The organism is Pseudomonas sp. SBB6 (genome assembly GCF_024213215.1).
In the GTDB taxonomy this organism is placed as follows: domain Bacteria; phylum Pseudomonadota; class Gammaproteobacteria; order Pseudomonadales; family Pseudomonadaceae; genus Aquipseudomonas; species Aquipseudomonas donghuensis.
On record NZ_JANAVH010000001.1, the window covers coordinates 333,587 to 560,182 of the forward strand.

Annotated in this window: 201 protein-coding genes, 2 tRNA genes and 4 pseudogenes (1 of these 207 running past the window's edge); 106 read left to right on the plus strand and 101 right to left on the minus strand. The window is 62.6% G+C overall.

Annotation, left to right across the window (positions count from 1 at the left end; all coding sequences use genetic code 11):
* The 9 genes from pepP to gcvP form a co-directional block, all read left to right on the plus strand.
* On the plus strand, positions 1–873 hold the 3' portion of the coding sequence (gene pepP, locus NLX68_RS01660) for a Xaa-Pro aminopeptidase (RefSeq protein ID WP_254282353.1). The gene continues 462 nt to the left of window position 1, outside the view; the window shows 873 of its 1,335 coding nt (coding positions 463–1,335); its start codon lies beyond the left edge, outside the window; the stop codon is at positions 871–873.
* A complete protein-coding gene (gene ubiH / locus NLX68_RS01665; RefSeq protein ID WP_254282354.1) occupies positions 870–2,063 on the plus strand; it encodes a 2-octaprenyl-6-methoxyphenyl hydroxylase in 1,194 nt (397 codons plus the stop codon). Before pepP ends, ubiH begins: the two co-directional genes overlap by 4 nt.
* Before the next feature lie 2 nt (positions 2,064–2,065).
* A complete protein-coding gene (locus NLX68_RS01670; protein ID WP_254282356.1) occupies positions 2,066–2,548 on the plus strand; it encodes a DUF4442 domain-containing protein in 483 nt (160 codons plus the stop codon).
* 9 nt (positions 2,549–2,557) lie between these two features.
* Complete coding sequence (locus NLX68_RS01675) at positions 2,558–3,775, plus strand: 2-octaprenyl-3-methyl-6-methoxy-1,4-benzoquinol hydroxylase (RefSeq protein ID WP_254282647.1); 1,218 nt, start codon at positions 2,558–2,560, stop codon at positions 3,773–3,775.
* Positions 3,776–3,876: 101 nt separating this feature from the next.
* Entirely contained in the window at positions 3,877–4,878 is a 1,002-nt protein-coding gene (locus tag NLX68_RS01680) for an extracellular solute-binding protein (RefSeq protein ID WP_254282358.1), read from the plus strand.
* A 72-nt stretch (positions 4,879–4,950) separates the two neighbouring features.
* On the plus strand, positions 4,951–6,573 hold the full coding sequence (locus tag NLX68_RS01685; RefSeq protein WP_254282360.1) for an iron ABC transporter permease: 1,623 nt from the start codon (positions 4,951–4,953) through the stop codon (positions 6,571–6,573).
* A 121-nt stretch (positions 6,574–6,694) separates the two neighbouring features.
* Complete coding sequence (gene gcvT / locus NLX68_RS01690) at positions 6,695–7,777, plus strand: glycine cleavage system aminomethyltransferase GcvT (RefSeq protein ID WP_254282362.1); 1,083 nt, start codon at positions 6,695–6,697, stop codon at positions 7,775–7,777.
* 46 nt (positions 7,778–7,823) lie between these two features.
* The gene (gcvH, locus tag NLX68_RS01695) at positions 7,824–8,207 is read left to right on the plus strand and encodes a glycine cleavage system protein GcvH (protein ID WP_254282364.1); all 384 of its coding nucleotides are present in this window, start codon (positions 7,824–7,826) and stop codon (positions 8,205–8,207) included.
* Between the two features lie 79 nt (positions 8,208–8,286).
* Complete coding sequence (gene gcvP, locus NLX68_RS01700) at positions 8,287–11,160, plus strand: aminomethyl-transferring glycine dehydrogenase (RefSeq protein ID WP_254282366.1); 2,874 nt, start codon at positions 8,287–8,289, stop codon at positions 11,158–11,160.
* A 117-nt stretch (positions 11,161–11,277) separates the two neighbouring features.
* On the opposite strand, the gene NLX68_RS01705 is transcribed toward gcvP, so the two are convergent.
* The 3 genes from NLX68_RS01705 to NLX68_RS01715 form a co-directional block, all read right to left on the minus strand.
* The gene (locus NLX68_RS01705; RefSeq protein WP_254282368.1) at positions 11,278–11,595 is read right to left on the minus strand and encodes a DUF2388 domain-containing protein; all 318 of its coding nucleotides are present in this window, start codon (positions 11,593–11,595) and stop codon (positions 11,278–11,280) included.
* A gap of 90 nt (positions 11,596–11,685) precedes the next feature.
* A complete protein-coding gene (locus NLX68_RS01710) occupies positions 11,686–13,383 on the minus strand; it encodes a GspE/PulE family protein (RefSeq protein ID WP_254282370.1) in 1,698 nt (565 codons plus the stop codon).
* An 81-nt stretch (positions 13,384–13,464) separates the two neighbouring features.
* Positions 13,465–13,785, minus strand: a complete 321-nt coding sequence (locus NLX68_RS01715) for a hypothetical protein (RefSeq protein WP_051636746.1) — start codon at positions 13,783–13,785, stop codon at positions 13,465–13,467.
* Between the two features lie 125 nt (positions 13,786–13,910).
* Between NLX68_RS01715 and NLX68_RS01720 the strand changes: the two genes are divergently transcribed.
* A complete protein-coding gene (locus tag NLX68_RS01720) occupies positions 13,911–14,381 on the plus strand; it encodes an Lrp/AsnC family transcriptional regulator (RefSeq protein ID WP_010221186.1) in 471 nt (156 codons plus the stop codon).
* Between the two features lie 3 nt (positions 14,382–14,384).
* Here NLX68_RS01720 and NLX68_RS01725 read toward each other — a convergent pair whose 3' ends face one another.
* Entirely contained in the window at positions 14,385–15,752 is a 1,368-nt protein-coding gene (locus tag NLX68_RS01725; protein ID WP_254282372.1) for an inorganic triphosphatase, read from the minus strand.
* A gap of 126 nt (positions 15,753–15,878) precedes the next feature.
* Here NLX68_RS01725 and argE point away from each other — a divergent pair, with 126 nt between their 5' ends.
* Both argE and argA read left to right on the plus strand, forming a co-directional pair.
* The gene (gene argE / locus NLX68_RS01730) at positions 15,879–17,036 is read left to right on the plus strand and encodes an acetylornithine deacetylase (protein ID WP_254282374.1); all 1,158 of its coding nucleotides are present in this window, start codon (positions 15,879–15,881) and stop codon (positions 17,034–17,036) included.
* 115 nt (positions 17,037–17,151) lie between these two features.
* Positions 17,152–18,450, plus strand: coding sequence for an amino-acid N-acetyltransferase (gene argA / locus NLX68_RS01735; protein WP_254282376.1), 1,299 nt, complete (start codon positions 17,152–17,154; stop codon positions 18,448–18,450).
* A 76-nt stretch (positions 18,451–18,526) separates the two neighbouring features.
* Here argA and NLX68_RS01740 read toward each other — a convergent pair whose 3' ends face one another.
* On the minus strand, positions 18,527–19,903 hold the full coding sequence (locus NLX68_RS01740) for a glutamine synthetase family protein (RefSeq protein WP_254282378.1): 1,377 nt from the start codon (positions 19,901–19,903) through the stop codon (positions 18,527–18,529).
* A 605-nt stretch (positions 19,904–20,508) separates the two neighbouring features.
* Between NLX68_RS01740 and NLX68_RS01745 the strand changes: the two genes are divergently transcribed.
* From NLX68_RS01745 to NLX68_RS01775, 7 genes are all read left to right on the plus strand, one after another.
* Positions 20,509–21,867: a glutamine synthetase family protein gene (locus tag NLX68_RS01745; protein ID WP_010221192.1), complete on the plus strand. Its 1,359-nt coding sequence runs from the start codon at positions 20,509–20,511 to the stop codon at positions 21,865–21,867.
* A 47-nt stretch (positions 21,868–21,914) separates the two neighbouring features.
* A complete protein-coding gene (locus NLX68_RS01750; RefSeq protein WP_254282380.1) occupies positions 21,915–23,273 on the plus strand; it encodes an aspartate aminotransferase family protein in 1,359 nt (452 codons plus the stop codon).
* A 168-nt stretch (positions 23,274–23,441) separates the two neighbouring features.
* Positions 23,442–24,539, plus strand: coding sequence for a polyamine ABC transporter substrate-binding protein (locus NLX68_RS01755; RefSeq protein WP_100781835.1), 1,098 nt, complete (start codon positions 23,442–23,444; stop codon positions 24,537–24,539).
* Between the two features lie 163 nt (positions 24,540–24,702).
* Positions 24,703–25,797, plus strand: coding sequence for a polyamine ABC transporter substrate-binding protein (locus NLX68_RS01760; protein WP_254282382.1), 1,095 nt, complete (start codon positions 24,703–24,705; stop codon positions 25,795–25,797).
* A gap of 59 nt (positions 25,798–25,856) precedes the next feature.
* Positions 25,857–26,999, plus strand: a complete 1,143-nt coding sequence (potA, locus tag NLX68_RS01765; RefSeq protein WP_254282384.1) for an ABC transporter ATP-binding protein — start codon at positions 25,857–25,859, stop codon at positions 26,997–26,999.
* Entirely contained in the window at positions 26,996–27,916 is a 921-nt protein-coding gene (locus NLX68_RS01770; RefSeq protein WP_254282386.1) for an ABC transporter permease subunit, read from the plus strand. Before potA ends, NLX68_RS01770 begins: the two co-directional genes overlap by 4 nt.
* Entirely contained in the window at positions 27,913–28,803 is an 891-nt protein-coding gene (locus NLX68_RS01775) for an ABC transporter permease subunit (RefSeq protein WP_010221198.1), read from the plus strand. The genes NLX68_RS01770 and NLX68_RS01775 overlap by 4 nt, the downstream gene beginning before the upstream one ends.
* 70 nt (positions 28,804–28,873) lie before the next feature.
* Here the strand turns inward: NLX68_RS01775 and NLX68_RS01780 are convergent.
* Positions 28,874–29,074 (minus strand): annotated as a pseudogene (locus NLX68_RS01780) (ATP-binding protein); the annotation flags it as partial.
* Positions 29,075–29,263: 189 nt separating this feature from the next.
* Between NLX68_RS01780 and NLX68_RS01785 the strand changes: the two are divergent.
* From NLX68_RS01785 to NLX68_RS01795, 3 genes are read left to right on the plus strand one after another with little or no spacing between them, the layout of a single operon-like run.
* Positions 29,264–30,355 carry an efflux RND transporter periplasmic adaptor subunit gene (locus NLX68_RS01785; protein ID WP_254282388.1) on the plus strand — a complete coding sequence of 364 codons (1,092 nt, stop codon included), beginning with the start codon at positions 29,264–29,266 and terminating at the stop codon, positions 30,353–30,355.
* A complete protein-coding gene (locus NLX68_RS01790; protein WP_254282390.1) occupies positions 30,352–31,422 on the plus strand; it encodes an efflux RND transporter periplasmic adaptor subunit in 1,071 nt (356 codons plus the stop codon). Before NLX68_RS01785 ends, NLX68_RS01790 begins: the two co-directional genes overlap by 4 nt.
* Positions 31,419–34,466, plus strand: a complete 3,048-nt coding sequence (locus tag NLX68_RS01795; RefSeq protein WP_254282392.1) for an efflux RND transporter permease subunit — start codon at positions 31,419–31,421, stop codon at positions 34,464–34,466. Before NLX68_RS01790 ends, NLX68_RS01795 begins: the two co-directional genes overlap by 4 nt.
* Positions 34,467–34,546: 80 nt before the next feature.
* On the opposite strand, the gene NLX68_RS01800 is transcribed toward NLX68_RS01795, so the two are convergent.
* The 10 genes from NLX68_RS01800 to NLX68_RS01845 all read right to left on the minus strand — a co-directional run bounded on the left by NLX68_RS01800 (position 34,547) and on the right by NLX68_RS01845 (position 44,579).
* Positions 34,547–35,191 (minus strand): methionine ABC transporter permease, encoded by a 645-nt coding sequence (locus NLX68_RS01800; protein ID WP_254282394.1) that lies wholly within the window; start codon positions 35,189–35,191, stop codon positions 34,547–34,549.
* Entirely contained in the window at positions 35,181–36,308 is a 1,128-nt protein-coding gene (locus tag NLX68_RS01805) for a methionine ABC transporter ATP-binding protein (RefSeq protein WP_254282396.1), read from the minus strand. The genes NLX68_RS01800 and NLX68_RS01805 overlap by 11 nt, the downstream gene beginning before the upstream one ends.
* Position 36,309: 1 nt before the next feature.
* Positions 36,310–37,113, minus strand: coding sequence for a MetQ/NlpA family ABC transporter substrate-binding protein (locus tag NLX68_RS01810; protein WP_254282398.1), 804 nt, complete (start codon positions 37,111–37,113; stop codon positions 36,310–36,312).
* Positions 37,106–38,497, minus strand: a complete 1,392-nt coding sequence (locus tag NLX68_RS01815; RefSeq protein WP_254282400.1) for an LLM class flavin-dependent oxidoreductase — start codon at positions 38,495–38,497, stop codon at positions 37,106–37,108. Before NLX68_RS01815 ends, NLX68_RS01810 begins: the two co-directional genes overlap by 8 nt.
* Positions 38,497–39,702 (minus strand): SfnB family sulfur acquisition oxidoreductase, encoded by a 1,206-nt coding sequence (locus NLX68_RS01820; RefSeq protein ID WP_254282402.1) that lies wholly within the window; start codon positions 39,700–39,702, stop codon positions 38,497–38,499. The genes NLX68_RS01815 and NLX68_RS01820 overlap by 1 nt, the downstream gene beginning before the upstream one ends.
* A gap of 22 nt (positions 39,703–39,724) precedes the next feature.
* Positions 39,725–40,966, minus strand: a complete 1,242-nt coding sequence (locus NLX68_RS01825) for an SfnB family sulfur acquisition oxidoreductase (protein ID WP_254282403.1) — start codon at positions 40,964–40,966, stop codon at positions 39,725–39,727.
* 277 nt (positions 40,967–41,243) lie between these two features.
* Positions 41,244–42,005 (minus strand): L-cystine ABC transporter ATP-binding protein TcyN, encoded by a 762-nt coding sequence (gene tcyN / locus NLX68_RS01830; protein ID WP_254282404.1) that lies wholly within the window; start codon positions 42,003–42,005, stop codon positions 41,244–41,246.
* A 3-nt stretch (positions 42,006–42,008) separates the two neighbouring features.
* Positions 42,009–42,674 (minus strand): cystine ABC transporter permease, encoded by a 666-nt coding sequence (gene tcyL, locus NLX68_RS01835; RefSeq protein WP_254282406.1) that lies wholly within the window; start codon positions 42,672–42,674, stop codon positions 42,009–42,011.
* Positions 42,674–43,474, minus strand: coding sequence for a cystine ABC transporter substrate-binding protein (gene tcyJ, locus NLX68_RS01840; RefSeq protein WP_036994921.1), 801 nt, complete (start codon positions 43,472–43,474; stop codon positions 42,674–42,676). The genes tcyL and tcyJ overlap by 1 nt, the downstream gene beginning before the upstream one ends.
* Positions 43,475–43,580: 106 nt before the next feature.
* On the minus strand, positions 43,581–44,579 hold the full coding sequence (locus NLX68_RS01845) for a D-cysteine desulfhydrase (protein ID WP_254282408.1): 999 nt from the start codon (positions 44,577–44,579) through the stop codon (positions 43,581–43,583).
* Positions 44,580–44,772: 193 nt separating this feature from the next.
* Between NLX68_RS01845 and epsC the strand changes: the two genes are divergently transcribed.
* Both epsC and betT read left to right on the plus strand, forming a co-directional pair.
* Positions 44,773–45,705 carry a serine O-acetyltransferase EpsC gene (gene epsC, locus NLX68_RS01850; protein ID WP_010221214.1) on the plus strand — a complete coding sequence of 311 codons (933 nt, stop codon included), beginning with the start codon at positions 44,773–44,775 and terminating at the stop codon, positions 45,703–45,705.
* Positions 45,706–45,917: 212 nt separating this feature from the next.
* Positions 45,918–47,879, plus strand: coding sequence for a choline transporter BetT (gene betT / locus NLX68_RS01855; RefSeq protein WP_174242344.1), 1,962 nt, complete (start codon positions 45,918–45,920; stop codon positions 47,877–47,879).
* Positions 47,880–47,965: 86 nt separating this feature from the next.
* On the opposite strand, the gene tauD is transcribed toward betT, so the two are convergent.
* Genes tauD through tauA form a run of 4 tightly spaced genes read right to left on the minus strand, consistent with a single transcriptional unit; the run spans position 47,966 to position 51,442 of the window.
* On the minus strand, positions 47,966–48,799 hold the full coding sequence (tauD, locus tag NLX68_RS01860; protein ID WP_254282410.1) for a taurine dioxygenase: 834 nt from the start codon (positions 48,797–48,799) through the stop codon (positions 47,966–47,968).
* A 19-nt stretch (positions 48,800–48,818) separates the two neighbouring features.
* Complete coding sequence (gene tauC, locus NLX68_RS01865) at positions 48,819–49,658, minus strand: taurine ABC transporter permease TauC (RefSeq protein ID WP_254282412.1); 840 nt, start codon at positions 49,656–49,658, stop codon at positions 48,819–48,821.
* Complete coding sequence (gene tauB / locus NLX68_RS01870) at positions 49,655–50,449, minus strand: taurine ABC transporter ATP-binding subunit (RefSeq protein ID WP_254282413.1); 795 nt, start codon at positions 50,447–50,449, stop codon at positions 49,655–49,657. The genes tauC and tauB overlap by 4 nt, the downstream gene beginning before the upstream one ends.
* Positions 50,450–50,464: 15 nt before the next feature.
* A complete protein-coding gene (gene tauA / locus NLX68_RS01875; RefSeq protein ID WP_036994925.1) occupies positions 50,465–51,442 on the minus strand; it encodes a taurine ABC transporter substrate-binding protein in 978 nt (325 codons plus the stop codon).
* A 553-nt stretch (positions 51,443–51,995) separates the two neighbouring features.
* On the opposite strand from tauA, the gene NLX68_RS01880 reads away from it, so the two are divergent.
* From NLX68_RS01880 to NLX68_RS01915, 8 genes are all read left to right on the plus strand, one after another.
* Positions 51,996–53,345, plus strand: coding sequence for an OprD family porin (locus NLX68_RS01880; protein ID WP_254282415.1), 1,350 nt, complete (start codon positions 51,996–51,998; stop codon positions 53,343–53,345).
* Positions 53,346–53,502: 157 nt separating this feature from the next.
* A complete protein-coding gene (locus NLX68_RS01885) occupies positions 53,503–54,141 on the plus strand; it encodes a peroxiredoxin (RefSeq protein ID WP_036994929.1) in 639 nt (212 codons plus the stop codon).
* A 222-nt stretch (positions 54,142–54,363) separates the two neighbouring features.
* Positions 54,364–54,957, plus strand: a complete 594-nt coding sequence (gene ssuE / locus NLX68_RS01890) for an NADPH-dependent FMN reductase (protein WP_254282417.1) — start codon at positions 54,364–54,366, stop codon at positions 54,955–54,957.
* Between the two features lie 92 nt (positions 54,958–55,049).
* Complete coding sequence (locus NLX68_RS01895) at positions 55,050–56,015, plus strand: sulfonate ABC transporter substrate-binding protein (protein WP_010221223.1); 966 nt, start codon at positions 55,050–55,052, stop codon at positions 56,013–56,015.
* A gap of 58 nt (positions 56,016–56,073) precedes the next feature.
* Entirely contained in the window at positions 56,074–57,222 is a 1,149-nt protein-coding gene (gene ssuD, locus NLX68_RS01900) for an FMNH2-dependent alkanesulfonate monooxygenase (RefSeq protein WP_010221224.1), read from the plus strand.
* A 10-nt stretch (positions 57,223–57,232) separates the two neighbouring features.
* Entirely contained in the window at positions 57,233–58,027 is a 795-nt protein-coding gene (gene ssuC / locus NLX68_RS01905; RefSeq protein WP_254282419.1) for an aliphatic sulfonate ABC transporter permease SsuC, read from the plus strand.
* A complete protein-coding gene (ssuB, locus tag NLX68_RS01910) occupies positions 58,024–58,836 on the plus strand; it encodes an aliphatic sulfonates ABC transporter ATP-binding protein (RefSeq protein ID WP_254282421.1) in 813 nt (270 codons plus the stop codon). Before ssuC ends, ssuB begins: the two co-directional genes overlap by 4 nt.
* 19 nt (positions 58,837–58,855) lie before the next feature.
* Positions 58,856–59,071, plus strand: coding sequence for a molybdopterin-binding protein (locus NLX68_RS01915; protein ID WP_010221227.1), 216 nt, complete (start codon positions 58,856–58,858; stop codon positions 59,069–59,071).
* A 102-nt stretch (positions 59,072–59,173) separates the two neighbouring features.
* On the opposite strand, the gene NLX68_RS01920 is transcribed toward NLX68_RS01915, so the two are convergent.
* The 4 genes from NLX68_RS01920 to NLX68_RS01935 form a co-directional block, all read right to left on the minus strand.
* Positions 59,174–59,800: a TetR/AcrR family transcriptional regulator gene (locus NLX68_RS01920; protein WP_010221228.1), complete on the minus strand. Its 627-nt coding sequence runs from the start codon at positions 59,798–59,800 to the stop codon at positions 59,174–59,176.
* 1 nt (position 59,801) lies between these two features.
* Positions 59,802–61,388, minus strand: a complete 1,587-nt coding sequence (gene gshA, locus NLX68_RS01925; protein ID WP_254282423.1) for a glutamate--cysteine ligase — start codon at positions 61,386–61,388, stop codon at positions 59,802–59,804.
* Between the two features lie 153 nt (positions 61,389–61,541).
* Entirely contained in the window at positions 61,542–61,925 is a 384-nt protein-coding gene (locus NLX68_RS01930; protein WP_010221230.1) for a PaaI family thioesterase, read from the minus strand.
* Positions 61,925–64,243: a Tex family protein gene (locus NLX68_RS01935; RefSeq protein ID WP_254282425.1), complete on the minus strand. Its 2,319-nt coding sequence runs from the start codon at positions 64,241–64,243 to the stop codon at positions 61,925–61,927. The genes NLX68_RS01930 and NLX68_RS01935 overlap by 1 nt, the downstream gene beginning before the upstream one ends.
* A 241-nt stretch (positions 64,244–64,484) precedes the next feature.
* On the opposite strand from NLX68_RS01935, the gene ompR reads away from it, so the two are divergent.
* Together ompR and NLX68_RS01945 are read left to right on the plus strand one after the other, a co-directional pair.
* Positions 64,485–65,225: a two-component system response regulator OmpR gene (ompR, locus tag NLX68_RS01940; RefSeq protein WP_010221232.1), complete on the plus strand. Its 741-nt coding sequence runs from the start codon at positions 64,485–64,487 to the stop codon at positions 65,223–65,225.
* A 127-nt stretch (positions 65,226–65,352) separates the two neighbouring features.
* Positions 65,353–66,666: an ATP-binding protein gene (locus tag NLX68_RS01945; RefSeq protein WP_254282427.1), complete on the plus strand. Its 1,314-nt coding sequence runs from the start codon at positions 65,353–65,355 to the stop codon at positions 66,664–66,666.
* Between the two features lie 3 nt (positions 66,667–66,669).
* On the opposite strand, the gene rimK is transcribed toward NLX68_RS01945, so the two are convergent.
* Both rimK and NLX68_RS01955 read right to left on the minus strand, forming a co-directional pair.
* Complete coding sequence (rimK, locus tag NLX68_RS01950) at positions 66,670–67,575, minus strand: 30S ribosomal protein S6--L-glutamate ligase (RefSeq protein ID WP_010221234.1); 906 nt, start codon at positions 67,573–67,575, stop codon at positions 66,670–66,672.
* Positions 67,572–68,054: an ATP-dependent zinc protease gene (locus NLX68_RS01955; RefSeq protein WP_010221235.1), complete on the minus strand. Its 483-nt coding sequence runs from the start codon at positions 68,052–68,054 to the stop codon at positions 67,572–67,574. Before NLX68_RS01955 ends, rimK begins: the two co-directional genes overlap by 4 nt.
* A gap of 143 nt (positions 68,055–68,197) precedes the next feature.
* On the opposite strand from NLX68_RS01955, the gene NLX68_RS01960 reads away from it, so the two are divergent.
* Positions 68,198–68,599, plus strand: a complete 402-nt coding sequence (locus tag NLX68_RS01960; RefSeq protein ID WP_010221236.1) for an RNA-binding S4 domain-containing protein — start codon at positions 68,198–68,200, stop codon at positions 68,597–68,599.
* Here the strand turns inward: NLX68_RS01960 and NLX68_RS01965 are convergent.
* Positions 68,596–69,399: a phosphatase PAP2 family protein gene (locus tag NLX68_RS01965; protein ID WP_254282429.1), complete on the minus strand. Its 804-nt coding sequence runs from the start codon at positions 69,397–69,399 to the stop codon at positions 68,596–68,598. The genes NLX68_RS01960 and NLX68_RS01965 overlap by 4 nt on opposite strands.
* Positions 69,400–69,504: 105 nt before the next feature.
* Here NLX68_RS01965 and hslO point away from each other — a divergent pair, with 105 nt between their 5' ends.
* From hslO to NLX68_RS01980, 3 genes are all read left to right on the plus strand, one after another.
* Positions 69,505–70,407, plus strand: a complete 903-nt coding sequence (gene hslO, locus NLX68_RS01970; protein ID WP_254282431.1) for an Hsp33 family molecular chaperone HslO — start codon at positions 69,505–69,507, stop codon at positions 70,405–70,407.
* A gap of 179 nt (positions 70,408–70,586) precedes the next feature.
* Positions 70,587–72,128 (plus strand): phosphoenolpyruvate carboxykinase, encoded by a 1,542-nt coding sequence (locus NLX68_RS01975; RefSeq protein ID WP_010221239.1) that lies wholly within the window; start codon positions 70,587–70,589, stop codon positions 72,126–72,128.
* 193 nt (positions 72,129–72,321) lie between these two features.
* Complete coding sequence (locus NLX68_RS01980) at positions 72,322–72,750, plus strand: thioesterase family protein (RefSeq protein WP_254282433.1); 429 nt, start codon at positions 72,322–72,324, stop codon at positions 72,748–72,750.
* A 6-nt stretch (positions 72,751–72,756) separates the two neighbouring features.
* On the opposite strand, the gene NLX68_RS01985 is transcribed toward NLX68_RS01980, so the two are convergent.
* The 6 genes from NLX68_RS01985 to NLX68_RS02010 form a co-directional block, all read right to left on the minus strand.
* The gene (locus NLX68_RS01985) at positions 72,757–73,413 is read right to left on the minus strand and encodes a response regulator transcription factor (RefSeq protein WP_026001197.1); all 657 of its coding nucleotides are present in this window, start codon (positions 73,411–73,413) and stop codon (positions 72,757–72,759) included.
* A 121-nt stretch (positions 73,414–73,534) separates the two neighbouring features.
* Positions 73,535–74,347, minus strand: a complete 813-nt coding sequence (locus NLX68_RS01990) for a protein-glutamate O-methyltransferase CheR (RefSeq protein ID WP_254282435.1) — start codon at positions 74,345–74,347, stop codon at positions 73,535–73,537.
* Positions 74,348–74,634: 287 nt separating this feature from the next.
* Positions 74,635–75,114, minus strand: coding sequence for a YMGG-like glycine zipper-containing protein (locus tag NLX68_RS01995; protein ID WP_026001198.1), 480 nt, complete (start codon positions 75,112–75,114; stop codon positions 74,635–74,637).
* A 210-nt stretch (positions 75,115–75,324) separates the two neighbouring features.
* Entirely contained in the window at positions 75,325–77,661 is a 2,337-nt protein-coding gene (locus NLX68_RS02000) for an FdhF/YdeP family oxidoreductase (protein ID WP_254282437.1), read from the minus strand.
* Positions 77,658–78,497: a formate dehydrogenase accessory sulfurtransferase FdhD gene (gene fdhD / locus NLX68_RS02005; protein ID WP_010221245.1), complete on the minus strand. Its 840-nt coding sequence runs from the start codon at positions 78,495–78,497 to the stop codon at positions 77,658–77,660. The genes NLX68_RS02000 and fdhD overlap by 4 nt, the downstream gene beginning before the upstream one ends.
* A 95-nt stretch (positions 78,498–78,592) precedes the next feature.
* On the minus strand, positions 78,593–79,480 hold the full coding sequence (locus NLX68_RS02010; RefSeq protein WP_254282439.1) for a LysR family transcriptional regulator: 888 nt from the start codon (positions 79,478–79,480) through the stop codon (positions 78,593–78,595).
* A gap of 84 nt (positions 79,481–79,564) precedes the next feature.
* Here NLX68_RS02010 and lysM point away from each other — a divergent pair, with 84 nt between their 5' ends.
* Positions 79,565–80,005 (plus strand): peptidoglycan-binding protein LysM, encoded by a 441-nt coding sequence (lysM, locus tag NLX68_RS02015; RefSeq protein WP_254282441.1) that lies wholly within the window; start codon positions 79,565–79,567, stop codon positions 80,003–80,005.
* Here lysM and yrfG read toward each other — a convergent pair whose 3' ends face one another.
* Positions 80,006–80,668, minus strand: a complete 663-nt coding sequence (yrfG, locus tag NLX68_RS02020) for a GMP/IMP nucleotidase (protein WP_254282443.1) — start codon at positions 80,666–80,668, stop codon at positions 80,006–80,008.
* 79 nt (positions 80,669–80,747) lie between these two features.
* Here yrfG and nudE point away from each other — a divergent pair, with 79 nt between their 5' ends.
* A complete protein-coding gene (gene nudE, locus NLX68_RS02025; RefSeq protein WP_254282445.1) occupies positions 80,748–81,314 on the plus strand; it encodes an ADP compounds hydrolase NudE in 567 nt (188 codons plus the stop codon).
* On the plus strand, positions 81,311–82,138 hold the full coding sequence (gene cysQ, locus NLX68_RS02030; protein WP_254282447.1) for a 3'(2'),5'-bisphosphate nucleotidase CysQ: 828 nt from the start codon (positions 81,311–81,313) through the stop codon (positions 82,136–82,138). The genes nudE and cysQ overlap by 4 nt, the downstream gene beginning before the upstream one ends.
* Here cysQ and NLX68_RS02035 read toward each other — a convergent pair.
* The 7 genes from NLX68_RS02035 to rfbB are packed head-to-tail and all read right to left on the minus strand — an operon-like array spanning position 82,127 to position 89,203.
* Entirely contained in the window at positions 82,127–82,582 is a 456-nt protein-coding gene (locus NLX68_RS02035; RefSeq protein WP_254282450.1) for a YiiD C-terminal domain-containing protein, read from the minus strand. The genes cysQ and NLX68_RS02035 overlap by 12 nt on opposite strands.
* On the minus strand, positions 82,579–83,991 hold the full coding sequence (locus NLX68_RS02040; protein WP_254282451.1) for a sigma-54 dependent transcriptional regulator: 1,413 nt from the start codon (positions 83,989–83,991) through the stop codon (positions 82,579–82,581). The genes NLX68_RS02035 and NLX68_RS02040 overlap by 4 nt, the downstream gene beginning before the upstream one ends.
* Complete coding sequence (locus NLX68_RS02045; RefSeq protein WP_254282453.1) at positions 83,988–85,802, minus strand: ATP-binding protein; 1,815 nt, start codon at positions 85,800–85,802, stop codon at positions 83,988–83,990. The genes NLX68_RS02040 and NLX68_RS02045 overlap by 4 nt, the downstream gene beginning before the upstream one ends.
* Positions 85,803–85,837: 35 nt before the next feature.
* Positions 85,838–86,710, minus strand: a complete 873-nt coding sequence (gene rfbD / locus NLX68_RS02050) for a dTDP-4-dehydrorhamnose reductase (protein ID WP_254282455.1) — start codon at positions 86,708–86,710, stop codon at positions 85,838–85,840.
* Positions 86,707–87,252 carry a dTDP-4-dehydrorhamnose 3,5-epimerase gene (gene rfbC, locus NLX68_RS02055; RefSeq protein WP_254282457.1) on the minus strand — a complete coding sequence of 182 codons (546 nt, stop codon included), beginning with the start codon at positions 87,250–87,252 and terminating at the stop codon, positions 86,707–86,709. Before rfbC ends, rfbD begins: the two co-directional genes overlap by 4 nt.
* The gene (rfbA, locus tag NLX68_RS02060) at positions 87,249–88,124 is read right to left on the minus strand and encodes a glucose-1-phosphate thymidylyltransferase RfbA (RefSeq protein WP_254282459.1); all 876 of its coding nucleotides are present in this window, start codon (positions 88,122–88,124) and stop codon (positions 87,249–87,251) included. Before rfbA ends, rfbC begins: the two co-directional genes overlap by 4 nt.
* Positions 88,121–89,203, minus strand: a complete 1,083-nt coding sequence (gene rfbB / locus NLX68_RS02065; protein ID WP_254282461.1) for a dTDP-glucose 4,6-dehydratase — start codon at positions 89,201–89,203, stop codon at positions 88,121–88,123. Before rfbB ends, rfbA begins: the two co-directional genes overlap by 4 nt.
* A gap of 213 nt (positions 89,204–89,416) precedes the next feature.
* Between rfbB and NLX68_RS02070 the strand changes: the two genes are divergently transcribed.
* From NLX68_RS02070 to NLX68_RS02085, 4 genes are all read left to right on the plus strand, one after another.
* Positions 89,417–92,326 (plus strand): aminotransferase, encoded by a 2,910-nt coding sequence (locus NLX68_RS02070; protein ID WP_254282462.1) that lies wholly within the window; start codon positions 89,417–89,419, stop codon positions 92,324–92,326.
* A 170-nt stretch (positions 92,327–92,496) separates the two neighbouring features.
* Complete coding sequence (aguB, locus tag NLX68_RS02075; protein ID WP_254282463.1) at positions 92,497–93,375, plus strand: N-carbamoylputrescine amidase; 879 nt, start codon at positions 92,497–92,499, stop codon at positions 93,373–93,375.
* 20 nt (positions 93,376–93,395) lie between these two features.
* A complete protein-coding gene (aguA, locus tag NLX68_RS02080) occupies positions 93,396–94,502 on the plus strand; it encodes an agmatine deiminase (RefSeq protein WP_010221259.1) in 1,107 nt (368 codons plus the stop codon).
* Positions 94,503–94,689: 187 nt separating this feature from the next.
* Positions 94,690–94,890, plus strand: coding sequence for a hypothetical protein (locus tag NLX68_RS02085; RefSeq protein WP_036995321.1), 201 nt, complete (start codon positions 94,690–94,692; stop codon positions 94,888–94,890).
* Positions 94,891–94,960: 70 nt separating this feature from the next.
* On the opposite strand, the gene NLX68_RS02090 is transcribed toward NLX68_RS02085, so the two are convergent.
* Positions 94,961–97,063, minus strand: a complete 2,103-nt coding sequence (locus NLX68_RS02090) for a TonB-dependent siderophore receptor (RefSeq protein WP_254282465.1) — start codon at positions 97,061–97,063, stop codon at positions 94,961–94,963.
* Between the two features lie 246 nt (positions 97,064–97,309).
* On the opposite strand from NLX68_RS02090, the gene NLX68_RS02095 reads away from it, so the two are divergent.
* Together NLX68_RS02095 and NLX68_RS02100 are read left to right on the plus strand one after the other, a co-directional pair.
* Entirely contained in the window at positions 97,310–97,999 is a 690-nt protein-coding gene (locus NLX68_RS02095; protein ID WP_254282466.1) for a DsbA family protein, read from the plus strand.
* 228 nt (positions 98,000–98,227) lie between these two features.
* Entirely contained in the window at positions 98,228–99,529 is a 1,302-nt protein-coding gene (locus NLX68_RS02100) for an OprD family porin (protein ID WP_010221262.1), read from the plus strand.
* Positions 99,530–99,559: 30 nt separating this feature from the next.
* Here the strand turns inward: NLX68_RS02100 and NLX68_RS02105 are convergent, their stop codons facing one another.
* Positions 99,560–101,224 (minus strand): FMN-binding glutamate synthase family protein, encoded by a 1,665-nt coding sequence (locus NLX68_RS02105; protein ID WP_254282468.1) that lies wholly within the window; start codon positions 101,222–101,224, stop codon positions 99,560–99,562.
* A gap of 114 nt (positions 101,225–101,338) precedes the next feature.
* Entirely contained in the window at positions 101,339–102,241 is a 903-nt protein-coding gene (locus NLX68_RS02110; RefSeq protein ID WP_254282470.1) for a LysR family transcriptional regulator, read from the minus strand.
* Between the two features lie 97 nt (positions 102,242–102,338).
* Between NLX68_RS02110 and NLX68_RS02115 the strand changes: the two genes are divergently transcribed.
* Positions 102,339–103,520, plus strand: a complete 1,182-nt coding sequence (locus NLX68_RS02115; protein ID WP_254282472.1) for an MFS transporter — start codon at positions 102,339–102,341, stop codon at positions 103,518–103,520.
* Between the two features lie 5 nt (positions 103,521–103,525).
* On the opposite strand, the gene NLX68_RS02120 is transcribed toward NLX68_RS02115, so the two are convergent.
* The 15 genes and pseudogenes from NLX68_RS02120 to tssA form a co-directional block, all read right to left on the minus strand.
* Positions 103,526–104,680, minus strand: a complete 1,155-nt coding sequence (locus NLX68_RS02120) for a lysozyme inhibitor LprI family protein (protein WP_254282475.1) — start codon at positions 104,678–104,680, stop codon at positions 103,526–103,528.
* Positions 104,681–104,769: 89 nt separating this feature from the next.
* Positions 104,770–105,432 (minus strand): hypothetical protein, encoded by a 663-nt coding sequence (locus tag NLX68_RS02125; protein WP_254282477.1) that lies wholly within the window; start codon positions 105,430–105,432, stop codon positions 104,770–104,772.
* Positions 105,336–105,596, minus strand: a pseudogene (locus NLX68_RS26420) (RHS domain-containing protein); the annotation flags it as partial. The gene NLX68_RS02125 and the pseudogene NLX68_RS26420, both read right to left, overlap by 97 nt.
* Before the next feature lie 222 nt (positions 105,597–105,818).
* On the minus strand, positions 105,819–106,250 hold the full coding sequence (locus tag NLX68_RS02130; protein WP_254282479.1) for an Imm30 family immunity protein: 432 nt from the start codon (positions 106,248–106,250) through the stop codon (positions 105,819–105,821).
* A 1-nt stretch (position 106,251) separates the two neighbouring features.
* The gene (locus NLX68_RS02135; protein ID WP_254282481.1) at positions 106,252–110,676 is read right to left on the minus strand and encodes an RHS repeat-associated core domain-containing protein; all 4,425 of its coding nucleotides are present in this window, start codon (positions 110,674–110,676) and stop codon (positions 106,252–106,254) included.
* 12 nt (positions 110,677–110,688) lie between these two features.
* Complete coding sequence (locus tag NLX68_RS02140) at positions 110,689–111,123, minus strand: DcrB-related protein (RefSeq protein ID WP_254282483.1); 435 nt, start codon at positions 111,121–111,123, stop codon at positions 110,689–110,691.
* Between the two features lie 15 nt (positions 111,124–111,138).
* On the minus strand, positions 111,139–113,082 hold the full coding sequence (locus tag NLX68_RS02145; protein ID WP_010221270.1) for a type VI secretion system tip protein VgrG: 1,944 nt from the start codon (positions 113,080–113,082) through the stop codon (positions 111,139–111,141).
* A 23-nt stretch (positions 113,083–113,105) separates the two neighbouring features.
* Positions 113,106–115,784: a type VI secretion system ATPase TssH gene (tssH, locus tag NLX68_RS02150; RefSeq protein ID WP_254282485.1), complete on the minus strand. Its 2,679-nt coding sequence runs from the start codon at positions 115,782–115,784 to the stop codon at positions 113,106–113,108.
* A complete protein-coding gene (tssG, locus tag NLX68_RS02155; protein WP_254282487.1) occupies positions 115,777–116,829 on the minus strand; it encodes a type VI secretion system baseplate subunit TssG in 1,053 nt (350 codons plus the stop codon). Before tssG ends, tssH begins: the two co-directional genes overlap by 8 nt.
* The gene (gene tssF / locus NLX68_RS02160) at positions 116,793–118,652 is read right to left on the minus strand and encodes a type VI secretion system baseplate subunit TssF (RefSeq protein WP_254282490.1); all 1,860 of its coding nucleotides are present in this window, start codon (positions 118,650–118,652) and stop codon (positions 116,793–116,795) included. The genes tssG and tssF overlap by 37 nt, the downstream gene beginning before the upstream one ends.
* A complete protein-coding gene (gene tssE, locus NLX68_RS02165) occupies positions 118,649–119,164 on the minus strand; it encodes a type VI secretion system baseplate subunit TssE (protein WP_254282492.1) in 516 nt (171 codons plus the stop codon). The genes tssF and tssE overlap by 4 nt, the downstream gene beginning before the upstream one ends.
* Positions 119,165–119,266: 102 nt before the next feature.
* The gene (locus NLX68_RS02170) at positions 119,267–119,755 is read right to left on the minus strand and encodes a type VI secretion system tube protein Hcp (protein ID WP_254282493.1); all 489 of its coding nucleotides are present in this window, start codon (positions 119,753–119,755) and stop codon (positions 119,267–119,269) included.
* 80 nt (positions 119,756–119,835) lie between these two features.
* Entirely contained in the window at positions 119,836–121,329 is a 1,494-nt protein-coding gene (gene tssC, locus NLX68_RS02175; RefSeq protein ID WP_010221276.1) for a type VI secretion system contractile sheath large subunit, read from the minus strand.
* Between the two features lie 15 nt (positions 121,330–121,344).
* On the minus strand, positions 121,345–121,860 hold the full coding sequence (gene tssB / locus NLX68_RS02180; RefSeq protein ID WP_010221277.1) for a type VI secretion system contractile sheath small subunit: 516 nt from the start codon (positions 121,858–121,860) through the stop codon (positions 121,345–121,347).
* Positions 121,861–121,955: 95 nt separating this feature from the next.
* Positions 121,956–122,993, minus strand: coding sequence for a type VI secretion system protein TssA (gene tssA, locus NLX68_RS02185; protein ID WP_254282494.1), 1,038 nt, complete (start codon positions 122,991–122,993; stop codon positions 121,956–121,958).
* A gap of 390 nt (positions 122,994–123,383) precedes the next feature.
* Here tssA and tagH point away from each other — a divergent pair, with 390 nt between their 5' ends.
* The 15 genes from tagH (at position 123,384) to rfaD (ending at position 142,999) form a co-directional block, all read left to right on the plus strand.
* Positions 123,384–124,724, plus strand: coding sequence for a type VI secretion system-associated FHA domain protein TagH (gene tagH / locus NLX68_RS02190; RefSeq protein ID WP_254282496.1), 1,341 nt, complete (start codon positions 123,384–123,386; stop codon positions 124,722–124,724).
* 36 nt (positions 124,725–124,760) lie between these two features.
* Positions 124,761–125,258, plus strand: a complete 498-nt coding sequence (gene tssJ, locus NLX68_RS02195; RefSeq protein WP_026001200.1) for a type VI secretion system lipoprotein TssJ — start codon at positions 124,761–124,763, stop codon at positions 125,256–125,258.
* A gap of 15 nt (positions 125,259–125,273) precedes the next feature.
* Complete coding sequence (tssK, locus tag NLX68_RS02200) at positions 125,274–126,608, plus strand: type VI secretion system baseplate subunit TssK (protein WP_010221281.1); 1,335 nt, start codon at positions 125,274–125,276, stop codon at positions 126,606–126,608.
* Between the two features lie 6 nt (positions 126,609–126,614).
* Positions 126,615–127,925, plus strand: a complete 1,311-nt coding sequence (locus NLX68_RS02205) for a DotU family type VI secretion system protein (RefSeq protein WP_254282497.1) — start codon at positions 126,615–126,617, stop codon at positions 127,923–127,925.
* Positions 127,922–131,425 carry a type VI secretion system membrane subunit TssM gene (gene tssM / locus NLX68_RS02210; protein WP_254282498.1) on the plus strand — a complete coding sequence of 1,168 codons (3,504 nt, stop codon included), beginning with the start codon at positions 127,922–127,924 and terminating at the stop codon, positions 131,423–131,425. Before NLX68_RS02205 ends, tssM begins: the two co-directional genes overlap by 4 nt.
* Positions 131,425–132,075, plus strand: a complete 651-nt coding sequence (gene tagF / locus NLX68_RS02215; protein ID WP_254282499.1) for a type VI secretion system-associated protein TagF — start codon at positions 131,425–131,427, stop codon at positions 132,073–132,075. The genes tssM and tagF overlap by 1 nt, the downstream gene beginning before the upstream one ends.
* Positions 132,076–132,795, plus strand: coding sequence for a PP2C family serine/threonine-protein phosphatase (locus tag NLX68_RS02220; protein ID WP_254282501.1), 720 nt, complete (start codon positions 132,076–132,078; stop codon positions 132,793–132,795).
* An 11-nt stretch (positions 132,796–132,806) separates the two neighbouring features.
* Complete coding sequence (locus tag NLX68_RS02225; RefSeq protein ID WP_254282503.1) at positions 132,807–135,755, plus strand: serine/threonine-protein kinase; 2,949 nt, start codon at positions 132,807–132,809, stop codon at positions 135,753–135,755.
* On the plus strand, positions 135,755–136,471 hold the full coding sequence (locus tag NLX68_RS02230) for an ABC transporter ATP-binding protein (protein ID WP_254282504.1): 717 nt from the start codon (positions 135,755–135,757) through the stop codon (positions 136,469–136,471). The genes NLX68_RS02225 and NLX68_RS02230 overlap by 1 nt, the downstream gene beginning before the upstream one ends.
* Positions 136,471–137,673: an FtsX-like permease family protein gene (locus NLX68_RS02235; RefSeq protein WP_254282505.1), complete on the plus strand. Its 1,203-nt coding sequence runs from the start codon at positions 136,471–136,473 to the stop codon at positions 137,671–137,673. Before NLX68_RS02230 ends, NLX68_RS02235 begins: the two co-directional genes overlap by 1 nt.
* Complete coding sequence (locus NLX68_RS02240) at positions 137,666–139,405, plus strand: SUMF1/EgtB/PvdO family nonheme iron enzyme (protein WP_254282507.1); 1,740 nt, start codon at positions 137,666–137,668, stop codon at positions 139,403–139,405. Before NLX68_RS02235 ends, NLX68_RS02240 begins: the two co-directional genes overlap by 8 nt.
* Before the next feature lie 81 nt (positions 139,406–139,486).
* On the plus strand, positions 139,487–140,446 hold the full coding sequence (gene tagQ / locus NLX68_RS02245; protein WP_254282648.1) for a type VI secretion system-associated lipoprotein TagQ: 960 nt from the start codon (positions 139,487–139,489) through the stop codon (positions 140,444–140,446).
* Between the two features lie 77 nt (positions 140,447–140,523).
* Positions 140,524–141,429, plus strand: coding sequence for an NAD synthetase (locus NLX68_RS02250; RefSeq protein ID WP_254282509.1), 906 nt, complete (start codon positions 140,524–140,526; stop codon positions 141,427–141,429).
* Positions 141,426–141,872 (plus strand): hypothetical protein, encoded by a 447-nt coding sequence (locus NLX68_RS02255; protein ID WP_254282511.1) that lies wholly within the window; start codon positions 141,426–141,428, stop codon positions 141,870–141,872. Before NLX68_RS02250 ends, NLX68_RS02255 begins: the two co-directional genes overlap by 4 nt.
* Before the next feature lie 134 nt (positions 141,873–142,006).
* Entirely contained in the window at positions 142,007–142,999 is a 993-nt protein-coding gene (gene rfaD, locus NLX68_RS02260; protein ID WP_254282513.1) for an ADP-glyceromanno-heptose 6-epimerase, read from the plus strand.
* Positions 143,000–143,099: 100 nt separating this feature from the next.
* Here the strand turns inward: rfaD and NLX68_RS02265 are convergent.
* A pseudogene (locus NLX68_RS02265) lies at positions 143,100–143,993 on the minus strand (NAD(P)/FAD-dependent oxidoreductase); the annotation flags it as partial.
* A gap of 462 nt (positions 143,994–144,455) precedes the next feature.
* On the opposite strand from NLX68_RS02265, the gene NLX68_RS02270 reads away from it, so the two are divergent.
* Positions 144,456–144,695, plus strand: a complete 240-nt coding sequence (locus NLX68_RS02270; protein WP_036994992.1) for a type II toxin-antitoxin system RelB/DinJ family antitoxin — start codon at positions 144,456–144,458, stop codon at positions 144,693–144,695.
* A 106-nt stretch (positions 144,696–144,801) separates the two neighbouring features.
* Here NLX68_RS02270 and NLX68_RS02275 read toward each other — a convergent pair whose 3' ends face one another.
* From NLX68_RS02275 to NLX68_RS02285, 3 genes are all read right to left on the minus strand, one after another.
* Positions 144,802–145,755, minus strand: a complete 954-nt coding sequence (locus NLX68_RS02275) for a hypothetical protein (protein WP_254282515.1) — start codon at positions 145,753–145,755, stop codon at positions 144,802–144,804.
* 239 nt (positions 145,756–145,994) lie between these two features.
* Entirely contained in the window at positions 145,995–146,459 is a 465-nt protein-coding gene (locus tag NLX68_RS02280; RefSeq protein ID WP_254282517.1) for a toll/interleukin-1 receptor domain-containing protein, read from the minus strand.
* Between the two features lie 287 nt (positions 146,460–146,746).
* On the minus strand, positions 146,747–146,893 hold the full coding sequence (locus tag NLX68_RS02285; RefSeq protein WP_254282518.1) for a hypothetical protein: 147 nt from the start codon (positions 146,891–146,893) through the stop codon (positions 146,747–146,749).
* Between the two features lie 376 nt (positions 146,894–147,269).
* Here NLX68_RS02285 and NLX68_RS02290 point away from each other — a divergent pair, with 376 nt between their 5' ends.
* Positions 147,270–148,148 (plus strand): YafY family protein, encoded by an 879-nt coding sequence (locus NLX68_RS02290; protein WP_254282520.1) that lies wholly within the window; start codon positions 147,270–147,272, stop codon positions 148,146–148,148.
* A 136-nt stretch (positions 148,149–148,284) separates the two neighbouring features.
* On the opposite strand, the pseudogene NLX68_RS02295 reads toward NLX68_RS02290, so the two are convergent.
* The 7 genes and pseudogenes from NLX68_RS02295 to NLX68_RS02325 form a co-directional block, all read right to left on the minus strand.
* Positions 148,285–148,616: pseudogene (locus NLX68_RS02295) on the minus strand (integrase arm-type DNA-binding domain-containing protein); the annotation flags it as partial.
* 172 nt (positions 148,617–148,788) lie between these two features.
* Positions 148,789–148,864 (minus strand) — tRNA-Thr (locus tag NLX68_RS02300).
* A gap of 97 nt (positions 148,865–148,961) precedes the next feature.
* Positions 148,962–149,228, minus strand: a complete 267-nt coding sequence (locus NLX68_RS02305; protein WP_036994997.1) for a hypothetical protein — start codon at positions 149,226–149,228, stop codon at positions 148,962–148,964.
* 24 nt (positions 149,229–149,252) lie between these two features.
* Entirely contained in the window at positions 149,253–149,459 is a 207-nt protein-coding gene (locus NLX68_RS02310) for a hypothetical protein (RefSeq protein ID WP_038998271.1), read from the minus strand.
* A gap of 24 nt (positions 149,460–149,483) precedes the next feature.
* Positions 149,484–149,864: a hypothetical protein gene (locus tag NLX68_RS02315; protein WP_010221298.1), complete on the minus strand. Its 381-nt coding sequence runs from the start codon at positions 149,862–149,864 to the stop codon at positions 149,484–149,486.
* Between the two features lie 18 nt (positions 149,865–149,882).
* Positions 149,883–150,089, minus strand: coding sequence for a helix-turn-helix transcriptional regulator (locus NLX68_RS02320; protein WP_010221299.1), 207 nt, complete (start codon positions 150,087–150,089; stop codon positions 149,883–149,885).
* Between the two features lie 9 nt (positions 150,090–150,098).
* Entirely contained in the window at positions 150,099–150,677 is a 579-nt protein-coding gene (locus NLX68_RS02325; protein ID WP_036995000.1) for a hypothetical protein, read from the minus strand.
* 542 nt (positions 150,678–151,219) lie between these two features.
* Between NLX68_RS02325 and NLX68_RS02330 the strand changes: the two genes are divergently transcribed.
* Entirely contained in the window at positions 151,220–151,579 is a 360-nt protein-coding gene (locus NLX68_RS02330; RefSeq protein WP_010221301.1) for a multidrug/spermidine efflux SMR transporter subunit MdtJ, read from the plus strand.
* The gene (gene mdtI / locus NLX68_RS02335; protein WP_010221302.1) at positions 151,573–151,902 is read left to right on the plus strand and encodes a multidrug/spermidine efflux SMR transporter subunit MdtI; all 330 of its coding nucleotides are present in this window, start codon (positions 151,573–151,575) and stop codon (positions 151,900–151,902) included. The genes NLX68_RS02330 and mdtI overlap by 7 nt, the downstream gene beginning before the upstream one ends.
* A 230-nt stretch (positions 151,903–152,132) precedes the next feature.
* Here mdtI and NLX68_RS02340 read toward each other — a convergent pair whose 3' ends face one another.
* The 5 genes from NLX68_RS02340 to NLX68_RS02360 are packed head-to-tail and all read right to left on the minus strand — an operon-like array spanning position 152,133 to position 156,386.
* Positions 152,133–153,353 carry a methyltransferase gene (locus NLX68_RS02340; RefSeq protein ID WP_254282522.1) on the minus strand — a complete coding sequence of 407 codons (1,221 nt, stop codon included), beginning with the start codon at positions 153,351–153,353 and terminating at the stop codon, positions 152,133–152,135.
* 45 nt (positions 153,354–153,398) lie between these two features.
* Positions 153,399–154,088, minus strand: coding sequence for an ABC transporter permease (locus NLX68_RS02345; RefSeq protein ID WP_010221304.1), 690 nt, complete (start codon positions 154,086–154,088; stop codon positions 153,399–153,401).
* Positions 154,085–154,780, minus strand: a complete 696-nt coding sequence (locus NLX68_RS02350) for an ABC transporter permease (RefSeq protein WP_254282523.1) — start codon at positions 154,778–154,780, stop codon at positions 154,085–154,087. The genes NLX68_RS02345 and NLX68_RS02350 overlap by 4 nt, the downstream gene beginning before the upstream one ends.
* A gap of 57 nt (positions 154,781–154,837) precedes the next feature.
* Positions 154,838–155,599 carry an ABC transporter substrate-binding protein gene (locus NLX68_RS02355; RefSeq protein WP_254282524.1) on the minus strand — a complete coding sequence of 254 codons (762 nt, stop codon included), beginning with the start codon at positions 155,597–155,599 and terminating at the stop codon, positions 154,838–154,840.
* A gap of 13 nt (positions 155,600–155,612) precedes the next feature.
* Positions 155,613–156,386 carry an ABC transporter ATP-binding protein gene (locus tag NLX68_RS02360; protein WP_254282525.1) on the minus strand — a complete coding sequence of 258 codons (774 nt, stop codon included), beginning with the start codon at positions 156,384–156,386 and terminating at the stop codon, positions 155,613–155,615.
* A 609-nt stretch (positions 156,387–156,995) separates the two neighbouring features.
* Between NLX68_RS02360 and gabP the strand changes: the two genes are divergently transcribed.
* On the plus strand, positions 156,996–158,390 hold the full coding sequence (gabP, locus tag NLX68_RS02365; RefSeq protein ID WP_010221308.1) for a GABA permease: 1,395 nt from the start codon (positions 156,996–156,998) through the stop codon (positions 158,388–158,390).
* Positions 158,391–158,600: 210 nt separating this feature from the next.
* On the opposite strand, the gene NLX68_RS02370 is transcribed toward gabP, so the two are convergent.
* The 3 genes from NLX68_RS02370 to NLX68_RS02380 form a co-directional block, all read right to left on the minus strand.
* Positions 158,601–159,038, minus strand: coding sequence for a hypothetical protein (locus NLX68_RS02370; RefSeq protein ID WP_254282526.1), 438 nt, complete (start codon positions 159,036–159,038; stop codon positions 158,601–158,603).
* Positions 159,039–159,129: 91 nt separating this feature from the next.
* Positions 159,130–160,173 carry a polyphosphate kinase 2 gene (ppk2, locus tag NLX68_RS02375; protein WP_254282527.1) on the minus strand — a complete coding sequence of 348 codons (1,044 nt, stop codon included), beginning with the start codon at positions 160,171–160,173 and terminating at the stop codon, positions 159,130–159,132.
* A gap of 99 nt (positions 160,174–160,272) precedes the next feature.
* A complete protein-coding gene (locus tag NLX68_RS02380) occupies positions 160,273–160,761 on the minus strand; it encodes an HPP family protein (RefSeq protein WP_254282528.1) in 489 nt (162 codons plus the stop codon).
* Between the two features lie 108 nt (positions 160,762–160,869).
* Between NLX68_RS02380 and NLX68_RS02385 the strand changes: the two genes are divergently transcribed.
* A complete protein-coding gene (locus NLX68_RS02385; protein WP_254282529.1) occupies positions 160,870–161,403 on the plus strand; it encodes a TetR/AcrR family transcriptional regulator in 534 nt (177 codons plus the stop codon).
* Here the strand turns inward: NLX68_RS02385 and NLX68_RS02390 are convergent.
* The 5 genes from NLX68_RS02390 to NLX68_RS02410 form a co-directional block, all read right to left on the minus strand.
* Complete coding sequence (locus NLX68_RS02390) at positions 161,400–161,804, minus strand: hypothetical protein (protein ID WP_254282530.1); 405 nt, start codon at positions 161,802–161,804, stop codon at positions 161,400–161,402. The two genes, NLX68_RS02385 and NLX68_RS02390, sit on opposite strands and share 4 nt — an antisense overlap.
* 118 nt (positions 161,805–161,922) lie before the next feature.
* Positions 161,923–161,998 (minus strand) — tRNA-Phe (locus tag NLX68_RS02395).
* A gap of 91 nt (positions 161,999–162,089) precedes the next feature.
* Positions 162,090–162,362, minus strand: coding sequence for an oxidative damage protection protein (locus NLX68_RS02400; protein WP_010221316.1), 273 nt, complete (start codon positions 162,360–162,362; stop codon positions 162,090–162,092).
* Complete coding sequence (mutY, locus tag NLX68_RS02405) at positions 162,359–163,426, minus strand: A/G-specific adenine glycosylase (RefSeq protein WP_010221317.1); 1,068 nt, start codon at positions 163,424–163,426, stop codon at positions 162,359–162,361. The genes NLX68_RS02400 and mutY overlap by 4 nt, the downstream gene beginning before the upstream one ends.
* On the minus strand, positions 163,423–165,666 hold the full coding sequence (locus NLX68_RS02410; protein WP_254282531.1) for an AsmA family protein: 2,244 nt from the start codon (positions 165,664–165,666) through the stop codon (positions 163,423–163,425). The genes mutY and NLX68_RS02410 overlap by 4 nt, the downstream gene beginning before the upstream one ends.
* Before the next feature lie 338 nt (positions 165,667–166,004).
* Here NLX68_RS02410 and NLX68_RS02415 point away from each other — a divergent pair, with 338 nt between their 5' ends.
* From NLX68_RS02415 to hisF, 6 genes are all read left to right on the plus strand, one after another.
* Positions 166,005–167,666: an OFA family MFS transporter gene (locus tag NLX68_RS02415; RefSeq protein WP_254282532.1), complete on the plus strand. Its 1,662-nt coding sequence runs from the start codon at positions 166,005–166,007 to the stop codon at positions 167,664–167,666.
* Positions 167,667–167,867: 201 nt separating this feature from the next.
* On the plus strand, positions 167,868–168,461 hold the full coding sequence (gene hisB, locus NLX68_RS02420) for an imidazoleglycerol-phosphate dehydratase HisB (protein ID WP_254282533.1): 594 nt from the start codon (positions 167,868–167,870) through the stop codon (positions 168,459–168,461).
* A complete protein-coding gene (hisH, locus tag NLX68_RS02425; protein ID WP_010221321.1) occupies positions 168,461–169,099 on the plus strand; it encodes an imidazole glycerol phosphate synthase subunit HisH in 639 nt (212 codons plus the stop codon). Before hisB ends, hisH begins: the two co-directional genes overlap by 1 nt.
* Positions 169,099–169,359 carry a DUF2164 domain-containing protein gene (locus tag NLX68_RS02430; RefSeq protein WP_254282534.1) on the plus strand — a complete coding sequence of 87 codons (261 nt, stop codon included), beginning with the start codon at positions 169,099–169,101 and terminating at the stop codon, positions 169,357–169,359. The genes hisH and NLX68_RS02430 overlap by 1 nt, the downstream gene beginning before the upstream one ends.
* 42 nt (positions 169,360–169,401) lie before the next feature.
* The gene (gene hisA, locus NLX68_RS02435; protein ID WP_134061226.1) at positions 169,402–170,139 is read left to right on the plus strand and encodes a 1-(5-phosphoribosyl)-5-[(5-phosphoribosylamino)methylideneamino]imidazole-4-carboxamide isomerase; all 738 of its coding nucleotides are present in this window, start codon (positions 169,402–169,404) and stop codon (positions 170,137–170,139) included.
* Between the two features lie 10 nt (positions 170,140–170,149).
* Positions 170,150–170,920 carry an imidazole glycerol phosphate synthase subunit HisF gene (gene hisF, locus NLX68_RS02440; RefSeq protein WP_254282535.1) on the plus strand — a complete coding sequence of 257 codons (771 nt, stop codon included), beginning with the start codon at positions 170,150–170,152 and terminating at the stop codon, positions 170,918–170,920.
* Between the two features lie 110 nt (positions 170,921–171,030).
* Here the strand turns inward: hisF and choV are convergent, their stop codons facing one another.
* From choV to NLX68_RS02455, 3 genes are all read right to left on the minus strand, one after another.
* Entirely contained in the window at positions 171,031–172,209 is a 1,179-nt protein-coding gene (gene choV, locus NLX68_RS02445; protein ID WP_254282536.1) for a choline ABC transporter ATP-binding protein, read from the minus strand.
* A complete protein-coding gene (gene choW, locus NLX68_RS02450) occupies positions 172,206–173,054 on the minus strand; it encodes a choline ABC transporter permease subunit (protein ID WP_174242343.1) in 849 nt (282 codons plus the stop codon). The genes choV and choW overlap by 4 nt, the downstream gene beginning before the upstream one ends.
* 66 nt (positions 173,055–173,120) lie before the next feature.
* Positions 173,121–174,068, minus strand: coding sequence for a choline ABC transporter substrate-binding protein (locus NLX68_RS02455; protein ID WP_254282537.1), 948 nt, complete (start codon positions 174,066–174,068; stop codon positions 173,121–173,123).
* A gap of 449 nt (positions 174,069–174,517) precedes the next feature.
* On the opposite strand from NLX68_RS02455, the gene NLX68_RS02460 reads away from it, so the two are divergent.
* Positions 174,518–175,894 carry an L-serine ammonia-lyase gene (locus tag NLX68_RS02460; RefSeq protein WP_254282538.1) on the plus strand — a complete coding sequence of 459 codons (1,377 nt, stop codon included), beginning with the start codon at positions 174,518–174,520 and terminating at the stop codon, positions 175,892–175,894.
* A 409-nt stretch (positions 175,895–176,303) separates the two neighbouring features.
* Positions 176,304–177,407 carry a GlxA family transcriptional regulator gene (locus NLX68_RS02465; protein WP_010221329.1) on the plus strand — a complete coding sequence of 368 codons (1,104 nt, stop codon included), beginning with the start codon at positions 176,304–176,306 and terminating at the stop codon, positions 177,405–177,407.
* Between the two features lie 71 nt (positions 177,408–177,478).
* Here NLX68_RS02465 and NLX68_RS02470 read toward each other — a convergent pair whose 3' ends face one another.
* The 5 genes from NLX68_RS02470 to choX all read right to left on the minus strand — a co-directional run bounded on the left by NLX68_RS02470 (position 177,479) and on the right by choX (position 181,442).
* Positions 177,479–177,733 carry a hypothetical protein gene (locus NLX68_RS02470; RefSeq protein WP_254282539.1) on the minus strand — a complete coding sequence of 85 codons (255 nt, stop codon included), beginning with the start codon at positions 177,731–177,733 and terminating at the stop codon, positions 177,479–177,481.
* Positions 177,734–178,045: 312 nt separating this feature from the next.
* Positions 178,046–178,516, minus strand: a complete 471-nt coding sequence (locus NLX68_RS02475) for a thioesterase family protein (protein WP_254282540.1) — start codon at positions 178,514–178,516, stop codon at positions 178,046–178,048.
* Positions 178,517–178,529: 13 nt separating this feature from the next.
* The gene (locus NLX68_RS02480; protein ID WP_254282541.1) at positions 178,530–179,495 is read right to left on the minus strand and encodes an L-carnitine dehydrogenase; all 966 of its coding nucleotides are present in this window, start codon (positions 179,493–179,495) and stop codon (positions 178,530–178,532) included.
* A 15-nt stretch (positions 179,496–179,510) separates the two neighbouring features.
* A complete protein-coding gene (locus NLX68_RS02485; RefSeq protein WP_254282542.1) occupies positions 179,511–180,395 on the minus strand; it encodes a 3-keto-5-aminohexanoate cleavage protein in 885 nt (294 codons plus the stop codon).
* Positions 180,396–180,497: 102 nt separating this feature from the next.
* On the minus strand, positions 180,498–181,442 hold the full coding sequence (gene choX / locus NLX68_RS02490; protein ID WP_254282543.1) for a choline ABC transporter substrate-binding protein: 945 nt from the start codon (positions 181,440–181,442) through the stop codon (positions 180,498–180,500).
* 169 nt (positions 181,443–181,611) lie between these two features.
* Between choX and NLX68_RS02495 the strand changes: the two genes are divergently transcribed.
* Positions 181,612–182,571, plus strand: a complete 960-nt coding sequence (locus tag NLX68_RS02495) for a GlxA family transcriptional regulator (protein ID WP_254282544.1) — start codon at positions 181,612–181,614, stop codon at positions 182,569–182,571.
* Here the strand turns inward: NLX68_RS02495 and NLX68_RS02500 are convergent.
* Both NLX68_RS02500 and NLX68_RS02505 read right to left on the minus strand, forming a co-directional pair.
* On the minus strand, positions 182,558–182,977 hold the full coding sequence (locus NLX68_RS02500; protein WP_254282545.1) for a DUF3010 family protein: 420 nt from the start codon (positions 182,975–182,977) through the stop codon (positions 182,558–182,560). The two genes, NLX68_RS02495 and NLX68_RS02500, sit on opposite strands and share 14 nt — an antisense overlap.
* 7 nt (positions 182,978–182,984) lie before the next feature.
* The gene (locus tag NLX68_RS02505; RefSeq protein WP_254282546.1) at positions 182,985–183,392 is read right to left on the minus strand and encodes a lysozyme inhibitor LprI family protein; all 408 of its coding nucleotides are present in this window, start codon (positions 183,390–183,392) and stop codon (positions 182,985–182,987) included.
* A gap of 194 nt (positions 183,393–183,586) precedes the next feature.
* Between NLX68_RS02505 and NLX68_RS02510 the strand changes: the two genes are divergently transcribed.
* Together NLX68_RS02510 and NLX68_RS02515 are read left to right on the plus strand one after the other, a co-directional pair.
* Positions 183,587–184,294, plus strand: a complete 708-nt coding sequence (locus NLX68_RS02510) for a winged helix-turn-helix domain-containing protein (protein WP_010221337.1) — start codon at positions 183,587–183,589, stop codon at positions 184,292–184,294.
* A complete protein-coding gene (locus NLX68_RS02515; protein WP_254282547.1) occupies positions 184,295–185,584 on the plus strand; it encodes an ATP-binding protein in 1,290 nt (429 codons plus the stop codon). It abuts the gene before it with no gap.
* 3 nt (positions 185,585–185,587) lie between these two features.
* On the opposite strand, the gene NLX68_RS02520 is transcribed toward NLX68_RS02515, so the two are convergent.
* Positions 185,588–187,414 (minus strand): serine hydrolase, encoded by a 1,827-nt coding sequence (locus NLX68_RS02520; protein ID WP_254282548.1) that lies wholly within the window; start codon positions 187,412–187,414, stop codon positions 185,588–185,590.
* A 250-nt stretch (positions 187,415–187,664) separates the two neighbouring features.
* Between NLX68_RS02520 and NLX68_RS02525 the strand changes: the two genes are divergently transcribed.
* The 6 genes from NLX68_RS02525 (at position 187,665) to NLX68_RS02550 (ending at position 195,450) form a co-directional block, all read left to right on the plus strand.
* Positions 187,665–188,642: a dipeptidase gene (locus tag NLX68_RS02525; RefSeq protein ID WP_254282549.1), complete on the plus strand. Its 978-nt coding sequence runs from the start codon at positions 187,665–187,667 to the stop codon at positions 188,640–188,642.
* A 75-nt stretch (positions 188,643–188,717) separates the two neighbouring features.
* Positions 188,718–189,248: a 4-vinyl reductase gene (locus NLX68_RS02530; protein ID WP_010221341.1), complete on the plus strand. Its 531-nt coding sequence runs from the start codon at positions 188,718–188,720 to the stop codon at positions 189,246–189,248.
* A gap of 15 nt (positions 189,249–189,263) precedes the next feature.
* Positions 189,264–191,324, plus strand: a complete 2,061-nt coding sequence (gene dgcA / locus NLX68_RS02535; protein WP_254282550.1) for a dimethylglycine demethylation protein DgcA — start codon at positions 189,264–189,266, stop codon at positions 191,322–191,324.
* Positions 191,325–191,491: 167 nt separating this feature from the next.
* Positions 191,492–193,441: a dimethylglycine demethylation protein DgcB gene (gene dgcB, locus NLX68_RS02540; RefSeq protein ID WP_254282551.1), complete on the plus strand. Its 1,950-nt coding sequence runs from the start codon at positions 191,492–191,494 to the stop codon at positions 193,439–193,441.
* Positions 193,441–194,664 carry an electron transfer flavoprotein subunit alpha/FixB family protein gene (locus tag NLX68_RS02545; RefSeq protein WP_254282552.1) on the plus strand — a complete coding sequence of 408 codons (1,224 nt, stop codon included), beginning with the start codon at positions 193,441–193,443 and terminating at the stop codon, positions 194,662–194,664. The genes dgcB and NLX68_RS02545 overlap by 1 nt, the downstream gene beginning before the upstream one ends.
* A 15-nt stretch (positions 194,665–194,679) precedes the next feature.
* Positions 194,680–195,450 (plus strand): electron transfer flavoprotein subunit beta, encoded by a 771-nt coding sequence (locus NLX68_RS02550; RefSeq protein ID WP_010221345.1) that lies wholly within the window; start codon positions 194,680–194,682, stop codon positions 195,448–195,450.
* A 675-nt stretch (positions 195,451–196,125) separates the two neighbouring features.
* On the opposite strand, the gene gbcA is transcribed toward NLX68_RS02550, so the two are convergent.
* On the minus strand, positions 196,126–197,418 hold the full coding sequence (gene gbcA, locus NLX68_RS02555; protein WP_254282553.1) for a glycine-betaine demethylase subunit GbcA: 1,293 nt from the start codon (positions 197,416–197,418) through the stop codon (positions 196,126–196,128).
* Between the two features lie 286 nt (positions 197,419–197,704).
* Between gbcA and gbcB the strand changes: the two genes are divergently transcribed.
* A complete protein-coding gene (gbcB, locus tag NLX68_RS02560; RefSeq protein ID WP_134061234.1) occupies positions 197,705–198,805 on the plus strand; it encodes a glycine-betaine demethylase subunit GbcB in 1,101 nt (366 codons plus the stop codon).
* A gap of 97 nt (positions 198,806–198,902) precedes the next feature.
* On the opposite strand, the gene NLX68_RS02565 is transcribed toward gbcB, so the two are convergent.
* Positions 198,903–200,528 carry a methyl-accepting chemotaxis protein gene (locus NLX68_RS02565; protein WP_254282554.1) on the minus strand — a complete coding sequence of 542 codons (1,626 nt, stop codon included), beginning with the start codon at positions 200,526–200,528 and terminating at the stop codon, positions 198,903–198,905.
* A 275-nt stretch (positions 200,529–200,803) separates the two neighbouring features.
* Between NLX68_RS02565 and NLX68_RS02570 the strand changes: the two genes are divergently transcribed.
* From NLX68_RS02570 to NLX68_RS02580, 3 genes are all read left to right on the plus strand, one after another.
* Positions 200,804–201,034, plus strand: coding sequence for a hypothetical protein (locus NLX68_RS02570; protein ID WP_010221350.1), 231 nt, complete (start codon positions 200,804–200,806; stop codon positions 201,032–201,034).
* Positions 201,031–201,333 (plus strand): cell division protein ZapA, encoded by a 303-nt coding sequence (locus tag NLX68_RS02575; protein WP_254282555.1) that lies wholly within the window; start codon positions 201,031–201,033, stop codon positions 201,331–201,333. The genes NLX68_RS02570 and NLX68_RS02575 overlap by 4 nt, the downstream gene beginning before the upstream one ends.
* Before the next feature lie 142 nt (positions 201,334–201,475).
* Entirely contained in the window at positions 201,476–203,413 is a 1,938-nt protein-coding gene (locus NLX68_RS02580; RefSeq protein ID WP_254282556.1) for a methyl-accepting chemotaxis protein, read from the plus strand.
* 77 nt (positions 203,414–203,490) lie between these two features.
* Here NLX68_RS02580 and NLX68_RS02585 read toward each other — a convergent pair whose 3' ends face one another.
* Positions 203,491–204,531 carry a low specificity L-threonine aldolase gene (locus NLX68_RS02585; RefSeq protein WP_254282557.1) on the minus strand — a complete coding sequence of 347 codons (1,041 nt, stop codon included), beginning with the start codon at positions 204,529–204,531 and terminating at the stop codon, positions 203,491–203,493.
* Positions 204,532–204,785: 254 nt separating this feature from the next.
* On the opposite strand from NLX68_RS02585, the gene glyA reads away from it, so the two are divergent.
* The 11 genes from glyA to NLX68_RS02640 all read left to right on the plus strand — a co-directional run bounded on the left by glyA (position 204,786) and on the right by NLX68_RS02640 (position 216,900).
* The gene (gene glyA, locus NLX68_RS02590; RefSeq protein WP_254282558.1) at positions 204,786–206,039 is read left to right on the plus strand and encodes a serine hydroxymethyltransferase; all 1,254 of its coding nucleotides are present in this window, start codon (positions 204,786–204,788) and stop codon (positions 206,037–206,039) included.
* Between the two features lie 20 nt (positions 206,040–206,059).
* Positions 206,060–207,310: a sarcosine oxidase subunit beta family protein gene (locus NLX68_RS02595; protein ID WP_038998326.1), complete on the plus strand. Its 1,251-nt coding sequence runs from the start codon at positions 206,060–206,062 to the stop codon at positions 207,308–207,310.
* Between the two features lie 14 nt (positions 207,311–207,324).
* Complete coding sequence (locus NLX68_RS02600) at positions 207,325–207,654, plus strand: sarcosine oxidase subunit delta (RefSeq protein WP_038998327.1); 330 nt, start codon at positions 207,325–207,327, stop codon at positions 207,652–207,654.
* Positions 207,651–210,668, plus strand: a complete 3,018-nt coding sequence (locus NLX68_RS02605) for a sarcosine oxidase subunit alpha (RefSeq protein ID WP_254282559.1) — start codon at positions 207,651–207,653, stop codon at positions 210,666–210,668. The genes NLX68_RS02600 and NLX68_RS02605 overlap by 4 nt, the downstream gene beginning before the upstream one ends.
* A gap of 156 nt (positions 210,669–210,824) precedes the next feature.
* Positions 210,825–211,457, plus strand: coding sequence for a sarcosine oxidase subunit gamma (gene soxG, locus NLX68_RS02610; protein WP_036995019.1), 633 nt, complete (start codon positions 210,825–210,827; stop codon positions 211,455–211,457).
* 11 nt (positions 211,458–211,468) lie between these two features.
* Positions 211,469–212,326 carry a formyltetrahydrofolate deformylase gene (purU, locus tag NLX68_RS02615; protein ID WP_254282560.1) on the plus strand — a complete coding sequence of 286 codons (858 nt, stop codon included), beginning with the start codon at positions 211,469–211,471 and terminating at the stop codon, positions 212,324–212,326.
* A 160-nt stretch (positions 212,327–212,486) separates the two neighbouring features.
* Positions 212,487–213,686, plus strand: coding sequence for a formaldehyde dehydrogenase, glutathione-independent (gene fdhA / locus NLX68_RS02620; RefSeq protein WP_010221361.1), 1,200 nt, complete (start codon positions 212,487–212,489; stop codon positions 213,684–213,686).
* Between the two features lie 193 nt (positions 213,687–213,879).
* Positions 213,880–214,446: a DUF2780 domain-containing protein gene (locus tag NLX68_RS02625; RefSeq protein WP_254282561.1), complete on the plus strand. Its 567-nt coding sequence runs from the start codon at positions 213,880–213,882 to the stop codon at positions 214,444–214,446.
* 71 nt (positions 214,447–214,517) lie between these two features.
* Positions 214,518–214,946 carry a DUF350 domain-containing protein gene (locus tag NLX68_RS02630; RefSeq protein WP_254282562.1) on the plus strand — a complete coding sequence of 143 codons (429 nt, stop codon included), beginning with the start codon at positions 214,518–214,520 and terminating at the stop codon, positions 214,944–214,946.
* Positions 214,947–214,962: 16 nt separating this feature from the next.
* Entirely contained in the window at positions 214,963–215,733 is a 771-nt protein-coding gene (locus NLX68_RS02635) for a DUF1190 domain-containing protein (RefSeq protein ID WP_254282563.1), read from the plus strand.
* 9 nt (positions 215,734–215,742) lie between these two features.
* The gene (locus tag NLX68_RS02640; protein ID WP_254282564.1) at positions 215,743–216,900 is read left to right on the plus strand and encodes a glutathionylspermidine synthase family protein; all 1,158 of its coding nucleotides are present in this window, start codon (positions 215,743–215,745) and stop codon (positions 216,898–216,900) included.
* Here the strand turns inward: NLX68_RS02640 and NLX68_RS02645 are convergent, their stop codons facing one another.
* Positions 216,901–217,788: an acyltransferase gene (locus NLX68_RS02645; protein WP_254282565.1), complete on the minus strand. Its 888-nt coding sequence runs from the start codon at positions 217,786–217,788 to the stop codon at positions 216,901–216,903.
* Positions 217,789–217,968: 180 nt separating this feature from the next.
* Between NLX68_RS02645 and NLX68_RS02650 the strand changes: the two genes are divergently transcribed.
* From NLX68_RS02650 to NLX68_RS02670, 5 genes are all read left to right on the plus strand, one after another.
* Positions 217,969–218,472 carry an ATP-dependent zinc protease gene (locus tag NLX68_RS02650; RefSeq protein WP_010221369.1) on the plus strand — a complete coding sequence of 168 codons (504 nt, stop codon included), beginning with the start codon at positions 217,969–217,971 and terminating at the stop codon, positions 218,470–218,472.
* Between the two features lie 143 nt (positions 218,473–218,615).
* Complete coding sequence (gene creB / locus NLX68_RS02655) at positions 218,616–219,299, plus strand: two-component system response regulator CreB (protein WP_254282566.1); 684 nt, start codon at positions 218,616–218,618, stop codon at positions 219,297–219,299.
* On the plus strand, positions 219,299–220,732 hold the full coding sequence (creC, locus tag NLX68_RS02660) for a two-component system sensor histidine kinase CreC (RefSeq protein ID WP_036995024.1): 1,434 nt from the start codon (positions 219,299–219,301) through the stop codon (positions 220,730–220,732). Before creB ends, creC begins: the two co-directional genes overlap by 1 nt.
* A gap of 95 nt (positions 220,733–220,827) precedes the next feature.
* Entirely contained in the window at positions 220,828–222,162 is a 1,335-nt protein-coding gene (gene creD, locus NLX68_RS02665) for a cell envelope integrity protein CreD (RefSeq protein WP_254282567.1), read from the plus strand.
* Positions 222,159–222,395 carry a hypothetical protein gene (locus NLX68_RS02670; RefSeq protein WP_254282568.1) on the plus strand — a complete coding sequence of 79 codons (237 nt, stop codon included), beginning with the start codon at positions 222,159–222,161 and terminating at the stop codon, positions 222,393–222,395. Before creD ends, NLX68_RS02670 begins: the two co-directional genes overlap by 4 nt.
* Here NLX68_RS02670 and NLX68_RS02675 read toward each other — a convergent pair.
* From NLX68_RS02675 to NLX68_RS02685, 3 genes are all read right to left on the minus strand, one after another.
* Positions 222,388–223,020, minus strand: coding sequence for a glutathione S-transferase (locus NLX68_RS02675; protein ID WP_254282569.1), 633 nt, complete (start codon positions 223,018–223,020; stop codon positions 222,388–222,390). The genes NLX68_RS02670 and NLX68_RS02675 overlap by 8 nt on opposite strands.
* Positions 223,021–223,029: 9 nt before the next feature.
* A complete protein-coding gene (gene msrA / locus NLX68_RS02680; RefSeq protein ID WP_254282570.1) occupies positions 223,030–223,698 on the minus strand; it encodes a peptide-methionine (S)-S-oxide reductase MsrA in 669 nt (222 codons plus the stop codon).
* Between the two features lie 90 nt (positions 223,699–223,788).
* Positions 223,789–226,482 carry a bifunctional diguanylate cyclase/phosphodiesterase gene (locus tag NLX68_RS02685; protein ID WP_254282571.1) on the minus strand — a complete coding sequence of 898 codons (2,694 nt, stop codon included), beginning with the start codon at positions 226,480–226,482 and terminating at the stop codon, positions 223,789–223,791.
* Between the last annotated feature and the right edge of the window lie 114 nt (positions 226,483–226,596).

Genomic DNA, 226,596 nt, shown 5'->3' on the forward strand with positions numbered 1-226,596 from the left:
GGCGCCCAGCCGCCGAACGAATTCGTTGCCCTGGATCATCTGCTGCACGACATGCGCCTGTATAAATCGGCGGCGGAAGTGAAGGTGATGCGCGAGGCCGCGGCGATTTCCGCGCGTGCCCATGTCCGCGCGATGCAGGCTTGCCGCGCCGGTTTGCGCGAGTACAGCCTGGAAGCCGAGCTGGACTACGAGTTCCGCAAGGGCGGAGCGAAGATGCCCGCCTACGGCTCGATCGTCGCCGCCGGGCGCAACAGCTGCATCCTGCATTACCAGGAGAACGACGCGCCGCTCAAGGACGGTGACCTGGTGTTGATCGATGCCGGTTGCGAGATCGACTGCTACGCCAGCGACATCACCCGTACCTTCCCGGTCAGCGGGCGTTTTTCGCCGGAGCAGAAGGCGATCTACGAGCTGGTGTTGAAAGCCCAGGAAGCGGCCTTTGCGGTCATCGCCCCGGGCAAGCACTGGAACCACGCCCACGAAGCCACGGTACAAGTGATCAACGAAGGCCTGGTGGAGTTGGGCCTGCTCAAGGGGCAGGTGCAGGAACTGATTGAAAGCGAAGCCTACCGGGCCTTCTACATGCACCGTGCCGGGCACTGGCTGGGCATGGATGTGCACGATGTCGGCGAGTACAAGGTCGGCGGCCAGTGGCGGGTGCTCGAGCCGGGCATGGCCTTGACCGTGGAACCGGGCATCTATATCGGTGCCGATAACCAGAGTGTCGCGAAAAAATGGCGCGGCATCGGTGTGCGAATCGAGGATGACGTAGTGGTAACCAAGCAGGGCTGTGAAATCCTGACCTCAGGCGTACCCAGGACGGTCGCCGAAATCGAAGCCTTGATGGCTGCCGCGCGCAGTGCAGCGGCATGAGCCGGGTCAATCTGGCAATCATTGGCGGCGGCCTGGTCGGCGCCAGTCTGGCCCTGGCCCTGCAGGCCGGGGCCAAGGCGCGTGGCTGGAAGATCCTGCTGATCGAACCCTTTGCTCCCGGTGATAGTTTTCAGCCGAGCTATGACGCCCGTTCTTCGGCGTTGTCCTTCGGTACCCGACAAATCTATGAACGTTTAGGGTTGTGGCAACCAATCAGCCGCCGCGCCGAGCCGATCCGCCAGATCCAGGTCTCCGACCGTGGCCGTTTTGGCGCCACGCGCCTGGATGCGTTGGAAGAAGGCGTGCCAGCGCTCGGCTATGTGGTCGAGAACGCCTGGCTCGGTCAATGCCTGTGGCAGGGCCTGGACGCCGAAGTGGTGAGCTGGCGCTGCCCGGCGGAAGTCACCGCCATGCAGGCGCTGGAGGATGGCTATCGACTGGCGCTCAACGACGACACCACGCTCGAATGCGACCTCGCGGTGCTGGCCGATGGTGGCCGTTCCGGCCTGCGCGAGCAACTGGGCATTCATGTCAGCCAGCGGCCGTACAACCAGAGCGCACTGATCGCCAACATCACCCCGAGCGAAGCCCATTGCGGCCAGGCCTTCGAGCGCTTCACCGACGAAGGGCCGATGGCCTTGCTGCCGCTGCCGGAAAACCGCTGCGCGCTGGTCTGGACCCGCGCCGGGATGGACGCCAAGCGCCTGGCCGAGCTGGACGAGCGTAGCTTTCTCAGCGAACTGCAGGACGTGTTTGGCTACCGCCTGGGCACCTTGCGCCAAGTCGGAGCCCGGCACCTGTATCCGTTGTCGCTGATCGAGGCCCAGGAGCAGGTGCGCCCGCACCTGGTGGTACTCGGTAACGCCGCTCACAGCCTGCACCCGATTGCCGGGCAGGGCTTTAACCTGTCACTGCGCGATGTGCAGTCGCTGGCCGAAGGCTTGCTGGCCAATCCCGGCTTGCCAGGTAACTTTGCCACCCTGCAGGCCTACCGCGAGCGCCAGCGCCTGGATCAGGACCTGACCGTGGGCTTCTCCGATCGCGTAACCCGCCTGTTCGGCAATGCCCAACCGCTGGTGGCGACCGGCCGCAACCTGGGCCTGCTTGGTCTCGACTTGCTGCCCCCGGCCAAACGCTGGTTCGCCCGCCAGGCCATGGGCCTGGGCCCCCGTCCGGACCCGCGGAACTGAACATGAGCGACCCGCGCAAACTGGCCCAGCGAGCGCGCAGGCTGCGCTGGCTGCTGAACCTTTACCCGCCGTACCTGGGCGCGGGCATCCGCGTGCTCAGCGTCAGCCCCGACCTGCGCCACATCCGCGTGCGCATGGGCCTGCGCTGGTTCAACCGCAACTACGTCGGCACCCAGTTCGGCGGCAGCCTGTATTCGATGGTCGACCCGTTCTACATGCTCATGCTGATGGAGCTGCTCGGGCGTGAGTACATCGTCTGGGACAAGGCCGCCAGCATCGATTTCGTGTCCCCGGGCAAGGGCCCGGTGTTCGCCGAACTGCGCATCGACGATGCCCTGCTTGATGACATCCGCCAGCACACCGCCGGCGGCAAAAAGTACCTGCCACGACTTCAGGTCGATATCCGCGACGCTGCCGGTGAGCTGGTGGCGCGGGTCGACAAAACCCTTTACGTGCGGCTCAAGCCGCAAGCGAGACAGGCTTAAGGCATGGAAATGCGCGCAGATCTGTTGATTGTCGGTGCCGGTATGGTCGGCAGCGCTCTGGCCCTGGCGTTGCAGCACAGCGGCCTGGAAATTCTCTTGCTCGATGGCAGCCCGTTGTCGATCAAGCCCTTTGACCAGCAGTCGGCATTCGAGCCGCGGGTCAGCGCCTTGTCGGCGGCCAGCCAGCGCATCCTCGAGCGCCTGGGCGCCTGGCAGGGGATCAGCGAACGGCGCTTGAGCCCCTACTCGGACATGCGTGTGTGGGACGGCAGCGGCACTGGCCAAATCCATTTCTCGGCCGCCAGCGTGCATGCCGAGGTGCTCGGCCATATCGTCGAGAACCGGGTGGTGCAGGATGGCCTGCTGGAGCGCCTGCACGACAGCGAAATCGGCCTGCTGGCCAATGCCCGCCTGGAGCAGATGCGCCGCTCCGGCGACGACTGGCTGCTGACCCTGGCCGACGGTCGCACCTTGCGTGCGCCGTTGGTGATCGCCGCCGACGGTGCCAACTCGGCGGTGCGCCGCCTGACCGGCTGTGAGACGCGCGAGTGGGATTACCTGCACCACGCCATCGTCACCAGCGTGCGTTGCGCCCAGCCCCATCAAGCGACTGCCTGGCAGCGCTTTACCGACGAGGGGCCGCTGGCGTTCCTGCCATTACTGCGCGATGGTCAACAGGATTGGTGCTCGATCGTCTGGTCGACCACGCCGGAACAGGCCGAACACCTGATGGCCTTGAGCGACGAAGCGTTCTGCGCCGAGCTTGAGCGCGCCTTCGAAGGGCGCCTGGGCGGCGTGCTGCAGGCCGACCCACGGGTTTGTGTGCCGCTGCGCCAGCGTCACGCCAAACGCTACGTGGCCGAAGGCCTGGCGTTGATCGGCGATGCTGCACACACCATTCACCCGTTGGCCGGGCAAGGCGTCAACCTTGGCTTTCTCGATGCCGCGGTACTGGCCGAGGAGCTGCAGCACGCCTACGAGCGGGGCGAGCGCCTGGCCGATGTTCGTGTGCTGAGCCGCTTCGAGCGTCGGCGCATGCCGCACAACCTGGCGCTGATGGCGGCGATGGAAGGGTTCGAGCGCCTGTTCCAGGCTGATCCGTTGCCGCTGCGCTGGCTACGCAACAGCGGCCTGAAATGGGTCGAGCAACTGCCTGAAGCCAAAGCCTTGTTCGTGCGCCAAGCGCTGGGCTTGAGCGGTGATCTACCGGAACTGGCGCGGGCCTGAGGTTTTGCAACATCTGGTAACTCCTCCCTTGTGAGTTCAGTTGAGAAGGCAAATGGGATTAACTACCATTTGCGCCTCTCTTGAACTCCGAGGACCGCACCATGTTGCCACGCAAGCACGTACTGGCCGCTCTGGCTCTGACCCTGTTCGGCACGGCCGCCCAGGCGGCGGACGAGGTGGTGGTGTATTCCTCGCGTATCGACGAGTTGATCAAGCCGGTGTTCGACGCCTACACCAAAGAGACCGGGGTGAAGATCAAGTTCATCACCGACAAGGAAGCGCCGCTGATGCAGCGCATCAAGGCCGAGGGCAAGAACGCCACCGCCGACCTGCTGCTCACCGTCGATGCCGGCAACCTCTGGCAGGCCGAGCAGATGGGCATTCTGCAGCCGATCAAGTCGGACATCATCGACAAGAACATCCCGGCCCAATACCGCGCCTCGTCCCACGACTGGACCGGCCTGAGCCTGCGCGCGCGGACCATCGCCTACTCCACCGACCGGGTCAAGCCCGAAGAGCTGAGCACCTACGAGGCGCTGGCCGACAAGCACTGGGAAGGGCGCCTGTGCCTGCGCACGGCGAAGAAAGTCTATAACCAGTCGCTGACCGCCACCCTGATCGAAACCCACGGCGAGCAGAAGACCGAAGAGATCATCAAGGGCTGGGTCAACAACCTGTCCACTGATGTGTTCTCCGATGACACCGCCTTGCTGCAGGCAATCAACGCCGGCCAGTGCGACGTCGGTATCGTCAACACCTACTACTACGGCCGCCTGCACAAGGAAAACCCCAAGCTGGCAGTCAAGCTGTTCTGGCCCAACCAGGCTGACCGTGGCGTGCACGTCAATCTTTCGGGTATCGGCCTGACCAAATATGCGCCGCATCCTGAGGCGGCGAAGAAGCTGGTCGAATGGATGACCGGTGAACACGCACAGAAAATCTTTGCCGGCGTGAACCAGGAGTTCCCGGCCAACCCGGCAGTGGCACCTTCCGAAGAAGTGGCCGCCTGGGGCACGTTCAAAGCTGACACCATCCCTGTGGAAGTGGCCGGCAAACGCCAGGCCGAAGCCATCCGCCTGATGGATCGGGCTGGCTGGAACTAAGCACAAGGCTATATCCTTTCGGGGCCCTATCGCGGGGCAAGTCGCCTTTGAATCCGCTAGAGAACGCCCCCCTTGGCCCACCCCACCCAACGCCGTTGGTACCCCCTGGTCTTCGTCATCGCCGCCCTGGTGCTGCTGCCGCTGAGCGTGCTGCTGTTGTCCTGGCAGGCGGTCGACATGCAGATCTGGTCGCATCTGCTCGACACCCAGATGAGCCGGCTGCTGGGTAACACCCTGACGTTGATCCTCGGTGTGGGCGTCGGCGTGTCGGTGCTGGGAGTGAGCCTGGCCTGGCTTACCAGCCTGTGCGAGTTCCCCGGGCGACGCTGGCTCGACTGGGCCCTGATGCTGCCCTTCGCGATTCCGGCTTATGTGCTGGCGTTCGTGTTCGTTGGCCTGCTGGATTTCGCCGGTCCGGTGCAAACCCTGCTGCGCGAGTGGTTCGGGCCCATACGCTTGCCACGGGTGCGCTCCACCGGCGGGGTGATCACCGTGCTGGTGCTGGTGTTTTACCCGTATGTCTATCTGCTGGCGCGTAACGCCTTCCTGGCTCAGGGCAAAGGCCTGATGGAAGCGGCAAGGGTGCTGGGGCTTTCACCCTTGCAGGCATTCTGGCGGGTCGCCATGCCCATGGCACGGCCGGCCATCGGCGCTGGGGTGGCGTTGGCGTTGATGGAGACCCTGGCGGATTTTGGCGCAGTGTCGGTGTTCAACTTCGACACCTTCACTACCGCCATCTACAAGACCTGGTACGGCTTCTTCAGCCTCTCCAGTGCTGCCCAGCTGGCCAGCCTGCTGTTGTTGGCGGTGATGCTGGTGCTGTACGGCGAGCGTCGTGCCCGTGGCGCCGTGCGCAGTAGCAACGAACGGCCGCGGGGCAAGGCGCTGTATCACTTGCATGGCATCAAGGCGCTGGCCGCCAGCAGTTGGTGCCTGCTGGTGTTCGCCTGTGCCTTCGTGGTGCCGATGCTGCAGTTGTTGGTGTGGTTCTGGCAGCGCGGGCGTTTCGATCTCGACGAGCGCTATGCCGGCCTGATCCTGCATACCCTCTATCTGGGCGGCATGGCGGCGCTGATTACCGTCTGTGTTGCCCTGGTGCTGGCGTTTGCCCGGCGACAGGCGCCGACCTCGGGAATTCGCGCAGGCGTTGGCCTGGCCAACCTGGGCTATGCCTTGCCTGGCTCGGTGTTGGCGGTGTCGATCATGCTGGCTTTCAGTTACCTCGATAACCAGGTGGTGGTGCCGTTGTCCAGCTGGCTGGGTGGCGCGGGCAAGCCGCTGCTGCTCGGTAGCCTGTCGGCTTTGCTGCTGGCCTATCTGGTGCGTTTTATCGCTGTGGCCTACGGCCCACTGGAAAACAGCCTGGGGCGGATTCGTCCATCTTTGCCGGAAGCGTCCCGTAGTCTCGGCGTGAGTGGCCCAAGATTGTTTTTCAAGGTGTATCTGCCCTTGCTGGTACCCGGTGCATTGAGCGCGGCGCTGCTGGTGTTCGTCGACGTGCTCAAGGAAATGCCGGCCACTCTGCTGATGCGCCCGTTTGGCTGGGACACGCTGGCGGTACGGGTGTTCGAGATGACCAGTGAGGGCGAGTGGTCGCGGGCTTCGCTGCCGGCGCTGTCCCTGGTGCTGGTCGGCCTGTTGCCGGTCATCGGCCTGATTCGACGCTCGGCGCAGCACCCGGGTCAAACGCGCTGAGGGTGTAAGCCTGCGAGCTTGCGGCTACAATGCGCGGCATTCGCTGCGGCCGGTCCTACAGACCGGGTAGCTGCAACGCTGCCAGCCGCCGTAGCCTCGCCACGCCCGGAAGGAGAAACCCATGGGACAGCGTACGCCTCTTTATGACCTGCACTTGGCCCTTGGCGCCAAGATGGTCGATTTTGGCGGTTGGGATATGCCCCTGCATTATGGCTCGCAAGTCGAGGAGCACCATCAGGTGCGCCAGGCCTGCGGCGTATTCGATGTATCCCATATGACCGTGATCGATGTTCGCGGTGCCCAGGCCGGCGTCTGGCTGCAGCATGTGCTGGCCAACGATGTCGATCGTCTGAATGCCACCGGCAAGGCCCTGTACAGCACCATGCTCAACGAGCAGGGCGGGGTTATCGATGACATGATCGTCTACCGCTGCGACGACGGTTACCGCCTGGTGGTCAACGCCTCGACCCGCGACAAGGACCTGGCCTGGCTGCAGGCGCGCATGATCGGCTTCGAGGTCGAGCTGAGCGAGCGCCCGGAGCTGGCCATCCTGGCCATCCAGGGCCCGCAAGCACGGGAAAAAGTCACTGAACTGGTGACCGCCGCTCGCGCCGCGCTGATCCGTGAACTCAAGCCCTTCGAAGGCCTGGCCGATGGTGACTGGTTCATCGCCCGCACCGGTTACACCGGTGAGGATGGCCTGGAAATCATCTTCCCGGCGCTACAGGCCCCCGCGTTCTTCAACGATCTGGTCGGCGCCGGCATCGCCCCGAGCGGTCTCGGCGCGCGCGACACCCTGCGCCTGGAAGCGGGGATGAACCTGTATGGCCAAGACATCGACGAAGCCCACACGCCGCTGACCTCGAACCTGGGCTGGAGCATCGCCTGGGAGCCGGCTGAGCGTGATTTCATTGGTCGCAAAGGTTTGCTGAAAGAAATCGAGCACGGCGTCGAGCAGAAACTGGTCGGCCTGGTGCTCGAAGAACGCGGGGTTTTACGCGCGCACCAGGTGGTCCGCGTCGCCGGGATTGGCGAAGGGGAGATCACCAGTGGTAGTTTCTCTCCTACGCTGAGCAAATCCATTGCCCTGGCGCGGGTGCCGATGGCGACCGCCGATCGTGCCGAGGTAGAGATTCGTGGCAAGTGGTACCCGGTGCGGGTGGTCAAGCCGACCTTCGTGCGCCATGGCAAGATCCTGATCTGAACCTATTCTGGCGGGCCAACCGCTGACCCAATCGAGGACAACAATGATGAGCAATATCCCCGCCGACCTGCGTTTTGCCGAAAGCCACGAGTGGGCCCGGCTGGAAGCCGATGGCACTGTGACTGTCGGGATCAGCGACCACGCCCAGGAAGCCCTGGGTGACGTGGTGTTCGTCGAGCTGGCGGACGTGGGCAAGGTCTTTGCTGCCGGCGATGCGGCGGGTGTGGTCGAGTCGGTCAAGGCCGCTTCCGACATCTACGCACCGGTCAGCGGTGAAGTGATCGCAGTCAACGAGGCGCTGGCCGACAGCCCTGAGGAACTGAACAACGATCCGTACGCCAGCTGGATCTTCAAGCTCAAGCCAAGCGACAAGGCCGAGCTGGACAAACTGCTCGACGCCGCCGGTTACAAAGCCGCCATCGGCGAATAGTTTCACGCAAGCGGCAATCTCTTCCTAGACTCAATATGCCTCCAGCGCCCGAGGCTTGGTCGAGGAAGAGAGAGCCGCTATGTCCCAGTCGCCGTCCCTGAGCCAACTGCAAGACCGCAATCCTTTCCTGCGTCGCCACCTGGGGCCCGATGCCTCGGAGCAGCAGGCCATGCTCGCCACCCTTGGGGTTGGCAGCCGCCGCGAGCTGATCGAACAGACCGTGCCGCCGGGCATCCGTCTGAACCGGCCGCTGGAGCTTCCTGATGCCCTCGATGAGCAGGCCGCCCTGGCCAGGCTCAAGGGTTATGCCGAGCAGAACCAGGTGTGGACCAGCCTGATCGGCATGGGCTACCACGGCACCGTCACTCCCACTGTCATTTTGCGTAACGTCCTGGAGAACCCGGGCTGGTACACCGCCTATACCCCGTATCAACCGGAAATTGCCCAGGGCCGCCTGGAAGCCTTGCTCAATTTCCAGCAGATGATCATCGACCTCACCGGCCTGGACCTGGCCAACGCCTCGTTACTCGACGAAGCCACCGCCGCGGCGGAAGCCATGGCCCTGGCCAAGCGCGTGGCCAAGTCGAGAAGCAACGTGTTCTTCGCTGATGAACACTGTCACCCGCAAACCCTCTCGGTGCTGCAGACCCGCGCCGAGGGCTTCGGTTTTGAGCTGGTCATCGATGCTGTGGATAACCTCGCCAAGTACAAGGTATTCGGGGCTTTGCTGCAGTACCCCGACACCCATGGCGAAGTGCGCGACCTGCGCCCGCTGGTGACGCAGTTGCATGCCCAGCAGGCGCTGGCTTGCGTAGCGGCCGACCTGCTCAGCCTGGTGATGCTGATGCCGCCGGGCGAGCAGGGCGCCGACGTGGTGCTCGGCTCGTCCCAGCGTTTTGGCGTGCCCATGGGCTTTGGTGGCCCGCATGCGGCGTATTTTGCCTGTCGGGACGAGTTCAAGCGGGCCATGCCCGGGCGCATCATTGGCGTGTCCAAAGATGCCCGCGGCAACACTGCGCTGCGCATGGCCCTGCAGACCCGTGAGCAGCACATTCGCCGCGAGAAGGCCAACTCCAACATCTGTACCGCCCAGGTACTGCTGGCCAACATCGCCGCGTTCTATGCGGTGTACCACGGCCCGGAAGGCTTGCAACGCATTGCCCAGCGCGTGCATGCGCTGACCTTCGTCCTCGCTGCGGGCCTGGAGAGCAAGGGCCTCAAGCGGCTCAACGAACACTTCTTCGATACCCTGACCCTGGACGTCGGCGGTAGCCAGACGGCAATCATCGAAAGCGCCGAGGCGGCGCAGATCAACCTGCGGATTCTCGGCCGTGGGCAACTGGGCGTGAGCCTCGACGAGACCTGCGACGAAAGCACGGTCATGCGCTTGTTCGATATCTTCCTCGGTGCCGACCATGGCCTGGAGATCGCCGCCCTGGATGCCCTGGCGCAGCCTGAAGGCATTCCGCCGGCGCTGGTGCGGCGCTCGGCTTTTCTCAGCCACCCGGTATTCAACCTGCACCACAGCGAAACCGAGATGCTGCGTTACCTCAAGCAGTTGGAGAACAAGGACCTGGCGCTGAACCAGTCGATGATCCCGCTGGGTTCGTGCACCATGAAACTCAATGCCAGCAGCGAGATGATTCCGATCACCTGGCCCGGCTTTGCCCTGCTGCACCCCTTTGCGCCGGCTGCACAGGTGCAGGGTTACAAGGCGATGATCGACGAGCTGGAAAGCTGGTTGTGTGCGATCACCGGCTTCGATGCCATCTGCATGCAGCCCAACTCTGGCGCCCAGGGCGAGTACGCCGGGCTGATGGCAATCGCCAAGTATCACCGCAGCCGTCACCAGCCCCAGCGCGATATCTGCCTGATCCCGGCCTCGGCCCACGGCACCAACCCGGCCTCTGCGCAGATGGCCGGCATGCAGGTGGTGATCGTCGAGTGCGACCAGGCCGGCAACGTCGACCTGGCCGACCTCAAGGCCAAGGCGCAGGCAGCCGGCGAGAAGCTGTCGTGCCTGATGGCCACCTATCCATCGACACACGGCGTGTACGAAGAGGGCATCAGCGAGATCTGCGAAGTTATCCACACGCACGGCGGCCAGGTGTACATGGACGGTGCCAACCTCAATGCCCAGGTCGGCTTGGCGCGGCCAGCGGATATTGGTGCCGACGTGTCGCACATGAACCTGCACAAGACGTTCTGTATTCCCCATGGCGGCGGTGGCCCAGGTATGGGCCCGATTGGTCTGCGGGCGCACCTGGCGCCTTTTGTGGCCAGCCATCCGGTGGTCCCGCTGCCCGGCCCGGACCCGCAAAACACGGCGGTCAGCGCTGCGCCCTGGGGCAGCGCGAGCATCTTGCCGATCAGCTGGATGTACATCGCCATGATGGGCCCGCAACTGGCCGATGCCAGTGAGGTGGCGATACTGTCGGCCAATTACCTGGCCGAGCAGTTGGGCGGTGCTTTCCCGGTGCTGTATCGCGGCCGAAACGAGCGGGTGGCACATGAGTGCATTCTTGACCTGCGTCCGCTGAAAGCCCTGACCGGCATTTCCGAAGAGGATGTGGCCAAGCGTTTGATGGACTACGGCTTCCATGCACCGACCATGTCATTCCCGGTGCCGGGCACTTTGATGGTCGAACCGACCGAGAGCGAATCCAAGGCCGAACTGGATCGCTTTGTCGAGGCAATGCTGAGCATTCGTGCCGAGATCCGCGAAGTTCAGGAAGGTAATTGGCCGGCAGAAGATAATCCGCTCAAGCATGCGCCGCATACGCTTGAGGATGTGCTGGGCGTGTGGGAGCGGCCCTACAGCATTGCCCAGGGCGTGGCGCCCAGTGCCCATGCGCGGATGCACAAGTACTGGCCGGCGGTGAACCGGGTCGACAACGTGTATGGCGACCGGAATCTGTTCTGTGCCTGTGTGCCGGTGGATGATTACCGCTGAGGCAATTGTTTCGGGTAGGAGCGGGCTTGCCCCGCGATGAGGCCGGTGCAGACTGGCCTTTTCGCATTCGCGGGGCAAGTCGAGGCGTCGCACCGCCGCTCCCACAAGGGTTGCCGTTTACTCGCTGGCTACCGCGTTCTTGGCCAGGATCGCATTGGCCAGTTCCATGTCACTGACTTTCAGGTCCGGGTTGTCGGCGCGGACTTTCTGCATCGCCGCTTCCAGGTACGGGCCGCGAATCGCACCTTCGCTGGCGACAAAGCTGCCGGCATCATCCTGGGCAGCCACGACCAGCTTGTGGTCCTTGGAGGTCAGGTAAGAGGACGCGGTGGTGGCGCCAGAAGAGATGACGTTGCGCCAGAAGGTATCAGCCATGGCAGATCCAACCGGCAGGGAGAGCAGGGCAAGGGTTGCGACTGCAAACTTGAAACGCATTAAGGTGACTCCAACTGAGGTGAACTGGGGCCTTTGATTGGGTTTATGTGGATCTAGTTCCCTGGCCAGGTAAAAGGTTTGGCGCCTGCTTCAGGCGATGACGCGAAGCACTTCGGCCTCGGTTGTCTGCCCTGCGGCAACCTTCTCGGCGCCGCTGTGCTTGAGGCTGAGCATGCCGTCATCAAGCGCCAGTCGGCGCAAGGCGAGCAGATCGAGGTCGGGCTCGATTCGAGCTTTGAGTGCATCACTGATGCCCAGCAGTTCGAAGATCGCACTGCGACCGTGATACCCGGTCTGCCGGCATTCACCACAGCCCACCGCTTGATGGCTGTGCATCGGCGCTGTTGGCGCGGCCTTGCAATGGTTACACAGGGTGCGCACCAGGCGCTGGGCCATGACCCCGATCAGGCTGGCTTTAAGCAGATAGGGCGCAATGCCCAGTTCCAGCAAGCGGGTGATGGCGCTGCAGGCATCGTTGGTGTGCAGGGTCGAGAGCACCAGGTGCCCGGTCAGGGCGGCCTGGATCGCCACTTCAGCGGTTTCCAGGTCGCGTATTTCGCCGATCATGATGACATCCGGGTCCTGGCGCAGCAGCGCCCGGGTACCGGCGGCAAAGTCCAGGTTGATGGCCGGCTGTACTTGTAGCTGGTTGAACGCGGGTTCAACCATTTCGATCGGGTCTTCGACGGTGCACAGGTTGATCTGTGGGGTAGCCAGGTGCTTGAGGCTGGCGTAAAGGGTGCTGGTCTTGCCCGAGCCGGTGGGCCCGGTGACCAGGATGATGCCGTGGCGCTGGCCGAGCATGGCCAGCCAGCGCTTGAGGTCGGCTGCGCCGAGGCCCAGTTGGGCAAAGTCCTGGTGCAGCAGTTGCGGGTCGAAGACTCTCAACACCAGCTTTTCGCCAAACGTGGTGGGCAGGGTCGACAGCCGTAGCTCGACCTCCTCGCCATCGGGCAGGCGGGTCTTGATCCGGCCATCCTGGGGGCGGCGTTTTTCCGCGACATTCATGCGCCCCAGGCTTTTCAGGCGGCTGACCACCGCCAGGGTCACCGGCGCCGGGAACTGGTAGACCGGGTGCAGCACGCCGTCGATGCGAAAACGCAACTGGCCCTGTTCACGTCGCGGCTCGAGGTGGATATCGCTGGCGCGCTGTTCGAAGGCGTACTGCAACAGCCAGTCAACGATGCTGACGATATGCGCATCGTTGGCTTGAACCTCGTTGGCGCGGCTGCCGACTTCAAGCAGTTGTTCAAGATTGCCCGCCGCGATCGGTACCGACTGTTGCTGACTGGCGCCGCTGACCGATTGGGCGACCTGGAAGAACGTCTGGCTGAGCTGGCGGATCTGCACGGGGCTGGCCAGCACCCGCTTGATCGGCCGTTGCAGCGCCTGGGCCAGGTCCGCCTCCCAGGCGCGGACATAGGGCTGCGCGCTGGCCACGGTGACACCGCTGGTATCGGCGGCCACCGCGAGGATGCCGTGACGCCTGGCGAAGGCCGCGGACATCAAGCCGGTGAGCCGGGCAAGGTCGGTCTCCAGGGGATCGATACGCAGGTAAGGCTGGCCAGCCTGCTTTGCCTGCCACTGGCACAAGGCGTCCAGGTCCAGGTATTGGCCGGGATTGCGCAGGTCGGCAAGCTGCTGGCTGGCGATCCATTCGAGCGGGTGCTGGTCGTGCTGCAGCGGTGTGCAGTTGCTGCGATCGACCGCGCTGATGCGTTGTTCGGCGAGCAACTCGGCAAGCAAGGTGTCGAGGTCAAGCCAGCGATCTTCGTTGGGGTTGGTCATGCGGGCTTCCTTGCCGCGCCACTGACAGTGGTGGCCTGAGCAAGGTTAGCCGCTGAGCTGAGCCTTTCGCGCGAACAAGGGTTACCAGGCTTTACCGGGCTGGCTCAACTGCACCTCGGTTACGCAGATCAGGTTGCGCATTTTTTGTGCAATCAGCTCGGCGCGGTGCCAGCTCAGGCCGCTGATGCCGATCTCGACACTGAGCAGGTCATCCTGTTGCTCGACATTCAGCCGATGCGGCACCAGGAATTGCAGGGCAAACAGATTGAGCACTCGGCACAGGCTGTCGGGTTCGGCCTCTACCTGCAGTTGGTAGCAGACATCACTGTGCGCGTTGCTGGCGGCCCAGACATCGGTGCGCAAGGGTGTGAGGGGGCTGTCCAGCCGTTCGAGAGCGCTCATGGGATTCTCCGAAGAAAGTGGAGAAATTTTTACATGCAGGCCGGGGTATTTCTTCTCTATGATCGTGCAATATTGCCACTTATTGAATAATTTGATTCGTAGCTATCAACTTTGGAGAAATAATCATGCACAGCGAGTTGGACGCCTATGACCGGCGCATCCTGGCCTTGTTGCAGGACGACGCCTCGCTCTCCAGTGCGCAGATCGCCGAGCGCGTGGGCTTGTCGCAATCGCCTTGCTGGCGGCGCATCCAGCGCTTGAAAGAGGAGGGGGTGATTCGCGCCCAGGTGACCCTGCTGGATCGCAAGAAGATCGGCTTGAACACGCAGATTTTCGCCGAGGTCAAACTCAACGCCCACGGGCGCTCCAACTTCACCGAGTTCACCGAGGCGATCCGCGGCTTTCCGGAAGTGCTGGAGTGTTATGTACTGATGGGCGCCGTGGACTTTCTGCTGCGTATTGTCACCCCGGACATCGAAGCCTACGAACGGTTCTTCTTCGAAAAGCTGTCGATGGTGCCGGGGATCCAGGAGGTCAACTCGACCGTGGCCTTGTCCGAAATCAAGTCCACGACGAGTCTGCCGGTACTGCCTTGAGCCTTACTTGCGCAGCAGGTGCTTCCAGCCGCGGCTCTGGAACACGGCCATGGCCTGGTGGACGCGGGCTTCGAGCACTTCGTCGCTGATCGGCAGGTTGGCCAGTTCGTGCAGCTTGTTCAGCTCGCCGAACAGGCGGTCCAGATCCGGGCTCTCCAGCACCTGGCGGGCGTGGTGCAGCCAGGCCAGCAGGCGTTCGATGCGCGGCAACTGCTCGGCCAGGTCTTCCGGCTGGCGATGGTACAGCGGCAGGTTCAGGGTCTTGGCTTCTTCAGCCAGCAGCACGTTCAGCCAGTTGGCCAGTTGTGCGGCGCCCTGGCGGTCGCCGCGCTTGTTGCGCTCGACGGTCCAGGCGCGGGCCAGCAGCCAGCGCGAGGTCTCCAGGGAGAACTGGCCCCAGCGGGTATCCAGCAACTCTTCGGCGAATTGCTCGGGTGCGGCACGGCGTACGTCTTCATCGTCAATACCGGCCAACACCAGCGGGCGCCAGTCTTCGAGCAGGGCGTCGAGGCTGTTGCGCAACTCGCGGGTGCTGGCGCGTGGGCCGGCCTGGCCGAGGCTGCTGGCCAGGGCGCGCAGTTCCCAGAGGTTGTCGACCCAGTCCTGCAGCAGGCGCCAGTGGCCGTTGAAACGGTACTGTTCGGCCAGGCGCTGGCTGCTGCCGAGCAACTGCCAGGCCAGTGCAGCGAAGGCGTCGTCGAGGGACATCTGGGCGTTCAGTTCGGCGGCCGGCAGGCTCAGGGCGTAGCTGCCGGCGTCGAGCAGGCGATAACCGCGCTCGGCCTTGCTGATGTCACACGGCATCAGCGGCAACTTGGCCGACAGCTCGGCGGCAAGCTCCAGCAGGGCTTCGGGGGCGCCTTCGCGCAACTCGAGCTCCAGCTCGCAGATTTCTTCCTTGTGCTTGCCGGCAACCACGGTGCCGAGGTCCAGTGCGGCCTCGATCACCACCTTGGCCTTGCCGCGGCCCCAGGCGATTTCTGCGTATTCACGGGTGAAATCGGTGGTGAACAGTGGCTTGATGGTCTTTTTGTCCAGCTCGGCCAGTTGCTCCGGCCAGCACTCGGCGTCGAGTTTTTTCAGGTCGAGCTTGGCCTTGGGCAGTTGCCATTCGAACTCGTTGCGCTGGGACAGGCCGGCGACGCTCTGGCCGCGGGTCTTGAGGGTCTGGATGACCACATCGCCGTCGCGGCGCAGGCGCAGGGCGACCTTGGCGGCGGCCAGGTCGCGCTCCGGGGTATCGAAGTACTGGTTGAGCAGTTCGCGGCTTTGCCACCCGGACTTGTTGCGCTTGTTCAGCAATGGGTGTTCACGCAGGGCGGCGAGGGTCTCGCGGCTGACCCGCAGTTTGATTTCGGTTTCTTTATGCATTGCTGGGTAATCCAGGCTCGAATGACAGGGAGCGTCTTGGGGGTGCAGTGTACAGGAGTCGGCTCACGGCAGTTTATTCCCGGTGCCGGATGGCCCTATGATGAGCTTCGCCCAAGGAGAAAGCGCATGCCATTGCCATCGCTCAAAGAGCAGTTCGCCGCCCTGATCGCCGCGCCGTCGGTCAGTTGTACCCAGCCTGCCCTGGATCAGTCCAACCGCGCGGTGATCGACCTGCTGGCCGGCTGGCTGGGGGACCTGGGGTTTGCCTGCGACATTCAGCAGGTGAACCCGGGCAAGTTCAACCTGCTGGCAAGCTACGGCAGTGGCCCGGGCGGCCTGGTGCTGGCCGGGCACAGCGACACGGTGCCGTACGACCCCGAGCTGTGGCAGACCGACCCGCTCAAGCTGACCGAGGTCGACGGCCGCTGGGTCGGCTTGGGCAGTTGCGACATGAAGGGCTTTTTTGCCCTGGTCATCGAAGCCGTGCAGCCATTGCTTGCCCATGACTTCAAGCAACCGCTGTTGATTCTCGCCACCTGCGACGAAGAAAGCTCGATGGCCGGCGCCCGTGCCCTGGCCGAGGCCGGGCGGCCCCTGGGCCGTGCGGCAGTGATCGGTGAGCCGACCGGGCTCAAGCCGGTCCGCTTGCACAAAGGGGTGATGATGGAGCGCATCGACATTCTCGGGCGCAGCGGCCACTCGTCCGACCCGAGCCTGGGCCATAGCGCCCTGGAGGCCATGCACCAGGTCATGAGCGAGCTGATGAACCTGCGCCGGCAATGGCAGAAGGCATTCAACAACGCCCAGTTCAGCGTGCCGCAACCGACGATGAACTTCGGCTGCATTCATGGCGGCGACAACCCCAACCGCATCTGTGGCCAGTGCGCCCTGGAATTCGACCTGCGCCCGCTGCCGGGTATGGACCCGGAAGTGCTGCGCATTGCCATTCGGCAAAAGCTGGCGCCACTGGCCGAGCAGCATCAGGTGCGCATCGACTATGCGCCGCTGTTCCCCGAAGTGCCGCCGTTCGAGCAGGCCGCCGATGCGGAACTGGTACGGGTAGCCGAACGTCTTACCGGTCATCGCGCCGAAGCGGTAGCCTTTGGCACCGAAGCGCCTTATCTTCAGCGCCTGGGTTGCGAGACCCTGGTGCTCGGCCCTGGTGACATCGCCTGTGCCCACCAGCCGGGTGAATACCTTGAAATGTCACGCTTGCAGCCTACTGTGCGTCTATTGCGTGAGTTGATCGAACATTATTGCCTCAGCCCGGTAATTGCCCGCTGAGTTGAACCGTTTTGCAGAGGAGATTGCGCGTGACGCCAAGCCTGTTCCGACGATAACCCTTCGAGCGCTGTGTGCTTTCCCGTTCTTGTCCCTATTTTCTACAGGCTCTCCGGTTATGCCCGAATACGTCAATTGGCTGCGTCACGCTTCGCCTTACATCAACGCCCACCGCGACTGCACGTTCGTGGTCATGCTCCCCGGTGACGGGGTCGAGCACCCCAACTTCGGCAATATCGTCCACGACCTGGTGCTGTTGCACAGCCTTGGCGTGCGCCTGGTACTGGTCCATGGTTCGCGTCCGCAGATCGAAAGCCGCCTGGCCTCCCGTGGCCTGACCCCGCACTACCACCGCGGCATGCGCATCACCGACGCCGCCACCCTGGAATGCGTGATCGATGCCGTCGGCCACCTGCGCATCGCCATCGAGGCGCGCCTGTCGATGGACATGGCTGCCTCGCCGATGCAGGGTTCGCGCCTGCGCGTGGCCGCTGGCAACCTGGTCACCGCACGGCCGATCGGCGTGGTCGAAGGTATTGATTACCATCACACCGGCGAAGTGCGCCGGGTCGACCGCAAGGGTATCAACCGCCTGCTCGACGAGCGCTCCATCGTCCTGCTCTCGCCGTTGGGTTATTCGCCTACCGGCGAAATCTTCAACCTGGCCTGTGAAGACGTCGCCACCCGCGCCGCCATCGAACTGGGCGCCGACAAACTGCTGCTGTTCGGCGCCGAGCGCGGCCTGCTCGATGAACAGGGCCGGCTGGTGCGTGAGCTGCGTCCACAACAGGTGCCGGCGCACCTGCAGCGGCTGGGCAGCGATTACCAGGGCGAGTTGCTCGATGCCGCCGCCGAAGCCTGCCGTGGCGGTGTGGCGCGCAGCCATATCGTCAGCTATGGCGAAGACGGTGCCTTGCTCACCGAGTTGTTCACCCGTGATGGTGGCGGCACCCTGGTGGCTCAGGAGCAGTTTGAAAAGGTGCGTGAGGCGGCGATCGAGGATGTCGGTGGCTTGCTCGAGCTGATCAGCCCGCTCGAAGAGCAAGGCATCCTCGTGCGTCGCTCGCGTGAGGTGCTGGAGCGCGAGATCGAGCAGTTCAGCGTGGTCGAGCGCGAAGGCATGATCATCGCCTGTGCGGCGCTGTACCCGATTGCCGATTCTGAGGCTGGCGAGCTGGCGTGCCTGGCGGTGAACCCTGAGTATCGCCATGGTGGGCGTGGTGATGAGCTGCTGGAACGGATCGAGACGCGGGCGCGGGAGATGGGGCTCAACACCCTGTTCGTGCTGACGACCCGGACGGCACACTGGTTCCGCGAGCGCGGCTTTGTGCCCAGCGGGGTCGAGCGGCTGCCGGCGGCGCGGGCCTCGCTGTACAACTATCAGCGCAACTCGAAGATTTTCGAAAAAGCGCTGTAAAGCATCGCGGGTCAAGCCCGCTCCCACAGAAGATATCTGTGGGAGCGGGCTTGACCCGCGATAAGGCCCTCAAGCATCACACGGTATGCAGATACCAGTTGTACTCAAGGTCGGAGATGGAGTGTTCGAACTCCTCCAGCTCGCTCTCTTTACAGGCCACGAAGATATCGATGTATTTCGGGTCGATGTACTTGGCCAGGATCTCGCTGTCGTCCAGCTCGCGCAGTGCATCACGCAGGTTGTTCGGCAGGCTTTGCTCGTTCTGCTCGTAGGAGTTGCCTTCGGTCGGCTCGCCCGGGTCGACCTTGTTGGTCAGGCCATGGTGAACACCGGCCAGCACGGCGGCCATCAGCAGGTACGGGTTGGCGTCGGCACCGGCTACGCGGTGTTCGATGCGCACGGCGTCCGGCGTGCCGGTTGGCACGCGCAGGGCCACGGTACGGTTGTCCAGGCCCCAGCTTGGCGAATTCGGCACGTAGAACTGGGAACCGAAACGGCGGTACGAGTTGACGTTCGGGCAGAGGAACGCCATCGATGCCGGTAGGGTCTCGAGCACACCGCCGATCGCGTGACGCAGTGCGGCGTTCTGCTCGGGATCCTCGCTGGTGAAGATGTTCTTGCCATCTTTGTCCAGCACCGAGATATGGACATGCAGACCATTACCCGCCTGGCCCGGATAGGGCTTGGCCATGAAGGTGGTATCCATCTCATGGTCGTAGGCGATGTTTTTGATCAGGCGCTTGAGCAGTACCGCGTAGTCGCAGGCCTTCATCGGGTCGGCAACGTGGTGCAGGTTGACTTCGAACTGCGCCGGGGCGCTTTCCTTGACGATGGCGTCGGCAGGAATGCCTTGTTCCTTGGCGCCTTCGAGGATGTCCTGCAGGCAATCGACGTACTCGTCGAGGTCGTCGATCAGGTACACCTGGGTCGAGATCGGGCGTTTGCCGGAAATCGGCGAGCGCGGCGGTTGCGGACGGCCGTTCACGTTCTCCTGGTCGATCAGGTAGAACTCAAGCTCGAACGCGGCGCAGATGGTCAGGCCCAGCTCGTCGAACTTGCTCACGACCTGGCGCAGGACTTCCCGCGGGTCAGCAAAGAACGGTTGGCCTTCGAGCTCGTGCATGGTCATCAGCAGTTGCGCGGTCGGGCGCTTCTGCCAGGGCTCGTTGGACAGGGTATCGGGGATTGGATAGCAGATGCGGTCGGCATCGCCGATGTCCAGGCCAAGGCCGGTGCTTTCGACGGTCGAACCGTTGATATCCAGGGCGAAAAGGGAGGCCGGCAGGTTGATGCCTTTCTCGTAAACCTTGTGGAGGCTGGTGCGCTCGATGCGCTTGCCGCGCACCACACCATTCATATCTGCAATCAGAAGGTCAACGTAGAGAACCTCAGGATGTTCCTTAAGGAACGCGTTCGCTTCGTTAAGCTGAACGGCACGCGGGGGTACCGACATGATGCAACACCTTTGTTGTTAAAAATATCAATCAATGGGGGCTTGCAGGTTCAGTCAATCGGAAAGCCTTGCTGAAGTCAAGCCAACCCCATGATGCCCTAAAATGGCCCTCAAGCGGCATTTTTGCTGCAATTGGGGGCGCCGACAAGGGCTGCTTTCGTACGGTAACGGCGATCTTGAGCGGGCCGTGTTCTATTTTTTACGGGGGTGTTGTGTAAAAAAATGAACAAGGCTAAGCTCGGTGGCAACCCATAACACCAATAATACCGGGGGTTACATGTCACGCCTGCCGACAACCGGCATCATCGCCCGCCGTTCACAGAACGGTTTGCACGCGTTCCTCGCGGGTGGCTTGCGCCATGCGCCAGCACCTTGCGCCCCGGCTGAAATAATTGACGGCCCGGGCGTCCTGCCTGCTGCCGACGCCTCTTTGAATTACCTCTGCCATCACTATAGCGGGCTCGTCAGCCTTGCGGGAACTGCCCGTCGCGGCCTCCCTGCGTCTGACTTTTGCTTTAGCCCCGAGAGGCATCCAGAATGTCTGGGACGGCCCACTCCGGGTGTCGTCCTGACGTCTGTCCAGACATTTACCTCCTGAGGTATTTATGAGTAGCAACCTCGACCAGCTCACCGATTGGTTGAAAGAACACAAGATCACCGAAGTCGAGTGTCTGATCAGCGACCTCACCGGTATCACCCGTGGCAAGATCTCGCCGACCAACAAGTTCATCGCCGAAAAAGGCATGCGCCTGCCCGAGAGTGTGCTGCTGCAGACCGTGACCGGCGACTATGTCGATGACGACATCTATTACGAACTGCTCGACCCGGCTGACATCGACATGATCTGCCGCCCCGACGAGAACGCGGTGTTTCTCGTACCTTGGGCCATCGAGCCGACCGCCCAGGTGATCCACGACACCTACGACAAGCAGGGCAATCCGGTCGAGCTGTCGCCACGCAACGTGCTCAAGAAGGTATTGAAGCTCTATGCCGACAAGGGCTGGCAGCCGATCGTGGCGCCAGAGATGGAGTTCTACCTGACCAAGCGCTGCGAAGACCCGGACTTCCCCCTGCAGCCGCCAATCGGCCGCTCCGGGCGCCCGGAAACCGGCCGGCAGTCGTTCTCTATTGAGGCCGCCAACGAATTCGACCCGCTGTTCGAGGATGTCTACGACTGGTGCGAGCTGCAGAACCTTGATCTCGACACGCTGATCCACGAAGACGGCACGGCGCAGATGGAGATCAACTTCCGTCACGGCAACGCCCTGTCACTGGCCGACCAGATCCTGGTGTTCAAGCGCACCATGCGCGAGGCTGCGCTCAAGCATAACGTCGCCGCCACCTTCATGGCCAAGCCGATGACCGGCGAGCCGGGCAGCGCCATGCACCTGCACCAGAGCATCATCGACGTGCGTACCGGCAAGAACATCTTCTCGGACGAAGACGGGAGCATGAGCGAGCTGTTCCTCAACCACGTCGGCGGCCTGCAGAAGTTCATTCCGGTGGTGTTGCCGCTGTTCGCACCGAACGTCAACTCGTTCCGCCGCTTCCTGCCCGACACCTCGGCACCCGTGAACGTCGAGTGGGGCGAAGAGAACCGTACCGTGGGCCTGCGCGTACCGGATGCCGGGCCGCAGAATCGCCGGGTCGAAAACCGCCTGCCAGGCGCCGACGCCAACCCGTATTTGGCGATCGCCGCCAGCCTGCTGTGCGGCTTCATCGGCATGGTCGAAGGCATCAAGCCAAGTGCGCCGGTACAGGGGCGTGGCTATGAGCGGCGCAACCTGCGCCTGCCGCTGACCATCGAGGACGCCCTGGAGCGCATGGAGAACTGCCAGGCGCTGGAACCTTACCTGGGCAAGAAATTCATTGCCGGCTACGTCGCCACCAAACGCGCCGAGCATGAAAACTTCAAACGCGTAATCAGCTCCTGGGAACGTGAGTTCCTGCTGTTTGCAGTCTGATCAACCCGGAGCCGCAGGACCGCGGCCGTCAACAAACGGAGAAGCACATGAGCGTCAACAACCCGCAAACCCGTGAGTGGCAAACCCTTAGCAGTGAGCATCACCTGGCGCCTTTCAGTGACTATAAACAGCTGAAAGAGAAGGGGCCGCGGATCATCACCAAAGCCGAGGGCGTGCACCTGTGGGACAGCGAGGGCAACAAGATCCTCGATGGCATGGCGGGCCTGTGGTGTGTGGCGGTCGGTTACGGCCGTGAAGAGCTGGTTGAAGTGGCCGCCAAGCAAATGCGCGAGCTGCCGTACTACAACCTGTTCTTCCAGACTGCCCACCCACCGGCACTGGAGCTGGCCAAAGCCGTCTGCGACGTCGCGCCCAAGGGCATGACCCATGTGTTCTTCACCGGTTCCGGTTCTGAAGGCAACGACACCAACTTGCGCATGGTCCGCCACTACTGGGCGCTCAAGGGCAAGCCGCAGAAACAGGTGATCATTGGCCGCATCAACGGTTATCACGGTTCCACCGTGGCCGGTGCCGCCCTGGGTGGCATGAGCGGCATGCATGCGCAGGCCGGGACGCTGCCGGGCATCGTGCATATCCCGCAGCCGTACTGGTTCGGCGAGGGCGGTGACATGACCCCGGACGAATTCGGCGTATGGGCAGCCGAGCAGCTGGAAAAGAAAATCCTCGAAGTCGGCGAAGACAACGTCGCCGCCTTTATCGCCGAGCCGATTCAGGGTGCCGGCGGGGTGATCATTCCGCCAGACACTTACTGGCCGAAGATCAAGGAGATCCTCGCCAAGTACGAGGTCCTGTTCATTGCCGACGAAGTGATCTGTGGCTTTGGTCGCACCGGCGAGTGGTTCGGTTCCGATTACTACGACCTCAAGCCCGACCTGATGACCATCGCCAAGGGTCTTACCTCCGGTTACATCCCCATGGGTGGTGTGATCGTGCGTGACGAAGTGGCCAAGGTGCTCAGCGAAGGCGGCGACTTCAACCACGGCTTCACCTACTCCGGCCACCCGGTGGCGGCGGCGGTGGGCCTGGAAAACCTGCGGATCTTGCGCGACGAGAAGATCATCGAGCGGGTTCAGGAAGAAACGGCACCGTATTTGCAAAAGCGTCTGCGTGAGCTCAGCGATCACCCGCTGGTGGGCGAAGTGCGTGGCCTGGGCATGCTCGGTGCCATCGAGCTGGTCAAGGACAAGGCTACCCGCGCGCGTTACGAAGGCCGGGGTGTGGGCATGATCTGCCGACAGTTCTGCTTCGACAACGGGCTGATCATGCGTGCTGTGGGCGACACCATGATCATCGCGCCGCCGCTGGTGATCAGCCATGCAGAGATCGACGAGCTGGTGGAAAAGGCGCGCAAATGCCTGGACCTGACGCTCGAAGCGCTGAACTAGCCAAGTGCTAGGCTAGCGTAATGGCATCAATCGGTTTCAAGGTGCCTCTTTCCTTGAAAGAGCGCCTTGTAACTTGCCAGACTAACGACTGTTTCAGTCGCTCGGAGCTTGCGCCGAATAAGCCGGCCGCTGAACAGATGGCTAAATAAAAATTCTGGAGCATTACGCATGAAGAAATTGGGCAAGACGTTGCTGGCTATGTCCCTGATGGGCGCCATGGCCAGTGCTGTTCACGCGGATGACAAAGTACTGCACGTCTATAACTGGTCCGACTACATCGCACCGGACACTGTCGCCAAGTTCGAAAAACAGACCGGTATCAAGGTCGTTTACGACGTCTTCGACAGCAACGAGACCCTCGAGGCCAAGTTGCTGGCAGGCAAGTCCGGCTACGACGTGGTAGTGCCGTCGAACAACTTCCTGGCCAAGCAGATCAAGGCCGGTGTCTATCAGGAGCTGGACAAGTCCAAGCTGGCGAACTGGAAGAACCTCGACGAAGACCTGCTCAAGGCCGTTGGTGATGCCAGCGACCCGGGCAACAAACATGCGTTCCCGTACATGTGGGGCTCCATCGGCATCGGCTACAACCCGGAGAAGGTCAAGGCCGCGCTGGGTATCGACAAGATCGATTCCTGGGACGTGGTGTTCAAGCCGGAGAATATCGCCAAGCTCAAGAGCTGCGGTGTGAGCTTCCTCGACGCTCCGACCGAAATGATTCCGGCGGCGCTGCACTACCTGGGCAAGCCGACCAACAGCACCAGCAAGGAAGACCTCAAAGCCGCCGAAGACCTGTTCCTGAAGATCCGTCCGTCGGTCGGCTACTTCCACTCCTCCAAGTACATCTCCGACCTGGCCAACGGCAACATCTGCGTGGCCGTGGGTTACTCGGGTGACCTGGAGCAGTCCAAGGCCCGTGCCCACGAGGCCGGTGACAAGGTCAAGCTGGACTACATCATTCCGAAAGAAGGCGCCGGTACCTTCTACGACATGGTCGCCATCCCCAAAGATGCGGTCAATGTCGACGCTGCCTACAAGTTCATGGACTTCCTGATGCAACCGGAAGTCATGGCCGAGATCACCAACGCCGTGCGTTTCCCGAACGGCAACAAGGCGGCGACTCCCCTGGTGGACAAGGACATCACCAGCGATCCAAGCATCTACCCGCCGGCTGATGTGAAGAAGCAGCTGTACGCCATTGCTGACCCGGGTGCCAAGGCCCAGCGCGAAATCACTCGCAGCTGGACCAAGATCAAATCGGGCAAGTAAACCTGGTTGCCTCCCTGGGCACGGTGTAAATCCGGCCCAGGGAGCATGAAGGCACAAATTTTTTTTGCGGCATGAGTGCATCGAAGGTAAGTTGCGCGCCGGTTTGGTTATCCGGCAGGTATTTCTGTCGTTTGCCACGGGCACATTTGTGAGGACCTCCCACTTGTCTATTTCTGTATTTCGCAAGGCCATCCTGGCTGGAGCGGGTCTGACGCTGGCGATCAGCGTCCAAGCGGCGCCCACGGTGCACATTTATAACTGGTCGGACTACATCGGTCAGACCACCCTCGCGGACTTCGAAAAAGCCACTGGCATCAAGCCGGTGCAGGATGTCTTCGATTCCAACGAAACCCTGGAAGGCAAGCTGCTGGCCGGTCGTACCGGCTATGACGTGGTCGTGCCGTCCAACCATTTTCTCGGCAAGCAGATCAAGGCGGGCGCATTCCAGAAGCTCGACAAGGCGCTGCTGCCCAATTACGCGAACCTCGACCCGGCGCTGATGAAGCGCCTGGAAAAGAACGATCCAGGCAACCAGTACGCCGTCCCCTACCTGTGGGGCACCAATGGCATCGGCTACAACGTCGAGAAGGTCAAGGCGGCGCTGGGTACCGACAAGATCGATTCCTGGGCCATGCTGTTCGAGCCACAAAACATCAAAAAGCTTTCCAAGTGCGGGGTCGCCTTCCTCGACTCGGCCGACGAGATGCTCCCGGCAGTCCTCAACTACATGGGGCGTGACCCCAACAGCACCAACCCCAAGGACTACGCCGACGCCGAGAAGAAACTCCTGGCCGTGCGCCCGTACGTGACCTACTTCCACTCGTCCAAATACATCTCGGACCTGGCCAACGGCGACATCTGCGTGGCCGCCGGTTTCTCCGGCGATGTATTCCAGGCCAAGTCCCGCGCCGAAGAAGCCGGCAAGGGCGTCAAGCTGGCCTATGCGATTCCCAAGGAAGGCGGCAACCTCTGGTTCGACATGCTGGCGATCCCCAAGGATTCCAAGAATGTCAAAGAGGCCCACGCCTTCATCAACTATTTGCTGCAGCCTGAGGTTATTGCCCAGGTCAGTGATTACGTCGGTTATGCCAACCCGAACCCCAAGGCTGGCGATCTGATGGACCAGAACGTGCGAACCGACGCAGCGGTTTACCCACCGCAAGAAGTGCTGGACAAGTTGTACGTCAATTCCGAGCTACCTCCCAAGGTGCAACGGTTGATGACCCGTAGCTGGACCAAGGTCAAGTCGGGCAAGTAAAAATCCAGGGTCCGTCACGGCAGGGGCGGGCGCAAAAAATCTTGTTGGGAGTTTCACAAATGGCAGTTGCCTCCGGTGCCTATAAGAAAGCCCTCGAGGGCGACCAGCAACCTAAACAGGTGCTGGTCAAAATCGACCGGGTCACGAAAAAGTTCGACGAAACGGTCGCCGTGGACGATGTGTCCCTGGAAATCAAGAAGGGCGAAATTTTCGCCCTGCTCGGTGGCTCGGGTTCGGGTAAGTCGACCTTGCTGCGCATGCTCGCCGGCTTCGAACGACCAACCGAGGGGCGTATTTTCCTCGATGGCGTAGACATTACCGATATGCCGCCCTACGAGCGGCCGATCAACATGATGTTCCAGTCGTACGCGCTGTTTCCGCACATGACCGTGGCCCAGAACATCGCCTTCGGCCTGCAGCAGGACCGTATGCCCAAGTCCGAGATCGACGCCCGCGTGGCCGAGATGCTCAAGCTGGTGCACATGACCCAGTACGCCAAGCGCAAGCCGCACCAGCTCTCCGGTGGCCAGCGGCAGCGTGTGGCCCTGGCCCGTTCGCTGGCCAAGCGGCCCAAGTTGCTGCTGCTCGATGAGCCGATGGGGGCACTGGACAAGAAGCTGCGTTCGCAGATGCAACTGGAGCTGGTGGAGATCATCGAACGGGTCGGTGTGACCTGCGTGATGGTGACCCACGATCAGGAAGAGGCCATGACCATGGCCCAGCGCATCGCCATCATGCACCTGGGCTGGATCGCCCAGATCGGCAGCCCGATCGACATCTATGAAACCCCGACCAGCCGCCTGGTCTGCGAGTTCATCGGTAACGTCAACCTGTTCGAAGGCGAAGTGGTCGACGACGCCGAAGGCCATGCGGTGATCGCCAGCCCCGAGCTTGAGCGCCACATCTACGTTGGTCACGGTGTTACCACCTCGGTGGAAGACAAACGCATCACCTACGCCCTGCGTCCGGAAAAACTGCTGGTGACCACCGAGCAGCCGACCTGCGAGCACAACTGGTCGCGCGGCAAGGTTCACGACATTGCCTACCTGGGCGGCCATTCGGTGTTCTACGTCGAGCTGCCTGGCGGCAAGGTCGTCCAGTCGTTCGTCGCCAACGCCGAGCGCCAGGGCACCCGGCCGACCTGGGACGACCAGGTTTACGTCTGGTGGGAGGATGACAGCGGCGTGGTACTGCGGTCATGAATGCGCGCAAGCTCAAGCGAGCCGTCAACCGAATAAAGCCCGAGGGGCGCCATCTGGTGATCGGCGTGCCGTTCATCTGGCTGTTCCTGTTCTTCATGCTGCCGTTCTTCATCGTCCTGAAGATCAGCTTCGCTGAAGCCGACGTGGCGATCCCGCCGTACACCGAGATCTACAGCTACATCGAAGACAAGGTGCAAGTGGTGCTCAACCTGGCCAACTATGGCCTGTTGACCGAAGACGAACTCTACATCTCGGCGTACCTGGGTTCGTTGAAGATGGCCTTCGTCAGCACCCTGCTGTGCCTGCTGATCGGCTATCCAATGGCCTATGCCATTGCCAATGCGCGCAAGGAAACCCAGACCGTGCTGTTGCTGCTGATCATGATGCCGACCTGGACGGCGATCCTGATCCGCGTGTATGCCTGGATGGGCATCCTCAGCAACAACGGCCTGCTCAACGCCTTCTTGCTGTGGCTGGGGTGGATCGATCAGCCGTTGCAGATCCTCAACACCAACCTCGCGGTGTATATCGGCGTGGTCTATTCGTACCTGCCGTTCATGATCCTGCCGCTCTACGCCAACCTGGTGAAGCACGACCAGAGCCTGCTTGAGGCCGCGTCGGACCTGGGTTCGAGCACCTTCAACAGCTTCTGGAAGATCACCGTGCCGCTGTCGAAGAACGGCATCATCGCCGGCTGTATGCTGGTGTTCATTCCGGTGGTGGGTGAGTTCGTCATTCCTGAGCTGCTCGGCGGCCCGGAAACCCTGATGATCGGTAAAGTGCTCTGGCAAGAGTTCTTCAACAACCGTGACTGGCCGGTGGCCTCTGCCCTGGCGGTAGTGATGCTGGCGATCCTGATCGTACCGATCCTGCTCTTCAACCGTAGTCAGGCCAAAGAGATGGAGGGCAGGGCATGAAGCGTTTCAGTTTCTCCAAATTGATGTTGGTCCTGGGCCTGCTGTTCATCTACCTGCCGATGCTGATCCTGGTGATCTACTCGTTCAACGCCTCCAAGCTGGTGACGGTATGGGGCGGCTGGTCGGTGAAGTGGTACGTCGGCCTGCTCGACAACACCCAACTGATGGGCTCGGTGATGCGCTCGCTGGAAATCGCCTGTTACACCGCGATCGCTGCGGTGGCGCTGGGCACCCTGGCGGCCTTCGTGCTGACCCGGGTGACCCGCTTCAAGGGCCGTACCCTGTTCGGTGGCCTGGTCACCGCGCCATTGGTAATGCCCGAGGTGATTACCGGTCTGTCGCTGTTGCTGCTGTTCGTGGCCATGGCGCAGATGATTGGCTGGCCGCAGGAGCGTGGCATCGTCACCATCTGGATCGCCCACACCACCTTCTGCGCAGCCTATGTGGCGGTGGTGGTGTCGGCGCGCCTGCGTGAGCTGGACCTGTCGATCGAAGAAGCGGCGATGGACCTCGGTGCGCGGCCGTGGAAGGTGTTCTTCCTGATCACCATCCCGATGATTGCACCGTCGCTGGCAGCCGGCGGGATGATGTCCTTTGCCCTGTCGCTGGATGACCTGGTACTGGCCAGCTTCGTCTCGGGCCCGGGGTCGACCACTTTGCCGATGGAAGTCTTCTCTGCCGTGCGTCTGGGCGTGAAGCCGGAAATCAACGCGGTGGCCAGCCTGATCCTGCTCAGCGTGTCGTTGGTGACTTTCATGGTCTGGTACTTCAGCCGCCAGGCCGAAGAACGTCGCCGTCGGGCGATCCAGCAGGCGATCGAAGAAAGCGCTGCCGACTCGTGGAAACAACCGGACGTGCGTCGCGCGCCGGCGCCGGTTTCAGCGTGATCTGAAACCCTTCGCGGGGCAAGCCCGCTCCTACAGATCGGTAGGAGCGGGCTTGCCCCGCGATTGCGTTTCACTCCGGCCAATGCCAGGCCGGCTCATCCAGCATCCCCTGACCGGCAACGCGGGTCTGCCCCAGCACCTTCTCCAGCACGATCGAATTGCAGGTCGCATCCTGTTCCAGCGCCGCCACCAGGCGCCGTGCATGTGACACCACCCACACCTGACACTGCTCCGACGCGCGGATGATCAAGCGCGCCAGCGCAGGCACCAAGTGATTGATCGAGCGGTAGTTGGCGACAGCCAGGGTGGTCAGCATGGCAGCGTCCATTCAGGCAAAGAGGGCAGTATCGCCGATTCCGCGTGTTGAACGAATTGTGTACGCCGACAAGCGATCAAGGAAACCCTGATCTACGCTAACACTCGCATTCCTAAATAGATCTGGCACGTGCAAGGAGCCTGCATGACGATGTCGCGTCCTTTATCGATCGTCTGCCTGGGGGGGTTGTTGGTGCTGACGGGGTGCGGTGAGCAAAAAGCCGCTGAAGCCGAGCTGCCCAGAGTCGGTGTACAACGTGTTGAACCCAGTGATTTCGCGGCTTCCGTAACCCTGACCGGTGATGTCCAGGCGCGGGTGCAGACTGACCTTTCGTTTCGCGTGGGCGGCAAGATCATTTCCCGCAGCGTCGATGTCGGTGATCACATCAAGGCCAACCAGGTCCTGGCCCGTCTTGACCCCAAGGACCTGCAGACCAGCGTCGACTCGGCCAAGGCCGAAGTCTTTGCCGAACAGGCACGCGTGACCCAGACTGCCGCCGCCTTTGTCCGCCAGCAGAAGCTGTTGCCCAAAGGCTATACCAGCCAAAGCGAGTACGACTCTGCCGAAGCCGCCTTGCGCAGCAGCCAGAGCGCCCTCAAGGCGGCTCAGGCGCAACTGGCCAACGCCCGTGAACAGCTGAGCTATACCGCGCTGGTGGCTGAGGCGGACGGGGTGATCACCGAGCGCCAGGCCGAAGTCGGCCAGGTGGTCCAGGCCACGGTGCCGATTTTCGGCCTGGCCCGCGATGGCGATCGTGACGCGGTGTTCAATGTCTATGAGTCGTTGCTGGTGGCGCCGCCGAGCGAGCATGCGATTACCGTGCGCCTGGTCGACAACCCGAAGATCCAGACCCTGGGCTATGTGCGCGAAATCACCCCGACGGTGTCGGCGCAAAGCGGTACGGTGCAGGTCAAGGTGGCCTTGAAAAACGTACCTGCGGGCATGGAACTGGGCTCGCCAGTCAGCGCCACTGCCGATGCCCAGGGCCGGCCGAGTATCGAACTGCCCTGGTCGGCGCTGACCAAGGACCTGCATGACCCGGCCGTGTGGGTGATCGGCGAGGGTCACAAGGTCAGCCTGCAGAAGGTCAAGGTCATCCGTTACCTCACCGGCAAGGTGGTGGTCGGCGAGGGCCTTAAAGGCGGCGAGACCGTGGTGGTGGCCGGTGGTCAATTGCTTAACCCGGGAATGCAGGTACAAGTGGCGCCGACGACCGACAGCGGGGTGGCGCAATGAACAGGCTGACGCTGACGTTGTGCAGTGCCCTGCTGCTGGCCGGCTGTGGGAAACCCGCCGAGGCGCCTGAACCTGTGCGACCGGTGTTGTCGCTGGTGGTCGAGCCGCAGAGCCAGGCAAACCTTGGCCGCTTCGCCGGGAGCATTCAGGCCCGCTACGAAAGCACCCTGGGTTTTCGCGTGGGCGGGCGCATTGCCCGACGTTGGGTGGATGTCGGCAGTTCGGTAAAACCGGGCGACGTGCTCGCCAGCCTTGACCCCACCGACCAGCGCAACCAGTTGCGCGCCGCCGAAGGCGACCTGGCCAAAGTGCAGGCACAGTGGATCAATGCCCAGGCCAACGCCCGCCGCCAGCAGCAGCTGTTCGACCGCGGCGTGGGCGCCCAGGCCCAGCTGGATATCGCCCAGACCGACCTGAAAACCACCGGTGCGTCCCTGGAGCAGGCGCGTGCGGCAGTCGAGCAGGCCCGCGACCAGCTCGGCTACAGCGAGCTGAAAGCCGATCACGCCGCGGTGGTCACCAACTGGCAGGCCGAAGCCGGGCAAACCGTGAGCGCCGGGCAAGCAGTGGTGACCCTGGCCCGCCCGGACATCAAGGAAGCGGTCATCGACCTGCCCACCAGCCTGGCCGAGCAGGTCTCCGGCGAGCTGAAGTTCCTGGCCGCCTCGCAACTGGACTCAAGCATCAGCACCGCTGCCACCTTGCGAGAGCTGGAGCCCCAGGCCGATGCCGCCACCCGTACCCGGCGCGCGCGCCTGACCCTGGCCGATACGCCACTGGCGTTCCACCTGGGCACGGCAATCAGCGTCACCCTGACTTCGGCGGTGTCGCCGCGCGTCGAGCTACCGGCATCGGCATTACTGGAAAGCGAGGACAAAACCCGGGTATGGATCGTCGATCCACAACAGAAAACTGTTGCTACTCGCGAGGTAAAGCTGCTTGAGCGGACCGCCAACACCGTAGTACTGGCCTCTGGCGTGCGGGCCGGCGAGCGGGTGGTGACGGCAGGGGTGAACAGTCTCAAACCGGGCCAGAAGGTCATAGTCGACGAGGAAGACCCGCAATGAAAGGAAGCTTCAACCTGTCGGAGTGGGCGCTGAAGCACCAATCCTTTGTCTGGTACCTGATGTTCGTCGGCTTGCTGATGGGCGTGTTCTCCTACATGAACCTGGGGCGTGAGGAAGACCCTTCGTTCACCATCAAGACCATGGTCATCCAGACCCGCTGGCCCGGTGCGACCCAGGATGAAACCCTGTACCAGGTCACCGACCGCATCGAAAAGAAGCTCGAAGAGCTGGACTCCCTCGACTACGTGAAAAGCTATACCCGCCCGGGCGAGTCGACGGTGTACGTGAACCTGCGTGACACCACCAAGGCGGCGGACATCCCGCAGATCTGGTACCAGGTGCGCAAGAAGATCCAGGACATCCGCGGCGAGTTTCCCCAGGGCATCCAGGGGCCGGGCTTCAACGACGAGTTCGGTGACGTGTTCGGCTCGATCTACGCCTTTACCGCCGACGGCCTGACCATGCGCCAGTTGCGTGACTACGTCGAGCAGGTGCGCGCCGAAGTCCGCGAAGTGCCCAACCTGGGCAAGGTCGAGATGATCGGTACCCAGGACGAAGTGCTGTACCTGAATTTCTCCACGCGCAAGCTGGCCTCCTTCGGCATCGACCAGCGCCAGGTCCTGCAGGCGCTGCAGAGCCAGAACGCGGTGACCCCGGCCGGGGTGATTGAAGCCGGACCCGAGCGCATCTCGGTGCGCACCACCGGCCAGTTCGCCTCCGAGAAAGACCTGGAGACGGTCAACCTGCGCATCAACGACCGCTTCTTCCGCCTGGCCGACATCGCCGATATCCAGCGCGGTTATGTCGACCCGCCGACCTCGATGTTTCGCTACAACGGCCAGACCGCCATCGGCCTGGCCATCGGCATGAAGGCCGGCGGCAATATCCAGGCGTTCGGTGCCGACCTGCACAAGAAGATGGACAGTGTGATCGCCGAACTGCCGGTGGGCGTGGGCGTGCACACGGTGTCGGACCAGGCGGTGGTGGTCGAGGAAGCGGTCGGCGGCTTTACCAGCGCGCTGTTCGAGGCGGTGGTCATCGTCCTGGTGGTGAGCTTCATCAGCCTTGGGGTGCGTGCCGGGCTGGTGGTGGCCTGCTCGATTCCGCTGGTGCTGGCCATGGTGTTCATCTTCATGGAGTACAGCGGCATCACCATGCAGCGGATCTCCCTGGGCGCCCTGATCATTGCCCTGGGTTTGCTGGTGGACGATGCGATGATCACCGTCGAGGTGATGGTCACGCGCCTGGAAAAGGGCGAGAGCAAGGAGCAGGCGGCGACTTTCGCCTACACCTCGACGGCCTTTCCGATGCTCACCGGGACCCTGGTGACGGTGGCCGGTTTCGTGCCCATCGGGCTCAACGCCAGCTCGGCGGGGGAGTACACCTACACGCTGTTTGCGGTGATCGCCGCGGCGCTGCTGGTGTCGTGGGTGGTGGCGGTACTGTTTGCCCCGGTGCTCGGCGTGCATATCCTCAGCACCAAGGTCAAACCGCACGACGAAGAGCCGGGGCGCATCGGCAAGGCTTTCGGCAACAGCCTGCTCTGGTGCATGCGTCATCGCTGGCTGACCATCATCGGCACCGTGTTGCTGTTCGTGCTGGCAGTGTTCTGCATGCGTTTCGTGCAGAACCAGTTCTTCCCGTCCTCGGACCGCCCGGAAATCCTCGTCGACCTCAACCTGCCGCAGAACGCCTCGATCGAGGAAACCCGCAAGGCGGTGGACCGCCTCGAAGCGACGCTCAAGGGCGACCCGGACATCGTGCGCTGGAGCACCTACATCGGCCAGGGTGCGATCCGCTTCTACCTGCCTCTGGACCAGCAACTGCAGAACCCGTACTACGCCCAACTGGTGATCGTCAGCAAGGGCCTGGAGTCGCGCGAGGTATTGATGGCGCGTCTGCAGAAGCGCCTGCGCGAAGACTTCGTCGGCATCGGCAGCAACGTTCAGTCCCTGGAAATGGGTCCGCCGGTAGGGCGGCCGATCCAGTACCGGGTCAGCGGCAAGGACATCGACCAGGTGCGCAAACATGCCATTGCCCTGGCCTCGCTGCTCGACAGCAACGAACACATTGGCGAGATGATTTACGACTGGAATGAGCCGGGCAAGGTGCTGCGAGTCGAGATCGCCCAGGACAAGGCGCGCCAGCTCGGGCTGTCGTCCGAAGACGTGGCCAATGTGATGAACAGCATCGTCAGCGGCGCGCCGGTGACCGAGGTCAACGACAACATCTACCTGATCGATGTCATCGCCCGCGCCGAAGACAGCGAGCGTGGCACGCCGCAGACCCTGCAGAACCTGCAGATCGTCACTCCCAACGGCACCTCGATCCCGCTGCTGGCCTTCGCCACCGTGCGCTACGAGCTGGAGCAGCCGCTGGTATGGCGCCGTGACCGCAAGCCGACCATCACCATCAAGGCATCGGTACGCGGCGACATCCAGCCCACTGACCTGGTGGCCGAGCTCAAGCCGCAGATCGACGACTTCGCCAGCAAGCTGCCAGTGGGTTACGGCGTGGCCACCGGCGGCACCGTGGAAGAAAGCGGCAAGGCCCAGGGGCCGATCGCCAAGGTGGTGCCGCTGATGCTGTTCATGATGGGCACCTTCCTGATGATCCAGCTGCACAGCGTGCAGAAGCTGTTCCTGGTCGCCAGCGTGGCGCCGCTGGGGCTGATCGGCGTGGTCCTGGCGCTGGTGCCGACCGGCACGCCGATGGGCTTTGTGGCGATTCTGGGAATCCTCGCGCTGATTGGCATCATCATCCGCAACTCGGTGATCCTGGTGACCCAGATCGAAGAATACGAAGCCCAGGGCTATTCACCCTGGGACGCGGTGCTGGAGGCGACCAACCACAGGCGCCGGCCGATCCTGCTGACGGCGGCAGCGGCGAGCCTGGGCATGATCCCGATCGCCCGCGAAGTGTTCTGGGGGCCGATGGCCTACGCAATGATTGGCGGGATCATCGTCGCCACCTTGCTGACCCTGCTGTTTCTGCCGGCACTGTATGTGGCCTGGTACAAGATCCGCGAGCCGCAGCACCATTGACTACGCCATCGCTGGCAAGCCAGCTCCCACAGGGTCCGGTGCATGCAGAACCTGTGGGAGCTGGCTTGCCAGCGATGAATTCAGCGCTTGTTCAAGCCCTTCGCCAACCGATCCCCGCCCAGCTGAATCAGCGCCACCAACACTACCAGCATGACGATCACCGTCAGCATGATCTGGCTGTCGAAGCGCTGGTAGCCATAGCGGTAGGCGATGTCGCCCAGGCCTCCGGCACCAATGGCGCCGGCCATGGCCGAGGAGTTGATCATGGTCACCAGGGTGATGGTAAAACCACCGACGATGCCCGGTAGGGCCTCCGGCAGCAGCACATGCCAGACGATGTGCCAACGCCGGCAACCCATGGCCTGGGCGGCTTCGATCAGGCCATGGTCGACCTCGCGCAGGCTGACTTCGGCGATGCGGGCAAAGAACGGCGTGGCGGCGATGGTCAGCGGCACTACCGCCGCCCAGACGCCATAAGTGGTGCCGACGATCAAGCGGGTGAAGGGGATCAGCGCCACCATCAGGATCAGGAACGGAATCGAGCGGAACAGGTTGACGAAGGCACCGAGCACCCGGTTCAGGGTCGGCGCCTGGAAGATTCCACCCTTGCCGCTGGTGACCAGTATGACCGCCAGCGGTATGCCGGCGAGCAGGGCGATCAGCGACGAGACGCCAACCATCAGCAGGGTGTCGAGCACACCCTGGAGCAAGCGATCAAACCACATAACCCAGTACCTCCACCTGTGCAGCCCATTGCCGGGCGCGCTCAATCACGTGCGCGTGGCTGTGCGGCGAGTCGGCCACCGACACCACAAGTTGCCCCAGAGCGCGGCCCTGGATCGGTTCGATGCCACCTTGCAACAGGCTGACCCGGCCGCCCAACAAGCTGAACAACGCAGACAGCTCCGGCGCCTGCCGGTCCTTGCCGCTGACCCGCACACTCAACACCAGGGCAGCCTCCGGGCCAGGCGGTTGTGCCTGCAAGCGTGCTTGCAGGGCCGCCGGCAGGGCAGGTTGCAACGGTGCCAGCAAAGTCTTGCTGACTTCATGCTGCGGGTCGCCAAACACTTGCCAGACCGCGCCCTGCTCAACGATGCGCCCGCGCTCGAGCACTACCACCCGATGGCAGATATCGCGGATCACTGCCATCTCGTGGGTAATCAGCACGATGGTCAGGCCCAGGCGCTGGTTGATGTCGCGCAACAGGCCGAGGATCGATTCGGTGGTTTCCGGGTCGAGCGCCGAGGTGGCTTCGTCGCACAGCAGAATCTGCGGGTCATGCACCAGTGCCCGGGCAATGCCGACGCGCTGTTTCTGCCCGCCCGACAACTGCGCCGGGTAAACCTGGTGTTTGTCCTGCAGCCCGACCAGCTCCAGCAACTCGGCGACCTTGCGCTGGCGCTGGGCCTTGGGCACACCGGCCACCTTGAGGGGCAACTCGACGTTTTGCCAGACGGTCTTGGCCGACATCAGGTTGAAGTGCTGGAAGATCATGCCGATGCGTCGACGCAGGCGCACCAGGCGGTCTTCGTCGTACTCGCCGATGTCCACCTGGTCGATCAGCACCCGGCCATGGCTCGGGTGCTCCAGGCGGTTGATGGTACGGATCAGCGACGACTTGCCGGCACCGCTACGGCCGATGATGCCGAAGATTTCACCGTGCTGGATATTCAGGTCGATACCGTCCAGCGCCGGGGTTTGCTGGCCGGGGTAGGTCTTGCCCAGGCCGATGAAACGCACATGGGCGTTACCCAGCTCCGGGCGCAAAGCCCGTTGCTGAGCCTGCTGCAGGGGCGCGAATGGCTGTTGCTCCTGCGCCACGCGGGCGCTGACGGCGCTCATCTCAGCTCTCCCAGCCAGCTTGGTAGAGCTTGCCGTGGGCCTGATCGAGGGCGGCACGCACCACCGGCGAGTGCTGGTAGATGTCGATGAATTTGGCCAGGCGCGGGTCGTCCTTGCTCTGCGGGCGGATGACGAACTGGATCACGTATTCCTTGTGGTCAAGGCCGTCGAACAGCAGCGCCGAGGTGGCGTCGAAAGTCTTCGCCAGGCGGATGTAGGCCGGGTAGCCCTGGACCAGGTCGGCGTCATCGTAGGCGCGCACCAGTTGTACCGCTTCGACCTGGAGAATCTTCAGTTTTTTCGGGTTGGCGACGATGTCTTCCTCGGTGGCCTTATAACCGACGCCAGGCTTGAGGGTGATCAAACCGGCCTTGGCCAGCAGCTGCAAACCGCGACCGCTGTTGATCGGGTCGTTGGCGATGGCAACGCTGGCGCCCACGGGCAGCTCAGCGAAGCTTGTGTACTTTTTCGAGTACAGGCCGACATTGTTGATGATCCCCGGGGCGAAGGGCACCAGGTCGAAACCGCCGGCGGCCTTGGCGTTTTCCAGGAACGGGATGTGCTGGAAGTAGTTCACGTCGATGTCACCGGCCGCCAGGCTGACGTTTGGCGCGATCCAGTCGCTGAACTCGATCAGCTCGACGTCCAGGCCCTGTTTCTTCGCTTCGCTGACGGCAGCTTCGAGGGGGATGGAGAAGGCCGCGGTGGTGCCGACTTTCAAGGCATCGGCGGCCTGGGCGGCGCCGAACAGGCTCAAGGTCAAGGCCAAGGCTGCGACCGGGCGGGCAATAAAGGTCTTAAGCATGCTGTAGCGCTCCCGTCGGGGTCGTAGGGGTGTGGCGGTAGTTGGCGCCAGGATGGTCCGCCGGCAGGTGAGGCTGGTCGCTGGCGAAGAGTTTTTCGCGCAGGCTGCCCTGTTCGTAGGCGGTCTTGTACGAGCCGCGGCGCTGCAGCTCGGGGATCACCAGGTCGATGAAGTCGACATAGCTTTCCGGGGTTACCGTGCGTGCCAGGTTGAAGCCGTCCAGGCCGGTTTCGGCGATCCAGCTTTCCAGCGCGTCGGCAACCTGGGTCGGCGAGCCGATCAGGGTGATGTAGCGTCCGCCGAGGGCGTGTTGTTCGAGCAGCTTGCGCCGGGTCCAGTCGTTGTTCTGCAGGTGCTTGGTAGCGGACTGGATGGCGTTGCTTTTCACATACTGGATCGGCTCGTCCAGTTCGTACTCGGAGAAGTCGATACCGGTGGAGCTGGCAAAGTGCGCAACACCGGCCTCGGCGCTGGCATAGCGCAGGTACTCGGCGTGCTTGGCTTTGGCCTGCTCTTCAGTGCGGGCGACGATCACCGTCAGGCCCATGAACACCTTGATCGCCTGCGGGTCACGCCCCGCCGCCACGGCGGCAGCGCGCACCTTGTCGACCTGGGCGCGGGTGGCGGCCTTGTTCTGGCCGCTGATAAACACGCACTCGGCATGGTTACCGGCAAAGCTCAAGCCGCGCTCGGAGCTGCCGGCCTGGAACAGCACCGGGGTGCGCTGCGGCGAGGGTTCGCAGAGGTGGTAACCCTCGACCCGGTAAAACTCGCCCTGGTGGTTGATTTTGTGCACCTTGTCCGGCTGGGCATAGACCCGCTGCTGGCGGTCGTTGAGCACCGCACCGTCTTCCCAACTGCCTTCCCAGAGCTTGTACAGCACCTGCAGGTACTCGTCGGCCTGGTCATAGCGACGGTCGTGCTCGGGCTGCTGGTCCAGGCCCATGGCCTTGGCTGCGCTGTCCAGGTAGCCGGTGACGATGTTCCAGCCCACCCGGCCACGGCTCAGGTGATCGAGGGTGGAAAGGCGCCGGGCGAACAGGTAGGGCGACTCGTAGGTCAGGTTGGCGGTCAGGCCGAAGCCGAGGTTGCGGGTGACGGCGGCCATGGCCGAAACCAGCAGCAGCGGGTCGTTGACCGGCAACTGAATCGACTCTTTCAGCGCTACATCGACAGACTGCTGGTAAACGTCATAGACACCGACGATATCGGCGATGAACAAACCGTCGAACAGCCCGCGCTCCAGTAGCCGGGCCAGCTCGGTCCAGTATTCGAGGGTCTTGTACTGGCTCGAATTGTCCCGTGGATGGGTCCACAGGCCGTGGTTGATATGCCCGACACAGTTCATGTTGAAGGCGTTGAGCAGGATTTTCTTCTTGGCCATCAGATGGTGCCCCGCAACGGTGGATTTTCATCGTTGAGGTAGTAATTGCCGATGGCGTGGTACTTCCAGCGCACCGGGTCATGCAGGGTGTGCACCCGGGCGTTGCGCCAGTGCCGGTCCAGGCCATGCTCGGCCAGGGTCGCCTGGCTGCCAGACAGCTCGAACAGGGTGGTGCCGGCGGCCAGGGATATCTCGGTGCTGATCGCCCGCGCTTCGGCCACGGCAATCGAGGCGGCGGCGACAGTTTCGGCATTCGGCTCGGCCTGGGCGCGGTCGAGGTATTCGCCGGCGCGTTCGAGCAGGGCTTCGCTGGCGTGCAAACGAATCGCCAGGTGGCCGAAGGACTTCAGGGTCAGCGGGTCTGCGCTGGCCTGATCGACCCCAGCGTCGACCCAGGGCCGGCTGCGGGTGCGCACGAAGTGCAGGGCATCTTCATAGGCGGCGCGGGCGATGCCGGTGTCGATGGCAGCGTGGAGGATCTGCGCCAGCGGGCCGACCGTGGTCGGGCGCTCGAAGGCGCTCTGGAACGGCAGCACGTCGTCAGCGGCAACCGGCACGTTGTCGAACACCACCGAACCGCTGCCGGTGGTGCGCTGGCCGAAGCCGCTCCAGTCGTCGATGACTTTCAGCCCGCTGCTGTCAGCCGGTACGAAGGCCAGACGCTGGACGCCATCGTCATCGACCACCGAGGTAGGAATGCGCTGGGCATAGATCGCGCCCGTGGCGTAGAACTTGCGGCCATTGATGCGGTAAGCGTCGCCCTCGCGGGTGAGGGCGGTGGTGCGGTCGTGGGCGGTCTTGGTGCCCAGTTCCGCCAGGGCATTGCCGAAGCGCGTGCCGGCCAGTACTTCGGCGTACAGGCGCTGCTGTTGCGCCGGGCTGCCGTTGACCCGCAGTACTTCCAGCGCATAGAAATGGTTTTGCGGGATCTGCCCCAGCGAAGCGTCGGCCTGGGCAATGCGGGCGATGACCTTGGCCAGGGTGACGTTGGACACGCCGGCGCCACCAAAGGCCTTGGGCACGCTGATGCCCCACAGGCCGGAGTGGGAGAACAGCTCGAGTTCAGGCTGCGGCAGGCGCCGTTCACGGTCGCGCAAGGCGCTGTCGCGACGCAGTTGGACGGCGATTTCCTCGGCGATTTGCAAGGCCTGGGCGTCAGAGTGGATGACCGCGACGTTAGCGTGCGGTTGCGGCAAAAGGCTCATAAACAGGGCTCCAGTGGTCTGGTCAAATCCAGGAGTGCCGGGCAGGCAAGGTACCGTTGAGGTGATAGGCGCCGACGGCGTGGTATTTCCAGCGCACCGGGTCGTGCAGGGTGTGCACGCGGGCATTGCGCCAATGCCGGTCGAGGTTGAATTCGGCCAGGGTGGCGCGGCTGCCGGAGAGCTCGAAGAGCTTCTCGCTGGCCTGCAGGGCGATCTCGGTGGTCAGCACCTTGGCCTCGGCCACGGCGATCGAGGCGCGGGCGGCAGCGGCGGCGTCGACCGGCGCGGCGTTGACTTCGTCGAGCACTCGCGCGGCTTTGCTCAGCAGCGCCTGGGCAGCATGCAGCTCAAGCTGCAGGCGACCGACATCGGCGATCACGTAGAGATCGTCACTGGCGCGCTCGACCTTGGCGTCGATCCACGGCCGGGCTTTTTCGCGGACAAAAGCGATGGTGTCGGCGATTGCCGCTTCAGCGATACCGGCATCGATGGCCGCCTGGATCAGTTGCGAAGCGGCGCCCTGAATGTTCGCGACTTCGCCTTGCTTCCAGGTGTCGATCACCAGCTCTGCATCGACCTGCACCTTGTCCAGCAGCACGGTGCCGCTGGCGGTGGTGCGCTGGCCGAAACCGGACCAGTCATCGACGATGCGCAAGCCCGGGGTGCCACGGCGGACGAAGGCCATGACCTGGCGACCGTCATCGTTCAGCGCCTTGACGGCCACCCAATGGGCAAACAGGGCGCCGGTGGAATAGAACTTCTGGCCGCTGAGCACATAGTGATCGCCCTCGCGGGTGATCCGCGCCTTGAGGTCCAGGGTGTGCTTGGTGCCGCGCTCCGGCCCGGCATTGCCGATGCGCCAGCCGTCGAGCACTGATTTGAACAGCAGCTCTTTCTGCCGCTCAGTGGCGGTGCCTTTGAGCAGTTGCAGGATGCCGAACTGGTTTTGCGGGATCTGCCCCAGCGCCGGGTCGGCGGCGCTGATGATGCGAAATACTTCGGCGATGGTGACAAACGACACCTGCGCGCCACCAAAGGCCCGCGGGATGCTGATGCTGCCCAGGCCGCTGCGGGTGAACTGTTCGATTTCTGCCCAGGGCAGCTTGCGTTGCTGGTCGCGTTTGGCCGCCTGGGTGCGGGCTACCTCGGCCAGCGCATGGGCTGCCTGCAGGGCTTGCTCGTCGCTACTCAGCACCTTGGCCGGCAACAGCAGCGGGGCGCTGTCCAGGTCGCTGTGGACTGTGGTTTCTGCCAGATTGGACATCAGTACCGCTCCTTGGCTGTACTCAATGCCCTGGCGTTACGCACTGGGGTGATTGTGTTCCTGACCATACCTACCTCACGAATTGAAAACGTCGGCGCGGGGTGCGGCGACAAAATTGCGCTGGTCCGGTGGTCCGGTTCATATACCCTAATAGCGTATAAAAATTAAATAAACTAACTTTTAGGAATAAATATAGAAGTACTTGGCGGTCGCTGGATGAACGCCTGCCGGGGCAGGGCAGGCGCTGACAGCGAGGTGGGGAAGGGCAGGAAAAAACTCAGTAGCCGGTGTTCTGGGTACCGAGAAATTTACTCAGGAACTGACGGGTGCGTAGCTCCTTGGGATGGGCAAACAGTGCCTTGGCTTCGCCCTGTTCGACGATCACGCCCTTGTCGAAGAAGATCACCCGGTTGGCTACATCGCGGGCAAAACTCATCTCGTGGGTGACGATGATCATGGTGCGTTTTTCTTCGGCCAGGCTGCGGATGGTCGCCAGCACTTCGCCGACCAGTTCCGGGTCGAGTGCCGAAGTCGGTTCGTCGAAGAGGATCACCTCCGGCTCCATCGCCAAAGCCCGGGCTATCGCTACCCGCTGTTGCTGACCACCGGACAGCTTGCGCGGGTAGGAGGCCTCCTTGCCGGCCAGGCCAACCTTGGCCAGCAGCGTCATGCCCAGGGCCACGGCCTGTTCGCGCGGTGTCTTCTTGACCACCAGCGGGCCTTCGATGACGTTTTCCAGCGCCGTGCGATGGGGGAACAGGTTGAAGTTCTGAAAGACGAACCCGACCTCCTGGCGCAAGCGGCGGATCAGCCCGCTCTGCTGGCTGAGCGAGCGGTTGGCGTCGATCTCCACGTTGCCGACCTTGATGCGCCCGCTGCTGGGGGTTTCCAGCAGGTTCAGGCAACGCAGGAAGGTGGTCTTGCCGGAACCGCTGGGGCCGATGATGGCGATCACTTCGCCGGCCTCGACCGTCAGGCTGATGTCATCGAGCACGGTCTGGCCGTTGAACTGCTTGCTCAGGCGTTGTACCTCGATCATGCCTCAGGACTCCTGGTCGTGTCGGTTGACCCGCGCTTCCAGGCGGTTCTGCAGGTGTGCGAGAACGCTGGCCAGCACCCAGTAGATCAGTGCGGCGGCAAGGTACATGGTGAAGATTTCGAAGGTGCGCGCGGTAATCAGCTGCGCCTGGCGGAACAGCTCCGGCACCTGGATGGTGGCAGCCAGGGCGGTGTCCTTGACCAGCGAGATGAAGCTGTTGCCCAGTGGCGGCAAGGCCGTGCGTGCCGCCTGTGGCAGGATCGCCCGGCGCATGGCCTGGCCACGGGTCATGCCGATGCTGGCGGCGGCCTCCCACTGGCCGCGGTCGATGGAGCTGATCGCGGCACGCAGGATTTCACAGGCGTAGGCGGCCATGTTCAGCGAGAAGCCGATCAGCGCCGCCGGCAGCGGGTCCAGTTCGATGCCCAGCTGCGGCAGGCCGTAGTAGATCACGAACAGTTGCACCAGCAACGGCGTGCCGCGAAAGAACGAGACATAGACCCGCGCCGTCCAGCTCAGCAGCCTGAGCGCCGACAGGCGCATCAGCGCCAGGCCGAAACCCAGCAGCAGGCCAAAGAACATCCCGCCCAGGCTGAGGATTACCGTGTAGTACGCGCCCCTGAGCAGGAAGGGCGCGGACTCTATGGCGAGTTGGAAAGCTTCTTCCATTATTGAGTGACGTCAGCGTTGAAGTACTTTTCCGAAAGCTTTTTCAGCGTGCCGTCGGCGCGCAGCTTGTCGATCGCCTTGTTCACGGCCTCCAGCAGTTCAGGCTCGCCCTTGCGCAGGGCAATACCGGCTTCCTGACGCGAGAACGCGTCACCGGCGGCGGCAGTGTCCTTGGCTTTCTTGGCGTATTCCAGAGCGGCCAGGCGGTCGATCAGGATGGCGTCGATACGGCCGACACGCAGGTCCTGGAACTTGGTCGGATCGTCTTCGTATGTGCGCACGTCAGCGGTCGGTACATTGGCTTTGACCCACTCTTCGTAGTTGGTGCCCAGGCCTACCCCGACCTTCTTGCCGCCCAGGTCGGCAGCGGACTTGATATTGAGCTCATCCTTCTTCTTGGTCAGCACCAGCGCCTGAATCCCGGAAACGGTATAGGGCTTGGAGAAGTCGTATTTCTTCTTGCGCTCTTCAGAGATGGTCACCTGGTTGACCACCGCGTCCAGGCGCTTGGACTCCAGGGCGGCGAGGATGCCGTCCCACTTGGTCGGTTGCAGCTTGACCTTGACCCCCAGCTCCTTGGCCAGGGCCTCGGAGAGTTCCACTTCGAAGCCGGTCAGCTTGCCGTCGGCATCGACGAAGCTGAACGGTGGATAGGTGCCTTCAAGGCCGACGTTGATCACGCCCTTGTCCTTGATCTGCTGCAGTTGTTCACCAGCCACAGCTTGGCTGAGCATGCTGGCCCCGAGCAGCAGGCCCAGGCCGGCGGCGACTGCCTGTTTACCGAAAGCGGAAATCTTCATGGTTAGCCCCAATGTTGTTGTGAGTGTGGCGCTGACTATAGGGTGACGCTTTTAGTCTTAAAAATAATATAAATTCATGTTCTTATATTATTTTCAAATAAGAAAGTTATCCGTTCCAGACCTCAGGGTAGGCGAATAATGCCGGTGCCCCACCGGTATGCAGAAAAATCAGCGGGCCGTCATCGAATCGCTGGCGGGCGATGCCATCGATCAGCCCGGCCATGGCCTTGCCGGTATACACCGGGTCGAGCAGCAAGCCTTCCTGGCTGGCCAGCAGGCGGATGGCGGCGAGGGTGCTGGCGTTCGGCTCGCCATAGCGCGGGGCGAAGTACTCATCCCACAGTTCGATCTTGAAGGTCGCTGGCAAGCGCACGCCCAGCAGCTCGGCGGTACGCTCGGCCAGGCCCTGGACTTTCGGCCGCTGGTCCTCGTCGCTGCGCGACACGGTCACGCCGATCACTGGCAGGTTCGGCAGTTTTTCCGCCAGGGCGATGGCCAGGCCGCTGTGGGTACCGGCGCTGCCGGAGGCCAGCACCACCCCGGCGAACTGTTCACCGCAATGTTCGATCTGCTTCGCCAGTTCAAGGCCGGCACGCACATAACCCAAGGCCCCGAGTGCGTTGGAGCCGCCAATCGGCACGATGTAGGGTTTGCGGCCGCTGGCGTGCAGGCGCACGGCCAGGGCTTGCAGCTGCTCATCGGCATTGTCGAGGTTGTCGACCAACTCGACCTTGGCATCGAACAGCTCCAGCAACAGGCGGTTGCCGTTGTGCTGGTAGTTGGGTGAGTCAGTGCCGATGGGGTTTTCCAACAGGGCCACGCAGGCAAGGCCCAGTTGCGCGGCCAGCGCCGCAGTCTGGCGCACATGGTTGGACTGGATCGCACCGGCGGTCACCAGGGTGTCGGCGCCCTTGGCCAAGGCATCGGCGGCCAGGTATTCGAGCTTGCGTACTTTGTTGCCGCCCAGCGCCAACGGCGTGCAGTCGTCACGTTTGACGTAGATATCACGGCCGGCCCAGGCCGAGAGCCGATGCAGTTTTTCCAGCGCGGTGGGGGCACCAAGCAGGTCCAGACGATTGAAGCGGGCGAGCTGTCGGTCGATCATGGGGTCACGTCGGCTAGGGAAAATTCGACTATAGGCAGCCCGGGGCACGTGGGCAACTCCCCGGCTTATGCCGCCTTTATTGCTTTCTGGAATAAAGCGTTATTTTTTCCGCCGTGGGAATTTGCCGTAGAGTAATCAGCAATTGCGGCGGCACTACCATCCACCGACCGCCGCTGCAGCAGGAGAGGTAACCGTGAGCGACAACGCGCAAACAGGGCATTGGCAGCTGCAAACCATCGTCGGCCAGCTGCGTGCCGCCCGCGACCAGTGGCGTAGCAGTAACGGTCGCAGCAGCGGCGAACAGGGCGGCCGCGAGCTGCCGTCACGCGAAGCCATGCGGCATATTCTCGAGCAGCTGTGTGGCGCGTTGTTCCCCATGCGCCTAGGCCCGGTCGACCTGCGTGAAGAAAGCGAAGACTTCTATGTTGGCCATACCCTCGATGCTGCGCTGACCGCCTTGCTCGCCCAGGCGCGCCTGGAACTGCGCTACGTGGCGCGCCAGGGCAAACAGGCCACGGCTGAAATCGATGCCAAGGCGCTGCGCCTGATTCAGGATTTTGCCGCCGCCTTGCCGGGCCTGCGCAGCATCCTCGATACCGATGTGCTGGCGGCCTTCCATGGTGACCCGGCGGCGCGCAGCGTTGATGAAGTGCTGCTGTGCTACCCGGGCATCCTTGCGGTGATTCACCACCGCCTGGCCCATCACCTGTACCGCGCCGGCCTGCCGTTGCTGGCACGGATCAGTTCGGAGCTGGCCCATTCGGCCACCGGCATCGACATTCACCCCGGCGCGCAGATCGGTCCGAGCTTCTTCATCGACCACGGCACCGGTGTGGTGATCGGCGAAACGGCGATCATCGGCGAGCGGGTACGCATCTATCAGGCCGTCACCCTGGGCGCCAAGCGCTTCCCGGCGGATGAGGACGGGCAGTTGCAGAAAGGCCATCCGCGCCACCCGATTGTCGAGGACGACGTGGTGATTTATGCCGGTGCGACTATTCTGGGACGCATCACCATCGGCAAGGGTTCGACCATCGGCGGCAACGTCTGGCTGACCCGCAGCGTGGCTCCGGGCAGCAACCTGACCCAGGCCAATCTGCAGCATGATGACGGGACCCAGAAGTAGGCGATCCGAAGCTTGGCTTGCGGCAACGGGTCGCATCGCAACCCCCATCCATGTTTAACTTGAACGCTTGTTCAAGTTAAAACGGTGGTCCGCTGCCGGTGTTCAACAGGAGGAAACCCTTTGCTGAACCCGTTCAATCCAAGCTTCTCCCCCCTCGGCGGGGTGCACAATCGATGAGTGCACCCAGCCCCGTCTCCAGCGGCACGATCCGCATGAACCCGCCGGTTTTCTACTTCGCGGCAAGCTTTATCCTGATATTCGGCCTGGTGGTCATCAGCAATCCGCAAGCGGCCGGCGAGTGGTTGCTGGCGGCGCAGAACTGGGCGGCCAACACCGTTGGCTGGTACTACATGCTGGCGATGACGCTGTATCTGGTCTTCGTGGTGGTCACCGCCTTGTCTGGCTACGGCAAGATCAAGCTCGGTGCCGACCACGACGAGCCCGAGTTCAGCTACCTGTCCTGGGCCGGCATGCTGTTCGCAGCGGGTATCAGCATTACCCTGTTCTTCTTCTGCGTCTCCGAACCCCTGACCCACATGCTCCAGCCGCCGCAAGGCGAGGCCGGCACGGTCGAGGCCGGGCGCCAGGCGATGCAGTTGCTGTTCCTGCACTGGGGCCTGCATGGCTGGGGGGTGTTCGCGTTTGTCGGCATGGCCCTGGCCTATTTCGCCTACCGGCATAACTTGCCGCTGGCCCTGCGCTCGGCGCTGTATCCGTTGATCGGCAAGCGCATCAACGGCCCGATCGGCTATGCCGTGGACGGCTTCGGCATCATCGCCACGGTGTTCGGCCTGGGCGCCGACATGGGCTTTGGCGTGTTGCACCTCAATTCGGGCCTCGACTACCTGTTCGGCGTGCCCCATACCCAGTGGGTGCAGGTGATCCTCATCACCCTGATGATGGGCGCGGCGGTCGCCGTGGCGGTTGCCGGGGTCGAGAAGGGCGTGCGGGTGATGTCCGATATCAACATGTTCCTGGCCTGCGCGCTTCTGCTGTTCGTGTTGTTCGCCGGGCCCACCCAGCACCTGTTCAACACCTTGATCCAGAACCTCGGCGACTACCTCGGCGCCTTGCCGCGCAAGAGCTTCGATGTCTATGCCTACAACCAGGCCAATGAGTGGCTGGGTGGCTGGACCGTGTTCTACTGGGCCTGGTGGATTGCCTGGGCGCCGTTTGTCGGCCTGTTCATCGCGCGGATTTCCCGCGGCCGGACCATTCGCGAGTTCGTCTTCGGCGTGCTGCTGATCCCGCTGGGCTTCACCCTGGCGTGGATGTCGATCTTCGGCAACAGCGCCATCTCCCAGGTGCTCGACCACGGCATGACCGCGCTGGGGCAATCGGCCCTCGACAACCCGTCGATGACCCTTTACCTGCTGCTGGAAACCTACCCGTGGAGCAAGGCGGTGATCGCCGTCACAGTGTTCATCAGCTTCGTGTTCTTCGTGACCTCCGCCGACTCCGGCACCGTAGTGCTCTCGACCCTCTCGGCCAAGGGCGGCAACGCCGACGAAGATGGGCCGAACTGGCTGCGGGTGTTCTGGGGCGCGATGACCGCGCTGGTTACCAGCGCCCTGCTGTTTGCCGGCAGTATCGATTCGCTGAAGTCGGCGGTGGTGCTCACCTCGCTGCCGTTCTCGGTGATCCTGCTGTTGATGATGTGGGGGCTGCACAAGGCGTTTTACCTGGAGTCGCAACGCCAGATTGCCCAGCTGCATTCGCTGGCGCCGTTCGCCAACTCACGGCGTGGCCGCGGCGGCTGGCGTCAGCGCTTGAGCCAGGCCGTGCATTTCCCGTCACGCGATGAGGTGTACCGCTTCATGGATGACGTGGTGCGTCCGGCGATTGCCGAGGTGACTGAAGTGTTTGGCGAGAAAGGCCTGCATGTCATCACCCAGGAGGATCCGAGCCACGACAACGTCAGTTTGAAGATCGGCCATGGCGAAGAGCAGCCGTTCATTTACCAGGTGCAGATGCGCGGTTACTTCACGCCGTCCTTTGCCTTGGGCGGCCTGGGTACCCAGGAGCTGAAGAATCGCCGCTACTACCGTGCCGAAGTGCACCTGAGCGAAGGCAGCCAGGATTACGACCTGGTGGGCTACAGCAAGGAGCAGATCATCAACGACATCCTCGATCAGTACGAGCGGCATATGCAGTTCTTGCATCTGGTGCGTTGATTTTTCTGGCCTCATCGCTGGCAAGCCAGCTCCCACAGGTCTTGTGGGAGCTGGCTTGCCAGCGATGGTAGCGCCGCGATGGATCTTTAAAACGGCGCATCCCCCAGAATCGTCGCCCGGTGCATCACCCGCCGCGTCGGCCGGTAGTCGTCCACCGCGTAATGCTGGGTCACGCGGTTATCCCAGAACGCCACGTCGTTTTCCTGCCAGCGCCAGCGAATGGTGAACTCCGGGCGGGTCGCGTGAGCGAACAGCAGCTTGATAATCGCCTCGCTTTCAGCCTCGCTCAGTTCATTGATGCGGGTGGTGAAGCCGTCGTTGACGAACAGCGCCTTGCGTCCGCTCACCGGGTGGGTACGGATCACCGGGTGCGACAGCGGTGGGTTGTTGCGCCGCGCCGCTTCCCAGCGTGCCAGATCTTCCGGGGTGGTGCCGAAGCGCTCCAGCGGGAACGACTTGGTGAAGTCGTGGGTCGCGGTGAGGCCGGCGAGCAGCTGCTGCAGCGGTACCGACAGCGCCTCATAGGCAGCTATGCCACTGGCCCACAAGGTGTCGCCGCCGTAGGCCGGCAGTTGCTTGGCGCTGAGCACCGCACCCAGTGCCGGGGTCGGCAGGAAGGTCACATCGGTGTGCCAGATGGCGTTGTCGCGCACGTCGGTGACGGCGGTGTCGAGCACCAGCACCTGTGGCGTTTCCGGCACATTCGGGTAGATCGGGTGGATATGCAGGTCGCCAAAGCGCGCGGCAAACTCGGCCTGTTGCTGTGGGTTGATCGGCTGGTCACGGAAGAACAGCACCTGGTGCTTGAGCAGCGCCTGTTCGATAGCGTCGCGTTGTTCTTGGCTGATTTCGCGGCTGAGGTCGATGCCGCTGATCTGGGCGCCGAGGGCAGGGCTCAGCGGGGTAATGGTCAGGCTCATGGTTGTTCTCTATCCGTTGTCAATGGCTCTGGCCGTGCCAGGGCACCAGCTTGCGCTGCAGGGCGCGCAGGCCCATCTCCAGGGCGAAGGCAATCAGCGCGATTACCAGGATGCCCAGCACCACCACGTCGGTTACCAGGAACTGCGCGGCCGACTGGACCATGAAGCCCAGGCCGCTGGTGGCAGCGATCAGCTCGGCCGCCACCAGGGTCGACCAGCCAACACCCAGGCCGATGCGCACACCGGTAAGGATGTCGGGGAGGGCGCTGGGCAGGATCACGTGGCGAATCAACTGCCAGCGCGTGGCCCCCAGCGACTGCGCGGCGCGCAGTTTGGTCGGGTCGACGGTACGCACGCCGGTGGCGGTGGCAATGGCGATCGGGGCGAAGATCGCCAGGTAGATCAGCAGCACCTTCGACAGCTCGCCAATGCCGCACCAGATCACGATCAGCGGCAGGTAAGCCAAGGGCGGAATCGGCCGGTAGAACTCGATCAGCGGGTCGAGAATGCCGCGGGCAATGCGGTTGTGGCCGATGGCGATACCAATCGGAATCGCCGTGACGATCGCCGCACCGAGGGCCAGGCCGATACGTTGCAGGCTGGCGCCCAGGTGCTGCCACAAGGTTGATTCCATGTAGCCCTGAGTCAGCAGCAACCAGGCCTTGCTCAGCACCGCTGCGGGTGAGGGCAGGAACAGCGGCTCGATCCACTCGGCGGCGGTGACCGCCCACCACAGCAACAGCAGCGTGGCCAGGGTCAGGCCGCTGATCCAGCGGGTGCTCAGGCTGCGCCGGAGTTTGCTCGGCGCTATTTGGCTGGTGGCGCGTTTGGCCGCGACCGGGACATCCAGGCTGCTCATGCGAACTCCTGCCGCGTGGCGGCACTGCGTTGGGAGAACACCCGGGCCAGCACATGCTCGCGGGTTTCGATAAAGCGCGGGTCGGACTTGATCGCGCGGGCTGATTCACCAGCGCTGTAGCGCTGGCCGAAATCCAATTGCAGGCGTTCGACGATCTGCCCAGGGTTCGGGGCCAGCAACACCAGTTCGGTGGCGAGGAACACCGCCTCTTCAATGTCGTGGGTAATCAGGAACACCGGTTTGGCGGTACGCTGCCAGACCTGCAACAGCAACTCCTGCATCTGTTCGCGGGTAAAGGCATCCAGCGCGCCGAACGGCTCATCCATCAGCAGTACCCGCGGGTCGGCAGCCAGGGCCCGGGCCAGGCCCACGCGCTGCTTCTGGCCACCGGACAGCTGCCAGATCCGCCGGCTGGCAAACTCCGCCAGGTCGACCAGGGCGAGCATCTCGCGGGCCTTGATTTCCCTCACGGCACGCGGCACCCCAGCCAGCTCCAGGCCGAAGGCGACGTTGGCCAGCACGTCTTGCCAGGGCAGCAGCGCATCGTCCTGGAACACCACGCCGCGCTCGGCGCCGGGGCCTTGCACCGGTACGCCGTCGAGGGTGATACGGCCGCTGCTGGGCGCCACGAAACCGGCAATCAGGTTGAGCAACGAGGTCTTGCCGCTGCCCGAAGGGCCGAGGGCCACCAGCAATTGCTGCGGGCCCAGGCTCAGGTTGATATCGGCCAGCACCGGCTCGGCCGCGCCGGGGTACTGTGCGCTGATGCGCTCCAGTTGTAACAGGGCCATGGTCTGCTCCGAGTCTCAGTTGGCGATGAATTTGGCGCTGACGTAGGGCGCGTAATCCGGCAGCACCGCCTCGACCTTGCCTTGCTCCTTGAGGAACGTGGCGGTGTCGGTGATCGCCTGGGTGGTCGGTGCGCCCAGCGCTGCAACCTGGTCGGCGGCCAGCGGGAACACGTTGCCTTGCAGCAAGCCGGGGATGTCAGCCGCCTTGGCGCCGGAGAGCTTCACCAGCTTGTCGACGTTGCTCTTGTTCGCCAGCCACGCTTGCGGGTCTTTGCGGTAGTCGGCGTAGGCATCCAGGGTGACCTTGGCGAAGGCCTTGACGATCTCCGGATGCTTGGCGGCGAAGTCCTTGCGCACGATCCAGGCGTCAAAGGTCGGCGCGCCTTTCGCGGCCAGCTCACCGGAGGTGATCAGCACCTTGCCGTTTTCCTTGGCCACGCCCAGGGCCGGGTCCCAGACGTAGGTGGCGTCGATGTCGCCGCGCTTCCAGGCGGCGATGATTGCCGGTGGCGCGAGGTTGAGGATCTGCACCTTGGCCGGGTCGATGTTCCATTGCTTGAGCGCGGCCAGCAGGCTGTAGTGACCGGTGGATACGAACGGCACGGCGATCTTCTTGCCGATCAGGTCCTGCGGCGAATTGATGCCGGCACCATCGCGGGCGACCAGGGCTTCGGCGGCGCCGATCTGGGTAGCAATCAGGAAGGTTTCCACCGGCAGCTTGCGGGTCGCGGCAGCGGCCAGCGGGCTGGAACCGAGGTAGCCGATCTGTACATCGCCAGAGGCCACGGCGGTGATCACGTCGGCGCCGCTGTCGAACTTGCGCCAGTCGATGTCAGCCTTGCTGGTTTTCTCGTAGGTACCGTCGACCTGGGCGACTTTCGCCGGGTCCACGGTGGTCTGGTAGGCCACCGTCAGGTCGGCCGCCTGGGCAAACCAGCTGGTGCCGGCCAGGGTCAGGGCGGCGAACAAGCGCAGGGGAGCATGCAGGGTCATGGTGAACTCCTTGTCAGGCGGGCGGTTGTGTTGGGGTGAAATAAGACTAGATGATCTAAGAAAGTTAAAATAAATAACTTTTTTGCATTAGCTTAGGAGCCAATTGATTTAAGGCTCTGGGAAGGTGCTGGCTTCATCGGCCTGGGCGGCAAAAGTGATGCTGGTCAAGGCCGGGGTACAAAGGAAAGGCAATCATGGTCTGGCCATGGGGCTGCCTTGTCGAAAGGGGGAGGCTCGACAAAGCTAAGCGATCTAAAAAATCGCTTCAAAATACCCTTTAGGAATTAGCTTAGGTGCCGATAACGGCAGCGGAGAAAAATTTGGATCATATTCCGTAATAATCTGAAAAATTACGAAATAAGTCTTTTTGGATTTATAGGATTGTCATTATCCTTCACCCCCACCGTTGGCGTATTAGACCAAAGTAGTGAAATGAATAGTTACGATTGACTAGACGGTCACCCTTTGGTGCTAATCGCCAATCGACGTCGAGCGGGACACAAAGATCCTGCCGTAAGCGACACACAAGAATTAGAACGTAGAGGAGCAAAACATGTACAAGTCCACCTTGGCACTTGCCGTGGCCGTTGGGGTTCTGGCCCAGCAAGCGGGTGCTGCCGGTTTCGTTGAAGACAGCAAGCTGTCGCTCAGTTCCCGCACCATGTATTTCAACAACGACAACCGCGAAGTTCACACTCCGGCCAACAACCGTGGTGGTGACAACCGTGAAGTCGGTCAGGGCTTCAAGCTCGACTACTTGTCGGGTTTCACCGAAGGTACCGTAGGTTTCGGCGTTGACGTCCAGGCGCTGTGGGGCATCCACCTGGATGGCGGCCGTGGTCGTCACCCTGATAACAGCAGCTTCTTCCCAAGCGATACCGATGGTTCGGCCTCCAGCCAGTGGGCCCGTATCGGCGGCAACGCCAAGGCGCGCTTCTCCAAGACCGAAGCGCATTTCGGTAGTGCATTGGCGCCAGCCCTGCCAATCCTGGTATCCAACGACGGCCGTCTGCTGCCACAAACCTTTGAAGGCGGCACTATTCAGTCGAAGGAAATCGACAACCTGACCCTGAACGCCGGTCAGCTGACCCACGCCATGGGCCGTGCTTCGAGCAACCGCACCGGTCTGTCCGTTGCCGGTGGTACCCAGGACAGCAACAAGTTCCAGTTCGCCGGCGGCGACTGGAAGGTCACCAAAGACCTGACCCTGCAGTACTACTACTCGAACCTGGAAGACTTCTACAAGCAGCACTTCCTGGGCCTGGTTCACGTTTATCCGATCGCCAACGACCAGTCGTTCAAGACCGACCTGCGCTACTTCGATAGCCGCAGCGACGGCAAGAACGGCGAAGCCGGTTATGCGTTCAACAACAACAACGGCTACGCCAAGAATGCCGGTGAAGTTGACAACAAAACCTGGAGCGCAATGTTCACCTATACCCTGGGTGGTCACTCGCTCATGGTCGGTCACCAGCAGATCAGCGATGACGGTGGTTTCGTCTGGCTGAACCAGGGCAACGTAGTTGACGGCAACGGTCGTAACGAAGGTGCCGCTGGCGCCAGCTTCTACCTGTTCACCGACAGCATGATCAACCAATTTGCCAAAGCGGGTGAGAACACCACCTTTGGTCAGTACGCTTATGACTTCGCACGCCTGGGCGTGCCGGGCCTGAAGGCTTCGGTTGCCTACCTGCGTGGTGATGACATTCGCTACAAGTCCGGTAACGGCAGCTACAACGAATGGGAACGCGATGCTCGCATCGACTACGTCATTCAGGAAGGTACTCTCAAAGGCCTGGGCGCCAGCCTGCGTCATGGTGTGTACCGCGGTGCTGGTAACGAAGCCAGCGCTGACCAGGATCAGACCCGCCTGATCTTCAACTACACTTACAACTTCATGTAAGTCGGGTTGAAACGAGAGCCTCGCCCAGTGCGAGGCTTTTTTTTGCCTGCACCAGATTAGATTTATTAGTTATAAATAAATCGATATTTATTCTTTTTAATTTTACAACGAAGCAGGCACAGTGAAGCCATAACGAACCCAGCCAAGGAGCCGCACCATGAGCCTCAGACTCGGCGATATCGCCCCCGACTTCGAACAGGATTCCAGCGCCGGCAAGATCCGCTTCCACGAATGGCTGGGCGACAGCTGGGGCGTGCTGTTTTCTCACCCGGCCGACTTTACCCCGGTGTGCACCACCGAACTGGGCTTCACTGCCAAGCTCAAAGAGCAGTTCGCCGAGCGTGGGGTCAAGGCCATCGCCCTGTCGGTGGACCCGGTGGATTCGCACCACCGCTGGATCGAAGACATCAACGAAACCCAGAACACTATCGTCAACTTCCCGATCCTGGCCGATGCCGATCGCAAAGTCTCCGACCTCTACGACCTGATTCATCCCAATGCCAGCGACACCCTGACGGTGCGTTCCTTGTTCGTCATTGACCCGAACAAGAAGATCCGCCTGACCATCACCTATCCGGCCAGCACCGGGCGCAACTTCCACGAGATCTTGCGGGTGATCGACTCGCTGCAGCTGACCGACAACCACAAGGTTGCCACCCCCGCCAACTGGCAGGACGGTGACGAGGTGGTGATCGTGCCGTCGCTCAAGGATGAAGAGGAAATCAAACGCCGCTTTCCCAAGGGTTACCGGGCGGTCAAGCCGTACCTGCGCCTGACCCCGCAACCCAATCGTTGATCTTTAGCCATAGCAGGGATTTTGGGCCGTTTACGGCCCTTTTTTATTGCCCCCAAGACCTGTAGGAGCGGGCTTGCCCCGCGATGCTCTTATAGTTCTACAAGGAATAAACAAATGAAAAAATATGATTTATAGGTATATGTATCGAGCTGTTAAGGTCACTCCACTCCAGCGAGAACTTCAACTCGCGGCCCTCTAGAACACGATCAAGGATGCGTTCCAATGCTGGTTGTTTCTCTCGGTGGTAGTCCCAGCCTGCGTTCGCGCTCCGGCGTCCTGCTTGAGCGCAGCCGCCAGTGGCTGCAAGGCCAGGGCGTGGAAGTGGTGACTTTCCAGGTGCGGGATTTTCCGGCCGAAGACCTGCTCCATGCGCGCTTCGACAGCCCCAAGGTGCAGCACTTTCTGCAATTGGTAGAACAGGCCGATGGCCTGGTGGTTGCTACCCCGGTGTACAAGGCCTCGTTCGCCGGTGCGCTGAAAACCCTGCTCGACCTGCTGCCCGAGCGTGCCCTGAGCCACAAGGTGGTGCTGCCGATCGCAACCGGAGGCAGCATCGCCCATATGCTCGCGGTGGATTACGCGCTCAAGCCGGTGCTGTCGGCACTCAAGGCCGAGGAGACCCTGCAAGGGATCTTCGCCGACGACAGCCAGATCGCCTACGGCGAAGGCAGCGCCGCCGCGCAACTGGCGCCGGCCCTGGAGCAGCGTCTGCTCGAATCCCTAGAACTGTTTCACAGCGCCCTGGCGCGTCGCCCCAAGCCGGTCGCGCCGGGCGTGTTGAATGAACGTCTGCTCAGTGCTCGCTGGAGCATCTGAGGCGTACCACCCGCTACCTGTAGTTCCCACCTTACTCGCCCGCCAACGGGCAAGCAGGTGCAGCCTGAACCCCAACAGCAAAGGAGAGCGCTATGCGCACTGTCATTTTGCGTCGTGGTCTGGTCGCTCTGTTTGCTGCGGCTGTGTCCTTCGGCGCCATTACTCAAGCCCAGGCTGAAAGCCTGCGTATCGGTTACCAGAAGTACGGCACCCTGGTGCTGCTCAAGGCCAAGGGCACGCTGGAAAAGCGCCTTGCCGCCCAGGGCGTGCAGGTGCAATGGACTGAGTTTCCCGGTGGCCCGCAACTGCTCGAAGGCCTGAACGTCGGCTCGATCGACTTCGGCGTGACCGGCGAAACGCCGCCGGTGTTCGCCCAGGCCGCTGGCGCCGACCTGCTGTATGTCGCCTACGAACCGCCAGCGCCGCACAGCGAAGCCATCCTGGTGCCCAAGGGTTCGCCAATCCAGTCGGTCAAGGAGCTCAAGGGCAAGAAAGTCGCGCTGAACAAAGGCTCCAACGTTCACTACCTGCTGGTCCGCGCCCTGGAAGACGCCGGCCTCAAGTACAGCGACATCCAGCCGGTATTCCTGCCGCCCGCCGATGCCCGCGCCGCCTTCGAGCGTGGCAGCGTCGATGCCTGGGTGATCTGGGACCCGTACCAGGCCGCTGCCGAGCAGCAGCTGCAGGCCCGCACCCTGCGTGACGGCCAGGGCATCGTCGACAACCATCAGTTCTACCTGGCAACCAAGCCCTACGCGCAGAAGCACCCTGAAGTGATCAGCGCGCTGGTCGATGAAGTGCGCGCGGTGGGCGAGTGGTCCAAGGCCAACCCGCAGGAAGTCACCGACCAGGTCGCACCGCTGCTCGGCCTGCCCGCCGACATCACCCTGACCTCGGTCAAGCGCCAGGGCTACGGCGCCGCCTTCCTCACCCCGGAAGTGATCGCCGCCCAGCAGAAGATCGCCGACACCTTCAAGACGCTCAAGCTGATTCCCAAGCCGTTGAGCATCAAGGACGTGATCTGGACACCGCCGGCCAAGGTCGCCAGCGCCCCTTGACGATTTGCCCGCGCCGGGGCGCCGCCCCGGTCTGCGCCACCCCTAGGAGACAACTCCAATGAGCCTCAACGTATTCTGGTTTCTTCCAACCCATGGCGACGGCCATTACCTTGGCACCGCCGAAGGCGCGCGCGCCGTCGATCACGGCTACCTGCAGCAGATTGCCCAGGCGGCTGACCGCCTCGGCTTTGGCGGCGTGCTGATCCCGACCGGGCGGTCCTGCGAGGACTCCTGGCTGGTCGCCGCTTCGCTGATTCCGGTGACCCAGCGCCTGAAGTTCCTGGTGGCCCTGCGTCCGGGGATCATTTCGCCGACCGTGGCGGCGCGTCAGGCAGCAACCCTGGATCGCCTTTCCGGTGGCCGGGCCTTGTTCAACCTGGTGACCGGTGGCGATCCGGAAGAGCTCTCCGGTGACGGCTTGTTCCTCAGCCACGAAGAGCGCTACCAGGCCTCGGTGGAATTCACCCGCATCTGGCGCCGGGTGCTGGAAGGCGAAACCGTCGACTACGACGGCCAGCACATCCAGGTCAAAGGCGCCAAGCTGCTCTATCCGCCGATCCAGCAGCCGCGTCCGCCGCTGTACTTTGGCGGCTCTTCGGAGGCCGCGCAGGACCTGGCAGCCGAACAGGTCGAGTTGTACCTGACCTGGGGCGAGCCGCCGGCAGCGGTGGCGGAGAAGATCGAACAGGTGCGCGCCAAGGCCGCCAAGCAAGGCCGTACTGTGCGTTTCGGCATCCGCCTGCACGTGATCGTGCGTGAAACCAACGCCGAAGCCTGGCAGGCCGCCGAGCGGCTGATTTCGCACCTGGACGACGACACCATTGCCCGGGCCCAGGCCTCGCTGGCGCGCTTCGACTCGGTCGGCCAGCAACGCATGGCCGCGCTGCATGGCGGCAACCGCGACAATCTGGAAGTCAGCCCCAACCTCTGGGCCGGTGTCGGCCTGGTGCGTGGCGGTGCCGGTACGGCGCTGGTCGGCGATGGCCCGACCGTGGCCGAACGGGTCAAGGAATACGCGGCGCTGGGCATCGACACCTTCATTTTCTCCGGTTATCCACACCTGGAAGAGTCGTACCGGGTCGCCGAGCTGCTGTTCCCGCACCTGGATGTGGAGCGCCCGGAGCTGCCGAAAAGCGGTGGCTACGTGAGCCCGTTCGGCGAGATGGTCGCCAACGACATCCTGCCCAAATCCTCGGCGCAGCGCTGAGGACCGGGCCATGAGTCGTTCATCCACTCCCTGGCAGCAACGCCTGGCGCCCTGGGCGCTGCCGTTGCTGTTGTTGGCGGTCTGGCAACTGGCAGTCAGCCTCGGCTGGCTGTCGACGCGGATCCTGCCGGCGCCGAGCGCGGTAGTGAGCGCCGGCGTCGAGCTGGTGCGCAGCGGCGAGATCTGGACCCACCTGGCAATCAGCGGCTGGCGGGCAGCCGTCGGCTTTCTGATTGGTGGCGCCATCGGCCTGGCGCTGGGCTTTATCACCGGCCTGTCGAAATGGGGCGAGCGCCTGCTCGACAGCTCGGTGCAGATGATTCGCAACGTGCCGCACCTGGCGCTGATCCCGCTGGTGATCCTGTGGTTCGGTATCGACGAGTCGGCGAAGATTTTCCTGGTGGCCCTGGGCACCTTGTTCCCGATTTACCTGAACACCTACCACGGCATCCGCAACGTCGATCCGGCCTTGGTGGAAATGGCCCGCAGCTATGGTTTGTCCGGCTTTGAGCTGTTTCGCCAGGTGATTCTGCCGGGGGCTTTGCCATCGATCCTGGTCGGTGTGCGCTTTGCCCTGGGCTTCATGTGGCTGACGTTGATCGTGGCCGAAACCATTTCGGCCAACGCCGGCATCGGCTACCTGGCGATGAACGCCCGCGAGTTCCTGCAGACCGATGTGGTGGTGCTGGCCATCGTCCTCTATGCCGTGCTCGGCAAGCTTGCCGACCTGGCCGCACGCGGCCTTGAGCGAGTCTGGCTGCGCTGGCATCCGGCCTATCAACCGAGCAGGGGAGAGGGCGCATGACCATCCTCAAGGAACCACCACTGCGGCTGCTACGCGGGATTCCGCTGGCGGCGCAGAACCTGCAGAAAACCTTCGGCCAGCGTCAGGTGCTGCGCGACATCGACCTGCACATTCCGGCCGGCCAGTTCGTCGCCATTGTCGGGCGCAGCGGCTGCGGCAAGAGCACCTTGCTGCGCTTGCTGGCCGGGCTCGACCAACCCAGTGGCGGCGAGCTGCTGGCAGGTTCTGCGCCGCTGAGCGAAGCCCAGGAAGACACCCGCCTGATGTTCCAGGAAGCGCGTTTGCTGCCGTGGAAGAAGGTCATCGACAACGTCGGCCTGGGCCTGTCGGGCAACTGGCGGCCGCGAGCCCTTGAAGCGCTGGAGGCGGTCGGCCTGGCCGAGCGTGCCAATGAATGGCCGGCGGCGTTGTCGGGCGGCCAGAAGCAGCGTGTGGCCCTGGCCCGCGCCCTTATTCACCAGCCGCGCCTGTTGCTGCTCGACGAGCCTTTGGGCGCGCTGGATGCGCTGACCCGTATCGAAATGCAGCAGTTGATCGAACGGCTGTGGCGCCAGCATGGTTTTACCGTGTTGCTGGTCACCCACGACGTAAGCGAAGCGGTGGCGGTTGCCGACCGGGTGATCCTCATCGAAGACGGCGAAGTGGGCCTGGACCTCAACGTCGACCTGCCACGCCCGCGGGTACGCGGTTCACACCGCCTGGCCGCACTGGAAACCGAAGTACTCAACCGGGTTCTGTCGATCCCGGGCACACCGCCCGAGCCGGAACCTGTCGCACCTTTGCCGACGCAATTGCGTTGGGCTCTCTGACCTGTAAGGAACCAAGCAGATGACTATCAAAGCGATCAACGTACGTAACCAGTTCAAAGGCACCGTCAAGGAAATCCTCGAAGGCCCGGTGTTGTCGGAAATCGATGTGCAAACGGCCTCGGGGATCGTCACTTCGGTGATCACCACCCGCTCGGTGCGCGAGCTGGAGCTGACCATTGGCAGTGAGGTAATTGCCTTTGTGAAGTCGACTGAAGTGTCGATTGCCAAGCTCTGAGTGAATTGGCAAGGCTGCGCCTTGCATCGCCGGCAACGCCGGCTCCCACAACAGCCCGGCACATGCCCACTGTGGGAGCCGGCGTTGGCGGCGATAGGGCCGTCAGCGTTTAGGCAGGAACGGCGGCAGATACAAGCCCAGATACGCATCAAACACCCGCATCCCTTCCTCGGCCATGCGCGGCGTGATCTGCCCGTGCAACTGCACCGAACGGGCATACACCCGATCGCCCAGCTCCATGGCCAAAGCAAACACATCCACATCATCCGGCAACACCGGCAGCTGGAAATGCTCGGCGAACAGGGTGTGCATCAGGTCGCCCAACTCGATGTCGTGCTGGCGGTCAGCCTGGGTCACTTCGCTCAAGCCATGCTGGGCCAGAATCAGCTGCCGCGCCGCAGCGTCTTCGTTGTAGATCACCAGCATGCGCTGTTCGACCAGGCGCGAGAGGTCGTGCCAGGTGTTCAACGCCGCCGCATCAATCGGCGCCTCAAGGCAGGCGCGAAAGGCGCTGTGCACGTCGGCGGTGAGCGCTTCAAGCAGGGCCGGAACACTGGCGAAGAAGTGATACACCGATGACGGCGGAATCTGCGCACGCTCGGCCACGCTGTAGATCGACAGGCTGGCCACCCCTTCGCTGGCCAGCAGCGTGCGCGCCGCCTCGAGGATCGAATCGATCCTCGCCTGGCTGCGGGCGCGGGGTTTGCGCGGGGTAGCGGTGCGGGTCATGTCAGTTGCTGATCGCCAGGATGCTCGCCTGGTAAGCGCTGACGAACAGGTCGAAGTCGGCCTTGTCCTCTTCGCGCTCGAGCTTTGCCTGGGCTTCCAGGGACTCGTGCGCTGCCGTTTCGAAGCGTTGCTGCTGCTCGATCGGCAGGGCCTGGGCGCGGAAGAATTCGGCATGGGCCTGGCTTTGACGCAAGGCGAAGCGGCTGAAGCCTTCCTGGTGCTCGGTCATGCTCGCCAGCACCTGCGCCGACGGCGTCAGGGACGGGTCGCTGACCTTGGCTTTCTGCGCCTGCAGGGCCTTGGCGTGTTCGTCGCTGTCGTGGCTGCGGTCGAGCAGTTCGGCCAGTGGCGCAATGCGTTCGAGCAGTTCAGCGGCCCACTGCTTGAGCTCGACCGGCTGACCATCACGCTGCAACTCCAGGCCCGGACGGCGACCTTCCTTGACCACGCTAAGGAAGTTGCTGGTGCAGTTGCCGCATTCCAGGTTGCCCAGCAGCGGGCTTTCTTCCAGGGCGCAGAACAGCAGGAAGGCGTCGAGGAAACGCGCTTCTGGCAAGTCGATACCGGTTGGCAGGAACGGGTTGATGTCCAGGCAGCGCACCTCGACGTACTGGATACCGCGAGCCATCAGCGCCTGGATCGGCCGCTCGCCGCTGTAGGTGACGCGCTTGGGGCGGATGTTGGAGTAGTACTCGTTTTCGATCTGCAGGATGTTGGTGTTCAACTGAACCCATTCGCCATCCTTGTGCGTACCGATCTCGACATAGGGCGCGTACGGCGTGGCCACCGCCTTGCGCAGGCTGTCGGTATAGCTGGCGAGGTTGTTGTAGCACGGCGTCAGGCCGGCCTGGGCGTTGCTCTGGTAACCCAGGTCGCTCATGCGCAGGCTGGTGGCGTAGGGCAGGTACAGGGTGTCGACGTCGAACTGTTCGAGCTGGTGTGGGCGACCGCGCAAAAAGCCGGCGTCCAGGGCCGGCGAGGCGCCGAACAGGTACATCAGCAGCCAGCTGTAGCGGCGGAAGTTACGGATCAGGGCGATGTAGGCCGCCGACTGATAGTCACGATCATCCGCCGTGCTGTGTTCGGCAGCACGCAGCAGCGGCCAGAGTTTTTCTGGCAGCGAGAAATTGTAGTGAATCCCGGCGATGCACTGCATGGTGCGGCCGTAGCGCAGGGCCAGGCCCTTGCGGTAGACGTACTTGAGCTGACCGATGTTGGAGGTGCCATACCAGGCGATCGGAATGTCCTCCTCGGCCGGCAGCGGGCAAGGCATCGATGGGCTCCAGAGGAACTCGTTGCCAAGCTTGGTGTAGGCGAAGCGGTGGATGTTTTCCAGGCTTTCGAGGGTCTGCGCCGGGTCGGCCAGGGCTGGGGTGATGAACTCCAGCAGCGACTCCGAATAATCCGTGGTGATCTGCTCGTGGGTCAGCGCCGCGCCGAGGGCTTCGGGGTGCGGAGTCTGGGCCAGACGACCTTCCTCGGTCACACGCAGGCATTCACGCTCGATGCCGTGCAGGCACTGCTTGAGCAGGGAGAGGTTGTCGCCTTGGCCGAGCAGGCTCAGGCGGCGGTTGAGAAGTTCGCTCAAGATGGATTCCTTCACGCGTCAGTCGCCCCAATATGGGGGTGGAGATGACGGTCTACAAGGGTGGACAGAGGAACTGGCGTTGTCGCCTGGTTGTGGCCGGCTTTCGGCAGCGCCTGCGCTCTGCCGAAAGTACCGCAGTTTGGCCATTTGCGGCTAGAGGACGACGAATGTCCCCTGCGCTTTTGCCACCAGTTTGTCGCCCTGAAGTACATCGGCGTCGACCACCAGCGTGCGCCGCCCGGCATGCAGCACCCGGGCAACGCACAGCACTTCACCTTCGCTGACCGCGCGTAGGTAGTTGATCTTGCATTCCAGGGTCACGCTCTGCTGGTCGAAACCATGGGAACTGGAGCAAGCCAGGCCCATGGTGGTGTCCACCAGGCTGAAGATCGCCCCGCCATGCAGCTTGCCGCCCCGGTTGCGCAGGTGCGGCTCCAGGGCCATGGCCACCTCGGCAACCCCTGCTTCCAGGTGTTGCAGGCGGCAGCCGAGCAGTTGGCTGAAGGCGCTGAAGACGACTTCGTCGGGAACCGTCATCACTTCTTCTTCAACTGCTTGGCGTTGGCGAACAGCGCGGCCATGGCGTTGTTGGCCGGGGCCGGGGTTTCCTTGGCGCGGGCTGGAGCGCTGGGCTGGCGTGGGGCCGAGCCTGGGCGGCTGCCACGGGCGCCATCGATCTTCTCGCCCGGGGTGTCGCTCATGCGCATCGACAGGCCGACGCGTTTGCGCGGAATGTCGATTTCCATGACCTTGACCTTGACCACGTCGCCGGCCTTGACCGCTTCACGCGGGTCCTTGATGAACTTCTCCGACAGCGCCGAGATGTGCACCAGGCCATCCTGGTGCACGCCGATATCGACGAACGCACCGAAGTTGGTGACGTTGGTCACCACGCCTTCGAGGATCATCCCCAGTTGCAGGTCCTTGAGGTCTTCGACGCCTTCCTGGAACTCGGCGGTCTTGAACTCCGGACGCGGGTCGCGACCGGGCTTGTCCAGTTCCTGGAGGATGTCGGTAACGGTCGGCAGGCCGAAGGTTTCGTCGGTGAATTTCTTCGGGTCCAGGCGCTTGAGGAAACCGCTGTCGCCGATCAGCGAGCGGATGTCGCGGTCGGTTTCAGCAGCAATGCGCTGCACCAACGGGTAGGCTTCCGGGTGCACTGCGGAGGCGTCCAGCGGGTTGTCGCCGTTCATCACGCGCAGGAAGCCGGCGGCCTGCTCGAAGGTTTTCTCGCCCAGGCGGCTGACTTTCTTCAGCGCGGCGCGGGTCTTGAAGGCGCCGTTGGCATCGCGGTGGGCAACGATGTTCTGTGCCAGGGTGCTGTTGAGGCCGGAGATGCGCGCGAGCAGGGCCACCGAGGCGGTGTTGACGTCGACGCCGACGGCGTTCACGCAGTCCTCGACCACCGCATCCAGGCCACGGGCCAGTTTCAACTGGGAAACGTCATGCTGGTACTGGCCGACACCGATGGATTTCGGGTCGATCTTCACCAGTTCGGCCAGCGGGTCCTGCAGGCGCCGGGCGATGGATACGGCGCCGCGGATCGATACGTCGAGGTCCGGGAACTCCTTGGCCGCCAGCTCCGAGGCCGAGTACACCGAAGCGCCGGCTTCGGAGACCATGATCTTGGTCATCTTCAATGCCGGGTATTTTTTGATCAGCTCGGCGGCGAGCTTGTCGGTTTCGCGGCTGGCGGTGCCGTTACCGATGGCGATCAGCTCCACCGAGTGCTTGGCGCACAGCGCGGCGAGCACGGCGATGGTCTGGTCCCACTGGTTTTTCGGCACGTGCGGGTAGACGGTGGCGGTGTCCAGCAGCTTGCCGGTGGCATCGACCACGGCGACCTTGCAACCGGTACGCAGACCCGGGTCCAGGCCCAGGGTGGCACGCGGGCCTGCCGGGGCGGCCAGCAGCAGGTCGTGCAGGTTGTGGGCGAAGACGTTGATCGCCTCGCCTTCGGCGTTGTCGCGCAGCTCGCCGAACAGGTCGGTTTCCAGGTGGCTATAGAGCTTGACCTTCCAGGTCCAGCGCACCACTTCAGCCAGCCATTTGTCGGCAGGACGGTTCTGGTTCTGCAGGCCGAAACGTTCGGCGATCATCATTTCGCACGGGTGCAGGGTGCCCGGCAGCTCTTCGCCGACTTTCAGCGAAGCGGCCAGCACGCCTTCGTTGCGGCCACGGAAAATCGCCAGGGCGCGGTGCGACGGCACACTCTTGAGCAGTTCGTCGTGTTCGAAGTAATCGCGAAACTTCGCTCCTTCCTCTTCCTTGCCAGCCACCAGGCGGGCACTGAGCACCGCCTCTTGCTTGAGGAAGCTGCGCAGCTTGTCGAGCAGGCTGGCGTCTTCGGCGAAGCGCTCCATGAGGATGTACTTGGCGCCTTCGAGGGCCGCCTTCACGTCCGCCACGCCTTTTTCGGCATCAACGAAACGCGCGGCTTCGGCTTCAGGGCTCAGTTGCGGGTCGCTCAGCAAACCGTCGGCCAGCTCGCCGAGGCCGGCTTCCAGGGCAATCTGGCCCTTGGTGCGGCGTTTTTGCTTGTACGGCAGGTACAGGTCTTCGAGGCGGGTCTTGGTGTCGGCCAGTTTGATTTCACGGGCCAGTTCCGGGGTCAGCTTGCCTTGCTCTTCGATGCTGGCAAGGATGCTGACACGCCGTTCGTCCAGCTCGCGCAGGTAGCGCAGGCGCTCTTCCAGGTGGCGCAGCTGGGTGTCATCCAGGCTATCGGTGACTTCTTTCCGGTAACGGGCGATAAAAGGTACGGTCGAACCTTCATCAAGTAGAGCCACGGCCGCTTCGACCTGTTGTGGGCGGACACCGAGTTCCTCGGCGATGCGGCTGTTGATGCTGTCCATAAAACCACCTGACAAATTGTGAATACAAAGGCCGCGGGCGGGCGCTGTAGAGCGCTTGTGGTCAATGCGGCGCTGGCTGAAAGCGGCGCATTATACCCAGCGCGTCCGGCTTGCGGTGATAGCAGCGGGCCAGTTGTCGGCCTGGCAACACTGGCACCCGGGGAAAAATCTGCTAACAATGCACACGGCACGGCCACTGATGGCTAAGCCATAATGCGTGCCGAGATTAGAGGAGCTATCCATGAGCAGCACTGCACAAAACGCCGAAGGCGAAAAAATTCTCATCGTCGACGACGACCCGGGCCTGAGCAGCCTGCTGGAACGATTCTTCACCAGCAAGGGTTATCGTGCTCGTGCAGTACCCAATACCGAACAGATGGATCGCTTGCTGGCCCGCGAAGTCTTCAACCTGGTGGTGCTCGACCTGATGCTGCCTGGCGAGGACGGCCTGACCGCCTGCCGTCGCCTGCGCGCCGCGAACAACCAGATCCCGATCATCATGCTCACCGCCAAGGGCGATGAGCTGAGCCGCATCAAGGGCCTGGAGCTGGGCGCTGACGACTACCTGTCCAAGCCTTTCAACCCCGACGAACTGATGGCCCGGGTCAAGGCCGTGCTGCGCCGCCAGGCGCCTGCAGTACCGGGCGCGCCGGGCAGCGAGGACGAAACCGTCACTTTCGGCGACTACGAGCTGTCGCTGGCCACCCGTGAACTCAAGCGCGGCGAAGAAGTGCACATGCTCACCACCGGGGAGTTCGCCGTGCTCAAGGCGCTGGTCATGCATGCGCGCGAGCCGCTGACCCGCGACAAATTGATGAACCTGGCCCGTGGCCGCGAGTGGGATGCGCTTGAGCGTTCCATCGACGTGCAGATCTCGCGCTTGCGCCGGATGATCGAACCCGACCCGTCCAAGCCACGCTATATCCAGACTGTCTGGGGTGTAGGCTATGTGTTCGTGCCGGATGGCAATGCCAGCAAGTGATGTTCCGTTTGTAGAAGTAGCTCACCGCAAGCAGGGCGAACCTTTGGGTTGCCCTGTTTTTGCCTGTGCACTACTTCGCAAAGCCTGCGAGCCCCGCTCGCGCCCGCAAAGTGTGTAGCCGTTGTCGATGAAAACGCCCCTGTGGTTCCCGCAAAGCTTCTTCGCCCGCACGCTCTGGCTGGTGCTGATCGTCGTGCTGTTCTCCAAGGCACTGACCCTGGTGTACCTGCTGATGAACGAGGACGTGCTGGTCGACCGGCAATACAGTCACGGTGTTGCCCTGACCCTGCGTGCCTACTGGGCCGCCGATGAGTCCGACCGTGACAAGATCGCCGAGGCGGCAGGGCTGATCCGCGTGGTGGGTTCGGGTGTTCCCGAGGGTGAGCAGCACTGGCCGTACAGCGAGATCTACCAGCGCCAGATGCAGGCCGAGCTTGGCACCGACACCGAAGTGCGCCTGCGCGTGCATGCGCCACCAGCCTTGTGGGTGCGGGCGCCGAGCCTGGGTGATGGGTGGCTGAAGGTGCCGCTGTATCCGCATCCGCTGCGCGGGCAGAAGATCTGGAGCGTGCTCGGCTGGTTCCTGGCCATCGGCCTGTTATCCACCGCTTCGGCGTGGATCTTCGTGCGCCAACTCAATCAGCCGCTCAAGCGCCTGGTGTTCGCCGCCCGGCAACTGGGCCAGGGGCGCAGTGTGCGGCTGCCGATCAGCGACACGCCCAGCGAGATGACCGAGGTCTACCGCGCCTTCAACCAGATGGCCGAGGATGTCGAGCAGGCCGGACGCGAGCGTGAGCTGATGCTGGCCGGGGTGTCCCATGACCTGCGCACACCGCTGACGCGCTTGCGCCTGTCGCTGTCGCTGCTGGCCAACGAAAGCGACCTGACCGACGACATGGTCCGCGATATCGAAGACATGGACGCGATCCTCGACCAGTTCCTGGCGTTCATCCGCGATGGTCGCGATGAGCCGGTCGAAGAAGTCGACTTCAGTGAGCTGGTGCGTGAGGTGGTGGCGCCGTTCAACCAGCCGCAGGAGCAGGTGCGCCTGTGCCTGGAGCCGATACCGCCATTCCCGCTGCGCCGGGTGTCGCTCAAGCGCCTGCTCAACAACCTGATTGGCAACGCCCTCCATCACGCCGGCAAGGGTGTCGAAGTGGCTGCCTATGTCTCGGGCGAGGGGGGGGCGCCCTATGTGGTGCTGAGCGTGCTGGATCGTGGTGCCGGGATCGACCCGGGCGAACTGGAGGGCATTTTCAACCCGTTCATTCGCGGTGACCGTGCCCGTAGCGGCAAGGGCACCGGGCTGGGCTTGGCGATCGTCAAGCGAATCGCCGCCCAGCACGGCGGCAATGTGCAGTTGCGCAACCGTTCAGGCGGCGGCCTGGAGGCGCGGGTGCGGCTACCGCTAGGCCTGATGCTGCCGCGCGACGCCGTTTAGGCGCTAGCCTTTGCCCTTGGTGCGGGTCAGGTTCGGCCCGCCGTTCTTCTCCAGATGCTCGATGATCATCCCGGCGACGTTCTTGCCGGTGGTGACCTCGATGCCTTCCAGGCCCGGCGAGGAGTTCACCTCCATCACCAGCGGGCCGTGATTGGAGCGCAGGATATCCACCCCGGCCACGCTCAAGCCCATGACCTTGGCCGCGCGGATGGCGGTCATGCGCTCTTCCGGGGTGATCTTGATCAGGCTGGCGCTGCCGCCGCGGTGCAGGTTGGAGCGAAACTCACCGGGCTTGGCCTGGCGCTTCATCGAGGCGATGACCTTGTCGCCGACCACGAAACAGCGAATGTCCGCGCCGCCGGCTTCCTTGATGTACTCCTGGACCATGATGTTCTGCTTCAGGCCCATGAACGCTTCGATCACTGACTCGGCTGCCTTGGTGGTTTCGCATAACACCACACCGATGCCCTGGGTGCCTTCGAGTACCTTGATCACCAGCGGCGCGCCATTGACCATCTGGATCAGGTCGGGGATATCGTCCGGCGAGTGGGCAAAGCCGGTGACCGGCAGGCCGATCCCCCGACGCGACAGCAGCTGCAACGAGCGCAGCTTGTCCCGCGAGCGGGCAATGGCCACCGATTCGTTGAGCGGGAACACCCCCATCATTTCGAACTGGCGCAGTACCGCGCAGCCGTAGAAGGTTACAGAAGCGCCGATCCGTGGGATCACCGCGTCGAAGTTTTCCAGCGGCTTGCCACGGTAGTGGATCTGCGGCTTGTGGCTGGCAATGTTCATGTAGGCGCGCAGGGTGTCGATCACAACCACCTCATGGCCTCGTTCGGTACCGGCTTCGACCAGGCGACGAGTGGAATACAGACGCGGGTTTCGCGACAGCACGGCGATCTTCATGCAACACCTGTGGAGGGAGTGATAGTGGCCGGGAATGCCGGCTTGTCCTGAACGTACTTGAGCCCCGGGTTGACCACCAACTGGCCATGGATCAGGGCTTTGGAACCGAGCAACAGGCGATAGCGCATGGCCTTGCGGCAGGCCAGGGTGAACTCCACCTCCCACACCCGGTCACCCAGCGCCAACGGCGTGCGGATGACGTAGCGGGTCTGGGCCTGGCCGTTGGAGCTCTTGATGGTCTTCATCGTCACCAGTGGCGCCTCGCAGCGCCGGTGCCGCAGTTGTACCACCGAACCCAGGTGGGCATTGAAACGCACCCACTGCTCGCCATTGCGCTCGAAGGGCTCGACTTCGGTGGCATGCAGGCTCGAGGTGCTGGCGCCGGTGTCGATCTTGGCCCGCAAGCCGGCCAGGCCGAGGTCCGGCAGGGCCACCCACTCGCGCAGGCCGATCACGGTCAAATGGTCAAATGTCTTCAAAATGCTCAACCAGCGTAGAAAGTCGTCAGGCTCCAGAATGGGCGTGAGCGACAGGTCGGTGAACTGTAAGCACGCCGCGTGTTTTTTGCATCCGCCAGATACGGTAGTACAGTTCTCTTTACGAAAATAAGTGGGGAAATGTGATGGCACAAAAGCCGGAAGAGGACGACAAGGTCCGCTTGGACAAATGGCTATGGGCGGCGCGCTTCTACAAGACCCGGGCGCTGGCCAAGGCGGCCATTGAAAGCGGCAAGGTGCATTGCCGGGGCGAGCGCTGCAAGCCGGGCAAGGAGCCGCGGGTGGGCGATGAGTTCGTGCTGCGCACTGGCTTCGACGAGCGCACGGTAGTGGTCAAGGCGTTGTCGGTGGTGCGCCGCGGCGCGCCTGAGGCCCAGGCGCTGTACGAGGAAACCGCGCAGAGCATTGCCCGCCGTGAACAGGCTGCGGCTATGCGCAAGGCCGGCGCCCTGGGTGTCAGTACCGATGGCCGGCCCACCAAGAAACAGCGGCGCCAGCTGCATCAGTTGCATGACAGCGCCGGTTAAGTGCGCGAGTCGATCACGTTCAGGCGCCCGAGCAGTGGCAACCGCGCCAGCAGGTCGAACAACGGTGCGGTCAGGCGCATCAAGGCTGCGCTGGCCTTGGCGGCAAACGGGGTGTAGCAGCTCCAGCCCAGGGCCAGTACCGCCATCAGCACGCCACCGATGTAATCGTCCTGGCCCCAGTGCGCACCGGCCACCAGGCGTGGCAGCATGAACAACAGCGCCAGGGCCCAGATCAGCAGTTGCTGCAGCAGCGTGCGGCTGAACAGGCTCATGAACATCGCCCAGATCAGCAGCACCGAGGCATGGTCACCGGGGAAGCTCTGGCTGGAGCGGTCCTTGAGCTCCCAGCGGGCTTCCAGGTGCGGGTAGAAATCGCTGAGGTGGATGGCATCGCTGAATACCATCGACGGGCTGTTGTGCTGCCAGCCCATGGCGTTCATCCATTTCGAGAACACGGCGCGAATCACCAGCAGCAGCACCAGGGTGGCGAAGAAGCCGAAGAAGGCCTGGCGCACCTGGCTGGCCTTGAACACCCAATCGCCGCGGATCAGCAGGCTGAGCAGGATCAGGCCGACGACGATATCGAACGGACGCAGGCTGCCGACGGTCCAGATGTAACGCCAGGTGTTATTGTCGGCCAGTGGTCGATTGAGCAGGTGAAACAGCCATTCGTCGAAAGTCAGGCAGATGATCTGGCCAAACGGCCACAACCAGAAACACAGTAGCGCAACGGGCAAAACCGTACAGAGAATCAAGGGACCCCAAGCCCACCTTGCTTGGAACAGTGAAGATTTGTCCATAAACTACCTCTTTGCTGCGAACCACGAGCGCACCATTCTGGTGCTCTAGACCGGGCTTTATAGGCCCTTGAAATTATTTTGTCATCATTCAGAAAGCCAGAGCCCATGTCCGATTTGCCAGATACCGACTACACACAACGCTTCATCTTCGACGACCGCGATGTACGCGGTGAGATGGTCGGGCTGGAGCGCAGCTACGCCGAAGTGCTGGCCAAGCATCCTTACCCGCAGCCTGTTGCGCAGCTGCTCGGCGAGCTGATGGCGGCAGCCGCGCTGCTGGTCGGTACGCTGAAGTTCGATGGTCTGCTGATCCTTCAGGCACAGTCGAGCGGGCCGGTGCCCCTGCTGGCCATTGAATGCACCAGCGAGCACGAAATTCGCGGCCTGGCACGCTATGCGGCCGAGCAGATCAAGGATGATGCAAGCCTTGCCGACCTGATGCCTGGCGGGCATCTGGTCCTGACCATCATTCCGGTCAACGGCCAGCGCTACCAGGGCACGGTGGAGCTGGACGGCAAGGACCTGTCGGAGTGTTTCACCAACTATTTCGTCATGTCCCAGCAGATCAACACCTGCATCTCGCTGGCCGCCGACGGCATTCGAGCTCGTGGCCTGCTGGTGCAACAGCTGCCTGCCGACCGCCAGAAGGACATCGAGGAGCGCGAGGACAGCTGGAACCATGTGAAAGCGCTGGCCAATACGGTGAAAGCCGAGGAGCTGCTGGGTCTGGACAACGAAACCGTGCTGCATCGCCTGTATCACGAGGATGCCGTGCGCCTGTTCGATATCCAGCCGCTGCATTTCCGCTGCAGCTGCTCGCGTGAGCGCTCCGGTAATGCGTTGGTCAGCCTTGGCAAACATGACGCGCTGGAGCTGATTAACGAGCATGGCGGCAAGATCGAAGTCGATTGCCAGTTCTGTAACCAGCGCTATCAATTCGATGCGGCCGATATCGAGCAATTGTTCGCCGGTGGCGGTGTAGACACACCGTCAGATACTCGGCACTAAAACGTTTCAGTACAGGTAATTCTCCTGTCTAACGCCGGAAACACGCCGTTCTGACAGGAGGGCCCTACTTTTTTTGGGCGTTTCTGGCATAATCCGGCCACTTTTTTCGCTGTAGTAGTTTGGAAAGATCTACTACAAAACGTTTGGAGCACTCGGCCGCAGGCCGGATGGGGAATCTCATGACGCAAGCCAACAACACCGTGTACACCGACCTGAGCGTCGATGAGCTGGTAAAAGAAGCGCTGAACCGCGGTGAAGGCGAGCTGGCCGATACCGGCGCGCTGGTCGTGAAAACCGGTCACCGTACCGGTCGTTCGCCGGTTGACCGTTTCATCGTCGAAGAGCCGTCCACTCAGGATGCCATCGCCTGGGGCCCGATCAACCGCAAGTTCCCGGCCGACAAGTTCGATGCCCTGTGGGACCGCGTCGAGGCGTTCAACAACGCTCAGGATCACTTCGTATCCTACGTTCACGTAGGTGCGGCCGCCGAGCACTACCTGCCGGTCAAGATGACCACCCAGACCGCCTGGCAGAACCTGTTCGGCCGTTGCCTGTTCATCAACCCGCAGCAGTACAACCCGGCTGGCCGTGATCAGTGGCAAGTGCTCAACGTTGCCAACTTCGAGTGCGTGCCTGAGCGTGACGGCACCAACTCCGATGGCTGCGTGATCCTCAACTTCGCCCAGAAGAAAGTGCTGATCGCCGGTATGCGTTACGCCGGTGAAATGAAAAAAGCCATGTTCTCGGTGCAGAACTTCCTGCTGCCGGCTGCCGACGTGCTGCCAATGCACTGCGCCGCCAACATTGGCGAAGCAGGCGATGTGACCCTGTTCTTCGGCCTGTCGGGCACCGGCAAGACCACCCTGTCGGCTGACGAAAGCCGCTACCTGATCGGCGACGACGAGCACGGTTGGGGCGAAGGCGTGGTCTTCAACATCGAAGGCGGCTGCTACGCCAAGTGCATCGACTTGTCCGAGAAGAACGAGCCGGTCATCTGGAAAGCCATCAAGCACGGCGCGGTACTGGAAAACGTCGTCATCGACGATGCCAAGCACGCCGACTACACCGATGTCAGCCTGACCCAGAACAGCCGCGCCGCCTACCCACTGGAGCACGTTGCCAAGCGTTCGGAAAAGAACCTCGGCGGCGAGCCTAACGCGGTCATCTTCCTGACCTGCGACCTGACCGGCGTGCTGCCGCCAGTGTCGATCCTCAACGAAGAACAAGCGGCCTACCACTTCCTGTCCGGCTACACCGCACTGGTGGGCTCGACCGAAATGGGGTCGGGCAGCGGCATCAAGTCGACCTTCTCCACCTGCTTCGGCGCGCCGTTCTTCCCGCGTCCGGCTGGCGAGTACGCAGAACTGCTGATCAAGCGCATCCGCGGCTTCGGCTCCAAGGTCTACCTGGTCAACACCGGCTGGACCGGCGGTGGCTACGGCGTTGGCAAGCGCTTCAACATTCCGACCACCCGCGCGGTGATCGCAGCGATCCAGAGCGGCGCCCTGGTCGGCACCGCAACCGAACACCTGGACATCATCAACCTCGACGTGCCACTGGCCGTACCGGGCGTTGAAACCAACCTGCTCAACCCGCGCAACACCTGGGCTGACAAGGCTGCTTACGATGAAGCTGCAAAAGCGTTGGCTGGCCTGTTCATCGAAAACTTCAAGAAGTTCGAAGTTTCCGACGCCATCAAGGCAGCTGGCCCACAGCTGTAAGCTGAAGCCTGCGTAAACAAGAAGCCGCCCTCAGGGGCGGCTTTTTGCTTTCCGGTCTAACGAAACCCTTGTGGGAGCGGGCTTGCCCCGGGATAAGGCCCGCGCTGTCTTACCCGCATGATGATCGATTGGTGCTTGATCGCGGGGCAAGCCCGCTCCTACAGTTATGGGCCATCCAATATTCAGGCCCATCATGTCCGAACTCCCTCAACGCCACGCCTACCCCCACCTGCACCCGATCCTCAGCCGCTGGCAGGACAGCGACCTTAACGGCCATATCGGCGGTGCCACGGTTTATGCCTACTTCGACACCGCGATCCAGGCGTACCTGCTGCAACAGGCCGGGCTGGACCTGCAGGACGGCGAGGTCGCCGGTTTCGTGGTCAGTTCGGCGGCGGACTTCTTTGCCTTGCCGGCCTTTCCCGACACCCTTGAGGTCGGCTTGCGTGTGGCGCGTCTGGCGGGCAGTTCGGTGGAGTATCAGTTGGCACTGTTTCGGGTCGAGGACGGGCAGCCCTGCGCGGTCGGCAAGGTGGTGCAGGTGTTCGTCGAGCGCAGCTCGGGCCGGCCGGCACAGTTGCCGGCCACGCTGCAGGCCGCGCTGGAGCGTTTGCAAGGTTGAGGCCGCTCAGTCATTGAGGCGGATAATCCCTTCGCGCACGGCGAACAGCACCAGCCCCGGCACGTCGTGAATCTGCAGGCGGTGCATGATCTGCGAGCGATGCGCCTCGATGGTCTTCACGCTCAGGCCCAGGCCGTCGGCGATCGAGCGGGTCGATTCACCGCGGGCAATCAGCCGCAGGATCTCCAGCTGGCGCGCGGTGAGCTGCATCGTGGTGCTGCCGCTGGGGCGCTTGCGGCTGTGTTTCACCGCCTGGCCAATGACCATCGGCAGCACCGCTGACGACAGGTACTGGCCACCATTTTTCAGCGCCTGCAGGGCCTGCTCCAGCTCCAGCACCGTGGCGCTCTTGAGCAGAAAGCCATGGGCACCCAGTTGCAGGCAACGCATGACGAAGTCCAGCTCCGAGCGCGACGAGAGCATCAACACATGGCTGGAGGGCACGCGCAGGAACAGCTCGCGCAAGATCTGTTCGCTGTCCAGGGTATCGGCGGTCATGTCCAGCAGGATGATGTCGGGCTTGAGTTTCTCGGCCAGTGCGACAGCCGTCATGCCATCGCCTGCATCACCGACTACGGCGTATTGTTTTTTTTGTTCGAGCAGTGCTCGCAGGCCCGCTCGAAAGAGCGGCGAGTCATCGGCAAGTAGTATTCGGCAAAGCATGGGTTCGAGCCTGTTTCGCAAAAGAAGAGGGGCGGCAGGTTTGCTCGGTCCGGATGAGCGCTGCCGCGCTGTGGCGCGATCAGTGTCGGGGGCCTGCCGCAGGTCCCGGCAGCGCAGGCCATCATAGGCGTTCGAACACCGATGGCAGGATCGGCCGCAGTGGCAGGTCGAGGCCATGGATGTTCTCGCTATGTCCGATCAGCAGCAGGCCGCCCGGGCGCAGGCAAGCCAGCAAACGTTGAACCACGCGCTGTTTCTCATCCTGACTGAAATAGGTCAGCAGATTGCGCAGAAAAATTCCGTCGAACAGGCCCAGGTCAGCGGGCAGTGGCTGGATCAGGTTGATCTGGCGAAACGTCAACCGCTCCTGCAAGGTGGCCGCCATGCGCATGCGCCCGGCCATCTCGCCGACGCCGCACAGGCAGTAACGTTGCAACCAGCCTTCAGGGAAGTAACGGGCCTGGGAGACGTCGTAGATGCCTTCGGCTGCCTGCTGTAGCAGATGGGGGCTGATGTCGCTGGCCAGCACGCTCCAGTCGTCGTTGACGGCGTGTTCGCTGGCAACCATGGCCAGGCTGTAGGCTTCTTCGCCCGAGGCGCAGGCAGCGCTCCAGAGCCTCAGCGGCCGTGGTATGTCGCGCAGCCATTGGGCAATGCATTCGAAATGGCGGTGTTCGCGAAAGAAGTAGGTGTCCCGGGCAATCAGCAAGTCGAGTACCTGCTGCTGTTCCTGATGTTGATCGGGCTGCTCGATCAGTTGCAGATACTGTTCGAAGGATGTCAGTTGCAAATGCCGCAGGCGCTTTCCCAGGCGGGCAGCCACAGCCGCACGGCGGTCGGCGGCGAGAAACACGCCAGAGCGCTGGCTGACCAGGGTGCGAAAGCGCAGGAACTGGGCTTCACTCAGCATCGGAGGGCGGCTGTCGGCTGGCATCTCACACCCCTCGTGCACTGGGCAATCGGGCCGTCTTTGCGTGATAGATGCGCATTCCCTGCGTCCATTGGCTGATTGGGAACGGCCGATGATAGCTACTGGCTATATTCGCCTGAATCGGGGTTGCCCCTAGGTCGCGGGAAGGTAACAAGGAGAAGGGGAAGCAGGGCCTGCCTGGACTGGCCGCAGGATCGGCCTGCAAGGCTTGATCGGTAACGTGCGGGGTGTTGCAGCGATCCCTGCCCGTGAGGGCAGGGACTAGGAGTTTGGCTTAAGCCCGAAATGGCTTAGTCGTGACGCCAGTGCCTTTTGTGCTTGCGGTGCCCGTAGTGATGGCCACGGTCGTAATAACGACGGTCGTCGTAGCCGCGACGGTAGCGACGGTCATCGCGGTCGTCTTCATCGGCTCTGTTGCCCATGTAGTTACCCAACGCGCCACCGGCACCACCGCCTGCGGCCGCGCCAATGTAGCTACCCGTGGTGCCGCCCATGCTGCGGCCTACAACGTTACCGCCGGCTGCGCCCAGGGCACCGCCGATTGCGGCTTCACCACGCTGGCGCTTGTCGGCACCCACGGCACTGCCGGCTGCGCCGCCCAGGCCCGCACCGATCGCCGAGCCGGTACTGCCGCCGATCGACTGACCGACCACCGAGCCCAGTACCCCACCCAATGCGCCGCCAATACCGGCTTCGGTGGTGCCACCTGCCGAGGCAACGCCGCTGAGCAGGCCAAGAGACAACAACAGAATCGAGGAGTACTTCATCAAGAGAGCCTCATAGGGATGACGCCGCGATCCTGAGGCCGCAGAGGGGGGCTGGCAAACGAAATCCGACGAGTAACACGAGTTGTACACAATTTTCTAAGTTACTGTTTTAACTGTGAAACTTTATTGATTTTCGCTTGTCTGAGCTTGCTTGGAACGAGGCCCCGACAGTGATGTCAGGGCCTTTTTTGTGCCTGTTTGCCGCCGATTCTGTCAGAGGATCCGGGCGTTGTCGCTGGCAGGTTGCAGCTTTATCGCAACGAACTTCGAGGTCGGCGTATGGCTGCCATCGCCAACGCTTTCCAGCGGCACCAGCGGGTTCACTTCCGGATAGTAGGCCGCCGCCTGACCGGCCGGGATATCAAAGGCCAGCAACGTGAAGCCCTTGACCCGACGCTCGCGGCCATCACTCCACAGCGAGACGATATCGGCCTTGTCGCCGGGGTGGAAGCCCAGGCGGATGATGTCGGCTTCGTTGACGAACAGTACGTTGCGTTGGCCCTTCACTCCACGGTAACGGTCATCCAGGCCATAGATGGTGGTGTTGTACTGATCGTGGGAACGCATCGACTGCATGATCAGGTCCGGTACCTGGCCGCTGGCGCGCACGCGCTCGTGCAGCAGGTCAGTGGGCAGGGCATTGGCCTTGAAGTTGGCCCGACCGCTGCTGGTCTTCCATTGCCGTTGGCCGGCGCTGTTGCCCAGGTAGAAACCGCCCGGATGCTCCAGGCGCTGGTTGAAGCTCTCAAAGCCTGGGATGGTCTGGTCGATCAGGTCGCGGATCCGTGCGTAATCGGCGATCAGCCAGTTCCAGTCCACCGGCCTGGCCCCGAGGGTGGCATTGGCAATCCCGGCAATCACTGCGGGCTCCGAGCGCATCTGCCGCGACAGCGGCTGCAACTGGCCGTTGGAGGCGTGGACCATGCTGAACGAGTCTTCCACGGTCACGGCCTGCGGGCCTTCGCCCTGCAGGTCGATATCGGTGCGCCCCAGGCACGGCAGAATCAGCGCCTGCTTGCCATGCAGCAGATGGCTACGGTTGAGCTTGGTGCTGATCTGCACGGTCAGCTCGCAGTTGCGCAGGGCCTGGGCGGTGCGCTCGGTGTCCGGGGTGGCCTGGGCAAAATTGCCGCCCAGGGCGATGAACACCTTGGCCTGGCCGTCGGCCATGGCGCGGATCGCTTCGACCGTGTTGTGGCCATTATGGCGCGGCACCTTGAAGCCGAAGCGGCGTTCCAGGGCATCGAGCAGGGCCACTGGTGGCCGCTCGTTGATGCCCATGGTGCGGTCGCCCTGCACGTTGCTATGGCCACGCACCGGGCACAGGCCGGCGCCGGGTACGCCGAGGTTGCCGCGCAGCAGCATGAGGTTGGCGATTTCCTGGATGGTCGCCACCGAATGGCGATGCTGGGTGATGCCCATGGCCCAGCACATGATGACTTTTTTGGCCTTGCAGTACATGCGCGCGGCGTACTCGATCTCGGCCAGGGTCAGGCCTGATTGCGCGCTGATCTGCTCCCAGGAGGTGGCGTCGACCGCTGCCAGGTAAGCCAGGACGTCCTGGGTGTGCTGGTTGAGAAAATCGTGGTCGAAAATCGCCGGGGCATTGCTGGCCTGGGCTTCGCGCTCCCACTGCAAGAGGAACTTGGCCATGCCGCGCAGTACCGCCATGTCGCCGCCCAGGGCCGGACGCAAGTAGGCAGTGTTGGTCGGGCGGTCGCCGTTGGTGAGCATCTCCAGCGGGTGCTGCGGGTGCTGGAAGCGCTCCAGGCCGCGTTCCTTGAGCGGGTTGACGCACACCACCTGGGCACCGCGTTTGACCGCTTCACGCAGCGGTTCGAGCATGCGCGGGTGGTTGGTGCCGGGGTTCTGGCCCCAAACGAAGATTGCATCGGCATGCTCGAAATCGTCGAACGTCACCGTGCCCTTGCCAACCCCGACACTCTGCCCCAACGCCACGCCACTGGCTTCGTGGCACATGTTCGAGCAATCCGGGAAGTTGTTGGTGCCATAGGCACGGACGAACAGCTGATACAGGTAGGCCGCTTCGTTGCTGGCCCGGCCAGAGGTATAGAACTCAGCCTGGTCGGGGCTTTCAAGCTGTTGCAGGTGCTTGGCGATCAGGGCAAAGGCGCTGTCCCAGTCGATGGGTATGTAGCGGTCGGTACTGGCGTCGTAGACCATCGGTTCGGTCAGCCGGCCCTGGTATTCGAGCCAGTAGTCGCTCTGGGCCAGTAACGAGGTGACGCTGTGGCGGGCGAAGAATGGCGCATCGACCCGGCGTTTGGTCGCTTCCCAGTTCACTGCTTTGGCGCCGTTCTCGCAGAACTTGACCATACCGCTTTCCGGCGAGTCGCCCCAGGCGCAGCCGGGACAGTCGAAACCGCCGTTCTGGTTGGTCTTGAGCAGTGCGCGAATGTTCTTCAGGGCGTTGTCGCTGCCGATCCAGGCCTGGGCCACGCTGCGCAGTGCGCCCCAGCCGCCAGCAGCACCGTTGTAGGGTTTATAGCGAGGGACAGGCTTCTGATCGGCTTGGTGATGCAGGCTCACGTTCTGTTCTCCCGCACGGGGCTGAACACCCGTGGCGCGCTGTGTTTGGGCAGGTGAATAAGGTTGAGGTTATGCCGCCGGGCCCACTGCAGGGCGAGGCCGGTGGGCGAGGACAGGCTGACCAGGGTCTGGATGCCGGCGCGCAGTACTTTTTGGATCAGCTCCAGGCTGCAGCGGCTGGTAACGATTGCCAGGCCGCCGTCGAGGCTCAGGTGCTGGCGCACCAAGGCGCCGATCAGTTTGTCGAGGGCGTTGTGCCGGCCAATGTCTTCGCGACCCAGGAGGATTTCCCCCTGATTGTTCATGAACAATGCCGCATGTACCGCACCGCAGTGCTGGCCCAGGGGCTGGAAGGCATCCATGCGCTGGCGCAGGCCCGCGAGCCATTGCGCAGGTGGCAGCGGCGCACCCGGCAACACGGCAAGGTCGGGCAGGGCCTGCTCCACCGCTTCCACGCCACACAGGCCGCAGCCGCTGGTGCCGGCCAGTTGCCGGCGCTGGGTCTTGAGGTTCCAGAAGGCGCGGTTGGCGATCTCGACGTCGGCGTGTATGGCCGAACCAGTACTGGTGAACTTGACGTCGTAGATCTCATTGGCCGAAGCAATGATGCCGCTGCCGATGCTGAAACCGACGATAAAGTCTTCGAGGTCGGTGGGGCTGACCAGCATCACTGCCTGGCTGATACCGTTGTAGGCAATCGCCAGGGCGACTTCTTCGGCCAATGCGGTGTGCGCCTGGCTGTCGTCGGTAAGGTGGCAGTAGTCGTAGGTATTGCTGGCCGCGGGCGCAGTCACAAGCGGGGTGGACGCCGCACAGGCCGGGGGTTTTGTGCTCATCAGCAGAGGTACCGGCGGCTGTTCAGCTTTAAGCCTAGGCTTGCGCTCGGGTATCGTCTAATCGCTAATGCTGATGCCTTGATAGACGGCGTCGATCAACCCTCGCCTTGCAGCGCTTGATATTGTGCCAGGCACACCTCGGCCAGGGCCGAGCGTGGCGCCGTGCGGCGCATGATCAGGCCCAGTGGCGCCAGGGTGCAGGCCTGTTCGATCGGTTGCAGGCGCAGCCGTTCAGTGAGCACTTCCAGGCCGGCCGCCAATGGCATGATGGCACAGCACAGGCCTCCGCTGACGGCCTGGGCCAACTGATGGACGGCATCGGTCTGCAGCAACAGCTGCGGTGTCAGGCCACGGCTGTGGAAGTTGTGGTCGATCGACTGGCGAAAATGCATGCCGGCGGTGAGCAACCCCAGCGGCAGTTTGGTCAGCTGTTGCCAGCTTAGGGGTTGGTCGTCGAAGCAGAAATGATCTGGATCATATAAAAGCCCCATGCGCGTCTCGCCCAGCGGCAGCGACTGGAAGCGTTCATGATCGAGGCGATCCAGGTACGACACGCCCAGGTCCAGCTGGTTGCTGGTCAGCTGTTCGAGGATCTGCTCGGAGCTCAGGGCGCTGAGTTCAAAGCGCAGTTCCGGATGTTGCTGGTGCATGCGCCGCAGCAGCGGCAGGGGATCGAAGCTCGACAGCGGTACCACGCCCAGGCGCAAGGTGCCGACCAAGTGGCCGCGACAAGCGGCAGCTTCGGCATTCAGGCCGTCGTAGGCGGCGATTACCGAGCGGGCCCAGGCCAGTACCCGTTCGCCCTGGGCGGTAAAGCCCTCGAAGCGCTGGCCGCGATTGACCAGGGCGAGGTCCAGTTCCTGTTCGAGATTGCGCAGGCGCATCGACAGGGTTGGCTGGGTCACGTGGCAGCGCGCGGCGGCCTGGCCGAAGTGGCGGGTTTCATCCAGGGCGATGAGGAATTTGAGTTGTTTGATGTCCATCGTCGCTCCACGGCGCAAAGCAGGCGAAGCATTCTAACCTGTCCTAGACTCCAGGCTCCGAGATTCATCACCAAGGAGAGCGGCATGAGCATTTTCAGTTTCGTCAAAGAAGCAGGCGAGAAACTCATCGACCTGTTGACCCCGGGTAATGCCAATGCCAGCGAGCAGTTGAAGGCGCATGTGGCGAAGGTCGGACTGGGTAACCCGAACGTTCAGGCCACCGTCGACGGCGACAAGGTTATCCTGACTGGCGAAGTCAGCAGCCAGGAAGAGAAAGAGAAGATCCTGCTGGCGGTGGGCAACATTGCCGGTGTGGCTTCGGTGGATGATCAGATCACCGTCACCGGCCCGGTTGTTGCTGCGGCCCGTTTTGTCGTGGTGAAGAAAGGCGACACCCTCAGCGCCATTTCCCTGGCCGTGTACGGCAATGCCAATCAGTACAACAAGATTTTCGAAGCCAACAAGCCGCTGCTCAGCCACCCGGACAAGATCTACCCGGGCCAGACCCTGCGCATTCCCGAGTAATCACAACCCTTCGAGCAACGCCCGGTAGTCTTCCACCGCAGCGAACTCTTCGGTATCCCGCGGCCCTTTGCGGCTGTCCGGCTGGCGCACCGCAAGCAGGTGCGCCACACCGAAGTCGCGGGCACTGCGCAGGATCGACAAGGTGTCGTCGATAAACAGGCTGCGTTGCGGGCTGAAGCCGATATCAGCCTCAAGAGCGCTCCAGAACTGTGGGTGCTCCTTGGGGTAGCCGTAGTCATGGGAGCTGATCAGGCGCTCGAAGTAGGGTGCCAGCTCTACCCGTTCCAGTTTCAACGACAGCGAATCGCGATGGGCGTTGGTGATCAGGATTACCCGTTTGCCGGCCTGCTTGATCGCCTGCAGGAATGTATCGGCATCCGCACGCAAGGCGATCAGGTGGGCGGTCTCAAGCTTCAGCTCGCGCACCGAGAAGTTCAGCTCGCGGCTCCAGAAGTCCAGGCAGTACCAGTTCAGCGAGCCGGCGTGTTGCTCGAACAATGGCTGCAATTCAAGCTCGGCCATGGCCCGGCTGATGCCGTGCAGCTCGGCGTAGCGCTGCGGCAGTTGCTCGAGCCAGAAGTGGTTGTCGAAGTGCAGGTCGAGCAGGGTGCCGTCCATGTCCAGCAGGACGGTATCGATGGTGGACCAGGCTAAAACGGGCATATGAAATTCTCGGACAGTCAGGAGGCAGCGGCCGGGCAAGCCACGGTATAGTAACCCGTTCACGCCAAGGAGCCGCCCCATGCGCCAGAAACCCACCGTCCTCTCTCGCGAGATCGTCGCCAGCAGCCGCCTGTTCCGCGTCGAAGCCGTGCAGTTGCGCTTCGCCAACGGTGCTGAGCGCACTTACGAACGCCTGGTCGGGCGCGGTACCGGTTATGGCGCGGTGATGGTCGTGGCGATGCTCGATGCCGAGCATGCGCTGCTGGTGGAAGAGTATTGCGGCGGTACTGACGAGTATGAACTGTCATTGCCCAAGGGCCTGATCGAGCCGGGTGAAGACGTGCTGGCGGCGGCTGACCGGGAGCTCAAGGAAGAAGCCGGGTATGGTGCCCATCAGCTTGAGCACCTGACCGAGCTGTCGCTTTCGCCTGGCTACATGAGCCAGAAGATTCAGGTAGTGCTGGCCACCGACCTCTACGAGGAGCGCCTGGAAGGCGACGAGCCGGAGCCGATGCGCGTCGACAAGATCAACCTGCGCGAGCTGTCGGCCCTGGCCCAGCATCCGCAGTTTTCCGAAGGCCGGGCCTTGGCGGCGCTGTACCTGGTGCGTGATTTGCTGAGCCAGCGTGGGGTATTCCCGGTATGAGTGACATTGCCCTGATGCAGCAGGTGGTGGAGCTGGCCCGCCAGGCGGGCAAGGCGATCCTGCCGTACTGGCGCGCCGATGTGGCGGTGACGGCCAAGGCCGATGAGTCGCCGGTCACTGCGGCCGACCTGGCGGCCCATGAGGTCATTGCCCAAGGCCTGCGCGTGCTGGCCCCGGAAATCCCGGTGCTGTCTGAAGAAGACTGCAACATTCCCCTGAGTGAACGGCAAGGCTGGCAGCGCTGGTGGCTGGTCGATCCGCTGGATGGCACCAAGGAATTCATCGCCGGCACTGAAGAGTTCACCGTCAACATCGCCCTGATCGAGCAGGGACGGGTGGTGTTTGGCGTGGTGGCAATTCCCACCAATGGCCGCTGTTATTACGGTGGCAAAGGCCTTGGTGCCTGGCTCGAAGCCGCCGCCGGTGCACCTGAAGTCATCAACGTGCGCACAGCACCGCCTGCGGGTGAGCGCTTTACCGTGGTCGCCAGCCGGCGTCATTCGAGCCCGCAACAGGAAGCCTTGCTGGCGGGCTTGAGTCTGGAAGTGGGGGAGCTGGAGCTGGCCAATATCGGCAGCTCGCTGAAATTCTGCCTGTTGGCCGAAGGTGCGGCCGATTGCTACCCGCGTCTGGCTCCCACTTCGCAGTGGGATACCGCTGCGGCGCAAGGGGTGTTGGAAGGTGCCGGCGGTGAAGTGCTCGGTCTCGATGGCCAGGCCTTCGTCTACCCGCCGCGCGACTCCTTGCTCAACCCGTTCTTCCTGGCCTTGCCAGCTGCCGCGCCGTGGCGCGACAAGCTGTTGCAGCAAGCCCTAGCGGTGTAGCACGTACTGGCCGCTGAACTGCACGGCAGCCTCGCTGCTGCCGGCATTGCTGACCTGGGTGTGCAGGTTCAGGCGCGCCCGGCCACGGCGCTGATAGGTGGCGATGAAGCGCTCCCAGACTTTCTCGTCCGGCGCTGCGCAGGTGGCGATGGCCGCGCCAGTGACCGGCAGCGGATAGCTGATCTGGCCTTCGTGGATGACGATATGGCCGTCATCGATCCCCGCTTCACGCAACCTCAGGTGCAACCAGCCCCACCCGACCAGCACCGCGGCGCAGTACAGGCTGCCGCCGAACATGGTGCTCTTGTGATTGACGTTGGCCTCCAGCGGCAGTTGCAGGCGCAGGCAATGCTGCTGCCAGTCGAGGACCTGCAGGCCCATCTGGCGGGTCAGCGGGATGTCACTGTGCAGCACCGATTCAAGGTAATGGCTGTCCACGCTCATGGACGGTTGTCCTCCAGGTCATCGCTGTTTTGGTGACTGTCGGCGAAGCTCAGGCCGTGTTTGCGCAGCTTGTCGTGCAGCGTCTTGCGCGGGATACCGAGGGCTTCGGCCAGGCTGCGCAGGGAGCTGTGCGAGCGTGCCAGTTCGGCGGCGATCAGCGAACGTTCGAACTGCTCGACTTGTTCGCTGAGGTTACCACTGCCAGTGCTTGGCGCGGGATCGTCGGCGGCTGGCGGCACGTCACCGTCCAGCGCCAGTTCAAGGCCCAGGGCGAAGCGCTCGGCGGCGTTTTGCAGCTCGCGCACGTTACCCGGCCATTCATGGCGCAGCAGCAGCGCCCGGTGCGTTGGTTGCAGCGGGGGCACCGGCAGGCCATGGCGCTCGCCGGCGGCTTCGGCAAAGTGCTGGAACAGCACCAGAATGTCTTCGCCACGCTCGCGCAGTGGCGGAATGCGCAGCGGTGCAACGTTCAGGCGGTAGTACAGGTCGGCACGAAAGCGCCCCTGGTCGGCGGCCTGGCGCAGGTCTTCCTTGGTCGCAGCGATGATGCGGATATCCAGCGGGATCAGCTGGTTGCCGCCCAGGCGTTCGACGACCCGCTCCTGCAACAGGCGCAACAGTTTGACCTGTACATCCAGGCTCATGCTTTCGATTTCATCGAGGAACAGCGTACCGCCGTTGGCGAATTCGAATTTGCCGATACGGCGCTTCTGCGCTCCGGTGAACGCCCCCGGCTCGTGGCCGAACAGCTCGCTTTCGACTACCGATTCGGCCAGGGCGCCGGCATTGATTGCCACGAACGGGCCATCACGGCGGCTCGACAAATCGTGCAGGGCGCGAGCGACAACTTCTTTGCCGGCGCCCGTCTCGCCAAGGATCAGTACGTCGGCGCGGGTGCCGGCCAAGGCACCGATCTGTTCGCGCAGGCGTAGCATCGGTGCCGAGTGGCCGACCAGGCGCGTGCTCAGCTCCTGGCGATCGCTCAGGGCCAGGCGCAGGCTGCGGTTGTCCAGCACCAGGCGGCGCAGGGCCAGGGCACGACGCACACTGTCGAGCAGCGCATCGCTGGCGAAGGGTTTTTCCAGAAAATCATAGGCCCCGGCGCGCATGGCCTGCACGGCCAGCGGCACGTCGCCATGGCCGGTGATCAGCAGCACCGGCAGTTCCGGGTCCTGGGTGTGAAGCTGCTGCAGCAGCTCCAGGCCGTCGATACCGGGCATGCGGATATCGCTGACCACCACGCCCGGCCAGTCGCGCTCGATTCGCCCGGCCAGGCCCTGGGCGTCGGTCAGCGGCAGGATCTTCAGCCCGGCAAGGTCGAGGGTCTGGCTCAGGGCCTGGCGCAGGTGCGGGTCGTCGTCGACCAGAATCACCTGCGTGCGGCTGTCGATGAGCGGCTCGGTCGTCATGCCGATGGGTCCTCCGAAGTGGGTAGTGTAGCGCCGGGCTTGGCGATGCGTAGCTGCAGGGTAAGCAGGGCACCGCCTTCAGGGTGGTTGCCCAGCAGCAGCTCACCGCCCAGTGCACGCATCAAGGTATCGCAGATCGCCAAGCCAAGGCCAAGGCCCTGGGTGCGCGTCTTGGTGGTGAAAAACGGCTCGCGGGCGCGGGCCAGGGCCTGGCTGGTAAAGCCCGGCCCGTTGTCGCGAATGTACAGGTAGACGTTGCCATCGCGCTGTTCGGCACTGAGCCACAGCTTGCGCGGGTTGGCCTTTTCGGTCAGGGCGTCGAGGGCATTGGCCAGCAGGTTGCCGAGCACCTGGCGCAGGCGGGTTTCGCCGGCCTGCACCCACAGGGTGGCCTCGGGCAGGTCGCGCACCAGCTCCACGGCCATGGCTCGGCGGCGCTTGGCCAGCAGCGCCAGGGCATCGTCCAGGGCAGGCTGCAGGGCTACGCTCTCCGGGGCATGGCGGTCGCGGCGGGCGAAGGCGCGCAGGTGGGCGATGATCGAGGCCATACGCCCGGTCAGCTCGCTGATCAGCTTGAGGTTGCTGCGGGCATCGTCGGTGCGCTGGTGGTCGAGCAGGATCTCGGCGTTTTCGGCATAGCTGCGGATCGCCGCCAGCGGCTGGTTGAGTTCGTGGCTGATGCTCGCCGACATGGTGCCCAGCACCGATAGCTTGCCGGCCTGCACCAGTTCGTCCTGAGCGCGTACCAGCTCCTGCTGGGCCTGTTCGCGTTCCAGTACTTCCTCCTTCAGGCGGCTGTTGAGGCCTTCGAGGTCGGCGGTACGTTCGATCACCCGTTTTTCCAGTTCCTGGCGGCCATGGGCCTCGAAGTCGATGCGATCCATGTAATGACGGCGGCGCTGCATGATCAGCCCGAGCAACAGCATCAGTACCAGCAAGGTGGCACCGCCAATGGCAACCACGGTGCGTACCGAGCGGTCGATCAGGGTGCGCGGGGCGAGGATGCTGACCTGCCAGCCGGTTTCCTCGATGGCCTGGGTTTGGGTCAGCCAGGCCTTGGGGTCGAGGGTCAGCGGTTTGGGCGACTGGGTCGGGTAGGGCTGGATGGCGACAATGGCTTCGCGTTCGGCATCGGTCAGGGGCCGGGTGGCGCGGAAACGCCAGTCGGGACGCGACGTGAGGATCACCACGCCGTTGTGGTCGGTCAGCAGCAGCTGTTCCGGGGTCTTGCCCCAGAGGGTTTCGGTATGGTCAAGGTCGACCTTGACCACCAGCGCGCCGATCACCCGGTCGCGGTCGCGCACGGCGGCGGCGAAAAAGTAGCCGCGCTTGGCCGAGGTGGTGCCCTGGCCGAAGAAGCGTCCCAGACGCCCGGCGATGGCTTCACTGAAATAGGGGCGAAAGGCGAAATTGCGACCGACGAAACTGTCGTGTTTGTCCCAGTTGGAGGCGGCCAGGGTATTGCCGTTGGCGTCCATCAGGTACATGACTTCGGCGCCGGTCTGGGTGGCGATGTCCTTGAGTAGACGGTTGGCGTTGGTCAGGGTTTCCAGGCGCAGCGGGTCGGCCAGCACCGCGCGCAATGCCGGCAGGTCACCGAGGATCTGCGGCAGGGTCTCGTAGCGGTGCAGGGTACCGAGCAGGTTGGCCACGTAGAGATCGAGGGTCTGGCGGTTCTGCCCGGCCAGTTCGTCTTGGTAATAGCGCTCGGCAAGATGCTGTAACGGCCATAGCAATGGGGCCAGGCACACTGCAAGTATGGCCAGGCTGCGCCAGCGGGGGCGGCGGGGAACGGGTGGGGTCATGGTCATCGCAACTGCGCCAGAATGATCTGGCGCATTATGCGCTACTTCAGGCAGTCGATCAGTGCCTGCTGCCAGTGCGGCTGGCTGACCTGCCACTCGCGTTGCAGGCGACTGCAATCGAGGCGCGAGTTCAACGGGCGGCGGGCCGGGGTCGGGTAATCGCTGGAAGGAATCGGTAGCAGCTCGGCACAAGGCAGGCCCTGGGCCTTGAGTTGCTCGCCAATGGCCTGGGCGAAACCGAACCAGGATGTCTCGCCTTGGGCGGTCAGGTGATAGGTGCCCCAGGCACCGGCCTGGCCAGCCTGCCAGCGCTCGATCAGGGCACGGGTGCTGATGGCGATGGTGCCCGCCCAGGTCGGCGCGCCGATCTGGTCGGCGACGATGCGCAACTCTGGCTTTTCCTGCAGCAGGCGCTGCATGGTCAGCAGAAAGTTGCTCCCGTGCCGTGAATACACCCAGCTGGTACGCAGGATCAGGTGCTGGCCGCCGACTGCGGCAATCGCCTGCTCGCCGGCCAGTTTGCTGCGCCCGTAGACGCCGAGCGGGTTGGGCTCGTCATCTTCGGTGTAGGGGCTGTCCTTGCTACCATCGAACACATAGTCGGTGGAGTAGTGGATCAGCGGGATACCGAGCTTCGCGGCTTCTTCGGCGAAGATGCCGGGCGCCTGGGCATTGATCGCGAAGGCCAGCTCCGGCTCGCTCTCGGCCTTGTCGACTGCGGTATGGGCCGCAGCGTTGATGATCAGGTCGGGTTTGAGCGTCTGTACGCGTTCACGAATGCCTTCGGGGTTGGCCAGGTCGAGCTGGTCACGACCCAGCACATGCAACTGCGCCAGGTCGCCCAGGCGCTGTTGCAGTTCCCGGGATACCTGGCCGTGTTGGCCGCTGATGAGGATACTCAAGCGTGCGCTCATGGGAACAGGTCCGCCTCCTTCAACCATTTTCCGGCCTGGTCCTTGGCAGACAATTGCGGTGCTTCGTCCAGTTGCCAGTCGATGGCCAGATCCGGATCGTCCCAGCGAATGCAGCGCTCGGCCGCCGGGTTGTAATAGTCGGTGGTCTTGTACAGGAACTCGGCGTTATCACTGAGCACGACAAAACCATGGGCGAAGCCTTCGGGCACCCAGAGTTGGCGATGGTTGTCGGCGGACAACCTGACCGCGACCCAATTGCCGAAATGAGGGGAGCTGCGGCGGATATCCACTGCTACATCCAGTACTTCCCCTTGGGTCACACGAACCAGCTTGCCTTGGGTGTTTTCCAGTTGGTAGTGAAGCCCACGCAAGACACCTTTCTGTGAGCGCGAGTGGTTGTCCTGGACAAATGTGCTGGTGATGCCGGTTTTTTCCTTGAATACGTCGGCGTTGAAGCTTTCATAGAAAAATCCGCGACTGTCGCCGAACACCCTGGGTTCGATGATCAGTACGCCGGGCAGATCAGTAGTGATTACGTTCATTGGTGTTCTTCAGCCAAGCCGTAGAGGTACTGTCCGTAGCCGGTCTTGCCAAATGCCTTGGCGCGCTCCAGCAACTGTGTGCGGTCGATCCAGCCCTGCTGGAAAGCGATTTCCTCAAGGCAGGCAACCTTCAGGCCCTGGCGGTGTTCGATGGTCTGCACGTACTGCGAGGCTTCCAGGAGGCTGTCGTGAGTCCCGGTATCGAGCCAGGCGAAGCCACGTCCGAAACGCTCGACACGCAGGTCGCCGCGTTGCAGGTAGGCATTGTTGACGTCGGTGATCTCAAGTTCGCCACGCGGCGAAGGCTTGACGTTCTTGGCGATGTTCACCACATCGCTATCGTAGAAGTACAAGCCGGTAACCGCGTAGTGAGACTTTGGCTTGGCCGGCTTCTCTTCGATGGACAGCGCACGGCCATCCTGGTCGAAGTCGACAACACCGAATCGCTCCGGGTCCTTGACCCAATAACCGAATACGGTAGCGCCGGAGGGCTGCTTGATGGCACGCAGCAGTTGTTCGCTGAAACCCTGGCCATGGAAAATATTGTCGCCCAGAATCAGGCAGACTGAATCGTCGCCAATGAACTCTTCGCCAATCAGGAACGCCTGGGCCAAGCCGTCCGGAGAAGGCTGCTCGGCATAGCTGAGCTCGATACCGAACTGGCTGCCGTCACCCAGCAGCTGCTTGTACTGCGGCAGGTCCTGCGGGGTGGAGATCAGCAGGATTTCGCGTATACCGGCAAGCATCAATACCGAGATCGGGTAATAGATCATCGGTTTGTCGTAGATCGGCAATAGCTGTTTGGAAACACCCAGGGTAATAGGGTGCAGACGGGTGCCGGAGCCGCCCGCCAGGACAATACCTTTGGTCATGCAATCAGATCCTTGAACTCGCTGGCGCCCAGGCGCTGGCCTTGATAACTGCCGTCCTGGACCCGCTGGCACCACTCCAGGTTGTCCAGGTACCACTGTACGGTCTTGCGCAGGCCGGTCTCGAAGGTCTCTTCAGGGACCCAACCCAGTTCACGTTCGATTTTGCTGGCGTCGATCGCATAACGCTGGTCATGGCCAGGGCGATCCTGAACGTAGGTGATCAGGTCGGCATAGTTGGCAATGCCCGCCGGACGTTGCGGCGCCAGCTCTTCGAGCAGTGCGCAAATGCCGCGGACCACGTCGATATTCTTCTGCTCGTTATGCCCGCCAATGTTGTAGGTCTCGCCCACCTTGCCTTCGGTCACTACCTTGAGCAGGGCGCGGGCGTGGTCCTCGACGAACAGCCAGTCACGCACCTGCAGGCCGTTGCCATACACCGGCAGCGGTTTGCCGGCCAGAGCATTGAGGATTACCAGCGGAATGAGTTTTTCCGGGAAGTGGAACGGCCCGTAGTTGTTCGAGCAGTTGGTCACCAGTACCGGCAGACCGTAGGTGCGTTGCCAGGCCCGGACCAGATGGTCGGACGCGGCCTTGCTTGCCGAGTACGGCGAACTTGGCGCGTAAGGCGTGGTTTCGGTGAACAGGTCATCGACGCCATGCAGGTCGCCATACACTTCGTCGGTGGAAATGTGATGGAAGCGGAATGCCGCGCGCTCATCGGCCGGCAGGGTCAGCCAGTAGGCGCGGGTGGCCTCCAGCAGGCTGTAGGTGCCGACGATATTGGTGTGGATAAAGTCCGAAGGACCGTCGATCGAACGGTCAACATGCGACTCCGCGGCCAGGTGCATGATCGCGTGGGGTTTGAAGCGTTCAAGCACGCCGCTGACGGTTGCCTGATCGGCAATATCGGCCTGGACGAACTCGTAGCGGGTATCGGTCGCGATGCTGGTCAGCGATTCCAGGTTACCGGCATAGGTCAGTTTGTCCAGGTTGAGCACTTCGTGCTCGGTATTGTTGATCAGGTGACGCACCAGCGCCGAACCGATGAAGCCGGCCCCGCCGGTGATGAGAATTCGCATGTCGGACTGCCTTTCTTCCGTAACTGACATTGAAAATTAAAGGGCATAGCTTGTGGCCAGGGGGAGGCAGGCGCAAGCAAAAAGCGCCGAGCTGTGCCTTTCCCTTGAGATGCTCAAGGCAGCAGAGCAATTCTGCTGCGATTTTAGCCGTTATTCTTGCCAACTGGCACAAGCAGTGGCGATATAGGCAACAAAAAATGAGGTCCCCAGCCCATGTCGCTCAGTACCCTGATCCATCGCTCCAGTCAGCCATGCCCTGAAGTCAGTGAACAGCAGGCCGCTTGCCTGTTGCAGGAGCATTTCGGCCTCAGCGGCTCATTACAAGCGCTGGGCAGTCAGCAGGACCTGAATTTTCGCCTGGACGCTCCTCAGGGGCGCTATGTGCTGAAAATCTGCCATGGCGATTACGCCATGGCCGAACTGCAGGCCCAGCACAGCGCCCTGGGTTACCTGCGCGATCAAGGGCTACCGGTGCCCGCCGTGCTGGCATCGCGAACGGGCGAGCAGCTGCTGGCGGTAGAGGTGGATGGTCAGGCTTTGCGCGTGCGCCTGCTCGACTATATAGACGGTAATTCGCTGACCCGAATCAAGCACATGGAGCCACGCCTGGTGGCGGAGCTTGGCCGTCTTTGCGCGCGAGTCGACCGGGCCCTGGCCGATTTCACCCACCCAGGGCTCGAACGTACCCTGCAATGGGACCCACGCCACGCCCAGGCATTGATCGAGCACCTGTTGCCGGTGCTGGCTAAAAGCCCGCATCAAGCGCGGATAAGCGCTGCCGCACAGCAGGCGAGGGCGCGTCTGCAACCGTTGGTCGAGCAATTGCCGCTGCAGGCGGTGCACCTGGACATCACCGATGACAACGCCGTCTGGGCGCGGGATGAGCAGCGGCAGTGGCAGCTGCAAGGGGTGATTGATTTTGGCGACCTGATGCACACCTGGCGCATCGCTGATCTCTCGGTAACCTGCGCGGCATTGCTGCACCACGCCGAGGGTGACCCCTTGCGCATACTGCCGGCGATCGAGGCCTACCATGCGCTCAACCCGCTGACCGCAGTCGAACTCCAGGCCTTGTGGCCGCTAGTGGTCGCCCGGGCCGCGGTGTTGGTGCTGAGCGGTGAACAACAGCTGAGTGTCGACCCTGGTAACAGTTACAGCCGCGACAACCTGGCCCATGAGTGGGAAATCTTCGATGTCGCCACCAGCGTGCCCTTCGAGCTGATGGAGGCGGCGATCCTGCAGGTGACCGGGCATGAATTGCCCGCGCGGGTGCTGGCAGATTTCACGCCGCTGTTGCCACCCTCGGTCGCAGCACAGGTGGTAGGGGTGGATCTTGGCGTGCTCAGCGAGCATTACCAGGCAGGGAACTGGGAGCAACCGGGCATCGATCAGCGCTTGCTGGCCCAGCAGGCTAGCAATTCAGGCGCGGCCTGCACCTTGTATGGGCAGTACCGGTTGTCGCAGACTCACATCGATAACCCGGCGGAACCGGCAACCTTCGCCCTGAATGTCGAAGTGCACCTGCCTGTAGCCACGGTGCTCAAGGCACCCTGGGCCGGTACCTGGCACCAGTACGGCGAAGACAGCGGTTGCCTTGCGGGCAATGAATGCAGCCTGTGGCTGCACGGGCTGAGCCAGCCGCCAGCCGCGGGGCAGGTGATAGCCCAGGGGCAGTCACTGGGAGCCAGTGCCGCACTGTTGAAAGTTCAGCTGTGCCGGGTTGCCGGGCTGTACCCGCCGGCCTTTGTCGTGCCTTCGCGGGCTCGGGCCTGGCAAGCAGTGTGCCCCTCGCCACAGGCCATCCTCGGCGTTGCCTGCAACGCCGAACCGCTGGTCGATGCCCAGGCCTTGCTGGCCCGGCGCGATGCCAGTTTCGCCCGCTCGCAGAAGCACTACTACCAGCAGCCGCCGCATATCGAGCGCGGCTGGCGCAACTACCTGTTCGACATGCAGGGGCGGGCTTACCTGGACATGCTCAACAACGTTGCGGTTCTTGGTCACGGGCATCCGCGCATGGTTGCCGAGTCGGCGCGGCAATGGTCGCTGCTCAATACCAACTCGCGCTTTCACTATGCGGCCATCGCCGAATTTTCCGAACGCTTGCTGGCCCTGGCGCCGAGCGGCATGGACCGGGTGTTTCTGGTCAACAGCGGTACCGAGGCCAACGACCTGGCGATCCGCTTGGCCTGGGCCTACAGCGGTGGGCGCGACTTGTTGAGTGTGCTCGAGGCCTATCACGGCTGGTCGGTGGCTACCGATGCGATTTCCACTTCCATCGCTGACAACCCCCAGGCCTTGAGCACCCGGCCGGCATGGGTTCATCCGGTGATTGCCCCCAACACCTATCGCGGTGCCTTCCGTGGCGCCGCAAGCACCGCCGATTATTTGCGTGATGTCGATGCCAAGCTCGACGCACTGGCTGCCGAGCAACGGCAGCTGGCCGGCTTCATCTGTGAGCCGGTGTACGGCAATGCCGGCGGCATCTCGCTGCCGCCGGGTTACCTGCAACAAGCCTATGCCAAGGTACGGGCAGCGGGCGGCGTGTGCATTGCCGATGAAGTGCAGGTCGGCTATGGCCGGCTGGGTACCTGGTTCTGGGGTTTCGAAGAACAGGGGGTTGTGCCGGACATCATCACCATGGCCAAGGGCATGGGTAACGGTCAGCCATTGGGTGCGGTGATCACCCGCCGGGAGATTGCCGAGGCGCTGGAGGCCGAAGGCTATTTCTTCTCCTCCGCCGGTGGCAGCCCGGTCAGCTGCCGCATTGGCATGGCCGTGCTCGATGTCATGGAAGAAGAGGGGTTGTGGGACAACGCCCGGGAAGTCGGCGGCTACTTCAAGTCACGGCTGCAGCAGTTAGTCGATAAACATCCGCTGGCGGGTGCCGTGCACGGCTCCGGCTTTTACCTGGGGCTGGAGCTGGTGCGTGATCGCCAGACCCTGGAGCCTGCCAGTGCCGAGACCACCGTCCTGTGCAACCGCCTGTGCGACCTGGGCATCTTCATGCAGCCCACAGGCGATTACCTGAACATCCTCAAGATCAAGCCGCCGATGTGCACCACCCGGGCAAGCGTGGACTACTTCGTCGACAGCATCGACCGGGTGTTGTCAGAAGACCTGTAACGCCTGAGCTAAAGCCGGTTAGTTCGATTGTTATCGGATTAACCGGCTTTTTGTTGGCTTTGTTTTTTAAGATATCCCTTTTAAAGTCGATATTTATCGGATATAAAAGCCTCCATCATCACCGTGATGGCCTGGCCTAGTCGGCCCAGCCACCTGTCGAGGAGGAGTAAATGAGCCGCACCGTCACTGTTGCCGCCACCCAGATGGCCTGCTCCTGGGACCGCCAGGGCAACCTGGAATGCGCCGAGCGGCTGGTCCGCGAAGCGGCCGCCAAGGGCGCGCAGATCATCCTGATCCAGGAGCTGTTCGAAACCCCGTACTTCTGCCAGAAGCCCAACCCGGACTACCTGCAGTTGGCCACGCCGGTTGAGGCCAATGCCGCCATCGGCCATTTCCAGAAGCTTGCCAAAGAGCTGCAGGTGGTGCTGCCGATCAGCTTCTACGAGCTGGCCGGGCGTGCGCGTTTCAACAGCATCGCGATCATCGATGCCGATGGCAGCAACCTGGGCGTGTACCGTAAAACCCACATCCCGGACGGCCCCGGCTACCACGAAAAGTACTACTTCAACCCGGGCGACACCGGCTTCAAGGTCTGGCAGACCCGTTACGCGAAAATCGGCGTAGGCATCTGCTGGGACCAGTGGTTCCCCGAGTGCGCACGCAGCATGGCCCTGCTCGGAGCCGAGCTGCTGTTCTACCCGACGGCCATCGGTAGCGAACCGCACGACAACACCATCTCCTCGCGCGACCACTGGCAGCGTGTACAGCAAGGTCATGCCGGCGCCAACCTGATGCCGCTGATCGCCAGCAATCGCATCGGCCGCGAAGAGCAGGACGGCTACGACATCACCTTCTACGGCTCCTCTTTCATTGCCGACCAGTTCGGCGAGAAGGTCCAGGCGCTGAACGAGACCGAGGAGGGTGTGCTGGTGCATACTTTCGACCTCGACAAACTTGAGCACACCCGCAGTGCCTGGGGCACTTTCCGAGACCGTCGTCCGACGCTGTACGGCCCGGTGAAGACCCTCGACGGCGCGCTGCAATCCTGATAGTTCAGCAAGGATCATCTATGAAAACTCTCACCAGTACCCCGCGCGCCGACGGCTTCCACATGCCCGCCGAGTGGGCGCCACAAACCCAGGTCTGGATGGTCTGGCCCGAGCGCCCGGACAACTGGCGCCTGGGCGGCAAGCCGGTGCAGGCTGCCCATGTGACGCTGGCCAAGGCCATCGCCCGTTTCGAGCCGGTGACCGTCGCCGTCTCCGCCGCCCAGTACGACAACGCTCGCGCCCGGCTCGACCTGCCGAACATCCGCGTGGTGGAAATCAGCAACGACGATGCCTGGGTGCGTGATACCGGGCCGACCTTCGTCATCAATGACAGCGGCGAAGTGCGTGGCGTCGACTGGGGCTTCAATGCCTGGGGCGGCTTCGAGGGCGGCCTGTACTCGCCATGGAACCGTGACGAGCAACTGGCCAGCAAGGTGCTGGAGATGGAGCGCTGCCAGCGCTACCACACCGAAGGTTTCGTACTCGAAGGTGGCTCGATTCACGTTGACGGTGAAGGTACGCTGATCACCACCGAGGAATGCCTGCTCAACCACAACCGTAACCCGCACCTGAACCGCGAGCAGATCGAAGCGATCCTGCGTGATCACCTGGCAGTGGACACCATCATCTGGCTGCCCGATGGCCTGTACAACGACGAGACCGACGGCCACGTCGACAACTTCTGTTGTTACGTTCGCCCAGGTGAAGTGTTACTGGCCTGGACCGATGATCCGCAAGACCCCAACTACGCACGCTGTCATGGCGCACTTGAGGTGTTGGAGAACAGCCGTGACGCCAAAGGTCGCGCCTTTACCGTGCACAAGATGCCGATTCCGGGGCCGCTGTTTGCCAGCGAAGAAGAGTGCGCCGGGGTCGATCCAGTGGCCGGCAGCCAGGAGCGCAACCCGTCGGTGCGCCTGGCCGGCTCGTACGTCAACTTCCTGATCGTCAACGGTGGCATCATCGCCCCAAGCTTCGACGACCCAGCAGATGCTGAGGCTAGAGCGATTCTGGCGCGGGTGTTCCCCGATCACGAAGTGGTCATGATCCCCGGACGCGAGATGCTTCTGGGGGGCGGCAACATTCATTGTCTGACCCAGCAGCAACCGGCTCCCGCCAAAGGCTGAAGTGCAGCAAGCAAAGAGCCCGTCGATTGACGGGCTTTTTTTTTATCCGCGGACGACGATCGGCATAGCTTTTTGGCACACCTCTTGTATTTGTTTTGCATTGTATTTCAAGCAGATAGGGCTCCTCAGTTCTGTCACAAAGTTTGAGTAGGTTAGCCGCTCACGGCCCCAGGGAGTACGTGTCGAAATGAATGCAGCAAGTGAGCCGGCTTCGCCCCCATCAGCGGTGAATCACGAGTCCCTCCAGCGCGTGGCGCAATGGTTGAAACACAATGGAGCAAACCGGGTCAGGAAGGCCGATCAGCGTCGCTCGTTGCTGGCGCGTTATCCGGCAGGCCTGCTTACTGAAGCAGAGCTGGAAGCGCTGCTGGGTGATGGCAGCCGCTAGGTGGTTCGGCAACAGCAATGAAAAGGGCGGCATTGTCTGAACAATGCCGCCCTTTTTTGTTGCTGTGCTGTTAGAAACTATAGGTACCGGTAACGATCAGGCTGCGCGGGTCACCAAACTGGATCTGCGCGGCGCTGGTGGCCGAGCTGTAATAGGTCTTGTCGGTAATGTTGTTGAGCGCCGCACGCAGGTCCCAGTCCTTGGTGCGCACACCCACCAGGGCATCCCAGCGGCCATAGCCGGGCAGCACGGCGGTGTTCTGGTTGTCGGCATAACGCTCGCCGACCAGGGTCAGGCCGGTCTCACCGTACCAGCCCATCTCCGGCTTCCAGGTCACGAACAGGCTGCCATTGCGCTTGGCGACGTTGCTCACGCGGTTGCCTTCCTGGCCGTTGTTGTCCTTGACGATGGTTGCATCCTGAATACCGATACCGCCGCGCACGTACCAGTTGCCAACGATGTTACCGGTAGCAGTCAGCTCGACGCCGCGGGAACGCTGCAGACCCGAGAGCAGGGTGATGCCAGGGTTGTTCGGGTCGCTGGTACGGCGGTTGTAGAGTTCAAGCTCATAGACCGCCAGGGTGGTGCTCAGGCGCTCGTCGAGCCAGTCGCTCTTGACCCCGATTTCCTTCTGCCGGGTTTGTTCCGGGCTGGTTTCGTTCGTGTTGCCGGCCGCGCCCGGGGTGATACCGATCAGGCCACCGCCCACTGGCGAGAAGGTCTTGCTCCAGGAGGCATAGAAGGAATGTTCCTGCCATGGCGAATAGACCACGCCCAGGCGCGGGCTGGTGCTGTTGCTGTCCTGCTTCTCGGAGATGCCGCGGACCTTGTTGGTGGTTTCCACCTCGAACTGGTCGAAACGTATCCCCGCCAGCACTTGCCATTGATCGTTCAGGCGCAGCTGGTCCTGGAGGTACAAGCCGCGGCTGTCGACTACGGTGTGGTTGTTGCTGGAGACCACCATGCGACCGTTGTGTTGCAGGTCACGGTTGGGGTTGTTCAGGTCCAGGCTCGGAACCGGGCGAAAGCCCGCGCCCGAGGTCGCTGCGGTGTAGAGGATCGGGTCGCGACGCTGGTTACCGAACTCAAGGCCGGTAAGCAGGGTGTGCTGCAGGCCGAAGGTGTCGAAGTTGCCTTCCAGTTCAAGGTTGTTGAACAGGTTGCGGGTGTTCAGGTCCTGCTGCCAGCGCTGGCGGGTGACCTGGTTGGTGGTGGCGTTGTAGCCGGTCAGGTAGGTGTTGTCGAAATCGCTGTTGAGCTTGAACAGGCCCAGGGTGTGGCGCACCTGCCAGTTGTCGCTGAGCTGGTAGTTCAGGCGCGAGCGCAGGGACTGGGCCTTGTCGTCGATGAAGTCACGCTGGGTATCGCCGTAGGTGGTGTCGCGGCCGACGTCGGCCGGGCGGCCGTTGACGCTGGGGATACCGCGATCCGGGGTGCGGTTGTAGCGGCTGTACTCATATTGCACCAGCCAGTTCAGCTCCGGGGTCAGCTGCCAGCTCATCGATGGCGCGAACAGCTGACGGCTGCCATCGATGCCGTCGCGGAAACTGTTGTTGTCCTGGTTGCCCATGTTCAGGCGCAGGCTGATGTTATCGGTCGGATCGGCGCTGAGGTCGGCATACAGGCTGCGCAGGTCTTCGCTACCGCCCTGGGCCTCGATGCTGGAACGCCGGCCGGCTTCCGGCATCTTGCTCACGCGGTTGACGATCCCGCCCTGGCTGCCGCGGCCATAGAGTACGGCGGCCGGGCCCTTGAGCACTTCAATCCGCTCGATGTTGTGCAGGTCGCGCACGTACTGGCTGTCGTCGCGGATCCCGTCGAGGTAAAAGTCGTTGCTGGCGTCGAAGCCGCGGATGCGCACGCTGTCAAAGCGGGTATCGGCGCCGCTGCTGACGTTGGGGATGCCACTGAGTGCCTTGCCCAGGTCGTTGTTGCCGTAGTCCAGCACGTTGCTGGTCTTCACCGCGTCGATGGCCTGAGGCACATAGCGGGCAGGCGTCGAGGTTCGGGTGGCAGTGCTGACTTCGCGTACCCGCGGGTCATCGCGCTCGCGGTCGGACTCGGCGGTGACCGAGACCTCGGGCAGCGTGGTGGTGGCAGCGGCGACCAGGCCTGAGCTGAAAAACAGCGATAGGCCCAGGGTCAGGGGAGAAAGACGGCAGGGGGCAAACATGGCGGACATCCGGGCATTTACGGGAAATTAAAAAAATCGCGCGAATGATAATGCTTGCCATTTACTAACGTTAACTGTTTCTAAACATGCCGGCGAGCCGTTTGTTTCAAAATATTTCTATTGATTGGCCTTGGGTCTGGTCAGCTATTTGTGCTGTTTCTCGCAACAAATCTGTAACCAGTGCAGCGTTTTTCGCAACCTCCATCCGGCCTAACCTGACGCCATCACTTTTTCTCGGAGGCGCTCATGCCCGTGCAAACCACCCTTCACTATGTTTTCGATCCGTTGTGTGGCTGGTGCTATGGCGCCGAACCGCTGATCAATGCTGCCAGTGGCCTGATGCCGGTCGTGCTGCATGGCGGCGGGATGATGGCCGGTGCCAATCGGCAAAAGGTTTCGGCGCAGTTGCGCGCCTTCGTCATGCCCCATGACCGGCGCATCGCCGAGTACACCGGGCAGCCTTTTGGCCGGGATTACTTCGAAGGACTGCTGCGCGACAACGACGCCGTATTCGATTCGCAGCCGCCAATTGCCGCCATCCTTGCCGCGGAGCAACTGGCGGGCCGTGGCCTTGAACTGCTGGCGCGGTTGCAGCGTGCGCACTACATAGAAGGCCGACGTATTGCCGATGATGCGGTGCTCAAGGCCATCGCCGCCGAGATGGGGCTGCCTGCACACGCCTTTGCCAGCGCTTTGCTGGAAGTGGATTCAGAAAGCCACATGGGTACCAGCCGTGCGTTCATGGCCAGCGTCGGCGGGCAGGGTTTTCCAACCCTGGTGCTGGAACGGGAAGGGCGGCTGCAGGTGATCGACATCGGTCCCTTCCTCGGCAAGCCCGATGCCTTCGTGCAATGGCTGGACCGGGAGTTCTACCTGAGCACGGACGCAAATGCCTCTAACCCAGCGTTTTGCGCTCCGAATGGCTGCGACTTGTAAGCAGAAACACTTACTTTTCACGAAATTTTGACACGCTGATCCGCACACGGATAGGATTCGGTCAACGCCTGTAGGCCCATCGGCCAAGAGTCCAGAATAAAAGGCCCGCTGCGATCACTCGCAGGCGGGCTTTTCATTTTTAGACCCGTGAGCGTCAACCCACGCAGGGGGCGTGGTTTTTGGCGTTTGGTCGCAGAGCGTCTTTGACTAAGTAATAAGGAAAATAAAATGTTGAAAACCAGGATCAGTCTGATCGCGCTGGGGCTTATGGCAGCGACTCAGGCTATGGCCAATGACCAGGCCGAAGCCAAGGGCTTCGTAGAAGACAGCAAAGCCAGCGTTCTGCTGCGCAACGCCTTCATCAACCGTGACAAGAAGCACCATACCAAAGACCAAAGCGAGTGGGGCCAGGCCTTCATCGGCAAGTTCTCCTCCGGCTACACCCAGGGCACCGTGGGTGTCGGTGTCGACGCTTTCGGTCTGTACGCTGTGCGTCTGGACGGTGGTAAAGGCCGCAACGGCGGTGGCGGTATCGACTTCTTCAAGCCGGCGGACGGCGACTCGCCAACCAACCAGCAGAACTCCCCGCACAATCTGGCCCGTGGTGGCGCAGCAGTTAAATTCCGCATCTCCAACACTGTACTGAAGTACGGTGACCAGATGCCGGAACTGCCAGTGCTGCAGTACGACGACGGTCGCCTGCTGCCAGAAAGCTACACCGGTACCCTGATCACCTCCAAGGAGATCAAGGGCCTGGAACTGAACGCCGGTCGTTTCACCCAGGAAGCCCGCAAGAGTGCTGAAGGCCGTGACAGCGGTGGCCTGAAGTCGATCAACGTATTCGGCGGCAGCTACAAGTTCACCGAAAACCTGTCGGCTTCCCTGTACACCTCCGATGTTGAAGATGTACTGAAGAAGCACTACCTGGGCGTGAACTACGTTCACCCTATCGCCGACGACCAGTCGCTGACCCTGGACTTCAACGGCTACAAGTCTGACATCGACAAGAAGTACGTCGCTGCCGCCGACCTGACCGGTGACTCCAACACCATCTGGAGCCTGGCGGCCACCTACGCCTTCGGCCCGCACTCGATCACCATTGCGCACCAGCGCAGCACTGGCGACACCGGTTATCAGTACGGCTTCTACCAGAACGCCGGTGGCGTGGGTGACGGTGGTTCGACCATCTACCTGGCCAACTCCTACTGGTCCGACTTCAACGCTGAAGACGAGCGTTCCTGGCAGCTGGGCTACGGCCTGGACTTCGGCGCCTTCGGCGTACCGGGCCTGACCTACAAAGTGGCCTACGTGCGTGGTGACAACATCAACACCCACGGCTTCGGCGAAGGTAAAGAGCGCGAAATCTTCAACCAGTTCAAGTACGTGGTTCAGGAAGGCCCAGCCAAGGACCTGTCCGTCAAACTGCGTAGCTCGTTCCTGCGTACTTCTGACAGCGTTCGTCAGAACGGCTACAACGACGACGGTAACGAAGTCCGCGTATTCGTCGAGTACCCGATCAGCATTCTCTGATAGCTGTTTGGCGACTCCAGCAACCCCGGCCTAGGCCGGGGTTGTTTCTTTTCGGCGTACAGCAGGCTTGATCGCCAGCACCTCGCTGGTCTGCGGCTCGAAGCTGTCGCTACGGGCCATGCGCCACATCCGTGCATAGAACTCGCTGTCGATCGCGCCGCTGAGCAATTCGCCAGGCTTGAGGAACACGTGCAACTGGGAAAACAGGCGGATCTCGCTGGCGCTGATGCGTCTTACCAGGTGCTTGGGCTTGAGCTCGGACGGGTGCTCCAGGCCCGCAGCGGCGAGCATTTCGCCCAGGGCATGCAGGGTGTTGCGGTGAAAGCTGTAAACCCTGTCGGCTTTTTCCGGTACTACCAGAGCACGCTGGCGTAGCGGATCCTGGGTGGCCACGCCGGTCGGGCATTTGTTGGTGTGGCAGCTTTGCGACTGGATGCAGCCGATGGCGAACATGAAGCCACGGGCCGAGTTGACCCAGTCGGCGCCAATGGCCAGCACGCTGGCAATGTCGAAAGCGCTGATAATCTTGCCGCCAGCGCCGATGCGAATCTTGTCGCGCAGGTTCAGGCCCTCCAGGGTGTTGTGCACGAACATCAGGCCTTCGCGCATCGGCACACCGATGTTGTCGCTGAACTCCCGCGGCGCGGCGCCGGTACCGCCTTCCTTGCCATCGACGACGATGAAGTCCGGAACGATGCCGGTGACCAGCATGGCCTTGGCGATGCCCATGAACTCCCATGGGTGGCCCAGGCAGAACTTGAAACCCACCGGCTTGCCACCGGACAGTTGGCGCAGTTGCGCCATGAACTCCAGCAACTGTACCGGGCTGCGAAAGGCGCTGTGCGCCGCAGGCGAAATACAGTCTTCCCCCATCAGTACACCACGGGTGGCGGCGATTTCGGCACTGACCTTGTGCCCGGGCAGTATCCCGCCGTGCCCGGGTTTGGCGCCCTGGCTGAGCTTGACCTCGATCATCTTCACCTGCGGGTCGCGGGCCTGTTCGGCGAAGCGCTGAGGATCAAAACGACCTTCTGCTGTGCGGCAGCCAAAATAACCGCTGCCGATTTCCCAGATCAGGTCGCCACCATGCTCGCGATGGTAGGGGCTGATGCTGCCCTCACCGGTGTCATGGGCAAAGCGACCGAGCTTGGCCCCCTTGTTCAGGGCGGCAATGGCGTTGGCGCTGAGTGCCCCGAAGCTCATCGCCGAGATGTTGAAGATCGACGCCGAGTAGGGCTGGCGGCACTGCGGGCCGCCGATGCTGATGCGAAACGAGGCGGGGTCGGGCGTTTCGACCGGCAACATGGAATGGCTGATGAACTCGAAGCCCGGCCGGTAGACATCGTTGAGGGTACCGAAGGCTTTCTCGGCGCTTTCGTTCTTGGCCCGCGCGTACACCAGCGAGCGCTGGGCCCGGGAGAACGGCAGCTTGTCATCGTCGCCTTCGAGCAGGTACTGGCGAATCTCCGGGCGGATGGTTTCGATCAGGTAGCGGATGTTACCCAGGATCGGGTAGTTGCGCCGCACGGCGTGGTGGCTCTGGCGCAGGTCATTGAGACCGACCAGGCTGAGCAGGGCGCTGATCAGGGTGAACGGCCAGAGCCAGGAATGGGCAGCGAGAAAGGGCAGGCTGGCAAAGGTGAAAACAAGGCAGCCGACCAGGCAGGCGTAGCGGCTGGGAAGCGAAGCTTTCATGGATCTTCCGCTGATATGAGAGATCCTTCCTAGGATAGGCAAAGCATTGGCTTAGAAAACCAGTGGTTTCGGTAAAACACTTTTATCTCCGCCGTGCTTGTCAGGCAGCCGCGCTCATGCGCCGGGTTCAGGTGCCCGGGCAAGTATTTGCAGAAAGGCATCGGCGGTCCGTGAGCGTCGATGGCGATGGCTGACGGCGAGTAAACCGATGGTGGCCGCAGCTTCCTTCAGGGGCCGATAGCACACGCCGCGCTGGTTCAAGGCGCGGGCGCAGGCGGGAACCAACGCAATGCCTTGGCCGGCTGCCACCAGGGCAATGATCGACGTGATCTGGCGTCCCCTCGGCCCGCGCAGCAAGGGCAGCTCGCAATGCTGGAACAAGCGCTCGATGGCTTCGTTGAGGCCGGTACCCTGTTCGTCGCTGTACAGCACCACAGGATGGGCTTGCAGCTCAACGAGGCTGATGGTTTCCAGGGCTGCCAGCGGATCGTCCTCAGCCAGCGCCACCAGCAGTGGCTCCTGATCCAGCGGCTGGACCTGCAGTTCGTTGAGCTGCGGCGGTGGTAACAGACGGCTCAGACCAATCTCCAGGGAGCCTTCGACGATGTGTTGCCATTGCGCCGTAGAGGCTTCCTCGACAAGCGTCAGGCGGACCTCGGGGTAAGCGCGGGAAAACTGCTGAATGGCCTGGGTGAAGCGATCGCTCAAGGCCACCGAACTGGCGTAGCCCAGGCTCAGTTGCCCGGCAGTGCCGGCAGCCAGCTTGGCGGCAAAATGCTCGCTGCGTGTCAGTTGCTCCAGTACGCCACGGGCATAAGGTACGAATTGCTGACCCTCGACGGTCAAACTGACGGCGCGGCTACTGCGCTCGAACAAGCGAAACCCCAGCTGGCTTTCCAGCGCCGAGATCTGTCGGGTCAGCGCCGGCTGGGCCAGGTGCAGGCGCTGCGCGGCGCGGCCGAAATGCAGGTCGTCGGCGACGGCAATGAAATAGCGCAGTTTTCGCACATCGAGCATGTTGCACCTTGAGGTATCAATCGGTCCGAATTCGGTATTGGTCACGGCCAATGACCGCACCTTATAAACATTGCTCGTCACTGTAACGAGTTTTCCCATGCCATCGCGCCAGTCCGCCACCCGCTTCGCCATGTTCCTCTGCGGATGCGCCGCGTTTCTGCCGCTCTACGCCACCCAGGGCATTCTCGCCGAACTGGCGCAGAGCTTCGCTGTGGATACCCGGCACGTCAGCTGGAGCATCACCGCCACCACCCTGGCCGTGGCCTTGGTCGCGCCCTTTGTCGGCGTGCTGACCCGACGCTGGCGTCAGAAGGCGGTGCTGGTTGTGGCGGCGCTGCTGCTCAGCCTGCCGGGTGTCATGCTGGCTTGCGCCAACGACCTCGAGAGCCTGCTGCTCTGGCGTTTCGTTCAAGGCATGCTGATCCCGGTGATCTTCGCCACCAGCGTGGCCTACATCGGCGAGCGCTGGCAGGGCGCGATGGTTACTGAAGTCACCAGCCTGTACGTCGCCGGGACCATCCTTGGCGGTTTTGCCGGGCGCTTCCTTACGGGGCTGGTGACCGAATACCTGGGTTGGCGCGAAGCCTTCGTGTTACTGGCAATGCTGACCTTGCTGATTGGCTTGAGTATCCACTGGCTGCTGCCCGGTGGCGGGCGCCTGATCGAAAGCAGCCTCACCCACAACCGTATCAGCATGCTGCGCAACAGGCCGTTGCTGGCGGCCTACCTGGTCGGCTTTTGCGTGCTGTTTTCGCAGATTGCCACCTTCACCTATGTCGGCCTCCATCTGCTGGCCGCGCCCTTCAATCTCGGCGTCGCGGCGCTAGGTTCGGTCTATGCGGTATTTCTCCTGGCCCTGGTGGTCACGCCGATTGCCGGCAAGCTGGCCGGTGCCAGGCCGCCTGCGCATCTGGTGCTGACGGCTGGCGTGCTGGGCCTGCTTGGGTCGTTGCTGACACTGCTCGGCAGCCTGTGGTGGATCGTATTGGGCCTGGCGTTGAGTTCCACCGGGGTGTTCCTGGCCCAGGCGGCTGCCAATGCTTTTGTCACCACCACCGCCAAGCACAACAAGGCCGGCGCCGTGGGTTGCTACCTGACCTTCTACTACCTGGGCGGCAGCGCCGGCGCGCTGTTGCCGGCGCTGTTCTGGGAACGCTGGGGCTGGCCAGGCTGTGTGCCGCTGATCATGGGGGCACAACTGCTGGTGATGCTGATTGCCTGGTTCGGCTGGCAGCGCAGCGATGCCGATCATCGTGCACACCGCTGGTGCCGAGAGTAGAACCTTTACTGATCCGGGGCGATGGCAAACATCAGCTGGTCGGCTTCCAGGTAGACGATCGCCTCGCGGCCAATGACGTCCACCGGGCGGGCGGCCACCGCTTCGTGTTCGGGGACGATCTTCTCCAGGCGCTTGCTCACCAGGTCGACCCGCCAGATACAGGCAAAGCCGCCATTGTTGTCGAAGTACAGGACTGGCCGGGTCGGGCTCCAGGTCGGGTTGACCAGGCTCCAGCCGCCGGCATCCTTGTCCATCACCCGGTCGTAGGGGTTGTCATTGCCGTTAAGGTGCGGGTAATAGAGCAGCAGGCCGGAGTTGTCCTGGTTCAGGTCGCCGCTGATCTGCGCCTTGGCGAAACGCTTGCTGTTGGACTCGGCCGCGTACAGTTGCGTCGAGGGTTGCGGCGCGGCCTGGGAGCCCAGTTTGTAGGCCATGCTCTGCTGGGCTTCGCCCGTCATCTTCTGCCGGTAATAGAACACCCCGTCGATGATCCCGGCATAGCGCTGGCCCTGGTCGTTGGAGGTGATTCTGCTCCAGCCGTCGAAGCGTACATTGCGCGCGAACGGGTGCAGCCCAGGGCGAGCATCGGAGTATTCATAGAGCGTACCGATCGGGCGGCTGTCATAAATGTTGCCAGGGTTGCTGCCTTGCTCATCCTGCTTTTCGGCGACAAACAACACCACGTTCAGCACGCCATCCAGGGTGGCGACGTCGACCAGGTAGACAAAACTGTCTTCGCTCATGTCGGCGACGGTGGCCAGGGGAAAGCGCTGCCACGGCTCATCCTCGACCTGGGTGTAACGCTGATCGCGGGGCAGGGGCTGCAGGCTCTTGGGATCAACCTGGGAAAGCGTCGGCACCGGGGTCAGCAGCTTGATCTGCTGGTCGTAGGCGACTTCCAGGCAGGCGGCGGTCTCGCAGCGATTGCGCACTTCGCGCAGCCAGAAGTTCTCCAGCTCACGGAAGATCTTACGGTCCTTGAGCGGCTTGTAGCGTTCGTTGAGCGTGTCGTCCTTGGCCGACAGCGACGGCGTGGTGCAGATGGCGGTTTCCAGCAGGGTGCTGGCCTTGCTGCAGTCAAAGCCTGCGGCAACGGTTGCGGGGCTGTGCAGGCAGGCAGCGAACAGGGCAGCAGGAAGCAAGCGCGCGGCGGCTTTCATCGGACATCCATGTGAGTTTGAGCGGGGTGGCGATGATACGTCAGCAAGGGCCATTGCGGAATCTGCCGCAGCAATGGCCACCGCCGGTTTCAGGTGAACTGAATGAAGAAGAATCCTGCCTCGTCACCTTCCTTGCCGCGCCGCGCCTGGCGGTTCACATACAGGTAGCCGATGCCGTCCGCCAGCAAGCCCTCATGGGCAGGGCTGGCCTTGGCGATATCGCTGTCCAGCAGTTGCATGAGGAACTGATAGCGCGGTGGCTCGTAGATCGGGTCCTGCAGCCACGAAGGGCGTCCCAGCGGCTTGCTGACTTCCAGGCCACTGTCCTCGTCGGCCAGCTCTTCGTCTTCTTCCTGCGCGCTGAGCGGTTCGAACTGAATGAAGCTGCGCTCCAGCAACAGGGGCGGGGCGGCTGGCAGCAGCTCCTGCTCGGCCAGGGTATGCAGAATGACGCGGGCATAACCGTTGCTGGTCTTGTCCAGATCATCCTGCTGGTTGACCGTGTAGTGTCGCTGCACGGCGCGGTTGAAGGCACCGTCGTGCTGGCGGGCGGTGATGAACACGGTCAAGGCCATGCCGGCCGGGATGAAATTGATCGGCAGGAACCGCTCGCTGATGGTGCACAGCGGGGTCATCGGCTCCTGGGTGTCGGGCGTCAATGGCCACAGGTCCAGGCGCGGCAGACGGGCGCCGCCGCCGACCTGGCCGAGGCCTTGATCGTTGCTGCCAAGGAGGATTTTTTGCGAGTCCATTGTTGGTAACAGTCCTTACGTTGGAACCTGAGATTCTGCTCCTCGATGAAGTGTGCTTCACGCGCTTCCTGCAGGCTATTGCCCCAGACCTGATAACGCGCCTGCCGGACGGTTTCGCCAGTATCTTCGCTCAGGTGCTGAGGCAGGCCGTTGGGGTCGTTGTGGTAGTAGCGAACCTGTTACTGCGCGCCAGTGCCGTCTACCTGGGCCAAAGGTTCATGGCTGTCCTGGTCATAGAGATAGAGGCTGGTCCGGCCAGGTTGCTGCTCCAACAGTAGGTGCAATCCGTCCCGGGTGAAATGAGGCTGCTCCAGCAGGTTGCCAGAGCCGTCGTACTCGCTTTACGTCAGCGGCGGCTGTAGCGGAATTGGCCGCCGCGCTTTCATTCAACGTGCCAGAACCGAGTCCACTTCGGACTGCTTCTCCGGGTTACCGGCGAGAAAGTCCTTAAGGTAGCTTTCGACCGCTGCCCTGTTGGCACTGTGCGCCAATGCCGTGCGGTAAAGCTTTGTGTAGTCGGGGGAGTTGAATATCCGGTAGTGGATGCTTTCCAGCCAGTCGCTGGCCTTGTTCTTGAGGGTGTCGGCGACCTCGACCACGGCCTCGACATAACTGGCAGGGTCGAAGGATTCAGCCATACCGATTATTTCCTTCATGAGGTCGCCATACTCACAGTCATCGTCCAGGTGCGAGAGCATCACCTTCAGGTACTGCTTGTCGCGGGTCTGCGCCATGGCCTTCAGTGTCGCGGAAAAACGCCCCACCTCAGCGGCGTTGCTCAAGCTTGCACAGTCTTCAAGGTCTTGGGTCAGGCTCATCCTATTTTCCTCCGCATTTCGATGGTTTCTTGAATATATTCGGAAAGGTACTTTTGTTCTGCCGTATCGTTTCCCGTAGACCCGCCTGGATTTCCTTGGTGTAAAGCCCCTGCTGCTTGTAGATCTTGCGGGCGTCCCAGATATCTCGCGCGAGCGCATCCCTGGGTTTCTCATTGAGGAAAGGTCGCCTTGAATAGGAGCGGGTCATCGGGTGACGGCCTTTGTTCTCAGGATAAATATGCTCCATCTGCATGGCGATGGATTTGTTGCGGCTGATACCGAATTTTTGCTTCATGTATTCGGCAGACGGCATGTGGTGACCGGTCAGGTTATCCCCTGGTGTGCCGGGCAGCTTGCCATAGGCGCCGACACCGCCCTCACCGGGCAGCAATGCGTTGAGCCCGAGCGGGTCGATCCAGCCCACAGGGTTAGCGGCATATTGGTACAGGTTCAAGCCGCCGGCCAGGCCGATCGGATCCGGCTGGGTAAAGCGTCCGACATCCGGGTCATAGAAGCGGAACAGGTTGTAGTGCAACCCGGTCTCGCGATCCAGGTACTGACCCTGGAACCTGAGGTTCTGCTCCTCGATGAAATGCGCCTCGCGCACTTCCTGCAGGGTATTGCCCCAGACCTGATACCGCGCCTGCCACAAGGCTTCGCCAGTGTCTTCGGTCAGCTGCTCGGGTAGGCCATTGAGGTCGTTGTGGTAATAGCGTATCTGTTGCTGCGGGCCAGTGCCGTCGACCCTGGCCAGCGGTTCATAGCTGTTCTGCACGTACAGATAGAGGCTGGTCTGGCTGTGCCGGTGTTCCTGCAGCAGGCGCAGGCCGTCCCAGGTAAACCTGGTCTGATCAAGCAAGTTGCCGTGCTCGTCATACTCGCTTTTTTCAGTGCGCCGACCCAACGGGTCGTAGCGCATGTTCAGCACCCGCTGTCGGCCGCCATGCTGGCTGCGTACCTGGATCAGGCGGTGTTCGGCGTCGTAGCTGAAGTGCTGCACACCGCGCCGGCTGCTGCGTTTTTCAATCAGGCGGCCGAAGGCATCGTAGCGGTAACGTTTGTCCTGATAGGTCAGCAGCCGGTTGTGGCGTACCAGCCCCACGCCGGCCTGTGGCCCATCGAGCAGGTTGGCGGCGGCGTCGTAGGTAAAGGCTTCGCTCTGGCCCTGGCCGGCGTCCTGGCTGGCCATGATCCGCCCGCTGGCGTCGTAGTGCAGCAGTTGCTGGTGCTGGCTGCCGGGTTGCTGGTTGAAGCGGCTGGTCAGGTTGTCTGCCGGGTCGAAATCGAAGCGTTGCTGCACCGCAGCCGGCAGTTGCGGCGGCTGATGGCTGGGGCGGCGCAGGCGCGAGCGCAAGCGACCACTGCGGTCGTACTCGCTGCGGGTACTGACACGGCCCTGGGTGCGCAGTACTTCACGGTGCAAACGGTCGCGCTCGAAGTCGCTGATTACCTTGCCATCGAGGTTGAGCTGATGCAGGTGACCGCTGCCGTAGTACAGGCGGTTGAGCCAGCGGCCATCGGGCAGTTGGCTCTGGACCAGGTTGCCGAGCTCGTCATAGTGATGCTGCAGCGCACCATTGGCACTGTGTTCCTGCACGAGCTGGCCGGCAGCATCGTAAGCAAAGGCTAGCTGCTCGGTGTTGCCGTCATTGTCGGTGAAGCAGACTGTGGTCAGTTGGTCCAGCGGGTCATAGCTGAAGTCGGTGCGGCCATCGTCGGTCTGTTTGGCAAGCAACCGGCCGGCAGCATCGCGGGTGTATTCGTGAACGATCGACTTCGGCGTTGTGTCCGGCACCAGGGCCAGACCGCTGCCGTATGGCGCAGGGACAAACTCCAGGCGGCTGACATTATCCAGCGGTCCATATTCATAGCGCTTGGCGCTGCCGTCGAGGTCTTGTTGCCGGGTCAGGCGGTCTACCAGGTCCCAGCTAAAGCGATAGCTCTCACCGTTCTCGTTGGTCAGGGCCAGCAGACGGCCGTAGTTGTCGTAGCTGTACTGCACCTGACGTCCGTGCGGGTCTATGCGTTGCAGGAGCTGGCCACGGCGGTTGTAGCGAAACTGCAGGACATGCCCGGCCGGATCGATGTAGCGGCTGAGCTGGCCGCTGCTGTTCAGTTCATAACGCTCGCTACGGCCATCCGGCAACTGCGTGGCAACGACTCGCCCCTGGGCGTCATTCTGGTATTCGGTGCGCTCGCCGAGGGCATCGATGACCGCCTGCAAATAGCCGCGCCGGTCATAGCTGAAGCGTGTCGGATACCCTGAACAATCGACCTGCTCAATCAGCAGGCCCAGATCGTTCCAGTGCAACTGCTTGTGCTTGCCCGCCGCATCAATGACTTCCACCACCTGGCCACGATCGTCGTAGCGGTAGCGGGTGGTGCGGCCCAGTGGATCGGTTTCGCTGCTGCAGTTGCCGCGTTGATCGTAACGGTAGCTCCAGCGCTTGCCGGCCTTGTCGGTCTGTACCCGGGGCAGCGACCAGTGCTCCAGCCACAGGGTCGACTCGCTGCGGCCCAGTGGGTCGATGCTTTCGCAGAGGTTGCCGGATTCGTCGTACAGATACTGCCATTGTCCGCCTTGCGGGTCGGTGGCGCCCAGCAGCTGGCGCTCGTCGTTCCACTCGAAGCGCCAGGTCAGACCCACGGCGTCGGTGTATTCGGTGATCTGGTACTGCGGGTTCCAATAGCGTGTGCTGACCCGCTGCAAACCGTCGGTGACCCGGGTGATGCCGGCCTCGATGTCGTAGTCGAAACGGTACTCGTCGCCGTCGTCGGTCCAGTGTCGGGCCACGCGCCAGTCGTCTGCAGCACGAGTCCATTCGTAGAAGCAGCGCAGGCCGCTGGGCAACTGGTGCTCGACCATGCGCCGGCCCTGGTCGTAGGCGAAGCGCCGTTGCAGCTGGCCAGCGGCATCGCGGACTTCGGCCAGGTCGCCGTTGCTGTCGTAGGCATAGCTGACCAGCAGCTCGCTTGAATCATCGCTGTACAGGCGCTCGATATGGCTGACCCGTGCCGGCCATTGCGCGCTGTAAACCAACTGCACCTGAACCACGTCGAAAGTGTCGCGCAGCCTGAGCAAGCGGCCACTGGCGTCATAGTCGAGGTAAAGGCGGTTGTCGTTGCGGTCGCCCAGTTGCGCCAGGCGCAGGTGCTGCGGGTTGCCCGGGGTCGGCTGAAACAAACGATAGAGTCCGCTGCTGCTTTCAATCAGCAGCTCGTCGTCAAGCGCGCGACGCACGCTCAGGCCTTCGCCAGCGCTGAATACCGCATCACCCCGGGGAATGTTGCCCATGTCGACGACCCGCGCCTGCTCGTCGGTGAACAGCAGGCGCTCGCCGCCTTCAGGATGCGTTTCAATGGCAACGAAGACTTCGTAATCGACGCTCCAGCCAGCGCCGAACAGGCCGTCGCGGCGTTCATCCCGGCTGTTGTAATAGCGCTGCCAGTCCAGTGGGATCAGCGCCGGCAGGCTGAAGTCAAGCTCCTCTTCGCCACTGAGGATTTTTGCGCCGGTCGGTGCATGTACCGGATTGAGCGAGCCGGCAATAGCATTGGTTATCGCCCCGCTCACCTGGCTGGTGACCGCGCTGGCAATGCCACCGATCACCATGCAGCCGAACTTGCTGTAGAACTTGCCGCCGCGCCCGCGCAGCAGCATCAACGCGGTAATCGCCAGGCCGATGCCCGGGGTCTTGCCGCTGCGAATCTCGCGGACCACGATCGAGCCGCCGCCGATGCGCACGTTGTCGGAGACCAGCCCGGCGTCGACGATCACCGCCTCGCAGGTGCTGCGATCGCCGCTGCGGCAGGCTGGATGGCCGTTGATGGTGACCTTGCTCGAACCTTCGGCCAGGTACTGCGGCGGCATCGGCGGGTGCTTGCTGCAGAGGATCTTGTCGTCGTCGGCAGGCTCGGTGTTCGGCGCCGGGCTGGCGACGGTGGGCCGCCACATCTGCGAGAAAAAGCCCTTGGCCATGTCGAGGAAGCTTTCTTCCTCCTCCTCGGCCGGCGGCTGAGCGGCATCACTGCCGGCGGGCGCCGCGGCGGCAACGATGACGCCGGCGGCGCGTGCGGCCGGTTTGCCATTGGTGTGGGTGTTCTTCGAGCCGGTGAGGATGTTGGCCTGCACCGAGGGCGGGAACAAAAAGTTGCCAATGCCCTCGCATAAACTGCTTAAGCCCTTGTCGGCCCCGGTCTTGCTCATGGCCACGCCGACCACGATGCCGACCACCGCGCCGAGCACGAAGCAGCCAAGGCCGCCGGTGGCCACGGTCAGGCCCAGCGCCGCGGTCACCGCGGCGGTGGCCAGGACGCCGATGGCGACGTTAGCGGCGACTTCCAGCACGCCGCTGACGATGTCGGCCATCATCGAGGTGTGCATCAGGGCGTCGCCTTGGCGGGCGGCCCACAAGGCGTCAGACATGCAGGGTGCTCATCAGCTCAGGGCGTCGAAGTTCAGTGATTGCTTGATCGCCGCCCAGTGCGCTGCCTCGGCATCACCCAGCGGCTGGGCCTTGACGTAGCTCAGGGCGAACATCTTGCGGGTGCCCGGCAACACCAGGGCCAGTTGGTACTGGAACACCTTCTCGCTGCCCTTGCTGAACTGGCTGCGCAGTTCGATGCCGTCCACCGATTGGTCGGCGCCCAGGCGTACAGCCTGGCCCGGCTGGAAACGTAGATCCTTGACCTGCTGCTGCAGGCGTTCGAGCTGGCCGTCGAAGTTGCTTTGCAGGGTTTCACCGTCGGCCAACAGGCTGCGGCTGACAATCAGCGAGGTGCCCAGGCTGGCAAAGCGCAGGATGTTGATGCTGGTGTCCTGCACCTCTTCATCGGGCAGGGCGAACTGGAATTCATTCAGGCGATAGCTCATGACGCGCAAATCTCGTTATTGGCTGGCTTTGGGCTTGGGGAAGATCGCTTCCACGGCGCCATCGATGGTGCCTTTTACACCTTGCCCATCCGGGGTGGCGCCGGGGCCGCCGCCGATGTTCAGGTCCAGGGTGCCGCCAGTGTTGAACTGGGCATTACCTTCGGCATTGAAGTTGAACTGCACGCCGGTGAGGTTGATCTGGCCGCTGGCGTTGAGCTCGAGGATGCTCTTGCCGCACACCAGGCGCAGGTTCTCGCCGACCTCGATCAGGTAGCTGCGGCTGATGCTGTCGGTCTTGGTCGAGCCCACCAGCAGGATGTCGTCGCGCTTGACCGCACGAATACGGTCTTCGCCGATGGTTGCCACTTCACTGAAGTCCACCACCTTGTTGCGGTTGTGGCCCACCCAGTGGCTCTCATCGTTCTCGACTTCGATGTCCTGGTTGCGCTCGGCATGGATGTACAGCTGCTCGGCGCCCTTCTTGTCCTCCATGCGGATTTCGTTGAAGTTCGCTGGCGTGCCGCCTTTGCTCGAACGGCTTTTCATCCCGCTCTGGGTAGCGTTGGCCGGCAGGTCGTAGGGCACGGTCTGCTCGGCGTTGTACACCCGGCCGGTGATGATCGGCCGGTCCGGATCACCTTCAAGAAAGCTGACGATCACTTCCTGGCCGATCCGCGGGATCTGCATCGAGCCCCAGTTCTTGCCGGCCCAGGCCTGGGACACGCGGATCCAGCACGAACTGTTTTCGTTGGACTGGTCATGGCGATCCCAGTAGAAATGCACCTTGACCCGGCCATACTGGTCGGTCCAGATCTCTTCACCGGCCGGGCCGACCACGATGGCGGTCTGCGGGCCCCTGACCTGCGGGCGCAGGGTGCTGGCCAGGGGGCGAAAGCTCTGCTGCGCATCAATGCAACTGAGGTTGCTTTCGAACTGCGCGTTGCCACCACCGCCACCGGTTTCCAGGCGTTCCTGGACGACGTAGTAGCGGGCACCGACGATCAGGTACTCGCGGTTCTGGTCCTGACGGCTGAAGCCGCTCATGCTGAACAGGTTGCCCGCCGCCAGGCCCCGGGCGTTGCCACGCAGCTCGATGCGTTCATGCAGGCTTTGCAGCGCCTCGATACGGGTGCGGGCGTAATGCTCGCCGTCTTCGCTCTGTACATAGGTGCCGGGGTAGTCGTATAGCGGGTAATCGCCAGCGGTGTGCGGGCGCGGCATTTCCGAGCGCACGTCGATGCGCGCACTGGGGCGCTGGAAGTCGTAGTCGTTGAGCTCCAGCGAGCCAGACTGCACCTCCTGGGCCAGGTGCCAGTCATTGAGGTGGTCGCGCTCGCGATGCTGGCCATCGGGCGGAAAGTACGGCACCGACTCGTAGCCCGGTACCACCTGATGGGCGCCATAGGCATCGGCCAGGACCAGCACGTGACGGTCTTTCTCGTGGCGGAAGTAGTAGTAGATGCCTTCCTGTTCCATCAGGCGGCTGACGAAATCGAAGCTGGTCTCGCGGTACTGCACGCAGTATTCCCACTCGCGATAGGGCCGGCTGAGGCTGTCTTCGAAATCGGAAAAACCCAGGTCGCGAAACACCTGCTTGATGATCTGCGGGATGCTCTGGTTCTGGAAGATGCGGCAATCGGAGGTCTTGCTCAACAACCACAGCCACGGCCGCAGGGTCACCCGGTAACTGGCGAATTGGCCGCGGTCGATGCTCTGGCTGCAGCGCGCGACGATGCCATGAAAATACCGCGAGCGGCCCAGCTCCAGCTGCAGGCTCAAGCTCATCGGCTTGCCCAGCAGTTGGTTGAGGTCGATGGCCGAATTGTCCGAGGTCAGCTGCAACTCGTAGTCGAACAGCCGCCCCAGCTCTTCGCCGCCGCCCATTTCCGCCAGGATCAGCGCATCAGGGCCCAGGGGGCTGTTGATTTGCGCCAGTCGGGTGAATTGCTTGAATAGCATCGTTTATCTCGTGAAACGCGCCATCACGGCGCGTCGCTGAAGTGGTAGTGCAGGTCGTTGTCGCGGCGGCTGATGCGCACCCCGGCCAGGGCCTTGCCTTCGAGCATGCGGGTAAGGAACTCGCGGCTCATGTCCGGCAACAGGCTGTTGGTCAGGATCGCGTCGATCATCCGTCCGCCGCTTTCGGTCTCGCTGCAGCGCGAGACGATCAGCTCGACCACCTCGTCGTCGTAGTCGAAGGCGACCTTGTGGGTGCCTTGCACGCGCTTGCGGATGCGTTCGAGCTGCAGGCGGGTGATGGCCTTGAGCATCTCGTCGCTGAGCGGGTAATAGGGGATGGTCACCAGGCGTCCGAGCAACGCTGGCGGGAAGATCTCCAGCAGTGGTTGGCGCAGGGCCGTCGCGATGGCGTCGGGTTCCGGGATGTTTTGCGGGTCCTTGCACACCTGGGAAATCAGCTCGGTCCCGGCGTTGGTGGTGAGCAGGATCAGGGTGTTCTTGAAGTCGATCAGCCGGCCTTCGCCATCCTCCATCACGCCCTTGTCAAAGACCTGGAAGAAGATCTCGTGCACATCCGGGTGGGCTTTTTCCACCTCGTCCAGCAGCACCACGCTGTAGGGCTTGCGCCGCACCGCCTCGGTCAGCACACCGCCTTCGCCATAGCCGACATAGCCAGGTGGTGCGCCCTTGAGGGTCGAGACGGTATGGGCTTCCTGGAACTCGCTCATGTTGATGGTGATGACGTTCTGCTCGCCACCGTACATGGCTTCGGCCAGGGCCAGGGCGGTTTCGGTCTTGCCCACCCCGGAGGTACCGGCGAGCATGAACACGCCGATGGGCTTGTTGGGGTTGTCGAGGCCGGCGCGCGAGGTCTGGATGCGCTTGGCGATCATCTGCAGGGCATGGTCCTGGCCGATGATGCGCTTGGCCAGGTGCTGGTCGAGCTTGAGCACGGTTTCCAGCTCGTTGCGCGCCATGCGCCCGACGGGGATGCCGGTCCAGTCGGCAACCACCGAGGCCACCGCCTGGTAGTCGACGGTCGGCAGGATCAGCGGAGTTTCACCTTGCAGGTCGCTCAGGCGCTGCTGCAGGTCGATGAGTTTTTCGCGCAGCTCATGGCTCTGTTCGCTGCCCGTATCGTGGTCGACCACGCCGACGTTTTCGCGCAATTGCGCACGCGTGGCCAGCAGTTCGTCGACCAGGGCTTTTTCTTCGGCCCAGCGGCTTTCCAGCTCGGCCAGGCGCTCGCGCTCGGCAGCCAGCAAGGTTTCAGACTGTTGCTGGCGGTTGCCGATGGCGATACCGATGGCCCGTTCGCGGGCGATGATCTGTAGCTCGGTTTCCAGCGCCTCGATACGTCGGCGGCTGTCATCCACTTCGGCCGGCACGGCGTGCAGGCTGATGGCGACGCGGGCGCAAGCGGTGTCGAGCAGGCTGACGGATTTGTCCGGCAGCTGGCGCGCCGGGATGTAGCGGTGGGAGAGTTTGACCGAGGCTTCCAGGGCTTCATCGAGGATCTGCACCTGGTGGTGCTGCTCCATGGTTGAGGCCACGCCGCGCATCATCAGCAGCGCCTTGTCTTCGCTCGGCTCGGCGACCTGCACCACCTGGAAGCGGCGGGTCAGGGCCGGGTCTTTCTCGATGTGTTTCTTGTACTCGGCCCAGGTGGTGGCGGCCACGGTACGCAGGCTGCCGCGGGCCAGGGCTGGCTTGAGCAGGTTGGCGGCATCGCCGGTACCGGCAGCGCCACCGGCACCGACCAGGGTGTGGGCTTCGTCAATGAACAGAATGATCGGTTTCGGCGAGGCCTGAACGTCCTCGATGACCTGGCGCAGGCGCTGCTCGAACTCGCCTTTCATGCTCGCCCCGGCTTGCAACAGGCCGACATCCAGGCTGCGCAGTTCGACGTCCTTGAGCGATGGTGGGACATCGCCGGCGACGATACGCAGGGCAAAACCCTCGACCACTGCGGTTTTGCCCACACCGGCTTCACCGGTGAGGATCGGGTTGTTTTGCCGGCGACGCATGAGAATATCCACCAACTGACGGATCTCTTCATCACGGCCGACGATCGGGTCGAGCTTGCCGCTGCGTGCCTGCTCGGTGAGGTCGACGGTAAAGCGCTTGAGCGCTTCCTGTTTGCCCAGGGCGCTGGGCGCCATGGCACCGCTGGCTTCGCCCGGCACGGCGCCGGCATTGAAACCGTCGCTGGCGCTCAGGGCGTTTTCCGGCGAATCACCGACATACTCGTCAAAGCGCTCGCTGAGGGCTTCGACCTTGATCTTGGCAAACTCCGACGACAGGCCGAGCAAGGCATTGCGCAGGCTCGGCGTCTTGAGGATGCCGAGCACCAGGTAGCCGGTGCGCACCTGGCTTTCGCCGAACATCAGGCTGCCATACACCCAACCACGCTCCACCGCCTCTTCGACATGGGAAGACAGGTCGGTGATCGAGGTCGAGCCGCGGGGCAGGCGGTCCAGGGCATCGGTCAGCTCGCGGGCCAGGCGCGCCGGTTCGAGGTTGAACTGGCGGATGATGCGGTGCAGGTCCGAGTCCTGCAGTTGCAGCAGTTGGTGAAACCAGTGGGCCAGTTCCACATAGGGATTGCCCCGCAACTTGCAGAACACCGTGGCGGCCTCGATGGCCTTGTAAGCGACGCTGTTGAGTTTGCCGAACAGCGCGGCGCGGCTGATTTCACCCATGTTCCGGACTCCTTGTGGATTGCGATGCGGTCGCCTGCTCGGCGTAGTACCGAGCCAGTGTCAGGTCGCTGGCATCGTGTTGCGGGCGACCGAGCCAGGTATCGAAACCCAGGCGTCGGCCGGTGTTGAGTTGCAGGGCGGGTATCTCGTCCTGCTGCAGGATCAGCTTCAGGTCCCAGTCAAGCTCGTGCCCCTGGTGCTCGGCGACCCAGGCCACCAGTTCAGCAAAGGCACTGCCGTCGGGCAGCAGCGCCAGGTAGTGCTCGAGGCTCAGTGGTCCCAGGCAGATGCGAAACTTGTGCTGGCGATCCCAGACATGACTGCCCAGGCATACATCCACGCCCAACTGGTTGGCGCTTGCGCCCAGGCGGCTACGCTCGGGCAGTTGCAGCCATTGGCCGACATACTCCTCGATGCTCACCGGCACGCCGAAATACGCCCCGAGAATGCCGCGCAAACCATCCGGATAGCGGGTCTGGGCGGCGAGGTGCCCGCTGTAATGCAGCTTGGCGGTGTCCGGCAACGGGCCCTGGTCGCGCAGTGCCGGAGTGCCGCGGCCGCTGAGGGCGGCCAGGCGCGCGGCCCAGTAGTCGTCAGCGGGGCGGTCATGGCTGACGGTTGGCCGTGCTTCGGCCCAGGCCCGGTAGAACAGGCTCAGCAGGCGGTGATGGAACACGTCGAGAAAACGCTTGCTGGTGCTGTCGGCGTTGTTGCGCTGACGTTCGCGCATGTATTCGGTCAGGTGCAGCGGCAGCGGTCCGTTAGGGCCGCCCAGACCAAAGAAGAACTGCTCCAGGCGCGCCGGGCCCTGTTCTGTGGCGGGGGTCAGCGATGCCAGGGTGGCCGGTGCGAAAGCGCAGTCGAGCTGTTGGCCGAGGCGAATCGGCTCATCGGCCAGACGCAGGGAATGGCCGAAACGCGGCAATTGCGGCGACTCGCACTCCAGCCGGCGCAGGGCCTGGAAGAAATCGTAGTTCCAGGGTTCGGCCTGCATCTCGCTGAGGATGTTCACAGGGTCGGACGGCGTCCGGGCTTGGCTTTCCATCGCATGATCTCGCCGCGTTCGGTGGTACGAAGCACCGTCTCGGTAAAGCTGTTGATCGACACGTAACGTGCCAGGAAACGCTCGAACACTGCACCGAGGAGGAACACTCCGGTGCCGCGGAAAGCGTTTTCATCGAATTCCAGGGTGATCTCCAGGCCACGGCCAAACACGATCGGCCCGGGCATCGGCAGCCGCCGTGTGCAGGCTTTGCTGCTGACTTCGCGCAGGCCGTCGATCTGCAATTGCAGGGCGGCGTCATGGCTGTCGCCGTAGAGGCGCAGCAGCTCGCGCAGGGCGGCGGCGCCCTGGCCCTGTTCGGTCAGCGACAGGTAGTTCAGCGACAGCTGGCTGATCAATCGCCAGGCCTTGTTGTCGTGGGCGTGGCTGGCACGCGGCCGGCTTGGCCCGGCCAGGCAGCGAATGGCGGCCACCGGCGCGCTGTCGGCCAGAGTGAAATCGCTGCGGCCATCGCCAACGTTCATGAACAGCGGCAGATCGCGGTTGGTACACAGAGCGCTGACGCCCAGTTGGCGCAGGTCATGGCGGTAGGGCGCCTGCTGTCCATCGACCAGGCTGATGAAGGTCTCGCTGCCCATGTAGGTCGAGCGGGTGCCGTTGCGCCGCTGCTCGCTGGAAAGCATGCGTGGTTCGCGGCGCACGATGTAGTACGCCTGGTCACGGCCATAGCGCGACGGGTCGCGCACGGCATAGAACGGTAGGAAACTCTGGTCGGGGCCGGTGCCGTGACCGGTCACACTGCTCAGCGAGTGGATCTCGAAATCCGTCGGCCGGGTGCGGTCAGCGATCACGTGGTGCTCGTTGACCCGGTCGCTCAGGTGGATCCGGTCGACACGGCGCGGGAACAGATTGATCGCCGGAGTACAGAAGGGCACGAACTGCTCGACGCCGACGCTGCCTTCCAGGGTCTGGTCGTAGCGCTCGAACAGCACGATCAGCTCCAGCTCCTGCCCGTCGCAACGTTTTACCGCGCGACTCAGCTCGGCGAATTCGACGAACAGGAAACGCTGCGGCAAAGCGAAGTATTCCTGCAGCAGGCGGTAACCCTGGAACGCCTGCGGGACCACCGGCAAGGCTGCCTCGCGGTCATCGAAGCCGCAAGGGCGCAGGGCCGAGGTCGCAATGCGCTCGACCCAGTCGCTGCCAGGCTGGCGCGCAAACACGGCACAGGCGTTGCCCAGCAGTTGCTCGTACAGGCGAAACGGCAGTTCATCGGCTCCGTTCAGGTACAGCGGCAGGCTGCTGAGATCGAGCGCGTTGAACGGCAGCTCGGCGCCGGTACGCAAGGTAATGCGCAACCCGGCGCGGGCTTTCGGTTCACTGGCGGCGAGGCGCCCGAGGCTGGCCGCCGGATTGCCGAAGTATTCGGCCTGGGCTACCTGCAGTGGCCACAGGGTGACCGGGTGGGCACTGCGAAATTCACAGGGCGTCTGCGAATCGCGGCCAAGGGTGGCGCGCAACACGCTGCCACGGGGCAGGGTGAAGCCAGCACTGAGCGAGCCTTCGTCGGGATCGGCCTGCATCTGCACCACGGTCATCGACGGTGTCGGTGCCAGGTAGTGCGGGTAGGCGATCTCCAGCAGGTTGTGGGTGAAGGTCGGGTACTCGGCGTCGAGCTTGAGTTGCACCCGTGCGGTCAGGTAGGCAAAGCCTTCGAGCAGGCGTTCGACATAGGGGTCGGCGCAGTCGATACCGGACAGGGTCAGGCGCCCGGCGATTTTCGGGTATTCCCTGGCAAACTCGGCGGCGCTTTCGCGGATGTGTTGCAGTTCCTGGTTGTACAGCTCGAGCAGGCGCGGGTTCATGGACGTCTCCGGCGCTCGGCAGGGGCAACCCGGACATGCCCGGACTCCAGGTCCAGATCGGTGCGCAGCAGCAACGGCAGTGCCGCTGGCTGGGCCCACAGATCGCCTTCAATCTCGAAACTCAGGGCGTTGTGGTTCATTTCCCCTGGTGCGACCTGGGCGCGAACCCGCAGGCTGCTGCGCAGGATGCGCGGTTCGAAAGTGGCAATGGCCTGGTAAATGATGCTCTCCAGTGCGCTGATATCAATGTTCGAGGCGCTGTTACCGGCCAGTGCCGGCAGGCCATAGTTGACTACCGAGTTGCCGGCCTGGGTGTTGAGCGTGGCGCCAGCATCGAGCAGTGAGGTGGTATTGAGCAGCCAGGTGAGATCGCGCAGAACCGAGGCCTTGAGCTGGTTCAGCGACAGCACGCGTTTGTCGTTGGCTTCTTGCAGGTTGCCGGGCTCGTCGTCGGTCAGACGATCGAGCAGCGAAGGCTGCAGGCGGTCACGTGCAGCGATTTCGGCTACCAAGGGGCGGCTCCGGTGGTGGGATTCAAGATTGCGTTGGCCTTATCGCGGGGCAAGCCCGCCCCTACACGGTGGGTTTGTCCGGCGATAAGGGCGACGCGCATGTCAGATCTTGACGTTCTGGCGCACGTTCCAGCCGTACTTGACCGGGCCGCCGTCTTTGGTGCCGTCAGCTTTCTGCGGCTGGTAATCGACCGTGACCTTGGCGAAGTTCAGGGTGACGTTTTCGGTCAGGCGGTCATCGCCGCCCGAGCCGCCGGTGCTCAGCGAGCTGATCAGCACTTCTTCGAGGTTGATGACCAGGTATTCAACCTGGCTTTCGCCACCGGCCTTGCGCACGGTCAGCTTGACCTTGTCGATGTGCTTGCCGCTGGAGCAATGCATCATCAGGTTAGGGCTGGACTTGTCGACGTACTTGGTCAGCGACAGGTCCTGGATGTTGACCTTGCCGGCGCCACCGCCACCGCCCATGTGCATGTTGCCGGACTGGGCCATGCCCCAGCTCCAGTTCAGCACATCGATCTCGTCCTTGTGGGCCTTGTCCATGGACTCGCCCTTGATGTCGCCGATCTTGATGAAAATATCAACTGCCATGTTGTCTCCAGAGTGTGGCATCTACCACATTGTTTTTCAGTGCACGCCCCGCATTGCGGGGCGCTTCAGCAAGCCAGGGCTCAGGCGCCCTTGGCCGATGGCAACTTCGATACCAGGCGCAGCGACACGGTCAGCCCTTCAAGCTGGTAGTGCGGACGCAGGTAGAAGCGCGAGTTGTAGTAGCCCGGGTTGCCTTCGACTTCTTCGACCACTACTTCAGCCGCTGCCAGCGGGTGCTGGGCCTTGGTGGTCTCGGTGGAGTGGGCCGGATCGCCATCGACGTAGTTGAGGATCCAGTCCTGCAACCAGCGCTGCATCTCGTCCTTCTCTTTGAACGAGCCAATCTTGTCGCGCACGATGCACTTCAGGTAATGGGCGAAGCGGCAGGTGGCGAACAGGTACGGCAGGCGCGCCGCCAGGTTGGCGTTGGCGGTGGCGTCCGGGTCGTCGTATTCGGCAGGCTTTTGCAGCGACTGGGCGCCAATGAACGCGGCGAAGTCGGTGTTCTTCTTGTGCAGCAGGGGCATGAAGCCGTTCTTCGCCAGTTCCGCTTCACGGCGATCGGAGATGGCGATTTCGGTCGGGCACTTCATGTCCACGCCACCGTCATCGGTGGGGAAGGTGTGCGCCGGCAGGTTCTGCACTTCACCACCGGACTCGACACCGCGAATCCGCGAGCACCAGCCGTAGTACTTGAACGAGCGGTTGATGTTCACCGCCATGGCGTAGGCGGCGTTGGCCCAGGTGTACTTGGCGCTGTCGGCCCCGTCGGTGTCTTCTTCGAAGGCGAAGGCTTCCACCGGGTCGGTCTTGGCGCCATACGGCAGGCGGGCGAGGAAGCGCGGCATGGTCAGGCCGATGTAGCGCGAGTCTTCCGATTCACGCAGCGAGCGCCAGCCGGCGTACTCGGGGGTGGTGAAGATCTTGGTCAGGTCGCGCGGGTTCGACAGTTCCTGCCACGAGCCCATGCCCATCACGGTCGGCGAGGCCGCAGCGATGAATGGTGAGTGCATGGCGGCACACACTTTGGACAGCTCGCCGAGCAGCTCGACGTCCGGTGGCGACTGGTCGAAGTAGTAATCGCCGACCAGGCAGCCATATGGCTCGCCGCCGAACTGGCCGTATTCCTCTTCGTACATCTTCTTGAACAGCGGGCTCTGGTCCCAGGCCGTGCCTTTGAATTTCTTCAGGGTCTTGTGCAGGTCGGGCTTGGAGATGTTGAGCACGCGGATTTTCAGCTGCTCGTCGCTCTCGGTGTTGTTGACCAGGTAGTGCAAGCCACGCCAGGCGCTTTCCAGCTTCTGGAACTCGGGGTGGTGGATGACCTGGTTGACCTGGGCGGTGAGCTTGGCGTCGATGGCGGCAATGATCGATTCGATCGACTTGATCGCGTCATTGGACACCAGGTCGGTTTGCGCCAGGGCCTGTTCGGCCAGGGTGCGTACCGCAGTTTCGACGGCTTCGCGAGCGCGCTCGGTCTTGGGTTTGAATTCTTGCAGCAACAGCGAGGCGAACTCGCTGGCTTGCTCGGTGGCCGCTGGCTGGGCCTGGGTATCACGCATCGGATCGGTCATGAGGCTTTGTCCTGATTAAGCGTTCGGCTCGGCATCCTGGGGCTTTGGCGCACTGGCCAAGGCCTGGAGCAGGGCCGGATCCTTGATGGCTTTCATGATGATTTCTTCGGCGCCGGTCTTGCCGTCCATGTAGGTCAGCAGGTTGGCCAGTTGGGTCCGCGCTTCGAGCAGTTGGTTCAGCGAGTCGACCTTGCGCGCTACGGCGGCAGGGCTGAAATCGTCCATGCTCTCGAAGGTGATGTCCAGGCTCAGGTTGCCTTCCCCGGTGAGTTCGTTGGGTACGTGGAAGGCTACCCGTGGCTGCATGGCCTTGAGGCGCGAGTCGAAGTTGTCGACGTCGATTTCCAGGAACTTGCGTTCGGCCACCGGCGCCAGCGGCTCGGCGGGTTTGCCCGCGAGGTCAGCCATGACGCCCATGACGAAAGGCAACTGGACCTTCTTTTCGGCGCCGTAGAGCTCGACGTCATACTCGATCTGCACCCGCGGCGCGCGATTGCGCGCAATGAATTTCTGAGAACTGGGGTTCGCCACGTTGTTCCTCCTGGTCGCAGGTGCGACGGTATTGGCGTCATCGATCGTTGCCGGTAACGGTGTTGCGTAATTGCGTTGGGCCTGGCCCGCAGGCCTCAGTCGGTCTCCGGCCCGCGCAGGGTTTCGAACTGCGACAGGCCATCGGGGATCAGGTCGCGGACGATCGCGGCAAAATCGGCATTCACCAGATTTTTTGCGCGATTCAACAGCACCGGCAGCGGGCTCGAGGGCTCGTGGCGGGCGTAATACTTGAGAATTCGGTCAAGGCTGCGCAGCACCTCGTCGCGGCTGGCGATATCCGCTGAGGCACGGGCAACAGGGGCTGCGGGAGCGGCGCTGTCGAGAGGCGGCGGATTGTCGGCAACCGTGCTGATTTCGGCGGCGGCAGCATTGTTGGCGGCTTGCTCGCCTGCCGGCGCCTGTTCGGCGAGGATCTGCGCAGCCTGGCGCAACGGTTGCTTGAGGGCGCCGAGATCAATTCCGCTGGCCGAGCCGACCTGCTCGTTGACGTATTGCTCGATTGCCTCGGCGGCTTCGCGGGCTTGCTGCAGGGCCTCGCGGGTGGCCTGCAGTTGCTCGGCGTCGCTGTCGCGCAGGGCGCCGCCGAGCTCGTCGGCGTTGAGCGTCTCGCTGGCGAAGTGCTGCAGGCCACTGGCGTGCAGGGCCGCGCGCAGGCTGACCGGGCCGAATGCACGGGAGCGGGTCAGCAGGCTTTCACGCAGCAGGGCGATGTTGGTCTCGCAGACCAGACCTGCGAGGGCGTTGATGCGTACCGTCGGGTCGTTGTCGTCATCGGCGTCGAGTTGCGGGTGCACCTGTGGCCAGTACTGGCGCAGCAGCTCGTTGATCAGTTGCAGGGTGCTGGCCAGGCCGGCAATACCGTGCAGGGCCAGGGCACTCTGCAAGAGGAAATGCGTGACCCGAAGGTCCTTGCTGCGTTGCAGCAGGGCCGTGCAGGACTGTTCGATCTGCCGCCACTGGGGAGACTCGGCAGGCTGGATGGCATCACCCATGACACGCTCGGGCTTGCCTTGGGCATCACGCTCCAATTGCAGGAAGTCCGGGTCGTATTCAAGGTCGTCGCCGCAGGGGAAGTTCTCCGAAACGGCAGCGAGCAAATGCGCTGAGTTCACCAGATATCGATCTCCGTATCGTCCCGTGGTGGGGGTAGCTAATGTGCGCAAGTTAATTTTGTGACAGAGCGCACATATTTTGCTGAGTTATCCTTAGTTGATATCAAAGTGATATCACGCTCGTTCAGCAAGTTGCGCATTTTTGGTTTATTTCCAATTGGCTGTCAAGGTAAGCTATCGGCTCACCATGACCTGAGTGCTGGGCCAAACAGGGTTTTTACTCGTTGGTCAGGGCGGCGGTGTGATGTCATTTGAAACTGACATGGTTCGGCTAAAAGCTGCCGAAAATCGGATATTCAGTAGAGTTTCAGGGATTGGAAGCGAATCGCTTTTCTGTGTCAGGCCTGCAGCGGGCCAGCAGACGGTTCGGGATGTTGCTAAGGAGGCGTGATGTCGCTGAGTCTGACTATTACCAGTTATCACAAGATTACCCCTGGCCAATGTCCTGAAAAGTTCATCGAATCAGGCGCCATCAGCATCGGACGTGGCTCTGATAATGATTGGGTATTGCCCGATCCGGAGCGTCTGGTCTCTTCGCAACATTGTGTCATTCAATATAAAGATGGCCGCTACTACCTGACCGATAACAGCACTAATGGTGTCGAGTTAATTCACGCCGGTATTCGCTTGCGCCGCGGTAATAGCGAGCCCTTGATGGATGGCGAAATCATCCGTATTGGCGAGTACGAGATCCAGGCGCGGATTGATTCGAGCTTCAAGGTAGGGGATGGCAATCCGATCGGCGGCGATGCCAGCAATAGTTTCGAGGCGTTGATGGCTAACCAGGCCAGCCCTGCGCCTGTCCTTTCTCATGCTGGCACACCGGCGCTCGTGCACGGTGCGTCAAGCAGCGACACCCTGCCGGACCTGTTTGATTTTCTCGCGCCGGCAAGCATTGCGCCGGTAACCCAGCCTGACCATGTGCCTGCCCAGCAGCATGACTTTCGTCCGCCCGCGCCGATCGTCCCTGTGGCGGTGCCGGCCCCGGCGAGCCCTGGGGTGATTCCCGCAGATTGGGACCTGTTTGCCGAGCCTTCAGCACCTGTACCTGCTCCCGCTCCCGCTCCCGCACCGACGCCTGTCGCAACCGCAGCGCCTGCGCCGATGGCCGTCGTCGAGGCCCCAGCCCAACCTGCCGAATCAGCAGCGCTGATCCAGGCTTTCCTGCGCGGGGCAGGCCTTGAGCAACTGCGTATCGACAGTGCGCAGGTCGAGGCGCAGATGGAGGCCCTTGGCCGCAGTTACCGCTTGATGGTCGAGGGCCTGATCGACGTATTGCGTGCACGCAGCAGCCTCAAGGGCGAATTCCGCATGCAGCAGACCATGATCCGCCCGGCGGAGAATAACCCGCTCAAGTTTGCTCCGAATGCCGATGAAGCGTTGCTGTTGCTGCTGCGTCACGGCAATCACGCCTTCATGGCGCCGGACCAGGCAGTACGTGACAGCTTCGATGACCTGCGTGCTCACCAGTTGGCAGTGATGGCGGGTGTCGAGGCCGCCATCAAGCACCTGCTCGCGCGTTTCGAACCGGCCCAGCTGGAGTCGCGCTTAGGTGAGCCAGCCGGCTTGTCGAAGCTGTTCGCAGGTTCCCGTCAGGCCCAGTACTGGCAGCAGTTCACCGAGCTGTACAGCAAGATTTCCCGGGAAGCCGAAGACGACTTCCAGGACCTGTTCGGGCGCGAATTCAGCCGCGCCTATGAGGAGCACAGCGCGCGTCTGCAGCGCTCCTGAAACAAACGGAAAGTGCCACGTCATTGAGGACGCAGGATGATTCGAACAATGCTGATGGCAGCGGTAACCGCACTGCTGCTCAGTGGTTGTAGCAAGGATGAAGTTGCAGTACCGGCCCAGCCCGAGGTGGCAGGGCCGACCAGCGTCACCTTGTACTTCAGTGCCGCCGCCGGGCTCAACCCGGGCGCCAACGGCCAGGCCGCGCCCGTGCGCGTGCGTATCTATGAACTGAAGAACAGCGCCAACTTCAATCGAGCCGATTACTTCGCGCTGGCCGATCGGGCCCCCGCGACCTTGGGCGCCGACCTGGTCGATCAGGATGAAGTACTGGTGCAGCCCGGTGAGCAGTTGCGCATCGAGCGTCCACTGAGCCCGACTACCCGCCAGATTGGCCTGGTGGTCGGCTACCGCGAAGTTGACCAGGCGCAGTGGCGCAGCCTGCTACCGGTGCCGCCGCTGGACTATCAGGTCAGCCTCGATGTTCGTGCTGTACGCAGCGCTGCTCATTCCTCCCCAACCAGTACCGCCCAATAGGCGATCGGAGAAGCCATGTCCTGGAACAATCGTGTGGTCTGGTCGGAAGGCATGTTCCTCGGAACCCAGCATTTTCAACAGCATGACCGCTATCTCGAAAACCTGATCGATGCCCGCAGCCGGCCGCTGTCGGCAGGCGCCTGGGGCTTCTCCGAGCTGCTGATCGACCAGGGCCTGCTGGCTCAGGGCAAGCTGGCCATCATCTCGGCCCGTGGCCTGCTCCCGGACGGTACGCCGTTCAATATCCCCCAGGACGACCTGGCGCCAAGCCCGCTGAACATCGACGACAACCTGCGCGATGGCTTGGTGTACCTGGCATTGCCGCTCAAGCGCGCTGGCGCCCGCGACACGGTCGACGAAGGTGAGGCCCCGGGCGGTGCGCGTTATGTCAGCCGGGTGGCGGAGGTGCGCGATGACAACGCACCGTTCGAGAACCGCGCGCCGGTGGCCCTCGGTTCCCGGGCCTTGCGCCTGATCACCGCCGAAGAGGGCCTGAGCGACTATGCCGCGCTGGGCCTGGTGCGCATCAAGGAAAAACGCGCCGACCGTGCTTTGGTCCTGGATGACAGCTACATCGCGCCGGTGCTGGATGTGTCGGCGAGCAAGAGCCTGTCGGCGTTTCGCAGCGAACTGCTGGGCCTGCTGCATCAACGTGGCGAGGCCCTGGCCGGGCGGGTGGTGGCCTCGGGCGCGGGTGGCGCTTCGGAGATCGCGGATTTCATGCTCCTGCAACTGGTCAACCGCGCCCAACCGCTGGTTGAGCACCTCAGCCAGTTGAGCCCGCTGCACCCGGAGCGCCTGTACAGCGAGCTGGTCAGCCTGGCCGGTGAGTTCGCCACGTTTTGTGCAAGCAACCGCCGCCCGGGTGAGTTCCCGGTGTATCAGCATGATGACCTGGCAGCGAGTTTCGCCCCGGTCATGCAGGCGCTGCGCGAAGCCCTGTCGATGCTGATCGACAGCAAGGCCACGCCAATCCCGATCGTCGAGAAGGCCTACGGTATCCACGTGGCCATGCTTGCCGACCGCAGCCTGCTCGACAACGCCAGCTTCATCCTCGTGGTGCGTGCCGATGTGCCGAGCGAAACCCTGCGCGGGCGTTTCGCCCAGCAGAGCAAGATCGGTGCGGTCGAACACATCCGCGACCTGGTCAACCTGCAGCTCCCGGGCATCGGCCTGCTGCCGTTGCCGGTGGCGCCACGACAGATCCCATTCCATGCCGGCTCCACCTACTACGAACTCGATCGCGGTAGCGAGCATTGGCAGCAACTGCAAAACGCCGGCGGCTTTGCCTTCTATGTTGCTGGCGAGTTCCCGGGCTTGAACCTGGCTTTCTGGGCCATTCGAGGATAAGCCGCGATGCAGCCTAACGACCCGTCGGCACCACCGGCCAATGACCGCACCCAGTTCATGCCGCGCCCCGGTGGCCGTGGCCCGCAAGCCGGTACGCCGGAGCCGGCTGTGCCGCCGTCGATGCCGGCGCAGCCGTTGCCCGGTGGCCAGGCGCTTGGCCTGAACCCGCTGGAAAGCGCCGCCGGGCCATTGCTGGCGTTGCTGACCCGCTTGCGCAGCACCATTGCCCATCCGGCCCCGGCCAGCCTGCGTGCGCAGTTGCTGGCCTACCTGCGCCAGTTCGAAGAGCGCGCCGAAGCCGCCGGTGTGGCGCGTAACGAAGTGCTGCTGGCCCGTTACGCCCTGTGCACCGCCCTCGATGAAGCCGTACTGAGCACGCCCTGGGGCAGTGGCAGTGACTGGGGCAAGCAGAGTTTGCTGATCACTGTGCACAACGAAGCCTGGGGCGGCGAGAAGGTTTTCCAGTTGCTTGAGCATTGCCTGCAGAGCCCGCGCGAACGCCTGTATCTGCTGGAGTTGCTGTACCTGTGCGTGTGCCTGGGTTTCGAAGGCCGCTATCGGGTCATGAACGGCGGTCGTGCCCAGCTTGACGCCTTGCGTGAACGTACTGCGGCCGCCATTCGCAGCGCCCGTGGCGAGTTCGAGCGCGAGCTGTCGCCGCACTGGCGCGGGGTCAGCGTCACGCGTGATCGGCTGTCGCAGTTCATGCCGCCCTGGGTTGGCCTGGCCATTGCCCTGGCACTGTTGCTGGCGCTGCTGTTCGCCCTGCGCTTCATGCTCGCGGCCGACGCCGAACCGGTGTTCAAGAACATTCATGCCCTGGGCGAGATCCCGGTGCAGGCCATCGACCGCCCGGTGACCCAGCCCAAGCCAGTGGAACGCCCGCGCCTGGCGGGTTTCCTGGCCAGCGATATCAAGGCCGGGCGGGTCAGTGTCGAAGACGCCGTCGATCGCTCGGTGGTGACCATCCGCGGCGACGAGTTGTTCGCTTCGGCCAGTACCAGTATCAACGACAGCCTGCAGCCACTGATGCTGCGCATCGCCGACGCCATTGGCCAGGTCAAGGGCCAGGTGCGGATCACCGGTCACAGTGACAACCGGCCAATTGCAACCTTGCGCTTCCCGTCCAACTGGGCGCTGTCCCAGGCCCGTGCCGAGCAGGTTCAGCAGATTCTCGCAGCCAAGACCGGCCAGCCCGCACGCTTTAGCGCGCAGGGCCTGAGCGACACCGAACCACTGGCACCGAACAGCACGGCCGAAGGCCGGGCAAAGAACCGCCGGGTTGAAATCACTGTATTGGCGGAGGGGGTCGAGTGAAGGCGTTTTTCGGTTTTGTCATTCGCTGGGTCATCCCGCTGCTGGGCTTGATCGCCCTGAGCCTGATCATCTGGTTCATCGGCCCGCTGTGGGACGTGCTGGTCCCGGCGGGGCGCCGCTGGGCCCTGATCGCGCTGCTGTTTGCGGCGTGGATCGGTTATCGCCTGTGGCGCTTCATCCAGGCCCGCCGCCAGGCGGCAGAAGTCATGCGCAGCCTGGCCGCAGAAACCGCCCCGGACCCTGCCAGCATTGCCACCGCTGAAGAACTGGCCACCCTGCGCCAGCGCATGGACGAGGCCCTGACGCTGCTGAAAAAGGCCCGTCTTGGCGGTGATGAGCGGCGCAATCTGTATGAGCTGCCTTGGTACGTGATCATCGGCCCGCCGGGCTCGGGCAAGACCACGGCATTGGTCAACTCCGGCCTGCATTTCCCGCTGGCGGCGCAGCTTGGCGCCGGGGCGATTCGCGGCGTTGGCGGCACCCGCAACTGCGACTGGTGGTTTACCGACCAGGCTGTGCTGCTGGATACCGCTGGGCGCTACACCACCCAGGACAGCCATGCCCAGGTCGACAAGGCGGCCTGGCTGGGTTTCCTTGACCTGCTGAAGAAGCAGCGCGCGCGCCGGCCGATCGACGGCGCCTTCATCGCCATCAGTCTGTCCGACCTGCTGCTGGGCAGCGACGCGGAACGTGCCGCCCATGCGGCGGCCATTCGCTCGCGTATCCAGGAGCTGTACAGCCAGCTGGGCGTGCGCTTTCCGATCTACCTGATGCTGACCAAGCTCGACCTGGTGCCGGGCTTCATGGAGTTCTTCGACACGCTGAGCAAGGAAGAGCGCGCCCAGGTGTGGGGCATGACCTTTGCCCTGGACGACGACCAGTCGGCCGAAGGGCCGCTGGCGCAGTTCCAGAGTGAGTTTGCCGGCCTTGAGCAGCGCCTCAACGCACGCTTGGTCGAACGCCTGCAGCAGGAACGGGATCCGGCGCGGCGTGATCTGGTCTACGGCTTTGTCCAGCAGTTCGCCGCTTTGCGTTCGAATCTGCAGAGCTTCCTCGACGGCGTGTTCAAGCCCAATGCCTATGAAGAGCGCGCACTGTTGCGTGGCGTGTACTTCACCAGCGGCACCCAGGAAGGCAGCCCGATCGACCGCCTGATCGGCGCCATGGCCCAAAGCATGGGCCTGGACCGCCAGCACCTGGCGCGCCAGAGCGGTAGCGGGCGCAGCTATTTCATCGAAAAACTGTTCAACGCCGTGGCCTTTGCCGAGCGCGGCCTGGTCGGGGTCAACCCGAAGGTCGAGCGGCGGCGCAAATGGCTGGCCCGTGGCGCACTCGCCGCCAGCATTGCCCTGGTAGTGCTGGTCGGCACCTTGTGGGCGGTGAGCTATCGCGCCAACCAGGCCTACATTGCCCAGGTCGAACACAAGCTCGCGCCCCTGGGGCAAACCTTGCAAACCCTGAGCCCAGCCCAGCGTGACGTGTTGGCAGTGCTACCGCTGCTCAATGCCGTGCGCCACCTGGCCGAAGATCCGCCCAGCTGGGCCGAGGGCCTGGGGCTGTACCAGGGCGACATGCTTGAGGCCGAATCGGCCAGCGTCTACCGCAAGTTGCTGATTGCCGTGTTCGCCCCGCGCCTGGTCACCCGCATCGAAGAGCAACTGCACAGTGGCGGCGGTTCGGACTTCCTCTACGAAGGCCTCAAGGCTTACCTGATGCTGGCCGATGGCGAGCATTACGACCCGGACTTCATCAAGGCCTGGGTCACTCTCGACTGGGAGCAAAGCCTGCCCCGTGACTTGGCCCCAGAGCAGCGTGCTGCGCTGGGTGAGCACCTGCAGGCGCTGTTTGCAAGACGGCCGCCGAACGCACGCCTGGATGCCAACCTGATCGAAGATTTGCGTCGCCAACTGCAGCAACTGCCGGTAGCCCAGCGCGTCTATGATCGGGTCAAGCGCCAGAAGCTGCCAGACGGCGTCAACGATTTTCGCCTGAGCGAAGCCGCCGGCCGCGATGCTGCGCTGGTGTTCAGCCGCAAGAGCGGCAAGCCGTTGGGCGAGCCATTGGGCGGGCTGTTCACCGTCGAGGGGTATCGCAAGGCGTTCCTCGCTACCAGCCTGCAGCACAGCAACACCCTGGCCGAAGAGCGCTGGGTGCTGGGCCGCGAACAAGCCGATGAAGGCGATGTCAGCAGCCTGGCCGCCGACGTGCGCCGCCTGTATTTTGCCGACTACATCCGTCACTGGGATGCGCTGCTGGCCGATATCGACTTCGTGCCGATCACCAGCGTGGCCCAGGCTGCCGATGTATTGCGGGTGATTTCCGGGCCGACTTCGCCGCTGAAAAAACTGCTTGGCGCAGTCGCCAAGCAAACCAACCTGCAACAGCAGGACCCGCTTGCCGCCGCCCAGGCCAAGGCTGGCGAAGCCGGTGTCGATCAGCTCAAGCAACGCCTGGGCAACCTGCTGGGCCAGGACGCACCGGCAGATAGCCGCCAGGCGCAGCAAACTGAAGACCCGGTCACCGCGCACTATGCCGAACTGGCCAGCCTGGTCAGCAAGGGCGAGGGCGAGCCGGCTGCCATCGACGGCTTGCTCACCGACATGAACGCCTTGTACGTGCAGGTCAGCGCCATGGTCGGTGCCAGCGGCGATGCCTTGCTCGGCGAAGCCAAGAACCAGGCCACTGCCGCCGCCAACCGCGTCAGCCTCACCGCACAACGCCAGCCGCCGATGGTTCAGGGCTTGGTCAAATCGGTGGTGACTTCGACCACCAACACCATGATGGGCGGCGTGCGCAACCAACTCAACGCTGCCTGGGTCAGCGAGGTGGTCAACGTTTACCGCCAGTCCCTGAGCGGTCGTTACCCGCTGGCGCCGGGCAGCTCGCGGGACGCCACCCTGGATGACTTCGGCCAGTTTTTCGGCGTCGGCGGGGTGATGGACAGCTATTTCCGCAAATACCTGCAGCCGTACGTCGATACCTCGACCAACCCCTGGCGCTGGCAGCCGGGCGCGGCGCAGAAGCTCGGCATCGGCCCAGGCGTGCTGCACACCTTCCAGCGCTCGGCCGCGATTCGGGATGCGTTCTTCCGCTCTGGCGGCCTGCAGCCGACCGTGCGCTTCGAGCTCAAGCCGGTGGCCATGGACGCCTCGATCACCCAGTTTCTGCTTGATCTCGACGGCCAGCAGATCAGCTACGACCACGGCCCGAGCCGCCCGGTAGCGATGCAGTGGCCGAACCCCAACAGCATCGGCGTGGTGCGCCTGTCGATCATGCCGCCGTCTGCCAATGGCCGTTCAGGGCTGACCCTGGAAGGGCCATGGGCCTGGTTCCGCCTGCTCGACCAGTCGGACCTGGTGGCGGGCAACGGCCCGGATCGTTTCAGCCTGCGCCTGCGCGTCGATGGCGCCAGCGTGTCTTACGAGTTGCGTGCCAATAGCGCCTTCAACCCGTTCAAGAGTCGCGTGCTCAGCGGCTTCAGCCTGCCGGAGCGGCTGTGATGGATGGCGTTGGTTTCTACGGCAAGCTGGCCAGCCGCGGCGACTTTGTCAGCCGTGGCTTGCCGCACAGCTTTATCCAGCCCTGGGACCAGTGGTTGGCGGCGGGGCTGATGGCCAGCCAGCAGCAATTGGCCGAGCACTGGTTGCCGGCCTACCTGGTCAGCCCGCTGTGGCGCTTCGCCCTGGCGCCGGGGGTGTGCGGGCCGCAGGCTGTAGTGGGCGTGCTGATGCCCAGCATCGACCGGGTAGGGCGCTATTTCCCGCTTACCCTGGCCCAGGTTCTGCTGTCGGATGAGTCGCTGGCGGCCGTGGTCAGTGGCCCGGATGACTGGTTCGAGCGTTGCGAGGCGCAGCTGTTGGCAACCCTGGAGCCGCAAGCCACTTTCGAGGCGTTCGATGCGGCGGTTCAGGGCTGTGCCGCGCCTCGCCTCAGTGTGGTTTCGAGCCCTGCGGTTGCTGGTTTGCAGCGCTTTGCCGCAGTGACCCCCGAGGCCCGCCAGGCAGCGTTGGCCGAAAGTGCCTGTGCCGGCATGAGCCTGTGGTGGGGGCGGGGATCGGAGCGTATCGAGGCGGGATTGTTACGCTGTGCCGGCTTGCCGCGCAGCGAGGATTTCGCCAGTTTTCTTTTGGGCAATGAGGCGGCGCGCTAGATGACGGCATTGCATTACACCGCAGCCAGCTACAGCCATGTCGGCATGGTGCGCAGCATCAACGAAGACGCCTGCCTGGACCTTGGCAGCGAAGGCCTGTGGGCGGTTGCCGATGGCATGGGCGGACATGCGGCGGGCGATTACGTCAGTTGCCTGATCGTCGATACCTTGCGCCGGTTACCGTCCACGCCAGCCCTGGACGATTACGCGCAGGTGCTGCGCGGGCGGCTGTCGGCGGTCAATGCGGCGGTGCGCGAAGAAAGTGTCCGGCGTGGTGTGGCGATGATGGGCAGCACCCTGGTATTGCTGGCGGTGCGCGGTGATCAGGGCGTCTGCCTGTGGGCCGGCGACAGCCGCCTGTACCGCCTGCGCGATGGGCGCCTGGAAGGTATCTCCCGCGACCACAGTTATGTACAGGAACTGCAGGACAGCGGCCTGCTCAGCGAGGCCGAAGCACGGGTGCATCCGCGGGCCAATATCGTGACCCGGGCGATCGGCGTCGAGCCTGAGCTGGAGCTCGAAAGCGTGTCCCTGCACATCCTCCCCGGCGATACCTACCTGCTGTGCAGCGACGGCGTCAACAAGACCGTCGAAGACCATGAAATTCGCGAAGTGCTGGGCCACAGCGACCCCTATCAGGTGGTGCGCAGCCTGGTGCACCTGGGCCTGACCCGGGGCGCCCCCGACAACATTACCGCCGTCGTCATCAAGGCCGGTTGAAGACCAAGCACATGGACAAAGTGATCCCCGGATACGACATCGACGGCGAGATTGGCGAAGGCGCCATGGCCACCGTCTACCTGGCCACCCAGCGCTCGCTGGAGCGCAAGGTGGCATTGAAGGTCATGGCCGCGGCACTGGCCGCCGACCCGACCTTCTGCGAGCGCTTCTTGCGTGAAGGCCGAACCCTGGCGCGGTTGTCGCACCCGCACACGGTGACCATCCACGACATCGGCAATGTCGGCGAGCTGTACTACATGGCCATGGAGTACCTGCCCAACGGCACCCTCAAGGAACGCATTGCCGCCGGGGTAACGCCGGAGCAGGGCCTGTCGTACATCCGCCAGATCGCCTCGGCACTGGGTTACGCCCATGCCCAGGGCCTGGTGCACCGTGACGTCAAACCGGCCAACATCCTGTTTCGCGCCGATGGCACAGCGGTGCTGTCGGACTTCGGCATCGCCAAGTCGCTGGATGACCGGACCCAGTTCACCCAGGCCGGTTTCGCCGTCGGCACCCCGAGCTACATGAGCCCGGAGCAGGCGCGCGGCCAGGAAATCGACGGCCGTGCCGACCTCTACGCCCTGGGCGTGGTGTTTTACGAGATGCTGGTTGGCAAGCTGCCGTACAGCGGCAACGATGCGCTGTCGACGGCGCTGGCGCATTTGACCGAACCGTTGCCGGAGCTGCCGATCGAGCACGGCCGGTATCAGGAGATCCTCCGTGGCTTGCTGGCCAAGGACCCGGCCGAGCGCTACGCCGATGCCGAGACGCTGCTGGCGGCGCTCGATCGCCTGCCAGCGCAAGAAGCTGACAGCACCTTGATCCAGCCGCTGCCGATTACCAGCCCGGTGACGCCTGTAGCGGTGCAGACTCCACCGCTGCCTCCCGCGCCAACACCGGAACCGATCGCCAAGGCATCGCCACCGCCGGCACCGCGCAAGCGTCCGGCGTTGGCCCTGCTCGCCATAGCCGTCGCGGCCGCCCTGGGCCTGGGCGGGGTGGGCTATTGGACCATGAGTGGCGATGAACAGGTCGTTGAGGCGCCGTCGGTGCAAACCCCCGAGCCGGCGCCGCAGACGCCCGTAGCCGCTAGCAACGACGGTGATCGGCCGCTGCTGATGGCGGGCAAGAAAACCCTGTTCCAACGTGTGCTGAGCAAGCCTGGCGCCCAGGTCGTCAGCCAGCCGGGCGCCACGCCCAGCGATACCCTGCCGGCCTTTACCGTGCTCTATGTCTACCAGCGCCAGGACGTCAACGGCAGCCCCTGGCTGCAGGTCGGCAGCGCCAGTGATGGCCGCCGCGACGGTTGGTTGCCAGCCTCCCAGGTCAGCGACTGGAAGCAGAGCCTGGTACTCAAGTTCACTGAACGCTCGGGGCGCGCGCCAGTGATGTTCCTGCGCCAGGCCGACGAGCTTGAGCGCTTGCTCGGCGATACCTCGGCCGCTCGCAGCGAGCTGCTCAAGGCGCAGAACAACCCGGACGAAGTACCGCAGGTGATGGCCCTGGAACCCAGCGCCAGCGCCGTGCCTCAAGACCAGTTCTACCTGATGCCGATCTTCGAGGCGCGTGAGAGCTTTGACGAAAACGGCCAGCCGCTGCAGCTGCTCAATGTCGCCTCCATCGACCCAGGCAGCAGCGCGCGCAGCAGTGAACCCAAGGCCGCCGGCATGGCCACCTCCAGCGATGCCTTCCGTACCGCCGTGGTGCTGGTGGTGGATACGTCGGTGTCGATGCAGCCCTATATCGATCAGGTGCGCCAGGTGGTGCACGAGCTGCATGGACAGATCTCGCGCCGTGGCGAGCTGGATAACGTCAGCTTCGGCCTGGTCGGCTTTCGCAACAACACCACGCGCACACCGGCCCTGGAATACCTGACCAAGACCCTGGTGACCCTGGACCAGGGCCGCGACCCCGAGCGTTTTCTGAAGCTGGCCGAACAGGTCAAGGCCACTAACGTCTCCAGCCACTCGTTCAACGAAGACGCCTTTGCCGGGATCATGCAGGCGGTCGACGGCATGGACTGGTCCGGCTATGGCGGTCGCCTGATCCTGCTGGTCAGCGATGCCGGCTCCTTGCGCAAGAACGACCGCTACAGCAGTACCCAGATGAACGAAGCGGAAGTGCGCCAGGCGGCCCTGAGCAAGCAGATCAAAATCTACGCCCTGCACCTGCGCACCGACGCCGGCAAGAAGAACCACGCCTACGCCGAGCAGCAGTACCGGGTGTTGACTGCCGATGCCAACCCGCAGATCGGCGACCTGTATGTGTCGGTGCCCGGTGGCGATGTGAACAAGTTTGGCGAGCGGGTGCGCGAGATCGGTTCGAGCTTCGCCGACCTGGTCCACCAGGTACGCAGCAACCCGGCACAACCGGCGCCGCTGCTGGCTGCTTCGCCAAGCGTTGCGGATAAATCAGCCGCCATTGGCTATGCCATGCACATGGACTTTCTCGGCCGCAAGAGCGCCAGCCAGGCCCCGCAACTGGTCAGCGCCTGGACCTCCGACCGCGACCTGACCAACCCGGCGCTGCCAACCCTGCAGGTTTGCGTGATGCTCACCAAGCTGCAACTCAACGACCTGCAACAGTCGCTGAAACTGATCGTCGATGCCGCGCGCAAGACCCGTACCTCGCCCAAGGATTTCTTCCAGGAAATCGCCAGCGCCAGTGCCTACATGAGCCGCGACCCGGCCGCCCTGCGCAAGGGCGCCAACCTTGCCGAAGGCGGGGTGCTGGGCGAATACCTGGAGGGCCTGCCATACCGCAGCAAATCCCTGAGCATGACCCAGGACCTGTGGTTGTCGCTCAGCGTTGGCGAACAGGAGGATTTCATCGACGAGCTGGATTCGAAGATCCGCCTGTACGAAACCTTCCACAACGACATGGCCAACTGGGTGCGTTTCGGCAATGCCGAGCCTGGTGACGCCTTGTACCGTGTTCCGTTGTCGACGCTGCCGTGATGATCAGCCTGCACGCGCTGCGTAAAACCCGCGGCCTCGGCACCCAGCGCTACAGCCTGGAGATCGAGCGCCTGGAGCTGCGCGCCGGTCAGCAGTTGGCGCTGGTCGGCCCCAGCGGTTGCGGCAAGAGCACCTTGCTCGACCTGCTGGCGTTGGTGCTGCAGCCGGATCAGGCCGAGCGCTTCGTGTTCAGCACCGACTCGCACACCTACGATGTCCAGCAGCTGTGGCGTGAACAGCGTCAGGACCGGCTGGCGCACCTGCGCCGCCGGCACCTGGGTTATGTGTTGCAAGCGGGGGGCTTGCTGGGCTTTCTCGATGTACGCAGCAACATCGTTCTGCCGCGCCAGGTGCTTGGCCTGGGCGATGACGGCAGTGTGCAGCGCCTGGCCGAGCAACTGGAGATTGACGACCAGCTCGACAAGAAGCCGACAGCCTTATCGGTCGGCCAACGCCAGCGGGTCAGCTGCGCCCGTGCCCTGGCGCACAACCCCGACCTGCTGCTGGCCGATGAGCCGACCGCGGCCCTTGATCCAATCAATGCCGAACGGGTGATGCAGCTGTTGCTGCGTCAGGCGCAAGCGCGGCAGGTGGCCTGCCTGATCGCCACCCATGATGAGGCGCTGGCCCGCGATGCCGGCTTGCAGGTGTTGCGCATGGTCTGCCGCCGCGATGCTGACGGGGGTGTGACCGCCACGCTGGAGGGCCAGCCCTGATGCGCCCGATGCTGATCGCCGCCCTGGCCTGGCGGGACTACCGCAACGACGCGCGGCTGTCTGCCTGTAGCGTGTTGGCGCTGGTGGCGGTGATTGCGCCGTTGCTGGTGCTGTTCGGCCTGAAGTTCGGCCTGGTCAGCAGCCTGACCGAGCGTCTGCAGCGCGACCCGGCGGTGCGGGAAATCATCCCGTTGGGCGGTGGCCGTTTCAGCGCGGGTTTCGTTGCCGAGTTGGCCGAGCGTCCGGATGTGGCCTTTGCCTTGCCGCGTACCCGGCAAATTGCCGCGACTGCTGATCTGGTGCTGTCTGCCCGCAAGGTGGTGGTGAACGTCGAGATGATCCCGACGGCGCTCAACGACCCTCTTTTGCAGGGGCTGGAAATCCCCAGTGCCATCGACCAGATCGTCCTCAGCCGCACGGCGGCGGAAAAGCTCGGCGCCCAGGCCGGCGACGCACTTGAGGCGTCGTTCAGCCGTCAGCTGGCCGGGCAGATCCAGGTTCAACGCAGCACGTTGCGGGTGCTGGCGGTATTGCCGCTGGAGGCTTTCGAGCGTGACGCGTTGTTTGCACCTTTGGCGTTGTTGGAAGCCGCCGAAGACTACCGCGATGGCCGTGCTGTGCCCGCGCTGGGGTGGGAAGGCGAGACCCGGGCCGGGGAGGCGCAGCGGGTTTATCCAGCCTTCCGCCTGTATGCGCGCAACCTCACCGATGTCGAGCCGTTGCGCCGCTTTTTTGCCGACCGTCAATTGCTGGTTTCAACCCAGGCCCCGGCCATTGCCCAGGTGCAGTCGTTGAGCCGCAACCTGACCCTGGTGTTCTGGATCATTGCCGCGCTGGCAGTGGCTGGCGCGTTCGCGGCTATCTGCGCCGGCGCCCTGGCGGCGGTCGAGCGCAAGCGCCGCGAGCTGTCGGTGTTGCGCCTGCTCGGTTTCAGTACTTGCGCCTTGCTGGCCTTCGTCGTGCTGCAGGCGCTGTACAGCGGTGTGCTTGCCGCCGTCATCGGCGCTGCGCTGTACGCCCTGGCCGAAAGCGGCCTCAACCAGTTGTTCATGCAGATGCCCGGTGAGTACGCCAGTCATCTGCTCCCGTCGCATTACCTCGTCGCCCTGCTCGCTGTGTTGCTGGCCAGCGCGGCCGCTGCCGCCCTGGGCGGCTGGCGCGTGGCGCGAATAGACGCTTGTGAAGGAATTCGAGATGTTTGACCGCCGCTTACCCGCCCTGGCGCTGATCGTCGCCGCCTTGAGCCTGGTGTCCTGTGCCCAGGCCGAGGACGAGCCCAAGCCTGCCAGCAACAAGCTGGACAACCCCAAGCCGCTGGCTGACGACATCAGCCTGCCGTTGCCGTGCGACGGCGAGATGGTCTTCCGTCATGTCTACGTGCTGGCCCAGGGCAGCCTCGATGACCGTGAAGTGAACCTCGGCTACCCCTTCAGCGAGGGCGAAGCGGGCTACAAACAGTCGTTCATTTCCGGTTATCGCCGCGACTTCATCAACGGTCAGTTCGGCCTGCAGGACCTCTCCGCCGACTGGAAAAAACGCATCGGCCCGAGCTTGCCGAAAACCGACGCCGGCAGCCCGCTGAAACCGATGATGTACTTCATCGGCAAGTACGAAGTCACCGCCCGCCAGTACGCGCAGGTGATGGCCCAGGCCCAGTCGCTGGCCAGCGGCGAGCCGGCGCCGGCCTGTGAGGTGCCGACCGGCATGGCTGCGCGGTTGCCCAAGGTCAAGCTGTCGCGTTTTGAAGCCGAGCGTTTTGCCGCGGTCTACAGCGCCTGGTTGATGAAAAACCACCGCGACCTGCTGCCGGTCAGCGGCCGTGGCAAGAAGGCTGAAGATGGCGGTATCGGCTTTGTGCGCCTGCCGACCGAAGTGGAATGGGAGTTCGCTGCCCGTGGCGGCTCGGTCGTCAGCCGCCAGGAACTGGAAGGGCGGTTGTTCCCGCGACGCCTTGAAGGCAGCGAAAGCGATGGCCCATTGGCCGATTGGGCGGTGTTCAACCAGGTGGCTGGCGGTACCGGCCAGGCCGCGCGCCTGACCCCGATCGGCACCAAGTTGCCCAACCCGCTGGGGCTGTTCGACGTGATCGGCAACGCCGCGGAAATGGTCCAGGAGTCGTTCCAGCTGGTGCATGCCGGGCGTCGCCAGGGTGCTTATGGCGGCTTCGTGGTCAAGGGCGGCAACTACCTCGAAGGCGAGGGCACGCTGTTCACCGGCATGCGCCGCGAGTACCCGCTGTTCGGCGCCGATGGCACTGAGCAAAGCAATGAAACTACAGGCTTGCGTGTCGCCATCGGCGCCCTGTCGGCCCCACGTTCGCGTTATGAGGAACTGTTCGAACAGTGGCAGAAAGAGGGCCGCCTGGCCTCGCTGACCGATGCCATCGACGACGCCCAGGACCCGACCAAGCGCCTGGACAGCATCATCGCCGCCAGCGCCGACCCGCGCCTGCAAGCGGAGCTTGGCCTGGTCAACGAAGAGCTCAAGCGCAACGTCTCGCTGATCGCCCAGCAGCGCGAAGAAGCCGCCGGCAACCTGATCCAGTCGGCGGCCCTGGTGGCCGAAACCATCAACAACTACAACATCCGCCTGACCAACCTGCAAAAGACCCAGCAGCAGGCCAAGGCTTCCGGTGACGACACCAGCGCCAAGCTGTTCGCCGCCGCGATCAACAACGGCCGTAGCGCCCTCGACGGCGCCGTGGCGATCTACATCGACAACCTTGCCACTGGCACGCGCTACACCGATGCGGTGATCCAGGCGCAGTTCCAGCGGGTCAAGGAAGAACTCAATCGCAAGCCGGTACTGGGCAAGAGCCTGCTCAGCCGCGCGACCCTGTTCGTCCGCCATGTCGGCGACTACCGCCAGCAACGGCGTGCGGACCCGGCGACGATTTTGAAAGAACTGCTCGCATCAGCTGCTCCGCAACCTTGAGCGGCTGTCGGGCGAGCATCGTAGTGACCGGGGCGACATGAGGTTGTTCCGGGCGTGTCCAAACAGAGAGAGAACCTGACCATGCTTTCAACTCGCAAGCCCTTCTTCACTGCTTCCAACGGCCGGGCCGCGCTGCTGCTGGCGGCCGGTTTCAGCACCGTCCTGCTGACTGGCTGCGCCAGCTCGCCGGCGTCCAAGGTCGGTGCGACGACCAAGGTCGAGTACTACCCGAGCTGCTACGAGCCGGTCCAGCACCTGCGCGCTACCGATTCGGACATGACCAAGTCGGTCGCCACCGGTGCCCTGATCGGTGCCGTCGGCGGCGCCCTGACCGGCGCCCTGACCGGCAACTCCGACACCCGTGGCCGTAATGCCGCCATCGGTGCTGCCGGTGGTGCCCTGGTCGGCGGCGCCGCCGGTTACTACACCGAGCGCCAGAAGCAGATCAGCGATGACAACCAGCGCATCGGCTCCTACGCCACCGACATCAACAAGAGCGCGGCCGACATGGACCGCAGCACCGCTTACGCCAAAGCCTCCCAGGCGTGCTACCAGCGTGAGTTCGCCAACCTGATGGATGGCCGCAAGAGCAACAAGATCAGCGATGGCGAAGGCCGCAAGCGCCTGGCGGAAATCATCGCCGGCCTGCAGGAGTCGAACAACCTGATCACCGCGGTCAACGGCCGTCTGGGTGAGAACCTCAACAACTACACCCAGGCCTACGAGCAAGACCTCAAGCAGGTCGGCGTGCAGCGTAACGACGTCGTGGTGGTTGCCGAAGCCGAAGCGCCAGTGCTGGCCACCGGCAACGCCAAGAAAACCACCACCGCCAAAGCCAAGACCAAAGCCCCGGCCCAGGCGAAGAAAAAGCTGCCAGAGGTGCCGAAGGAAGCCGTTGCCACCGAAAAGACCCTGCAGGACGCCAACGCCAAGAAGGCTGAAAGCCAGAAGGTTGCCAGCGCCGGCCAGAGCCAGGTCAACAGCATGTGCAAGAACCCTGACATGGGTGACTGGGCACCGGTGCCTTGCCCTAACGTGTAAGGCCTGAGCAGCAGCGTCGCCCGGCCCGGCAGTAAAAGGCCGGGCGGCCTGCTGTGCCGTTTCAAGGAAGACCGTTCATGAGTGAGTTACTCAACCGACTGGATAGCAATCCATCGCAGTTTTTCGCCAGGCAGCGCATCGAAAGCCGCATCAACCTGCCGAAACTCTTCGCTGCCATTGATGCCGACCCGGGCATCGTCGGTGCGGGGGTGGTGTATATCGATGCGGATTACAACGTGGTTACTCTGCGTGAGTTTCAGCCGATTTGCAGTGTGTTGCCCAAGCGGGTGATTTTGCGTGAGGCCCCGAAGTACCAGGCCCCTGCGCAATTCATGCACCAGTTGCAGAACAATCCACGTGAGTCACGAGTGGTCAAGGAGGCGGTCAACACCACCTTGTCTTGTACCGGAGCGGTTCTTGGCTGGATTGTTTTGTTCAGTGGCTCGATAGCCGTGCCATTTACCGGCGGCACGAGTCTGGCATTGAGTTACGTGGGCGGTGCGGCGGCACTCGCCAGCTCCGGTCAATGCATTGTTGGGATCGCCAGAACCTATAACGAAATCAACAATCCATCCGACAACGACGAAATGGACCAGAACGTCTGGTTTCAAGCAGTCATGCCGGTTCTGGATGCTGTCTCATTGCTTGGCGTAGGTGCTTCCGGTCTGAACACGGTGAAGTACCTGCAAGTGCGCAAGGCCGCCACTGGCAGCAGTTGGTATGAGCTGACCAAGACCTTGAGTCGGCAACAACGCAAGTCACTGACTAAAGAGTTGTTGTTGATCAAACACCCGTCACTCACGGCCAAGCAGTTGAAACTCAAACAAAGCGCGGGCGAGCTGGTCAAGCGCTACACCCCTACCGAGTTCAAGCACGCGACACAGACCCTGATCAAGGATTCGCTCGGTGCCGCCACGGGCCTTGCGGGTAGCAATACCGTGCAGACAATCGCGGTGGGCTTGTATGAGGAGCTGGCGGAATGAATCAAAATTCCAAACTGAAAGATTTTCTAGCCCGCTTTTTCCCGACGTTCCTTTGCACTTACTTCCTCTCCTGTCTTGCCGTAGGGTGCACGCTTTCGCTGGTCTGGAGCACTTATCTGCTTAGCGCTGATATTCGCTCATTTCTGATTACTACAGCGATTGTCACTGTCATCGTTACTGGCGGGCACATCGCCGTTGTCAGAGGGCGTCCCTGGGGTTTGTGGGTGGTGGTTGCCGTATTCCTGGCTTGCCTGTTCATCGTCTTGCCCACGTATGGCTACCGGCCTCATCCGTTCTCCTACACGACGGGCATTTTGTTCCCGCTGCTTGGACTCCTTGTTCTCAATAGCAAGCGCTACCGCGAAATGCGCATCTGCCTGTTCGAGATCCGCGAAGAGCGCACCCGGGATCGTAAAGCACGTGCGGCCAAAGCCCGCCGTTGAGCGCGCAGCCAAACAACGTCAACGAGCAAAGGCTTGAGCCTTACGCAACCGACAAAACCATTGACCCTGGTTAATATTTGCTCAATTTCCACCCCCTAGACTGAGGCCTCTGTACCCTCAAAGGGGGAAATCGCATGACCATTATCGTCACCGGCGCCGCCGGTTTTATCGGTAGCAACCTGGTCCAGGCCCTCAATCAGCGCGGCGAAACCGACATCATCGCGGTCGATGACTTGAGCGATGGCGACAAGTTTCGCAACCTGGCTGACGGCGAAATCGCCGACTACCTGGACAAGGACGATTTTCTTCAGCGTTTTGGTCGTGGCCAGTTCGGCAAGGTACGCGCCGTGCTGCACCAGGGCGCTTGCTCCAGCACCGTCGAAGGCGACGGGCGCTTCATGATGGACAACAACTACCGCTACAGCCGCGACCTGCTCGACGCCGCCCAAGGCCTGCAGGTGCCGCTGCTGTATGCCTCGTCGGCAGCGGTGTATGGCGCCGGGCGTGACTTTCGCGAGCAGCGTGAATGCGAGCGGCCCTTGAACGTTTACGGCTACTCGAAGTTCCTCTTCGACCAGCGCGTGCGCCGGCAACTGGCCCAAGCACGCAGCCAGATCGTCGGCCTGCGTTACTTCAACGTCTACGGCCCCCACGAACAGCACAAAGGCGCCATGGCCTCGGTGGCCTTGCACTGCTTCAACCAGTATCAGGCCGACGGCAAGGTCAGCCTGTTCGGCAGCTATGGCGACTATCCTAGCGGCGCTCACCTGCGCGATTTTGTGGCGGTCGAGGATGTGGTCCGGGTCAACCTGTTCTTCCTCGACCGGCCGCAGTTGAGTGGCCTGTTCAACGTCGGCAGCGGTCGTGCCCAGCCTTTCAACGATGTGGCACTGGCAGTGATCAACCACCTGCGCGAGCAGCAGGACCAGCCACCGCTATCGCTGGAGATGGCCCTGCTGGAAGGAATCCTTGAGTACAGCGAGTTCCCCGAGCACCTGCGCGGCAAGTACCAGTGCTACACCTGCGCCGATCTTGAGCGCTTGCGCAGCGTTGGCTATCAGCAGCCAACGCTGACGGTGGAGCAGGGGGTGGCGCGTTACTGCGACTGGTTGCAGCGCGCACCGTAGTCAGTGCTGGCGCAAGGTCTTCAGATCGCCCTTGCCCGAGGTCCCGCACAGGTACTCCTGCAGTGAGTCATCCAGTGCGTTCAGCCATAGCCGCTGGCTGCGGCAGCTTGATGCGCCCGAGCATGTAGTCGCGGGCGAACCAGGCCTGGGCGTCGAACAGGTTGAAGCTGTACCAAAGGTCCTGCATGCCGAGGTAGATCAGCTGCGGGTTCTGCTCCCAGACAACCCCTTGGTACAGCCCTGCCGGCCACAGGCGGTTGCTGGTCTTGAGCGTCAGCTCGTCGGGCAGGAACGGGAAGTGATGCTGGTAGCCGGTGCAGAGGATGATCGCATCCACGCGCTTGCTCGAACCGTCGGCAAAGAACGCCATCTCGCCCTCGACCCGCAGCAACTGCGGGCGCTCCTCCCAGCCCTTGGGCCATTTGTAGCCCATGGGCTGGGTGCGGTAGGCGCTGGTGATCGAGCGCGCGCCGTACTTGAAGCATTGCGAGCCGATGTCTTCGGCCGAATAGCTGCTGCCGACGAAATCGAACACCTGCTCGATGCCCTGGCCGATGCTGTAGTCATAGGCACTGACAGTGAAGGTGCGGCTGGCCTGATCAAAACGCACCGCTTTGACCGCGGTATTGAAGCGAATGTAATCGCGCACACCGGCCTTTTTCACCCGGCCCTGAATGTAATCCCAGAGCACCTCGCGCGGCGGATAAGACGAAATCGGCCGCCCGAAATGCTCATCGAAACTGTAGTCGGCGAACTCCAGGCATTCCTTCGGCCCATTCGACCACAGGTAGCGATACATACTGCCGTGCACCGGCTCGCCGTGCTCATCCAGGCCGGTGCGCCAGGTGTAGTTCCACATCCCGCCCCAGTCGGCCTGCTTCTCGAAACAGACCACCTCGGGCATCTCGGCACCCTGGGCATGAGCGGATTGGAAGGCACGCAGCTGCGCCAGGCCGGACGGGCCCGCGCCGATAATGGCAACACGAATAGTCATAAGATTTCCTGACAGAAAACACTGAAAAAATGCAAAGCGTCTCCAGCCCTGAACGGCAGAACCGAGGGCGAGGGGAAGCGGAAACTTCAGGTGTCAGCTGGCAGGTGGAGGGACAGGGCGCTTGCGCTTGTGCGCGAGCAGGACGTCGCGAGGTGGAATCGACAAGGTGTGGAACAGCGTCGACAGGGGGGAGCTGGTCAGCGCAGGGCTAGCGACAGCGTTGGGCCCGTAAGGCTTGCCGAACAGCGCGGCAAACGGGCCTGAAGGGCGAAAGATACGTGTGGTCTCGTACATGGCGGGCTGATTCTGCCTCTTGTGGTTATGGATGCCTTTTTAGCTATAACGGATGGGGGAGGGGATTACAACCACCTGCAAGCGGTCGGCAAGCTGCTGGAGGTGCTTGCTCGTCGAGCTGCTTTCGGTCACTGTACAGACTAATGTCATTACAGTGGGGCCAAAGCCATGGCGTCTATCAACGTTCGTATCGACGACGATCTTAAAGCCCGTGCCTACCGTGAGCTCGAAAAGCTCGGCGTTACGCCTTCCGAACTGATGCGCCAGGCTTTGCAGTACGTCGCAGAGCGGGGCCAGTTACCGTTCAAGCCGGTGCTGTTGACGGAGGATGACGAGGCTTTGCTCGCAACAGTACGCGAGCGGTTGGCTGCACCACAGCGAGTGAAGGTCGCTCTGGATGACCTATAGCCCAGACTGAGCGAAACCACTTCATTGGAAATAAAAAAGGCCCACCTTGCGGTGAGCCTCTTTTTTACTGCGTATGGTGTGGCACCAGGAGTAGAGTTTCTGAGTATCAACTTCCTGTTGAGCGGTTTCGGTCATTTGCAATCACTTCGTTTATCAGCTCTCGTGCCTCTTGATTGCTAATTTTATCGGATTCGCAACTGATGGCCACGAACCTGTATGCCTGTTTACTATCCGGTATCGCCAGCGCAGCACGATCATCTGACATAGGTGCCACATAAACGTTTTTTACTTCTGGAAGCCCGCAAAATGTTGTGGACAAATGAAAAGAGGAGAATGCAATCGCTTGTCTCAGACGTGGCTCGTAAACGCTTTTGCTGACTACTTTTGTCATGATGGTTAAAGAAAAAATCGTACACAAAGCGATAGCCACAATCGCGGTGATATGTGAATTCCAATTTTTACTCCGGTCATCTGATTCCTTGTTTTTTCGACGGTGATCATGAATAAGGCTTCTAATCAGCAGAATCAGCGTCAATGGTAGGCTGAGGTAGCCCATCGCCAGCGAGAGCGCCATGAGCCAGATGATGGGCGTAAAGATAAGGGTAAGAAATAACTGGGCGCTGGGAAGATCTTGTGGGGCTAGTCCACTTAGTTCGGCAATGCCTGCATCTGAATAAATTTTCGAAAGAGCCGTTACGGCAAGCGCCGAGGGCACAAACAAAGCTTTTAACCCCCCTCCGTATTTGCTCCATAGTTTGGCAGCGTCCCAGTAGAAATACAGGAAGGTGAGTGCGGCGAGGCAATTGGCTACGAGCACTGAAATCAGGAGTTTGTTTCCGAGCTTCATCCCCGACATCGCTAGGAATCCAACCAAAAAGAACGCCATTGTAGTCAGCCCAAACACGATAGCTGCGTAGGTGGTAGGTTCCCATTGGCGAACTTTTTCAAAGTGTTGGTTATACCAGGGCGGTTTAGGCAGGGAGAGCTTCAAGTTTCCCATGTAGCCAAAAACTGCAGGGAGTATAAGGTAGAGCGATACCAAAATTTTGATAGGTAGCATGTTGGCTATTGTATTTCGGAATTAGTATGGTGATTCGGGAGGGCACACGGCTTAGGAAGCGCGCATACGATAGGGTCTATTCAACCCGTAACTGCCCTTCGCAGAGGGCAGATTAGGGGGCGATCCGAATTTAACTCTGCTCTAGCCTGTCCGCCGGAGATGGACTCAATTGACTAAGGCGGGGGAGCAGGCTTTTGCAATTAGTCGCATCAGAATGACGAGCTATGAGACCTCGATATCTAAAGTGCAATTAACTCGGAGATCTTTGTAGCTATCACCGACATCGAATCTTCTGCAGTACTCAGGCCGCTTCGGGAAGCGAGTAATGGGCTGACATTGCGGAGAGCCTCGTATGTTGTGTTGTGTACGATGGGGACGAGTTGGTTTCCTGCCAGCAGTGTCGAAAGTTCTTTGTCGGCGACGCTCTCTTTGGGAAGGCGGGCCAATAGAGCAGGGGTCACCAGCACTAGTCCAATTCGTGAATTTGCCAAGCCTTTGTCGATGGCGCGCATCATCGGAACGCCAAGGCCAAGATCCTTCTCGCTGAACCAAACCTTTACACCAGCCGCCACCAGGAGTTCGTGCAGTTCTTTGGCTGGCCCCAGCCGGTCGTCCCACGCGTGGCACAGGAATACATCACGTAGATCAGGTTGCGCTGCTGCTCGCGTCTCCACGGCCTGGCGAATTGGCGTGAGTGACTGCACTTGGGCAAATGTGTATGAAACTGATGAACCCGCTTTTGACCAGCGCGGCCTCGAAGCGCTGCTAGACTTGCCACCGCTGTACCCATAACTACTACCACTACTACTGAGTGATGGGTAGTAAGAGCGAGAGCTGGTGCGGTAGCGGCATGCAGGGCAGGCCGCTGCGGCTGCCGCTGAGCTATGTCCGCGTACTGGTGCTGTGCATCTAGACATGTCGAAATCCTTGCATTATCGGGAGCTAGCTCCTAGGGCACAGAAGGTGCCCTGGGCTCTGTTAAGCGATCAAATCAACGAGTCGCTTTTGGGCGAATGACGATGCGGAACGGCTGACCGTTCGCGCGACGTATCACCTTGCCGTTACGAGTACGTACGGTCATGCGGTAGATGACCTCGCCTTCGCCTTCGGGCTTGTCGAACATCTCAAGCTGGGACATAGAATGTCTCCTGTTGAGTTAACTCGATCACAGAACTCGCTCCCTTGCGCACAGAGCCCACAAGGGCTACCATCGCAAAGCTTTCACCACAAAAGCGCGAGAGACATCTGGAGTTAGTTCAGACGTCTTTTCCCTAAGGCCGGTCAAGTTCGCACCTTGATCGGCTTTTTCGTTTCTGGTTGATTGCCCTCCATTCAAGCCCTTTTCTGATTTCGTAAGGTGCTATAGATAAAGATACAGTGCAACCATATGCAGAGCCTATCATCATCATTTTGATGACGTCAAGCGCTCGCGTGCTATGATCCGCCCATATGAAATGGTCGGCCAAGCGCAAGGTCGCTCGGCAAGACAGGTAAGACGGTAAGACGGAGAGGACATGATTGACTTGAGCGACTACAGCCAGGCACAGCGGGAACGCCTGGTGTACATAGATTTCCGTCTCTATTTCACCGGGAGCGTTTCCCGAGCCGATTTGATGGATCGCTTTGGGATAGGCGCCGCCGCCGCCACTCGGGATTTCGCACAATACCGTGAGATTGTTCCCGGCAACACAGAGCTCGATACGGTGGCCAAGCATTACGTGATACGCGAGACCTTCTCGCCTTTGATAGCGCATTCGCCTGAGCGAGTGCTCACATCTCTTTCTCAGGGATATGGTTACGGTCTGGAAGGCGAAAAACCACTCATCCTCAACGAGTCTGTTTCACTGCTTAGCAAACCGAAGGTCGAGATCCTCGCGCCGATCACTCGTGCAATCAGCCTGCGTCAGGTGGTGAAAATTAGCTACACATCTGGTTCGGGCGAGTCTGAACGTGAAATCGTGCCCTTCGCTGTCAGCTGTGATGGCTTGCGCTGGCACGTTCGGGCTTACGATAGGAAGCGAGAGAAGTTTGTAGACTTCGTACTCGCCCGAATTGGGCACGCTCAGGTTCAGTTGGGACAAAAACCTAGAAATGTAGAAAACCAAATGCATGATGACCAGTGGAATCGCATGCTGGATTTGCCCCTCGTCCCGCACCCTGATAAGAACTGTGAGCAGATCGTGATGCGCGACTATGACATGCCTGATGGTGTGCTCAGGCTGCGTGTACGCGCTGCAATGGCAGGATACGTCCTACAGCAGTACCATGTTGACTGCTCTCCAGACCACAACATTGAGGACAAGGCCTATCGTCTCTGGCTGAGCGACCCCTTGGTTCTGTATGGAGTGGAGAGTTCTATGTTTGCTCCCGGATACAAGAGCCCGAATAGCTGAAATCAGCTTCCGGAGGGGGGGGGTAGGTTGGCGATATTTGAAAAAGTCACGCTGTAAGTGAAGACTCGCCCGAGTGTACTTACCATCTACGGGAATCTCCGAAGAAGTCCTCAAATGTGCTGAAATGCCTCGCGCACAATCCGGTACGCCAGTCGAGCGCAACTCTTTCAAAGGTTCTGCCTTTGATTACGGCTTCCGCCTTGGCTTTGTACTTGGCTTCCATGGGTTAATGCCATCCACCAGCATCCGCTTGACCTCCAAGCGCTTGCGGCGCGCAACGGGATAGTTGCGGGCTGAGGTCAGTCCTTCCCGTCCGTCAGGTTTGACATAACGGAGCCGTCAGCCTTTGTGGCAATTGGGTGGGACTAGGAGATAGATGCCCTTGCCGTCGAAAATCTTGTAGGCGCGGTCAGTAGGTTTTGCCAAGCAGCAAGCTGCGTTGTAGAGAGGAGCTGTGATACGCGACAGAAGGGTATTTCCTTTTATCGAAGTGACCTGTATCCCAAACTCTACCCTTAAAACGGCTGGAATCCACCAGATTTTGACGTAGCCCGACGGAACGCCAAAACGAAAAAACCCGCCAAAAGGCGGGTTTTTCGGGGATTCCAGAGATGTTGAAAGCCTTCTCTGGAACCTAATATGGTGCCGGCACCAGGAATCGAACCCGGGACCTACTGATTACAAGTCAGTTGCTCTACCATCTGAGCTATACCGGCACAGGGGCGTCATTATAGCGATCAGTTTGCGTCTGTAAACTACTTCTGCAACATTCCTCGCGATGCCCGGTTTCAGCGGCTATCGCGAGGTGTTTTGTTACCAGCCGCGGTGCATTGTGGTGGCGCTGGGTTCGGCTTTGGTGGGGTCGAATATCAGCGGTTTGTAGCGGCAATCGTGCTTTTTACAGTGCTCTCGGCAGCCGTGCTTTTTCTTGCAGGTGTAGGCCGGGCCCGAGTAGCCCTTGTCGCCGTATATCTGCATCTGCGGGATTTCCCAGCCAGACATCGGGGTGTAGTCGCCGGTCGTGCAGCCGCTCAAGTAAAACGCGCACGCCAGCAGGAGGAAGGATCTGATAATAGCCACAGGCAATTCCGTTTGGTCGAAGTGTCAGTGTTTGTGTGTGTCGAGGTAGTGCTGGATGGCGCGGTGGTCGCGGCTGAAGTCCGGCCCTGGGAAGCTCTGGTTGCCGTACCTCTGCATGGGGGGTACTTGCCAGTTGGACTCAGGTGGCGGGACTTGCCAGTCGGACATGAAAGCGCAGCCGCTCAGGTAAAACGCGGACGCAAGCAGGGCGATGGATCTGATGATATCCACAGTCAATTCCGTTTATTCGAGGCGTCAGTCTTTGTTGAGGATGCGCTGGATGGTGCCGCCGCAGGCCTGGTAGCAACTGTCGTAATCGTTGCCGCACGAGTAGCTCGAACCGCTGTTGAACGGGTAGCTGGGGTAGTAGCAGCTTTTGCGCGCTTCCTTTTTGCTCTTGCCGACCTGGCAATGCTGGTAGCTTCTGAGGTTGGCCTGGTACAGGGCCTGGTCGCTGTTTTCCTGCAGGCGCGCCATCTGTTTGCAGTGGTTGCGCTCCATCGAGCAGGAGTTGATGCAGTTCATGCCCGCCATGCTTGGCGGTGGGGAGTATCTATAGGTGTAGCTGGGGCCGCAGCCGCCGAGCAGGCCGACGGCCAGTAGCAGCGCGGCGCGCCATTTGAGTGAATTGCTCACGAGTTGCCAGTTCCTTGTTCATTCCTCGCTGAACTCCAGCAGGTCACCTGGCTGGCAGTTCAACGCGCGACAGAGCTTCTCGAGGGTTTCCATCTTGAAACCCTTGATCTTGCCGTTTTTCAGCAACGACAGGTTCGCCTCCGTAATACCGATAATCTCGGCCAGATCCTTGGAGCGGATCTTGTTCTTGGCCATGACTACATCGAGTCGAATAATTATCGGCATAGGGGCAAGCTAGACATAACAGTTGTGTTCATCGCTGATGGTTTTGGCGTCACGCATGAGGAGTGAGAAGGCGCACAGGAAGATGCCTTTCATGATCTCGTAAACCGCCTGGGATGATACACCGATCGATACACTGAAGCTTCTTTCGCCTTTGGGCAGGTCGATGGAGAACGCCAGGCCCTGCAAGGTGCCGATCATCGGCCAGACCATCGGTAAACCAATGCACAGCAAGCCCACCCACCAGAGCATCTTGATGTTCTGCGTCGTCCAGGTTTCGCCCCGGGACAGGCGCAGGAAGAACAAGCCTGTCAGGTACAAGGCAAAGGCCGAAAGGCTGGCGGGGATCAGTTCCAGGCCGATCACCAGGCCCAGGGCCAGGTGCGAAGGCTGGTAGTCCGGGGCCAGCAGCAGCGGCATGTTTTCGCCGAAGCTTTGCAGGTAGGCGCTTTGCACCTGGGCTTTTTCGAACACCCACAATAGTACGTTGCCGCCGAACTCGACGATCCCAGTACCCCAGGCGAGTACCGCGGCGAATGCACCGATCACTCGCAGACGCGATCTCGCGTAAGCCACTGTCTTACTGTTCATGGTTTCCCTCCGTGCTAGTTGAGCGGGGTGCATTATTTGTGAAAAATTATCGTATTACAATAATTAATTGTGATTTTGGTAAGGGTGCGGCGTTTTGACACGAGGGGCGTAGAGGAGTGTCAGGGGGCTGCGGGGCAGCTGCATCGCTGGCAAGGCCAGCTCCCACACGGGCCAATGCGCCACTACTGTGGGAGCCGGCCTTGCCGGCGATGGGGTGCGCAGCAGCCCCAGAATGGCCGGGTAATATAATTTACGAACCTTTCTGCAACCTTTAAGGGCTTTCACCTTAATACGGACTGAAAGACGCGAAAATTAATTAGCCATTTTCTATCGATTTGACTTTAACGATGCCTTGAGCTAATTTGTTGTTCATTATGTTGAACACTAAAGCGTTTCCGCTCTTCACCTCCCGCCTGGTTTCCCGTGAACGTCACTGGACCGGCGACCTCTAGCGCCTCCCCCGACAAACAGTCTTTTGCTTCTTTTTGTCTGCAGCCGTCAGCGCGATTTCGCTCGGCTTGTGTCGCCCGTGGGAGGGCATCATGCGTTCCTGGATCTATCTGTTTATCGCCATCACCGCTGAGGTGATCGGCACCGCGTCGATGAAATTCGCCGCCAGTCATTTCCCCATTCTTGGTCACGGGTTGATGTACCTGATGATCGGCCTGTCGTACTTCTTCCTGGCGCTGGCGGTTAAACGCGTGCCAGTGGGTGTGGCCTACGCCCTGTGGGAAGGCATCGGCATCGTGCTGATTACCCTGATCAGCGTCACTTGGCTGGGCGAGAGCCTGGGCCTGCTCAAGGCCGCCGGCCTGGGTGTGATGATCGCCGGTATCCTGCTGATCAAGTCGGGTACCCGCGCCGCACCTGCCCCGCGCCACATGGAGGCGCTGCCATGCTGAGCATGAACTGGATTCCCTTCGCCTGGCTGGGCCTGGCGATCGTGCTGGAGGTGATCGCCAACCTGCTGCTCAAGTATTCCGACGGCTTTAAAAAGCGCGGCCTGGGCATCGCCTCGATTCTCTGTGTGCTGGCCGCCTTTACCGCGCTGGCTCAAGCTGTACGAGATATCGAACTGTCGCTGGCCTACGCCATCTGGGGTGGCTTCGGCATCCTTGCCACTGTGGCCATGGGCTGGGCGTTGTTTGGTCAACGCCTGATGGGGCGTGGTTGGCTGGGGCTGGCGCTGTTGCTGGTGGGCATGAGCCTGTTGAAACTGGCTTGATTCAACGTGCTTAGCGCTATTCGCGCAAAGGCTTATGCACAAGGCGCATGCCAAGTCGATGGTCGTTGCATCGGAGCAACGCTCGCCGTTGGTCTTTGCGCAAATGGCTGTTTTTGCTGGCGATTAATCAGTGAGCAAAAAATGACCAGGCTGTAAAAACGCTTGGATCCACGAATCTTCAGGGGTCCTACGCAAGGTTGTGCACAGAGTTATCCACAGGCTGCGAGCCTTTATCGGCGTTCGGCCAACAGCAACAGATTGCGCGGGGTGAGAGGTTGTTCACAAAACACCCCGAGCTGTACCTCGTAGGACTGTTCCTGCAGGAACAGTGCGCGATCGAGCACCAGCCAAAGTTCCAGCGGGCGGCGGAACACATTGCGTAGTAACTCCAGGTTGCGCACCTGGGCCAGGCGCTGCCAGCCCGCAGCTTCCAGCGCGAGCCAATCGGGGGCGGCCTCTACCGGCAAGCTCTTGAGTGCTGCCAGGTCGAGGCAGTAGTCGGCATACGGCTTGTGCAGCCAGCTGACCGCCAGCGAAGGCGTCGGCAGGTACTCATCCACCCCACGCAGCTGACGTTGCCACAGATCGAAACCCAGGCGCCTGGCCATGGATTGATCGCGCTGGCGGCGAACGCGCGCGCCCGCAGTAACCGTTTCACTGAGCGGCAGGCCGAGGTCATCGATCGACAACTGCAAGCCAGACGCCTTGGCGGCGGTGGATAACGGTTGGTAGTGCGGCGCCTGGATGCGGTTGTAGCAGCAGGGCGCGATGGCCAGCTGGCGGCAGCCCCGAAGGCTGGCCAACTGCATCAGGCGTACATGCAAATCACCGCAGGCATGCAGGGCCACTGCGGTGTGCTCGGCATTCAACTGCAATGGCGCATCATCGGCCAGTACATCCTGCAGGCGGTGCTCGGCGGGCAAGTGGTGATGCTGGCTGAGGGCGATTCCGGCGTCGACCAGCGCCGGGTCGTATTCCAGGCAGGTCAGTTGCTGGCTGTGCGGCTCCAGCAAGCGCCGGCCCAGGTGGCCTTTGCCGGCGCACCAGTCCAGCCAGTGGCGTGGGCTGTGGATAAAGCCCAGGTGGCTGGCGAAGGCTTCGATCTGCTGCCATTTGCGCCCCGGTACATCGACGTTCAGGCGCTGGCTCGCCGAGGGCAGGGCCACGGTGGATAACTCACCGATGGCCGACAGCTGTGCCGCCATGCGTGCCAGTTGTGGCAAGGGCGCCGGTGCGTCCAGCTGCTCGGGATGATTGTGCGCCGCCTCCGCTTCGCTTAACGAGCGCTGGCGCAACCAGCCGGCAAGGGCTGGATACGTGGTTTCCCAAGGCAGCTCAAGCTGGGTGAAAGGCCGTGGCCGCCACAGTGCCTGGTGCTCGCGCAGAAAGCTGTCCAGCGCCTGGAAGCGGCTGAGCAGTTGGTCGCCGGAAAGAGGAAGGGCAGTGGTCATGAGCAGATACGAAAACGGGGCTGTGATCAGCCCCGTTATACAGGTTTATCGACCCTGGCAGGCGTCGACGCGCAGCCAGCGTTCCAGCTGTTTGAAGGCTTGAACCAGCAGGAAGGAAATCAGCAGGTAGAACAGGCCCGCAGCGAAAAAGATCTCTACTGGCAGGTAGGTCCGGGCGATGATGGTCCGCGCCATGCCGGTCAGCTCCAGCAGGGTGACGGTGCTCGCCAGGGCGCTGGCCTTGAGCATCAGGATCACTTCGTTGCTGTAGGCCGGCAGGCCGATGCGCGCTGCGCGTGGCAGCATGATGTAGATCATCGCCTTGGCCCGGGACATGCCCAGGGCCCGCGCCGCTTCAATCTCGCCGCGAGGGATGGCCTGCAGCGCGCCACGCAGGATTTCTGCGATGTAAGCGGCAGTATGCAGGGTCATGGTCAGCACCGTGCACCAGAACGGGTCCCGCAGGTAGGGCCACAAGGCACTGTTTCGCACGGCATCGAACTGGGCAAGCCCGTAGTACACCAGGAACAACTGAACCAGCAGCGGTGTGCCACGGAAAAAGAAAATGTAACCGTACGGCAGGGCGCGCACGTACCAGTGTCGCGAGGAGCGGGCGATACCCAGTGGAATGGCGATGATCAGCCCGGCAATGACCGCGATGCTCACCAGTTCCAGGGTCAGCGTGGCGCCTTGGGCCAGGCGTGGCAGCCACTTGATGATGACTTCCCAGTTCATTGATTGGCCCTCGCGAAGCCGCGACCGGCGCGTTTTTCCATGAAGTGCATGCCGGTCATGGCCAGGACCGTCAGGCCCAGGTAGATGATGGCGGCGACCATGTAGAAGGTGAACGGCTGCTTGCTCACGGTCACGGCGATTTGCGAGTGACGCATGATTTCTTCCAGGCCGATCACCGAGACCAGTGCGGTGTCTTTCATCAGGATCATGAACAGGTTGCCCAGGCCGGGCAGCGCGATCCGCCACATTTGCGGCAGGATCAGTTTGGAGAAGATTCGCCCTTTGGACAGGCCGAGCGCGAGGCCAGCTTCACGGTGACCCTTGGGAATGGCCAGGATTGCACCACGGAACACCTCCGTGGCATAGGCGCCGAAGCACAGGCCCAGGGCAATCACGCCTGCGGCAAAAGCATTGAGCTCCAGGCCGGGAATATTCAGGAGTTCGCCAAGCTGGTTCATCAGGCTGACGGTGCCAAAGTAAATCAACAACACCCAGAGCAGCTCGGGCACGCCGCGAACTATCGTCGAGTAGAAGCCACCCAGCCATTGCAGGGGTTTGTACGGCGAGGTCTTGGCCAGGGCGCCAAGCAGCCCCAGGACCAGCCCCAGGCATAGGGCCGACAACGCGAGTTTGACGGTCATCAGCGTCCCGACAAACAGGGCCGGACCGAATCCGTAGAGATCAATATTCATGGGCAGGTTTGTTCAAGGGACCGGCATCGCCTCCAGGGCAATGCCGGTCGGGGCGAATCAATAGATGCTGAACGGGAAGTATTTGTTGTTGATCTTCTCGTAGGTGCCGTCGGCAACGATTTCTTTCAGTGCAGCGTTCAGCTTGTTGCGCAGTTCATTGTCACCTTTGCGCACAGCGATGCCGACCTTGTCGCTTTCGTTCACCGGCTCGCCTTTGAACTCGTAGTTTTTACCGGCTTCGGACTTGAGCCAGTCGTAGTTGGCATATTTGTCAGCCAGCAGGGCGTCGACGCGGCCCGAGGTCAGGTCCAGGTAGGCGTTTTCCTGGGTGTCATACAGGCTGACCTTGAACTTGTTGTCCATGCCGCCGTTGTCGTCCAGCCAGATAGCCGCCTGGGTGGCGCGCTGAGTGCCGAGGGTCTTGCCTTCGAGCGACTTGGGGTCGGTCTTGAAGTCGACGTTTTTCGGGGCGATGAACTGCTGCTTGTTCGAGTAGTACGGGTCGGTGAAGTCTACGGCTTGCTTGCGCTCGTCGGTGATCGACAGCGACGAGACGATGAAGTCGGACTTCTTCGCGTTCAGGGCGGGAATGATGCCGTCCCAGTCGGAGACCACGACTTCACACTCGACCTTCATCTTGGCGCACAGGGCGTCGCCGATGTCTTTGTCGAAGCCGACCACCTGGCCGCTGGCATCCTTGTTGTTGAACGGCGGGTAGGCCGCCTCAATGCCCATCTTCAGTTTCTCGGCAGCCATGGCATTGGCCGAGAACACCAGCGTGGCGGCAGCGGCCAGGAGGAATTTCTTATAGGTCTGCATGCGTGTTGCTCCGTTAGCGGTTGCTGGACATGAATTGTTTACAACGCGCCGAGGTCGGGTTTTCGAAAACCTGCTGCGGCGTTCCTTGCTCTTCGACCAGCCCCTGGTGCAGGAAGACGACTTCGCTGGACACCTGGCGGGCAAAGCCCATTTCGTGGGTAACCAGTAGCATGGTACGGCCTTCTTCGGCGAGGGCACGGATAACGTTGAGCACTTCCTGAACCATTTCCGGGTCCAGGGCCGAGGTCGGCTCATCGAACAGGATGACCTTGGGCTTCATTGCCAGGGTACGGGCGATGGCCGCACGCTGTTGCTGACCTCCGGACAGTTCGGCCGGGTAGCTGTGACGCTTGTTGTGGATGCCGACCTTGTCCAGCAGCGCTTCGGCATGCTCGATGGCCTCGGCCTTGCTTTGGCCCAGCACCCGGCGCGGCGCCTCGATGATGTTGTCGAGGATGCTCATGTGCGGCCACAGGTTGAAGTTCTGGAAGACGAAGCCGATCTCGCTGCGCAGGCGATTGATCTGCTTGTTGTCGGCGGCCACCAGTTCGCCGTTTTTTGCCGCCTTGAGCTTGAGCTCTTCACCGGCCACCAGGATCTGGCCCAGGTGCGGGTTTTCCAGCAGGTTGATGCAGCGCAGCAGAGTGGACTTGCCGGAGCCGGAGGATCCCAGGATCGAGATCACATCGCCATCACGTGCGGTCAGCGAAATTCCCTTGAGGATTTCCTGGTCGCCGTAGCGTTTGTGCAGGTTGCGGATTTCCAGCGCGGGCGTGGCCTCAGCCATGTGCGGTCCTCATGTGTTCTGGTGCGCTCCTGCTGTTAGCGGCCTTCCTGGCGAGGCGCCAAGCTAGCATAGCGGTCCGAAGACAGCCAATAACGTCGGGAGAGGCAATCGGTTGCTGGGAGGGCGGGTGTCGCATCGCTGCAGTGGACTGTCGCGCAGATGTCCGCCTACCCTCGTTTCCAGGGCCGGAGCCTTGATGAAAAAAGGCGCGATGGTGCCAGTTTTGGCCGTTTCTGGGAAGTCGTTTCTGACCTTGTGCACAGGTTCGGGCCTTTATCTACGGTTCTGGTTGTACCTGAGGGTTGCGCCTTTTTGCTCGTAGGAAGTGCATGAGGTGTTACCGGTGACGGATTGTGGTGCACCTTGGGCATTTGTAAGTGGGTATTTCAGTAATTGGCCAATTCCGCCGGTTTTTCAGGGTCTTTCGGTCAAGTCTTGGCCGAAAGGCCTGTAAGCCCCGTTAAACGGGGCTGTGAGAACTTTCGAACGAACGGTCATCAGCCTGGCGCGGTAATTGCGTTATCGATCGGCAACAGGATGTAGCACTCTTTTTAAAGGGCGCGACTCGAGTAGCAGGATCAAAACGCCATTTCTCGCAAAGGTAGTTTTATGAGCGGTACGCACAATTCCAACGACCTCGCTCAGGGGCTCAAACAGCGGCATGTGACCATGCTGTCGATTGCCGGTGTCATCGGTGCCGGTCTGTTCGTCGGCTCCGGCCACGCCATCGCCGAAGCCGGCCCGGCGGTCTTGCTGGCTTATGCCGCCGCCGGGACCCTGGTGGTGCTGGTCATGCGCATGCTGGCGGAAATGGCCGTCGCCTCGCCAGACACCGGTTCGTTCTCGACTTACGCCGACAAAGCCATCGGCCACTGGGCCGGCTTTACCATCGGCTGGCTGTACTGGTGGTTCTGGGTGCTGGTGATTCCGCTGGAGGCCAACGCCGCCGCGACCATCCTGCATGCCTGGTTCCCTGATATCGGCATCTGGGTGTTCACCCTGGTCATCACCTTGCTGCTGACCGCGACCAACCTGTTCAGTGTGAAGAACTACGGTGAATTCGAGTTCTGGTTCGCCCTGCTCAAGGTGGTGGCGATCATCGGTTTCATCATCCTTGGTGTGGCCGCGATCTTCGGTCTGCTGCCCAACAGCCAGGTCAGCGGCGTCAGCCATCTGTTCGACACCCAGGGCTTCATGCCCAACGGCATGGGCGCGGTGCTGGCTGCGATGCTGACCACCATGTTCTCGTTCATGGGTACCGAAATCGTCACCATCGCCGCCGCCGAGTCGAAAGACCCGGGCAAGCAGATCACCAAGGCCACCAACTCGGTGATCTGGCGGATCTTCCTGTTCTACCTCGTGTCGATCTTCGTGGTCGTGGCCTTGGTGCCGTGGACCAATAGCGAACTGGCCGAAGTCGGTTCGTACCAGACCGTGCTCAACCTGATGGGCATCCCCAACGCCAAGCTGATCGTCGACATCGTCGTGTTGATCGCGGTGACCAGCTGCCTTAACTCGGCGCTGTATACCTCCTCGCGCATGCTCTTCTCCCTGAGCAAGCGTGGTGATGCCCCGGCCATGGCCCAGCGCACCACTTCCAGCGGTACCCCGTATGTGGCGGTGGTGCTGTCGACTGCGGCGGCGTTCCTCACGGTGATCGCCAACTACCTGGCACCTGCCCAGGTGTTCGAGTTCCTGCTGGCAAGCTCCGGCGCCATTGCCTTGCTGGTGTACCTGGTGATTGCCGTGTCGCAACTGCGCATGCGCCGTCAGCGTATGCAGCGCGGGGAGAAGATTGCCTTCAAAATGTGGCTGTTCCCAGGGCTGACCTGGGCGACCATCGCCTTTATCGTCGGCATTCTGACCGTGATGCTGATCCGTCCGGATCATCGCATTGAAATCGTTGCCACCGGTTTGCTGTCCATCGCCGTGGTAGCCGCAGGGCTGCTGGTGGCGCGCAAGCGCAAGGCCGAGGCGGCCGGGCGGGCGGTGCTGAACAACTGATGTGCTGCGGGTGAAATGACAAAGGCCGCGATCTGTGAGGATTGCGGCCTTTTTGCTTCAGCAGGAAGTGGTGCGGTGTCCATGCTGGCCTCATCGCTGGCAAGCCAGCTCCCACAGGGACTGTGGTGGGAGCCGGTCTTGCCGGCGATGGGCTGCAGTGCAGCCCCATCCGGCTATCGCCATTGAGGGGATCAGGAGCCACGCAAGCTGTCAGCCAAACTTCTTCTGCTGCTTGGACACCGCTTCGGAAGCTGCAATGTAGGCGTCCTGGAACTCATCGCTCTCGAGCCAGGCCATGGTCGTGGCTTCGTCGGCGCCGTCCAGCCATTTGCGGTAGGCAGTGAAGACCATGACGATGTAGTCGGTGGCGTGTTCTTCCTTGTGACCCTTGAGCACCAGGGCCAGCAGCGGGTCGACCAGGAATACCGAGATCAGCGCAACCAGGCCGTTGTCCTGGGCTTGCTTCATCTTGTCGAACAGGGCGCTGTAGCTGCCCGATTCCATGGCCTTGTTGAACACCTGCTCGACGCTGGCGCTGGAGCTTTCGCCCGAGCTCTTGACCGCCTGGCCGCTACGCACCATGCGGTTCTCGCGGGCCTTGTTGGCGGCGCGTTTGGCGCGTTTCTGTTGTTTGCTGCTGGAGGCCATCGGTGAACCCTTGTGCTGAACCGGAAAAATTCTGCGTATTGAATCGCAGTTGGCCGGGAAACCCAAGTACAGCCGACGGCCTGGGCCGAGATCAGGCCGGCTGGGCCAGCTCGCCGCGGTCTTCCTCTTCCAGCACGCGCGCGGCGCGGTCTACCAGCAGTGGGTCAGGCTGGTGGGCGACGCTCAGGTCCTTGCCGGGGTAATCCAGCGAATGCAGGAAGTGGCGGATACAGTTGATCCGCGCGCGCTTCTTGTCGTCGGACTTGATCACCGTCCACGGTGCGTCGGCGGTGTCGGTGTGGAAGAACATCGCTTCCTTGGCGGCGGTGTATTCGTCCCACTTGTCCAGCGACTTGATGTCGATCGGTGACAGCTTCCAGTGCTTGAGCGGGTCGTCACGGCGCGAGATGAAGCGGCGCAGCTGCTCTTCGCGGTTCACCGAGAACCAGTACTTGAACAGCAGGATGCCACTGTTGCACAGCATGCGTTCGAGCTCCGGCGCCTGGCGCATGAACTCCAGGTATTGCAGCGGCGAGCAGAAGTCCATGACCCGCTCGACCCCGGCACGGTTGTACCAGGAGCGGTCGAAGAAGACCATTTCACCCGCCGTGGGCAGGTGCTGGACGTAGCGCTGGAAGTACCACTGGCCTTTCTCCTGCTCGGAAGGCTTCTCCAGGGCGACGATTCGCGCGCCACGCGGGTTCAGGTGCTCCATGAAGCGCTTGATAGTGCCGCCTTTGCCGGCAGCGTCACGGCCCTCGAACAGCACGACGATACGCTGGCCGGTTTCCTTGACCCAGCTTTGCACCTTGAGCAGCTCGATCTGCAGTTCATGCTTGGCCTTTTCGTACTCGGCGCGGCGCATGCGGTTGCGGTACGGATAGCTGGCCGGCAGTTTCGCCGAGGCGCTGTCTTCGTTGGAGCCGCGCGGTGCCGAGGCAACCTTCAGGGCTGCCGGTTGCTGGCTGATGGCGCTGATCTGCGCTTCGCCAGCGGCGCTTGCGGCAGGCTTGCGCGGGGTGCGCGGGCGGCGTGGACGAGTGCTGGCAGCTTTGCGCGCCGGGCTTGGGCTGGTGCCCGCGGGTGTTTCGACGGCGGGCGAGGGCAGGGGCAGGGCAGTGGATTCTTCGCTCATTATGGAGGCCTGTTGGTTCTTTCGAATGTCCTCAAGGCATCTTACGGCTGCCTGCCAAGGGCATATTGACGGTGGTCAACAGCCCTTGGCATAGCGCCATCAGTACCAGTATTTCGGGTAGCTGTTGGCCTGGCGCGCGTTGTTCAGGCACCAGGCCACGGCGACGATCACCAGCGAGCCTGCAAGCACCGGGGTCACCACGAAGCTCAGCGGTGCATGGCTGGCGATCACTACCAGCGGGTTGGCCCCGGCTGGCGCGTGCAGGGTGCGGGTCTGCTGCATGGCGGCCAGGGCCAGGCCGACGGCCAGGGCCGCGCTCCACCAGCTGTCACCCAGGGTATGCAGTGCCGCCAGGCCCACCAGGGTGGCAATCACATGCCCGCCGATGATGTTGCGCGGTTGTGCCAGTGGCGAGTCGGGCATGCCGAAGGCCAGCACGCAGCTGGCGCCAAACGGTGCCATCAGCCACAAGGCGCCGGACACCTGGCTGAGCCAGCCGGTGGCGCCGATCGCCAGGGCCGCGCCAATCAGTGACAACAGGCTGAAGTGCAGGGAAGGGGCGGCGGGCGCCTTGGATTTGAACGGCATGGGTACAGTCTCCGGGTGGGCGATTTGTGCCGAGGATACCGATCGGTTTACCTGCAAGTCAACCGATCGGTATACACTGTTGGCAACTGTCCAGATCGAAGGTGTGGCATGAGTACGTCCGAGAAAATCGCCGAGTCGGCCCTGCAGTTGTTCTACCGTCAGGGTTACCACGGCACCGGGGTTGAGCAACTGAGCCAGGAAGCCGGGGTGACCAAGAAAACCCTGTACCGGCATTTCCCCAGCAAGGAGCTGTTGATCGAAGCGGCGCTGCAGCGGCGCGACCTGGATTTCATGGCGCGCCTGGAAAGCGCTCTGGCGGCCGTAGAGGCAAAAGCGCGGCCGCTGGCCTATATCGACTTCGTTGAAGCCTGGGCGCGCTCTGAAGACTTCCACGGCTGTGCCTTCATTAATGCCTCGGCCGAGTATGCCGAGCCGGGCGAACCGCCCCATGAGCTGGCCAGACTGCACAAGCACAAGGTCATGGCGGCGCTGGAGCGGGCCTGTCAGCAGGCGGGGTGCCAGCAGGGAGCTGCGCAGCAGCTGTTTGTGCTGGGCGAGGGGTTGATTGTTGCGTCCCAGGTCAGCGGACCGCAGGCGTCATTGTTCGAGGCGGCGCGAGGGGTGGTGGCTGCGCTGGCCTAGCGCAGTATCCCGCAGATGGCGTTGCCTTCGTAGTAATGCAACACGTTGCCCATGAACATGAACGGGCCGCAGGCGTACATAGGCGAGCTGATGTTCTGCGCGGTGCGCTGCAGGAGCACTTGCTGGCCATTCACATCTGCGCCATAGCCCTCCTCGCTGTAGACATCGCACACTGGCAGTTGCAGAGGGATCGGCAGAATCACGGCCCAGAGGGTGACGCCGCACCACTGGTGAGGCTCAGTGCTCTTTTGCGTTGTGCTGATTACCGGGGTGATGTTCTTCAGGCGCAGGATGCGATGGGCCGCAGTGGGGTAGGTGTCTTTGTGCGGCAGCACCACGGTGGCGCCGACACAGCCGGTCAGGCTCAGCAGCATGGTGACGATAACGGCGATCGATTTCATCCCTGGCTCCGATGAGCTCGCGGCATGTCCGTGCGCGAGAAGGCCTGCGTCGGTGGAGAAATCGCAGGCATGAAAAAAGCCCCAAGGAATCACTTCGCTTGGGGCTTTTCGGTATTAGTGGTGCCCAGAGACGGAATCGAACCGCCGACACGGGGATTTTCAATCCCCTGCTCTACCGACTGAGCTATCTGGGCAACGGGGCGCATTAAAAGGGTTTTTCGGATTTACGTCAACGACTTTTTGAAAATTTTTTAAATTAATTCCGTCGCTTACGATTTTCCGGGGTTATTCGCTAGGCGGAACGTAGCCTTCGGCCTTCTCGTAATCCTGGCCGGAGAAGAACTTGTCCATCTCGCCCTGGAGGAATTTACGGTCCTCGGCGTTCATCATGTTCAAGCGCTTCTCGTTGATCAGCATGGTCTGCTCTTTTTGCCAGTCGGCCCAGGCCTTCTGCGAAATGTGATCAAAGATGTCCTGGCCCTTGGCGCCCGGGTAGGGTGGACGCTCAAGGCCTGGCAGTTCTTCGTTGTACTTGCGGCACATTACGGTGCGGGTCATCGCGACTCTCCTGTAAGCAATACGTCGGCCGCGCGTTTAAGCAGTTTTTTCACCGGGGCGGCAAGGCCCAGGCGCGGCGGGGTGGCGAGGTTATACCAGAGCCAGTCGGCCTCGGCCACGTGGTCGGTGGCGGCGTCGACGCGCACCAGCCAGGGCTCGATGGCCAGCTGGAAGTGGCTGAAGGTGTGGGTCAGGCCGTCCAGCGCCTGGCTGCCGGCCAGGCTCAGGCCGTGCTGGTCGGCCAGATCTTCGATTTGTTCAATGTTGTCCAGCTCCGGCAGGCTCCACAGCCCGCCCCAGAGGCCGCTGGACGGGCGCCGGTAAAGCAGGATGGCGCCTTCGTGGTTGGCCAGCAGTGGCATCAGCGTGCGCTTTTGCGGCAGCTCCTTGCGCGGCTTGGGCACGGGGTAGCGGATTTCCTGGCCGAGCATGTGCGCCTCGCAGCCAACCTTGAGCGGGCATAGCAAGCAACTGGGCTTGCTGCGGGTGCACAGGGTGGCGCCGAGGTCCATCATCGCCTGGGTGTAGTGATTCACCCGGCTGTGCGGGGTATAGCGCTCGGCGTTGGCCCACAATGCCTTGGCCACCTTCGGCTCGCCCGGGTAACCCTCTTGCGCGGTGTAACGGGCCAGCACGCGCTTGACGTTGCCGTCGAGGATCGGCGCACGCAGGCCCATGCTGATGCTGGCAATGGCGCCAGCCGTGGACAGGCCAATGCCCGGCAGGTCGGTGAGCTTCTCGACATCGCGCGGAAATTCGCCGCCGTACTGCTCGACGACGATTTTCGCGGTTTTTTGCAGGTTGCGCGCCCGGGTGTAGTAGCCCAGGCCGGTCCACAGGTGCAGCACTTCGTCCTCGGGGGCCTCGGCCAGGGCCTGGACCGTGGGCAGGGCCTCCATGAAGCGCCCGAAGTAGTTGAGCACGGTGCTCACCTGGGTCTGCTGCAACATGATCTCCGAGACCCACACCCGATACGGGGTGATGCCCTGTTGCCAGGGCAGGTCGTGGCGGCCGTTACGGTCGTACCAATCCAGTACGGCGCTGGAAAACTGCTCTGGGCTCATCGCTTGAACAACCCCTTGAGTGCGTCTTTGAGTTCCGGGCTGACCTTGTCACCGAGTTTCTCGTCGATCTTCTCGCTGAGCTTTTCGCTGACCTTGTCGCCGGCAAGCTTGGCCGCGACCTTGCCCAGGCCGTCTTTATCCAGGCGGCAGGCCTTGGCGCCCAGTTCCAGCGGGCCGCGGCAGCGCAGCGGCAGTTCCAGGCCGACATAGCGCTCGCCGACCTGGCAGGCCGGGTCGGGCATGTCGCGCTTGTCGCCTTCGACAATCACGCCAATGCGGTAGTCCATGCCCAGTACGCGCAGGTCGAGGTCGCCCTGGCCGTTGACGGTCAGGCCGGGAATCCGCGCCTTGAGGTCAGGGTTGCTGGCTACACCGTTACGCATTACCAGGCTGCCCTTGAGCTCCTGGAACGGGGTGTCCTTGCCGCGTGGTTCGCCGCTCAGCGTCTTGCGGTTGAGGGTGGCAATGGCCTGGCACAGCTGCTGCTCGAGGTTGGCGTTGACCAGGACGCCGTCGTTGATGACGAAGCTGGCATTGCCGTTGAGGGTGTCGACCAGGGCTTTCTGGCTGTTGCCGGTGGCGGTCAGGTCGCTGTTCAGGGTCAGCAGGCCCTTGACCGGTGGGGTGGCGGTTTCGCTCTTGATGAAGTGCTCGACCGGGACCCGGTTGATGCGGGTGTTGAGGCCGATCTGCGGCACTGCCGGGCGCACGTCGAGGGTGCCTTTGCTTTCGAAGTCGCCGTTGTACAGGCCGCCACGCAGGGTTTCCAGCGTGATCAGGCCACCCTGGCCCTGGGCCTTGAGGTTGGCGTTTTCGATCGGCAGTTTGTCCAGGGTCAGTTGGTCGAAGGTCAGCTCGGCTTGCAGGTCGAGCTGGCGCAGGCGATCGACCGGCAGCAGCTTGTCGTTGCTCCAGGCCACCTGGGTGGGCGCATCCGGCAGCGGCGTGGTGCCGGCACCGGCCAGGGCGCTGGCTTCTTTGCTCTGCACTTCAGCCTGGCGCGCGGCCTTGGCACCTTTGGCCGCATCGCTCTTGGCCAGCAGGTAACGGTCGGCGTCGAACTTGTCGGCCTTGAGCTGCACGCGCAGGGCCTGCTTGGCGAAGTCCTCGACGGCCAGGCGGCCGGTAAAGGTGCTGTCGTCGAGCTTGATTGCCAGGTCTTCCAGGGCCAGGCTGTTCGGCGTGCCTTGCAAGCGGGTGACCAGCTCGACCTTGCCCAGGGTGCTGGCGTCGGCCGAAGCCGGCAGCGGGTGGCCGATGCTGTCGAGGAAGTTGCGCAGGTCGAACTGGGCAATCGACAGGCCGCCGCTCAGTAGCGGGGTTTTATCGAGGTCGCGCAGGTTCAGTTCGCCAAGGGCACGCAACTGGTTGGCCGAGAGCTTGAGGCCGTTCCATTCGGCGACGTTGGCCGCCAGATCAACCAGCAACTGGCCTTGGGCGGCGAAGGTCATGGTTTTGCCTTGCAGCGGCTCGCCCGAGGCTTCGCCGCTGAGCTTCATGTCTTCGAACTGGTAGCGCTTGAGCCGGCGGTCGAAGCGCAGCTCGCCGTTCAGCTCGGTGCGCGCCTTGACTACTGGCTGGCCGGAGCTGAGGAAGGCGGTCATCTTCAGCGGGATGTTCACCCCTTCATGCACGGCGCCAGTGCTCAGCTGGATGCTTTCGGCACCGAAACTCTGGCCGCTGCGGGCGTCGTTGTACTGCACGCGGGCGTTGTTGACGGTCAGGCTGTCGATATCGAGCTTGACCAGGCGCTCGCTGGCGCTGTCGGTGCTGGCTTGCGCGGGTGCCTCGGCAGGGGCGCTACTGCCATCGGCCGGTGCCGGTGTAGCGGCGGGCAATGGCTTGCCGATGTCTTCCCAGTTGCCGTGGCCGTGTTCATCGCGACTTAGCGTCAGGTTCAAGCCTTCGACGCGCACGTCGCTCATCTGCACTTCGCGGCGCAGCAAGGGCAGTACGCGTACCGACAGGCCGAGCATCTGCAGGTCGGCAAACGGCACTTTCGGGTTGTTCAAGGTGGCGATGCTGGCCTCATGCAGTTCCAGCCCCAGCCAGGGGAACAGGCTCCAGCCGATATCGCCATTGAGCGTCAGCTCGACGTGGGCCTTGTCGCGTGCCAGCTGGCGAATCTCGTCTTTGTAGTCGTTGGGATCGAAGAGGTGGGTCAGGGCGAAGCCCAGAGCCACAATGATCAGCAACAACCCGAGAAGCACCAGCCCCAGGATTTTGCCGAACGCTTTCATGGGCGAGTCCTTGTAGTCCGATTTCTAAATTCAGCCGCAGAGTATAGCGCTGCGGTTATCACCACTGGGTGATATGGGGCGAAGGTTTAGTCCTGCAAAGGTGTCGGATTCGACAACAGGGGGTGGGACAGTTCCTTGCCGGGGGGATCAGTTGTTGAACCAACGACAGTATCAGTTTGCGCTCAGCGCCCAGCGCAAATGCTACTCTCTCGCCGCTCTTGGGCCCTGCTGCGGCTATTTGTCGCGCAAATGGGGCCGTTCGCCAACAAAAACGACCAGTTGCCACAGGGCCAAGGTCGAGGGCGGTGAGCGCTTCATACCTACGAGGGAGTACAACAATGAGCAGCAGCATCACGGCCGGAGCGATCGCCAGCGCGCCCGGCTTCCTGTCCAAGGAGCGGATCATCGCCCGCCCGGGTTTCAACCGTTGGCTGGTTCCGCCAGCGGCGCTGGCCATTCACCTGTGCATCGGCATGGCCTACGGGTTTTCGGTGTTCTGGTTGCCGCTGTCGCAGGCCATCGGTATCAATGCGCCGGTCGTTTGCTCGGAGCAGACCCACTTTCTGCTGCGCATGTTCACCACCGAGTGCGACTGGCCGATCTCGATGCTCAGCGGGATCTACACGCTGTTCTTTGTCTTCCTCGGTTGTTCGGCGGCCATCTGGGGCGGCTGGCTGGAGCACGCCGGGCCGCGCAAGGCCGGCGTCGTATCAACCCTGTGCTGGTGCGGCGGCCTGCTGATTTCTGCCTTTGGCGTCTATACCCACCAACTGTGGCTGATGTGGCTGGGCTCCGGGGTGATCGGCGGTATTGGCCTGGGGCTTGGCTACATTTCGCCGGTCTCGACCTTGATCAAGTGGTTCCCGGACAAGCGCGGCATGGCCACCGGCATGGCGATTATGGGCTTTGGTGGCGGTGCCATGGTCGGTGCGCCGCTGGCGGCAGCGCTGATGAATCACTTTGCCACCCCTGAGGAGGTCGGCGTCTGGCAGAGCTTCGTGGTGATGGCGGTGATCTACTTCGTGTTCATGCTCGGCGGTGCCCTGGCCTATCGCGTGCCGCCCACCGGCTGGAAGCCTGAAGGCTGGAGCGCACCGCTGAAAAAGACCAGCAACGCGATGATCACTCATCGCCATGTACATGTCAGTGTGGCGTGGAAAACCCCGCAGTTTGTACTTATCTGGCTGGTTTTGTGCCTGAACGTGTCGGCGGGTATCGGTATTCTCGGCATGGCCTCGCCGCTGTTGCAGGAAGTCTTTGCCGGCAAACTGCTGGGCAGTGACCTCAGCTTCAGCCAGCTTAACACCGCGCAACTGGGCCAGATCGCCGCGATTGCCGCAGGCTTTACCGGCTTGCTCAGCCTGTTCAACATCGGCGGGCGCTTCTTCTGGGCGTCGTTCTCCGACTACATCGGGCGCAAGAACACCTATTTCGCCTTCTTCGCTCTGGGCGTGGCCCTGTATGCGCTGGTGCCGAACATGGGCCACCTGGGCAACATCGCCCTGTTCGTGGCGGCGTTCTGCATCATCCTGTCGATGTATGGCGGTGGCTTTGCCACGGTGCCGGCGTACCTGGCCGACCTGTTCGGCACGCAGATGGTCGGCGCCATTCACGGTCGCCTGCTGACCGCTTGGGCCGCAGCCGGGGTGCTGGGCCCGGTGCTGATCACCAACCTGCGCGAATATCAGCTGGAGCTGGGCGTGCCGCGGGCGGCGGCCTATGACATAACTCTGTACATCCTTGCCGGGTTGCTGGTGCTGGGCTTTATCTGCAATGCGCTGGTGCGGCCGGTGGCCGACAAGTACTTCATGACCGATGCCGAGCTTGCCGCCGAACGGGCCTTGAGCCATGACCAGGGCCGCGTCAGCGAGCGCGTGCTGGAGTGGCAGGCGGATCCGGCCAGCAAGCCGCTGGTGCTGGCAGCCTGGTTGGTGGTCGGGGTGCCGCTGGCCTGGGGGATCTGGGTGACGCTGCAGAAGACGGCGGTGTTGTTCAATTAGGCCTGCTGTGCAGGCCATCGCCGGCAAGGCCGGCTCCCACAAGATCTTCATGCACTGACCCTTGGGGAGCTGGCTTTGCCAGCGATGGGCCGCACAGCGGCCCGACTAAATTCCCTGCCACGCGTCATCTGCGTTTCAAGCCGGGCGCTTCTGGGCCTATAATGATCACCTTTTTCGCCCAATGATTTTGCGGAGCTGGTGATGGTCGAACGTAAGGCTTCCGTCGAGCGCAATACTCTGGAGACCCAGATCAAGGCCTCGATCAACCTGGATGGCAGCGGCAAGGCCCGATTCGATATCGGTGTGCCTTTCCTTGAACATATGCTCGACCAGATCGCCCGACATGGGTTGATCGACCTCGATATCGAATGCAAGGGCGACCTGCATATCGACGATCACCATACCGTCGAAGACGTCGGTATCACCCTGGGCCAGGCTTTCAGCCAGGCCATCGGCGACAAGAAGGGCATCCGCCGCTACGGCCATGCCTACGTGCCGCTGGACGAAGCGCTGTCGCGGGTGGTCATCGACTTCTCCGGGCGTCCGGGCCTGCAGATGCACGTACCCTACACCCGCGCGTCGGTCGGTGGCTTCGATGTCGACCTGTTCCAGGAGTTCTTCCAGGGCTTCGTCAACCACGCCAACGTCAGCCTGCACATCGACAACCTGCGTGGGCACAACACCCACCACCAGATCGAGACCGTGTTCAAGGCCTTCGGCCGCGCGCTGCGCATGGCCATCGAGCTGGATGAGCGCATGGCCGGGCAGATGCCATCGACCAAGGGTTGCCTGTAATGCAGACGGTTGCCGTTATCGACTATGGCATGGGCAACCTGCACTCGGTGGCCAAGGCCCTGGAGCACGTGGGTGCCGGCAAGGTCCTGATCACCAGCGACGCCGACGTGATTCGCGAAGCCGACCGCGTGGTGTTCCCGGGTGTTGGCGCGATCCGCGACTGCATGGCTGAAATCCGCCGCCTGGGCTTCGACAGCCTGGTGCGTGAAGTCAGCCAGGACCGTCCGTTCCTCGGCATCTGCGTTGGCATGCAAGCCTTGCTCGATCACAGCGAAGAGAACGACGGCGTCGACTGCATCGGCCTGTTCCCGGGCAATGTGCGCTTCTTCGGCAAAGACCTGCACGAAGACGGCGAGCACCTGAAGGTGCCACACATGGGCTGGAACGAAGTCGTCCAGAGCATCGACCACCCGCTGTGGCACAACATCCCCGACCGTGCGCGCTTCTACTTCGTGCACAGCTACTACATCACCGCCGGCAAGCCGGGCCAGGTGGTCGGTAGCGGTCACTACGGTGTCGACTTCGCCGCAGCGCTGGCCGAAGGCTCGCGCTTTGCCGTGCAGTTCCACCCGGAGAAGAGCCATACCCATGGCTTGCAGCTGCTGCAGAACTTCGCTGCCTGGGACGGGCGCTGGTAATGGGCAAGTCCAGGGCCAAGCCGCCGACCCTCACGCTGGCGCCGGAGCAGGAACGCGAAGCGCTCGATACCCTCAAGCGCTTTCTCGAAGACCGTTTCGAGCTGCAGCTGGGGTCGTTTGAGGTCGCCGAGGTCCTGGAGCTGTTCACCAAAGAGATTGCCCCGCACTACTACAACAGGGCGATTTTCGATGTGCAGAACCACCTCAAGGAACGGTTCGAAAGCATTGAAAGCGACCTGTGGGCGCTCGAGAAGAACTGACTTTTCGAGCATCACTGTTTACCGAATAGACAGGTTTTGCAGATGCTGATTATCCCCGCTATCGATCTCAAGGACGGTGCTTGCGTACGCCTGCGCCAGGGCCGCATGGAAGACTCCACGGTATTCTCCGACGACCCGGTGAGCATGGCCGCCAAATGGGTTGAAGGGGGCTGCCGCCGGCTGCACCTGGTTGACCTCAATGGTGCCTTCGAGGGGCAGCCGGTCAACGGTGAAGTGGTCACCGCGATTGCCAAGCGCTACCCGACCCTGCCGATCCAGATCGGTGGCGGCATCCGTTCGCTGGAAACCATCGAGCACTACGTCAAGGCCGGTGTCAGCTACGTGATCATCGGCACCAAGGCGGTCAAGGAGCCCGAGTTCGTTGCCGAGGCCTGCCGCGCCTTCCCGGGCAAAGTGATCGTGGGCCTGGATGCCAAAGACGGTTTCGTCGCCACCGACGGCTGGGCTGAAGTCAGCTCGGTGCAGGTCATCGACCTGGCCAAGCGTTTCGAAGCCGACGGCGTCTCGGCCATCGTCTACACCGACATCGCCAAAGACGGCATGATGCAGGGCTGCAACGTGCCGTTCACCGCAGCCCTGGCCGCGGCCACCAAGATCCCGGTAATCGCCTCCGGCGGTATCCACAACCTCGGTGACATCAAGGCCCTGCTTGACGCCAAGGCGCCGGGCATCATCGGTGCGATCACCGGCCGCGCCATTTACGAAGGCACCCTGGATGTCGCCGAGGCACAAGCCTTCTGCGACAGCTACAAAGGCTGAGGACTCCCACATGGCACTGGCCAAGCGCATCATCCCTTGCCTGGACGTCGACAACGGCCGGGTGGTCAAGGGCGTCAAGTTCGAGAACATCCGCGATGCCGGTGATCCGGTGGAAATCGCCCGGCGTTACGATGAACAGGGCGCTGACGAGATTACCTTTCTCGACATCACCGCCAGCGTCGATGGCCGCGACACTACCCTGCATACCGTCGAGCGCATGGCCAGCCAGGTGTTCATCCCGTTGACCGTGGGCGGTGGCGTGCGCACCGTGCAGGACATCCGCAACCTGCTCAACGCCGGTGCCGACAAGGTCTCGATCAACACCGCCGCGGTGTTCAACCCGGAGTTCGTTGGTGAAGCTGCCGCGCACTTCGGTTCGCAGTGCATCGTGGTCGCCATCGATGCCAAGAAAGTCTCCGGCCCGGGCGAAACCCCGCGCTGGGAAATCTTCACCCATGGCGGACGCAAGCCGACCGGCCTGGACGCGGTGGCGTGGGCGAAGAAGATGGAAGGCCTGGGTGCCGGCGAAATCCTCCTGACCAGCATGGACCAGGACGGCATGAAGAACGGCTTTGACCTGGGGGTAACCCGGGCGATCAGCGATGCCCTGGGCATTCCGGTGATTGCGTCCGGTGGTGTGGGCAACCTGCAGCACCTGGCCGACGGGATTATCGAGGGGCATGCCAGCGCGGTGCTGGCGGCGAGCATCTTCCACTTCGGTGAGTACACGGTGCCTGAGGCCAAGGCGTTCATGGCCAAGCAGGGGATCGTCGTTCGCTGAGGCTTTGTGGGAGCCGGCGTTGCCGGCGATGCTATCAGCGCGGTCTCCTCTGCACCGCGTCGTCTGCATCGCTGGCAACGCCAGCTCCCACAAGTGCCCCGCGATAGCTATCAGCCCAGGTTCTTGCCCAGCAGCGCGTGGTACAGCTCGCTGTCGCCAAGAATCCCCACCACTTTGTTCCCTTCCTGAAGCACCAGCTTGTTGCCGGTCTGGTAACGGATCTGCAGGGCTTCGCGCATGCCGATGCTGGCGCTGACCAGGGTCGGCTTGCGGCCAAGGCCCTCGACTGCTTCACCCGGTGCCCAGTTCTGCAGGTCCATGCCGTTGCCCCCCTGGCGCGCACCCTTGATGGTGTTGCCTTCGGCCAGGTCCAGCCAGGAGTCGCCACCCGGGTCCAGGCATACCGAGCCATTGATGCGCTTGCACTTGTCCAGGGTGCGCATCAGGCTGCGGCCGCACAGCACGTTGAGCGGGTTGGTGTGGGCGACGAAGGTACGTACATAGTCGTCGGCCGGGTTGAGGACGATTTCCTCCGGCTTGCTGTACTGGATGATCTTGCCGTCTTTCATGATCGCAATGCGGCTGCCGAGCTTGAGCGCCTCGTCCAGATCGTGGCTGACGAAGACGATGGTCTTGTTCAGCTTGCGCTGCAATTCCAGCAACTCGTCCTGCAGGCCCTGGCGGATCAGTGGGTCGAGGGCCGAGAAGGGTTCGTCCATCAGCAGGATGTCGGCATCCATGGCCAGCGCCCGGGCCAGGCCGACCCGCTGCTGCATGCCACCGGAGAGCTCATCGGGTTTCTTGTTGCGCCATTGGGTCAGGCCCACCAGCTCGAGTTTTTCGTCGACCAGCTTGCGCCGTTCCTTCTCCGGGCGGCCCTGCATTTCCAGGCCGAAGCTGATGTTCTCGCGCACCGTCAGCCAGGGCATCAGGGCGAACTTCTGGAACACCATGGCGATGCGCTTGGTGCGCATCATCTTCAGTTCCGCCGGGGTGCAGTGGGCAATGTCGATATGCGAGCCTTCGTGCTCGACGAACAGCTTGCCGCGGCTGACGGTATTGAGGCCGTTGATGCAGCGCAGCAGACTCGACTTGCCCGAACCGGACAGGCCCATCAATACGCAGATCTCGCCCTTGTTGATGTCCAGGTTGGCTTTCTCGACCCCGACCACCAGGCCGGTCTGCTTCAGGATCTGTTCGCGTGAAAGGCCCTGATCGAGCAGGCTCAGGGCCTCGCGCGGTCGGCTGGAGAAGATAACGTCTACGTCTTCGAAGCGAATAATGCTCATGCTTCACTCCTTACCGGTACGTCGGGTTGTTTGCAGATACGGTCGAGCATGATCGCCAGCAACACGATCGCCAGACCCGCTTCGAAGCCCAGAGCGATATCGGCAGTGTTCAATGCGTTGACCACAGGTTTGCCCAGGCCATCGGCACCCACCAGCGCGGCAATCACCACCATCGACAGCGACAGCATGATGCATTGGGTGACGCCGGCGGCAATGCTCGGCATGGCGTGAGGCAGTTCGATGCGCGACAGCAGTTGGCGGCGTGAGCAGCCAAAGGCCTTGCCGGCATCGAGCAGTTCCTGGGGCACGTCACAGATACCCAGGTAGGTCAGGCGGATCGGTGCGGCGATGGCGAACACCACCGTCGAGATCAGCCCGGGGACCACGCCCAGCCCGAACAGGGTCAGGGTCGGGATCAGGTAAACGAAGGTAGGTACCGTCTGCATCAGGTCGAGGACCGGGCGCATGGCGGTGTAGAACATCGGCTTGTGTGCAGCGAGGATACCCAGTGGCACGCCGATGGCCACGCAGACCAGGGTGGCGAACAGCACCTGGGCCAGGGTCTCCATGGTTTCCTGCCAGTAGCCAAGGTTGAGGATCAGCAGGAATGACAGTACGCAGAATGCGGTCAGCGCCCATTTGCGCTGGATCAAGTGCGCGATCACTGCAATCAGGCCGATCAGGACGAAGGGATTGAACCAGGTCAGCGCCCCGGTCACACCATGAATCATGTATTCCAGTGCTGCCGCGAAGGCATCGAAGTAGTTGGCGCCGTGTTGCGTCAACCATTCAACGAAGCCTGCGATGTACTGGCCCAGAGGGAGTTTTTCATCGATCAGCATGATAGCGAGCGTCCACCTGCAAAAGTTTGAAGACAGCCTGCGGCGGGACCCGCCCGCCGCAGGCAGTGCTTACTGCGTGAGTTTGGCTTTGGCTGCCTCCAGGCCAGGCTTGCCGTCAACAGTGGTAACCCCGGCCAGCCAGGTGTCGAGCACCTGCGGGTTCTTCTTCAGCCAGGCCTTGGCTGCAGCGTCGGGTTTCATCTTGTCGTCCAGGACGTTGCCCATCAGGGTGCTTTCCATGTCGAGGGTGAAGGACAGGTTCTGCAGCAACTGGCCGACGTTGCTGCATTCCTGCACATAGCCCTTGCGGGTGTTGGTGAGGACGGTGGCCTTGCCATATTCGGGGCCGAAGAAGTCATCGCCGCCGTCCAGGTACTTCATCTTGAAGCGGGTGTTCATCGGGTGCGGTTCCCAGCCCAGGAACACCACGGCGGTGTCGCGGCGCTGGGCACGCTCCACTTGCGAGAGCATGCCGGCCTCGCTGGACTCGACCACCTTGAAGCCGGCGTCCTTGAGGCCGAAGGCGTTCTTGTCGATCATGCTCTGGATGGTGCGGTTGCCGTCGTTGCCCGGCTCGATGCCGTAGATCTTGCCGTCCAGTTCCTTCTTGAACTTGGCAATGTCGGCGAAGTTTTTCAGGCCCTTGTCATACAGCGCCTGGGGCACGGCGAGGGTGTACTTGGCGTTCTCAAGGTTGGCCCGTACGGTTTCCACGGTGCCGGCATCACGGTACTGCTTGATGTCGTTTTCCATGGTCGGCATCCAGTTGCCGAGGAACACGTCCATGTTCTTGCCATCGGCCAGCGACTTGTAGGTCACCGGTACCGAAATCATCGTGGTCTTGGTCTTGTAGCCCAGCGACTGGAGCACGACGCTGGTGACCGCGGTGGTCACGGTGATGTCGGTCCAGCCGACATCGGAGAAGTTGACGGTGTGACACTGCTCGGGCTCGGCGGCCTGGGCCAGCACCGGCAGACTCAGCACTGCGGCCAGCAATAGCGAGGGTGAACCTTTCATTCGATGGACTCCTGGGGTTTTTTCTCGGATGTCCCACGGGACCGCCGTGCTTTATGGTTTGCATTCGGTCGGGCCTGACTATCGGGCGATAGCGGGACGGCTGCCGTGCAATCGAGTCGATACCGATCATCTAACAGCCAAAATCAAACGCCTACAGGGTGCGTCGTATCCAGTACAGACAGGGTCGCATCCAGTGCCGATGAGGTCGTTTACAGATTTATCTCACCCTGTAAACGCAGTTTCGCTACCTCTGCACCGCAAAAAAACGGCGCACAAGCACGGCTGACAGCTGGCGGCGTTGCTGGGCAAGAACGCGTCGGTTGCAGACGTCAGAGGTCCTGGCAAAAGCCTGATGATGCGTGGAATCGGCGGATTGCCGCCTATTTAGCGTAGCAGTTGCGGCGCCCTTGGCTTGGGCTGTGGGGCTGCACATTCAGGAGGTAGGTGGCATGGCCATCAGTGTGTTCGACCTGTTCAAGATCGGCGTTGGCCCATCCAGTTCCCATACCGTCGGGCCCATGCGCGCCGCGGCGTTGTTCGTCCAGGGCCTACGCCTGCGCGGCGAGTTGGAGCAGGTGCGGCGCATCGAAGTGCGCCTGTACGGTTCGCTGTCGGCCACCGGTATCGGCCATGGCAGCGACAACGCGGTGATCATGGGCCTGATGGGCGAATGGCCAGACGCCATTGACCCTGCGCAGATCGCCCCGCGCATCGCTGCACTGCGCGAAACAGACACCTTGCTGCTCGACGGCCGGCTCGAAGTAGGTTTCGTCTGGGCCCGCGACATGCGGCTGCTCGACGAGAACCTGCCGTACCATCCCAACGCCATGACCCTGATCGCCGAAGGTGCTGCGGGCGAGCTGCACCGTGATACCTATTACTCGGTGGGGGGTGGCTTCGTGGTCGATGCCGCCCAGGCTGCAAGCGGCGTCCTTGACGCCGACAACACCGTGTTGCCGTACGATTTCGACAGCGCTGTGGAACTGCTTGAACTGTGCAAGAAAAACGACCTGCGCGTGTCGCAATTGATGATGGAAAACGAGAAGGTATGGCGCAGTGAAGCTGAGATTCGCGCCGGGCTTTTGAAGCTGTGGCATGCCATGCAGGACTGTGTCGAAAACGGTCTCAAGTACGAAGGTATCCTTCCCGGCGGGCTGAATGTGAAGCGTCGGGCGGCCAAGCTGCACCGCAGCCTGCAGGAGCTGAACAAGCCCAACGTGATCGGCTCGACCCTGAGCGCCATGGAGTGGGTCAACCTGTATGCCCTGGCGGTCAACGAAGAGAACGCTGCGGGCGGGCGCATGGTGACGGCGCCGACCAACGGCGCGGCAGGGATCATTCCGGCGGTGCTGCACTACTACATGCGCTTCAGCGACGAAGTCAGTGAAGCCAATGTCGTCGATTTTTTCCTCGGTGCTGCAGCGGTGGGCATCCTGTGCAAGAAGAACGCTTCGATCTCCGGTGCCGAAGTCGGTTGCCAGGGTGAAGTCGGTTCGGCCTGCGCCATGGCCGCTGCCGGCCTTGCCGAAGTGCTCGGAGCCACCCCGGCGCAACTGGAAAACGCTGCCGAGATTGGCCTGGAGCATAACCTGGGGCTGACCTGCGACCCGGTTGGCGGGCTGGTGCAGGTGCCGTGCATCGAGCGCAATGCAATTGCTGCAGTCAAGGCGATCAACGCGGCGCAGATGGCCTTGCGCGGCGACGGCGAGCACTTTATCTCCCTGGACCGGGTGATCCGCACCATGCGCGATACCGGCGCCGACATGCACGACAAGTACAAGGAAACCTCGCGCGGCGGCCTGGCGGTCAGCGCTATCGAATGTTGAAGCGTTGCGGCGGCGTGCGCCGTTTTTGTTCACCTTTGGCCTGCGCGCTGCCTTTTGGCGCGCTGGCCGATCCCTCCCCGAGTCATCCGCTGTTACCCCGGCGCCTGGCGCCTTGGGTGACAGTTGCCCATGTCGTTTCTGGGCATCCTTCACACAAGTGCTACCGAATTGCTCACACGTCCTACAGACCAGCACTAGGACGCTCGTTTGCGTTTATTACCACGCCTGGGAACAAGGGCTGAATAGACGCCGCGCGACGTCGTTTTTGGGTTTTATTGAATGGCCATTCAATTTCAGGCATGGCATTTGCGTTGTGATTGGCAAAGCCCCTGCATCCGAATTGGGGCCGTGAAAAAAAAAGCCCGTGCCTGCCTGAGGCGCAACCTGCATTGTGTGAGGAGATACCGCGATGACGTCGTACAACTCCGGGACCCCAACCCAGAACCGCACACCTCAATCCATCGGCTTTTTGCTGTTGGACAATTTCACGCTGATTTCCCTGGCTTCCGCTGTTGAGCCACTGCGTATGGCGAACCAACTGTCCGGCCGCGAGCTGTACCGCTGGAGCACCCTGAGCGTGGATGGCGGTCAGGTCTGGGCCAGCGACGGCTTGCAGATCACCCCCGATGCGGCCATGCACCAGGCGCCGGCCATGGACACCGTGATTGTCTGCGGCGGCATTGGCATCCAGCGCACCGTGACCCGTGAGCACGTCACCTGGCTGCAGAGCCAGGCGCGTCAGTCCCGCCGCCTTGGTGCGGTGTGTACCGGCAGCTGGGCGCTGGCCTGTGCCGGCCTGCTCGATGGCTTTGATTGCAGCGTGCACTGGGAATGCCTGGCGGCGATGCAGGAGGCCTTTCCGCGGGTGAGCATGAGCACTCGCCTGTTTACCCTCGACCGCAACCGTTTCACCAGCTCTGGCGGCACTGCGCCGCTGGACATGATGCTGCACCTGATCAGCCGTGATCATGGTCGCGAGCTGTCGGCGGCGATCTCCGAGATGTTCGTCTACGAGCGCATCCGCAACGAGCAGGATCACCAGCGCGTGCCACTCAAGCACATGCTCGGCACCAACCAGCCGAAGCTGCAGGAAATCGTCGCGCTGATGGAAGCCAACCTGGAAGAGCCGATCGACCTGGATGAACTGGCCGTTTATGTGTCGGTGTCACGTCGCCAGCTTGAGCGCCTGTTCCAGAAGTACCTGCACTGCTCGCCGTCGCGCTACTACCTGAAACTGCGCCTGATCCGCGCCCGGCAACTGCTCAAGCAAACGCCGATGTCGATCATCGAAGTGGCGTCGGTGTGCGGCTTTGTCTCGACGCCGCATTTCTCCAAGTGCTACCGCGAGTACTTCGGCATTCCGCCGCGTGACGAGCGCGTGGGCTCCAACACCGCACAGCAGGTGGCGATGATGCCGATCCCGCAGGCGCTGGTGCTGTCGCCGCTGGCCGGGCCGATGTCGGCGTTGAGCCAGGCGCGCAATGAGTCGACGTTTGCCAGTGTGAGGCTCTGATACCGAGCTGAATTCATCGCGGGGCAAGCCCGCTCCCACACCTGTGGGAGCGGGCTTGCCCCGCGATGCTTTTAACGATTCTGTAACTGCGCCAACGCCGGCAACAGCAGCTTTTCGATCGCCTGGCGCACGGCCGGCAGAATGGTCGCATTGCCGGTGTACATCTGCTCGACCATACCCTTCAAGGCTTTGGCCCGCGGCTCACTCAAACCGCGCACCGCATACTCGCAGGCCTGTTCGGCGCTGGCCCCGCTCGGCATCTCGAAACCCAGGGCGCGCAGTTGGCCCAGCAGGTCGTCTTGATCAATCAAATCCGCATGCATCATGGTTGTTGTCCTTGTTTGCAGGTGTGATCGTCAGTCGATTCTGTGGGCAGCACCGCAGGGCGGCAAGGACAGAATGTCGCAATGGCCGCTTTACCTAAGCCCAGGTCGTTTTCGGGCAAATCGACGGGGAAGGGAGGCTGCACACTGAGGTCATGCACAGCAAAGGAAGGTTTGGTCACCCTCCGCTTGAAGCATGTTCATGCTCGCTCTTGGCCCCGGTTGCTTCACGGCTTGCCGGGGTTATTTTTTGCCTTTGGATCGGTGGGGACGCTATCGCGGGGCAAGCCCGCTCCTACACCCGCGATAACGGTCTTACGTTGGCAACCCGATCACCCGGCCAACAAACTCGGCCGCCGGCAGGTCCGCCTGCTCATTCACGATCCCTTGCAAGCGCTCCACCACCTCGGGCGCAAACGGCGCCGACCTTGGCCCTGCCAGGTCCACATGCAGCAGCATCTGTTCGCTGGCCGCCAACGCCTGGTCAAACCCTTCGCGATGCAGGCTGTGATACAGCTGCAGGCGCTTGCGGTCAAAACCGATGACCTGGGTTTGTACCCACACCTGGGTGCCGAGCTTCACCTCGTGCAGGTAGTTCAGGTGGCACTCCAGGGTGAACAGCGAATTGCCGCTGGCGCTACGGTTGTCGCTGTCAAGGCCGATGCGGTCCATGAAGGCATCGGTGGCATAGCTGAAGATCAGCAGGTAGAAGGCATCGCGCAGGTGCCCGTTGTAGTCGACCCAGTCCGCCAGGACCGGGGTTTGGTAGGTGATCAATGCGGGCATCGCTGCACTCCGGTCAGTCGCTGAAGGCCATGCCGTGCTTGGCCTTGGTGGTTTTTACCGCATCCAGCACGGCCAGCAGGCAATCATCACGATAGCGCTCCAGCGAGCTGATGCTGCGTTCGCCCAGTTGTTCGCCGGTGCCCTCGACCACGGCGTCGATCAAACCGTCGGTCAGCTCTGGGGCTGGCAGGTAGGTCCAGGGCAGTTGCAGCGCCGGGCCGAACTGGGCCATGAAGTGGCGCATGCCAGCATCGCCACCGGCCAGGGTATAGGTGAGGAAGGTGCCCATGAACGACCAGCGCAAACCCGCACCGAAACGAATGGCATCGTCGATTTCACCGGTGGTTGCCACGCCGTCGTTGACCAGGTGCAAAGCCTCGCGCCAGAGCGCCTCGAGCAGGCGGTCGGCGATAAAACCGGGCACTTCCTTGCGCACATGCAGCGGGCGCATGCCCAGCTTGGTGTAGACGGTTTTTGCCGCTTCGATGGCCTCGGGCGCGGTCTTGTTGCTGCCGACGATCTCCACCAGCGGCAGCAGGTACACCGGGTTGAACGGGTGGCCGACCACGCAGCGCTCGGGGTGGGTCGAGGACTCGTAGAACTCGCTGGGCAACAGCCCCGATGTGCTGGAGCCGATCAATGCATCGGGCTTGGCCGCGGCGCTGATTTTGCTGTGCAGATCTAGCTTGAGGTCCAGGCGCTCGGGGGCGCTTTCCTGGATGAAATCGGCATCGCGCACGCATTCCTCGATAGTTGCCACAAAGCGCAGGCGCGCCTGTGAGGCGCCGGGGGCCAGGCCCTGTTTCTCCAGGGCTGGCCAGGCGTTGGCGATACGCTTGCGCAAGGCCGCTTCGGCGCCGGGGGCCGGGTCCCAGGCTACCACGTCCAGGCCATGGGCCAGGGCGCGGGCCACCCAGCCGCTGCCGATCACGCCGCTGCCCAAAGCTGCAAAGGTTTTGATTTCGGTGATAAAGCTCATCGGTTTCTCCAGCAATCAGCGACGGGTCAGGTTCATTTTGGCGCGGCCTTCGGCAGGGGTGAGCACCCGTGCGCCCAGGCGGCTGAGAATCTCGCTGGCGCGTTCTACCAGTTGGCCGTTGCTGGCCAGCACGCCCTTGTCCAGGTACAGGTTGTCCTCCAGGCCGACCCGTACGTTGCCGCCAAGCAGCACCGCTTGCGCGGCCATCGGCATCTGCATGCGGCCGATGCCGAAGCCGGCCCAGGTCGCGCCGGCTGGCAGGTTGTCGACCATGGCTTTCATGGTGGTGGTATCGGCCGGAGCGCCCCAGGGAATGCCCAGGCACAGCTGGAACAAGGGGTCGTCGAGCAGGCCTTCCTTGATCATCTGCTTGGCAAACCACAGGTGGCCGGTGTCGAAGATTTCCAGTTCGGCTTTGACCCCAAGTTCAGTGATGCGTCTGGCGCCAGCGCGCAATTGCGCCGGGGTCGAGACATAGATGCTGTTGCCGTCACCAAAATTGAGGGTGCCGCAGTCCAGGGTGCAGATTTCCGGTAGCAACGCCTCGACATGGGCCAGGCGCTCCAGTGGGCCGATCAGGTCGGTGCCGGCGCCGAATTCCAGCGGGGTTTCGCCCGGGCCGATCTCCAGGTCGCCACCCATGCCGGCGGTAAGGTTGACGATGATGTCGACGTCCGACTCGCGAATGCGTTCCATGACTTCGCGGTACAGCGCGACATCACGGCTGAAGCGACCGGTTTGTGGATCACGGACGTGACAGTGGACGACTGTTGCACCGGCTTTGGCGGCCTCTACCGCGGCTTCGGCGATCTGCTTGGGGGTCACCGGGACCAGGTGGCTCTTGCTGGCGGTGTCGCCGGCGCCGGTCAGGGCACAGGTGATGATGACGTCGTGGTTCATGAGCGGTTTCCTTCGGGCGAGTTGGGGCCGTCGCGGGGCAAGCCCGCTCCCACAGATGACCATTTCCTCTGTGGGAGCGGGCTTGACCCGCGATTGGGTCTGTCAGTTAGCGGTCAGTTGCAGGTTTTCGGCGGCCGGCCTGCCGTCGAACGTGGTCACCCCTTCAAGCCAGCGCTTCTGGTCCTGGGGATGGTCCTTGAGCCACTGGCGGGCGGATTCCAGCGCGTCTTTGTGGTCAAGCAGCGGTTGCATCATGCGGCTCTCGTCTTCGGCGCTGAAGGTCAGGTTGGTCAGCAGCTGGTTGACGTTCGGGCAACGCTGGGCATAGTCCGGTGCGGTGACGGTCCACACCGTGGCCCGGCCTTCGTCCGGGCCCAGGGCGCCTTCGCTGCCGCTGAGGTAGGCCATGTCGATGTTGATGTTCATCGGGTGCGGCGCCCAGCCAAAGAACACCACCGCCTCCTTGCGTCGCACGGCGCGATCGACGGCGGCAAGCATGCCGGCTTCGCTGGACTCGACCAGCTGGAACTTGCCCAGGCCGAACTGGTTCTTGCTGATCATCGCCTTGATCTGGGTGTTGGCGCCCGAGCCCGGCTCGATGCCGTAGATCTTGCCACCCAGCTCTTTTTCGAACTTGGCGATATCGGCAAAGGTTTTCAGGCCCTTGTCGGCCAGGTACTTGGGCACGGCAAGGGTCGCGCGGGCATCGTCGAGGCTGGGCTGGTCGAGGACCTTGACCTGCTTGGCGTCGATGAACGGGGTGATGGTCTGGGTCATGATCGGGTTCCAGTAGCCGAGGAACATGTCCAGGCGCTGGTCGCGGATACCGGCGAAAATGATCTGTTGCGAGGCACTGGTCTGCTTGGTCTTGTAGCCCAGGCCATCGAGCAGGACCTGGGTCATGGCGCTGGTGGCCATCACATCGGTCCAGTTGACCACGCCAAGGCGCACGTTCTTGCAGGCGGCCGGCTCTGCGGCCATCACGTTGGTGCTGAGGATTGCGGTACCGACGAGCATCAGCAGGCTACGGCTGATCATTCTGTTCATGGTGGCTCCTCCAACGGCAGTTCTAATTGTTATAGGGGGCGGCCTCTGCGTGCCGTGTGATCAAACTACGCGTGTGCTGTTGGTAAAAATCGCACTCTGGCGACCGGCACTTGCACAGTGGCGACCAGTGCGCTATTAACCCAGCATCCGTGGCCGTCGAGTTGTCGCTATGCCCCAGGATTTCCATTTCTTGCTGTTGCCCGGCTTCTCCGCCATCGGCTTTATTTCCGCGATAGAGCCGCTGCGGGTGGCCAACCGCTTTCGCGGCGAGCTATATCGTTGGCAGGTGCTGAGCATAGATGGCGGCGCGGTGCAGGCCAGCAACGGCATGTCGGTGAATGCCGACGCCGCCCTGGAGCCGTTGGGCAAGGGGGCGACGCTGTTGCTGGTAGCGGGTTTCGAGCCGTTGCGCAGCTACGGCCCGGCCCTGCAACACTGGTTGCGCAAGCTTGATCACGAGGGCGTGGTATTGGGCGGTATCGACACCGGCACCGTGGTGCTGGCCGAGGCCGGGCTGCTCGACGGTCACCGGGTGACCCTGCACTGGGAAGCGCTGGAGGCCTTCAAGGAACGTTACCCGCAGTTGCAGGCAACCCAGGAACTGTTCGAAGTAGATCGCCGCCGTATCACCTCGGCAGGTGGCACCGCGTCGATCGATCTGATGCTCGACCTGATTGCCCAGGCCCATGGCCCGGAGCTGGCGATCCAGGTGTCGGAGCAGTTCGTGCTTGGCCGTATCCGCCCGCGCCAGGACCACCAGCGCATGCAGATCGCCTCACGTTATGGCATCAGCAACAAGAAACTGGTGCAGGTGATCGGCGAGATGGAGCGCAACACCGAACAACCGCTCAACACCCTGGTGTTGGCCGAATCGGTGCAGGTCACCCGGCGTCAGCTGGAGCGCCTGTTTCGCCTGTACCTGCACGACACGCCCAGCGGTTTTTACCTGCGCCTGCGCCTGGACAAGGCCCGGCAACTGCTGCGCCAGACCGATCTGAGCGTACTGGAGGTGAGCATCGCTTGCGGGTTCGAGTCAGCGTCGTATTTCACCCGCTGCTACCGGGGGCGATTCGAGCGTTGCCCGCGGGAAGACCGCAAGGCCGGGGCCGTCAGCCTCAGCGGCGCTTGAGCAACAGCGCGCAGGCGCTCTTGTAGGCTTCGTGCTGGTACTTGTTCAACGAAGCTGGCAGTTCAATGTTGTGTTTCTTGGCCTGAGCGCTGACGGTCTGCGGCGAAACCAGTTCCACCTCGCAATTGTCCAGCAGCTGCAATACGCCTTCGATCTTGAAGGTGGTCGGGCCACCCGCGAAGTCGCCTTTCTTGCTGCGTTTCTTGATCGCCAGGTGGCTGATGCCATGTTCAGCGATAAATTGCCGGGCCTGCTGGGCAAAGACTTTGACGTTGTCCGCCAGTTCGTCATCTTCCAGGCCGATTTTTTTCGTGGCCAGGGCAAGGTGCACAGGGCTGGTACCGTCCAGCGTGGCAACGGCGAGCAGCGCTTCGCTGCCTTTGATTTCAATTCCGCAGATTTTCATGCTGTTCTCAATCGGAGTTTTGCAGCCCCAGGGACTGCAAGTATTCGGAGCGATCATCGCTACGTTGGGCAAGGCAGGTGTTCAATGCAGCGTCGAAGGCCTTTCCGGGATTTTCGTCAAAGGTTTCGACCTTGCAGTCGGCGTCGCGCAATTGCTTCCAGATGGCTTCGGCGTCACGCAGGCGCTTGCTCAGTTCGACGACCTTGGCCGGCTGGCCGTCGTACTGCTCGCCGATGCGTTGCAGCAAGTCATCGAAAGCGGCGTTGAGTTCGCGTTCGGCGGTAGTGCGGCTGTATTGAGCGCATTCATAAGTTTGCTGGTCGCTCTCGACGTTGTCGCACGGGGTGCTTTCGTCGTCCTCGGCATGGGCGCCGAATGCCAGCAATACCAGGGCCAGCCCTACCATCGTTCTCATCTGCGACATCCTCCGAAAGCTTGCGCGAACATGGGCGCCGATTCTCGCTCAGCGCCGCAGCAAAGAACAGGGTAGCCGTTGCACCTGTGAAAAAGCGTGCAGGCTGCGTGAACACTTATTCACAGACGTTTCATAAAGGCGCACATAAACTTGGCGTTTAGCCACTATCCTCACTCTTACCCTGTGGAAACGCCATGGAATGCTCCGGACTGATCAAGGTACTGCTGGTCGAGGATGACTTGAAGCTGGCCAGCCTGGTTGCGCATTTTTTAGCCGAGCACGGCTTCGAGGTGCACTGTGTGCACCGGGGTGACGAGGCACTGGAGGCCTTTTTGGGCTTCAAACCGGCGCTGGTGGTACTCGATCTGATGCTGCCCGGCCTGAGCGGCCTGCAAGTATGCCGGGCAATTCGCAGCCAGGCGGCCACGCCGATCGTGATCCTCACTGCTCGCGAGGATGATCTGGACCATATTCTCGGCCTTGAGTCCGGTGCCGACGACTACGTGATCAAACCGATCAAGCCGCCGGTGTTGCTGGCCCGGCTGCGGGCCTTGCAGCGGCGTAAGGGCAGTGACCCGAGCGAGCGCGACAGCCTCGAGTTCGGGCGCCTGAGTATTGATCGGGCCAGCCGCGAAGCACGCTTGGGCCAGCAGGTCATCGAACTGAGCACCATGGAGTTCGAACTGTTGTGGTTGCTGGCCAGTTCCGCCGGGCAAATCCTTTCCCGCGACGATATCCTCAGCCATATCCGTGGCATCGCCTTCGACGGCCTCAACCGCAGTGTCGATGTCTACGTCAGCAAGCTGCGCAACAAGCTGCACGACAACCCGCGTGAACCGCTGTGCATCAAGACAGTGTGGGGCAAGGGGTATCTGTTCAACCCCTTTGCCTGGGAGCTATAGATGCTGCGCCTGTTTCTTGGCCTGTTCATCACCCTGGTACTGGGCTTTGCCCTGGCGATCACCGCGGTCGACCATGTGTTCACCTGGCTGCTCAACGCCCCCACCGAGGTCTACCACCGCGAAGCGGTACGTGGGCCAGCGTACAGCCTGGTGGAGCAACTGCGCCCGCTTACCGCTGAGCAGCGCCAGCGGCGTCTGGACGAATTGCAGCCCAATTACGGCCTGGGCCTGAAACTGGTCGACGCCGGGCAGTTGCAGCTGGATGAGCGCGAGCGTCAGTTGCTGGCAAACCGGCAACTGGTGGTTCGCAAGGAGTTCACCCAGTTCATCAGCCCCATCGACGGTAGCAGCCAATTGCTGAGCATCAATTTGCCGCCTGAGCCCGAGCTGACCCGTACCTATACCGTCGGCGCCTACGCCATGCTCGGTGGCTTGATCGGTATTGCCCTGTTTCTCTGGGTATGGCCGCACTGGCGTGACCTTGAACGCTTGCGCCTGGCGGCCCAGCGTTTTGGTGACAACGACCTGCGTTCACGTATCTACTTGTCGCGGCGCTCGAACATTCGGGAACTGGCCGAGCACTTCAACCAGATGGCCGGGCGCATCGAAGGCCTGATCGCCAACCAGCGTGAGCTGACCAACGCAGTTTCCCATGAGCTGCGCACTCCCATTGCACGCCTGACCTTCGAACTCGAACAACTGCGCCGGCTGGCCCGCCAGGAAGGCTGCGGTGCGTTGATCGACGATATGCACGCCGACCTGGGCGACCTGGAGGAGATGGTCTCGGAGTTGTTGACCTATGCCAGCCTTGAGCGTGGCGCCACCGAGATCAAGCGCGAAACCATCCAGGCCAACCATTGGATCGACAGTGTCCTGGGCAGTGTCGCTCTGGAGGCCGAGGCGGCCGGTGTGCAGCTGTCGCTTGAGGCGTGTACGGTACAGAGCATTCGTATCGAGCCGCGGTTCATGGCGCGGGCGGTGATCAATCTGTTGCGCAATGCCATTCGCTATGCCGCCGGTGAAGTCCGGGTCAGCCTGCAGCGAGAAGGTGAGCTGTATCGCCTCGTGGTAGAGGACGACGGCCCAGGCGTACCGCTTGCCGCCCGAGAGAAGATCTTCGAGCCGTTCTCGCGCCTGGACGCCAGCCGTGACCGGAGCACCGGTGGCTTTGGCCTTGGCCTGGCGCTGGTGCGTCGGGTCTCGCAATGGCACGGCGGCTATGCCCAGGTGGGCGATAGCCGCGAAGGTGGCGCCTGCTTCGTGTTGAGCTGGCCGCACGTCGATGGCTGAAACCTAGAGCTGCAGGCCGGCGTCCTGGTCTGGGCTGCGCACAAAGCGATAGCCGAGCACCCGCAAGCCGTCGCTAAGCCGAGTCAGGGTGTTGCCCGCGCCCAATGCGCTGCCGGCCAGCAGGGCATGGGCGTCATCCAGCGGCTGGACCACGAACTCACCCAGGGTTTCGCCTTTGCGCCGGCCCTGGGCCAGCAGCAGGCCCTGATCGATGCGCAAGGTCAGGCCGTCGAGCAACGGTTCGCGCTCGTTGGGGCTGATCAGGCGGTAGCGTCCGACACTGGCTTGCCAGTCGGCGGGTATCGGCCCGGGGTCAATGCGCTCGCCCAGTGGCAGGGTCTGGCCGTGGCGCCTGACTGCCAGCACTTCTTTGCCCGCGACGCTGATCACATCCAGCTGAAGTTGTTCGAGCAGGCCCAGATCCAGCGACCACAAGCCCAACAGTTTTTTCTGTGCCCGTAGCCAGCCTTGACTGTCGCGCAGCAGTTCGACGCGCTTGCCGCCCAGTTCGGCAAACAGTTGTTGGCGCTGGTCCTTGAGGCGAATCACGCCCAACGGACTGGCGTACAACCCGGCCAGGCTCTGGCGGTCGCGAGGGCTGGGCGCCACGGCAGCGGCCAGCGGCGGCAGGCTCGGCGCACAGTCGCGCGGGCAGGCGAGCGGGTGGCCTTGGGCCTGTAGCATCAGGCGCAGGGCCTGAGTGGCCACTTCGCTGACCAGTGCTTCGGCGGTGTCGGCATTGGCCATCACCACCACCGCCAGCTGTGGCTCGGGTAGCACGCTCAGTTGCGCGGCAAAATCGCCAGTCGAGCCACTGTGTTGCCATTGTTGCAGCTGCGGCCCGATGCGCGGGTCGCCGCAAGGGCCCAGGTACCAGGCAAGGCCTATAGGGCAGTCGAAGTCCAGGGCATTGGCACGATTCTGTTGGCGGAACATCTCGGCAACCGACTGCTGGCTCAGCAGCTGCCGGCCATCGAAACGGCCCTGGGCGAACAGCATTTGCACGAACTGGCCAACATCCCGTGGCGTGGTCCACAAGCCGCCAGCGGGCAGGTCGCGGATCTCCTCGTCGCCGCTGGGCTGACCTTGCAGGTAGCCTCGGGCGCGATAGGGTTGCAGCTCGCTATTGCCGACGAAACTCGAATGTTCCATGGCCAGCGGTTGCAACAGGTGCTGCTGCAGGCGGGTTTCGAACGGTTGCCCGCTGCTGCGCTCGATGGCTGCACCGAGCAGGGCGAAACCCAGGTTGGAATAGGCCATCTGCGTGCCCGGCGGATTGTTCAGCCACAACCCCGAGGCCCTCTGCGGCAGGTACTTCAATGGATCATCAGTGCGCAGGCGTGGCAGGAACTCGCTTGGCAGGCCGGCCTGGTGGCTGAGCAGGCGACGCAGGGTGATGGCGTCGTTGGCGCTGCGGGCATCGGCGTGAAAGCGCGAGCGCACGCGAAACTCCGGCAGGGTGCGTGACAACGGTGCGTCCAGGCTCAGGCGCTGCTGCTCGACCAGTTGTAGGGTGGCGCTGGCAGTGAACAGCTTGGACAGAGAACCGGCGCGAAACGCCGTGGTTGGTGTTACACGCATGCGTAGCGCCTCGTCAGCCAGACCGAAACCTTCGGCCCAGACCAGCTCCTGGCCGTCGATCAGCGCCAGCGACAGGCCGGGCACGTGGTTCTTTTGCATCTGCTCGGGGATGCTCTGGCGCAAGTGCTCGATGACCGCCCGATAGTCGCCCTTGCCGATCGGCGGCAGGCTCGTCGGCGCCCGTTCGCCGCAACCGGTATTGACGAGCAGCAGGCCGAACAATGAAGCAAGGCGAAGCGAGCGAAGCATGAGGCACCTGGGCGGGAATGGCGGTCAGTGCATGCTAGGGCAGGGGCCTGCGGCAATCTTTGAGCGGATTGTCGGGAAACTGTTAAAGACTGTGCCACGGCGACCTGCAACGCCCCTTTGTCGCTCTTTGACGCTTTCGGCAATTCCCCTGTCGTTTTTGCATCTGGGCGACATTGCCCCTAGGCATATGCTGGCCCCAAAGCGCCGGCAGACGATTCGGCGCAGGTTTACCAATAAAGGGGACAGCCTGATGAGCCCAGCCGAATTACACGCAGACAGCATCGTTATCGACGGGCTGATCATTGCCAAATGGAACCGCGAGCTGTTCGAGGACATGCGCAAGGGTGGCTTGACTGCGGCCAACTGCACGGTGTCGGTCTGGGAAGGCTTCCAGGCCACGGTCAACAACATCGCCGCCAGCCAGAAGCTGATCCGCGAGAACAGCGACCTGGTGATGCCGGTGCGTACCACCGCCGACATCCGCAAGGCCAAGGAAGTGGGCAAGACCGGCATCCTCTTCGGCTTCCAGAACGCCCATGCTTTCGAAGACCAGATCGGCTATGTCGAGGTGTTCAAGCAGCTGGGCGTAGGCATCGTGCAGATGTGCTACAACACCCAGAACCTGGTCGGCACCGGCTGCTACGAGCGTGATGGCGGGCTGTCGGGCTTTGGCCGCGAGATCGTCGCCGAGATGAACCGCGTCGGGGTCATGTGCGACCTGTCCCATGTCGGTTCCAAGACCTCCGAAGAAGTCATCCTCGAATCGAAAAAGCCGGTGTGCTACTCCCACTGCCTGCCTTCCGGGCTCAAGGAACACCCGCGCAACAAGTCCGATGAAGAGCTCAAGTTCATTGCCGACCACGGCGGTTTCGTCGGCGTGACCATGTTCGCGCCGTTCCTGGCCAAGGGTATCGATTCGACCATCGACGACTATGCCGAAGCCATCGAATACACCATGAACATCGTCGGTGAAGACTCCATCGGTATCGGTACCGACTTCACCCAGGGCCACGGCCAGGACTTCTTCGAGTACCTGACCCACGACAAGGGCTACGCCCGGCGCCTGACCAACTTCGGCAAGATCATCAACCCGCTGGGCATCCGCACCGTGGGCGAGTTCCCCAACCTTACCGAGACCCTGCTCAAGCGCGGCCATTCCGAGCGCGTGGTGCGCAAGATCATGGGCGAGAACTGGGTCAACGTGCTCAAGGATGTCTGGGGCGAATAAGCCGCCAGTAACCGTCTTCCGCCCCCTGCCACAGGCGCAGGGGCAGCCAACCAAAATTTCTGGAGTTCAGTTTCCATGGCCAAGATCGCCCCGCAATTGCCTATCGAAGTCGACAGCGAAACCGGTGTCTGGACCAGCGATGCCCTGCCGATGCTGTACGTGCCGCGGCATTTCTTCGTCAACAACCACATGGGTATCGAGGAAGTGCTGGGCGCCGACGCCTATGCCGAGATCCTCTACAAGGCCGGTTACAAGTCCGCCTGGCACTGGTGCGAGAAAGAGGCTGAATGCCACGGCCTGGAAGGCGTGGCGGTGTTCGAACACTACATGAAGCGCCTGTCCCAGCGCGGTTGGGGCCTGTTCAAGATCCAGGACATTGACCTGGACAAGGGCACTGCCAGCGTCAAGCTCGAGCACTCAGCGTTCGTCTATGTCTACGGCAAGGTCGGGCGCAAGGTCGATTACATGTTCACCGGTTGGTTCGCCGGGGCCATGGACCAGATCCTGGCGGCCCGCGGCAGCAACATTCGTACGGTCGCCGAGCAGGTCTACGGCGGTTCGGAAGAAGGCCACGACGATGGCCTGTTCATCGTCAAGCCGTTGTAAGTCGAGGATCCCGCCATGGCTTTCGAAGCAATGTTCCAGCCGATCCAGATCGGCAAACTGACCATCCGCAACCGGGTACTGAGCACCGCGCACGCCGAGGTCTACGCCACCGACGGCGGCATGACCACCGAGCGCTACGTGAAGTACTACGAAGAGAAAGCCAAGGGCGGCATCGGCCTGGCCATTTGCGGTGGCTCCTCGGTGGTGGCGATCGACAGCCCGCAGGAATGGTGGGCCTCGGTGAACCTCTCGACCGACCGCATCATCCCGCACTTTCAGAACCTGGCTGATGCCATGCACAAGCATGGCGCCAAGATCATGATCCAGATTACCCACATGGGCCGCCGCTCGCGCTGGGATGGCTTCAATTGGCCAACCCTGATGTCGCCATCGGGGGTGCGCGAGCCGGTGCACCGTGCCACCTGCAAGACCATCGAGCCGGAAGAAATCTGGCGGGTGATCGGCAACTATGCGCAAGCCGCGCGCCGGGCCAAAGAAGGCGGCCTGGATGGCGTCGAGCTGTCGGCGGTGCACCAGCACATGATCGACCAGTTCTGGAGCCCGCGGGTCAACAAGCGTACCGACGAATGGGGCGGCACGTTTGAAGGCCGGATGAAATTCGGCCTGGAAGTGCTCAAGGCCGTGCGTGCTGAAGTCGGCCCGGATTTTTGCGTGGGCATGCGCATCTGCGGTGACGAATTCCATCCCGATGGCCTCAGCCACGAGGACATGAAGGAAATCGCCAAGTACTACGATGCCACCGGCATGCTGGATTTCTTCGGTGTGATCGGTTCGGGGTGCGACACCCACAACACCCTGGCCAACGTTATCCCCAACATGAGCTTCCCGCCCGAGCCGTTCCTGCACCTGGCGGCCGGCATCAAGGAAGTGGTCAAGGTTCCGGTGCTGCACGCGCAGAACATCAAGGACCCCAACCAGGCCACGCGCATCCTCGAAGGCGGCTATGTCGACATGGTCGGCATGACCCGCGCGCACATCGCCGACCCGCACCTGATCGCCAAGATCAAGATGGGCCAGATCGACCAGATCAAGCAGTGCGTCGGTGCCAACTACTGCATCGACCGTCAGTACCAGGGCCTGGATGTGCTGTGCATCCAGAACGCGGCTACCTCCCGTGAATACATGGGCGTGCCGCACATCATCGAGAAAAGCACCGGGCCCAAGCGCAAGGTGGTGGTGGTTGGCGCCGGGCCTGCGGGGATGGAAGCCGCTCGCGTGGCGGCCGAACGCGGCCATGACGTCACCCTGTTCGAGAAGAAAGACGCCATCGGCGGGCAGATCAGCATCGCTGCCAAGGCGCCGCAACGCGACCAGATCGCCGGTATCACCCGTTGGTATCAACTGGAGCTGGCGCGCCTGAAGGTTGACCTGCGCCTGGGCACTGCGGCCGATATCGACACCATCCAGGACTTGCGTGCGGACATTATCGTGCTGGCGGTGGGTGGCCATCCCTACATCGAGCAGAACGAACACTGGGGCGCAGCCGAAGGGCTGGTGGTCAGCAGCTGGGACGTGCTCGACGGCAAGGTGGCGCCGGGCAAGAACGTGCTGGTGTACGACACCATTTGCGAATTTACCGGCATGTCGGTAGCTGACTACATCGCCGACAAAGGCAGCCAGGTCGAGATCGTCACCGACGACATCAAGCCGGGCGTGGCCATTGGCGGCACGTCGTTCCCGACCTACTACCGCAGCATGTACCCCAAGGAAGTGATCATGACCGGCGACCTGATGCTGGAAAAGGTCTACCGCGAGGGCGACAAGCTGGTGGCGGTGCTGGAGAACGAATACACCGGCGCCAAAGAGGAGCGGGTGGTCGACCAGGTGGTGATCGAGAACGGCGTGCGCCCGGACGAGGCGCTGTACAACGGCCTCAAGGAAGGTTCGCGGAACAAGGGCCAGATCGATATCGAAGCCCTGTTCGCGATCAAGCCGCAGCCGATCCTCAGCCAGCCGGGCGAAGGCTACCTGCTGTACCGCATCGGTGACTGCGTGGCGCAGCGCAATACGCATGCCGCCATCTACGACGCCTTGCGCCTGTGCAAGGATTTCTGATCGACCGGCAACTGAATGCTGGTGTGTTACTACCCCTGTGGGAGCCGGCGTTGCCGGCGATGGGATCGACGCCGTGTCTGTTGTTGCGCGGTGTCTGCATCGCTGGCAAGGCCAGCTCCCACAGTGATCCCCTGGCAAGGCACTGAAGTGTCTTTTGGGAGCTTCCCATGTTGAACACCCTTATCCCCATCCTCCTGTTCGCCGCCCTGGGCCTTGCCGTCCTTGGCGCGCTGCGGCGCGTGCGGATGTGGCGCCAGGGTCGGCCGTCGAAGGTCGATCTGCTGGGCGGCCTGCTGGCCATGCCACGACGCTATATGGTCGACCTGCACCACGTGGTCGCCCGCGACAAGTACATGGCCAACACTCACGTGGCCACGGCAGGCGGCTTCGTCCTGGCAGCGGTGCTGGCGATCCTGGTGCATGGCTTTGGCCTGCATAACAAGATCCTTGGGTTTGCCTTGCTGTTCGCCACCGTGCTGATGTTCGGCGGTGCGCTGTTCGTCTACAAACGCCGCCTCAACCCGCCAGCACGGTTGTCGAAAGGCCCGTGGATGCGCCTGCCGAAAAGCCTGCTGGTGTTTGCCGCGAGCTTCTTCATCGCCACCTTGCCGGTGGCCGGGATTCTCCCGCAGGGCTTCGGCGGCTGGCTGTTGGTGGTGTTGCTGGGGATTGGCGTGCTGTGGGGCGTGTCCGAGCTGTTCTTCGGCATGACCTGGGGCGGGCCGATGAAGCACGCCTTTGCCGGTGCCCTGCACCTGGCCTGGCACCGGCGCGCCGAGCGCTTTGGCGGTGGCCGTTCGACCGGGCTCAAACCCATCGACCTTGAGGACCCGCAGGCGTTGCTGGGGGTAGAAAAGCCCAAGGATTTCACCTGGAACCAACTGCTCGGCTTTGACGCCTGCGTGCAGTGCGGCAAGTGCGAGGCCGTGTGCCCGGCGTTTGCCGCAGGCCAGCCGCTGAACCCGAAAAAACTCATCCAGGACATGGTCGTTGGCTTGGCCGGCGGCACCGATGCCAAGTTTGCCGGCAGCCCGTACCCTGGCAAGCCGATCGGCGAACATGGCGGCAACCCGCACCAGCCGATCGTCAACGGCCTGGTCGATGCCGAGACCCTATGGTCGTGCACCACGTGCCGCGCCTGCGTCGAGGAATGCCCGATGATGATCGAGCACGTCGATGCCATCGTCGACATGCGCCGCCATCTGACCCTGGAAAAAGGCGCGACGCCGAACAAGGGCGCCGAGGTGCTGGACAACCTGATCGCCACCGACAACCCTGGCGGCTTCGCCCCGGGTGGGCGGATGAACTGGGCGGCGGACCTCAACCTCAACCTGCTCGGTGACATCAAGACCGCCGAAGTACTGTTCTGGGTCGGCGATGGTGCCTTTGACATGCGCAACCAGCGCACCCTGCGGGCTTTTGTCAAAGTGCTGAAAGCTGCGCAAGTAGACTTTGCCGTGCTCGGCCTGGAAGAGCGCGACAGCGGTGACGTGGCCCGGCGCCTGGGCGACGAAGCGACCTTCCAGCAACTGGCCAAGCGCAATATCCAGACCATGGCCAAGTACAGCTTCAAGCGCATCGTCACCTGCGACCCGCACAGCTTCCATGTGCTCAAGAACGAGTACGGTGCCTTCGGCGGCAACTACCTGGTGCAGCACCACAGCACCTATATCGCCGAACTGATCGCCGCTGGCGCGCTCAACCTCGGCCAGCACAAGGGCGGCAGCGTGACCTATCACGACCCGTGCTACCTGGGCCGCTACAACGGCGAGTACCAAGCGCCGCGCGAAGTGCTGCGCGCCCTCGGCATCGAGGTCAAGGAGATGCAGCGTTCGGGCTTCCGCTCGCGCTGCTGTGGCGGTGGCGGCGGTGCGCCGATTACCGATATTCCTGGCAAACAGCGTATCCCCGACATGCGCATGGACGACATCCGCGAGACCGCCGCCGAATTGGTTGCGGTGGGTTGTCCACAGTGCACGGCGATGCTCGAAGGCGTGGTCGAACCGCGTCCGTTGATCAAGGACCTGGCCGAACTGGTCGCCGACGCCATCCTCGAAGAACCGGCCTCGGCGAGCAAACCCGCCCCGGCAAAGCGTGAACCTGCGGAGGTGCACTGATGAGCGATATTATTCGCCGTGATCCGCGCGCCGAGTGGATCGCCCGTAACCGCCTGCACCCGCTGCACGCAGCCATGCAGCAGGGCCAACAGCACAGCTGGATGGGGCCCAACGGCATCATCCGCAAGAACCCCCACGGGGTCGGCTTCATCGGCCCCAACGGCATCAAGCGCATCGACCGCAGCGGCGCCCAGCAGGGCGGCAGCAGCAAGCGCACGGCAGCAGCGGCGGTGCAATTGCCGCTGCACCAGGTGGCGCAGCCGGCGTTCTACATCGCCGTGGTCCCGGACATGGTCGGCGGGCGCCTGGGCAGCCACGACCGCGACCTGCTGGGCCTGGCCCACAGCCTGGCCGGCAGCGACGGCGCAGTGCTGGCGGTGGTGTTTGGCGAACACAAGGAAAGCAACTTTTCCACAGCTGGCGTGGATCGCCTGCTGGTGATCGAAGGCGAGGCGTTCGCAGGTTACGCACCGGAGCAATTGGTGCAGGGCCTGCGCGCTGTGGATAACCAGTACAGCCCGCGCCATTGGCTGCTGCCAGACAGCCGCACCGGTGGCGGCGAGCTGGGCCGGCGCCTTGCCGCGGCCATTGGCGAACGTCCGGCGACAAGAGTCTGGCAAGTCAAAGACGGGCAGTGCAGCGGCCGCGCCGGCGCCGGCCAGCAGGACCTGATCCGCGGCCTGCCACGGTTGATCCTGGCAGCTGCCGAGTGCGCGGAACCGGTCAGTGAAACCCGCCACGAAGCCTTGCCCGTGCAGTTATCCACAAGCGCGGCGCGCAGCTTGTCGCGTATCGAAGACCTCGGCCCGGTGGCTGTCGACCCGGCTGCCATTGCCATGGCCGAGGCCGAGTTCATTGTCTCTGGCGGCAATGGTGTCAAGGACTGGGAGCTGTTCCACCGCGCCACCGTTGCCCTCGGCGCTACCGAAGGCGCCTCGCGGGTAGCGGTGGACGACGGCTTCATGCCGCGCAATCGCCAGGTCGGTGCGACCGGTACCTGGGTGACCGCGCGGGTTTACGTGGCGGTAGGTATCTCCGGGGCGATCCAGCACCTGCAGGGCATCGGTGCCTGCGACAAGGTGGTGGCGATCAACATGGACCCGGGCTGCGACATGATCAAGCGTGCCGACCTGTCGGTGATTGGCGACAGCGCAGCGATTCTGCAAGCGCTGATCGAGGCTGTGGAAAACTACCGCAACGACGCCAAGCGCGATGCGGCCTAAGGGCAGGGGACAACTATGCACACCAAGGTCATCAGTCTGGTTTCAATCGGTGCCCACCCCAGCTCCGGCCGCAGCCGGCGCGCCGAGCAGGATGCCCGGGCAGTGGAACTGGGCCTGCAGCTGGCTGGGGATAACTTGCAGGTGCTGCATGCCGGCGACCCGCAGGAGCCGGCTTTGCGCGCCTACCTGGGCATGGGCCTGGAGCACATCGACGTGCTCGAACAGCCGCAAGGCGCCGATGCCCTAGGGGTGCTCGGCGACTACTTGCGCGACGCCGGTGCGCAGCTGGTATTGACCGGTAGCCAGGCGGAAACCGGTGAAGGCTCAGGGATGCTGCCGTTCCTGTTGGCCGAGCGCCTGGGCTGGCCGTTGGTGGTGGGCCTTGCCGAAGTGGAATCTATCCACAACGGCGTGGCCCAGGTCCTGCAGGCCCTGCCACGGGGCCAGCGGCGCCGCTTGAAGGTGCGCCTGCCGTTGCTCGCCACTGTGGATAACGCCGCGCCCAAGCCGCGCCAGAGCGCGTTTGGCCCCGCCCGGCGTGGGGTATTGGCGGCGCGCCAGGTGGCGATCGTCGCAGACGAGTTATTCACAAGCGCCGAACTGCAACCGGCCAAGCCGCGGCCTAAACGCCTCAAGGTGATCAAGGCCAAGAGCGGCGCCGACCGTATGAAAGCCGCCACCGCCAAGGCCAGCGGCGGCGGTGGGCAAGTGCTCAAGGACGTCAGCCCCCAGGACGGTGCGCAAGCGATCCTCAAGCTGCTGGTGGAAGAGGGCGTGTTGCGCTGACAGTTGCTCACAAAGTCTGTTGGCCGATCTGTGGATAAAGTGTTTGTGTATGGCTGGAGGGCACGCATTGCGTGCCCTTCGGCGTTATGGTTAAAAAATGATCAGGCTAAGTTGTGGATTTTTCGAGGTTTTCTTTCCTGGGCGGCAATGAGTTTGCCCACAATCGCTGTTGGCGGGTCTGTGGATAATATGTTCGCCCATGGCTGAGAGGCCCGTGGCGCAAGGGCTGCGCAGGGTTGATCAGAAACTAGCCAATTGTCTTGTTTATGCCTGCTCAGGCCCGGTATTTCGGTCGCTCAAGGCGTTATCCACAACGGTTTTTTAGCGCTTCGACTTTTGCACACAAAGTCTGTTGGCGTCTCTGTGGATAAGGTGTTCGCCTTCCGCTGTGAGCCTCGTATTTTAAGGTGTGTAGAGATTTGATCAAATTTTGATCAATAAAATTTCGCGGGAAAAACAACGACTTGCCCACATTAGCTGTGGGTTGTCCTGTGGATAAAGTGTTTGCTGTGTGGACGGGCCCAGCGGGGCCGGGGGATTGCGGTAGGTGGTCAAAATTTGTACAGGCTGGTACGGCCCCATCGCTGGCAAGGCCAGCTCCCACAGGGTTTGCAGGTATACACACCACCTGTGGGAGCCGGCCTTGCCGGCGATGGGCCGCAAAGCGGCCCCGCTTTACTGCGCAGCCACACCCTTGAGGTAAGGCGCCGGCGCCGCCCCCAGGTTGCTCAGCATCCGCTCGCTGTACCAATCGACAAAGTTCACCACACCAAACTCGTAGGTCTTCGAATAAGGCCCGGGCTGGTACGCCGTCGAGTTGATCCCGCGCTGGTTTTCTTCGGCCAGGCGGCGGTCCTGGTCGTTGGTGGCATCCCACACCTGACGCATGCGCGCCGGGTCGTAATCCACACCTTCAACCGCATCCTTGTGCACCAGCCACTTGGTCGTGACCATGGTCTCCTGGGCGCTGATCGGCCACACGGTGAAGACGATGATGTGATCGCCCATGCAGTGGTTCCACGAGTGCGGCAGGTGCAGGATGCGCATCGAGCCCAGGTCCGGGTTCTTGATCCGGCCCATGAGCTTCTGGCAGCCCTGCTTGCCGTCCAGGGTCATCGATACCGTGCCCTTGAGCAGTGGCATGCGCACGATGCGGTTGCGCAGGCCGAAGCTGGCGTGGGCGTAGGGGATCTTCTCGGCATCCCAGGCGGCGGCGGAGGCTGCGACGTGGTCCTTGAACGCCTGGTCGGCGCGCGGGTCGGTGACGTCGTCCCACTCCAGCAGGGTTTTCAGCAGTTCAGGATGCGAACCGCTGCAGTGATAGCACTCGCGGTTGTTTTCCAGCACCAGCTTCCAGTTGGCCTTTTCCATCAAGGTGGTTTGCACCGCCACCTTGGTGTTCTCCATGTCGTAGGGTTCCATGTAGTGGTTCAGGGTGGCGAGGAAGTCATCGATCGCTGGCGGGTTTTCAGCCAGGCTGATGAAGATGTAGCCACCGGCGGTCTTGACGTTCACAGGCTTGAGCCCGTACTGCTTCATGTCGAAGTCGGCGCCCATCTCGGTGCCGGCGAACAGCAGGCGGCCGTCCAGCTCGTAAGTCCACTGGTGATAGTGGCAGACCAGCTTGGCGACCTTGCCCTTGTCGCTGGTGCACAGGCGCGAACCGCGATGGCGGCAGACGTTGTGGAAGGCATGCACCTGGCCTTCGGCGCCGCGCACCACCAGGATTGGGTTCTTGCCGATCTGCAGGGTGATGAAGTTGCCCTTGGTCGGGATTTCGCAAGTCATCCCGGCGATCAGCCATTCCTTCTGGAAGATCTCTTCCATGTCGATCTGGAACAGGCGCTCGTCGCAGTAGAACGGCTGTGGCAGCGAGAAGGTCCGCTCGCGGCTCTGCAGCATCTCGGCGGTGGCCTTGCGTGCAGGTTCCAGTGGATCGCCCAGACTCAAAGTTGCGGTGACGTCCATCGTGTAGGTCCTCATGGCCAGTGCTTGTGGCCGGTGAAAGTGGCTAATCGTTGTTATGGCGACGCAAGGCACAAATACAGCAGGATCATTTGCGATGGAGTGTGCGTTCGAAGTGCGCATGAACCATATCCATGGGCGACATGATCAGATCCGTTTCCGACGCGCCAGCCCCTGTAGCCGGGGGCTGGTCGCGATAAGCACGCCAATGTCGCGGATGAGTAAGTGTCGCCTGCGCAGCTTAAGCAGAATCGCAGCCATCAGGCCGCAGTCGGCCGTGGAGACGAGCATGTCCAACAGCTTCCTCAATCCGGTCAGCACCCAGACCTGGGCCAACGGCCGCCACATCGTGCGTTGCGTCAAGGTGATCCAGGAAACCTGGGATGTGCGCACCTTCTGCTTCATGGCCGACCAGCCGATCATGTTCTTCTTCAAGCCCGGGCAGTTCGTCACCCTGGAGCTGGAGATCGACGGCGAGCCGATCATGCGTTCCTACACCATCTCCAGCTCACCGTCGGTGCCCTACAGCTTCTCGGTGACCATCAAGCGCGTGCCCGGCGGCAAGGTCTCCAACTGGCTGCACGACACCCTGCACGAAGGCCAGGAGCTGGCGGTGCACGGCCCGGTGGGGCTGTTCAACGCCATGGATTTCCCCAGCCCCAAGGTGCTGTACCTGAGTGGCGGTGTCGGTATCACCCCGGTGATGTCCATGGCCCGCTGGTTCTACGACACCAACGGCAATGTCGACATGGTCTTCGTCCACAGTGCACGCTCACCGAAAGACATCATCTATCACCGCGAGTTGGAGCACATGGCCTCGCGGATCGACAACTTCAGCCTGCACATCATTTGCGAGAAGCATGGCCTGGGCGAGCCCTGGGCGGGCTACCGCGGCTACCTGAACCAGAAGCTGATGGAGTTGATCGCCCCCGACTACATGGAGCGGGAAATCTTCTGCTGCGGCCCGACGCCGTACATGAACGCGGTCAAGCGCCTGCTGGAAAGCAGCGGCTACGACATGAGCCGCTACCATGAGGAGTCGTTCGGCGCGACCCCGGCCGAGGTCAAGGCCGATGCTGTCGAGCACGCCGAACAGGCCGCCGAAGCCGCCGAGGTGGACGCCGGCGACCTGCACCAGGTGGAATTCACCGCCACTGGCAAGAGTATCCGCGTGGCCCCGGGCGAGACTGTGCACGCGGCGGCGGCCAAGCTTGGCCTGATGATCCCCAAGGCTTGTGGCATGGGCATCTGCGGCACCTGCAAGGTGCTCAAGCTGGGTGGGGAAGTGGAGATGGAGCACAACGGCGGCATCACCGATGAAGACGTCGCCGAAGGCTATATCCTTTCGTGCTGCAGCGTGCCGAAAGGGGATGTACGGATTGAGTACTGATTAGAGGCTGATCGCGGGTCAAGCCCAGGCGTCGCACCGCCGCTCCTACAGGGCTGTAGGAGCGGCGGTGCGACGCCTCGACTTGACCCGCGATGGCTTACACGCTGAAACGTGCCACCAGCCCGCTCAGGTCCACCGCCAGGCGCGACAGCTCGGCGCTCGCTGCGCTGGTCTGGTGGGCGCCGGTGGCCGACTGCACCGACAGGTCGTTGATGTTGACCAGGTTGCGGTCCACTTCGCGGGCGACCTGGGCCTGCTCTTCGGCCGCGCTGGCGATCACCAGGTTGCGCTCGTTGATCTCGGCCACCGCACCGGTGATGGTTTCCAGCGCCAGGCCGGCGCCACGGGCAATGTTCAGGGTCGACTCGGCACGCTCAGTGCTGTTGCGCATGGAGTTGACCGCCTGCTCGGTGCCGCCCTGGATGCTGCCGATCATCCGTTCGATTTCGCTGGTCGACTGCTGGGTACGGTGAGCCAGGGCGCGTACTTCATCAGCGACCACGGCAAAGCCGCGACCGGCCTCACCGGCACGGGCCGCTTCGATGGCGGCGTTCAGTGCCAGCAGGTTGGTCTGGTCGGCCAGGCCGCGAATCACGTCGAGCACCTTGCCGATATCGCGCGATTCTTCCGCCAGGTTGCCGATCAGTTCGGCAGTGCCTTGCACGTCGGTGCTCATGCGCTCGATGGCGCTGACGGTTTCCATCACCAGGTCACGGCCGTCTCCGGCCGAGCGGGTGGCTTCCTTGGAGGCTTCCGAGGTGCTCACGGCATTGCGTGCCACTTCTTCCACGGCGCTGGTCATCTCGGTGACGGCGGTGGCGGCCTGTTCGATTTCGTTGTTCTGTTGCTGCAGGCCACGGGCGCTTTCGTCGGTGACGCTGTTCAGTTCTTCCGCGGCCGACGCCAGTTGGGTGGCGGAGCCGGAAATCTGCTGCAGGGTATCGCGCAGCTTGTTCTGCATCTTGGCCATGGCCTTGAGCAGGCGCGCCGCTTCGTCCTGGCCTTCGGCCTGGATGTTGCGGGTCAGGTCGCCTTCGGCGATGCGTTCGGCAGCCTGCAGGGCCTCGTCGATCGGCTTGACGATACTGCGGGTCAGCAGCAGCGCGCAGACCAGGGTCAAGGCGGTGGCGGCCAGCAGCAGGCCGATCACCAGGGCCACCGCATTGGAATACTGGTCGGCGGCGGTGCGGTTGATCTCGCGGGTCTGCTCGGTATTGATGCTGACCAGTTGATCCATGACGCTGTTGATCTGCTCGGAGCTGTCGAGCATGTCGCGGTTGACCAGGTTGCGCAGGTTGTCCAGGTCATTGTTCTGCGATGCCAGGCGCATGCGGTTTTCCAGCTGGCGGTATTGGCTCAGCAACTGCACATACTGGTTGTAGGCGGCGCGTTCCTGGTCGCTGGAGATCAGCGGCTCGTACACCCGGCGCGCGTCATCGATCTGCTGGTTGCGCTGGTCGAACAGCTTGAGGGTGGCCTGCAGGGTGTCGGCTTCGCGGTTGAGCACCAGGCGGAACGACAGGGAGCGCAGGCGCAGGCTCAGTTGGGTCAACTGGTCGAGGTTGGTGATGCTCGGCACCGTCGAGTTCTCAATGGTTTCGCCGGCCTGGCGAATCTTGCTCATCTGGTTCAGGGCGAACAGACCCAGGGCCAGCATCAGTGCACCGATCAGAGCAAAGCCCAGAAGCGCGCGCGGGGCGATATTCATATTGCGTAGGGACATGGTGGTATCCAGGAAGGGAAAAGGGCACGCGAACCGTGCGCGAGAGTCAGGACTGCCATGCCTATCGGTCGGCCGGGGAAAGACTTGAGCCGACGACGACAAAATTGTGAGCCAGCTATCTTTTTTCCTGACCGGTGGTAGGCAAAACGGGGAACCTGACCGACATCGGTGGGTCAATCTGCACCAGGCCGACGCGTCTAAACCCGATATCCCTGGCGAGCACGCGGACTTTTCTTTATCGTGTGCGCCCCCTGAAACACCCCGAGAAGGCAATCATGTTGGAAACTTCCCTTAGTCAACTGGAGCAACTGGTCAGCGACCTGGTGCAGAAGAATCAGGAACTGACCGAGCGCAACGCGCAGATCAGCGCCGAACTGGCCCAGGCCAAAGATGAAAACGACAGCCTGCAACTGAGCCTGCTGGAGCAGGAAGAAAAGCAGGGCGCTACCGCCGCACGCATCCAGGCCCTGGTTGAGCGTGCCAGCGTTGGTACCGTGAACGCATGAGAACCTCAGCGCAGCCGATCAATGTCGTGTCGATCCTCGGCAGCGATTATTCGATCAAGGCCCCCGAAGGCCAGGAGCAGGCGCTGGCGCAAGCAGTGCAAATGCTCAATGCTTCATTGGCCGATACCAAGCGTAAATACCCGACCCTGATCGGTGACAAGCTGCTGGTACTGGCAGCCCTCAACCTGTGCTCGCAGCAGATCGATCTGCAACAGCAGCACCAGCAGGCCCTCGACCGTTACCAAGAGCAAGTCAACGCCACGGTCGATGTGATTGCCCGGACCATCAGCAACAGCTGATCGCGTCAAACCCCTCGCTAGACCTTTTTGCCAGCTCACCACCTTCGGGAGGGTGGGCCGGCATTGCTGTGGATTGTATTTCCTATTGTATACAATTGGCCTGTCTCTTGCACTACAGGGCTTATTTACCCAGGGGAAATACATGCAGTTCTGGCGGCGCAGTATCCAGTGGCAATTGATCGCAAGCATGGGCGCAGCGCTGTTGCTGAGCATTCTGATCGTGGTCGGCATCTACAGCGTGGCGGTCAATCGGCTGACCGAGCGTTACCTGATCGACACCGCCTTGCCGGCGAGCATTGAGGCGATTCGTAACGACATCGAACGCATGCTTGGCCGGCCGTTGACCGCAGCGGCCGACATTGCCAGCAACACGATGCTGCGTGATTGGCTGGCGGCGGGTGAAGACAGCGCCCAGACGGCGCAATTCATCGAATACCTCGAAGCCGTGCGCAAGCAGAACCACGCCTTCACGGCGCTGTTTGCCGCCACCGCGAGCAACCACTACTACAACGAAAAAGGCCTGGACCGCACGCTCAGCCGCAGCAACCCGGCAGACAAGTGGTTCTTCGGCTTCATCGACAGCGGCAACCCGCGCCTGTTGAACATCGACACCGATGGCAGCACCGGCGAACTGGCGCTGTTCATCGACTATCGGGTGGAGAACGCCGGCCAACTGGTGGGCATCGCCGGGCTTGGGCTGCGCATGACCGAACTGTCCGAGTTGATCCACAACTTCAGCTTCGGCGAGCGCGGGCGGGTGATGCTGGTGCGCGGTGACGGTTTGATCCAGGTGCATCCACAGCAGCAATTCAGTGGCAAGCGGCAGCTGGCCGAGCAGATTGGTGGCGAAGCTGCCAAGGTCGTTCTGAGCCGTGAACAGGGCCTGCACAGCAGCCGCTTTGAACGTGATGGCGAGGGCTACCTGGCCCTGAGCCTGCCGCTGCGCGACCTCAACTGGACGCTGGTCGCCGAGGTGCCGGAAGCGCAAATCTATGCCCAGGTGCGCGAAACCCTGTGGCTGACCAGCCTGATTGGTGCGGCGGTGGCGCTGGTGTCGCTGTTGCTGGTGGTGCTGCTGGCACGCGGTATCGTGCGGCCGATCCGGCGGGTGACCGGCGCCTTGATGGCCATCGGTAATGGCGGTGGCGACCTGACCCAGCGCCTGGACGAAAACCGCGCTGACGAGCTGGGCGACCTGGCCCGTGGCTTCAACCGCTTTCTCGACAGCCAGCGAGGCCTGATCGGCGAAGTGCTGAGTACCAGTGAGCGTTTGCGGGCATCGGTGGCGCAGGTAACGCAAGTGGTGGAAAACACCGCCGAACGCTCGGGTCGCCAGCAGGAAATGACTGAGATGGTCGCCACCGCCGTGCATGAGATGGGCCTGACCGTGCAGGACATCGCCCAGAATGCCGGCAACGCCGCGCACGCCTCGGAAACCGCGCGCAGCGAAGCGCTGCAGGCCCGCGAAGTGGTGCGCCGCTCGATTGCCCATATCGAGGGCATGTCCGACGAGATTGGCCAGGCGGCCAGTGCGGTGAGTGAACTGGCGACGGAAGTCGCCTCGATTGACGAAGTCTTGGCGGTGATCCGCAGCATCTCCGAGCAGACCAACCTGCTGGCGCTCAACGCGGCCATCGAGGCGGCGCGGGCGGGCGAGATGGGCCGCGGCTTTGCCGTGGTCGCTGACGAAGTACGGACCCTGGCGTGGCGTACCCAGGTGTCCACCGATCAAGTGCAGCAGATGATCCTGCGCCTCAAGCATGGCGCCGGCAGTGCGGTCGCGTCGATGCAGGCCGGCCAGGCAGCCACCGGAACGGGGGTGGCGTCGAGCCAGCAGACCGGCGCTTCGCTGGGCACCATCACCGATCAGGTCGAGCACATCAGTGACATGAACCATCAGGTGGCGACGGCGACCGAAGAGCAGTCGGCGGTCACCGAGGAGATCAACCGCACCGTGCAGGGGATATCCGACCTGGCGCGGGAGACGGCGGTGGATGTGCAGGGCTGTCGGCAGGAGTGTCAGGCGTTGCGCGGCTTGGCCGAAGATCTGGCGCGGCAGATGGGTGGGTTCAGGCTTTAGACCGCAGTGAACATATCGCGGGTCAAGCCCGCTCCCACAGAGCCCCGTGGGAGCGGGCTTGACCCGCGATAGGGCCGTCAGGCGCCCATTACCGCACGAATATCCGCCGCCAGCTCACGTACCCGCGCTTCTTCGGTGTCCCACGAGCACATGAACCGCGCGCCACCGCTACCGATAAAGGTGTAGAAACGCCAGCCCTTGTTGCGCAAGGCTTCCAGCGCTGGTTCCGACATCTGCAGGAACACGCCGTTGGCCTCCACCGGGAACATCAGCTCAACCCCTGGCACATCACGCACCAGCTCGCAGAGCAATTGCGCGCAGCGGTTGGCATGCACGCCATGGCGCAGCCAGGCGCCGTTTTCCAGCAGGCCGACCCAGGGCGCCGACAGGAAGCGCATCTTCGATGCCAGTTGCCCGGCCTGCTTGCAGCGGTAGTCGAAGTCTTCGGCCAGCTGGCGGTTGAAGAACAGGATCGCCTCGCCCACCGCCATGCCGTTCTTGGTGCCGCCAAAGCACAGCACATCGACCCCGGATTTCCAGGTCAGCTCAGCCGGCGTGCAGCCAAGGAATGCGCAGGCATTGCTGAAGCGCGCGCCGTCCATGTGCAGGTTCAGGCCCAGTTCCTTGCAGGTGGCGCTGATCGCCTTGAGTTCTTGCGGGCGATAGACGCTACCGACCTCGGTGGCCTGGGTGATGGTCACCACGCGCGGCTTGGGGTAGTGGATGTCCTGGCGCTTGAGCGCCACTTCGCGGATCGAGTCGGGGGTCAGCTTGCCGGCTTCGCTGCGTGCGGTAAGCAGCTTGGAGCCGTTGGAGAAGAACTCCGGTGCACCGCATTCGTCGGTCTCGACGTGGGCGGTCTCCGAGCAGATCACGCTGTGATAGCTCTGGCACAGCGACGACAGTGCCAGCGAGTTGGCTGCGGTGCCGTTGAAGGCGAAGAACACTTCGCAGTCGGTTTCGAACAGTTTGCGGAAATACTCCGAGGCGCGTGCCGTCCATTGGTCGTCGCCATAGGCGCGCTCATGCCCCTGGTTGGCCTTTTCCATGGCGGCCCAGGCTTCCGGGCAGATACCTGAGTAGTTGTCGCTGGCGAATTGCTGGCTTTGATCTGTCATGACACTTTCCTGTGAACGACGCAGGTGAGCACTCTAAACCAAGAATTGTGGCGTCGCCTATACAAAGCATCGCGGGACAAGCCCGCTCCTACAGAGCCTTGTAGGAGCGGGCTTGTCCCGCGATGAGGCTGCATGTCGTAAACGCACCTTTGCGTGGCGTCCGTAGGCATCTGGGCTGTCTGCGTCGGTCATACCATCGCTGCAAAAGGGCAATTGCCCGACAAGAACCGATGCCGCTGCCGGGAGAGACTGCAATGTTCAGCAAGCAAGACCAGATCCAGGGTTATGACGATGCACTGCTGGCGGCGATCAATGCCGAAGAGCAACGCCAGGAAGATCACATCGAGTTGATCGCCTCGGAAAACTACACCAGCAAGCGTGTCATGCAGGCCCAGGGCAGCGGCCTGACCAATAAATACGCCGAAGGCTACCCGGGCAAGCGCTATTACGGCGGTTGCGAGCATGTGGATAAAGTCGAGCAACTGGCCATCGACCGCGCCAAGCAGTTGTTCGGCGCCGATTACGCCAACGTCCAGCCGCATTCCGGCTCCTCGGCCAACAGCGCCGTGTACCTGGCCCTGCTGCAGGCTGGCGACACCATTCTGGGCATGAGCCTGGCCCACGGCGGCCATCTGACCCACGGTGCCAAGGTGTCGTCCTCGGGCAAGCTGTACAACGCCGTGCAGTACGGCATCGACACCAACACCGGGCTGATCGACTACGACGAAGTCGAGCGCCTGGCGGTGGAGCACAAGCCGAAGATGATCGTCGCCGGGTTCTCGGCCTACTCGAAAACCCTCGATTTCCCGCGCTTTCGTCAGATTGCCGACAAAGTCGGTGCCTACCTGTTCGTCGACATGGCTCACGTTGCCGGTCTGGTGGCCGCTGGCCTGTACCCGAACCCGCTGCCATACGCTGACGTGGTCACCACCACCACCCACAAGACCCTGCGCGGCCCGCGCGGCGGCCTGATCCTGGCGCGCAGCAACGAAGAGATCGAGAAAAAACTTAACGCCGCTGTATTCCCCGGCGCCCAGGGCGGCCCGCTGATGCACGTGATCGCCGCCAAGGCGGTGTGCTTCAAAGAAGCGCTGGAGCCTGGCTTCAAGACCTATCAGCAACAAGTGATCGACAACGCCCAGGCCATGGCCGAGGTGTTCGTCAAGCGTGGCTATGACGTGGTCTCCGGCGGTACCGACAACCACCTGTTCCTGGTCAGCCTGATTCGCCAGGGCCTGACCGGTAAAGATGCCGACGCCGCCTTGGGCCGCGCCCACATCACCGTCAACAAGAACGCCGTGCCCAACGACCCACAGTCGCCGTTCGTCACCTCCGGCCTGCGGATCGGCACCCCGGCGGTCACCAGCCGCGGCTTCAAGGTCAGCCAGTGCGTGGAACTGGCCGGTTGGATCTGCGACATCCTCGATAACCTCGGTGATGCCGATGTCGAGGCCGATGTTGCGAAGAACGTGTCGGCACTCTGTGCAGATTTTCCGGTTTACCGCTGAGTGGTCCAGGAGTAAAGACTATGCAACGTTACTCAGGCTTCGGCCTCTTCAAGCACTCGCTCAGCCACCACGAAAACTGGCAGCGCATGTGGCGCACGCCCACCCCGAAAAAAGTCTACGACGTGGTCATCGTCGGTGGTGGCGGGCACGGCCTGGCCACTGCCTACTACCTGGCCAAGGAACACGGCATCACCAACGTGGCGGTGGTCGAGAAGGGCTGGCTGGGTGGCGGCAACACCGCGCGCAACACCACCATCGTTCGCTCCAACTACCTGTGGGACGAGTCGGCGCACCTGTATGAACACGCCATGAAGCTCTGGGAAGGGCTGTCGCAAGACATCAACTACAACGTGATGTTCTCCCAGCGCGGTGTCTACAACCTCTGCCACACCCTGCAAGACATGCGTGATTCCGAGCGCCGGGTCAGCGCCAACCGCCTCAATGGCGTCGACGGCGAACTGCTCAACGCCCAGCAGGTGGCCGAAGAGATCCCGTACCTGGACTGCTCGAAGAACACCCGCTACCCGATCATCGGTGCCACCGTGCAACGGCGCGGCGGCGTTGCCCGTCACGACGCCGTGGCCTGGGGCTTTGCCCGCGCCGCCGACGCCCTGGGCGTGGACCTGATCCAGCAAACCGAAGTGATCGGCTTTCGCAAGGAAAACGGCGTGGTCATCGGGGTCGAGACCAACAAGGGCTTTATCGGCGCCAAGCGTGTTGGCGTGGTCACGGCCGGTAACTCCGGGCACATGGCCAAGCTCGCCGGCTTCCGCTTGCCGATCGAGTCGCATCCGCTGCAGGCACTGGTGTCCGAGCCGCTCAAGCCGATCATCGACAGCGTGATCATGTCCAACGCCGTGCACGGTTACATCAGCCAGTCGGACAAGGGCGACCTGGTCATCGGCGCCGGCATCGACGGTTGGGTCGGCTATGGCCAGCGCGGTTCGTACCCGGTGATCGAGCACACCCTGCAGGCCATCGTCGAAATGTTCCCGATCCTCTCGCGGGTACGCATGAACCGCCAGTGGGGCGGCATCGTCGACACCACGCCGGACGCCTGCCCGATCATCTCCAAGACCCCGGTGAAGAACATGTTCTTCAACTGCGGCTGGGGCACCGGCGGCTTCAAGGCCACCCCGGGCTCGGGCAACGTGTTTGCCGCAAGCCTGGCCAAGGGCGAAATGCACCCGCTGGCCAAACCCTTTTCCATTGACCGTTTCCACAACGGTGCACTGATCGACGAACACGGCGCCGCCGCTGTCGCCCACTAACAGGAGAAATCCCCATGTTGCATATCTTCTGTCCCCACTGCGGCGAGCTGCGCTCCGAAGAGGAGTTCCACGCCGCAGGCCAGGCGCACATTCCCCGGCCGCTGGACCCCAACGCCTGTTCCGACGAGGAGTGGGGTGACTACATGTTCTTCCGCGACAACCCCCGCGGCCTGCACCACGAGCTGTGGATTCACGCCGCCGGTTGCCGCCAGTACTTCAATGCCACGCGTGACACGCTGACCTACGAAATTCTGGAAACCTATCCGATCGGCGCCAAGCCGCAGGTCACCGGCAAAAGCACCAGCCCGCAGTTGGCAGTCAGTGGTCAGGGAGAAAAGGTATGAGCCAGGTCTATCGCCTGTCCAATGGTGGTCGCATCGACCGCAGCAAGGTTTTGAACTTCACCTTCAACGGCCAGACCTACCAGGGTTTTGCCGGTGACACCCTGGCCGCGGCACTGCTGGCCAACGGCGTCGACATCGTCGGGCGCAGCTTCAAGTACTCGCGCCCCCGCGGGATCATCGCCGCAGGCTCCGAAGAGCCCAACGCCATCCTGCAGATCGGCGCCACCGAAGCCACCCAGGTGCCCAACGTGCGCGCCACCCAGCAGGCGCTGTACGCCGGCCTGGTCGCCACCAGCACCAACGGCTGGCCGAATGTGAACAACGACGTCATGGGCATTCTCGGCAAGGTCGGCGGCAAGCTGATGCCGCCGGGCTTCTACTACAAGACGTTCATGTACCCGCAGTCGTTCTGGATGACCTACGAGAAGTACATCCGCAAAGCCGCGGGCCTTGGCCGTGCGCCGCTGGAAAACGACCCGGACAGCTACGACTACATGAGCCACCACTGCGACGTGCTGGTAGTCGGCGCCGGCCCCGCCGGCCTGGCCGCCGCCCTGGCAGCGGGTCGCAGCGGCGCGCGGGTGATCCTCGCCGATGAACAGGAAGAGTTCGGCGGCAGCCTGCTCGACAGCCGTGAAACCCTCGACGGCAAACCGGCCGCCGACTGGGTCGCGGCAGTAGTGGCCGAGCTCAAGGAACTGCCGGAAGTCATCCTGTTGCCACGGGCGACGGTCAACGGCTACCACGACCATAACTTCCTCACCATTCACGAGCGTCTGACCGACCACCTCGGTGATCACGCGCCGATCGGCCAGGTGCGTCAGCGCATGCACCGGGTACGCGCCAAGCGTGTGGTGCTGGCGACCGGCGCCCATGAGCGGCCGCTGGTGTATGGCAACAACGATGTGCCGGGCAACATGCTTGCCGGTGCGGTATCGACCTACGTGCGCCGTTACGGCGTGGCGCCGGGGCGCAAGCTGGTGCTGTCGACCAACAACGACCATGCCTATCGCGTGGCCCTGGACTGGCACGACGCCGGCCTGAAAGTGGTCGCCATCGCCGATGCCCGCCACAACCCACGTGGTTCACTGGTGGAGGAAGCACGGGCCAAAGGTATCCGCATCCTGACCTCCAGCGCGGTGATCGAGTCCCGTGGCAGCAAGCACGTCACCGCTGCCCGTGTGGCCGCCATCGACGTCAAAGCCCATAAAGTCAGCAGCCCCGGCGAGTGGCTGGACTGCGACCTGGTGGCGACCTCCGGCGGCTACAGCCCGGTGGTGCACCTGGCTTCGCACCTGGGTGGCAAGCCGATCTGGCGTGAAGACATCCTCGGCTTCGTGCCGGGTGAAGCGCCGCAGAAACGCGTGTGCGTGGGCGGCATCAACGGCGTGTTCGCCCTCGCCGATACCCTCGCCGATGGTTTTGAAGGCGGCGTGCGCGCCGCCACCGAAGCCGGCTTCAAGGCCGTGCTGGGGGTGATCCCGAAAGTCCTGGCGCGTCAGGAAGAGCCCACGGTGGCGCTGTTCCAGGTGCCCCACGACAAGAACACCGCACGGGCGCCGAAGCAGTTCGTCGACCAGCAGAACGACGTCACCGCCGCGGCCATCGAACTGGCCACCCGCGAAGGCTTCGAGTCGGTCGAGCACGTCAAGCGCTACACCGCCCTGGGCTTTGGTACCGACCAGGGCAAGCTCGGCAACATCAACGGCCTGGCGATTGCCGCCCGCTCCATGGGCATCACCATCCCGGAAATGGGCACCACCATGTTCCGCCCCAACTACACGCCGATCACCTTCGGTGCAGTGGCGGGCCGGCACTGTGGCCACCTGTTCGAGCCCGTGCGCTTTACCGCCCTGCATGCCTGGCATGTGAAGAACGGCGCCGAGTTCGAAGACGTTGGCCAGTGGAAGCGCCCGTGGTACTTCCCGCGCAACGGCGAAGACATTCATGCCGCCGTGGCCCGTGAATGCAAGGCGGTGCGTGACAGCGTCGGCCTGCTCGATGCCTCGACCCTGGGCAAGATCGACATCCAGGGCCCGGACGCGCGTGAATTCCTCAACCGCATCTACACCAACGCCTGGACCAAACTCGATGTTGGCAAAGCCCGCTACGGCCTGATGTGCAAGGAAGATGGCATGGTCTTCGACGATGGCGTGACCGCCTGCGTCGGCGACAACCACTTCATCATGACCACCACCACCGGTGGCGCGGCGCGGGTGTTGCAGTGGCTGGAGATCTACCAGCAGACCGAATGGCCAGACCTGAAGGTGTACTTCACCTCGGTCACCGACCACTGGGCGACCCTGACCCTGTCGGGCCCCAACAGCCGCAAGCTGCTTAGCGAAGTGACCGATATCGACCTGGACAAGGACGCCTTCCCGTTCATGACCTGGAAGGAAGGCCTGGTCGGCGGTGTGCCGGCGCGGGTGTTCCGCATCTCGTTCACCGGCGAGCTGTCGTACGAAGTCAACGTCCAGGCCAACTACGCCATGGGCGTGCTGGAGAAGATCGTCGCCGCCGGCAAACAGTACAACCTGACCCCGTACGGCACCGAGACCATGCACGTACTGCGGGCCGAGAAGGGCTTCATCATCGTTGGCCAGGACACCGACGGCTCGATGACCCCGGACGACCTCAACATGGGCTGGTGTGTCGGCCGTACCAAGCCGTTCTCGTGGATCGGCTGGCGCGGCATGAACCGCGAGGACTGCGTGCGCGAAAACCGCAAGCAACTGGTCGGGCTCAAGCCGGTCGACCCGAACACATGGCTGCCTGAAGGCGCGCAACTGGTGTTCGACCCGAAACAACCGATTCCGATGGACATGGTCGGTCACGTCACTTCCAGCTATGCCAGCAACTCCCTGGGTTATTCGTTCGCCATGGGTGTGGTCAAAGGCGGGCTCAAGCGCATCGGCGAGCGGGTGTATTCACCCCAGGCCGATGGCAGCGTGATCGAGGCGGAGATCTGTTCTTCGGTGTTCTTCGATCCGAAGGGCGAGCGGCAGAACATCTAATCGACTTGTTGGCCAGATGACCTGTGGGAGCCGGCCTTGCCGGCGATGGGGCGCGTAGCGGCCCCGATTTTGGCAAGGCTGCGCCTTGCATCGCCGGCAAGGCCGGCTCCCACACGTTACTTGCCCTACCGAACGCGAATTCAAGGCAGGTGTGTAATGAGCACGATCAACGTCTACCAGCAACGCCCCGGCAACGACGCCAAGGCTGAAACACCACTGCACCACGCCGACCTGCCCAGCCTGGTCGGCAAGGGCCGCAAGAACGCCGGGGTGACCCTGCGCGAGAAGAAACTCCTCGGCCACCTGACCATCCGTGGCGATGGCAAGGATCCGGCCTTCGCCGGCGGCGTGTTCAAGGCCCTGGGCCTGGAACTGCCGGTGGCCCTGACCGTGGTCGCCAACGGCGAGACATCGCTGCAATGGCTGGGCCCGGATGAGTGGCTGCTGATCGTTCCCGGCGGCGAGGAATTTGCCGTCGAGCAAAAACTGCGCGATGCCCTCGATGGCCTGCACATTCAAATCGTCAACGTCAGCGGCGGGCAAACCCTGCTGGAGCTGAGCGGCCCCAACGTGCGCGACGTGCTGATGAAATCCACCAGCTATGATGTCCATCCAAACAACTTCCCGGTGGGCAAGGCGGTCGGCACGGTGTTCGCCAAGTCGCAACTGGTGATCCGCCGTACCGGTGAAGAAACCTGGGAGCTGCTGATCCGCCGCAGTTTCTCCGATTACTGGTGGCTGTGGCTGCAGGACGCCTCCGCCGAGTACGGCCTGAGCATTCAGGCCTAAGGAGCAATGCCATGAGTCGTGCACCGGACACCTGGATTCTCACCGCCGACTGCCCGAGCTTGCTCGGAACGGTGGATGTGGTGACGCGCTACCTGTACGAGCAGCACTGCTACGTCACCGAGCACCATTCGTTCGATGACCGACTGTCCGGGCGCTTCTTCATTCGCGTGGAGTTCCGCCAGCCGGATGACTTCGACGAGGCCAGCTTTCGCGCAGGGCTTGCCGAGCGGGGCGATGCGTTCGGCATGCTGTTCGAGCTGACCGCCCCCAAGCACCGGCCGAAAGTGGTGATCATGGTGTCCAAGGCCGATCATTGCCTCAACGACCTGCTCTATCGCCAGCGTATCGGCCAGTTGAGCATGGACGTGGTGGCGGTGATCTCCAACCACCCGGATCTCGAGCCCCTGGCCCAGTGGCACCGCATTCCCTATTACCACTTTGCCCTCGAGCCTCATGACAAACCGGCGCAGGAGCGCAAGGTGCTGCAGGTGATCGAGGAGTCCGGCGCGGAGCTGGTGATCCTTGCCCGCTACATGCAGGTGCTGTCGCCAGAGCTGTGCCGCAAGCTCGACGGCTGGGCGATCAACATCCATCACTCGCTGCTGCCCGGCTTCAAGGGCGCCAAGCCGTATCACCAGGCCTACAACAAGGGCGTGAAACTGGTGGGCGCCACCGCGCACTACATCAACAACGACCTCGACGAAGGACCGATCATCGCCCAGGGCGTCGAGGCGGTGGATCACAGTCATTACCCCGAAGACCTGATTGCCAAGGGCCGCGACATCGAGTGCCTGACCCTGGCGCGGGCGGTGGGCTATCACATCGAGCGGCGGGTGTTCCTCAACGCCAACAGGACGGTAGTGCTCTGACGGCCGCCATCGCGGGGCAAGCCCGCTCCCACACCGGTAGGAGCGGGCTTGCCCCGCGAAGAGGCCTTCAAGGCAAAAACAGATTCCAGTAACACAGCGCCGCCCCCGGGCAGCGCACTTTGCACCGCTACATAACAACAAACTTTAGCGAGGTAAAAGCATGTCTGGTAATCGTGGTGTGGTGTATCTCGGCGCTGGCAAGGTCGAGGTGCAGAAGATTGACTACCCGAAAATGCAGGACCCGCGCGGTCGCAAGATCGAGCACGGGGTGATTCTGCGGGTGGTCTCCACCAACATCTGTGGCTCCGACCAGCACATGGTCCGTGGCCGTACCACCGCCCAGGTCGGTCTGGTCCTGGGCCATGAAATTACCGGCGAGGTGATCGAGAAGGGCAGGGACGTCGAGCACCTGCAAATCGGTGACCTGGTGTCGGTGCCTTTCAACGTTGCCTGCGGCCGCTGCCGCTCGTGCAAAGAGCAACACACGGGCGTCTGCCTGACCGTCAACCCGGCCCGCGCCGGTGGCGCCTACGGCTATGTCGACATGGGTGACTGGACCGGTGGCCAGGCCGAGTACGTGCTGGTGCCGTACGCCGACTTCAACCTGCTGAAACTGCCGAACCGCGACAAGGCCATGGAGAAAATCCGCGACCTGACTTGCCTGTCGGACATCCTCCCCACCGGTTACCACGGTGCGGTGACTGCCGGCGTTGGCCCGGGCAGCTCGGTGTACATTGCCGGTGCCGGCCCGGTGGGCCTGGCTGCAGCTGCGTCGGCGCGCCTGTTGGGCGCTGCGGTGGTGATCGTCGGTGACGTCAACCCGGTACGCCTGGCGCATGCCAAGGCCCAGGGTTTCGAAATTGCCGACCTGTCCCAGGACACCCCGCTGCACGAACAGATCGCCAACCTGCTGGGCGAGCCGGAAGTCGACTGCGCGGTCGATGCCGTGGGCTTCGAAGCCCGTGGCCACGGCCATGCCGGTGCCAAGCACGAAGCCCCGGCCACCGTGCTCAACTCATTGATGGGCGTGGTGCGGGTGGCGGGCAAGATCGGTATCCCTGGCCTGTACGTTACCGAAGACCCGGGCGCGGTGGATGCCGCGGCGAAGATCGGCAGCCTGAGCATCCGTTTTGGCCTCGGCTGGGCCAAGTCGCACAGCTTCCACACCGGGCAGACGCCGGTGATGAAGTACAACCGCCAACTGATGCAGGCGATCATGTGGGACCGCATCAACATTGCTGAAGTGGTGGGCGTACAGGTGATCAGCCTGGACCAGGCGCCGGAAGGCTATGGCGAGTTCGATGCCGGTGTGCCGAAGAAATTCGTGATCGATCCGCACAAGTTGTTCAGCGCAGCCTGATGTCCCAACTGGCCGTTTAAGGGCCGCCGTGCGGCCCATCGCCGGCAACGCCGGCTCCCACAGGTAAGCTGCACATCTATACTGTGGGAGCCGGCGTTGCCGGCGATAAGGTCACTACCACCTGCGGAACAATCCCCCACACACAAGGTCAAAACCTCGTTTTCCCTGCCTTTACGGCTGACGAGGTCTTTCCATGAAACGTTTCGCACTGGTCACCCTGGTGGCCCTGGCTGCCACCCCGGTCTTCGCAGGCTTCAGCCTCAACGACGCGGCCAGCGTCTATAGCGCCGCCACGGGCAACAAGGGCGACGCCGCCGTGCAGGCACCCGTCGCGTCGGCGAACCTGCTCAATACCCTCGGCAGCGAACTCAAAATCACCCCCGAACAAGCCATCGGCGGCACCGGCGCCCTGTTGGGCCTGGCCAGGAATCAGCTCAGCAGCGGCGATTACGAGCAGTTGAGCAAAGCCGTACCCGGCCTCGACCTGCTCTCCGGCGAGAAGGCCCTGGGCGGCCTGACTGGCCTGGGCGCGCTGCTGGGCAACAGCGACAAGTCCTCGGCCCTGAGCAATGCGCTGGGCAATGTCAAAGACACCAATGACCTGAACAACGCCTTCAGCGCACTGGGCATGGACACCGGCATGATCGGCCAGTTTGCCCCGCTGATCCTGCAGTACCTCGGCCAGCAAGGCGTCGGCGGTTCGCTGCTGCAGAGCCTGGGCAGCCTGTGGGGCAACGGTGCGAGCGTACCTTCCGTTTAAGGCAGGTATTTGCGCGGGCGGGGCGGTGTGCTATATGTCCCGCCCCGTTTTACAAGGAAGTGTGATTCGCAATGTTCATGGACGCCCTGAAGATGTCGTTGCCTACCGACGCCGTGCTCGGTTTTGTGGTCTACATGCTCGGCGCCGCCGTGCTGTTCGCCCTCTACGCAATCATCTACACCCGCCTGACCCCCTACAATGAATTGCGCCTGATCCGCGAAGGCAACAACGCCGCCGCTATCGCCCTGGCCGGTGCCCTGATCGGCTTTGCGATTCCGGTGGCCAGCGCCATTTCCCATTCGATTTCCCTGCTCGACTTCCTGCTCTGGGCACTGATCGCCGCGCTGGTGCAGTTGCTGGCGTTCGTGGTGGTCAACCGCTGCGTCAAAGGCATGGCTGAACGGGTTGCCCGCCAGGAGACAGCCTCGGCCATTCTCCTGGCTGCGGTGTCGATCGGCATTGGCTTGCTCAACGCCGCCTGCATGACCCCCGCCGCCTGATCAGGGACGATCGACAATGAAACGCAGCAAAACCATTCGCCTGGTCGCCCTGGGCAGTCTGCCCCTGGTGCTGTCCGCCTGTGGCGACCGGCCAACCAGAATCATCAGCGAAACCAAGCGTTACCAGGACGTCGACTATTGCGTCATGGACGGCGTGCCGCGCCAGGTGTGCCAGCAAGCCTGGGTCGCCGCGCAGAACCACCATGCCGCCAACGTGCCGCGCTTTGTCACGGCCGAGGGCTGTGAAGCGGCCTATTTCAAGTGCGACTACCGGCGCTACGCCAACAACTACATCCCGCCGATGGAAGGCTTTGCCCTGACCACCGAACGCCAGGTGTATGCCGACGATGAGGATGAAGGCAGTAGTAGTTCATCGACCACCAGCTCCTCCTCGAGCGGCGGCTCTGGCGGTGGGCGTCGGTACTACGAGTACACCGATACCGACCCGCGTTACTCGTCCGAAGCGATCTATCACGAGCGGGACGGGCGCAACGCGTTCAAGGTCAGCACCCTGACCGAGCAGGTGGCCCGGCATAACTACTACACCGGTCTGGACACGTCGCACCCGGCCTCACAGCCGTTCAGCGAAGCCGCGCAGCATGCGGCAATGAGTGGCGGCGGGGGCACAGGGGCCAGTAGCGATCCGGCGCACGTGAGCGGTGCCCATCCAACGGTTATCCCCATGGCCCAGCCGAACCGGCTGATCGGCGCGGCACGGCCGTTCGCGGTTGGCAGCCACAACGGCTTTGTCTCGCGCGCTTCGGGGCGTGGCGGCTTTGCGTCCTGAGGCCTGCCGATGAAGCGAGTATCCATCGCCCCGCGCCCGGACTGGCGCGCCACCGCCGAACACTTCGGCTTCAACTTCCACACCTTTGGCGACGAACCCTACTGGGACGAATCGGCCTATTACCAGTTCAGCCTGCGGCAGATCGAAGACGACCTCGAAGAGCCGACCCGCGAGCTGCACGAACTGTGCATGGCGCTGGTGGCCGAGGTGGTCGACAGTGAAGTGCTGCTCGAGCGCCTGGCGATTCCCGCGCAGTACTTCGACCTGATCCGCCGCTCGTGGCGTGACGGCCATCCGCATTTCTATGGGCGCATGGACCTGTGCTACGACGGCAAGGGCCCGGCCAAGCTGCTGGAGGCCAACTACGACACACCGACGTCACTGTACGAGGCCAGCTTCTTCCAGTACCTGTGGCTGGAGCAGCAGATGCAACGCGGCGGGCTGCCGGCCGGTGCCGACCAGTTCAACAGCCTGGAAGAAAAGCTCACCCAGGTGATGAGCGCCCATACCTTTGCCACGCCGTTCTACTTTGCCTCGGTAAAAGACTCGATCGAAGACCGCGGCACCGTCGAGTACCTACGCGATATCGCCATGGGCGCCGGGCTGGATGCGCGTCTGGTGGACATGGAAGACATCGGCCTGAGCCGTGGCGGACGCTTTGTCGATGACGTTGGCGCGCCGATCCCCAGCCTGTTCAAGCTCTACCCCTGGGAAGACATCTTCCACGACCCGTACGGCCCGGCGATTGCCAACAGCGGCACCTTGTTCGTCGAGCCGCCGTGGAAGGCGATCCTCTCCAACAAGGGCATGCTGGCGCTGCTCTGGGAACGCCACCAGGGCCACCCGAACCTGCTGCCGGCGTTCATTGAGCAAACACCGGGCGCCAGTCTGGGCAAGGGCTGGGTGCGTAAACCCTTCTTCTCGCGCGAGGGCGCCAATATCCAGATCCACACCGGCAGTGGCCAGCATGTGGTCGAGGGCGGCCCGTATGGCGGCGGCCCGAGCATCATCCAGCGGTTCCAGGCGCTGCCGCGCTTTGGCGACAGCTACACGGTGATCGGCAGCTGGGTGGTCGGCGATCTGCCGGCGGGCATTGGCATTCGCGAAGACAATTCGCTGATCACCAAGGACAGCAGCCGCTTTCTGCCCCACGCGATCATCGACTGATCAACCCAGCTCGGCGCGCAGGGCCTCGATGCGGGCGTCCTTGGCGTGCCAGAGCTGGTTGACCCAGTCCTGCACGGTCTGGCGCAAGGCCGGGTCGTTCTCGTAATCGCCACTCCATAGCGCCGGGTCCAGCTCATGCACCTGGATGTCGATGATCACTTTCGCCAGGTTGCCACTGAGCAGGTCCCAGAACCCCGGAGCCTTGTCGCCGGGGTAGACGATGGTGACGTCGAGCAGGGCGTCGAGCTGTTCGCCCAGCGCCGCCAGCACGAAGGCCACGCCGCCGGCCTTGGGCTTGAGCAGATGCTTGAACGGTGAGTGCTGGGCGGCGCGCTTGGCTTCGCTGAAGCGTGTGCCTTCCAGGTAGTTGACCACGGTCACCGGTTGGCGTTTGAACAGCTCGCAGGCAGCCTTGGTGATCTCCAGGTCCTGGCCCTTGAGCTCGGGGTGTTGGTCGAGGAAGGCCTTGCTGTAGCGCTTCATGAACGGGTAATCCAGCGCCCACCAGGCCAGGCCCAGCAGGGGTACCCAGATCAGCTCCTTTTTCAGGAAGAACTTGAAGAACGGAATGCGCCGGTTGAGCACCTGGATCAGCGCCGGGATATCCACCCAGCTCTGGTGGTTGCTGACTGCCAGGTAGGAGGTGTCGAGGCGTAGCTCGGCAGCGCCGCGCACGTCCCAGACCGTCGGGATGCACAGGCGGAAGATCAGTTTGTCGATCTCGGCCCAGGTTTCGGCGATCCACATCACCGCCCATGAGGCATAGTCGCGGTAGCGGCCGGGCAGGACCAGTTTGAGCAGGGCGAAGACCATCAGCGGGCCGATCAGGACCAGGGTGTTGAGCAGCAACAGCAAGGTCACAAGAATGCCCGTCAGCAAGCGGCGCATAAGAAAACTCTTATATTCAAGTAAGCGGTCGGCAATGATAAGCACCCCGTCGGCGTACGCCAAATGCTCTGGTCTGCTCCTGTCGGACAAATGTTTCACATTGTGTTGAATAAGCTATTGGCGCGAACCTATCCTGCCTTCGCAGTCTAAACACTGTCTTGTCTCAAGGAAGCGGATCCTGTGAAATCGGTACTTGCACTGCTGTCCCTGTTGGCTCTGCCGGTCATGGCCGCCGAGCCGACCCTGTACGGCCGCTACGAATACATAAAACTGCCGGAAGTCGGTGGCCAGACCTTCAAGGCCAAAATGGACACCGGCGCGCTGACGGCCTCGCTGTCGGCCAAGGACATCGAAACCTTCACCCGTGATGGTGAAGATTGGGTGCGCTTTCGTGTCGCAACCAAGGATGCCGACGGCAAGGTCTATGAACACAAGCTGGCGCGCATCAGCAAAATCAAGAACCGCGCCGATGAAGAGGAAGACGGCGAGGGCGCTGAAATCAGCAAGCGCCCGGTGGTTGACCTGGAGCTGTGCCTGGGGGACGTCAAGCGTACCGTCGAGGTCAACCTGACCGACCGCAGCAGCTTCAACTACCCATTGCTGATCGGTGCCAAGGCGTTGCGCGAGTTCAAGGCGGCAGTGAACCCGGCGCGACGGTTTACGGCTGATAAGCCGGACTGCTGATGGAATGAAAAGCATCGCTGGCAAGCCAGCTCCCCCAGGGTTGGTGTAGACCTTGTGGGAGCTGGCTTGCCAGCGATGAGGCCTTGCCAGGCGCCGCATAATCTCCTACAAGTGCAGCATTTCCACCGCCAGGCCCGGATGCCATGCCGCATATATTGATTGTCGAAGACGAAGCGGCCATTGCCGATACGCTGGTTTTTGCCCTGCAAGGCGACGGCCACAGCACCGAGTGGGTGACCCTCGGCAGTGCCGCGCTGGAGCAGCAACGCCAGCGCCCAGCTGATCTGATCATCCTCGACATCGGCCTGCCGGATATCAGCGGCTTCGAAACCTGCCGGCAACTGCGGCGCTTCAGCGAGGTGCCGGTGATGTTCCTCAGCGCTCGCGACGGCGAGATCGACCGGGTGGTAGGCCTGGAAATCGGTGCCGACGATTATGTGGTCAAGCCCTTCAGCCCTCGTGAAGTGGCGGCCCGGGTGCGGGCGATCCTCAAACGCATGGCGCCACGCGCCGAGCCGGCTGTCAGTGCCCCGGAGCTGTTCCAGGTCGATACCCTGCGCATGCAGATCCACTACCGCGGCCAAGCTTTGAGCCTGACCCGCCACGAATTTCGCCTGCTGCAAAGCCTGCTCGAACAACCCGAACGCGTATTCAGCCGCGAGCAACTGCTTGATGCCGTCGGCGTTGCTGCCGATGCCGGCTATGAGCGCAGTATTGACAGCCATATCAAGAGCCTGCGCGCCAAGCTGCGCGGCGTGGCTGCCGACGCCGAACCGATCCAGACTCACCGTGGCCTCGGCTACAGCTACAGCCCGAGTCACAGCTGATGCGCCTGGGGATCCGGATTTTCCTGGTGTATTTCCTGTTCGTCGGGCTGACCGGCTATTTCATTCTCAGCACCGTGCGCGAGCAGATTCGCCCCGGTGTGCGCCAGTCCACCGAAGAAACCCTGGTCGACACCGCCAACCTGCTGGCGGAAATCCTCCACGACGACGTCAAGGCTGGCACCCTCGGCCAGAGCCGCTTGCCGGTGCTGCTGCGTGCCTACGGCCAGCGTCAGCCCAAGGCTGATATCTGGGGCTTGTCGAAGAACCAGGTCAACCACCGCATTTACGTCACCGATGCCCAGGGCAAGGTGCTGCTCGACTCGGCAGGCGTGGCGGTGGGCGAGGATTATTCGCGCTGGAATGACGTCTACCTGACCTTGCGCGGCCAGTACGGCGCACGCTCGACCCGCAGCAACCCGGACGACCCGGAGTCGTCGGTGATGCACGTGGCGGCGCCGATCCTTGATGAAGGCAAGATCATCGGCGTGGTCACCGTGGCCAAGCCGAACAAGTCGCTGCAACCCTATATCGACCGTTCCGAGCGGCGCCTGCTGTACCTCGGCCTGGGCCTGATCGGCCTTGGCCTGCTGGTGGGCGCGGCGCTGTCGTGGTGGTTGGCGCGCTCGTTGCGCCGGCTGACCCGTTACGCTCAGGCGGTGAGCGAAGGTGAGCGCACGGCGTTGCCCCATTACCGGGGCGGTGAGCTGTGGCAACTGGCGGCAGCGGTGGAGCGCATGCGCACTCAGCTTGAAGGCAAGGACTACGTCGAACGTTATGTGCACACCCTGACGCACGAGCTGAAAAGCCCGCTGGCGGCGATCCGCGGCGCCTCCGAGCTGCTTCAGGGGCCCATGAGCGATGAGCAGCGTCAGCGCTTTGCCGGCAATATCGAGAGCGAAAGTGCGCGCATGCAGCAGTTGATCGAGCGATTGCTCAACCTGGCCCAGGTCGAGCAGATGCGGGAGCTGGAAGAACAGCAGCAGGTGCCGCTGGCGGCACTGGTCGACGAGCTGCTGCTGGCCCAGGGGGCGCGGATCGAAAGCGGCGAACTGCAGGTGCGTCAGCGCGTACCCGTCGCCGTGCGGTTGTTATGTGATCCCTTCCTGATGCGCCAGGCCATCGCCAACCTGCTGGACAACGCCCTGGACTTCACCCCGCCGGGCGGTTTGCTGGTGTTCGAGCTGGAGCACGCTGAGGGTCGCGTGGCCTTGAGCCTGTTCAACCAGGGCGAGGCGATTCCTGACTATGCCCTGGGCCGGCTAAGCGAGCGTTTCTACTCGCTGCCGCGACCGTTCAGCGGGCGCAAGAGCACCGGGCTGGGGCTTAACTTCGTCGAAGAGGTGATGCAACTGCATGGCGGCACGCTGGAAGTCGCCAACGTCGAGGAGGGTGTACGCGTGCGTTTGTGGCTGCCGGCCAGGCGCCTGGGCTGAAAACTTCACAGAGTCTGCACACAGGCTCCATATAAGTCCGCAAGGGCTCCATTTCGTTTGGACAGACTCTGCCCATCGAAACCGGAGTCCCGTTCATGAACCGCAAACTGAGTTACAAACTAGCCGTGATCGGCTTTCTGATCGTCCTGCTGCTGATCCCGTTGTTCATGATCGGCGGCCTGATCCAGGACCGTCAGTACCAGCGCGATCGCGTGGTCCGCGACATTGCCCAAAGCTCCAGCTTTGCCCAGCAGATCACCGGGCCGATGCTGGTGGTGCCGTACCGCAAGATCGAACGGCGCTGGAAGACCGAAGACGGCAAGAGCTTCCAGGAAATCAGCCAGGTCAACGGTCACCTGTATTTCTTGCCGGAAACCTTCGACCTCAACGCCAGCATCGACACCGAGCTGCGTTCGCGCGGTATCTACGAGGCGCGTCTGTTTCACGCCAACAGTCACATCAACGGTCATTTCGAGATCCCGGCCAACTGGGGCATTACCGAGGATTTTGATGATTACCGCTTCGAACCCGCGTTCCTGGTCGTCGGTATCAGCGACATCCGCGGCATCGAAAAAGGCCTGCAGCTGCAGCTCAACGATCAGCGCCTGGACTTTGCCGCCGGTACCAAGCTGGGCTGGATGAGCGGTGGCGTGCACGCACTGTTGCCTGGCGTCGATGGCAAGGTCGAGACCGTGCTCAACTATGCGTTCGACCTCAGCCTGCAAGGCACCGAACAGCTGCAGGTGTTGCCGGTGGGGCGTACGACCAGCGTGGCCATGGCCGCCAACTGGCCGCATCCGAGCTTTGACGGCAACTACCTGCCCGTCAGCCGCAAGATCGATGCCGGTGGTTTCTCGGCGCGCTGGCAGACCTCGTTCTTCTCCACCAACCTCGAAGACGCCCTGACCCAGTGCGTGGTCAACGAAAAGTGCGGTGCTTTCAACGATCGCGCCTTCGGTGTCAGCTTCATTGACCCGGTGGACCAGTACCTCAAGAGCGAACGGGCAATCAAATATGCATTGCTGTTCATCGCCCTGACCTTTGCCGGCTTCTTCCTCTTCGAAGTGCTCAAGGGCCTGAGTGTGCACCCGATCCAGTACGGCCTGGTGGGCGTGGCCCTGGCGTTCTTCTACCTGCTGTTGCTGTCGTTGTCCGAGCACCTGGGCTTTGCCATGGCCTATGCCTTGTCGGCAAGCGGCTGTGTGTTGCTGATCGGCTTCTACCTGTGCCACGTGCTGCACAGCGTGTTGCGCGGCATGGGCTTTGCCCTGGGCCTGGCCATGCTCTACGGCATGCTCTACGGCCTGCTGACGGCCGAGGATTACGCCTTGCTGATGGGCTCGCTGCTGCTGTTCGCGCTGCTGGGGGTGTTCATGGTCCTGACCCGTCGCCTGGACTGGTATGGGGTTGGCCAGGTGAAGCTGTCGTGAGTGGTTTGCGCGAGGAAAGGGTATTGGGTGCAGTGCTGGCGACCCACATTGCCGGCCTGTGGACAGCAGAAGTGATTGTCGGCGCCGGCCTTGCCGGGGATGAGATTGCTCTGGTGTCTGGTAATGCGCGGCGCCTGCATCGCTGGCAAAGCCAGCTCCCACACAGTCAGCGGTACACCGATGCACTGTGGGAGCCGGCCTTGCCGGCGATAGCCCCTGGCAATGTCAGGTAGCCGAAGGATCGGTTGCCTGCATCGACTCACGCTGACTGACCTGCGCATACCACGCCGCCAGCTTGGGCTGTTGCTCACGCCAGCCGAAGTCCGGGAAGCGCAGGTCGAGGTAACTCAGGGCACAGGCCACACCGATGGCGGCGATGTCGAACCCCGCGCTCAGTTCGGCGATATGGTCCTGCTCAAGGTTGCTCAGGCCACGACGGATCTTGCCTTGTTGCGCCTTGATCCAGGCGTCCCATTGCTTGTCCTTGGGGCGCAGGAAGGTCTCATAGCGTGTCAGCACTGCGGCATCCATGATCGCATCGGCCAGCGATGCCAGGGTCAGGCGGTGCCAGCGCGGCCAGCCTTCACGGGGGATCAGCGGGTTGCCCACATGCTGCAGGTCGAGGTACTCGCAGATCACCCGGCTGTCGTGCAGCACGCTGCCGTCGGCCAGGCGCAGGGCCGGAATCTTGCCCGCCGGGTTGCCCTGGTTGAGTTCGGCCACCGGGTTGACCGGGGTGAGGTTGACGGTCTGCAGCGCCACCCGGTTGGTTTGCCCGGTTTCGTGCAGTACCACCATGACCTTGCGCACGAATGGCGAGGTCGGCGAATGGAACAGCGTCATGCTCGGTGCGGACATGTCGATCCCTCAGTTGCCTTGCAGGCTCGGTGGCAGGCAGACACCGGTACCGCCGATGCCGCAATAGCCTTCTGGGTTCTTGGCCAGGTACTGCTGGTGGTAGGCCTCGGCGAAGTACACGGTCGGCGCCTGGTCGATCTCGGTGGTGATCTGGCCGAAACCGGCCTTGGCCAGTTCGGCCTGGTAGGCCGCTTTGCTGGCCTGGGCCTGTTGCAGTTGCTCGGGGCTGGTGCAGTAGATCACCGAGCGGTACTGGGTACCGATGTCGTTGCCCTGGCGCATGCCCTGGGTCGGGTTGTGCAGTTCCCAGAACATCGCCAGCAGCTCTTTGTAGCTGACCTTGTCCTTGTCGAACACCACCAGCACCACTTCGGTGTGGCCGGTCAGGCCCGAGCAGACTTCTTCGTAGGTCGGGTTGGGGGTGAAGCCGCCGGCATAGCCGACCACGGTGCTGACCACGCCTTCACGCTGCCAGAAGCGCCGCTCGGCACCCCAGAAGCAACCCAGGCCAAAGATTGCAAAGTCGATGGCGCCTTCGAAGAACGGGCCGAGCAGCGGGGTGTCCTTGAAGACGAAATGCTTCTCGGGCAGGGTCATCGGCGTTTCGCGGCCAGGCAGGGCCTGTTCCGCAGTGGGCAGGGCGTTTTTGTTCACCAGAATCTCCGAGCGCAGGACCATGATCGTTCCTCTGCTGATAAAAGGTAGGAGCGGGCTTGCCCCGCGAAGGGGCCTGATTGAACTCTATATTGCCCGAGAGCAACGCCGCTGTCAGGCGATAGGGCCACGCGGATAGCGTTTGAGTTTATCGATCAGCTCACTGCCAGGAATCGGCCGGTCGAACAGGTAGCCCTGGCCGACATCGCAGCGGTGACGGCGCAGGAACGCCAGTTGCTCGGCGGTCTCGATGCCTTCGGCAACCACCTTGAGCTTGAGGTTGTGGGCCATGGCCACCACCGCCGAGGTGATCTCCATGTCGTCCTGGTTGTCAGGGATTTCATGGATGAAGCTGCGATCGATCTTGATGATATCGATCGGGAATTTCTTCAGGTAGCTCAGCGATGAATAGCCGGTGCCGAAGTCGTCCATGGCCAGGGTCAGGCCCAGTTGCTTGAGCTGGTCGAGCTGGCGGTGGGTGTCTTCGGTGGCTTCCAGCAGCAGGCCTTCGGTCAGCTCCAGCTCCAGCAGGTGCGGGGGCAGGGCTTCTTCCTGGAGGATGTTGGCGATCGAGGCGACCAGGTCGGGGTCGGAGAACTGCTTGGGCGAGAGGTTGATCGCCACTTGCAGGTTACCCAGGCCTTCAGTGCGCAGTTTCTGGCTCATGCGGCAGGCCTGGCGGGCGATCCACTTGCCGATGGGGATGATCAGCCCGGTCTCTTCGGCGACGCTGATGAACTGGTCGGGGCGGATCATGCCCTTTTCCGGGTGGTTCCAGCGCAGCAGCGCTTCCAGGCCCAGCAGGCGGCCGCTGCGCAGGCACAGCTTGGGCTGGTAGAACACATCCAGCTCGTTCTGGGTCAGGGCGCGGCGCAGGTTGTTCTCGACGAACAACTTGTAGCTGGCCTCGGCGTTGAGCGCTTCGGTGAACACCTGAACCTGATGCTTGCCGTTGGCCTTGGCCTTGTGCAGGGCAAGCCCTGCGTTTTTCATCAGGGTCTGCGGGTCGCGGCCATGCAGCGGCGCGCAGGCCAGGCCCACGGAGCCGGTGACGTTGATCAACTGGTTGTCGACGAACATCGGCTTGTCGAGGGTGCGCAGCAGTTGTTGGGCAACCTGCTGGCCGCCTTCCAGGTCGGTGTCTTCGAGCAGCACGGCAAATTCGTTGCTGGCAAAGCGCGCCAGGCTGCCGCCGGGGCTCAGGCTGTTGCGCAGGCGCCGGGCCAGGCTGATCAGCAGCTTGTCGCCGGTCTGGTGGCCGAGGCTGTCGTTGATCCGCTTGAAGTTGTCGATGTCCACCAGCAGCAGGCTGATCGGGCTGTCGCTGTCGCGGGCGAAGCGCTCGTCGAGGTTGCGGATGAACGCCGGGCGGTTGCCCAGGCTGGTCAGGTTGTCGGTATAGGCCAGGCGCTCGATGCGCTGCTGGGCCAGCTTGCTCTGGGTGATGTCTTCGTAGATGCCGATGTAATGGGTCAGTTCGCGGTTGTCGCCGAATACCTTGGAGATCGACAGCTGGCCCCAGTAGGGCTCGAGGTTCTTGCGCCGGCTTTTGAATTCGCCCTGCCAGCTGTTGCCCATGGCCAGGCTGGACGGTGCGTCGAACAGCAGCTCGCTGAGGTTTTCCAGCGCCGGCAGTTCCGACAGGCGGTGGCCGTGGACTTCATCGGTGCTGTACTGGGTGATGGCGGTAAAGCTTGGGTTGACGTACTCGACCACGCCGTCGCGGTTGACCAGCAAAAAGGCGTTGGCGCTTTGCTCGACGGCGCGCTGGAACAGGTGCAGGGCGTTGGTCGCGGTGCGCCGGTTGTGGTTGTTGATGACCTGGGCGAACTGGTCGGCCAGCTCGCCGGCAAAGGCGATTTCATCGGTTTGCCAGGCGCGCGCCGAGCCGGTCTGCTCCAGGCACAACACCCCGACCACCTGGCCATCGATGCGGATACTGGCATCGAGCATGGCATTGATGTCGCGTGGGCGCAGGCTCTCGGCCATGTCCCGGGTGCGCGGGTCGTGGGTGGCGTTGTGGGCGTCGATGGCGCGGCTGGTGTGCAGGGCTTCGAGGTAGTCGGGAAAACGGCTGGCGTCGATCGGCTCGGGCAGGCGGTATTCCTGCGCATTGCGGTAGAACGCTGAAATCGGCTGCAGTTGCTGGTCTTCCAGGTACCAGATGCTCGCGCAGTCGATCTTGTAGATCTCGCAGGCGCTGCGGGTTATCAGCTCGGCGGCTTCGAGCAGCGAGTTGCCGGCGCTATAGCGGTGGCGGGCCAAATGCAGGATCAGGTCCTGCTGGGCGCGCACCCGCTCCAGGTGTTCGAGCTGTTCCTGCTGGGCCCGCTGGTTAAGCTGCAAGGCGATTTGCAGGCGGCTGTTGCGGGTCTCGAGATCGGCGGCCGACAGGTCGGGAGCGTCGCCAGGCTGGTTGTCGAGGACCATCAGGTAGCCGCGCAGCAACTGCCGGTTGTGCTGTTTGTAGGCTTCGCCCAACTCCAGCAACTGCAGCGGGCCCTGGGCGGTGTGCAGGGTATAGCGCACCAGGTAATGCGGGCGCTGGGCCAATTGCAACTGGATGGCGTCGTGCAGTTTGTAGCGGGCTTCGGGCTCCATCAGGCTGGCGTAGGGTGAGCCGACCAGTGCGCAGAGTTCCACTGCAGCAAGGCCAAACTGCCGTTCACAACCAGGATCAAGGTAAAGCAGCGCCCAGCTGGCCTCGTTCAGCCGCTCGAAACGCAGCATCCCGAGCCGCGAGGGCACGGGCAACTGCGTCACGACCTCGGCCACCATACGGCTGGCGGCATCAGGTTGGCTTTTCATCGAGAGCTCGCTTCAAGTAGGCTGTTCGCGCAAACGGAGCAATCTGCTACTACGCGTGTCGGCAAGGTTGCATCATGCGCTTGAGGCTGACAAGCGATACAGAGACCTCCGTGC

Excerpts from the sequence above, each read along its gene's own strand:
- ubiH (WP_254282354.1), top strand. The coding sequence starts at position 870 with ATGAGCCGGGTCAATCTGGCAATCATTGGCGGCGGCCTGGTCGGCGCC.
- NLX68_RS01670 (WP_254282356.1), top strand. The coding sequence starts at position 2,066 with ATGAGCGACCCGCGCAAACTGGCCCAGCGAGCGCGCAGGCTGCGCTGG.
- NLX68_RS01675 (WP_254282647.1), top strand. The coding sequence starts at position 2,558 with ATGCGCGCAGATCTGTTGATTGTCGGTGCCGGTATGGTCGGCAGCGCT.
- NLX68_RS01680 (WP_254282358.1), top strand. The coding sequence starts at position 3,877 with ATGTTGCCACGCAAGCACGTACTGGCCGCTCTGGCTCTGACCCTGTTC.
- gcvT (WP_254282362.1), top strand. The coding sequence starts at position 6,695 with ATGGGACAGCGTACGCCTCTTTATGACCTGCACTTGGCCCTTGGCGCC.
- gcvH (WP_254282364.1), top strand. The coding sequence starts at position 7,824 with ATGAGCAATATCCCCGCCGACCTGCGTTTTGCCGAAAGCCACGAGTGG.
- gcvP (WP_254282366.1), top strand. The coding sequence starts at position 8,287 with ATGTCCCAGTCGCCGTCCCTGAGCCAACTGCAAGACCGCAATCCTTTC.
- NLX68_RS01705 (WP_254282368.1), bottom strand. The coding sequence starts at position 11,595 with ATGCGTTTCAAGTTTGCAGTCGCAACCCTTGCCCTGCTCTCCCTGCCG.
- NLX68_RS01710 (WP_254282370.1), bottom strand. The coding sequence starts at position 13,383 with ATGACCAACCCCAACGAAGATCGCTGGCTTGACCTCGACACCTTGCTT.
- NLX68_RS01715 (WP_051636746.1), bottom strand. The coding sequence starts at position 13,785 with ATGAGCGCTCTCGAACGGCTGGACAGCCCCCTCACACCCTTGCGCACC.
- NLX68_RS01720 (WP_010221186.1), top strand. The coding sequence starts at position 13,911 with ATGCACAGCGAGTTGGACGCCTATGACCGGCGCATCCTGGCCTTGTTG.
- NLX68_RS01725 (WP_254282372.1), bottom strand. The coding sequence starts at position 15,752 with ATGCATAAAGAAACCGAAATCAAACTGCGGGTCAGCCGCGAGACCCTC.
- argE (WP_254282374.1), top strand. The coding sequence starts at position 15,879 with ATGCCATTGCCATCGCTCAAAGAGCAGTTCGCCGCCCTGATCGCCGCG.
- argA (WP_254282376.1), top strand. The coding sequence starts at position 17,152 with ATGCCCGAATACGTCAATTGGCTGCGTCACGCTTCGCCTTACATCAAC.
- NLX68_RS01740 (WP_254282378.1), bottom strand. The coding sequence starts at position 19,903 with ATGTCGGTACCCCCGCGTGCCGTTCAGCTTAACGAAGCGAACGCGTTC.
- NLX68_RS01745 (WP_010221192.1), top strand. The coding sequence starts at position 20,509 with ATGAGTAGCAACCTCGACCAGCTCACCGATTGGTTGAAAGAACACAAG.
- NLX68_RS01750 (WP_254282380.1), top strand. The coding sequence starts at position 21,915 with ATGAGCGTCAACAACCCGCAAACCCGTGAGTGGCAAACCCTTAGCAGT.
- NLX68_RS01755 (WP_100781835.1), top strand. The coding sequence starts at position 23,442 with ATGAAGAAATTGGGCAAGACGTTGCTGGCTATGTCCCTGATGGGCGCC.
- potA (WP_254282384.1), top strand. The coding sequence starts at position 25,857 with ATGGCAGTTGCCTCCGGTGCCTATAAGAAAGCCCTCGAGGGCGACCAG.
- NLX68_RS01770 (WP_254282386.1), top strand. The coding sequence starts at position 26,996 with ATGAATGCGCGCAAGCTCAAGCGAGCCGTCAACCGAATAAAGCCCGAG.
- NLX68_RS01775 (WP_010221198.1), top strand. The coding sequence starts at position 27,913 with ATGAAGCGTTTCAGTTTCTCCAAATTGATGTTGGTCCTGGGCCTGCTG.
- NLX68_RS01785 (WP_254282388.1), top strand. The coding sequence starts at position 29,264 with ATGACGATGTCGCGTCCTTTATCGATCGTCTGCCTGGGGGGGTTGTTG.
- NLX68_RS01790 (WP_254282390.1), top strand. The coding sequence starts at position 30,352 with ATGAACAGGCTGACGCTGACGTTGTGCAGTGCCCTGCTGCTGGCCGGC.
- NLX68_RS01795 (WP_254282392.1), top strand. The coding sequence starts at position 31,419 with ATGAAAGGAAGCTTCAACCTGTCGGAGTGGGCGCTGAAGCACCAATCC.
- NLX68_RS01800 (WP_254282394.1), bottom strand. The coding sequence starts at position 35,191 with ATGTGGTTTGATCGCTTGCTCCAGGGTGTGCTCGACACCCTGCTGATG.
- NLX68_RS01805 (WP_254282396.1), bottom strand. The coding sequence starts at position 36,308 with ATGAGCGCCGTCAGCGCCCGCGTGGCGCAGGAGCAACAGCCATTCGCG.
- NLX68_RS01810 (WP_254282398.1), bottom strand. The coding sequence starts at position 37,113 with ATGCTTAAGACCTTTATTGCCCGCCCGGTCGCAGCCTTGGCCTTGACC.
- NLX68_RS01815 (WP_254282400.1), bottom strand. The coding sequence starts at position 38,497 with ATGGCCAAGAAGAAAATCCTGCTCAACGCCTTCAACATGAACTGTGTC.
- NLX68_RS01820 (WP_254282402.1), bottom strand. The coding sequence starts at position 39,702 with ATGAGCCTTTTGCCGCAACCGCACGCTAACGTCGCGGTCATCCACTCT.
- NLX68_RS01825 (WP_254282403.1), bottom strand. The coding sequence starts at position 40,966 with ATGTCCAATCTGGCAGAAACCACAGTCCACAGCGACCTGGACAGCGCC.
- tcyN (WP_254282404.1), bottom strand. The coding sequence starts at position 42,005 with ATGATCGAGGTACAACGCCTGAGCAAGCAGTTCAACGGCCAGACCGTG.
- tcyL (WP_254282406.1), bottom strand. The coding sequence starts at position 42,674 with ATGGAAGAAGCTTTCCAACTCGCCATAGAGTCCGCGCCCTTCCTGCTC.
- tcyJ (WP_036994921.1), bottom strand. The coding sequence starts at position 43,474 with ATGAAGATTTCCGCTTTCGGTAAACAGGCAGTCGCCGCCGGCCTGGGC.
- NLX68_RS01845 (WP_254282408.1), bottom strand. The coding sequence starts at position 44,579 with ATGATCGACCGACAGCTCGCCCGCTTCAATCGTCTGGACCTGCTTGGT.
- betT (WP_174242344.1), top strand. The coding sequence starts at position 45,918 with ATGAACCCGCCGGTTTTCTACTTCGCGGCAAGCTTTATCCTGATATTC.
- tauD (WP_254282410.1), bottom strand. The coding sequence starts at position 48,799 with ATGAGCCTGACCATTACCCCGCTGAGCCCTGCCCTCGGCGCCCAGATC.
- tauC (WP_254282412.1), bottom strand. The coding sequence starts at position 49,658 with ATGAGCAGCCTGGATGTCCCGGTCGCGGCCAAACGCGCCACCAGCCAA.
- tauB (WP_254282413.1), bottom strand. The coding sequence starts at position 50,449 with ATGGCCCTGTTACAACTGGAGCGCATCAGCGCACAGTACCCCGGCGCG.
- tauA (WP_036994925.1), bottom strand. The coding sequence starts at position 51,442 with ATGACCCTGCATGCTCCCCTGCGCTTGTTCGCCGCCCTGACCCTGGCC.
- NLX68_RS01880 (WP_254282415.1), top strand. The coding sequence starts at position 51,996 with ATGTACAAGTCCACCTTGGCACTTGCCGTGGCCGTTGGGGTTCTGGCC.
- NLX68_RS01885 (WP_036994929.1), top strand. The coding sequence starts at position 53,503 with ATGAGCCTCAGACTCGGCGATATCGCCCCCGACTTCGAACAGGATTCC.
- ssuE (WP_254282417.1), top strand. The coding sequence starts at position 54,364 with ATGCTGGTTGTTTCTCTCGGTGGTAGTCCCAGCCTGCGTTCGCGCTCC.
- NLX68_RS01895 (WP_010221223.1), top strand. The coding sequence starts at position 55,050 with ATGCGCACTGTCATTTTGCGTCGTGGTCTGGTCGCTCTGTTTGCTGCG.
- ssuD (WP_010221224.1), top strand. The coding sequence starts at position 56,074 with ATGAGCCTCAACGTATTCTGGTTTCTTCCAACCCATGGCGACGGCCAT.
- ssuC (WP_254282419.1), top strand. The coding sequence starts at position 57,233 with ATGAGTCGTTCATCCACTCCCTGGCAGCAACGCCTGGCGCCCTGGGCG.
- ssuB (WP_254282421.1), top strand. The coding sequence starts at position 58,024 with ATGACCATCCTCAAGGAACCACCACTGCGGCTGCTACGCGGGATTCCG.
- NLX68_RS01915 (WP_010221227.1), top strand. The coding sequence starts at position 58,856 with ATGACTATCAAAGCGATCAACGTACGTAACCAGTTCAAAGGCACCGTC.
- NLX68_RS01920 (WP_010221228.1), bottom strand. The coding sequence starts at position 59,800 with ATGACCCGCACCGCTACCCCGCGCAAACCCCGCGCCCGCAGCCAGGCG.
- NLX68_RS01930 (WP_010221230.1), bottom strand. The coding sequence starts at position 61,925 with ATGACGGTTCCCGACGAAGTCGTCTTCAGCGCCTTCAGCCAACTGCTC.
- NLX68_RS01935 (WP_254282425.1), bottom strand. The coding sequence starts at position 64,243 with ATGGACAGCATCAACAGCCGCATCGCCGAGGAACTCGGTGTCCGCCCA.
- ompR (WP_010221232.1), top strand. The coding sequence starts at position 64,485 with ATGAGCAGCACTGCACAAAACGCCGAAGGCGAAAAAATTCTCATCGTC.
- NLX68_RS01945 (WP_254282427.1), top strand. The coding sequence starts at position 65,353 with ATGAAAACGCCCCTGTGGTTCCCGCAAAGCTTCTTCGCCCGCACGCTC.
- rimK (WP_010221234.1), bottom strand. The coding sequence starts at position 67,575 with ATGAAGATCGCCGTGCTGTCGCGAAACCCGCGTCTGTATTCCACTCGT.
- NLX68_RS01960 (WP_010221236.1), top strand. The coding sequence starts at position 68,198 with ATGGCACAAAAGCCGGAAGAGGACGACAAGGTCCGCTTGGACAAATGG.
- NLX68_RS01965 (WP_254282429.1), bottom strand. The coding sequence starts at position 69,399 with ATGGACAAATCTTCACTGTTCCAAGCAAGGTGGGCTTGGGGTCCCTTG.
- hslO (WP_254282431.1), top strand. The coding sequence starts at position 69,505 with ATGTCCGATTTGCCAGATACCGACTACACACAACGCTTCATCTTCGAC.
- NLX68_RS01975 (WP_010221239.1), top strand. The coding sequence starts at position 70,587 with ATGACGCAAGCCAACAACACCGTGTACACCGACCTGAGCGTCGATGAG.
- NLX68_RS01980 (WP_254282433.1), top strand. The coding sequence starts at position 72,322 with ATGTCCGAACTCCCTCAACGCCACGCCTACCCCCACCTGCACCCGATC.
- NLX68_RS01985 (WP_026001197.1), bottom strand. The coding sequence starts at position 73,413 with ATGCTTTGCCGAATACTACTTGCCGATGACTCGCCGCTCTTTCGAGCG.
- NLX68_RS01990 (WP_254282435.1), bottom strand. The coding sequence starts at position 74,347 with ATGCCAGCCGACAGCCGCCCTCCGATGCTGAGTGAAGCCCAGTTCCTG.
- fdhD (WP_010221245.1), bottom strand. The coding sequence starts at position 78,497 with ATGAGCACAAAACCCCCGGCCTGTGCGGCGTCCACCCCGCTTGTGACT.
- NLX68_RS02010 (WP_254282439.1), bottom strand. The coding sequence starts at position 79,480 with ATGGACATCAAACAACTCAAATTCCTCATCGCCCTGGATGAAACCCGC.
- lysM (WP_254282441.1), top strand. The coding sequence starts at position 79,565 with ATGAGCATTTTCAGTTTCGTCAAAGAAGCAGGCGAGAAACTCATCGAC.
- yrfG (WP_254282443.1), bottom strand. The coding sequence starts at position 80,668 with ATGCCCGTTTTAGCCTGGTCCACCATCGATACCGTCCTGCTGGACATG.
- nudE (WP_254282445.1), top strand. The coding sequence starts at position 80,748 with ATGCGCCAGAAACCCACCGTCCTCTCTCGCGAGATCGTCGCCAGCAGC.
- cysQ (WP_254282447.1), top strand. The coding sequence starts at position 81,311 with ATGAGTGACATTGCCCTGATGCAGCAGGTGGTGGAGCTGGCCCGCCAG.
- NLX68_RS02035 (WP_254282450.1), bottom strand. The coding sequence starts at position 82,582 with ATGAGCGTGGACAGCCATTACCTTGAATCGGTGCTGCACAGTGACATC.
- NLX68_RS02040 (WP_254282451.1), bottom strand. The coding sequence starts at position 83,991 with ATGACGACCGAGCCGCTCATCGACAGCCGCACGCAGGTGATTCTGGTC.
- NLX68_RS02045 (WP_254282453.1), bottom strand. The coding sequence starts at position 85,802 with ATGACCATGACCCCACCCGTTCCCCGCCGCCCCCGCTGGCGCAGCCTG.
- rfbD (WP_254282455.1), bottom strand. The coding sequence starts at position 86,710 with ATGAGCGCACGCTTGAGTATCCTCATCAGCGGCCAACACGGCCAGGTA.
- rfbC (WP_254282457.1), bottom strand. The coding sequence starts at position 87,252 with ATGAACGTAATCACTACTGATCTGCCCGGCGTACTGATCATCGAACCC.
- rfbA (WP_254282459.1), bottom strand. The coding sequence starts at position 88,124 with ATGACCAAAGGTATTGTCCTGGCGGGCGGCTCCGGCACCCGTCTGCAC.
- rfbB (WP_254282461.1), bottom strand. The coding sequence starts at position 89,203 with ATGCGAATTCTCATCACCGGCGGGGCCGGCTTCATCGGTTCGGCGCTG.
- NLX68_RS02070 (WP_254282462.1), top strand. The coding sequence starts at position 89,417 with ATGTCGCTCAGTACCCTGATCCATCGCTCCAGTCAGCCATGCCCTGAA.
- aguB (WP_254282463.1), top strand. The coding sequence starts at position 92,497 with ATGAGCCGCACCGTCACTGTTGCCGCCACCCAGATGGCCTGCTCCTGG.
- aguA (WP_010221259.1), top strand. The coding sequence starts at position 93,396 with ATGAAAACTCTCACCAGTACCCCGCGCGCCGACGGCTTCCACATGCCC.
- NLX68_RS02085 (WP_036995321.1), top strand. The coding sequence starts at position 94,690 with ATGAATGCAGCAAGTGAGCCGGCTTCGCCCCCATCAGCGGTGAATCAC.
- NLX68_RS02090 (WP_254282465.1), bottom strand. The coding sequence starts at position 97,063 with ATGTTTGCCCCCTGCCGTCTTTCTCCCCTGACCCTGGGCCTATCGCTG.
- NLX68_RS02095 (WP_254282466.1), top strand. The coding sequence starts at position 97,310 with ATGCCCGTGCAAACCACCCTTCACTATGTTTTCGATCCGTTGTGTGGC.
- NLX68_RS02100 (WP_010221262.1), top strand. The coding sequence starts at position 98,228 with ATGTTGAAAACCAGGATCAGTCTGATCGCGCTGGGGCTTATGGCAGCG.
- NLX68_RS02105 (WP_254282468.1), bottom strand. The coding sequence starts at position 101,224 with ATGAAAGCTTCGCTTCCCAGCCGCTACGCCTGCCTGGTCGGCTGCCTT.
- NLX68_RS02110 (WP_254282470.1), bottom strand. The coding sequence starts at position 102,241 with ATGCTCGATGTGCGAAAACTGCGCTATTTCATTGCCGTCGCCGACGAC.
- NLX68_RS02115 (WP_254282472.1), top strand. The coding sequence starts at position 102,339 with ATGCCATCGCGCCAGTCCGCCACCCGCTTCGCCATGTTCCTCTGCGGA.
- NLX68_RS02120 (WP_254282475.1), bottom strand. The coding sequence starts at position 104,680 with ATGAAAGCCGCCGCGCGCTTGCTTCCTGCTGCCCTGTTCGCTGCCTGC.
- NLX68_RS02125 (WP_254282477.1), bottom strand. The coding sequence starts at position 105,432 with ATGGACTCGCAAAAAATCCTCCTTGGCAGCAACGATCAAGGCCTCGGC.
- NLX68_RS02130 (WP_254282479.1), bottom strand. The coding sequence starts at position 106,250 with ATGAGCCTGACCCAAGACCTTGAAGACTGTGCAAGCTTGAGCAACGCC.
- NLX68_RS02135 (WP_254282481.1), bottom strand. The coding sequence starts at position 110,676 with ATGTCTGACGCCTTGTGGGCCGCCCGCCAAGGCGACGCCCTGATGCAC.
- NLX68_RS02140 (WP_254282483.1), bottom strand. The coding sequence starts at position 111,123 with ATGAGCTATCGCCTGAATGAATTCCAGTTCGCCCTGCCCGATGAAGAG.
- NLX68_RS02145 (WP_010221270.1), bottom strand. The coding sequence starts at position 113,082 with ATGCTATTCAAGCAATTCACCCGACTGGCGCAAATCAACAGCCCCCTG.
- tssH (WP_254282485.1), bottom strand. The coding sequence starts at position 115,784 with ATGGGTGAAATCAGCCGCGCCGCGCTGTTCGGCAAACTCAACAGCGTC.
- tssG (WP_254282487.1), bottom strand. The coding sequence starts at position 116,829 with ATGGAAAGCCAAGCCCGGACGCCGTCCGACCCTGTGAACATCCTCAGC.
- tssF (WP_254282490.1), bottom strand. The coding sequence starts at position 118,652 with ATGAACCCGCGCCTGCTCGAGCTGTACAACCAGGAACTGCAACACATC.
- NLX68_RS02170 (WP_254282493.1), bottom strand. The coding sequence starts at position 119,755 with ATGGCAGTTGATATTTTCATCAAGATCGGCGACATCAAGGGCGAGTCC.
- tssC (WP_010221276.1), bottom strand. The coding sequence starts at position 121,329 with ATGACCGATCCGATGCGTGATACCCAGGCCCAGCCAGCGGCCACCGAG.
- tagH (WP_254282496.1), top strand. The coding sequence starts at position 123,384 with ATGTCGCTGAGTCTGACTATTACCAGTTATCACAAGATTACCCCTGGC.
- tssJ (WP_026001200.1), top strand. The coding sequence starts at position 124,761 with ATGATTCGAACAATGCTGATGGCAGCGGTAACCGCACTGCTGCTCAGT.
- tssK (WP_010221281.1), top strand. The coding sequence starts at position 125,274 with ATGTCCTGGAACAATCGTGTGGTCTGGTCGGAAGGCATGTTCCTCGGA.
- NLX68_RS02205 (WP_254282497.1), top strand. The coding sequence starts at position 126,615 with ATGCAGCCTAACGACCCGTCGGCACCACCGGCCAATGACCGCACCCAG.
- tagF (WP_254282499.1), top strand. The coding sequence starts at position 131,425 with ATGGATGGCGTTGGTTTCTACGGCAAGCTGGCCAGCCGCGGCGACTTT.
- NLX68_RS02220 (WP_254282501.1), top strand. The coding sequence starts at position 132,076 with ATGACGGCATTGCATTACACCGCAGCCAGCTACAGCCATGTCGGCATG.
- NLX68_RS02225 (WP_254282503.1), top strand. The coding sequence starts at position 132,807 with ATGGACAAAGTGATCCCCGGATACGACATCGACGGCGAGATTGGCGAA.
- NLX68_RS02230 (WP_254282504.1), top strand. The coding sequence starts at position 135,755 with ATGATCAGCCTGCACGCGCTGCGTAAAACCCGCGGCCTCGGCACCCAG.
- NLX68_RS02235 (WP_254282505.1), top strand. The coding sequence starts at position 136,471 with ATGCGCCCGATGCTGATCGCCGCCCTGGCCTGGCGGGACTACCGCAAC.
- NLX68_RS02240 (WP_254282507.1), top strand. The coding sequence starts at position 137,666 with ATGTTTGACCGCCGCTTACCCGCCCTGGCGCTGATCGTCGCCGCCTTG.
- tagQ (WP_254282648.1), top strand. The coding sequence starts at position 139,487 with ATGCTTTCAACTCGCAAGCCCTTCTTCACTGCTTCCAACGGCCGGGCC.
- NLX68_RS02250 (WP_254282509.1), top strand. The coding sequence starts at position 140,524 with ATGAGTGAGTTACTCAACCGACTGGATAGCAATCCATCGCAGTTTTTC.
- NLX68_RS02255 (WP_254282511.1), top strand. The coding sequence starts at position 141,426 with ATGAATCAAAATTCCAAACTGAAAGATTTTCTAGCCCGCTTTTTCCCG.
- rfaD (WP_254282513.1), top strand. The coding sequence starts at position 142,007 with ATGACCATTATCGTCACCGGCGCCGCCGGTTTTATCGGTAGCAACCTG.
- NLX68_RS02270 (WP_036994992.1), top strand. The coding sequence starts at position 144,456 with ATGGCGTCTATCAACGTTCGTATCGACGACGATCTTAAAGCCCGTGCC.
- NLX68_RS02275 (WP_254282515.1), bottom strand. The coding sequence starts at position 145,755 with ATGCTACCTATCAAAATTTTGGTATCGCTCTACCTTATACTCCCTGCA.
- NLX68_RS02285 (WP_254282518.1), bottom strand. The coding sequence starts at position 146,893 with ATGTCCCAGCTTGAGATGTTCGACAAGCCCGAAGGCGAAGGCGAGGTC.
- NLX68_RS02290 (WP_254282520.1), top strand. The coding sequence starts at position 147,270 with ATGATTGACTTGAGCGACTACAGCCAGGCACAGCGGGAACGCCTGGTG.
- NLX68_RS02320 (WP_010221299.1), bottom strand. The coding sequence starts at position 150,089 with ATGCCGATAATTATTCGACTCGATGTAGTCATGGCCAAGAACAAGATC.
- NLX68_RS02325 (WP_036995000.1), bottom strand. The coding sequence starts at position 150,677 with ATGAACAGTAAGACAGTGGCTTACGCGAGATCGCGTCTGCGAGTGATC.
- NLX68_RS02330 (WP_010221301.1), top strand. The coding sequence starts at position 151,220 with ATGCGTTCCTGGATCTATCTGTTTATCGCCATCACCGCTGAGGTGATC.
- mdtI (WP_010221302.1), top strand. The coding sequence starts at position 151,573 with ATGCTGAGCATGAACTGGATTCCCTTCGCCTGGCTGGGCCTGGCGATC.
- NLX68_RS02340 (WP_254282522.1), bottom strand. The coding sequence starts at position 153,353 with ATGACCACTGCCCTTCCTCTTTCCGGCGACCAACTGCTCAGCCGCTTC.
- NLX68_RS02345 (WP_010221304.1), bottom strand. The coding sequence starts at position 154,088 with ATGAACTGGGAAGTCATCATCAAGTGGCTGCCACGCCTGGCCCAAGGC.
- NLX68_RS02350 (WP_254282523.1), bottom strand. The coding sequence starts at position 154,780 with ATGAATATTGATCTCTACGGATTCGGTCCGGCCCTGTTTGTCGGGACG.
- NLX68_RS02355 (WP_254282524.1), bottom strand. The coding sequence starts at position 155,599 with ATGCAGACCTATAAGAAATTCCTCCTGGCCGCTGCCGCCACGCTGGTG.
- NLX68_RS02360 (WP_254282525.1), bottom strand. The coding sequence starts at position 156,386 with ATGGCTGAGGCCACGCCCGCGCTGGAAATCCGCAACCTGCACAAACGC.
- gabP (WP_010221308.1), top strand. The coding sequence starts at position 156,996 with ATGAGCGGTACGCACAATTCCAACGACCTCGCTCAGGGGCTCAAACAG.
- NLX68_RS02370 (WP_254282526.1), bottom strand. The coding sequence starts at position 159,038 with ATGGCCTCCAGCAGCAAACAACAGAAACGCGCCAAACGCGCCGCCAAC.
- ppk2 (WP_254282527.1), bottom strand. The coding sequence starts at position 160,173 with ATGAGCGAAGAATCCACTGCCCTGCCCCTGCCCTCGCCCGCCGTCGAA.
- NLX68_RS02380 (WP_254282528.1), bottom strand. The coding sequence starts at position 160,761 with ATGCCGTTCAAATCCAAGGCGCCCGCCGCCCCTTCCCTGCACTTCAGC.
- NLX68_RS02385 (WP_254282529.1), top strand. The coding sequence starts at position 160,870 with ATGAGTACGTCCGAGAAAATCGCCGAGTCGGCCCTGCAGTTGTTCTAC.
- NLX68_RS02390 (WP_254282530.1), bottom strand. The coding sequence starts at position 161,804 with ATGAAATCGATCGCCGTTATCGTCACCATGCTGCTGAGCCTGACCGGC.
- NLX68_RS02400 (WP_010221316.1), bottom strand. The coding sequence starts at position 162,362 with ATGACCCGCACCGTAATGTGCCGCAAGTACAACGAAGAACTGCCAGGC.
- mutY (WP_010221317.1), bottom strand. The coding sequence starts at position 163,426 with ATGAGCCCAGAGCAGTTTTCCAGCGCCGTACTGGATTGGTACGACCGT.
- NLX68_RS02410 (WP_254282531.1), bottom strand. The coding sequence starts at position 165,666 with ATGAAAGCGTTCGGCAAAATCCTGGGGCTGGTGCTTCTCGGGTTGTTG.
- NLX68_RS02415 (WP_254282532.1), top strand. The coding sequence starts at position 166,005 with ATGAGCAGCAGCATCACGGCCGGAGCGATCGCCAGCGCGCCCGGCTTC.
- hisB (WP_254282533.1), top strand. The coding sequence starts at position 167,868 with ATGGTCGAACGTAAGGCTTCCGTCGAGCGCAATACTCTGGAGACCCAG.
- hisH (WP_010221321.1), top strand. The coding sequence starts at position 168,461 with ATGCAGACGGTTGCCGTTATCGACTATGGCATGGGCAACCTGCACTCG.
- NLX68_RS02430 (WP_254282534.1), top strand. The coding sequence starts at position 169,099 with ATGGGCAAGTCCAGGGCCAAGCCGCCGACCCTCACGCTGGCGCCGGAG.
- hisA (WP_134061226.1), top strand. The coding sequence starts at position 169,402 with ATGCTGATTATCCCCGCTATCGATCTCAAGGACGGTGCTTGCGTACGC.
- hisF (WP_254282535.1), top strand. The coding sequence starts at position 170,150 with ATGGCACTGGCCAAGCGCATCATCCCTTGCCTGGACGTCGACAACGGC.
- choV (WP_254282536.1), bottom strand. The coding sequence starts at position 172,209 with ATGAGCATTATTCGCTTCGAAGACGTAGACGTTATCTTCTCCAGCCGA.
- NLX68_RS02455 (WP_254282537.1), bottom strand. The coding sequence starts at position 174,068 with ATGAAAGGTTCACCCTCGCTATTGCTGGCCGCAGTGCTGAGTCTGCCG.
- NLX68_RS02460 (WP_254282538.1), top strand. The coding sequence starts at position 174,518 with ATGGCCATCAGTGTGTTCGACCTGTTCAAGATCGGCGTTGGCCCATCC.
- NLX68_RS02465 (WP_010221329.1), top strand. The coding sequence starts at position 176,304 with ATGACGTCGTACAACTCCGGGACCCCAACCCAGAACCGCACACCTCAA.
- NLX68_RS02470 (WP_254282539.1), bottom strand. The coding sequence starts at position 177,733 with ATGATGCATGCGGATTTGATTGATCAAGACGACCTGCTGGGCCAACTG.
- NLX68_RS02475 (WP_254282540.1), bottom strand. The coding sequence starts at position 178,516 with ATGCCCGCATTGATCACCTACCAAACCCCGGTCCTGGCGGACTGGGTC.
- NLX68_RS02480 (WP_254282541.1), bottom strand. The coding sequence starts at position 179,495 with ATGAGCTTTATCACCGAAATCAAAACCTTTGCAGCTTTGGGCAGCGGC.
- NLX68_RS02485 (WP_254282542.1), bottom strand. The coding sequence starts at position 180,395 with ATGAACCACGACGTCATCATCACCTGTGCCCTGACCGGCGCCGGCGAC.
- choX (WP_254282543.1), bottom strand. The coding sequence starts at position 181,442 with ATGAACAGAATGATCAGCCGTAGCCTGCTGATGCTCGTCGGTACCGCA.
- NLX68_RS02495 (WP_254282544.1), top strand. The coding sequence starts at position 181,612 with ATGCCCCAGGATTTCCATTTCTTGCTGTTGCCCGGCTTCTCCGCCATC.
- NLX68_RS02500 (WP_254282545.1), bottom strand. The coding sequence starts at position 182,977 with ATGAAAATCTGCGGAATTGAAATCAAAGGCAGCGAAGCGCTGCTCGCC.
- NLX68_RS02505 (WP_254282546.1), bottom strand. The coding sequence starts at position 183,392 with ATGAGAACGATGGTAGGGCTGGCCCTGGTATTGCTGGCATTCGGCGCC.
- NLX68_RS02510 (WP_010221337.1), top strand. The coding sequence starts at position 183,587 with ATGGAATGCTCCGGACTGATCAAGGTACTGCTGGTCGAGGATGACTTG.
- NLX68_RS02515 (WP_254282547.1), top strand. The coding sequence starts at position 184,295 with ATGCTGCGCCTGTTTCTTGGCCTGTTCATCACCCTGGTACTGGGCTTT.
- NLX68_RS02520 (WP_254282548.1), bottom strand. The coding sequence starts at position 187,414 with ATGCTTCGCTCGCTTCGCCTTGCTTCATTGTTCGGCCTGCTGCTCGTC.
- NLX68_RS02525 (WP_254282549.1), top strand. The coding sequence starts at position 187,665 with ATGAGCCCAGCCGAATTACACGCAGACAGCATCGTTATCGACGGGCTG.
- NLX68_RS02530 (WP_010221341.1), top strand. The coding sequence starts at position 188,718 with ATGGCCAAGATCGCCCCGCAATTGCCTATCGAAGTCGACAGCGAAACC.
- dgcA (WP_254282550.1), top strand. The coding sequence starts at position 189,264 with ATGGCTTTCGAAGCAATGTTCCAGCCGATCCAGATCGGCAAACTGACC.
- dgcB (WP_254282551.1), top strand. The coding sequence starts at position 191,492 with ATGTTGAACACCCTTATCCCCATCCTCCTGTTCGCCGCCCTGGGCCTT.
- NLX68_RS02545 (WP_254282552.1), top strand. The coding sequence starts at position 193,441 with ATGAGCGATATTATTCGCCGTGATCCGCGCGCCGAGTGGATCGCCCGT.
- NLX68_RS02550 (WP_010221345.1), top strand. The coding sequence starts at position 194,680 with ATGCACACCAAGGTCATCAGTCTGGTTTCAATCGGTGCCCACCCCAGC.
- gbcA (WP_254282553.1), bottom strand. The coding sequence starts at position 197,418 with ATGGACGTCACCGCAACTTTGAGTCTGGGCGATCCACTGGAACCTGCA.
- gbcB (WP_134061234.1), top strand. The coding sequence starts at position 197,705 with ATGTCCAACAGCTTCCTCAATCCGGTCAGCACCCAGACCTGGGCCAAC.
- NLX68_RS02565 (WP_254282554.1), bottom strand. The coding sequence starts at position 200,528 with ATGTCCCTACGCAATATGAATATCGCCCCGCGCGCGCTTCTGGGCTTT.
- NLX68_RS02570 (WP_010221350.1), top strand. The coding sequence starts at position 200,804 with ATGTTGGAAACTTCCCTTAGTCAACTGGAGCAACTGGTCAGCGACCTG.
- NLX68_RS02575 (WP_254282555.1), top strand. The coding sequence starts at position 201,031 with ATGAGAACCTCAGCGCAGCCGATCAATGTCGTGTCGATCCTCGGCAGC.
- NLX68_RS02580 (WP_254282556.1), top strand. The coding sequence starts at position 201,476 with ATGCAGTTCTGGCGGCGCAGTATCCAGTGGCAATTGATCGCAAGCATG.
- NLX68_RS02585 (WP_254282557.1), bottom strand. The coding sequence starts at position 204,531 with ATGACAGATCAAAGCCAGCAATTCGCCAGCGACAACTACTCAGGTATC.
- glyA (WP_254282558.1), top strand. The coding sequence starts at position 204,786 with ATGTTCAGCAAGCAAGACCAGATCCAGGGTTATGACGATGCACTGCTG.
- NLX68_RS02595 (WP_038998326.1), top strand. The coding sequence starts at position 206,060 with ATGCAACGTTACTCAGGCTTCGGCCTCTTCAAGCACTCGCTCAGCCAC.
- NLX68_RS02600 (WP_038998327.1), top strand. The coding sequence starts at position 207,325 with ATGTTGCATATCTTCTGTCCCCACTGCGGCGAGCTGCGCTCCGAAGAG.
- NLX68_RS02605 (WP_254282559.1), top strand. The coding sequence starts at position 207,651 with ATGAGCCAGGTCTATCGCCTGTCCAATGGTGGTCGCATCGACCGCAGC.
- soxG (WP_036995019.1), top strand. The coding sequence starts at position 210,825 with ATGAGCACGATCAACGTCTACCAGCAACGCCCCGGCAACGACGCCAAG.
- purU (WP_254282560.1), top strand. The coding sequence starts at position 211,469 with ATGAGTCGTGCACCGGACACCTGGATTCTCACCGCCGACTGCCCGAGC.
- fdhA (WP_010221361.1), top strand. The coding sequence starts at position 212,487 with ATGTCTGGTAATCGTGGTGTGGTGTATCTCGGCGCTGGCAAGGTCGAG.
- NLX68_RS02625 (WP_254282561.1), top strand. The coding sequence starts at position 213,880 with ATGAAACGTTTCGCACTGGTCACCCTGGTGGCCCTGGCTGCCACCCCG.
- NLX68_RS02630 (WP_254282562.1), top strand. The coding sequence starts at position 214,518 with ATGTTCATGGACGCCCTGAAGATGTCGTTGCCTACCGACGCCGTGCTC.
- NLX68_RS02635 (WP_254282563.1), top strand. The coding sequence starts at position 214,963 with ATGAAACGCAGCAAAACCATTCGCCTGGTCGCCCTGGGCAGTCTGCCC.
- NLX68_RS02640 (WP_254282564.1), top strand. The coding sequence starts at position 215,743 with ATGAAGCGAGTATCCATCGCCCCGCGCCCGGACTGGCGCGCCACCGCC.
- NLX68_RS02645 (WP_254282565.1), bottom strand. The coding sequence starts at position 217,788 with ATGCGCCGCTTGCTGACGGGCATTCTTGTGACCTTGCTGTTGCTGCTC.
- creB (WP_254282566.1), top strand. The coding sequence starts at position 218,616 with ATGCCGCATATATTGATTGTCGAAGACGAAGCGGCCATTGCCGATACG.
- creC (WP_036995024.1), top strand. The coding sequence starts at position 219,299 with ATGCGCCTGGGGATCCGGATTTTCCTGGTGTATTTCCTGTTCGTCGGG.
- creD (WP_254282567.1), top strand. The coding sequence starts at position 220,828 with ATGAACCGCAAACTGAGTTACAAACTAGCCGTGATCGGCTTTCTGATC.
- NLX68_RS02675 (WP_254282569.1), bottom strand. The coding sequence starts at position 223,020 with ATGTCCGCACCGAGCATGACGCTGTTCCATTCGCCGACCTCGCCATTC.
- msrA (WP_254282570.1), bottom strand. The coding sequence starts at position 223,698 with ATGGTCCTGCGCTCGGAGATTCTGGTGAACAAAAACGCCCTGCCCACT.
- NLX68_RS02685 (WP_254282571.1), bottom strand. The coding sequence starts at position 226,482 with ATGAAAAGCCAACCTGATGCCGCCAGCCGTATGGTGGCCGAGGTCGTG.